Here is a 230,207-nt window from a genome sequence, read left to right as displayed (position 1 = left end):
GGGCCCCCGTCAACCACCCCTCCGGCCGCGCTCTTTCGCTCCCAACTTTGGAGCTTCCGCCAGATAGGGATCAGCACCGAGCGGCTCCCGGAACCGCGCCCGACGACAAACCCGCACGTGGAGGGGCCTGCGAGGGCTCGCCCGATCGCACCAAGGGGTGCGCCGTGATCCGTGCGTTCATCCGACAAGATCACGCCTACGCGCCGGTAGACCGACGTGAAGTGTTGGCGAAACGCCCCAGGCTCCCTACGGTGTGCCGCTATGTCTTCCTCGGACACTCCCTCCCCCGGCGGTCCGCCCCCAACGGGCCCACCCCCGTCCGGTCCACCACCGGACGCCTCCTCACCGCTCCCCCCGTTTCACCCCGGACGCGCCGCCTCGGTCCGGCGACAGCTGGGGCTCACGCTCGGCCAGGTCGCCTGGGCCATCGCCGCCTACCGAGGCGAACCGCTGCACCCGTCCACCGTCACCGCCTGGGAGGCCGGCGCCGCCACGCCGGACGCCGCCCACGTCCACGCCCTCGCCGCGGCATTGTGGTGCTCGCCCGTCGACCTGGTCGGAGAGGCGGTGACCCTGGCCCAGTGCCGTACCGTCGCCGGGCTCTCGGTCGCCCAGACCGCGACCGCGCTCGGCATGACGCACACCCGATGGGAGGAGGCCGAACGCCGCAACCGGTGGCGCGGCACGGCGGAGCAGACCCGCGCCCTGCTCCGCACCCTGCGCCCGCCACCGGCGTGTTTCGTGGCCGCCTGCGGCAGGACCGCCCAGCTGCGGGTCCTGCTGCGCGAGGCCGTGAGCAGCTGGTGGCCCAACTACATCTCCCCCGTCAGCCGCATCGTGCCCCTCCCGCACGCGACGGTCGGCAGCGCCCTGGAGCAACTCCACCTCGTCTACCAGCGGTTCGAGGGAGACCTCGGCGCCTCGCCCCGGGTCGCCGCCGCGGCCGAGGCGCAGGCGGCCGGCTTCCTCGAGCGCATCGACCTGCACCTGTGGCACCAGCTGCGCGTCGCGAGCCGGCACACGGCTCCCGACCCGGGCTCCCCCGGCTCTTGACACCCGAAGTCCGGCCATGAGCAACTAGGTCAACTCCGCGATTCGGACAGGTACTTCCGCTTCACGGATGCACATCGTGCGATCTCCCTCAGCCGCGGAACCTCCGGACTCCTCCCGGCCCGCGGCCGCGGAACCACGCGCCCGGCCCACAGCAGCCGCACCCACTGCCACCGGCCGCCTCCCGACACGGCCTCTCCGTGTCGCCCCTCAGCAATCCCCTTCCGGAGCAGGCCCCCTCGCGGGTCCGCTCCTTCTGCCCGCGATCCGCCGCCCGCCGCTGCCCCGTCAGCACACCGGCGGCCCGCACCGCTGCTGCCAGGAGGCACGCCACCATGTCCGAAACCGCCCAGCCGGCCGGTGTCCACCCCGTCGACCAGATGCTCCCGCCGCTGAAACTGCTCAGCGCGGGTCTCCAGCACGTCGCCGCCATGTACGCCGGTGTCGTCGCGCCCCCGCTCGTCGTGGGGATCGGGGTGGGCCTGTCCACCGCCGAGATCGCGTTCCTGATGAGCGCGAGCCTGTTCACCTCCGGCATCGCCACCCTGCTCCAGACGCTCGGCTTCTGGAAGGTGGGCGCGCGCCTGCCCTTCGTCAACGGCGTCTCGTTCGCGGGTGTCGCCCCGATGCTCGCGATCGCGAAGGCCGAGGCCCCGGAGGACGCGCTCCCGGTCATCTACGGCGCCGTGATCGTCGCCGGAGTCTTCGGCTTCCTGCTCGCCCCCTTCTTCTGCAAGCTCATCCGCTTCTTCCCGCCGGTCGTCACGGGCACCGTCATCACCCTGATCGGCGTGTCCCTGCTGCCCGTCGCCTTCAACTGGTCCCAGGGCGGCAACCGTCAGGCCCCCGACTACGGCAGCCTCACGAACATCGGCCTGGCCACGGCCACCCTCCTGATCACCGTGGCCCTGCGGCGCCTGCTGCGCGGATTCCTCAAGCAGATCTCCATCCTGCTCGGTCTGGTCGCCGGCACCCTGCTCGCCTTCCCGCTCGGCGTCGCGGACTTCGGCGCCGTCTCCGAGGCCGACATCGTCGGCATCCCCACCCCGTTCCACTTCGGTGCCCCGCAGTTCGCCGCCGCCGCGATCATCTCCATGTGCATCGTGATGCTCGTGTCGATGACCGAGTCCACCGCCGACGTCCTGGCGCTCGGCGAGATCGTCGAGCGGCCCGCCGACGAGAAGACCCTCGCCGCCGCCCTGCGCGCCGACGGCCTGGGCACCGCCGTCAGCCCCCTCTTCAACGGATTCGCCGCCAGCGCCTTCGCGCAGAACGTCGGCCTGGTCGCCATCACCAAGGTGCGCAGCCGCTACGTCGTGGCCGCGGCCGGCGGCATCCTCATCCTGCTCGGCCTGTGCCCGGTCCTGGCCTCCGTCGTCGCTCTCATCCCGCAGCCCGTCCTGGGCGGGGTGGGCATCGCCCTCTTCGGCACCGTCGCGGCCAGCGGCATCCAGACGCTTGCCGGCGCGGCGCTCGAACGCGGCGACAACGTCCTCATCGTCGCCATCTCGCTCGGCGCCGGCCTCATCCCCATCGCCGCGCCCGACTTCTACCACGCGTTCCCCGAGGGGGCCCGCATCGTCCTGGACTCCGGCATCAGCACCGGCTGCGTCGTCGCCGTCCTCCTCAACCTCGCCTTCAACCACATCGGCCGGAGACCCGCCGAGACCGCCCCGGAGGTCGCGGCGGCCCCCGCACTCCACCACTGACCCGCCCCGGCCGGTCCCCTTCCGCGCCCGCGGACGGGGACCGGCCTCGCGTCGGGACCGGGGCCGTACGCGTGCGTGCTGCGGTCCCCCTGGTATACGTGCTCCCTGACCGTGCGCGAGGCGGTCGCACGGGCGAACTCTCGGAACGGGTGCCTTGATGAGGGACGTGATCGTCGTCGGAGGCGGACCGACCGGCATGATGCTGGCCGGAGAGCTGCGACTGCACGGTGTGGACACGGTCGTACTGGAGAGGGACACGGAGCCGACCCGCGTGGTCCGCTCGCGCGGCCTGCATGCCCGCAGCATCGAGGTGATGGACCAGCGCGGGCTCCTGGAGCGGTTCCTCGCGCTCGGCCGGCGGTATCCGCTCGGCGGATCGTTCGCCGGCGTCCGCAAGCCCCCGCCGGACCGGCTGGACACCGCTCATCCGTACATCCTCGGCATCCCGCAGACCGCCACCGACCGGCTCCTGACCGAGCACGCCGTCGAGCTCGGCGCGGAGATCCGGCGCGGCTGCGCCCTGGTCGGACTCGACCAGGACGAGGACGGCGTGACCGTCGGTCTCGCGGACGGGACGCGGCTGCGCGCCCGCCATCTCGTCGGGTGCGACGGCGGCCGCAGCACGGTGCGCGGGCTGCTCGGCGTGGGCTTCCCCGGCGAGCCGGCCCGGCGGGAATGGCTGCTGGGCGAGGTCGAGGTGAGTGTCTCCCCTGAGGTCATGACCGCGGCGGCGGCCGAGCTCAGCACGCCCGACCTGCGCTTCGGCCCGTCGCCGGACACGGACGGCGCGTACGGCTTCGTCGTGCGCACCGAGGAGGTGGCGGAGGACCGGACGGTCCCGCCGACCTTCGAGGAGTTCGTACGGCGGGTCCGGGCGGTCGCCGGTACCGACTTCGGGCTGCGCGCGCCGCACTGGCTCTCGCGCTTCGGGGACGCCACCCGGCAGGCCGAGCGCTACCGGGTCGGCCGGGCGTTCCTGGCCGGGGACGCGGCGCACGTCCATCCGCCGCACGGCGGTCAGGGCCTGAACCTCGGCATCCAGGACGCCTTCAACCTCGGCTGGAAGCTGGCCGCCTCGGTCGGCGGCTGGGCACCCGAGGGGCTGCTGGACAGTTATCACACCGAGCGCCACCCCGTGGGGGCCGCCGTGCTGGACGTCACCCGCGCGCAGGTCGAGCTCAGTTCCGACGCGCCCGGCCCGAGCGCGGTACGGCGGCTCCTCTCGGAGCTGATGGACTTCGACGACGTGAACCGGTACCTGATCGAGCAGGTCACCGGAATCGGCGTCCGCTACGACCTCGGCGAGGGCCCTCCCCTGCTCGGCCGGCGGCTGCGGGACCTGACCCTGGGACGGGGACGGCTGTACGAGCTGACGCGGGCCGGCCGGGGGCTGCTGCTCGACCCGGCCGGCGGGCTCTCGGTGGAGGGCTGGGCGGACCGGGTCGACCACGTCGTGGACGGCGCCCCGGAGCTCGACGCCCCCGCTGTGCTGCTGCGCCCGGACGGCCACGTGGCGTGGGTCGGCGACGGACGGGAGGACCTGGACGCCGCGCTGTCCAGGTGGTTCGGAGCCGCGGGCGGCTGAGCACCCCTGCCGGGTCCGGAATCCGGGCACCTCTGGCGCACCTCGCCGACCGGCGAGGTGCGCCGACCAGTTGCTAGGAGCGGTCCAGCGCCCGGGCGAGGAAGCGCTGCGTCGCCTGCTCCCGAGGAGCGGTGAGGACCTGCTCCGCGGTGCCCTGCTCCACGATGACGCCGTTCTCCAGGAAGCAGACCTGGTCCGCGACCTGCCGGGCGAAGTCCATCTCGTGCGTGGCCATCAGGATCGTGAGACCGCGCTGCTTGAGGTCCGCGACGACGTCCAGGACCTCGCCCACGAGTTCGGGGTCGAGGGCCGAGGTGATCTCGTCGAAGAGCAGCAGTTCCGGCTCGGTGGCCAGGGCCCGGGCGATCGCGGCGCGCTGCTGCTGCCCGCCGGACAGCCGGTCGGGGTGCTCCCGCTCCTTGTCCGCGAGTCCGAGCCGGGCGAGCAGTTCGCGGGCGTGCGCCTCGGCCTGCTTGCGCGGCACACGGTGCACCTGGCGCGGTGCGAGCGTGATGTTGTCCAGCACGCTGAGGTGCGGGAAGAGGTTGTACGCCTGGAAGACGATGCCGATCCGCCTGCGGGCGACGTCGGGGTCGAGGCGGGGGTCGGTCAGCTCGCTCTCGCCCAGGTGGACGGTGCCGTCGTCGACGACCTCCAGGAGGTCCACGCAGCGGAGCAGGGTCGACTTGCCCGAGCCCGAGCCGCCGATGAGGCAGACGACCTGGTGTTCCGCGACGTCCAGGTCGATGGACCGGAGCACCAGCCGGGATCCGTACTGCTTGCGAAGGCCGCGGATGCGCAGCAGCGGGGTGCTCATCGGCCCGTCTCCGCCCAGGTGCGCTGCGCCGCCCGCCGCTGGAGCCGGTCGGCGAACCGGGTCAGCGGGATGGTGACCGCGATGAACAAGAGAGCCGCTCCCAGGTACGGGGTGTAGTTGAAGTCGTAGTCGGCCTTGATCTGTGCCGCGCGCAGCACCTCCAGCGGGCCGAGGACGGCGACGAGCGCGGTGTCCTTCTGTAGCGCGATGAAGTCGTTGAGCAGGGGCGGGAGCACGTTGCGGACGGCCTGGGGCAGGACCACGTGGCGCAGGGTCTGGCGTTCGCCGAGGCCCAGGGCCCGGGCGGCGTTGCGCTGCGCGGGGTGGACGGAGTTCAGTCCGGCCCTGAGGACCTCCGCGACGTAGGCCGCGTAGGAGAGGACGAGGGCGATCACGCCGAGCACCCAGGGCGAGGAGGGCGTGCCCTGGAGTTGCAGGGCCGGCAGCCCGAATCCGACGAGGAAGACGAGGAGCAGGGTGGGTACGCCCCGGAAGACGTCCACGTAGACGGTCGCGGCGAGGCGGAGCGGCTGGAGTCCCGGTGCCTTGGTCACCCGGACGAGTGCGATGAGCAGTCCCAGGACGAGGATCAGTACCTCGGCGATGAGGAACATCTGGATGTTGAGCCAGAAGCCGCGCAGGAGTTCGGGGAACGCGGCCCGGAACTCGGCGCCGTCGAGGAACAGGCTGTGGACGCGCTCCCAGCCGGGCGAGGCGACCGCCGCCGCTCCCAGGGCCACCAGGACGACGACGGTGCACAGGGTGGAGATCCAGGTGTGGCGCCGTTTGCGGGAGCGACGGAAGCGCTGCCTCTCCCGCTCGTGCTCGCTGGGCCGGTAGGTGTCGTCCGCCGGCGGCGACACGGCTGTTTTGGTGAGTTCCACGGTCGGCTCGCTACTGCTTCAGCTCGGGGACGTTCGCCGAGGCGGACAGCCACTTCTTGGTGAGCGCGGCGATGGTCCCGTCGGCCTTGAGGGAGCTGAGGGCACGGTTCACGCAGGTGGTGTATCCGCTGTTCTTCGGCAGCAGGAGCCCGAACTCCTCGGGGGTGCCGCCCTCGTACCCGAACTGGCCGATGATCTTGCCGTTGTCCAGCTCGGCGTTGGCCAGGTAGAAGACGGTGGGCAGATCGGTGACGATCGCGTCGATCTGACCGTTCGTCAGGGCGGTGACCTCGTCCTTGGTGGTGTTGAAGACGCTGGGCTTGCCCGTGGGCTTCAGCCGGTCGAGCACGGCCTGGTAGCTGGTCGTGGCGACCTGCACACCTATCTTGGCGTCCTTCAGTTCGCTCAGGGAGGTGGCCTTCGCGTACTTCGAGCCGTCGAGCGTCAGAACGGCCTGGTTGGCCGTGTAGTAACTCGTCGAGAAGTCGACGGCCTTCGCGCGCTGCGGAGTGGAGGAGATCTGGTTGATGTCGAAGTCGAAACTCTTCGCCCCCGGGGCATAGGAATGGGCGAAGGGTTCGACGACCCATTTCACCTGGCCGCGTCCGAAGCCGAGTTTTTCGGCCACCGCGTAGGCCACCGCGCTTTCGAATCCCTTTCCGTTGGAAGGGGTGTTGCTGTCGAACCACGGCTCGTAGGCCGGGGAATCGGTCGCGATGGTCAGCTGGCCGCTCTTGTGGAGGCTGGGGCTGCCGGTGGTGCAGTCGGCGCCGCCGGAGCCGGCTGCTCCGGTGCTGCTCTGCGGCTGGGGGGCGCAGGCCGCCGCCGTGAGAACGACGGCGGCGGCCGCCGCGGCCGAAAGGGCTGTTCGGGTACGGGACATCAGGGGGTCCTTCGAAAGGGAGTCCGGGAAAAGGAAAAAGAAATGAGCTGGTGCCGTGCGCTCGGCGAGAGGGTCGGCGAGGCGGATCAGCGACACAGGTCGGCGGCACAGCGCACGTGGTCCACGTGGCGGCGGCGTACCAGCGGATGAGTTCCGGACATACCTTTCAGCATTCCGGTTCGCGGACAGCCGCGTCAATCTCGAAGGTCACTGCCGGGGTAACGCGTTGATAACATGTCAGCTGATGAGACGGAATACCTGGTCGCCCTGGTTCAGCCCGAATACCTCGGCCGCGGAACCGCCGCGGACCACGAGTTCGGCGAATCCGACGCCCGAGCTCCCGACGGTGATTCCGGGCTCTCCGTAGGGGACGTCGGGAAGCCGGTCGTAACAGCGCACCTGGACGTCGCGGCCCTGGTGACGGTTGTGGACGAGCAGCGCCTTCGTGGTGTCGTACCCCGGCAGTTCGGCGGCCGGCCGGTCCAGCTTGCAGTTGCCGAAGTTGTCCACCACGGCGACCCGCACGTCGTCCTCGACGATCTGGTCGACGGCCGTCGGCACCGCCGGAACCTCGCGGCCGTCCGCCAGCCAGCGGGCCAGCAGCGGCACGTACCACAGGCTCCGGAACTGGGTCCGGGCCATTTCCTCGATCTCGGCCGGCGTGAGCTCCGCCCACCCGGCGGCGGCGGCCTCCAGGACCTCGCGGACGTCGGTGACGTGGACCTCGGTCAGGCCCAGGTAGGTGACCAGCGGGGCGAGGACCCGGTGGCTCAGCGTGCTGATGACCAGGTGGTGGCCGTGACGGAAGTAGCAGAACGGCACTCCGTTGGGCCAGTGCCCGTCGCGCGGGGCGATGTTCACCAGGACGACCACCGGCTGCGTCGGTCCGCCGATCAGATCCGTGGAGCGCAGCAGGTCGAGCAGGGTGAGGGCGGCGGCGCCCTCCGGGTCCGGGCCGCCCAGGGGCAGGACGGTCGGGGTGGCGCCGAAGAGGGCGGCGATCCGGGTGGACTGCCGGGCCAGGGCGTTGGGGTCGGCACAGTCGGTGAGGGAGACGACCGGTGGACGGGTCATGGCGGGTACTTCGCCTTCTGTCGAGTGGGGGTGGGACGGGGGGGTGAGGGGCTGGGGCCGGTGCTGATCACGGCTGCCAGGACAACAAAAAAGGACCCTCCGTTTCCGGAGGGTCCGTCGCATCCTGTGCGCGCATGCTTCGCTAGCGAAGCGCCTCCGAAGGTCGGGGCATCATTCGCATCATGGCAAGGGTGGCGGTGCGCTGCATGGACGGCAGGCTAGCACCGGGCGGGAGGCGTCTCAAACGCGTGTCCACGGAGTGGACACCGGTGTGCATCGTCCAGGGTTCCGGCCGCGCCCGTCCGGTGCCGCCCTCCTGTCACGTGGGCGGCTGCCCGTCGGGCCGGGCATGCCCGAGGAGGTACTCGGTCGCGCCCGCGATCGCCTCGGCGTAGCTGCCGTGCACGGGCTCGGACTCCGTGTCCTGCCCGTCGGCCCCGGTGGCGCTGTACCACCACGCGTCGGCGTCGGCGTCGTGGTGCACGACCGCGGTGCCACCGGCGTAGTGCAGCGGGATGGATTCCTTGGCGGAGGTCCTGACCACGGCGTGCGGCCACTTGAGCCGCGCCGACTGGCGCTTGATCCCGCCCCAGGCGGCACCGAGCTGGGCGTAGTTCGCCCCGCTGCGGCCGGCGACCGTGGCGGCGCTCTCCGCGAGTCGGTCGACGGCCAGTTTGGCCTCGTACAGCGCGCGCAGGAGGGCCAGTTGCACGTCGGGGGCCGCCATGAGCACGGGATCGAAGGGCTTGCCGGCGGCGCCGTAGGCCACGGCGCGGGTCGAGATCCGCCGGGCGAGGGCGCGGACCGCGTCGAGGACCCGCTCGTCCATCGTGCAGGCGTCGTCCGCGCCCGGCTCGTTCCAAGGAGGCTCCACCAGCTGCGCGACGGCGCTCCAGAAGTCCTCGTCGTTCTTCTCGGGGGTCGGGATCCCCGGCATCTCACTCATGGGACAAGAGTACCTGTCGAATACGGCTTGCGACAGTTAAAACTGTCCCACCATGCCGGCCCAGGCCGCCTCGCCTGGCCCGGGCCGGCACGTGCCCCCTGCCTCAGGGCCTGGCGGCGAGGGCCTCGACCTCGAACAGCACGTCGGGCGCCGCCAGGCTCGCCACACCGATGAGGGTCTGCGGGGGCGGTGCCTCGCCCCAGGCCTCCCGCACGGCGGCGGCGATCGGGCCCAGCCTGCTGACGTCGTGGTGCACGACGTACGTCCTGAGCCGGACGACGTGGCCGAGGTCGAGTCCGTGCGCGGCGAGCGCGACGCCGACGTTGCGGAACGCCTGCCGCACCTGCTCGGCGAAGTCGGCCGAGACGACCGCGCCGTCCGGGCCCGATCCGTACTGACCGGCGACGAGCACCAGGTCCGATCCGCCGGGGACGGCCGCGGTGTGGCTGTAGCCGAACGGGACCGGGTCGTGCAGGCCGTCCGGATTGACGAGGGTGTGTGCCATGCGAGTCACCTCGGGTGTGTGGTGCGGGTGTTGTCGTGCCGAAGCCTCGCAACCCATACGTGACACCCTCTGTCATGTATCTCGCTAGAGTTCCCGCATGCGCGCCGATCGGCTGGTCTCGCTGGTGCTCCTGCTGCGGCAGCACGGACGGCTGTCCGCCACCGCGCTGGCCCGTGAGCTGGAGGTCTCCACCCGTACCGTGCTCCGCGACGTCGAGGCGCTCTCCGCGGCCGGGGTGCCGGTCTACGCCGAGCGCGGGCGCCACGGCGGTTTCGCCCTGCTGCCCGGCTTCCACACGGAGCTCACCGGGCTGAACCACGAGGAGGCGCTCGCCCTGCTGGTCGCCGGTTCGCGGCGCGGCACGCAGGCGTTCGGCCTCGGAGCGCCGCTGGCCTCGGCCCTGCGCAAGGTGGTCGACGCCCTGCCGGAGAGCCAGCGGGCCACCGCGGCCGGTGCGGTGCGGCGCCTGCTCGTCGACCCGGACACCGATCTGCTCGAACGGCGCCAGGAGACCGAGGAGGTCCCCGACGCGGTCGTGGCGGAGGTCCGGCGCGCGGTGTTCTCCGGACGCAAGCTGCGCATCCACTACGCGGCCGTGGGGCAGCGGGCACGATCGCGCACGGTGGACCCGATCGGGCTGGTCACGGTCCGGGGCCAGGGCTACCTGCTGGCCGCGCGGTCCGGCGCCGACCGCACCTACCGGCTGTCGCGGGTCCTCGCCGCCGAGGAGCTTCCCGAGCCGGCGCAGCGCGCGGACCGGGTCGACCTGGGCCGGGCCTGGCGGGAGCACGGCGCACGGTTCAGGAACGGCGGCGACCGGGTCGCCGTGGGCCTGCGGATGCGGACCGCTCGGCGGGAGGAACTCGTGGGCACGGCACTGGCCGTGCTCTCCGAAGAGCCCGGAGCGGACGGCTGGTGCCGCCTGGAGGTGACCTTCCAGGACGCGCGGCACGCGGAGTGGGCGCTCTGGCAGCTCGGCGCGGACGCGGAGGCGCTCACACCGCCGTGGCTGCGCGAGTCCCTGCACGCCCGCGCCGCCGCGATCGCGGCGCGCTACGCGGCGCCGTCCTGACGGTCACGGCCCCGCACCCTACTTCGGCGGGCCCGGTCGACCGGGGTGGACCCGGCCACGCTGAGCGGTGCGCGCCTGCCGGCGGCGGACGGCACGCTCCTGGCGACTACCAGTTTCGGCGGGGCCGACGCGGCCCCGGCCCGCTAGGGGGTGCCGGTCGGGCCCCGCCGCGCTGATCGACCGACGCCCCCTCGGCGTCCGGTCCGCGACGCGACGGGGTCCGGCGCGGTGACGAGCCCGGGTCGTGGAGAGCACCCGGGCTCGTCGTCCGCTCAGCGCGGGCTCAGCGGGTGGGCTCCTGCATCGTCACGCAGTGGGCGCCCCCGCCGCCGTTGCCGTAGAGGTTGTCGAGGTTGAGCTGCACGACGGGGCGGCCGTACGCGGCGGCGATCGCCGACTTGGCCGCCGCGTCCTTGGCGGTGTCGCCGAACTGGGTGGTGATGATCGCCTGGTTGGTGACCGTCCAGTTCATGTAGGAGCTGAGGAAGTCCGCCCGCTGGCCCGACGGGATGCGGGGCAGGCTGTCCGGTCCCTGGATGGTCAGGACCTGGAGCCGTCGGCCCCTGGCGTCCGTGGCGTTGACCAGGACGTCGCGCATGGCCTGCGCGTTGGCGGTCCAGACGTCGGGCCGGACGGCGCCGGCGAGCTGCACCATCACCACGCCCGGCCTGATGTAGCGGGCGGTTCCGTCGATGTGCCCGTCGGTGACGTCCTGGCCCCTGACCCCGGGCAGCCAGATCATCTTCGAGGCGCCGAAGCGGGACAGGAGCTCCGCCTCGATCTGGGCGCGCGACTTGCCGCGGTTGCGGTTGTTGTTGATCCAGCAGCTCTCGGTGGCCATCAGGGTGCCGTCGCCGTCGTACTCGATGCCGCCTCCCTCGCCGACCACGGAGGCGTTCGCGAAGGAGACGCCGTTGTAGGCCGCGACCTTCGGGGCGAGGGTGCGGTCCTTGGCGTACGCGGAGGCGGGGAGGCCGTAGAAGGTCGTGGCGTTCTCGCCCCACGCGTTGAAGTTGAGCCCGAAGGCGTCCATGCCGCCCGCCCCGTCGACCCGGAACAGCGGGCCGGTGTCCCGCATCCAGCAGTCCGAGACGGGGATGGAGCTGATGACCGTGACGGTGGAGCCGCAGGCGGCCCGGGCCTGCGAGGCGGCCGAGGTGCCGTCCGCGCACATGATGACCGGCTCGTACTTGGCGACCTCCTTGGCCAGCTTGGCGATGTCCGCCTGGATCTTGGACAGCAGGTTGTCCCAGATGGTGGAGCTGGAGGGCCAGGCCATCCAGGTCCGCTTGTGCGGGGCGTCCTCGCCGGGGACGCGCCAGGACGCGGCCATCGCCGGCTGGATGCCGCCGAGGACGGGGCCGGCGGCCAGGGCGGCCGCGGCCGCTCCGGTGCGGGCCAGGAGGGTTCTGCGGCTGATGCCGGGGCGCTCGCCGTCGTGCTCTGACTTCACGTGGTGCTCCTTCTCTCAAAGGTTCGGTACGTGCAGGCGCGGGATCGCTCAGTGGAGTGGGTCCAGCAGCCCCTCCTCCCGGACCATCCGGCGTTCGGTGGCCAGGTCGAGGCTTCGGGCGAAGGCCCGGTAGAGACCTCCGGCCACCGGCAGGCCGACGAGGATCGAGCAGTCGACACCGCCGAGGCGCTCTGCGAGGGGCCCGACGAAGAGGCCCGTGATGACCATGAACGGGGCCATGCAGGCGAGCCCGATCACGTAGGCGAGGTTTCCGCGCCAGCCCCATCGGCCGTAGATGCCGCGCGGGTTGAAGATCTCCTTGACGACGTACTGACCCCGCCGGACGAAGAAGAAGTCGACCAGGTTGATGGCCGTCCAGGGGATGAACAGGTACGTCAGGACGACGACCACGTTGGCGAAGAACCAGTTGAACTGGTCGATGCCGACGAGGGTGGACACCGTGCCGACGGCCGCGAGCATGATCCCGATCGTCGCGATCCGGATGGAGCGGGTCGGCCTGACCGGCCGGAAGGAGTCCACGATCGAGATCATCGTGAGGCTGCCGCCGTACTGGTTGATCGCCATGATGGAGAGCAGTCCCACGAGCAGGACGACGACCGCGACCGTGCCGAACCCGCCGAACAGCCGGTCGGCCGAGAGCTTCAGGGCGGTGACCGGGTCCGTGCCCTCGGGGGCGCCGGCCGAGACCACGGCGCCGAGGACGAAGACCCAGATCCCGGAGACCGCGCTCGGCAGATAGGTCCACCAGAAGGTGCTGCGCACGGGGACGTCGGGTCTCAGGTAGCGGGAGTAGTCGGAGACGTAGGGTGCCCAGCCCAGCTGGAAGCCGGCGACGAAGACGAACACGAGCATGAACGGGGCGAGTTCGAAGGGGCCCGGGTTCCAGGCGTCGTCGGGGAGTCCGCCGCCGAAGAGCGCGGAGGCGGTGACGGCGGCGGTGATCACGACGAAGGGCCAGGTGAGCCACTTGTTGAGCCGGTGGATCCACTCGTACCCGAAGAGGGCGATGACGGTGGCCACCGCGGCGGCCAGCAGGTACCCGAGGGTGTTGGGCATGCCGGTGAGCAGGTTCATGGCCTGGCCGGACAGCAGGGCGTCGGAGGTGTTGAAGGCGACGTAGTTGACGAGGGCGAACACCCACACGGTGAGCGCCGCGCCCAGGTAGCCGAACTGGGGCCGGGACTGCACGAGTTGGGGCAGGCCCAGCTGGGGCCCCTGGGCCGAGTGGAACGCCATGAAGAACGTCCCGAAGAGCGAGCCGAGCACGGTGGCGATCACGGTCCACACGAGCGAGGCGCCCATGGAGAGCGTCACGACGCCGGTCGCGAGTCCGGTGAGGTTGAGGCTGCCGACGAACCAGATGGCCCCGACGCTCGACGGTTTGCCGTGCCGTTCCGAGAGGGGCACCCAGTCGATCGAGTGCTGCTCGATGCCCGCGTGCGGTGCGGATTCCTGCGTCGGCGAGTCAACCGGCCCCATGTGGGCTCCTGTTCAGGGGGTGCGTCGATGAAGCCGTACAGCGCCGCGCGACCCGCGGCGCTGTACGGTGCGCTCACCCTAGGGATTGACTTAAATTTCAGTCAATGACCGGGACAGAACTCTCTGACGGAAATTTCAGCTAGCGGGACTAGGCGACGGGCTGCTGCTGGGTGACGCAGTGGATGCCGCCGCCGCCCGTGCCGAGGCGGTCGATGTTGAGCTGCTCGATGTACCGGTCGGGGTACAGGCGCTGGAGCGTCGCCCGCGCCGCCTCGTCCGCCCGCGTGTCGCCGAACTGGGCCGAGATGACGGCGTCGTTGCAGAGGTAGAAGTTGGCGTACGAGGCGAGGAAGTCGCGGTTGGTCGAGCGGATCTTGTTGTAGTCGGGGCCCTGGAGGCGCATCACGTCCATGGCCCGGCCCTTGGCGGTGGTCGCCGCGGACAGGGTGCTGTACTGGAGGCGGGCGTCCCGGGCGTAGGCGTCGTTGTCGGCGGCGACGGGCATCTGGACCAGGGCCTCGCCGTGCGCGAGGAAGCGGGAGGTCGCGTCGACGTGGTCGTCGGTGATGTCCTGGCCCTTGACGCCGTCGAACCAGATGACCTTGGACGCGCCGTACGCGTCGCACATCGCCGCCTCGATCTGGCGCTCCGACATCCCGGGGTTCCGGTTGCGGTTCACCAGGCTGCTGCGGGTCGCCATCAGGGTGCCGGCGCCGTCCTGTTCGATGGCCCCGCCCTCGCCGACCAGGTCGGCGTAGGTGAACGGCACGCCCACGTGGGCGGCGATCCGCTCGGCGACCAGGCCGTCCCGGTTGTGGGTCTGCTTGCCGCCCCAGCCGTTGAAGTTGAGGCCCACGGTGTCGAGACCGCCGTAGCCGTCGGTGCGGAAGACGGGACCGGTGTCCCGCATCCAGCAGTCGTCGACGGGGATGGAGCTGACGACGGTGACGGTGGGGCCGCACATGGTGCGGGCCTTGGCGGCGCTCGCCGCGTTGGCGAGGAGTACGACGGGCTCGTACTTGGCGATCGTACGGGCGATCAGCGCGATGTCCGCCTGGACGCCGCTCAGCTTGCCGCCCCAGATCGCGCTGCTGTCCGGGAAGGCCATCCAGGTACGGGTGTGGCGGACGTCCTCGACGGGCACCCGGAAGGTGCCCGGCGCCGCGGTGGCCTTGTCGGGGAGGGCCGTGGTGGCGAGGGCCGCGCCCGCGGCGGTCAGGCCGGCCGCCGCGAGGAACCGGCGGCGGTTGAGTCCGGGGCCCGCGTGGCGGGCGACGGAGCGTTCGTTCATGGTGTGACCTCCTGTGTCGACGTGGTTGCTTGCGCGGTGAGGGGTGCGGTCAGAGCGCCCGGCGGGCCGCGGCGATCGCCTCGGGGTCCCAGCCGGGGCGGGGCACGGACTCCAGCAGGAGCCGTGTGTAGGGGTGCCGGGGTGCCGCGAGGACCTCGGCCGTGGGGCCCGCCTCGACGACGCGGCCCCGGCGCATGACGATGACCTCGTCGGTGACGCAGCGGACCACGCCGAGGTCGTGCGTGATGAACAGGTAGCCGATCCGGGTCTCCTCGCGGATGTCCGCGAGGAGGTTGAGGATCTGCGCCTGCACGGAGACGTCCAGGGCGGCGACCGCCTCGTCGAGGACGAGGACGGCGGGTTCGACGGCGAGCGCGCGGGCGATGGCGACGCGCTGGCGCTGGCCGCCGGAGAGCTGCCGGGGCCGCGCGTCGGCGGCGCGGGTGCCGAGGCCGACCTGGTCGAGGAGCTCCCGGACGCGCCGGTCGTGGTCGGTGCCGGGGAAGTGCAGGCTCAGGGTCTCGCGCAGGACCTGCTCGACGCTGGTGCGCGGGTCGAGGGAGAGGTACGGGTCCTGGAAGACCATCTGGACCTCGCGGGCCCGCGCCAGGCGCCTGGCCCGGCCGCGCTGCCGTGCGTCACGGGCCTTGCCCCGTACGCGCACCTCACCGGAGTCGGCCTGCTCCAGACCGACGACGATGCGGGCCGTGGTGGTCTTTCCCGAGCCCGACTCGCCGACGATGCCCAGGGAGCCCCCCTCGGGGAGGGCGAAGGACACGTCGTCGACGGCGCGGACGCTGCCGTAGGCGCGGTGGAGACCGACGGCCTCCAGGACGTGATCAGGCATCGACGGGGCTCCCTTCGAGACGGTCGCTGTGGTGGCAGGCGGCCTGGTGGTGCGGTCGGCCGGGCGCGGGCCTCGGTTCGGGGGCCTGCTGGTCGCAGATCTCGGTGGCCAGGTGACATCGGGCGGCGAACGGACAGCCGCGCAGCTCCTGCCGGAGGTCCGGGGGCTGGCCGTCGATGGCGGCGAGCCGTCCCGCGGGCGCCTCCAGGCGGGGCGTGGAGGCCAGCAGAGCCGCCGTGTACGGGTGCCGGGGGCTCCCGAAGAGCGTCTCGGCGGGGCCGCTCTCCGCGATCCGCCCGGCGTACATGACGTACACGCGGTCGCTGATGGCGGCGGCGAGGTCGAGGTCGTGGGTGACGAAGAGCAGGCCGGTGCCGAAGCGGGCGCGGAGTTCGGCCAGGAGCGCGATGACCTCGGCCTGCGTGGTGACGTCGAGCGCGGTGGTGGGCTCGTCGGCGAGGACCAGGGCCGGGTCGCCCATCAGGGCGGCGGCGATCATGACGCGCTGGAGCATGCCGCCGGAGACCTGGCCGGGGTACTTGCGCAGGGCCGAGTCGTCGAGGCCGACCGCCCGGAGGAGTTCTCCGGCGCGGGCGGTGGCGTCCGCGCGGCTCATGCTCCCGGTGAGGGTGACGCTCTCGGTGAGGAAGTCGCCGATGCGGCGCAGCGGGTTCAGGGCGGCGCGCGGGTCCTGGAAGATCATGGACACCGTGCCGGTGCGCAGGGCGCGCAGCTGGTCGGCGTCCATGGTGAGGACGTCCTCGCCGCGCACCCGGACGGCGCCTTCGACGACGGCGCCGGGCGGCAGCAGGTTCAGCGCGCTGCGCGAGGTGAGGGTCTTGCCGGAGCCGGACTCGCCGACGAGGGCGACGGTCTCTCCGGCGGCGACGTGGAGGTCGACGCCGTCGAGGACGGGGCGGGCCGTGCCGGGCAGCGTGATGCGCAGGCCCTGGACGTGGAGCGTGTGCGGGGAGGTGTCGGTGGTCATCGGTCTCTCCTGGCGACGCGGTCGGCCCAGCGCTCTCCGACCACGTTGAAGGCGACGACGGTGAGCACGATGAGGACGGACGGCAGGATCGCGGACAGCGGGTAGCCGTGCTGGATCGCGGTCTGGCCGTCGAAGACCATGCGGCCCCAGTCGGGGGTGAGCGCGGGCACGCCGAGGCCGAGGAAGGACAGGCCGGCGAGGTCCATCAGTGCGTAGCCGAAGTTGATGGTGGACTGGGCGAGGACGACGGGTGCGATGTTGGGCAGGATGTGGCGCAGGCTGATCTGGAGGGCGGAGTGCCCCTGGACCTGGTAGGCGCTGACGTACGGGCGTTTGCGCTCGGCCAGGACGAGGGAGCGGGTGAGCCGGCTGACGTACGGCAGGTAGGCGACGGAGAGGGCGATGACGGGGGCGAGCAGGCCTTCGCCGTAGATCGAGATGATCAGGATGGCGAGGAGCATGCCGGGGAACGCGAAGACGAGCTCGGTGCTGCGCGAGAGGACGGAGTCGAGCCAGCCGCCCCGCCACCCGGCGGCCATGCCGACGGCGACTCCGGCGACGGTGGAGAAGACCACGACGCCGAGGGGCCCCAGGAGTGAGGTGCGGGCGCCGAGGAGCAGCCGCGAGAGGGTGTCGCGGCCGGCGGCGTCGACGCCGAGCAGGTGCTCGGGGGACGGTCCGGCCAGTGCGTTGCCGAGGTCGACGGCGTTGGGGTCGTACGGCACGAGCCAGGGCGCGAGGAGCGCGGCGGCGGTGACGAGGGCGACGAGGCCGAGGCAGACCAGGTGGAGCGGGGACCGGGCGGTGCGGATCTTCGCGAGGCCGGGCCTGCGGGTCAGGACGGCGGTCATACGGAGGAACTCCTCGATCCGAGGGTGATCCGCGGGTCGACCAGGGGCAGCAGCAGGTCGACGATCAGGTTCACGGTCATGAAGAGAGCGACGATGATCAAGGAGATGGCCTGGACGGTCGGGAAGTCCTTGGTCGAGGTGGAGAGTTCGAGGAGCTGCCCGATGCCGCCGATGCTGAACGCGGTCTCGACGAGGATCGTGCAGACCAGGAGCGTGGAGACGATCAGTCCGCCGGTGGTGAGGACGGTGCCCAGCGAGTTGCGGAACACGTGGCGGCGGATGACCTGGCTCTCGGGGACGCCCCGGCTGCGGGCCACCGTGACGTGCTCGCTGTCGAGGGCCTCGACCATGGCGGAGCGGGTGACCCGGGCGAGCATGCCGATCAGGTAGAGCGCGAGCGCGACGGCCGGCAGGGTGAGGTGCCAGACCTGGTCGAGGAGGCCGTCGCCGGATCCGCTGCTGGGGAACCAGCCGAGGTTGACGGCGAAGAGGCCCTGGAGGAGGACGGCGGCGACGAAGGACGGGGTGCCGACGGCGAGGGTGGTGCCGACCAGGATGGCCGCGTCGGTGCCTCCGCCGCGCACGGCGCCGATCCAGCCGAGGGCCAGTCCGACGACGGCGACCACGACCAGGGCCATCCCGACGAGCAGCAGCGTGGTGGGGAGCCGGTCGGCCAGGAGCCGGGAGACGTCGGTGCGGTAGGTGATGGACCGCCCGAAGTCTCCCTGGAGGATGTCGCCGAGCCAGCTGACGTACCGGACGAAGAACGGGTCGTCGAGGTGGTACTGGGCGTTGATGGCGGCGAGCGCCTCCGGCGAGGCGGAGCGCCCGGAGAGCAGGAAACTGGCCGGGTTGCCCGGTGCCAGGTACATGGCGCCGAAGACCACGAACGAGGCGGCGAGCAGGGTGGCGGCCATCTCCGCCACCCGGCGTACGGCGAATCTCACGAAGGTCATTTCGCGGCCCCCGCGCCCGCCGCGCCGACGTCCGCGGCCCACGGGTAGTACATGTACGCGATGGTGGTGGGGGCGCCGGTGATCCTCTTGTTGAGGAAGAGGGCGGTGGGCCACTCGGCGACCGGGATCCACGGCAGCTGGTCGGCCACCCGCTTCTGCAGCTCGGTCTCGATCTTCAGGCGCCGGTCCGGGTCGTAGACGCCGGTGGCCTGGTCGACGAGGGCGTCGTAGCCCTTGTCGCTGAAGTCGGCGAAGTTCAGGTAGGCGCCGGTCTTGAAGTTGCCGAGGAGGTCCAGCGGGTCGGTGATCGAGTCGTAGTAGGTGAGCGGGAACATGTCGATGCCCTCGCGCGCCTCCGGGTCGGTGAAGAGCGCCGTGAAGGCGTTCGGGGCGATCGTCCTGAGGTTGATCTTCAGCCCGATCTGGGTGCCCGCCGCCTGGACGGCGGTGGCGAGGAGGGACACGTCCTGGCCGATGGAGCTGGTGGCGACGGTCAGCGTCTTGCCCTCGGCGCCCGCCTCCTTGATCAGCGCCTTGGCCTTCGCGATGTCCGGGGCCGTGGGCGGCAGCGCGCCGAAGGCGGCCTGCCGGGTCTTCTCCGACGCTCCCGCCCAGGCCGCGCGGGTGGTGAGGGAGGTGGTGACGGTGCCCGCGCCGCCGAGTCCGGCCTTGACGAACCCGGTCCGGTCGAGGGCCAGGGAGAGCGCCTTGCGCACCCGCAGGTCGCCGAGCGGGCCCCGCATGTTGGTGATGTTGACGTTGACCGTGCTCAGGCCCTCGCCGAAGTACAGGGTGCCGGTGCCGCTCTCGCGCAGCCGGCCGTAGCTCTCGGTGGGGATGAGGTAGCCGCCGTCGATCTCGCCGCTGAGCATGGCGTTGGTCCGGGCCGAGGGGTCGGTCAGGACGCGGAAGACGGCCTTCTTGGCCTTGGCCCTGGTGCCCCAGTAGCCGTCGAAGCGCTCCAGTTCGATGGACTGGCCCTTGCTCCAGGTGCCGAGCTCGAAGGGACCGGTACAGGCGAGGCCGCCGGTGGTGCCGTAGTTCTTGCCCGCCGCCTCGACGCCCGACTTCGAGGCGACGACGCCCGCGGCGGTCGCCATGTACTGGGGGAACTGGGAGTCGGGCTTCTTCAGCTTGACCGTCACCTGGAGAGGGCCGGTCTTCGCTATGGAGGCGACGTTCTGGAAGTTCTGCGCCCACGCGGCGGCGTTGTCCGGGTCGCGCTGGCGGCCGAGGCTGTAGACCACGTCGTCGGCGCTCATCACCTTGCCGTCGTGGAAGCGGACGCCGGCGCGCAGGTCGTAGACCCAGGTGGTGGGGTCCGGGTTGGACGCCTTGCGGGCGAGGCCGGGCTCCAGGGTGAGCCGGGGCGTCCAGCGCATCAGGCTCTCGCACACGTTGGAGAGGACCGTGTTCTGCGGGTAGTCGAACGCGACGGTGTAGTCGAGGGTGGGAGGCTCGGCGTACAGGGCCCAGGTGAAGGAGTCGATCTCTCCGCGGGCCGGCGGCGTGGAGGCGGAGAGCTTGGCCTCGGAGCCGCCGATGCCCGCGTCCTTCGGCGGACCGGCGCAGGCCGCGAGGGCGAGGAGGGAGGTCAGGGCGGCCGTCGTCACGGCGATCCGTCCGCGCCTGCCGCGCGGGCGTCTGCTGCCGGGAGGCAGGGGTGTGGTCATCGTCGCGCTCTCTTTCCGTGAGGGGTGCGGGGGGCCGGAGGGCCGCGGTGGGCGGCCCTCCGGGAGCGGTCCGTTCTCGGTCAGGCGGAGGGCACCGCGGGGACCTGCTGCGTGATGCAGTGGACCCCGCCGCCGCCGTAGGCGATCGCGGGCGCCCGCACCCCGACGACCTCGCGGCCGGGGTAGGCCGCGGCGATGACCGCGAGCGCGTCGTCGTCCTGCGGCACGCCGGCCACCGGGACCACGACGCCGCCGTTGGCCACGTAGTAGTTCAGGTACGACACCTCGACCCGGCCGCCGGCGATGTCGGCGTACGCGGTCTGCGGGACGTCGATGATCTCGAACGGGCGGCCCTGGGCGTCGGTCGTGGCCTCCAGCACCGCGCGGTTCGCGCGCATCCGGGCGTAGTCGGGGTGCGCGGGGTCGTCGGGCAGGGAGACGACGACCTTGCCGGGAGCGGCGAAGGCGCAGACGCCGTCGACGTGCCCGTCGGTCTCGGTGTCCAGTAGACCGCCGTACGGAAGCCAGACAACCTTGTCGACGCCGAGCTGGGATTTCAGTTCCGTCTCGATCTCGTCGCGGTTCATGCCGGGGTTCCGGTTGGGGTGGAGCAGGCACTGCTCGGTGGTGATCAGGGTGCCCTCGCCGTCGACGGTGATCGCGCCGCCCTCCAGGATCATGTCGGAGGCGATGCGCTCGACGCCCAGGTGCTCCAGGAGGAGGCCGCTGATCCGGTCGTCGGAGTCGTACGGGCTGTGCTTGCGGCCCCAGGCGTTGAAGCGGAAGTCCACTCCGGCGCGGTTGCCGTCGCGGTCGAGCACGAAGAGCGGCGCGGAGTCGCGGAACCAGGAGTCGTCCTGCGCCAGCTCCACCACGGTGATCTTCTCGCCGCAGACCTTCCGGGCGTCGTCGCCGTGGCCGGGCGGCGCGACCATGGTCACGGGCTCGAAGGCGGCGACGGCGCGGGCGACGTTCGCGTACTCCTCCTTCACCTCGTCGAGCACGCTGCCCCACAGGTCCTCCCGTACGGGCCAGGCCATCAGGCACCCCTCGTGCGCGGACCACTCGGCAGGCATACGGAATGCAGTCATCACGGGTCTCTCTTCGTTTCGCCAGAAGTACCCGTCGGCGGCGGCCGGCTCAGCCTGGCGGACGTACAGGACGGGTACGCGGTGTGAACAGCATCCTCCTCTCGACTGAAAATTCAGTCAAGAGCAGAGGCATGGGTTTTGAGAATTCGATCAGGCTCCGGCACCGCGTGCTCCCAGATAGCCGCAGGCGGCGGCGCGCCGCAGGGCCTCGGCCTTCGCGCCGGGAGCGTCCAGGGGCCCGTCGACCAGCCCCGTGAGGAACGCTGCGTTCTGGCCATCTTCGAGGGGGACGAGCCCGATCTCGACGATGGCACCCGGCTCGAACCGGGTGGACGCACCGGCCGGGGCGGCGATCCGCATCCCGTACGCGGCGGCCCGGTCGAAGTCGAGACGCGGGTTCGCCTCGAAGAGGTGGAGGTCCGCGGGCACGCCGATCGGGACGGCGGCGGCGTTGCGCACCCAGAGGGCGGCCGCCGGGGCCGGGGCGGGGCCCGGGCGCGACCGCGGCTCGGGGTCTGGATCGGGTTCGGGGTCTGGATACCGCTCGGGGTCTGGATCCCGCTCGTGGTCTGTATCCCGCTCGGGGTCTGGATCCCGCTCGGGGTCTGGATCCGGGACTGGCTCCGGAGCAGGAGCAGGAGCATGAGCAGGAGCCGGAGCCGGAGCCGGAGCCGGGCGAGCATCCTCGCCGGGGTCGTCACCCCCGGTGCGGCCACTCCCGGGTGCGCCGTCGTGCCGCTCCCCCTCGCCGAAGGGGGCGCCGATGACGGCCGGCCGGGTTCCGTCGCCGAGCACCGCCACGATCCGGAGGCCCGTCAGGGGGCCGGCCGCGTCGGGAAGCACGTCGTCGGGGCCGAGGGCCCGGCGGCCCCGGTCGAGCGCCTCGGCCAGGTGAAGGCCGTCGCGCGCGGCCTCGCACACCGCGTCCGCGATCAGCGCGGTCGCCTCCGGCACAGTGAGCCGCAGACCGTGCTCCAGGCGCGTCCGCGCGAGCCGCGCCGCCGCGCGGTGCGGCGGAAGGTGCCGCTCGATGGGCGTCACGGACATGGCGCCCCCTGACGGACGGACCTGGTCGCGGGCATGATGCGCCTTCCTCTCCCCGGAGCGCCGGGACGTGGGACAGGCGGCTCACTGTGGCACTGACTGAAATGTCAGTCAAGGCGCAAGGCGTGCCTCAGGCCGAGCGCAGCGCGTCCGTCGGTGACGCCCCCGCCGCGCGCAGGGCTGGATAGATCCCCGCGACCGCCGCCACCAGGACGGACACCGACGGCCCGGCGACGACCGTGTAGAGGGGGACGGAGACCGGCCACCCCTGGGCGATCGCGTAGCCGTACACGGCGAGCGCGCCGACAACCAGGCCGCCGACCCCCCCGATGAAGCCCATCAGCACGGCCTCCAGCAGGAACTGCGCGGCGATCTGCCCTCCCCGCGCGCCCAGCGCGCGCCGCAGTCCTATCTCCCCCCGGCGCTCCATCACGCCCACGACCATGGTGTTCGCGATGCCCACGCCGCCGACGAGCAGGGCGACCCCGGCGAGCGAGAGGACGAGGCCGGTGAGCGCGCCCTTGGCCTCGCCGCGCGCTGTGAGGAGGTCGGAGGGGCGGCTGACCGCGACCATGCCGGGGGCCGCCGGATTCGCGGTGGCCCCGGCCACGGCCTGCACGTCCGGGACCCGCTCCGGGTGCGCGCGCAGGTAGACGGTGCCCGCGGTGCCGTCGGCGCCGAGGTGGGCCACCGCCTGGGGCCAGCCGACCAGGGCGGCCGTGCCGAGCTCGGGAGCCAGGTCGTTCGGCGCCAGGATCCCCCTCACCACGTACGACTGCCCGCCCAGCCACACCCGCTCCCCCGGCGCGGTGACACCGAGGCGCTCAGCGGCCTGGTCGCCGAGGACGGTCACGGGGAGACGCTCGGACGCACGGTCGAGCCACCGCCCGCTCCGCAGGGTGGCGTGCAGTACGTCGAGCAGGTTCGAGCGCGCCGCGAGCACGCTGAGGCCTCCGGTCTGCTCCTTGGGCACCAGGTCGTTCCGGTAGACCTCGGCCTCGGTGGCGCCGGTCGCGGTGACCTGCTGCACGGGGGCGATCCCGGCGAGCATCTTCTCCGCGGTGGCCGGCAGCGGTACGGGATGCTGCTCGGCGTCCTTTCCCGGCGACACGGTGATCAGGTTGGAGCCCAGCTGGTCCAGGCGGGCCAGCAGGTGCGCCTGGTTGGACGAGGAGATGCCGGTCACCGCGATGACGGCGGCGATGCCCAGGGAGATGCCGAGGGCCGAGAGCGCGGAGCGGGTCCTGCGCGTGCGCGGCCCGATCATGCCGAGGCGCAGCAGATCCGCCGGCCGCAGCCGGGTGCGGCGCTGGGGAGGTGTCATGGGGCGGCTCCTGCGGGGTGCGGGCGGCGTTCGTCGAAGTCGACGCGTCCGTCGTGGATGCCGATGCGCCGGGGGAAGGACGCGGCGAGATCGCGGTCGTGGGTGATGACGACGACGGTGGTGCCGTGGTCGTTGAGGGTGCGCAGCAGGTCGACGACGGCCGCGCCGGAGGCGCTGTCGAGCGCCCCGGTGGGCTCGTCGGCGAGCAGGAGCGCGGGGCGTCCGACGAGGGCCCGGGCGATGGCGACGCGCTGTTTCTCGCCGCCGGACAGCTGGTCGGGGTGGTGGTGGAGGCGGTGTCCGAGGCCCACCTCGCGCAGGGCCTCGACGGCGGCCTCGCGCCGCCGGGCGGCGGGGGCTCCGGCGTAGAGGAGCCCGGTGGCCACGTTCTCCACGGTGCTGAGTCCGGAGAGCAGGAAGAACTGCTGGAAGACGAAGCCGATGCGGTGCGCGCGGACGGCGGCGAGCTCGGGGTCGGAGAGGCCGGCCAGGTCGCGGCCCTCGAAGCGCAGCCGGCCGGTGGTGGGCCGGTCGAGCGAGCCGAGGAGCGCGAGCAGGGTGGACTTGCCCGAGCCCGAGGGGCCGACGACGGCGCAGAGTTCGCCGGGCTCGACGGTGAGGTCGATGCCGTGCAGCACGCGCAGCGGCGGCGAGCCCGGGTACTCCTTGGTGACGCCGGTGAGTTCGAGGACGGGCGGGCGGCCGGGTGCCGGTGACGGTGTCACGTGGGGATCACCACCCGGTCGCCGCTCTTCACGTCGCCGGTGATCTGGGCCCTGGCGTCGGCGACCAGTCCCAGCCGCACCTTGACGAGCCGGGTGGTGGTGCCGGTGACGACGTTGACGCCGTACCCGCCGCCGTCCAGCGCGAGCAGCGCGGTGACGGGGACGAGGAGGGCGTCGGTGGCGGTGTCGCCGACGACGTCGACCGTGACGGAGGAGGGTCCGGCCCGCCGTGCGGCCGCCTGGTCGTCCAGGACGACCGTCACGACGGTCTTCTGCCGCCCGGCGCCGTCCGCTCCGCCGTCCCCGTCGCCGGCGCCCGCTCGGACGAGGGAGCGGATCCTTCCCCGGACGGTGCCGCCCTCGGCGAGCCGCACCTCGACCCTGCCGGCCGGCTTGAAGCGGGACAACTGGTTCTCGGCGGGCTGGACGACCGCGACGAGGTCGGTGCCGCTCACGGTCAGTGCCTCGGCCGCCGCCACGGGTGCGCCGAGCCTGACACCGACCTTGTCCACGCGCACGGCGCGCTGCGGCACCATGACGACGCTGCCGAGCACGACCCGGCCGGTCTGCTTCACGCCGAGGGCCTTCTGCCAGCGCTTGACGGCGAGCGCGGTGCCCGCGGTGAACTTCTCGTCGACGGCCAGACCGAGGCCGTCGGCGTGACCGAGCGCGACCAGGTTGCGCTTGAGCTGCCGGACGTCGGGGCCGGCCTCGGACCCGGGCCCCAGGTCGCGCCAGAGGGGCCGCTCCCCCGTCATGAGGACGACCGGGACGCCGTCGACCTCGTAGAGGCGGCCGCCGGCCTTCACGACGGAGCCCACGGCGGGGAGCGCGGTGAAGGTGCCCCGTCCGGAGGCCACCACGGGAGTGGGGGCGTCGTAGGCGAGGGCCCCGGCGACCTGGATGCCGCTGGACAGCGAGCCCCGCTCCACGGCCACGGTGCCGTGGCCGAGGGGAGGCTGCGCGGCGGCGGCGCTTCCGTGCTCCCAGGGCCGTGTCGCGCCCAGCGCGGCCGCTCCGCCCACGGCGGCCGCGAGGACGAGCGGGAGGACGATGCGGCGGCGCTTGCCGCGGACGGCGCCGTGCGCGGGTCCGGCCGCGTCGGCGGTACGGCCGGGGGCTGCGGGCTGGCCATGCCCGCCGGTGCGCTCGGGGCCGGAGGGGCGGGAGGTGTCGGTGGTCCGGTCCATGGTCACTCGCCGATCCGGTAGCCGGGCAGGGGGAGCTTGCTACAGGCCGGCTGGATCGCGTCCCACTTGGCCGCGTCGAACGACTGCGTGGGGATGATCAGGATGGCCGACTTCGGGTCGGGGTCGGGGAGGTCGGGGTAGCCGTGCTTCCGCCCGCACGCGACCCAGGCGCGCGCCTGCTCGACGTACTTCTGGAGGTTCTTGTCCTTGACCTGGTGGATGCCGGGGTTCCGCGCGTCGCAGACCTTGACCGCCGCCTCGTAGGCCGCGACCGAGCCGCCGTCACCCGCGCCGGCGGCCGGCATGAAGATGTTCCCGTCCTTGTCCTGCTGGACGCCGTTCTGTCCCTGCCCGTGCATGCAGGTCACCCACGCCCGGCGGATCGCGTTGTCGTCCTGCCGGCTCGCGGCGCCCGACCCGTCGTCACCGGCGACCCGGGGTGCGGTGTCCTCCGCGGAGCAGCCGCTCATCACCAGTGCCGCGGTGACGGCGGCCACCGCCATGAGCGCCCGTTCGGTCCGACTGCGCATGTTCTGCTCCCTGCTGGATCTCGACGATGAGGTACGGCAGTTCTACGGAGCGCGCGGTGAGCCGTCGGTGAGCGTGTGCCTAACCGGCGGCTAACGTGCCCGGAGGCATCCTTGACCTGGGGGTTCGCCGACAGGACCGCGCGCGGCGCGGGTGAGTGGAGTGGGATCGGATGCGCGTGCTCATCGTCGAGGACGAGACGGAGCTGGCCGCGATGCTCGCCGAGGGGCTGCGGGAGGAGGGCATGGTCTGCGAGGTCGCCCACGACGGGGCCCGCGCCCTGGAGATGACCGCGGCCGCCTCGTACGACGTGCTGATCCTGGACCGGGACCTGCCCCTGCTGAGCGGGGACGCCGTGTGCCGGGCGCTGAACACGGCCGGGTATCCGGCCAGGATCCTGATGCTGACCGCGGCCGGCGCGCTGTCGGACCTGGTGGACGGCCTCGGTCAGGGCGCGGACGACTACCTGGCCAAGCCCTTCTCGTACCTCGAACTCGTCGCCCGGCTGCGGGCCCTCGGCCGGCGCGCTCCCTCCGGACGCACCCCGACCGTGCTGAGCCGGGACGGGATCAGTCTGGACACGGTCCGCCGGGTCGCCGAGCGCGACGGCCGGCCGCTGCGGCTCACCCCCAGGGAACTCGGCGTACTGGAAGTGCTGCTGGCGGCGGATGGCGCCCCCGTCACCACCGAGGAGCTGAGGGACCGGCTGTGGGACGCGGCGCTCGACCCGGCGACCACGGCGGTCCGCGTCACCGTCCACTCGCTGCGCCGCAAGTTGGGGGATCCCTCCCCGATCAGCCACGACCCCGGCTTCGGATACCGCCTGTGAACCGCCCGTACCGCCGCGCCGGCGACCGTCCCGGGCCGGACCCGCGCCGCGCCTCCCGCCGCCCCTCTCCGTACCGGCTCCCGCTGCGCGGCCGTCTGGCCCTGGCGACCACCACGGTCTTCGTGGTGCTCGGCGCCGGGCTGCTCGTGCTGAACTGGCTGAGCTCCCGGCAGCTCATCGAGGACAATCGCGCCGTCCTCCTCCCGGCGGCCGTCGTGACCGACTCCCCCGCCGCCGTGCCCCTCGCTCCGCCCACGAGCCCCGCCGCCCGGCCGCCGGGCGCCGTCGAGGCCCTGCGGACCACACCGTCCGAAGCCTTCCAGGACTTCCAGGACCGGGTCCTCAACGATCTGCTCGTCCGGTCCCTGATCCTGCTCGCCGTGTTCACCGCCCTCGCCGCGCTCCTCGCCTGGTGGGCCGGGCGGCGGTCGCTGCACCGCCTCACGCAGGTCACGGCGGCCGCCCGCCGCATCGGCAGCGGCAGCGCCCTCGACGAGCGGCTCGGCCTGAGCGGGCCGCACGACGAGGTCCGCGAGCTCGGCGACACCTTCGACGCCATGCTCGACCGGCTCGACCGCAGTTTCACGGCGCAGCGGCACTTCACCGCCCACGCCTCGCACGAGCTGCGCACCCCGCTCACCGTGCAGCGCACCGCCCTGGAGATCCCGCTGGCCCAGGGGCGTGTCCCGGCCGATCTGGAGCCCGCCCTGCGACGGGCCCTGGACGCCAACGCCCGTACGGAGCGGCTCATCGACGCCCTGCTCACCCTGGCCCGGGGCGAGAGCGAGCACCTGACGCCGCATCCGCTCGACCTGGCGGACGCCGCCGGGGACGCGGCGGAGGACCTCTCGGGCGAAGCCCGGGCCTCGGGCGTCCGCGTCACCACCGACCTCGCCCCGGCACCGGTCGCGGGCGACCCGTCGCTGCTGCGGCAGATCACCCTGAACCTGCTGGCCAACGCCGTACGCCACAACCGCGCGGGCGGTACGGCGACGGTCACCACGGGGGTGCGGGGGGCACACGCCTTCGTCGAGGTCGGCAACACCGGCCCCGTACTGGACCCCGAGGAGGTCCCCGCGCTCTTCGAGCCGTTCCGGCGGGGCGCGTCGCACCGGGGCAAGGGCCTGGGGCTGGGGCTGGCCGTGGTGCGCGCGATCACCGTCACCCACCAGGGCGAGGTGAAGGCGACACCGCGCCCGGACGGCGGGCTCACCGTCCGGGTGGAGCTGCCCCGGGCTTCCGGCGGGCGTCCCGCCTGATCGACAAGGGTCCCCCTAGCGGCCGAGGCGGTCGGTCATCGACAACGCGCCGCCTAACGGCCGAGGCGGTCGACCTCGGCGTCGATGGCCTCGCTCATCAGGGTCCGGGCGTGGGCGATCTGGAGCGTGCCGCTCAGCCAGCGCATGCTCAGGCCCTCCAGGAGCGCGGTGAGCCGTTCGGCGGAGGCGGTGAGGGCGGCGGCGGGGGCCGTCGGCCGGATCCGGCCGAGCAGTGCCGCCACCTCCTGGACCCAGAGCAGGGTGGCGCGCGCCAGGTCCTCGCGCAGGAGGTCGTCGAAGACGGCGCTCGCCCTCAACTCGCCCCAGGCGCTGCTGTTCTCCCTGACCTCGGTGGTGTCCTGGAGTTCGAGGAGGAGCGTCTGGTCGAGTTCCTCGCGCGGTCCGAGCGGTGCGGCGTCCGGATCGCGCTGGGTGGTGTAGCGGTCGGCGCGGTCGCTGATGAACTCCAGCGTCTTGCTGAGGATCCCGGCGCGGTCCTTGAAGTGGTAGTAAATCAGCGCCGTGGACACGCCCGCCTCGGCCGCGAGCTCCTCCACGCGCAGGCCGCGCACCCCGCGCCGGGCGATCACCCGGGCGGCGGCTTCCAGGATCTGTGTGCTGCGAGACGCCATGGCCCGAACCTTACCGGGCGTTCACCGGCCGGGGATCACGGACCTGATCATGGGTACGGGCGGGGCCGGGACCGGACAGAGCAACTTTGGTTGCGTCGGTCGGGCCGATCGGCACTAGGGAAGGCCGGGGGCCCCGTTCGAGGCTTTCGGCATGCAAGACCTCGTGAAGTACGAAGAGACCGCGGCCGGTGGTGAACGGGCGGCCGACGCCCGGCGCCGGGGCCGCGACAAGGTGCCCGTGTTCGTGAAGGTGCTGGCGGCGGTGGCCTGTCTGGGCCTCCTCCTGACCGGTGTGCTCGGCTCCCCCGACCGACCGCTGAGCCGGTCGTCCGAGGTGATCGGCGAGCGGGAGATGGTGCGCGTCACCGGTCCCACCGGACAGAGCTCCGAGGTCCTCGCCCTGATCGACACCGGTGCGTCGGCGTCGTCGCTGGACACGGCGCTGGCCAGGGAGCTCGGCTTTGACCTCGACGACGCGCCCAGGATCACGGTCGGCTCGGCGCTCGGCCGCGAGAGGCGCCCGGTGGTGGACACCACGGTGCGGCTGGCGGGCCGTTCGTTCGTCGCCAAGCTCAGCGTCAACAACCGCTCCAAGCGCGAGACCCCGGTCCTCCTCGGCCGGCAGGAGGTCCAGGGACTCCACGTGGCGGTGGGCAAGCGGCTGCTGACGCAGCCCGATTCCACCGCCGCCCCCTCGGCCCTGCGGATCCTGTTCGCCAGGGCGCCCGCGATCGACCCCGTGTCGATGATGGCGCTGCTCCCGCTGGCGGCCCTGCTGATCGTGCTGCTGCGGGTGGTCGTCGGCCTGAACACGCTCGGCACGTTCAGTCCGGTGCTGCTGGCCCTCGCGTACGCGCAGGCGGGGCTGCCGCTGGGGGTGCCCCTGACGCTCGTGATGTTCGCGCTCGGTTTCGCCGCGCAGCCCCTGCTGCGCCGGCTGCACCTGCCCCGGGTCGCGCGGCTCGGCGTCCTGATCGCCGTCGTCACCTCGGGTCTGATCGCCGCGCAGCTCGGTCTGGGAAGCTTCGGGCTCTCCGACGCGTGGGGGATGTCGCTGCCGGTCGTCGTCACGGCGATCGTCACCGAACGCCTCTGGGAGGTCTGGGACCTCGACGGCGTGAGGGCCGCCGCCACCGGGGCAGCGCTCACCATGGGGACGGCCGTCCTGGTGGCGCTGCTGCTGCTCACTCCGTACGTGCGCGAGGTCGCGGAGGCGGTCCCCCTCCAGCTCGCGCTCGCGTGCGCGGTGTGGACGGCGGTGGCCGGGACGTACCGCGGTCTCCGCCTCAGCGAGCTCTTCCGGTTCGCCCCCGCGGCCGAGAGCCGGGAGGCGGACGCGTGATACGGCTCCGCGGCTGGGACCCGGTCATGGGCATGAACCTGCGCAACGCCCGGATCTCCCGCCACAACTCCTCGGCCGCCATCCGGCTGGTCAACGACAAGTACGCCACCAAGGAGGCGCTGGCCGAGGTCGGCGCGCCCACCTCCCCCACCTTGGCGCTGCTGCGCTCGCGCCGGGAGATCGCCGCCCTGGACTGGGACGGCCTGCCCGACTGCTGGGCCCTCAAGCCGAACCAGAGCCTGGGGGGCAACGGCATCCTGCTGGCCTTCGGCCGTCGCCGCCGGAACTGGACGTCCTCGTCCGGGCGCCGGATCTCCCGGGACCAGGTCGCCGACCAGCTGCGCCGCATCCTGGACGGGGACTTCTCGCCTCGCCCCACCGACTGGGCCCTGTTCGAGCCGCTGATCCGGGCCCACCCGGCGCTGGCCCGGCTGTCCCACCAGGGGCTGCCGGACATCCGGGTGATCTGCGACCGGGACCGGCCGCGCCTGGCGATGCTGCGGCTCCCCACGCGCTTCAGCGGCGGGCGCGCGAACCTGCACCAGAAGGCCATCGGCGCCGCCGTCGAGCTGTCCACCGGGAGGATCACCCGCGCCCTCGTCGGGAGGGAGCCGACGGAGACCCATCCCGACACCGGGGCCCGGCTGATCGGCGCGACCGTGCCGCACTGGCCGGAGGTGCTCGACGCGGCGAGCCGCTGCGCGGCGGCGACCGGCCTTCACTACCTGGGGGCCGACATCGTGGTCGACGCCGAGCGGGGGCCGCTGATCCTGGAGGTCAACGCGCGGCCGGGTCTCCAGATCCAGAACGTCACCGGTCACGGTCTGATGGCCGGGCCCGCCCACCCGTGGAGGTCCTGATGCGCTGGACCGCGCTCCTCGCCAAGACCGTCGTCGCCGGGGCGGCCGGCGCCTTCCTCGCGGTCAGCGCCGCGGGCGTCGCACCGCCCCGCCAGGCGTCCGACGCGGACGCAGGACGGGAGACCCCGGCGGACCAGCGCCCCACCGCCACGGGCGCCCCGAGCGCCTCACCGACGCCGGGTCACCTCTCGCCCTGAAGGAGCCGGGCGTCGTGGGCCAGGATGGCCGCCTGGACGCGGTTGGCGCACCTCAGCTTCGTCAGCATGCGGCTCACGTACGCCTTGACCGTGCCCTCCCCCAGGTGCAGCCGCTTGCCGATCTCCGCGTTCGAGGCGCCCGTCCCGACCATCGCGAGGACCTCGCGCTCCCTGCCGGTGAGGTCGGCGATGCGGCGTACGCGCGGGTCGGCGGGTTCCTCGTCACCGTCGAGGTACCGGTCGATGAGGTGCCGGGTGATCTGGGGGGACACGACCGGGGATCCTGCGGCGACCCTGCGGACCGCCTGGATCAGCTCCTGCGGGGTGCTGTCCTTGAGGAGGAACCCGGTCGCGCCCGCCTTCAGCGCGCGGTCCACGTAGGCGTGTTCGCCGAACGTGGTGAGCATGACGACCCGGGTCGACGGGGCCCGCGCGGCGATCCGTTCCGCCGCGCTCAGCCCGTCGGTGCCGGGCATCTGGATGTCCAGCATGGCGACGTCCACCTCGTGCCGGACGGCGAGCGCGGCCGCTTCGTGGCCGTCCGACGCCTCGGCCACCACGTCGATGTCCTCGGCGTGCTTGAGCACCAGTCTGATGCCGGCGCGGACCAGCTCCTGGTCGTCGGCGAGCAGGACACGTATCACAGGGAGGCCTCGGGAGGGGTGGGGAGGGGGACCGACGAGACGGTGGTCTCCTCGGGTTCGGACGGTTCGCCGGATTCCGGGTACGGGACGAACGCGAGGGTGACGAACTGGAGGACGACGACACCGGCCACGCCCAGCGTGAGCCCGGCGGCGCTCGCCGGCCGGTGCCAGCGGGGCCGTGCCGCCGACACGGCTCGACGTCCGTCCGGGGCGGGGGTGTTCGCCGTGGCCGGGCCGGTCTCCAGGGGGACGCGGGCCTCGACCGCGTATCCGCCGCCGTCCACGGGACCCGCGCCCAGCGTGCCCCCGAGCAGCCGGATCCGTTCGTGGAGGCCGACGAGGCCGAGGTCGCCCCCGGGCAGCCGGACCGTCCGGGCGGTGGCCGTCTCGGGTCCGTTGCGGACGTCGACCCGGACCTGGCGGGTCTCCCGCCGGACGACGACCCGCACCTCCGACCCGGACGCGTGCTTGTGGACGTTGGTGAGCGCCTCGCGGATCACCCGGTCCACGGCGCGTCGGGCGGTGGGGCTCTCCCCCGTCAGGTCCCGGCCGGACCAGTCGAGGCGCACCGCGATGCCGGCGCTCCGGGACTGGTCCACCAGCGCGGCGATCTCTCCGTGGGTGCCCGTCCCTGTGGTCAGGGGCTCCGCTGTGCCCGACAGGGGGTCCTCCGCGCGCAGGACCTTCAGGACGTCCCGCAGTTCGGCCATGGCCAGGCGTGCCGTGCCGTGCACGAGCCGGGCGCTGCGGCGGACCTCGGGATCGCCCGCCTCACCGGCCATCTCCAGGCCGCCGGAGTGCAGGGCGATGAGGCTCAGCCGGTGGCCGAGGAGGTCGTGCATCTCGCCGGCGATGCGGGAGCGTTCCCGCGACCGGGCCTGCGCCTCGGCGGAGCGGTGGGCCCGCTCCAGGAAGGCGTTGCGCTCCTCCAGGGCCCGCACCAGCCGCTCGCGCTGACCGGCCAGGGCCCCGGCGAGGCCGGGCAGGACCCCGCAGACGATGCCCGTGACGAGGACGACCATGACGTCGTACTCGAGCATCGGCGCCGGCTCGGCGGCCGAGTGGGCGACGGTGACCGCCGGCGGCACCGTGAGGGACACGCCGAGGACGACGGAGCGGTGCCGGATCCGGGTCCAGTGGAGGCCCGCGGTGTGGGCCGCGGCCGCCAGCGCTCCGCCGGTCAGCGGTTCGAATGCGATGAGCGCGGCGGCCGCCAGGAGTGCGGTCGCGGGCCATCGGTGACGGACGAGGACGGCCGCCACCGCGCCCGCCGCCGCGGCGATCTGACCCGTCGTGTCGCACAGCGCGCCCTGCTCGGAGCTCCAGCTGTCCCAGTCGAGCAGGGCCACGATCGTCGCCCCGGTGACGGCGATCAGCGCGAGGTCGGCCGCCCACGCGAACGTACGGCTCCGCATGGCACTCTCCCGGGAAGGCCGGTCGCCGCGGCGGCGCGGCGACCGGAGGTCATGGCGTGTCGCCCGGTCAGAGGGCCGGGGGGACGGCCGGCTGCGACTGCGTGGCGCAGTGGATGCCGCCACCGCCGCTCGCGATGCTGTCGATGTCGAGCTGGACGACGGTCCGGCCGGGGTAGGCGGCCTGGAGGATCCCGTAGGCCTCGGCGTCCGCCTCCGCGTGCCCGAACTGCGGCATGATCACCGCCCCGTTCGCCGTGTAGTAGTTGGTGTAGCTGGACAGGAAGGCGCTGCCCATGTCCCTGCCCCGGATGCGCTCGCGGTCGGGTCCGGGGAGCTCGGTGAGGTGCAGACGGCGGCCCTGCGCGTCGGTGGCGCCCTGGAGGATCTGTCTGGTCTCCTCGTAGACCGCGACCCACTTGCTCGCGGTGCGGGGCCCCGGCTTGTCCAGGATGACCTCCCCGGGTCCGACGAAGCGGGCCAGGCAGTCGATGTGGCAGTCGGTGATGTCCTGACCGGCGAGTCCCGGCACCCAGATGACCTTGTCGGCGCCGAGGGCCCCCTTCATGGCCTGCTCGACCCGGTCCTGGCTCATGCCCGGGTTGCGGTTGGCGTTGACGAGCGAGCTGACCGTGGCGAGGACGGTGCCCTGACCGTCAGTCTCCAGCGAGCCGCCCTCGCCGACGAATCCGGCCCGCACCCGGGAGACGCCGTACTGGTCCAGGAGGCCGGCGGCCGCGACGGCGTCGTTGGCGAAGGGCTGCGCGTACGAGGTGCCGGCCTTGCCCCAGCCGTTGAAGTTGGTGTCCACCCCCGCGACGGCGCCCGGGGCGACCACGAAGGTGGGGCCGAAGTCCCTGATCCAGAGGTCGTCGTTGGCTATCTCGACGACGTCGATGGCGTAGGAGGCACCGGCGCCGCAGGCATAGCGGGCGTCGGCCGCCTGACCGGGGCGGGCGAGCACCACGACCGGCTCGTAGCGGGAGATCGCGTCGGCCACGCGCGCGATGTCCCGGCGGACGCCCGCGAGCTGGTCGCGCCAGACGGACGACAGGGCGGGCCAGGCCATGAAGGTCCGGACGTGGCGGTCGGTCTCCGCGGGCATCCGCAGCGTGGCGCCGGAGGGGCTGGTGGCGGCGAGGGCGGCGGTGGGCAGCACCGATCCGAGGGCCGCGAGCGGCAGGGCCGCCGCGCCGAACTGGAGCAGTCGGCGGCGGGACGTCGTGAGGTGGTCCGTGGGGGTGTCCATGGAACTCCTGCCTGAAGGGAGGGGGCGGGTGTTGCAGGCATGGTGCCGCAGACTGAAAATTCAGTCAATCATCGAGAGTCCAGACTAAATTTTCAGTCAATATGTGACACTGATGGTTCAGACCACTTTTGAGGGGGATCACGTGGCGACGGACCGCAGAAGCGCCATCCTGGAAGCCGCCGCGCGCGTCATCGCGCGGCGGGGGGTCCGCGGGCTGCGCATGGAGGAGCTCGCGACCGAGGCCGGGGTGTCCACCGCGCTGCTGTACTACCACTTCAAGGACCGCGCCGGCATCCTGCGCCACACCCTGGAGTTCATCAGCGAGCGGGCCGACCGGTACACCTCGGAGGGGGACGGCGCCGACGGGCCCGCGGACGCCCGGACGGAGCTGGAGCGCTCCCTCCTCCTGGAGTTCCAGGACGCTCCCGAGGTCCGCGAGAACAGCACCGCCTGGGGCGAGCTGCGCGCCAGCGCGATCTTCGAGCCCGAACTGCGCGGCGATCTGGCCAGGGCCACCCTCGCCTGGATCCACGACGTCGCGGACCTGCTCAGCGGAGTCCGGCCGACGGCACCGGCCCCGACCCTCACGGCATCGGCCGAGCGCCTGACCGGCCTCCTGGAGGGCCTCAGCACGCGCTGGCTCAGCGGCGCGCTGCCCCTGACCCACGCCCGGGAGCTGGTCAAGGAGGCGATCTCCGTGGAGATCGAGCGCTTGGAGCGCTGAACGAAGAGCGGATGCGGAAGCGGCTCCTCGGGGCACCTCTCGCACGGCGCATACTTCCCGCCATATTTGACTGGATTTTCAGTCAGTGTCAGAGTGGCGACACGCCTGAGGTGCTCGCCCGGCGGTGTCGCCGGTTCTGCGGGCCGCGCAGGCACCCTGATGACGACACGGCCGCGGTCCTCGCCCCACCTCGTCGGACGGTGGACGGTGCTCCGTCACCGCCTGACGGCACGGCCCGTTCCCCACCCCGGTCCCGCCCCCTCACGATCGGAGACCCCCATGTCCCTCCCCCGTCCCTCCCGCCGCCGCCTGGGCGCCGAGTGGGAGAGCCACGCCCGCACCTTCATGTCGTGGCCCGCCCTGGAATCCGTCTGGGAGGAGGACCTGCGGTACGTGCGCAAGGACATCGCCGACCTCGCCCGGACCGTGGCGGAGTACGAGTACGTCGTGATGATGGCCCGGCCGGACCAGCTCGCGAAGGCGCAGCGGGCGTGCGGCTCCGAGGTCGAGGTCATCCCCCTGGAGGTCGACGACCTGTGGGCCCGCGACACGGTGCCCGTGTTCGTCGAGGAGGACGGAAGGGTCCTCGGCGTCGACTTCAACTTCAACGGCTGGGGCGCCAAGCAGGTCCACGACCACGACGCCCGGGTCGGGCGGAACCTTCTCTCCCGGTACGGGACGCCGTGGCTCCAGGCGCCGCTCGTCGCCGAGGGCGGCTCCTTCGAGACCGACGGCGAGGGCACCCTCCTCGTCACCGAGAGCTCGATCGTCAACGACAACCGCAACCCGGGCCTGAGCCGGGACCGGATCGAGGCCGAGCTCAAGGCGCTCCTCGGCGTGGAGAAGGTGATCTGGCTGCGGGGCGTGCGCGGCGAGGACATCACCGACGCGCACGTCGACAGCCTCGTGCGGTTCGCGGCTCCCGGGGTGATCCTCCTGGACCGCGCCTTCCCCGGGACGCCCGCCGACTCCTGGTCGCGCTCCTCGGACGAGGCCCTGTCCGTCCTGCGCGGGGCGACCGACGCGCGGGGGCGGGCCTTCGAGGTCATCGACCTCCCGCAGCCCGATCCCGACCGGGTCCGCGGCTACGACGACGACTTCCTGTCGACGTACGCGAACTTCTACATCGGCAACGACGCCGTGTTCGTCCCCCGTTTCGGCGACCGGAAGGCCGACGACCGGGCGCGGGGAATCCTCCAGGAGCTCTTCCCCCGCCGGGACATCGTCCAGGTGCGGATCGACACCCTCGCCACCGGAGGCGGCGGGATCCACTGCGCCACCCACGACCTGCCCGGCCGCCCGGTCGACTGACCGCACCACGAACCGAGGAGCCTCCGTGCCCAACCCCCGCCGCCGCACGCACAGCCGGGGCAGAGTCCTCCCCGCCGTCCTGGCCGGCCTCGCGATCCTGACGGCCATCGTCCTGGGGACGTGGCTCCAGTACGGCGAACGCCAGGCGCTGGACACCGTCCACACCGCGGGCGGTTCGCCACCCGACCGGGTGGACGTCGTGGCCTCGGTCCAACGCGTCGACGCCGCCGGCCGGGAGCTGGTCCTGCGCGTCCTGGTCACCCCGCGCGGAGAGCTGGCCGAGGCCGGCGGCGTCTCCCCCACCGAGGACCTGACCTTGCAGACCTCCACCTCCACCCGGGGCGACCTGTCCTTCAAGGCACACAGCCGCATCGCGACCATGGACCTGCCCGTCACCCTGACGGGCGGCTCCATCACGGACTATCCCTTCGACGCGTACGACGCGGCCGTCGAGTTCAGCGCCACGCAGGGCGGTGAGAAGGTGCCCGTCCGCATGTCGCTGACCAACAGCGACGCCCTGTTCTCCGCGGAGGTCGACGGCTCGGACGACAACGGGACGGCGGTCTTCGACATCGGTCTGGCGCGCTCCCACAGCGTGCTCGTCTTCGCCCTCTTCATGATGACGGCCATGTGGGCCCTGGCCGTCGCGGTGCTCACCGGCACCTGGTTCCTCGTCACCCGGCGCAAGGGACTGACCTGGCCGGCCCTCGGGTGGATGGCCGCCACGCTCTTCGCCCTCGCGGCCTTCCGCAACGCGGCCCCGGGATCACCGCCGATCGGGAGCCTCATCGACTACCTCGCCTTCCTCTGGGCCGAGACCGTCATCGCCTTCTGCCTGGTCACCGTGGTCGTGTCGGGCTTCAGGGCGGAACGGGCGTCGCAGGGCGCCGACTAGGGGGTGTCCGGTCCATCACACCAGGCTCAGTCGTCGGGAATCCGTACCGACCAGGCGCTGTGGAGCTACCTCCGCCGGATCAGACGGAGAGCGGCTTGCGGTAGCGGACGTGCTCGTTCTGGCGCCGGAACCCCACGCTCTCGTAGAGGTCGTAGGACCGGTGCGGATTCGCGGTGCCGGTGTACAACCGGGCCGTCTCCGCACCGTGCTCGCGAAGGCAGCGCAGCCCGTCCAGGAGCAGGGCTCGCCCGAGTCCCAGACGCCTCGACTCCTTCCGGACGCTCAGTTCCTCGACTTCGCCCACGGTGGCGTCCTGCCGACGGATGGAGCACAGGGCGACACCGGCCATGTCTTCCCGGTCCCAAGCAGCCCGCCAGCAGGTCGGATCGGCCGTGGCGAGGAATCTCTCGAACGTCCACCTCTCGGTGAAGGCGGCCTCGGCGTAGGAATCGACGACCGTTCTCCAGGCCGCGCGGTAGCTGCTCGGATCCACGGCTCCGACGCGGATGCCGGCCGGCAACGGCTTGCCGTCGGGGAGCTGTCGGAGATCGGCCAGCTCCAGCTCCACCAGGCTGAAGACACGCCGGTACCCCGAATCGAGCAGGAGCGCCGTCGCATCCCGTTGAGAGGCCATGGCGTTCGCGCCGAGCACGGCCGTCCGTACGGTTCCGTGCTGTCGCACGAGCTTGCGGACACGGGTCTCCGCCCAGTTCAGCATGGCGGAGCCGATGCCCTGGCCACGGTGCTCGGGCAACAGGTAGCCGCGGTGCAGGTACAACCACGTCCCGTCCCGCTCCTGCCACCGCCTGATCGTCGCGTAGCCGACGACACCACCGTCGTACTCCACCAATGCCTGGTCGCCGTATGGGTCGTCCAGCTCGGCGGAGGCCTCGGCGATCTCGGCCGCCGTCGGGAGACCTTCCACCACCGAGCGGGCGTCGATCCGGTCCCGCTCCGCACAACCGAGCCGCACAGCGGCCATGGCGCCGTGGTCTTCGGGGCCGTGACAGGGCCGGAGGAGGTAGCCAGGCAACTGGGCCGGCGATGCGCGCCCGCTGCCGCTGTTCACGTTCACACCAAGACCCCCCGTTACGTCGGACATGCGGTGTCATCGCTCACGGAAGCGTAGGCCGTGCCGATCAGACGGCAGAACGTGTTTTCCGCGGCATGACCGTTCGCGGGGCTGTGACGGACGAGGCGTGGGACCGGCTACGGCCGTTCCTGTCCATGAGTGAGTGTCGGTGCGGCGATGGCGGGGCCACCGTCAGGTAGTCGTCGGCATCCTCCAGCGGGTACGGACCGGGGTGCGGTGGCGTGACCTGCCGGAACGCTTCGGACCGTGGAAGACGGTCCCACCCTCTGACAGGTCAGAACCCTCGGTCGTTGATCGCCCGCAGCCACGGTTCCCTCACGGCGGGCATCCGCGCGAACGTGTACCGGAACGCCTCCCTCGACGGCGGGAACGGGTACCACGGGTACGGCGGCAGCGGGTCGTCCCGTTCCACGCCCGTCGGACACCGTACGGCGCGAAGCGCCCCCGCTCCGCCGCCTCGCGGGCCCCGGCCTCGTCCAACTGCCGCCGCGTCGGCCCGTACGGCCCGCGGTCGACGGTGTAGGACCTGGCCTCCACCAGTGGCGGGTGCGGCGTCTCCCAGTGGGCGTCGGCGAGGTGGATCGGCAGCGCCATCTCCGACACCGCCGCCGTCAGAACCGCACCGCAGCCCGCACACCCTCGACATCCCGGTCGTCGCCTCAGAAGCCGCGCCGGACCATCTGCTCGCCACGGAGGCCGCTCTCGTCATCCGGCTCCGCACGCGATCGGCAGGACCGGTCCTGACCGCCGTCCGGCGCGAGGCCCAGGGGTGGGGCGCCCGTCACCACGTGCGGTCGAGCACGTGTGTGAACAGTGCGTCGAGCTCCCGGGCCGCGGCGCGCGTCAGCGGTGCCTCGGTCAGGGCGTGGTGGGCGAGGTCCCGCTGGCGCAGTGCCTCCTCACGGGTCGCGCTCCGTCCGCCGGCCTCCTCCACCAGGGTCGCGGCGCGGGCGGCGGCCTCGGCGTCTTCCGGCGCCGAGCCGAGCAGCGCCTCCAGTTCGCGCGCCGCCCCGCCTCCACCGGCGAGCGCGGCCAGCACCGGAAACGTCTTCTTGCCCCGGCGCAGGTCCGCGTGGACGGGCTTGCCGGTCACCGCCGGGTCGCCCCAGATGCCCAGGACGTCGTCCACGGCCTGGAACGCGAGGCCGAGATGGCGTCCGGCACGATCGAGGGCGCCCACGGTCGCCTCGGGCGCACCGCCGAGTACCGCGCCCAGGGCGATCGCGCAGCCCAGCAGGGCGCCGGTCTTCCGGGCTGCCATCGACCGGTACTCCTCCGGTCCCACCGCGCCGGTTCCTGACCACGGACGGTGCTCGAAACGCAGGTCCTCCGCCTGGCCCGACACCAGGGCGCTCAGAGTCCCGGAGAGGCGCCGGACCGCGGCGGCGGCGTGGCCGCCCCCGGCCTCGGCCAGGGTTCCCACGGCCTGGGCGAGGAGCGCGTCCCCGGCCAGTACGGCCGGGCCCGTGCCGTACGCCTTCCAGACGGCCGGGCGCTGCCGGCGCAGGGCGTCGGCGTCCATGATGTCGTCGTGGAGCAGGGAGAAGGTGTGCACGAGCTCGACGGCCACGGCGCCCGGGACGGCGATGGAGCCGTCGGCTCCGACCGACTCCGCGCCGAGCACGGCGAGCGCCTGGCGCACGCCCTTGCCCTCGGAGCCTCCGGGGTCCGGTCGGCCCGTCGTGTCGGCCCAGCCCAGCGCGTACGCCGCCATCTCACCGGTCCAGGGGTGGAGCCGACCCACCGCCTCGACCAGCGCCGGCCGCACCAGCGCCCGACAGCGCTCCAGGACTGCGGGGGCGGATCCCTCGTGAACGGGGGGAGTCAACTGCCTTCGTGGGGCCCTGTCACCCGTTGACGCGACCGACAACCGGACCGACGTCGCCTGCGTGGGGAGCGCGGTCACCGCGTTCCCTCCCCGACGCCGCCCTTGAGCCCTTCCCCGCCAGGTCCTCCCCCGTCCGCCGCCCGGAGCGCCTCCACGTCCGCCGTCCGCAAGGCCTCCGCGCCGCCCTTCGGCAGGGCCGGGTCCGAGGACCGAGGACCGTCGCCCGCAGGGTCGGGAAGCGGGCCCACCTCCAGTTCGGCCGCCGCCTTGTCGACCATGTCCCGGGCGTGGCGGAGCCCGATCTTGTCGAGGGTCGCGCGCAGGGCGGCCAGGTCCGCGGCGGTGCGCTCCGCGGCGCGGCCCAGCCGGGCCTCGGACTTCACCAGGCCCAGCCTCGACAGCGCGGTGCCGCGCGGCTCGTCCATCTCGCGGAACTCTTCCAGCGCCCGGTTGTACAGCTCGCGCGCCTCGGCGTGGCGCCCGGCCCGGTAGAGCACGTTGCCGCGCATCTTGTGGTTGTAGGCGAGCGCGCTCGACAGGCCGATCTCCCGGCAGGCGTCCTCCGCCCGCGTCAGCAGCGTCAGCGCGCGCTCCACGTCCCCGTCCCGTACGGACACCACGTCGGCTATGCCCCGCAGCGCCCACGCCCAGCCCCGCCGGTCCTCGGCGCGCGACGCGGTCTCCGCCGCCTCCTCGAACAGGGCCAGGGCCTCGTCGTAACGGCCGGTGTTGCGGTGCATCTGCGCGATGCCCTCCAGGGCCCACACCGTGTGCCGGGCCTCGCCCCGGCGTCGGGCCTCGGTCAGCAGCTGCTCGTGCAGCCGGCCCACGGCCTCGTAGTCGCCCTGGATGCGTCCCGTCTCGGCGAGGCCCGCCAGCGAGTAGCCCCGGGCGACGACGTCCCCGCCGCGCTCACCCGCCTCGGCCGCCAGCTTCAGCAGCCGGTAGGCGAGCCTGAGTTCGCCGCGCTGCCGGGCGAGCGTGCCGCCGCTCCACAGCGCCCAGGCCATGGCGCCTTCGTGGCCGGCCTCGCGGGCCGCCCGATGGCTGGCCTTCCAGGCCCGGTCGGCCTCCGCGATCCGCCCGAGCCTGCGGCACGCCTCGGCCACGGCGAGGGCGCAGCGCGCCACCTCCCGCAGGTCGCCCGAGCGTTCGGCCTCGCGGAGCCCCTCCCTTCCACGGGCGAGCACATCGGGCAGGGAGGAGTTCACCGACATCGACCCCAGGGCGCCCTGGTACTCCGGCGCGGATGCCCTCGCCGTCCGCTCGCTCACCTGACCTGTCATCAGAACCTCCTCATGTCGACTCGACGATCAAGCCGACGCGGGGAGCAAGACGTCGACCACGCGCGCGGGTTCCGTCCCGGAGGCAATGTCCGTCTGCGTAGGGGCGCGGAGTCCTCCTCAAGTGCTACGCGTCCGCCGACGGATCGTCATCGAGAAGGATGCGAACACCTGCCTGTACGGTGAACGTTCTGGCGATCGACTCCAGCCGCCCGTGGGAGCGCGCGCCGTCGTGATCGAGCCGATCCGGGGGCGCGGAGCATGCCCCGACGGGCGGCGGGGCACCGATGCCCGCGTGGCTCTTACGGACGACGCACAGCGAGACGACACCCTGCGATTCGCCGCCCTGTCGGCGCGCCTCACCGGCTTCGACCCGGCGGACCTGGCGGCCACCGGGCTCGTCGAGGTGTACCGCGACGTGGCCGTGGAGGAACTCGGCGCCGAGCGGTACGCGAGGCTGCTCCGGGAGCTCGGCGGACCGCACGCCCCGGAGCCCGCCGGGGACTGTCCGGGCGGTGCGCTGCGCGCGGAGGCCAGGGCGCTCACGTACCTCTGGTACACGGGAAGCTGGCCCGGGCCCCCGCCGAGACTGGTGTCTCCGCGCGCCTACGCGGAGGGTCTCGTCTGGAAGGCGGCCGGCGTCACCGCTCCCGCGGCGGCTCCCGGCGGATACGGGAGCTGGGCCGGGGGGAGCGGGTGATGACGCGGTACGACGTGATCGTCGTGGGCGCGGGGATCGCCGGCTCGCTCGTCGCCCACCGGCTCGGACGGGCCGGCCGACGGGTCCTCGTCCTGGAGGCGGGAGCGTCTGCCCCGGGCGGCCGGGACGGGGCCGACCCGCTCACCGCGTACCTGACGGCCGCCGGCCGGCTGCCGGGATCCCCGTACCGCTCCCACCCCGCCGCCGCGTCGCCCGAGGCGGCCGACCTCGCGGGCGCCGGCGGGACGTCCGGCTTCCGGGCGACGGGTCATCTGCGCCAAGACGGGCCGCTCCCGTACGCGAGCGGGTACGTCCGCGCCACCGGCGGCACGGGCAACGTCTGGACCGGTCTGGCGCCCCGGATGCTGCCGGAGGACTTCGACACCGAGCCCTTCGGGTACGGGCGGCGGTGGCCGCTCACCTACGACGACCTGGAGCCGTACTACCGCGCGGCCGAGGAGCACCTGGGGGTGGCCGCGGACGCCGACGAGCAGCGCGCGCACCTGGGGCTGCGCTTCCCCGAGGGCCATGTGTACCCGATGCGTCCGCTGCCCGCCGCGCGCCTGGACCGCTTCCTCGCGGCACGGCTCGACGGACGGCGGGTGGAGGATCCCGTGTCCCCGCACCCGGTGGAGCTGCGCGTGGTCGGCACCCCGCACGCGCGCAACTCCGTCCCCGATCCCCGGTACGACGGCGGTCGCGGCTACGTCCCGCGCGGGCGGGGCGGGCGGCCGGACCCGGACAGCCGGTGTGTGGGCAGCGCCGGCTGCATCCCGCACTGCCCTTCGTACGCGAAGTACACCCCGCTCAAGACCCAGGGCCGGTGGGGCGGTTCGGTCGCGCTCCGGGACCGGTCGGTGGTGAGCCGGGTCCTCGTCGACGGACGGGGGCGGGCGACCGGTGTGGAGTACCGCTCGTACGACGGCGTGGTGTCGGTGGCGCAGGCGGACGTCGTGGTCCTCGCCGCGCACGCGGTGGAGAACGCGCGGCTGCTGCTCCTGTCGGGGCTGGCCGGCCGCAGTGGCCAGGTCGGCCGCAATCTGATGGACCACCCCGTCCTGCTGACGTGGGGGCTGCTGCCCGAGGGCGAGGACGCCGGTGTGTACCGGGGGCCCGGCTCGGTCTCCGGCTTCGAGGGCTTCCGCTCCGGCCCGGCGCGGAAGCTGCGGGCCCCGTTCCGCGTCGAGTTCGGCACGTGGGGGTGGATCTGGGCGAAGGGCCCGGTCGAGACGGACGTGGAGCACTTCCTCGACGGGCGGGGCCTGTTCGGCGCGGAGCTGCGCCGGGCGGTCGGGGACCGGATCCGCCGTCAGTTCGCCTTCCAGTTCGAGATGGAGCAGGGTGCCGACCCCGCGAACCGGGTCACGCTCCACCCGAGCGAGCGCGACGCGCTGGGGCTGCCCCTGCCGCTCGTCACCTACGACCTCGACGAGCACGTCAAGGAGGGCATGGTGGCGGCCCGGGGCGTCTCGGACCAGCTCTTCGCGCTCCTCGGCGCCGAGGACCACACGGACTACGCCCCGGCGGCCGCCTGGCCCGGGCGCTTCGAGCGCCGCGGCCGGACGTACGGCTATCGCGGGGCGGGGCACGCCGCCGGCACCCACGTCATGGGCGACTCCCCCGCCACCTCGGTCGTCGACCCCTGGCAGCGCTGCTGGGACCACCCCGGTCTCTACGCCGTCGGCTGCGGCAGCATGCCCTCGGTCGCCACGTCGAACCCGACGCTGACGATGGCCGCCCTGGCGCTGCGCAGCGCCGAACGCGTCGAGGCGGACCTGACGGCCCGTGACCGCCCCGCGCACCTCGTCCCCGCCGATCCAGGAGCCCCCGCATGAGCCCCGTTCCCCTGCCTCCCGTGGCCGAGCCCTTCCAGCTCCCCTTCCACTACGGGGCGCTGCACCAGGTCGGCGTCGACTGGCTGGTCGACCCGGAGCCCGTCCGCCGTCTCCTCGGCACGCACCACCCGGACCTGACGGCGGCCGCGTTCGACGACGGGCGGGCCCTGGTCTCCCTCAACTACCAGCTGTACTTCGCGCAGTACGCGTTCGGCGGCGGGGTCACCCAGGAGGTCGAGTTCAGCGTCGTCGCCTTCCCGACGGCGGACGCGCACCGCTTGCCGCGGCTGACCTACGCCGCGTACGCGCGGGGCTGGGACCAGACGAAGCTGCTCGGCATCGCCCGGCTCCACGTGGTGTGCGACAACCCGTTCGCGATCCGGGCGGGGCGCGAGCTGTACGCGGAGCCCAAGCGCCCCGGCTGGTTCGAGGTCGGCCTGCCGTCGCTCAACGGGCCCTCGGGTGCGACGTGGACCGTACGGTGCGGGGCCGCCGGCGTCGGCCCCGACGGCACGCTGGAGCGGACCCCGGAACCCCTGCTCGACCTCACGGTCCGGCTGGACGGACTCACGGCCGCACCCGCCTGTTCCGCGCCCGTCACGGGTTACGGCACCGACCCCGAGGGACGTCTGCTCGCCGGCCCGATGAACGTGTACCAGCCGTACGGATGGCACGACCTGAGCGCCCCCGAACACGCCGGGCGCACGCGGCTGGAGGTGCGGGCCCCGGAGGGCGACCTCGGCCGCGACGTGCGCTCCCTGCTCCCGGACGGCACCCCGGCCTCCGGCGCGTGGACCTACCAGTCGCCGCCGGTGGCCGCCCATCACCGGCCGTACTATCCGACGGCCGGACATCCCCTCTGACACGCGTCAGCGCGACGCGAAAAAGATCACCCCCTTCACCGTGCATCCCTGGGGCCCTCTCGAGCGTCTTCTATGCGCCGGGTCCGTGTCCGGACCCGGACGACATCAGATTCCGACCAAGGGCAGAACACTTTGCTGACTCCGAAACTCGGCCTGCGCAGCGCAGCGACCGTCTCGCTGACGGCCTCGGCCGTCCTGGCCGGCGGCCTCTTCGCCGGCCAGGCGTACGCGGCGCCCGCCGTGCCGTCGATCACCGCCCCCGGCGGCTTCGTCATGAACAACGGGACGGGTTCGACGCTGTACGGGAAGGCCGCGGACACCCGCCGGGCGACCGGCTCCACCACGAAGATCATGACCGCGAAGGTGGTGCTGTCCCAGCGCAACCTCAACCTCGACGCCAAGGTCACGATCCAGAAGGCCTACAGCGACTACATCGTCGCCAAGAACGCCTCGTCGGCCCGGCTCATCGTCGGCGACAAGGTGACCGTCCGTCAGCTCCTCTACGGCCTGATGCTGCCGTCGGGTTGCGACGCCGCCTACGCGCTGGCCGACAAGTTCGGCACGGGCACCACGCGTGAGGCCCGGGTCAAGTCGTTCATCGGCAAGATGAACGACGAGGCGCGGAAGCTCGGTCTGCGGAACACCCACTTCGACTCGTTCGACGGAATAGGAGGTGGCCAGAACTACTCGACTCCGCGCGACCTGACGAAGATCGCCAGCAGTGCGATGAAGGACGCCACCTTCCGCAACGTCGTCAAGACGAAGTCGACGAAGCAGAAGGTCACGACGAAGTCCGGTGGCTACCGGTACATGTCGTGGACCAACACGAACAAGCTCCTGAGCACCTACAGCGGCGCGATCGGCGTGAAGACCGGCTCGGGCCCGCAGGCCAAGTACTGCCTCGTCTTCGCGGCCACCCGCGGCAACAAGACGGTCATCGGCACGGTGCTCGCCGCGCCCAACGAGACGAACCGCGCGGCCGACGTCAAGAAGCTGCTGGACTACGGCTTCGCGAGGTAACCCACGGCGACCGGCGCCCGAGCGCGCCGTCTCCACCCCGAGCTGCCTCCCGCCCCGCGGGAGGCAGCTCTCCCGTCTCCGGGCATCGGTGTCGTGGGTGCGGTCGTCTCCGTCAACGCCCCTGGCGCCGGTTCGTGTCGAACCGGCGCAGGACGCGCACCACGCGCCACACGCCGGCGACGCCGGCCAGGACGCCCCCGGCGACGACGAGGCCCTTCCCCACGGGCTCCGCGGTCCCGACGGCGAGCGCGGGCACGAGGAACGCGCCGAACACGAGCGCGGCCAGGAAGCCGGCGGTCACCAGCGCGAACATGATCTCCACCGTCATCGCGTCCTTCTCCCACCGCGACTCGCGCCCGCTGTCCATGCGGAGAGTCTCACACGGCGCTCGGCCATTGGGGCGGCCCTCCTGACCCACGGCGTGTACAAAGCGGGGCAAAGAGTTCGACGTGCCGTTAGATTCCCCTGTCAGCAGGCCGGTCGATGCGTGAGCGGGGGAACGGGTGGAGACCGACGAGCACGGAGGGGCCGAGGTCTCCTCCGACGGGTCCCCTCCCCCGGCCAAGCTGACACTGCTGACCCTCACCACCATGGTCGTCGGCTCCATGGTCGGCGCGGGCGTCTTCTCCCTGCCGCGAAGGTTCGCCCAGGAGACCGGCGTCGCGGGCGCGCTCATCGCCTGGGCCGTCGCCGGCCTCGGCATGCTGATGCTCGCCTTCGTCTTCCAGACCCTCGCGGTCCGCCGCCCCGACCTGGACGCCGGTGTGTACGCGTACGCCAAGGCGGGCTTCGGCGAGTACCTCGGCTTCTTCTCGGCGTTCGGCTACTGGGCCAGTGCCTGCGTCGGGAACGTCACCTACTGGGTCCTGATCATGTCGACGATCGGCGCCGTCGCCCCGGCGCTCGGCGACGGCGACACCGCTCTCGCCATCGTCCTGTCCTCCGTCGGTCTCTGGTGCTTCTTCCTCCTCGTCCGCCGGGGGGTGAAGGAGGCCGCCGCTATCAACCGCATCGTCACGGTCGCCAAGCTCGTGCCGATCCTCTTCTTCGTCGTCCTGGCGCTCTTCTACCTGGACCCCTCGGTCTTCGCCGACAACTTCGCCGGGGCCGACTACGCGGGCTCGCTCTTCGACCAGGTCCGGGGCACGATGCTCGCGACGGTGTTCGTCTTCCTCGGCGTCGAGGGCGCGAGCGTGTACTCGCGGCACGCCAAGCGGCGGGAGGACGTCGGACGGGCCACGGTCCTCGGCTTCCTGAGCGTCTTCGCGATCTTCGCCTCGGTGACCATCGTGTCGTACGGCATCCTGCCGATGGCCGAGATCGCCGAGCTCCGGCAGCCCTCGATGGCGGGCGTCCTGGAGGCCGCCGTCGGCACCTGGGGGCAGGCCTTCGTCAGCGTCGGGCTCATCGTCTCCGTCCTCGGCGCCTACCTCGCCTGGACGCTGATGGCCGCCGAGGTGCTGTTCGTGGCGGCCAAGGACAGGGACATGCCGCGCTTCCTCGGGCGCTCCAGCGGCGACGACGTACCGGTCCCGGCGCTGCTGATGACGACCTGCCTCAGTCAGGTCGTGCTGGTCGTCACGGCCTTCTCCGACGACGCCTTCAACTTCGCCCTCGACCTGACGAGCGCCCTGAGCCTGATCCCCTTCCTCCTGGCCGCCGCCTTCGCCGTGAAGATCGCGCTGCGGCCGCGCGCCGAGGGCGTGGCCGGACGCTCCACCCGGGGCGAGCTGACCGTCGCGCTCGTCGCCACCGTCTACACGGCCTTCCTCCTCTTCGCGGCCGGGCTGAAGTTCGTCCTGGTCTCCTTCATCCTCTACGCCCCCGCCACCTTCCTGTTCGTCAAGGCGAGGCGGGAGCAGAACCGGCGTCCGTTCTCCCCGGCCGAAGGCGTCATCTGCGCGGTCTCCGTCATCGGGGCCGTGATCGGTGTGACCGCCCTCGCCGCCGGCTGGATCGAGCTCTGAACCCGTCGGGACACACGTCCGGCCCCCCTCGGAAAGGTTGACCATGACAAGCACCGAGACCCGCTCCGCCACATCCCCGCTCGGCGTGCACTCCGAGGTGGGGCGGCTCCGCAAGGTCCTGGTCTGCGCTCCGGGCCTGGCGCACCGGCGGCTGACCCCGACCAACTCCGACGATCTGCTCTTCGACGACGTCATGTGGGTGGAGAACGCGCAACGCGATCACGCCGACTTCGTCAACAAGCTCACCCAGCGCGGTGTCGACGTCGTCGAGCTGCACCAGCTGCTCGCCGAGACCATGGCGATCCCCGAGGCGAAGGCCTGGCTCCTCGACCGGAAGATCGTGCCGAACGAGGTGGGTCTGGGGCTGGTCGACGACACGCGCGCGTTCCTGGACTCCCTCGCCCCGCGGGAGCTGGCCGAGTTCCTCATCGGCGGGCTGTCGACGGCCGATCTGCCCGACGAGTACCGCTCCGGATACGTGGCCCTCGCCCGGGAGGGCGTCGGGGCGCGCGAATACCTCATGCCGCCGCTGCCGAACACGCTCTACACCCGCGACACCACCTGCTGGCTGTACGGCGGTGTCACCCTCAATCCGCTGTACTGGCCCGCCCGGCACGGCGAGACGCTCCTGATGAAGGCCGTCTACACCTTCCACCCCGACTTCAGGGACGCGACCGTCTGGTGGGGCGACCCCGAACAGGACTGGGGCCAGGCCACCTTCGAGGGCGGCGACATCATGCCGGTCGGCAACGGGGTCGTCCTGATGGGCATGAGCGAGCGCACCTCGCGCCAGGCCATCACCCAGGTCGCCGCCTCCCTCTTCGCGAACGGCGCCGCCGAGCACGTCATCGTGGCGGGGATGCCGAAGCTGCGCGCGGCGATGCACCTCGACACCGTGTTCACCTTCGCCGACCGGGACATCGTCACGCTCTATCCGACGATCATGGACGCCGTCCACCCGTTCTCGCTGCGGCCGGGTGGCGGGAAGACGGGCGTGGAGATCACCGACGAGGGCGGCACCGCGTTCGTCGACGTCGTCGCCAGGGGCCTGGGGCTGCCGGAGCTCCGGGTGATCGAGACGGGCGGGGACGTCTACGCCTCGGAGCGCCAGCAGTGGGACAGCGGCAACAACGCCGTGGCGCTCGAACCCGGTGTCGTCTTCACGTACGACCGCAACACCCAGACCAACACCCTGCTGCGGAAGGCGGGCGTGGAGGTCGTGACCATCGTCGGCGCCGAGCTGGGCCGCGGACGCGGCGGCGGCCACTGCATGACCTGCCCGCTGGTCCGCGACGCCGTCGACTTCTGACCCGCCGGCCGGGATCAGCCGGCGGTGCCGGCGAGCTGCTCGGCGAGCTCCCGCTCGCTCTCCTCGGGCAGCGAGGTCTTCAGGACGGTCCCGCCGAAGGGCTCCATGGCGGCGGCGAACCGGTCCTCGGTGATCCTGGAGGCCATGATCACGACGGCGGCCGAGCCGGGCACCAGCAGGTCGCCGACCTTTTTCCGGAAGCCGCTGTCCACTCCCATCTGCGCCAGCTTGCCGATCAGGCCGCCGAGGGCCGCGCCCACGACGCCGATGCCCGGGGTGAGGATCAGCATCCCGAAGACCAGCCCCCAGAGCGCGCCGGCCGTGGCGGAGACGGCGATCTCCTCCTTTCGCGCGGGGGTGTCCACATGGGTCTCGCCGTCCTCGTCGACCCGGACGACGGCGAGGCCGTTCAGGTCGACGAGGTGGTCGTCGCGGAGCCGCTGGACCTCTTTGAAGGCCTTGGTCGCGGCCGCGTGGTCGTCGTAGCCGATGACGATGAGCTCGGACATGCGGTGTTCCCCTCTCCGCGTGGCGTCAGTAGCGCAGTACGGCGGCGATCCGGTGCGCCCCGGTCAGGGCGTCGTCGCGGACGAACCGCACCTCGGCTCCCGTCTCCAGGGCCTGTTCGACGATGTCGTCCACGATGTCGTCGCGGGAGTCGAGGTCGGACGTTTCCGCGGGTTCGAGGTGGTCGCCGTAGTCGCGGACGACGGCGCGGTAGTGCTCCTCGACGGCGAGCAGCCGGATCCGGCCCTCCTTCGCCGCCTCGTGCACCTCGTCGAGACCGCCGGCGTACTCGCGCCGTCCCCGGGCCGTGTCGAGTTCGGCCAGCACGGTGGTCGTCACGGCGTCCGCGTGGGCGGCGAGCAGGGGCGCAACCGCCTTCCGGACGGCCTCCTCGGGGCCGCGCCCGAGACCGCCCTGGTGGAGGGTGGCCGCGCCCCGGGGCAGCGGGCCCGTCTCTTCGAGGAGGGACACGGCGGGCGCCTCGCCGATCACGTACAGCGGGCGGGGCTCGGAGGCGAGCACGGTCCGCAGGGCCTGGTGCGCGTCCCGGAAGAAGGTGCGCGTCTCCTCGTCCCTGAAGGTGCTCGGCAGGTCCCCGACACGCTCCTTGCGCTCGGCGTCCGGGTCGGCGAGGCTCCGGGTCAGCGGGAAGCCGTCCCCGGTGTGTTCGACGGCCCGCTCGGGCGAGCCGCTCCACAGGGAGACCCGGTCCGCGGCCACGGTCAGGGCCCAGTAGGGCCGCTCGGCGGAGCGTGCGGCGACGAGGTTGCGGGTGAGGAAGGTGTCGGCGACGACCACCCGTTCCGGTACGGACCTGGCGACCGTCCACACGTGGTGCTCGCCGGGTGCCACGTAGATGACGAGGCCGTCCTCCGCGTGGACGAGGTCGATCTCGGCGACCGCCCGCTCCAGCTGGCTCAGCACGTCCGCCCGCCGCTCCCGCGTCACGGCCGGGTCGTCCTGGAGGTCCTTCTCGGCCCGGGCCAGCAGGTTTCGCAGGCGCACGGGGTCCTGGGCGTTGTCCGGCTCGCGGCGGTGCGTCGGCATGAGGAGCGACACGGCGGGATACGGGCGGGGCTGACGCAGCTTGGCGAGCGCGTCGGTGCTGAGCGCGGGGTACATGCGTACACCTTTCGCAGGGGTTCGGGCGCTACGCGGTGAACGTCCGCCGCTCGCCCCCGCCGCCGCGGGCGGCCCTCGGGACCGGGCCGCCGCACTCCGAGTACGGGTTCACGATTGGCCATCCTTGTCGGAAATGACCTGTTTCGCGAGTCGGCAGCCGCTCAGGGTGCCGTCGGGGCGCGGTCGCGGTCGTCGTCGTGCGCCTCGGGCGTCCGGGGCGCCGCCACGGTGGTGAGGTGTTCGGCGTACTCGTCCAGGGCCGCCCGGGCCTGGACGTCGTCCCGGTCGATCAGCCAGTTCAGGGTGAGCCCGTCCATGACGCTCAGGCCGTAGCGCGCCAGGGCAGGGAGCGGGACGGTCCAGCCGAAGCCCGCCAGGCGGGCGATGGCTTCGAGGTGGTCGCGGTAGACCTCGAGGTAGTGCTGGTACTGGCGGCGGGCCACATCGGCCAGACCGGGCTGGCGCAGCGCGTACTGGGTGAGCTCGTAGGTGACCATGTGCTCGGCCGGCCGCTCCCGGACCTGGTCCCAGTAGGCGTGCAGCGTGCCGAAGATGATCTCGCGGGTCGAGAGGTCCCCCTCGTCCGCGCGGGTCGCGGTGGCCGGTGCGACGCTCCGCAGCGTGATCCGTTCGATCACGCTGTGCAGCAGCTCCTCCTTGGAGCGGAAGCAGTAGTGGAAGGCTCCCAGCGGGAGTCCCGCCTCGCTGACCACGGCGCGGGTCGTGGTCCTGGCCACCCCGTCCCGGATCATGACGCGGAGGGCGGCCTCGACCAGCTGCTCGCGGCGCTCGTCGGCTGAGCGGCGGGTCATGGCGTCTCCCTGGCGGGGGCGGGGCGGTGAACCGGATCAAGGTATCCCAGCGTCGCCGACGGCCGCTGACCAGGGAGGGGTCCCGGTCGGGCGGTCACAGGAACGCCCGGCCCTCGCCCCGGTAGGTCGGGACGACGTCGACGATCCGGCCGCCGTCCACGAGGTGGAGCTCGTTGACCCGCTCGCACAGTTCGCCCGCCTTCGCGTGGCGGAACCACACCCGGTCGCCCGCCCGCAGTCCGGCCACGCCGTCGCCGGTGAGGGGGGTCTGCACCTCACCGGCGCCCTCCTGGCCGAGGTAGCGCAGACCGGTCGGCCACACGGGCACGGGGAGCCGGTCGGCGCCCGGGGCGCCGGAGGCGATCCAGCCGCCGCCGAGGACGGTGGCGTGGCGCGGTCCGGGGCGGCGCACCACCGGGAGGACGAAGTGGGCGGCGGGGTACGGGCGGAAGTCGCGGTAGTGGTCGAAGAGCGCCGGGGCGTAGAGGCCCGATCCGGCGCCGAGTTCGGTGACGGCCGGTTCGGCGGAGGTGCTCTCCAGGCTGCCCGTGCCGCCGCCGTTGACGAACTCCAGGGGCGCCACGGAGCGGACGGCGCGGACGGCGGCGGCGCGCCGTTCGCGCAGTTCGCGGGTGGAGAGCCGCCGCATGAGCCGGACGGCGGCGCGCCCGGCCCGCGGGCCGGGCCCGTCGTCCCCGACGCCGGCGATCTGGCCCTCGTACGACATGACGCCGACGAGCCGCAGCCCCGGGCGGTCGGTCACGGCCAGGGCCAGGTCCCGGGCCTGGCCGGGCGAGTGCAGGGGCGAGCGGCGCATGCCGAGGTGGAGGCGTCCGCCGGCGAGGCGGAGGGAGGCGTCGAGGTCCAGGCAGACCCGGACGGGAGCGGCGGCCGGGCCGACGGCGGCGGTCACGAGGTCGAGGTGCTCGACCGAGTCGACCATGACGGTGACGCGGGCGGCGAGCCGTTCGTCCGCTCCCAGCCGGGCGAGCGCGTCCGTGTCGGCGGAGGGATAGCCGACGAGGACGTCCTCGTGCTCCTCGGCGAGCCAGAGGGCCTCGGGGAGGGTGAAGGCGAGGATGCCGGTGAACCCGGGGAGCCGGAGCGTGTCGCCGATGAGCGTCCGGCAGCGCAGGGACTTGCTGGCGAGCCGGATCGGCTTGCCCCCGGCGCGCCGGGTCATCTGCGCGGCGTTGGCCCGCAGCGCGCCGAGGTCGACCACGGCGAACGGCGGCTGGAGGCCGGCCGTCGCCTCCTGGAGGGCGTGGATCCCGGCGGGGCCGGGGAACCCCGCCGGTGCGGCCGCGCCCCCGGGCCGGTGCGGTGCGGGTGTCGGCGTACCGGTGGCGTACGGCTGCTGTGTCATGACCCTGTGGCCTCTCTCCGGACCTGTGCGGCCACGTCACCGTCTCTTGGTCATCTGTCCAAGTCAAGCGTCCCCGACCCTTGACTTGGACAGGCGACCAAGTCCACTCTGCCGGGAACCGCCGCCCGGACCACCGGGGTGCCGCGGCCCCCGTCGATCCACCCGAGAGGACTCCGGCCATGAGCAGCGCGTGGCGCAACTGGGCGGGAAACGAGCAGGCGCGTCCCGTACGCGTTCTGCATCCCGCGGACACCGCCGAGGTGGCCGACGCCGTGCGGACCGCGGCCGCGGACGGGCTCCGGGTGAAGGCGATCGGCTCCGGTCACTCCTTCAGTCCGGTCGCCGTCGCCCCGGACGTCCAGCTGCGCCTGGACCGGCTGGCGGGCCTGCGGTCGGTGGACCGGGAGACGGGACGCGTCACGGTCGACGCCGGCATGCCGCTGTGGCGGCTGAACCCGCTGCTCGCCGAGCACGGTCTGGCCATGGAGATCCTCGGCGACATCGACCGCCAGACCGTCTCCGGCGCCGTCTCGACCGGCACCCACGGTTCGGGGACCCGCTTCGGAGGCATCGCCACGCAGATCCGGGGGCTCGAACTGGTCCTGGCCGACGGGTCGGTGGCCAGCTGCTCCGCGGACGAGCGCCCGGAGCTCTTCGCCGCGGCCCGCGTCGGCCTCGGCGCCCTCGGCGTCATCACGGCGGTGACCCTCCAGTGCGTGCCGCTGTTCGCCCTGCACGCCCACGACGCCGCCATGCCCGTCCGGGAGACCTTCGACCGGATCGACGAACTCGCCGACTCCAACGACCACTTCGAGTTCTTCTGGTTCCCGCACAGCACGACGACCCTCACCCGCCGATTCCGCCGGATGCCGGCCGACACCCCGCTGAAGCCCATCGGCGCGTTCGCGCGCCGTCTCGACGAGACGGTCAGCGGCCTCGGCTTCGAGGGGCTCAACCGGATCGGCACCCGCCTCCCCGGGCTCGTACCGCCGATCACGCGCTTCGCGGCGCGGGCGATGTCCACCCGTGAGTGGTCGGACCTGTCGTACCGGATCTTCGCCTCGCCGCGCGACGTGCGGTTCCACGAGGGCGAGTTCGCCATCCCCCGGGAGCACGCCGTGGACGCGCTCCGCGAGATCGGGCGCTGGATCGACGCGCACGACGCGAAGGTGTCGTTCCCGCTGGAGGTCCGGTTCGCCGCGCCCGACGACATCTGGCTCTCCACCGCGCACGACCGCGCGAGCTGCTACATCGCCTTCCACCAGTACCACCGCATGCCCTACGACGCGTACTTCCGGGCGTGCGAGGCCATCCTCGGCTCGTACGGCGGCCGTCCGCACTGGGGGAAGATGCACGGCCTCGACGCCGGGCTGCTGCGTCCGCGCTACGCGCGCTTCGACGACTTCACCGCCCTGCGCGACCTCCTCGACCCCTCCGGCGTCTTCGCCAACGCCTACCTCGACCGGGTCCTCGGCGTGGCGCCCGAGGCGAAGCCCGTCGCCCCCTGAGGCAAACCTGCACAACGTGTACGTGTGGAGGGGCGGCGCCTTCACCGTTCGCCGACACCAGCGGTACGGAAGGCGCCCGGAGAGCCCTTGTACACCCCCTTTTGTCCCGTGCGCGGAGCGGGGCGGCGGAATCTGTTACCCGGTTCCGAGGAGAACGTGTCGGCATTCGGTGAAATTGAAGTCACCACCGCCCGCCGACGTGCAGAAATGGCCTCGGAAAAGAGCGGATCGCATTTCTCCGGTCCGTCGTTCACATGGTTGGATCAAGCCCGCTGCGGCCGCGGTAGACGGATTCCCCCCATGTAACGAAAGGTGCGCATCATGCGTCACGACCTTGAGACCGCTGAAATCTCCGACGCCGACCTCGACGCCGTCTCCGGCGGTCTCGTCACCGTCTCCGGCGGCCTCGCCGGCGCTCTGACCGGTGACGTCACCAACGTCCTCGGCACCGTCGGCTCCCTCCAGACGGTCCAGGGCGTCGAGGGCCTCGTCGGCGGCGTGCCCGGTCTCGCCACCGGCATCACCGGCGTCTCGGTGAACACCGGCATCGCCGGCCTCTGAGCCGGAACACCGGCCGTGAACCCCGGAACCGTCCCGGTTCCGGGGTTCACACCCCTGATCCCCACCGCGAATTCGCCGACCGCGGATCGCGCGAGAGAACGCAGCCGAAGGAATAGTCCGTGCAGTTCCGCCGCAATGCGCTTTCCAAGCTGCAATCACCGGAAGAACTCGACGTGCCCGTGCGTTTCGCGCGCCCCCAGGGCCGTCTCGTGCTCGCCGTCACCGTCGTGGTCATGGCCGCCGCGGGCTTCTGGGCCCTCACCGGCACGGTGACGTCACGGGTGAACGCCCCCGGCCTCCTCACGCACGGCGAGGGCACCTATCTGCTCCAGAGCCCCGTCGCCGGTCAGGTGACCGCGGTCCTCGCCGACGAGGGCCGGCCCGTCGCGGCCGGCGCGCCCCTGCTGACCGTCCGTACGGACCGGGGCGACCGGCCTGTCCGCGCCGTCGCCGGCGGTCGCGTCGTCACCCTCCACGCGAGGCTGGGTTCGGTCCTCACCACCGGCGCCGACGTCGCGACCGTCGAGCGCGTGAGCGACCCGAAGGCGCCGCTGGTCGCCGTCCTGTACCTGCCAGGCGACACCGCCGCGACCCTCCGCGTGGGAGACCCCGTCGACCTCGGCGTGCAGTCCGCGCCGCGCGACCGGTTCGGTGTGCTCCGCGGGCGCGTCACGGCCGTCGGCGGCGCGCCCCGGACGCGGGCGCAGCTGGAGGCGTTCCTCGGAGATCCCGGACTCGCCGCGCGGTTCACCCGCGAGGGCGATCCGGTGGCGGTGCTGGTGACCCCGGACCGCTCCCCCGGCGCCGCGTCCGGCTACGCCTGGTCGTCCGGGGACGGTCCGCCGCAGGCCCCGCTGTCGGGCACGCCCGTGACCGGCGCCGTCCAACTGGCCCCGCAGCGGCCCGTCGACTGGCTCCTGCCGTGAGCGCCCGCCGGGGCCGCACGGCCGGCCCCCGGACGTCCGGAACCCGGGCGTCCGGGGGCCGGTCGTCGCAGGAGCGCACGCCCGAAGGCCGCGTGTCGCAGGGGCGCACGCCCGAGAGCCGCCGGTCGGCGCGCGGGCGCACCCCCGAGGACCGCACGCCCGAGAGCCCCACGCCCAAGGACCGCACGCTCGACGCCGGCGCGGCACAGGCGCGTACCCCCGCAGGCCGGTCGTCCCGCGGCCCCGCGTCCCCGGGCCGGACGCCCGTCCGCCGGTCCGCCGCCGCCCGGCGCCGGCGCCGCGGGCCCGGTGCCGGGCGGCGGCGGCCGCGTACCGTGCGCACCCCCACCGTGCTCCAGATGGAGGCCGTCGAGTGCGGTGCCGCCGCCCTCGCGATGGTGCTCGGGCACCACGGCCGCTTCGTCCCGCTGGAGGAGCTCCGCATCGCCTGCGGGGTCTCCCGCGACGGCTCCCGGGCCGGGAACCTGCTCAAGGCCGCGCGCGGCTACGGACTGCGGGCCAAGGGCATGCAGATGGACCTGGCCGCGCTGGCCGAGGTGGCCGCCCCCGCCGTGCTGTTCTGGGAGTTCAACCACTACGTCGTCTACGAGGGTACGGGCCGGCGCCTCGGCCGGCCCGGCGTGTACGTCAACGACCCCGCCGGCGGGCGCCGGTTCGTCCCCCTGGAGCAGTTCGACACCAGCTTCACCGGCATCGTGCTCACCTTCGAGCCGGGCGCCGACTTCCGGCGCGGCGGCAGCCGGCCGGGCGTCCTCGCGTCCCTGCCCGAACGGCTGCGCGGCACCTCGGGGACGATGGCCGCCGCGGTCCTGGCCAGCCTGCTCCTGGTCCTCGTCGGCGCCTGGGTCCCGGCGCTGAGCCGGACGTACATCGACATGTTCCTCATCGGGAACCGGACCTCGCTGCTCGGTGTGGTCTTCGCGGCGATGGCGGGCGCCCTCGTGCTCACGGCCGTCCTCACCGGACTCCAGCAGGCCAATCTGCTGCGCGGGCGCATCATCGCCTCCACCCTGGGCAGTGCCCGCTTCCTGCGGCATCTGCTCCGGCTGCCGCTCGCCTTCTACGCCCAGCGCAACCCTGCCGATCTCGTCCAGCGCCTCCAGTCCCACGACGCCGTCGCGGAGACCCTCGCGCGTGACCTGGCCGCGGCGGCCGTCGACGCCGTCGTCGTGCTGCTCTACGCGGTGCTGCTCTGGACGTACGACCCCCAGCTCACCGTCGTCGGCGTGCTGGTCGCCCTGCTCAACGTCCTCGCCCTGCGGGTGGTCGTCCACGTGCGGGCCACCGGCACCCAGAAGCTGCGCGCCGAGAGCGCCCGGCTCACCAACACCGCGTACAGCGGCCTCCAGCTCATCGAGACCATGAAGGCCACCGGTGGCGAGGACGGGTTCTTCCGCCGCTGGGCGGGACAGCACGCCACCACGCTCGACGTGCAGCAGCGGCTGGGCGTGCCGAGCGCCTGGCTGGCGGTCGTGGCGCCCACCCTCGCGGCCCTGAACAGCGCGCTGATCCTCATGATCGGCGGCCTGCGGGCCGTGGAGGGGCACCTCACCGTCGGGCTCCTCGTCGCCTTCCAGGCCCTCGTGACCGGCTTCACCGCGCCCCTCAGCCGTCTCAACGGCGTCGCGGGGAGGATCCAGGACTTCGCCGCCGACGTCGCCCGGCTCAAGGACGTCGAGGACTTCCCGGTCGATCCGGTCCACGCCCGGCGCGCCCCGCACGCTCCCGCACGCCGGCTCACCGGCCACGTCGAGGTGGAGGGCGTCACCTTCGGCTACAGCCCTCTCGACGCCCCGACCCTGAAGGACTTCTCCCTCGGCGTCGGCCCCGGGCGGCAGGTCGCCCTGGTCGGCGGCTCGGGCAGCGGAAAATCCACGGTCTCGCGGCTGATGTCGGGCCTCTACACACCGTGGGAGGGGGTGATCCGGATCGACGGGATGCGTCTGGAGGACATTCCACGTGGCACCCTCGCGGCCTCCGTCTCCTTCGTCGACCAGGACGTCTTCCTCTTCGAGGGGACCGTCCGCGACAACGTGGCGCTGTGGGACCCCTCCGTGCCGGACGAGGCCGTCGTCGCCGCCCTCCGGGACGCGGCGGTGTACGAGGAGGTCGCCCGCCGCCCCGGCGGCATCCGGGCCCGCGTCGAGCAGGACGGCCGCAACTTCTCCGGAGGCCAGCGCCAGCGCCTGGAGATCGCCCGCGCCCTGGCGCGCCGCCCGAACGTCCTGATCCTCGACGAGGTGACCAGCGCCCTCGACGCGGACACCGAACGGATCGTCATGGACAACCTGCGGCGGCGCGGCTGTGCCTGTGTCGTCATCGCCCACCGTCTGAGCACCGTGCGCGACAGCGACGAGATCGTCGTGCTCGACCGGGGCACCGTCGTGGAACGCGGGCGTCACGAGCAACTCGTCGCGGCACGGGGCCCGTACGCCGCCCTGGTCAAGGAGCACTGAGGTGAACGTCCCGCACCCGTCCGCCGGTCCGGCCGGCGGACGGCCGACCAGCGCCGTCCCGGACCCGGTCGTCGCGGCCCTGGGCTCCCTGGGCACCGCCGTCGACCCCGCCGGGGGCGGCGGTCTCGGGCTCGAGGGCCCGCACGTCCTCTGGCTCGTCGTCGACGGCGCGCTCGACCTGTTCGCCGTCGACACGGCGCGGCTCGGCCCCTGGCACTTCCTGGGCCGCCTCGGGCCGGGCACGCTGCTGCTGGGGCCGGTGGACGGCCCGGCGCACACGCTGGTCGGACGGCCCGCGCGGGACTGCCTGCTGCGCCGGATCGAGCTGCGCGAACTGGCGTACGCGTCCGGCGGGTCGTACGGGAGCGGGAACGGGTACGTGGCCGAGTGGTACGCGGACCGGGGCGCCTACGGCGGGGTTCCCGCCGAACCGTCCCTCAGCCCGCTGGAGCACGCGTTCGCGCTCGGCGTCGGGCGCGGGCTGCGCGTGCTGTACCAGGCCACCCTGGACGACGACTCGTCCGGCGCCGCCGACGACGACGTCCTCTGGATGCGGGTCGCTCCGGGCGCCCTCGCCTACGGGGCCGCGTACGCGAGCCCGCGGGACCCGGGCCACGGGGCCGGCACGCTGCTTGTCGACCCCGAGACCTGGCAGGGCATGGTCGACCAGCAGTACCGGCTGCTGTACGCCCTGGACGGGTGGATCGAGCAGCTGGAACGCGACCACGAGGACCGCGCGGCCGCGGGCGTCGAGGCGGGCCGTGCGGCCCGCACCCGGGCCGACCGCACCCTGCTCGCCGCCATCGGGCCCTCCGGCGGCCGCACGTCGACCGGCCGCTCGGAGGACGACGCGACGTACGCCGTGTGCCGCGCCGTCGCACGCGAGGCGCGCATCGTCCTGTCGGATCCGGCGGTCGCGGGATCCGGTCCCGGGCACCTCGATCCCGTGGAACGCATCGCTCTCGCCTCCCGGATCCGTACCCGGGGCGTCCGGCTCGGCGGCCGCTGGTGGCGCGAGGACAGCGGCCCCCTGGTGGGGCACCGCGCGGCCGACGGGTCCCCTGTCGCACTGCTGTGGCGGCGCGGCCGGTACGTGGCACTCGACCCCGCCACCGGTGTGCGGGAGCGTCTCGACGAGGCCGGGGCGGCGGTCTTCGCACCGCGTGCGGTGATGCTCTACCGGCCGCTGCCCGAGCGTCCGCTCGGTCTGGCGGGCCTCCTCCGGTTCAGCGTGCGGGGCACCCGGTCGGAGCTGCGTGACCTGCTCCTCGGCGGGCTCGTCGCGGTCGCCCTCGGCGCGCTGGTGCCCGTGGCGACGGGCAAGGTGCTGGGCTCGTACGTCCCCGCGGCCGAGACCGGACTCATCGTCCAGGCGGGCCTCGCGATCATCGCGACGAGCGTCGTGTCGGCCGTCTTCATGCTGCTCCAGAACACGGCGATCCTCCGCATGGAGGGGCGGGTCGAGGCCACCCTCCAGCCGGCCGTCTGGGACCGGCTGCTGCGCCTGCCGACGACGTTCTTCAACGGCCGCTCGACCGGTGAGCTGGCCGCCGCCGCCATGGGGATCAGCGGCATCCGGCGGGTCCTGTCCGGCATCGGCCCGGTGGTCCTCCAGGCGGGCACGGTCGGCACCGTGAACCTGGTGCTGCTCCTGGTCTACAGCGTGCCCCTGGCGCTCGTCGCGCTGGCCCTGCTGCTCGCCACCGCCGCGCTGTTCCTCGGCCTCGGGCTGTGGCAGCTGCGGTACCAGCGGCGGCTGATCCGGCTGGGCGACAAGCTCGACAACCAGGCCTTCCAGACGCTGCGCGGTCTGCCGAAGCTGCGGGTCGCGGCGGCCGAGAGCTTCGCGTACGCCGCGTGGGCGGGGCCGTTCGCCCGCACCCGGGAGCTGCACCGGCAGGTGGGGCGGATCAAGAACGTGCTCGCGGTGCTCGGCGCGGTGTGCCTGCCGCTGTGCACGCTCGTGATGTTCGCGCTCCTGGCGGGTCCGGCCCGCGGCACCCTGTCCGCGAGCGAGTTCCTGACGTTCAGCACGGCCGTCACGATGATGCTGTCCTCGGTCACGCAGCTGACCGGCGCGCTGCTGTCGGCCGCCGCGGTCCAGCCCATGTTCGAGCAGATCAGGCCGGTGTTCCGGGCGACGCCGGAGGTCTCCAACTCCAGTGCGCCGCCCGGCGAGCTGACCGGGGCGATCGAGGCCGAGAACCTGTCGTACCGCTATGCCGAGGACGGTCCGCTCGTCCTCGACGGGGTGAGTCTGCGGGTGCGGCCGGGCGAGTTCGTCGCGGTCGTGGGGGCCAGCGGCTGCGGGAAGTCCACGCTCCTGCGGCTGCTCATCGGCTTCGACCGGCCGCTGTCCGGGGCCGTGCGGTACGACGGTCAGGACCTCGCCGCACTCGACCAGGCGGCCGTGCGCCGGCAGTGCGGTGTGGTCCTCCAGAACGCCCAGCCGTTCTCCGGCTCCGTCCTCGACTGCATCCGCGGCGCCGGCACGTACCCCCTGGAGGACGTGTGGGCGGCGGTCGCGATGGCGGGCCTGGCCGAGGACATCAAGGCCATGCCCATGGGCCTGCACACGATGCTGTCCGACGGCGGCGGCACCGTCTCGGGCGGCCAGCGGCAGCGGCTGATGATCGCCCAGGCGCTGATCCGGCGCCCGCGCGTCCTCTTCTTCGACGAGGCGACGAGCGCGCTGGACAACGAGGCGCAGCGGACCGTCATCGACTCGACCCGCGCCCTGAACGCGACACGGATCGTGATCGCCCACCGTCTCTCCACGATCATGGACGCGGACCGGGTGATCGCGCTGGCGGACGGGCGGGTCGTCCAGGAGGGCACCCCCGCCGAACTCCTCGCCGACACGGACGGCCTCTTTCACCGGCTCGTCCGGCGCCAGTTGGGCTGACGGCCCGCCGCGCCGGGACCGCGCGGCTCAACCGAACGGACGCGCGAAGCGTGTACACGTACGAGAGTCACGATCTTCGATCACGGAGGAACACACCTTGACCACGCACCGAACCGCCCCGACCCGCCGTGCCGCCCTCGCCCTGGGTGCCGGTACGGCACTCACCGCGGCGCTCGCACTGAGCGGCGGCACCGCGCAGGCCTTACCCGTGCCGGGCGGCGTCGGCGCGCGACTGAGGCGCCTGGAGCGGGCGCACACCGCACGGCTCGGGGTGTTCGCCCGTGACCTGCGCACGGGGAGGACCGTGGCCCACCGGGCGCACGAACGCTTCCCGATGGCCTCCGTGTTCAAGACGCTCGCGGTCGCGGCCGTGCTGCGGGACCTCGACCGGGACGGGGAGTTCCTCGCCCGGCGGATCCGCTACACCGCGGCGTACGCGGCCGCGTCGGGCAACGCGCCGGTCACGGGCCTGCCCGAGAACATCGCCCACGGCATGACCGTCGGCGAACTCTGCGACGCGACCCTCCGGTTCAGCGACAACGCCGCCGCCAATCTGCTCCTCCGGGAACTGGGCGGCCCGACCGCGGTGACCCGCTTCTGCCGCTCGATCGGGGACCTTGTCACCCGGCTGGACCGCTGGGAGCCCGACCTCAACACGGCGGAGCCCTGGCGCGTCACCGACACCACCACGCCGTACGCCGTCGGCCTCGACACCGCCCGCCTCCTGCTCGGCGACGCCCTGGCACCGCACGACCGCGAGCGGCTCGCGGGCTGGATGCTGCGCAACACCACGAGCACCGAGAGGTTCCGCCGCGGTCTGCCCGCCGACTGGCGCCTCGCCGACAAGACGGGCTCGGGGCGCTACGGAGGCGCCAACGACGTGGGTGTCGCGTGGCGGCCGGACGGCACGCCGATCGTCCTCTCCGTGCTCACCACCCGGCCGGAGGAGGACGCCCCCGCCGCCGACGCCCTGGTGGCCGAGACGGCCGCGCTGCTCGCGCGGGAACTCGGCGCGGAGGCCTGACAGCCCTTCAGCCGGCCGGGGTCGCGGGGGCGGTGACGGGCCGCAGCACTGTCAGGGAGTCCTCGCGGCGGGCCACCATGACGAAGGGGAACCGGTCGACCTCCAGGCAGAGTTCCACGTCGTCCGGGTGACACCCGGCGCGCCGCCCGGCGCCGAGGTCCGCCGCCGCACGCGAGTTCCTCGCGCGGTGGACGTACGGCGCCGGGTCGACGCGCTCGCCCGAGACGTGGGCGCCGATGTACTGGGCGCAGGCCAGGTCCTCGTCGGCCCGGCCGTCCTCTCCGGTGACGACGAACGTCACCGGCCCTGCGGCCCCGTCCCGCAGGTACCGTGCCGTCGGTTCGGCCACCACGAAGCTCGCGCACAGGACCAGCGGCGCGTCGGCGACGGCCAGCGCGCCGACGGTTCCCGCCGTGGTCTTCTGCACCAGGGTGCGCCCGGCGAAGTCGCGGCTCCTGATCAGGCCGGGCGAGTTCACCGCGTCGAATCCGGCCGCCGGGGCCCCGTCCTTCAGGGCCAGCCAGCCCGGACGGCGCTCCTTGAGGGCGAGCGCCTCCTCCACCGTCGGGGCCAGGACGATGCGCTCGGCACCGCGGGAGAAGGCCCAGGCGGCGACGGTGAAGGCGCGCATGACGTCGACGACGACGGCGACACGGGGGACGGCGGTCAACTCGGGTATCCCGACGAAACGATGATCCATCCCGCCATGATGCCGCCGGGGCCGGAGGTACGGGCGGGATTTCCGGCCAGGGTTCCTGGGCGGGGTCTCTGGGCAGGGAGGCGCGGGCGTCGGACACGGGCGTCCGCCCCGGGCCGCGTCGGCTCGGTGGGGTGCGGGCGACGGGCGTGGCTGTCCCCCGCCCGGCCCACGCCCGCCCCGCCCGCGCCCGGCCGCGTCAGCGCAGTCGGCGGGCGCGCAGGACCACGTCCTCGGTGTGGTGGGCGCCCGCCCCGCCCTCGGGCGACACCCGGGCCCGCTGCTCGTCGACCTCCACCGCCCAGTCGTCGTCGAGCAGCGCCGCGATCATCGACGGCCAGACGTAGTCCGCCGGGTCGAAGCCGCTGTCGTCCGCCGGACGCTCCTCCATGCCCGCGTGGTGGACCAGCAGCAGGGTGCCGCCGACGGCGACGGCCGAGAGCAGCGCGCGCTCGGCGCTGCCCTCGGGGGTGCGGAGCAGAGCGGGGTACTGCGCGGAGACGAGGTCGAAGGTGCCCGGCGGGAGGTCCGCCTCCGCCAGCCCGGCGTGCACCCAGCGCACGTCCGCGCCGGCGTCCCGCGCGTGCCCCGCCGCCCGCTCCAGGGCCACGCCCGACACCTCCAGCGCGGTCACGTCCCAGCCGCCGCGCGCGAGCCAGACGGCGTCCGCGCCCTCGCCGCAGCCGACGTCGAGCACCCGGCCGGGCGTGAGGCCCTCGGTCTCGGCCACGAGCGCGCCGTTGGGCCGGCCGCTCCACAGCTGCTGCCGGTCGGCGTAGAGGTCGTCCCACTTCGCGCGCACCGCGGGGTCTCCGACGTAGGCGTCGACGAGGGACTGGGGCTCGGTGGCGGGCGTTCCCGCCGCGATGTTCTCGGTCACGGGCCCACCGTCGCGCACCGTGTCCGGCGGGCGCCACCGCTGTTGCCGGTCCGGCAAATCGAGTGTCAGCCGCGCGGGCCGTCCGGCGGGGCGTCGTCGCCGGGGCCCGCGACGAGCAGCCGGTAGCCGTAGTCGACGGTGTCCCGGGTCAGCAGGTCGGCGTGGCGGCGGTGCCAGGCGCCCGACGCCAGGTCCGCGCGCAGGCGCGCGATCGCCGGTTCGACGACGGACGCGGGTAGCTGGGCGAAGGTGGAGCTGGCCCGCCGGACGACGGGGTCGAGGAAGAACTCCGGCCGCCGCCAGTACGCGATCTGGAACCCGTCGGTGAAGTCGTACGGGATGGGGAACGGCAGCACGGTGTGCGCGCCCATGGCCTCCACCATGGCCGACAGGGGCATGAACCGGGCGTGTTCGAGGTCCCGGATCTCCGGGAGGTACTCCTCGATCAGCCACAGCTCGGGCCGATGCCCCGGGTCCCAGGTGAACAGGGCCTGCCGACGGGACACGCGCCGCAGCTCCCGGAGGCCGCGCAGCGGATCGGGCCAGTGGTGCACGGTCATCACCGCCATCGCCGCGTCGAACGCGCCGTCCTCAAAGGGCAGTTCCTCCGCCCCCGCCAGGATCTTCCGCCGGCCGGGGTGCTGGTCGAGCATGACCCGGGACGGATCGACCGCGGTGACGTCGGCGCCGGCCGGCTCGTACGACCCGGTTCCGGCACCGACGTCGACCACCGACCGCGCTCCGCCCAGGGCTTGACGGATCAGGGCGGCCAGACGGGGATCGGGGCGGCGGACGTCCCGGTAGCCCCGCCCGATGCGGTCGTACGTCGGCGTGGGCAGGGGTTCTTCAGCGGTGGAAGCGGTCATGTAGGGGATCCCACCAGCGGGGCCGCCGTCGGGGCGAGAGATTTAGTGTGGGCCGAATGCTGCTGCTGCGCCTCGCCGTCGACGACCTCGCCTCGGTCCGGTTCGCCTGCTCGCCCCTGCAGGAGACCGTCCAGAGTCTGCGGGCCTGGCGCAGTCCCGTGCGCTACGCCGTGCACCAGCCGCTGCTGCGGCGGTCCGCCCCGCTGCTGCGGCGCGTCGACTGGCCGCTGTTGCAGGCCCTGGTGGGGCCCACCCGGCTCGTACCCGACTTCCTCACCCCGCATCCGCCGACGCCGAGCGCCGACATCGACGACGAGTTCGCCGTCCTGCGCTCCACGCCGGCCGCACGCGTCACGCGCGACCTCCTGCTCAGTGCCGACGGCCGTCCCCCGCACCCCGTGCTGCGGCAGGCGGAGACCGATCCCCTCGGTCTGCTGGGGAGGATCGCCGGCGCCCTGCACGACTACTGGCTCCTGGTGATCGCCCCGCACTGGCCGCGCATGCACGCCGTCCTGCGCGCCGACGTCCTCCACCGTGCCCGTCGGCTGGCGGACGGCGGGGCCACTCTGCTCTTCGAGGACATCGATCCGGGGCTGAGGTGGCACTCCGACACCGGCACCCTGGCCGTGGACGCGTTCCCTCCCGAGCGGCACGACGTGGCGGTCGACGGACACGGGGTGACGTTCACGCCGTCGCTGTTCTGCGACCACGCGGTCACGGTCGTCGACCTGGCGCTGCCGCCCCGGATCTGGTACCCCGCCCGAGGCCTCGCGACCGCCTGGCACACCGGCGACAGGGTCGCTCCCCCGGCCGCCCTGGCCGAGCTGATGGGCCGCACCCGGGCGCGGATCCTCGGTCTTCTGGCCCGGCCGGCGAGCACCACGGAGCTGGCCCTGCTCCTGGAGGTCACTCCCGGCACCGTGAGCCAGCACCTCGGCGTGCTGCACCGGGCGGGGCTGGTCACCCGCGCACGGCAGGGACACCGGGTCCTCTACCTGCGCAGCGCCCTGGGCGACCGGCTGGCGACGTGAGCCGATAGGCCCGGCCGGACCGTCGCGCGTGCACGACCCCGCCCCCGAAAATACCTAGGGGGGTATTTGACTTCTCTCCCGCGACCGCTCTACCGTCGGGTACGAAAATACCCAGGGGGGTATAGAAGCGGGCGCGGAACCCCTGGTGTGCGCTCCTCACGAAAGGACTGCCGTGTACTTCACCCAGTACTACCTCGACTGCCTCTCCCAGGCGTCGTACATGATCGCCGACGAGCGCACGGGCCTGGCGGTGGTCGTCGGCCCCCGCCGGGACGTCTCGGAGTACCTGGCCGACGCCGCCGCGCACGGCTTCACCGTCACCGGCGTCATCAACACCCACTTCCACGCCGACTTCGTCGCCGGCCACCTGGAGATGGCGGACGAGACCGGCGCCTGGATCGGCTACGGCCGGCGCGCCGAGACCGAGTACCCGATCCGCGAGCTCGCCGAGGGCGAGCGGATCTCCCTCGGCGACGTCACCCTGGAGATCCTGGAGACGCCCGGGCACACACCGGAGTCGATCAGCGTCCTCGTGTACGAGCACGCCGGGGACGAGGTTCCCTACGGCGTGCTGACCGGTGACGCGCTCTTCATCGGCGACGTCGGCCGTCCCGACCTGCTGGCCTCGGTGGGCGTCACCGCCGGGGAACTCGGCGGCATGCTCCACGACAGCGTGCAGAACAAGCTCATGGGGCTGCCGGACGAGGTCCGGGTCTTCCCCGCGCACGGCGCCGGGTCGTCCTGCGGCAAGCACCTGTCGACGGAGAAGCAGTCGACCATCGGCGAGCAGCGGGCCACCAACTACGCCTGCGCGCCGATGACCCGCGAGGAGTTCGTCGCGCTCGTCACCGCAGGACAGCCGGCCGCGCCCGGGTACTTCGCGTACGACGCCGAGCTCAACCGCAAGGACCGGGCGCGCTTCGACACGTCGGCCCCGCGCCCGCTGGCCCTCGCCGACTTCGCCGCGCTCCGGGCGGCCGGCGCGATCGTGGTGGACGCCCGCGATCCGCAGCAGTTCGCGTCCGGACACCTGCGCGGCGCGGTGAACGTTCCGGCGGACGGCCGGTTCGCCGAGCAGGCCGGAACCGTGCTCCAGCCCGCGGCCGAGCTCGTCGTGATGGCGCCGCAGAACCGGGAGGAGGAGATCGTCACCCGTCTCGCCCGGATCGGCTTCGACCGGGTCGCGGGCTACGTGCGCAACCCCGAGGACGCGCTGGAGGCCCTGGCCGGGGAGGTCTCCCCCGCCGGCCGGGTCACCGCCGCGCACCTCCGCACGGCACTCGCGGGCGAACGGCCGCCGGTCGTGGTGGACGTGCGCACCTGCGGCGAGCGCGAGGCGAACGGCTTCATCGACGCCGCCCTGCACGTCCCGCTCGGCGAACTCCCGGACCGGGCGGGCGAACTGCCCGAGGACCGGCCCCTCGTCGTGCACTGCGCCGGCGGCCACCGCTCCTCCATCGCCGCGAGCCTGCTGCGGCAGCGCGGCTTCCGGGACGTCTCCGACCTCCTCGGCGGATACGCCGCCTGGGCCTTGACCACCTCCCCGGCCGAGCCGACCGTCGCCTGACGCCCGCCCCCGTCCACCCCCAGGGCCTCCCGCACCCCCTCATACACCCCCCTCGGCATCTGGGGATCCCCCTCCCCGACCCGTCCGCACATACCCCCCTCGGTATCGCGGACCCACAGGAACAGGAACCACATGAGCACCGCCCCCTCCCTCACCGCCCCCGTACTGCATCGTCTCGTCCAGGAGGGGCGCGCCCCTCGGCTGCTCGACGTGCGCACGCCGGGCGAGTTCCGCACGGCGCACATCCCCGGCTCGTACAACGTGCCCCTGGACACGCTGCGCGAGCACCACGCCGAGCTGCTGGCCCACCTCGACGAGGACGTCGTGCTCGTCTGCCGTTCCGGACAGCGCGCCGCCCAGGCGGAGCGGGCCCTGTCCGAGGCCGGGCTGCCGCACCTGCGGGTCCTGGAGGGCGGCATCGTCGCCTGGGAGACGGCCGGCGCGCCCCTCGACCGTGGCCCGGAACGGTGGGACATGGAGCGCCAGGTCCGGCTCGTGGCCGGTTCGATCGTCCTGGCCACCGGGGTCGTCGGCGTGTTCGTCCCCGGCGCCCACCTCATCGGCACGGCGGTCGGAGCGGGCCTGACCTACGCGGCGCTCAGCAACACCTGCGCCATGGGCGTGCTCCTGTCCAGGCTGCCGTACAACCGCGGGCCCCGCACCGACCTCCGCACGGTGATCGCGGAGCTCGGGGGCACGGTGTGACCGCGCTCGTCGTCGCGGCGTCCCTGCTCGTCGGCGTCAGCCTCGGCGCCCTCGGCGGCGGCGGATCGATCCTCACCGTGCCCCTCCTGGTCTATCTGGCCGGGCAGGACACCAGGACCGCGATCACGACCTCGCTCTTCGTCGTCGGCGTCACCAGCCTCGCCGCTCTCGTGCCGCACGCCCGCGCCCACCGGGTCCGCTGGCGGACCGGCCTCCTCTTCGGCGCGTTCAGCATGGCCGGGGCGTACGGCGGCGGGCGGTTGGCGGCGTACATCCCCGGAACGGTCCTGCTCGTCGCCTTCGCCCTGATGATGCTGGCCACGGCCGCGGCGATGCTCCGCGGGCCCCGGCCCGGGCGGGAGAGGGCGCGGCGGACCCGTGCCGACCTCCCCCTGAAGCAGGTCGCGGCGGAGGGCCTCGCGGTCGGTGCGGTGACCGGCCTGGTCGGTTCGGGCGGGGGTTTCCTCGTCGTCCCGGCCCTGGCCGTTCTCGGCGGGCTGCCGATGGGCCTCGCGGTGGGGACCTCGCTGCTCGTCATCGCGATGAACTCGTTCGCCGGGCTCGCCGGACACCTCTCGGGCATCCAGGTCGACTGGAGCCTGGCCCTGACCGTGACGGCGGCGGCCGTGGCCGGCAGCCTCGCGGGCGGCCGGCTCGCGGGACGCGTCCCGCGCGAGACGCTGCGGCGGGTGTTCGGCTGGTTCGTCGTCGCCATGGGCGTCTTCGTGCTCGCGCAGCAGCTCGACCCCGCCGTGTGGGCCCACCCCGCCACCTGGGCGGTCCTCGGAGCGGCGGTGTCCGGCGCGGCGACCGCGCTCCTGTGCCGCGCCTCCAGGTCCACCGCCGGGCCCTGAGGAACGGCGGTGGGGCACGGTGGTGGGGGACGGCCTTGAGGGACGTTTTGAAGGATGTTCCTGGGGATCCCCCGAGAGTCCCGGGTGGCATGTCCCTGGGGCTCCCCCGGGGTCGGCGAGAAATTCGCTGGGTCCGGTGTCGCACCGTCGTGCACAATGCCCGCGATGATCTCCACAGCCGAACAGCTGCTCACCGCCCTGGAACCCCTCCCGCACTCCGCCCGGCTCCGGCTCACCGCCGTCACGGCACACCGCCTCGCCAGTCAGGGCGGGCCGGCCGCGGCGGACGCGCTGAGGACCCTGCTCACCACCCTGGACGCGCGCGGCCCGTACGAACGCCGTCTCGCCGCGCTGGCCGCCCTGACCGCCGGGGACCTGGACCACCTCGCGGCGCGGCTCGCCGACCCGGACTCCGTGGTCCGCCGGTACGCGCTCCGCGGCGCCCGGCGGCTGCCCGTCGCGGACGCCGCCGTCGAGGCCGCCCACGACGACGCGCCCGCCGTGGTCCGCGCCGACCTCGCCCGCCTGCTGCGGGACGGACGGCGGCCCGCGCTCGCCGAGCGGCTGGCGCTCCGGGTGCGCGCGGAGTACGGCGACCGGGACGCCGCCCGCCTCCTGCCGGGCTGCTCCACGGAGTTCACCGCCCGGCTCCTGCCCGAACTCGCCGGGGTGCTCGCCTTCGAGGACTGGAGCACGCTGGCCGTACGTCACCCCGTCGCGGTGCTCGACCAGGCGGAACGGGACCTCGGGGACATCCCCGAACGGTCGCGCGACCTCTGGTGGCGGCGACACGCCACCGGGATCGCCGCGGCCCTGCCCGCCGCCCCGGAACGCGTGCTGGACCTGCTGGAACGGCACGGCCCCAGCCACCTCCCCGGTCCGATGCTCGATCGTCTCGGTGACCTCGTGACCGTCGACGCCGAGCGCGTCACGCGGCTTCTCGCCGCCCCCCACCGGGCCACCGCGCGATGGGCGGGGACACCCGGCCCGGCCGTCATGCGCCGGCTGGCGGCGGCGGACCCGCCGTCCTTGCCCCTGCTCGGTGCGCGCTGGTTCCCTCGCGAGGCCTTCCTCGTGCTGCTGCGGTCGATGCCACCGGCCCGCCGCTCCCGTTTCGCGGACGCCGTCGTCACCGCGGCCGGTCCGCGCGGGAACGCCCACGTGCACGAGGGGCTGCTCGCGCTGCTGCCTCCCGCCGAGCGGCACGCCCGGACCCGGGCCCGGATCGAGGCACTGCGCGGCGAACCCCACTCGGGCTGGGACCTCTGGGGCCTCCTCGCCCTGCTGCCGCCCACCGAGGCCCGCCCCGCGCTGCTCGCCGCCCTTCGCACCCCGGACGCCGGAGCACGTGGCACGATCTGGGACCACCTGATCACCAACGCTGATCGGTCCCGCGACCCGCAGCAGGTGGCAGAGGTCCTCGCGCTGGCCGCCGGACGCCTCGGCAACGAGCGCGACCCCGTCCGCGGGGAGGCCCTGTCCGCCGTCGCGGCCCTCTCCGCCCCCCTGCTCGCGGCGGCGTGCGCGAGCGTGAGAAGCATGGGAGCGGCCACGCCGGGGCTCGCGTCCGTGTCGGCGTCCACGCCCACCTCGGAATCCGCGTCCGGGCCGGAGTCCGCGGCCGCGTCCCTGGAACGGCTGTGTCTGGACGCCCTGCGAGCCCGGGACTGCTCGGCCGGGACCAGGGACACGATCCGGAGGCTGGCCGCGAGCCTGCTCTCCGTCTCCACGGGTTCCGCCGCGTCCAGGACCGGCGTGCGCCTCGTCGAAGCACTGACCGCGCACACCGGCACCGTGGAGCTCGGAGCCCTGGGTCCCGTGCTGCGCGGCAGCGGTGCGGACGCCGTGCTCGGCGCGCTCGGGCCGTGGCTGGACCGGGCCGCCGCGATCGGCGACACCGCGCCCCTGCTCGCGCTGATCCGCGCCGCCGGACCCGGCGCGCACCGGATCCCGGACCTGCGAAGGCGACTCGAACCGGCCTTGCTCGGCTGCCCCGACGAGCGGTTCGGCGAGGTCGTCTCGGCCTGGCTGGCCGACCCGGCGGCCCGAGGAGAGCGCGTGGCCGCCTTGCTGGCGCGGGAACCGTCCGCGGCTTTCGTGCCCCAGGTGCTCGCCGTGCTCGCCGCGGAGCGCACCGACCTGCTCGACCGTGCCCTGGCCGAGAACCCTTCCCCGGGCGGACGCTTCCCGACGGCGGGCGCGCCCCGGCCCCTGCCCCCCTTCCGGTACGCCGACCGGTGGCTGCCCCGGCAGCAGGAGGCCGCCGTCCGGCTGGCCGAGGCCGCCGTCGCCGACACGGACCGGGGCCTCGACGAACGTGCGGCCCTGCTCCGCTCGGTGGCCCCCGTGCCCCGCTACGGCGCGGCGCTGCTCCAGCGGTACGCCGGACAGGACCGGTGGGGCCACGCCCGCTCCTCCGACGCTCCTCTCGCGGCGGCCGCTCTGGACGCCGCCGCCCACACCGACGACCCCGTCCCCGCCCTGAACGCCCTGCTCGCCCACGCGGGCGACGACCGGGCCCAGGCCGCCTGGTCGGCCGCCACCCGGGCCGCCGCCCACGCCCGGCCCAGCGATGTCGCCGCCCTGCTCCGCGACGTCCTGACGCGGGAGAGCGGAGTGAAGGTCACCGTCAGGAAGGCGGCCGCCCGGCTCGCGGCCCGCCATCTGCCACGGGGCGCCGCCACCGCCCTCCTGTCCACTGTGGTCCGCACCCAGGGGATCCATCCGGACGTGCACGCCACCGTCGTCGGTCTGGCCACGGCGCTGCTCCCCGCGAAGGAGATGTGGGCGCTGCTGGAGTCGGCGGTCGACGAAGGTCCCGACGCCGCCCGGACGGTGCTGGCGTCGGTGAGACCGGCGGACCTGGCACCGGCGCACCGCGCGCGGTACGGCACGCTCGTCACCCGGCTGGCCCTCGGCCCGGACAAGGGCCCGGCGAACCGGGCCCTGACCGGGCTCGGCGACTGGGCACGGTACTCGCCCTCGGCGGGCGCGGCGCTCGCGGAGGTCTACGTCGGCGACGCCCCGCGACGGAACGTCCGGCGCGCGGGACACGAGCTGACCGAGCTCGCCCAGTCCGGCCTGCCGCACCCCATCGGCGGCGTGGCGCCCGGCAGCCTGCTCCACGGTGTCGTGGACCGGCTCCTGACGTCCGTCGCGGCCGGGGAGCCGGACGGCGGCGGGCGGGACGGGGACCTTCCGGCGCGTCGTCGTCTGGAGTCCCTCCTCGGCTCGTCGCTGCGAGACCGCGGCATGTGCGCGGCCCTGGCCCGCCGGCTCGCGTCGGAACCCGCGGCCGTCGCCGTCCGCACCGGCCTCCTCGTACGCACCGTCGATCCGGACGGGACCGAGCCCGAACTGCTGCTCGCGCTCCGCGAACTGACCGCTGCGGTCGACGGGCGCCCTGTCCGCGCGGTCCGCGCGGCGGACGAGCTGGAGGAGGCGCACCGGTACGGCGATCCGCTCGCCGACCCCGGCCCCGCCCTCGCCGCGGTGCGGACCCTGAGCCGTGACGGCGGGCTGGTGGAGGGTCTCCTCGCCTCCGGTCTGGCCACGGCGCTCGGCTCCCGCCTCGGCTGGCCCGAGGTCTGGCGGGCGGCCGTGCTGGAGCTGCGCCGCCACCCGGAGCCGGACGTCCGCGAGACGGCGTACGGGACGGTCCTGGGCAGCGGCTGACCACTGGCAGCCGACCGCTGGGCCCCGGCTGCCGACGCCCACCGCCTCTACAGGCTGAGCGCGTCCTCGGCGTTGTCCATCCACGCGGTGACGGAGTTGCCGTCGGACACGTTCAGGCCGGGCGTCGAGGCCTTGAGCGGTACCTGCTTCAGGTCGGAGTCGGTCTCCATGGTCATCGCGATCGAGGAGACCGTCTGACTCCCGGCGCCCTTGAGGCCGCCCATCAGGCCCGCGTAGGCGGACTGCCCCGGTGCCAGCCTGATGGCCTCCTCGATGCCCGGGGCCGCGCCGCGCGCCTTGGCCCGCCCGTCGAGGGCGCCGAACGTCACCACGGGGTGGCCGATCACCCGGCACGGCTTGCCGGTCTTGTTGGTGACCTTCAGCAGGTAGCTGCTGGTCGTGGGCTCGGCCAGGTTCGCGGTGAACGTCAGGTCGTAGGTGCTGCACGGGAAGACGTCGTAGTCCGGATCGGTCGACGGCGGGACCGAGGCGGCGGTCGCCGAGGGCTTCGCGGGTGCGGACGGCTTCGCGGGCGTGGACGGCTTCACGGGCGGCGTGGACGGCTTCGCCGGTGCGGAGGGGGATTTGGTGGCCGAGGGTGTCGCCGGGGGCGCGGCGGGTCCGCCCGCGGTTCCGTCCTCGGAGGGCCCGCAGGCGGTCAGGGCCAGGGCGGAGGCGGCGACGAGGACGACGCCGGCGGCTCTGCGAACGGTGCTCATGGTGGTACTCCCCCCGATGACAGCGCACGAATCGCGCTGTGGTGGACACCAGGTTCGCGCGCGTGCTTCACGGTTCTGTGACGGCGCGTCCCCGAATTCACCACGGCCGATGCCGGATCACGGCGCCCCACGGCCGGTGGGAGAAGGCAGATCGACCGTCGACGGTGGGCTGGTTGCTCATTTGCTCCTCAACTCCCCCAGCGGGGCGGACTCTTCCTGAAGTGCGGCGCCTGCCGCCTTCCAGTCGGCGTCGTCGCCCAGCAGGGACGCCCGCAGGAACGCCGTGGTGAGGGTCTGGATCAGGGCGACGCGTGCCGGATTCTCGTCGGTGGTCTCGGCGACCTCCCGGCCGACGATGCCACCGAGCGAGTGCTCCGCGCCGAACAGGGTGAGCAGGGTCTTGTCGGCGGGGCTGTACGTGTACGGGTCGGTGAACCAGTCCGGTCCTCGGGTGGAGAGGTGGGACTGGTCCTGGTCACCGGCGACGATGAGGGCCGGAGGGGTCATGGCGTCGAACGTCGGCCTCATGAACGGGAAGTGCTCGGCGGCGAACGGGGTCAGATCGTCGCCCAGGCCGGTCAGCGCCAGCAGCACCCCCGCCTTGACGCGGGGGTCGGACAGGTCCTCGCCGGGCGTGCCGTCGGCGTCGAGGACGCGTGCGCCCAGCAAGGTGCTGACGGTCTGCGCGCCCCAGGAATGGCCCGCGACGGCGATGCGGCTCGCGTCGACCCGCCCGGCGAGGCCGGGGACGGAGGCCTCCAGGACGTCGAGTCCGTCCAGTACGGACGTGATGTCCTCGATGCGATGGCGCCAGATCCGCGGGGTGCGGGGGTCCTCGGCGGGAATGCCGAGCGTCCGGGAGTCCAGGTGGGTCGGCTGGACGACCACGAAACCGTGCGCGGCCCAGTGGTCGGCCAGGGGGGCGTAGCCGTCCATCGACCAGCCGTAGCCGTGCGAGAAGACCACGACGGGCAGATCTCCGCCGGACACGGGCGCGGACACCCGCACCTGGAGGTCCGCGCCCCGGCCGTCAGAGGCGGTCAGGACGACCGGCTTCAGCGAAATCACCGAGGCGGTCCCGTCCGCGGGATTCCGGGCGATCAGGGCGTTCGAGTGGGACATGGAAGTGCCTTCCGATCGGAGTCTTCGCCCAGCGGCGACCCGGCGGCCGTCGTGTGACGGCGCGCGGATTCCGGCGTGGCGGGAGCCGGGGAGCTCGCGTGTTCTCGCGACTCCCCCAGGGGTCACGGACAGCACGAACTGGCCACGAGCCCCGTGGTCTGACATCATTCGACGAAACGGAACCTTGTTCCACTTACGATACGGAACGTTGTTCCGCTTTGCAAGAGTGTCTTGAGGAGGAGTGCAGAGGTGAACGAGAGCAGCCTGCGCCAGGGGAGTTCGGCCGCCTCCCCGCGCAAGGACGCCCGCCGCAATCAGCAGACACTCCTGGAGGCCGCCGCCGCCGTCTTCGTCACGTCGGGCGTGGACGCGCCGGTCCGGGAGATCGCCGCCAGGGCCGGTGTCGGACTCGGCACGTTCTACCGCCACTTCCCCAGCCGGGCCGACCTCGTCATCGCCGTCTACCGCCACCAGGTCGACACCTGCGCCGAGGCAGGACCGGCCCTGCTGGCGGCCGGCCCGACTCCGTTCACCGCCCTCGAGTCCTGGATCGACCTCTTCGTCGACTTCCTGGTCACGAAACACGGCCTGGCCGCGGCGATGCAGGCCGACAGCGCCGGCTTCGAGACCCTGCACGCCTCGTTCCTGGAGCGCCTGGTCCCCGTGTGCGCCGAGCTCCTCGGGGCCACGGTCGCCGCCGGCGAAACCCGCTCCGACCTCGACGCCTACGAGCTGATGCGCGGCATCGGAAACCTCTGTCTCGGCACCGACACCGACCCCCGCTACGATCCGCGCCGGCTGGTCGCGCTCCTGCTCACGGGCCTGCGGCAAGGCCACTGAGCGCCACGCCCGCGCGAGGAGGGCACTCACCGCTCGCGGCGCGTATCCGGCGGCGAGCGCGCGCGGGTCAGCGGGTGATCGAGACGGCGAAGGGGGCGAATCCGCCGGAGCGGATCACGTGGGGGACGAACAGGATCGCGGCCTCCGTCGCGCGGGCCGTCCTGATCCCGCCGAGGTCGCTGATCCACTCGTCGCGCCAGCCGAGGTCGCCGAGGAGTACGCGCACAGTGCTCTTGGCCTGGGCGTCTTCGCCGGAGAGGAACACCGTGGGCGTCTGACCGAGCAGGGTCGGCGCGGTCATCACGGGGAAGAGCATCGTGTTGAGGGTCTTCACGACGTGCGTCTCGGGGAGCGCTTCCTGGAGCTGCTCCGCGAGGCTCGAACCGGGGTAGAGGAGGTCGGAAGGCAGGCCGTCCGGTCCGTCGGTGGTGGCGTTGGAGACGTCGACGAGGACGGTGCCGCGCAGTTCGTCGCGCAGGGCCGCGAGCCGTTCGAGGGAGCCGGCACCCGGGGTGGCGTTGATGACGATCCGGGCGCGCCGGGCGACGTCGGCGGCGGCGCCCGGTGTGCTGTCCGCGACGGTCACCTCGTGCCCCGCGCGGGTCAGGGCGGTGGCCAGGTTGCCGCCGACGCGGCCGTTTCCGAGAACTGCGATCGTGGTCACGAGATTCTGGTCCCTTGTCTTGTGTGCGGGTGGGGTGGCGTTCGGTCAGGAGGAGAGGGTGCTGACGGCCTGGGCGTGGACGCCGGGCGCGGCGGCCAGGAATCCTGCGCTCTGCGGCGTCCAGGGGCGACCCTCGGCGTCGGAGATCCGCCCGCCGGCCTCGGCGACGAGCAGCGCGCCGGGCAGCAGGTCCGCACGGGCGCCGGAGAACTGCCAGAAGGCGTCGATCCGACCCGCGGCCACGTTCAGCAGATGGAGGGTCGCGGGCACGGCGACACGGACGACGAGCGCGTCGAAGAGCATCGCGGTGATCGAGGAGCCGACGCGCCGGACGACGTCCTCGTCCTCGTCGGGCCGGGCCTGGCTGGTGGCCACCACGCTCAGACCGAGGTCCTCGGTGCCGGCGACGCGCAGGGGGCGACCGTCGAGGTGGGCGCCCGCGCCGGCGAGCGCGGTGTAGGTCTGGCCGGTCATCGGCAGGTGGACCACGGTGAGCACCGGCTGGTTGTCGCGTACGAGGGTGGCGGTCACCGCCCATTCGGGCAGGGCGTGCAGGTGGTTGACGTTGCCTTCGGCCGGATCCACGACCCACCACTCGCCCGCCGGCAGCGCGCCGCCGTCCAGCTCGTCCTCCACCCAGCCGGCGTCCGGGCGCATGCGCGTCAGGCGGGGGCGCAGGATGCGGAGGGCGGTGTCGTCGTTGGCGGCGAGCGCGCTCATCAGCTCTTCGCGGGTCTGGTACGGGACCACCTCGCCGAACCGCTCGCGCAGGGCCGCACCGGCCTCGTGCACGGCGGCCGCGGTCCCGGCGAGCAGGTCGGCGTCGGAGACGACGACGGTGGAGTCAGCGGTCTGAAGGGTTTCGGACATGGTGGAACTCCCGTCTGAGCAGGGGTGGTCGAAGAGGTCGGCGGGCCGGTCCGTGGACTCCGTCCCGCGCCGTGGTGACGACGCTACGCACCCACTCCATTAGCATCAAGTGCATGTCAAACACGGCTGGGATGACTCCCGTGCAATTGGACTTGAACCTGCTCACCGCGCTCGACGCGCTGCTCGAGGAGGGCAGCGTGGCCGGGGCGGCCGCACGCCTGCACGTCACCGCGCCCGCGATGAGCCGGAGTCTGGGCCGGATCCGGCGCACGACCGGGGACCAGATCCTGGTGCGCACCGGCCGCACGATGACCCCGACGCCGTACGCGATCGCCGTCCGGGAGCAGGTGCACGAGCTGCTGAACCAGGTGCGGGGCGTCCTGGCACCGAGCCGTGAACTCGATCCGGCGACGCTGGAACGCACCTTCACCCTCCGCTGGCACGACGCGCTGGTCGGCCTCTGTGGCCCCGCGCTGCTCGCGGCCGTACGCGGACAGGCCCCGGGCGTACGGCTGCGCTTCGTCGCGGAGTCGAGCACCGACACCCCTGAACTGCGGCGCGGCGAGGTCGATCTGGAGGCGAACGCCAACCGCCCGAGCGCACCGGACATCCGCGCCGAGCAGGTGGGCGAGACCCGTCTCGTCGCCGTCGTGAGGCAAGGGCATCCCCTCACCCGACTCCGCGAGGTCACCGCACAGCGGTACGCCGCCGCCGAACACGCCACGGTCTCGCGGCGCGGGAACCTCGCGGATGCCGTCGACGAGGCCCTCTCACGCCTCGGCCTCACCCGCCGGGTGGTGGTGGCCGCCCCCACGGAAGCGGCCGCGCTGGAGTTCGCGCGCGGCACCGACCTCGTGATCAGCGTCCCCGAGGTCACCACCCGCACCGCGGTCGCCGACCTCGGCCTGGCCGTACTCCCCCTGCCGCTCGACCTCCCCTCGGCACCGGTCTACCTGTCATGGCACCAGCGCTACGACACCGACCACGCCCACACCTGGCTGCGCGCACTGGCACGCACCGCACTGGCCGCAGGCGGGACGCCGTAACCGACGCGGCACGGCCGCCCGCCCCTTTCCCGGCGCGCCGTCGCCCGGATGCGCCGCAGGCGATACCCGGGCGGCCTCCGGTGCTGCCATGGAGCGCCGTCACACAGAGACCGGGACAAGGCTGTCCGTCCGGCCCATGTCCCGGTGTCGCGGGGGCCCCGATGATTCACGCCACACCGACCGCTCCCCCGCCGTCGGCCGGTGCACCCGTGCCCATCCCGACAGGAGGCCCAAGTCATGGGACAGCCGCATCCTCCGCACCGCTTCCCGAAGCTCCGCCGCCCCGCGGGAGGTGTCCGCCGCTGGATCACCGCCGCCGCCGGGGCGCTGGCCCTGACCTGCGGTCTGGTCGCCGGGGGCCCTCCGGCGTCCGCTGCGGGGCTGACCCAGGTCACCGGCTTCGGTTCCAACCCCGGCAACCTCTCCATGTACGCCCACGTGCCCGACGCGCTGCCCGCGGGTGCGCCGCTCGTCGTCGCGCTGCACGGCTGTACGCAGAGCGCCGCCGACTACTACGCGAACTCCGGCTGGCCGAAGTTCGCCGACAGCTACGGCTTCGCGCTGGTCCTCCCGCAGACGAGCAGCGCGAACAACGCCAACTCCTGCTTCAACTGGTTCGAGCCCGGCGACAGCGCACGCGGCCAGGGCGAGGCCCTCTCGATCCGGCAGATGGTCGACAAGGCCCTCACCCAGTACGGCGGCGACGCCCGGCGGGTCTATGTCACCGGCCTGTCCGCCGGAGCCGGCATGACGGCCAACCTGCTCGCGGCCTACCCGGACGTCTTCGCGGGCGGCTCCGTCGACTCCGGGCTCCCCGCGTCCTGCGCGACGAGCGTGTCCACCGCGTACACGTGCATGTACAGCCCGCCGGACAAGACCCCCGCGCAATGGGGTGCCCTGGTCCGCTCCGCCGCCCCTGCCGGCACCACCTCCTGGCCCCGGGTGGCGATCTGGCAGGGCACCGCCGACACCACCGTGAAGCCGGCCAACGCCACCGAGCTGCGCGACCAGTGGACCGACGTCTGGGGCGTCGGCCAGACGCCCACGCGGACGAAGGGCCTCGGCGGGGGCACCACTCTCACCGAGTACGACGACGCCTCCGGCCACCCCGCCGTGCAGGTCTACTCGGTCTCCGGCATGCCCCACGGCCTCGCGGTCGACCCGGGCAGCGGCCCCGACCAGTGCGGCGCCACCGGGACCTACTACCTCGACACCATCTGCTCCAGCTACCACACGGCACGCTTCTGGGGGCTCGACGGTCCGGGGCAGGAACCCGGACCCGGCTCCCTGCCCGCACCGACCGGACTCGCCGTCACCTCGACCACCGGCACCACCGTGTCCCTCGGCTGGAACGCGGTGGCCGGGGCGACCTCGTACCAGGTCCACCGGGGCGGGACGAAGGTGGGCACCACCACCTCGACCGCCTACACCGACACGGGTCTGGCGACGGGGACGGCGTACGGCTACACGGTGGCCGCCGTCGACGGCGCGGGTGCGGTGGGCACCGTCTCGGCCGCCGTGACCGCGACCACCAGCGGATTCACGCCCACCTGCCACACCTCCAGCAACTACGACCACACCGTCGCCGGGCGCGCGTACCAGAGCGGCGGCTCCACCTATGCGACGGGTTCCGGCCAGGCCATGGGGCTGTGGAACACGTTCACCACGCACACCCTCCGGCAGACGGCGCCCGGGTACTACGTCGTGGCCGATTCCGGCTGCTCCGTCTGACAAATGCGCCGGTCACTGCGCCGGGCGCGCCTCCTCCGACGATGATCACGTCGCGCGCTCGCTGAACCTAGTGAATAAGGCTGGGTGTGTGTTGGTCCGTTTATGTCACCGGGCACCTTCCCGTCAGCGGTCGCACCGTTGAGAGGGACACGGAATGACGAGCCACACCACCGAAGTCGAGTTGGAGGACCTCCTCCGCCAGGCGCTGCACGCCACGGGCACGGGTGCGCGCTGGGCGGTCGAGGCGGATGAGATGTGGTGCCGGGTCGCCGCCCTGGGCGGGACCCCGCGCGACCAGGGGTGGAAGCTGCACGTGTCGGCCACGGCCGCGTCCGCGCCGGCGGTCCTCACCAAGGCCCTGGGCGTACTGCTGCGGGAGCGTTCGGGATTCAAGTTCGCCCGGTCGCTGGAGCAGGTCGGCGCGCTCAACTCCCGTGCGACGCCCCGGGGAAGCTCGGGCAAGTTCATCACCGTCTACCCCCGCTCCGACGCGGAGGCGGCCGCGCTCGCCCAGGAGCTGCACGCGGCCACGGCGGGACTCGTCGGCCCCCGGATCCTGTCGGACCAGCCGTACGCCGTCCGCAGCCTGGTCCACTACCGCTACGGCTCCTTCGTCGGGCGGCGCCGGCTGTCCGAGGACGGCCTGCTGGTCTGGTTCATGCTGGACCCCGACGGCAACCCCGTGGAGGACAAGCGCACGGGCCAGTACTCCCCGCCGCCCTGGGCCGTCTGTCCGTTCCCCGCCGCGGTTCCGGTGGCGCCGCGCGGCGGGGAGGGGACGACGGCACGTCCCGTGGTGCTCGGTGGCCGCTTCGAGGTGCGGGAGGCGATCCGGCAGACGAACAAGGGCGGTGTGTACCGGGGCAGCGACGCCCGGACGGGCGCGGGCGTGGTGATCAAGGAGGCCCGCCCGCACGTGGAGGGCGACGCCTCCGGCGGTGACGTCCGGGACTGGCTGAGAGCCGAGGCCCGGACGCTGGAGAGACTCGGCGGCACGGGGCTGGCGCCGGAGGCCGTGGCCGTGTTCGAGCACGGCGGGCACTTCTTCCTCGCCCAGGACGAGGTGCCGGGCGTGACCCTGCGCACCTGGGTGGCCGAGCGCTTCCGCGACGTGGGCGGCGAACGCTACCGCGCCGACGCGCTGGCCCAGGCCGAGCGTCTGGTGGAGCTGGTGGCGGCGGCCCACGCCCGTGGACTGGTCCTGCGGGACTTCACCCCGGCCAACGTCATGGTGCGCCCAGACGGTGAACTGCGGCTCATCGACCTCGAACTGGCCGTGCTGGAGAACGAGACCGCGCTCCCGACCCGGGTGGGGACCCCCGGGTTCAGCGCGCCCGAGCGGCTGGCCGACGCGCCCGTGTCCCGGACGGCCGACTACTACAGCCTCGGTGCCACCGTGTGCTTCGTCCTGGCCGGGAAGGTGCCGAACCTCCTGGCCGAGGAGCCGGCCGGCCGAGCGGACGAGAGCCGGCTCGCCGACTGGCTGGCGGCGTGCACCGGGCCGCTTCGGCTCCCCGACGCCATCGTCGAGATGATCCTGGGCCTGATGCGGGACGATCCCGCGGAGCGCTGGGACCCCGCCGCGGCCCGCGAGGCGCTGCGCGAGGCGGTCCCGGCGGAGCCGCCCGGGAGAGCGGCCGCCACGGTCGGGACACCGTCGGGCCGTGCGGTGGCGGGCGCTCCGGAAGGTGGCGCGGCCGGGGCGCTCGACGAGGCCATCGCCGGGCTCGTGGACCACCTCGTCGACTCGATGACCCCGAAGGACGACCGGCGGCTGTGGCCCGTGTCGACCCAGGCCGGGGAGAGCGACCCCTGCACCGTCCAGCAGGGCGCGGCCGGAGTCCTGGCCGTCCTGACCCGGTACCACGCCCTCACCGAGGACCCGCGTCTGCCGGGACTGCTCTCCACCGCGGGCCACTGGATCGCGGACCGCACCGAGCTCGCCTCCCCGCGTCCCGGGCTGCACTTCGGCGGCCGCGGCACCGCGTGGGCGCTGTACGACGCGGGGCGCGCCCTGGACGACCGTCGGCTCGTCGACCACGCGCTGTCCCTGGCCCTCGCGCCGCAACTGGTGACACCGCACCACGACGTCACCCACGGCACGGCGGGCGGCGGCATCGCCGCCCTGCACCTGTGGCAGCGATCCGGGGACGCGCGCTTCGCCGAGGTCGTCGTCGACGCGGCCGACCGGCTGGCGGCCGCCGCACAGCGCTCGTCCGGCGGCGTGGGCTGGCCCGTCCCCGCCGAGGCCGACTCCCCGGAGGGCGGCAAGCGCTATCTCGGCTTCGCCCACGGGACGTCCGGCGTCGGCTGCTTCCTCCTGGCGGCCTCGGGCCTCTCCCAGCGGTCCGACCACCGGGAGCTGGCGCTGGAGGTCGGCGAGGACCTCGTGGCCGCCGCCGTGCGGACCGGCGAGACGGCCCAGTGGCCCTCCCAGGCCGGTGACGTGCCCACGGCCCCGTACTGGTGCCACGGCTCGGCGGGGATCGGCACCTTCCTCCTCCGGCTGTGGCAGGTCACCGGCGACGACAGGTTCGGCGACCTCGCCCACCGCAGCACGTACGCCGTCACGGAACGTGCCTCGCGCGCCGCGCTCACCCAGTGCCACGGCCTCGCGGGGAACGGCGACTTCCTCCTCGACATGGCCGACGCCACGGGGGACCGCGTCCACCACGGCAGGGCCGAGGAGCTCGCCGGCCTGCTCCTGGCCGAGCGGACCCGCCGCCGGGGCCAGGTCGTCTTCCCCAACGAGTACGGGGACGTCTCCACGAGCTGGAGCGACGGATCCGCGGGGATCCTCGCCTTCCTCCTGCGGCTCCGCCACGGCGGCCCGCGGCACTGGCTGGTCACACAGCCGGGATAGCCGGGACGGGACGACCGCGCACGCGACGTCGTCCCCGCCCCGCCCCCGTGTGGATCCGCCCCACAGACTCCCGGCGCTGGACGTTCCGGATGCCGGGTCGAGCGGCAGAACAGTGCTGCCGCCACCACAGAAGAAGGAGAGAACGATGGAGAACCAGGACCTCGAGCTGCTGGCCCGCCTGCACGCCCTCCCGGAGACCGACCCGGTCGGCGTCGACGGCGCCCCGTTCGCCGGTACCTGTGAGTGCGTCGGCCTGCTGACCCTCCTCAACACGGTCTGCATCGGCATCAGCTGCGCGTAGCACCGTCGGCACCATCCGGCCGGTGGCTGTCCCGGGCAGCCGCCGGCCGGAGTCGTCCACCCGAGCAGGGGCCGCGGCCGGAGCCGGAGCAGCGGCGTACAGACGAGGACCAGACCACATGCGACGACAGACCGGCCCCGACGCACTCGCCCCGGCGGGCGTCGGAACAGCCGTGCCCACGAGCCCCTCCCCCGCGCACCCTCCGTCCGAGACCGCGTACGCCGTCAGTACGCGCGGTCTCGTCAAGAGCTACCCGGGGCCGGACGGGCAGAGCACCCACGCGGTGCGCGGCCTGGACCTGGACGTGGAACGGGGCGAGACGTTCGCCTTCCTCGGTCCCAACGGCGCCGGGAAGTCCACCACCATCGCCCTGCTGTGCGCCCTCGCCCGCCCCACCTCGGGCCGCGCCACGGTGGCCGGTGCCGATGTCCTCACCCAGCCCCACGAGGTGCGGCGGCGGGTCGGGATGCTGTTCCAGCACAGCGCCGTGGACCCGGACCTGACGGCGGAGCAGAATCTCCACATCCACGCCCGGCTCTACGGACTGCCCCGCCGACAGGCCCGGCTGCGGACGGCGGAGGTCCTCGACACGGCCGGACTGGCCGATCGCCGCCGCTCCCTCGTGCGCACCTTCTCCGGCGGCATGCGGCGACGACTGGAGATCGCCCGCCAGCTGCTGCACGCCCCCGAGGTCCTGTTCCTCGACGAGCCGACCACCGGCCTCGACCCGCACGCGCGCGCCCAGGTCTGGGACCACCTGCGCACGCTGCGCGCACAGCACGGCAGCACCCTCTTCGTCACCACCCACTACCTGGAGGAGGCGGAGCACTGCGACCGGATCGCCATCATCGACCGCGGCCGGCTGGTGGCGCAGGGCGCGCCCCTCGCGCTGAAGGCCGGGATCGGGGACGACCTGGTCGTGCTGCGCACCGACGACGACACGTCGGCGGAGCGGATCGTCCGCAGCCTCGCGCCCCCCGGCCACGCGGTCGACGTCGACGCGGAGGGCATCCGGCTGCGGGTGCCGGGCGGCAGCGCCTGGATCCCCCGGCTCTGCGCGGCACTGGAGGCGGCGGGGATCGCGGTGCGCGCCGCGTCCGCGACGCCGCCGACGCTGGACGACGTCTTCTTCCACCACACGGGCCGCAGCATGGGCCCGGCCGCGGCTGCCGCGGGCGGTGGCCGATGACCGCCGTCGCGTGGAAGCCTCCGGCCCGCGCCGGAGAAGGGCGGGCACACCGCCTGCGGCTCGAACTGCGCGCGGTGCACGCGCTGGTCCACCGGGATCTGCTGCGTCTGGCGTACCAGCGCAGCCACACCGCGCTGATGGTGCTGCACCCGGTGCTCTACCTGTTCATCCTCGGCGGCGGCCTGGCCGCGCTCATTCCCGTGTCGTCCCTGGGCGTGGGCTACCAGACGTACCTCTTCCCGGGCATGCTGATGATGACGGTGCAGACCCCCGCCATCATGGTCGGCATCCGTCTCATCACGGACCGACAGAGCGGCTATCTGCGCGAGCTGCTGATGGCCCCGGTCCGCCGCTCCACCCTGCTCCTGGGGTGCTGTGCGGGCGGCTCCCTGACCGCCGCGGTCCAGGGCGCGGTGCTGCTCTCCCTGGTGGGTGTGGTGGGTCTGCCGTACGACCCGGTGCTGCTGGTGCTGCTTCTCGCCGGCATGCTCCTGGCCTCGTTCACCATCACCGCCCTGGCCCTGGCCCTGGCCGTGAGCCTGCGCAGGGCCGAGACGTTCCACACGCTGCTCGGCGTGGTGATGATGCCGCTGCTGTTCCTCTCGGGCGGCTTCTTCCCGCTCACCTCCCTGCCCGCCTGGGCCCGCGTCCTGTCGGACGTCAATCCGCTCGCGTACGCGGTCGATCTCCTCCGCCGCACGATCGGGCTCCGGGTGCCGGACCAGGCGGCGACGGCCGGGATCGAGTGGGCCGGCCGGCAGCCGCCCCTGCTGCTCGAAGCGGGGGTGCTCCTCGCCACCGGGGCCCTCGCGCTGTCGTGGGCGGCGCACCGCTTCAACCGCCCCGAATGACGTCTGCCTGACGCCCCCTCACCCGGCGACGCAGCGCCGGGTGTCCCCCTTCCCCCCGGTCGTCCGGGACGCGGTCCGCATTCTCGTCGGATCGATTGTCAGTGGTGGGTGAGAGGGTGGAGTCATCAGTCGGAAAGAGGGGGAAGCTGTCTTGTCCGGAGCTCAGAACTACATCAATCACGTCGCCCTGGTCCTGGACGCGAGTTCGTCCATGTCGCATTTGAGCCGCAAGGTCGTCGAGGTCGCCGACCAGCAGATCGCCTATCTCGCCCGGCGGTCGCGGGAACTGGACCAGGAAACCCGCGTCACGGTGTACGTGTTCGCCGACAAGGTGGAATGCGTCATCTACGACAAGGACGTCCTGCGGATGCCGTCGCTGAAGCAGTTGTACCGGGTCGGCGGAATGACCGCCCTGCTGGCGGCCACCCTGAAGTCCCAGCGGGAGCTGGCGCAGACCGCCCAGCTGTACGGCGACCACAGCTTCCTGACCTTCGTCCTGACCGACGGCCAGGAGAACGCCAGTCACCGCTGCCCGGACGCCGCCGGAAACAGCGCGGGGGAACTGGTCGCGGCCGTGGCCGGGATGGTCTCGACCCAGCAGGACAACTGGACCCTGGCCGTTCTCGTCCCGGACCAGATGGGCAAGCGGGAGGCCATGAACTGCGGCTTCCCCAAGGAGAACATCGCGGTCTGGGACGCCACGAGCACGCGGGGCCTGGAGGAGGCCGGCGAGGTCATCCGGGAGGCCACCGAGAAGTTCATGGTGGGCCGGACCAAGGGCATCCGTGGATCGCGGGCGGTGTTCTCCACGGGCGCGGAGGCGGTCAACAGCAAGACGATCGAGGCGGCCGGTCTCACCCCGGTGAAGGCGTCGGAATACCAGCTCCTCGCGGTCGCCCGGGACGCGGGAATCCGGGAATGGGTCGTCGATTCCGGAAACACCTACCGAACGGGTTGCGCGTTCTACCAGCTGAGCAAGCCGGAGAAGATCCAGGCGCGGAAGAAGATAGCGGTTCTGGAGAAGAAGACGGACCGGGTCTACACGGGCCCCCAGGCGCGTGCGCTGCTCGGACTTCCGGACGTCGAAACGCGCGTCAGGCCGGACCACAACGACGAATTCACCATCTTCGTGCAGAGCACGAGTGTGAACAGGAAGCTGGTTTCCGGGACCCGTCTTCTCCTGATGAACTGAGGAATCGTCCACCCGGTCACTGAATGCGTTGGTTCAGAGGCCAGTCATGAGGGCGGACGCCGGTCGCGGACACGTGGACTGCCCCTCGCTCTGTCGTCCCGGCCCCTTCGGCGGGCCGGGCGGCCGGCGCGGAGCACCGACGGACCCACTGTCGTCGCGCCGTCCCGGGGGCGGTCAAGCGCTCCCCGGTGCCCGTGACAGCCCTGTCGCGCTCCGGGGCCGCGGGGAGGAGAAGCACACCGGGTCCCGGTTCCGTACCCTGGCGGCATGCGCATGCGCCCCACCTTGAGCTGGACCCCCGACGAGGACCTGCCCCCGGGTACGACGGACCTGGGGCCGGTCGCGGACGCGCTGGGGGCCGGCGGGGTGCTGGTACTCAGCGGTGCGGGCCTCTCCACGGAGTCGGGGATCCCCGACTACCGGGGCGAGGGCGGGAGCCTCAGCCGGCACACGCCGATGACGTACCAGGACTTCACCGGCAGCGCCCAGGCCCGGCGCCGTTACTGGGCGCGCAGTCACCTCGGCTGGCGCACCTTCGGCCGCGCCCGTCCCAACGCCGGGCACCGGGCCGTGGCCGCCTTCGCGCGGCACGGCCTGGTCTCCGGTGTGATCACGCAGAACGTCGACGGCCTCCACCAGGCGGCCGGAAGCGGGGAGGTCGTCGAGCTCCACGGCAGCCTGGCCCGCGTGGTGTGTCTCTCCTGCGGTACGTACAGTCCGCGCCAGGACCTCGCCCGGCGGCTGGAGGAGGCCAACGCGGGCTTCCAGCCGGTGGCGGCCGGGATCAACCCGGACGGTGACGCCGACCTCACCGACGCGCAGGTCGGCGACTTCCGTGTGGTGCCGTGCACGCTGTGCGGCGGCGTCCTCAAGCCGGACGTGGTGTTCTTCGGGGAGGCCGTCCCGCCCTCGCGGGTCGAGCACTGCCGCGCACTGGTGCGGGGGGCGACCTCGCTGCTGGTTCTGGGGTCCTCGCTCACGGTGATGTCGGGCCTCCGGTTCGTCCGCCAGGCGGCCCGGGCCGGGACCCCGGTGCTGATCGTCAACCGGGACCCGACCCGTGGCGACCGGGAGGCCGTCACCCGTGTCGCACTCCCCCTCGGCCCGGCGCTCACCGCGCTGACCGAGCGGCTGGGCCTGCCGGCGGACGACGGGGCACGGTCCGGCTGAAGCGGACCCCGGCCGGGCCTGTCGGCGGACGAGGGAGCACGATCCGGCTGAACCGAGCCCCGGCCTCGCGCGGAGGCCGGGACCGGGTCGGGGCGGCGGCGACCCGAAGCCGCCGGGGTACGAAGCTGTCGCCCCAGGCCCCAGGCCCCAGCCGGTCGCGGCGTCAGTCGGCCGCCGCCGCGATCCAGGCGTCGAGCTGTTCCCTCGTCGTGGCCGGGTCGGCCACGAGCTCGGCGAGCTCGTCGTCGGCGCGGTGGCGGGTGGACACGGCCGGGCAGCGCAGGCACGCGGCGATCCCGGTCTGGTTCCACCACTGGCACCGGGGCCGCAGGTGACACCGCGGGACGGAGCCGCCCTCGCGCGCGACCGGTCGCACCAGGACGCGCTCGACGAGGGTGCAGTCGTTGCCCCGCCGGTTCACGCACTCGCTCGCGCAGTGCGAGGCGAAGCGCAGGATGCGGCGCGGCTCGATGCCCTCGGGCACGTCACCGAGCACCTCGGACGCCGGCACCGGGTCGGCCAGGTAGACCACCTCCCCGTCCTGCCCGGACCGTACGCCCAGGACGACGGACTCGGGCGCGTGCGCGTCGCCGCTGGGGCACCAGGTCCGTGTCGGCTCGTCTCCGCCCACGGTGGTCACCTCCCCCGCCTCAGCAGGCGGCGCGGGACGTGAGCCGCGTGGCCTGGCCGCCGGTGTTCCCGCCGATCTCGGCGGCGCCGTCCTGCCTCTCCCGCTCGGCGGCGAACCCGATGTTCTCCTTGAGCTGGGCCACGGTCGTGATCCGGTCGGACCCGGCCGGCCTCGACTCGGTCTCCGCACCGGCGACCACGGCCACCAGTCCCGCGGCCAGCAAGGCGGCGGCGCCGGCCGCGGTAGCCCTGCGCGTCGGACTCTCCATGTCGAACTCCTGTCTCGCGGTGATGGGAGTCAGGAGCGTAGGTGGGGCGGCGGCCCGGGGTCGGCACTCGGCGGCGGCAGTCGTGCGGCAGTTCCGTGCGCCCCTTACGCCGCCCGAGTGATCGCGGCACCGCCGGCAGGCCCTACCGTGGGGCGCATGCCCAAGATGACGACACGTGTCGAACTGCGCCCGCTCACCCACGCCGACCAGGAGGAGTTCTGCTCGCTCGTGCGGGCGAGCTCCGGGCTGTACGGGCCGTGGATGCAACTGCCTTCCACGGCCGAGGACTTCCGGACGTGGATGCACCGTTTCGACGACGGCAGCAACCTGGGGTTCCTGATCCGGGTCCGGGAGACGGGCGAGACCGCGGGCACGGTCAACATCAACTCGGTGATCCGGGGCCGTTACCAGGGCGCTTCCCTCGGATACGCGGCCTTCGCCCCGTCCGCGGGGAAGGGGTACATGACCGAGGGGATCTCGCTGATCATGGAGCACGCCTTCGAGGACCTGCGGCTGCACCGCCTGGAGGCCTCCATCCAGCCGGGCAACAAGCCGTCCCTGGCCCTGGTCCAGCGGCTGGGCTTCCGCTACGAGGGCGTGTCGTCGGAGTACCTCTACATCGACGGCGCCTGGCGGGACCACGAGCGCTGGGCGGCCACCGCCCCCGCCCCGTGGACACCCGACCCGTCCCTCCCCCCGGTCTGACGTTTCCCGGGCGCGCTCCCCGGGCTCAGGACGTGAGGAACTCCCGGGCCCCGCGGAGCCGGGTGGCCAGAGCGTCTCGGCTCGCGCCGCCGTCGAGGACGAGGCGCAGAGCGCCGGGCAGCGGGGTGTCGGCCCGGCGTCCGGCCGTCAGGCGGGACGCGTCGAGGCCGTCCCGCCGTGCGATGAGCTGGCCCAGTTCGTGGCGGCTGACGGCGTGCGGGCCGGCGAGGTGGAAGACGCCGGTCCGGTCGGAGCGGGTGAGCTCCCAGAGCGCGGCGGCCAGGTCCCGCACGTGGACGGGGCACCGGACGTCGTCCGTGAAGAGCACGCCGCGCCGCGTGCCCGTCGCCAGGCCGCGCACGAGGCGCTCGTGCCCGGAGCGGCCGTCGCCGAGGATCAGCGACGTCCGGGCGACGACCGCGTCGGCGCACAGGAGTCGTACCGCGGTCTCGGCCGTCGCCTTGGCCGCGCCGTACGGGGTGAGCGGGTCCGGCAGGCACGTCTCGTCGTACGTGTCGCGGCGGCCGGAGAAGACCGCGTCGGTGGAGACGTGCACCAGCCGGACGCCCCGGCGGGCCGCCGCCCGGGCCAGGCGCATGCCGCCCTCGGCGGTGACCGCCCAGTCCGCGTCGCCGCTGCTCGCGTTGATCACCGCGGCGGGGTCCGTCGCGTCCAGGACCCGCTCCAGGTCCCGGGGGTCCCGCAGGTCGAGGCGGTGCCACGCCACGCCGGGCGTGTCACGGGGCCGGGTGTGGAAGGTGGCGGCCGTGTCCCGGCCCGCCGCGCCGCCCTGACGGGCGAGTTCGGCTCCGAGGTATCCGCTGCCGCCGACGACGAGTACGGTCATGCCGCCTCACGTTAGCCCCGCCCGGCCGGTCCCGACGCTCGGTCGGCCAGGAAGGCCGTGAGGTCGCGCGCGACGCGGTCGGGTGCCTCCCAGTACGCGACGTGGCCCACGCCCTCGTACACGACGAGCCGGGAGGCCGGGATCGCGTCGAGGATCGTCTGCTGGTCCTCCCTCGTGAGCACGGGGTCCCGGTCGCCCCAGACGACCAGGGTCGGGACGAGGATGCCGGTCAGGGTGGACCGGAGGTCGGTCTCCAGCAGACCGCGCAGAGTCTCGCGCCAGACGTGGGCCGGGGCCTTGAGGGTCTCGTCGACGACGGTCTTCAGGAAGCCCCGGCCCAGGGGCCGCGCGGTCAGGCCCCCGACGAGCGCCTCGGCCGTCGCGGGGTCCACCGGGTCGCGCAACTCCCCGACGGTCTCCCAGAGTTCCCTCGCGGCCTGCTTGTCGGCGAGGGTGGCCGGGACGCCGAGCAGGACGAGGCCCGCCACGCGGTCCGGCCTGCGCCCGGCGACGAGACGGGCCTGCACGCCGCCGCTCGATCCTCCGACCAGGACGGCCCGTTCCATGCCGACGCCGTCCATGAACGCCACGAGGTCGTCGGCGAAGTCCTCCGGCAGATAGCCCTCGGCAGGCTTGTCGGCGTCGCCGTGCCCCCGCTGCGTGGGCGCGTACGCGTGGAGGCCGGGCGGAAGGAGACGCAGCAGCGGCTCGAACGTCCACCAGGAGTCCAGCCAGCCGTGCACCAGCAGCAGTGGTACGCCTCCCGGGCGGCCCGTCTCCGCGTACGGGAGCGTGGGGCGCCCCGCCCCCAGGACGGCGCTGTGCACGGCGACGGCGGCCATCGCGGGCCCTCCTCACCTCTCGTTCCTCCAGGATGGAACGGGAGCGCCGGGGGGACCACTCGGCGGAACTCCGGGGTGGGGACAGGGGGGGGACGCGGCGGGACGCCCGGAGGGGCGGGGTCAGCGGGCCGGGCCGTCCTCTCCCCCGAGTGCGCGGGCATCTCCGGATGCGCGGGCTTCCCCAGGTGCGCCCGGCGTCGCGGGCGGTGCGCCGGCCGTGGTCCTGGCCCGGACGTGCTGGCGCAGGGCGTCGAGGGACACCTCCTCCAGGCTCTGGGCGAAGAACCGTGCCGGGCCCGGAGGGACCGGCAGGAGCGAGGGGACGATCAGCACGGCGCAGCCGGCCGCGTCGGCCGACGCGGCCCCGTCCGGCGAGTCCTCGACGGCCACGCACGCCGCCACCGGGACGCCGAGCCGCTCGGCCGCCGTGCGGTACGGGTCGGGGTGCGGCTTGGTCCGTACGGTGTCGTCGGCGGAGAGCGTGAAGGCGAAGGGGACGTGCGCGAGCGAGCCGCCGACCACGGAGTCGACCACCGACCGCGGTGAGGCGCTGACCAGGGCGAACGGCAGTCCCGCCCGCTCCAGTTCGGCGAGGAGCCGGTCCGCCCCCGGGCGCATCGGGGCGCCTTCGTCGACACGCCGCTGGAAGGCGGCGGTCAGCGTCGACACGATGCCGTCGGTGGCGGCCGTCCCGGTGACGCGTGCCAGGTGGGCGGCGGTGTCCTCGACGGCGCGTCCGACGACCTCGGGGGCGTCGGCGTCCGTGAGCCGGTGTCCGAGCCCGGCGGCGACCTCCTCCGTGGCCTGCCACCAGAGGGTCTCGGTGTCGACGAGGGTGCCGTCCATGTCGAAGAGGACGGCGGCGAGCCCGCTCACGGCCGCGCCGCCGGCACGACGAGGACGGGGTGCGGGGCCAGGCCGACGGTGGCGCGGGTGCCCGGGGTCAGCTCGCCCGCGTCGCGCGAGGGGAGGTCCGCCTTGACCGTCGTACCGCGGTGGTCGAGGTGGACGCGGGTGACGGAGCCGAAGAAGGAGGTGGAGACGATGACGGCTTCGCCGTCGGGGTCGGCGGTGACGGTGACGTTCTCGGGCCGCACGAGCACCTCGACGTCGGAGGTCGCGGGGACGTCCCCGTCGACGGGGAGCCGGCTGCCCGCCGCTTCGACGCGTCCGGAGTCGGTCAGGCGGCCCGGAAGCCGGTTCATCGTGCCGACGAACTCGGCGACGAACGCGGTCGCGGGGCGCCGGTACAGCTCGGCGGGGGCCGCGCACTGCTCCAGCCTCCCGGCGTTGAGGACGGCGACGCGGTCCGCCATGGACAGCGCCTCCTCCTGGTCGTGGGTGACGAACACGGTGGTGATGCCGAGGGAGAGCTGGAGGCGGCGGATCTCCTCGCGCAGGGTGAGCCGGACCTTCGCGTCGAGCGCGGAGAGGGGCTCGTCGAGGAGCAGCAGGCGGGGTCGCAGGGCGAGGGCCCGGGCCAGGGCGACGCGCTGCTGCTGGCCGCCGGACATCTGGTGCGGGTAGCGGGCGCCGTGCTCGGGCAGGCCGACCAGGTCGAGGAGTTCGGCGGCGCGGGCGTGGCGCTCGGCGGCGCCGGTCCCGCGGACGCGGAGGCCGAAGGCGACGTTGTCGCGGGCGGTGAGGTTGGGGAAGAGGCTGTACGACTGGAAGACCATGCCGGCGTCGCGGCGGTTGGCGGGGACGTGGGTGATGTCCTTGCCGTCCACGAGGACCTCGCCCGCGTCGGGGCGTTCGAAGCCGGCGAGGACCCGCAGCGCGGTGGTCTTGCCGCAGCCCGACGGGCCGAGGAGCGCGAGGAGTTCGCCGGGTTCGACGGTGAGGTCGAGGCCGTCGAGGGCGACGGTGGTGCCGAACGCGCGGCGCAGGCCGCGGAATTCGACGCGGGCTCCGGTGCCGGCGGTGGACTCCGTCCGTTCCGCTGTGGCGGTGGTCATGGGTCAGGACTCCTTGCGGGAGGTGCGGGGGGCTCCGGGGGTGCCGGTCTGGGCCGTTCCGGCCCGGGACAGGACGAGGAGGAGCGCCCAGGTGACGAGGAGGCTCAGGAGGGAGACGGCCACCGACATGCGGGCCTGGGCGCCGGAGATGGAGACGATCCAGACGGCGAAGGGGCGGAAGCCGAGGAGGGAGGCGATCGTGAACTCGCCGAGGACCAGGGCCAGGGTGAGGAAGGCGGCTCCGGCGAGGGAGGAGCGCAGGTTCGGCAGGATCACCCGGAGCAGGACGTGGGGCCAGGAGGCGCCGCAGTTGCGGGCGGCCTCGACGAGGGTGGGGACGTCGACGGCGCGCAGTCCGGCGTCGAGGGAGCGGTACACGAAGGGGAGGGCCATGACGGTGTACGCGAGGACCAGGACGACGGGGAAGTCCTCGTTCTGGACGGCGAGGAACGTCTGGTAGAGCGGGGTCCGCGACAGGTGGTCGGGGCCCCAGCGCAGGACGGTGCTGATGCCGGTGACGAGCGCGATCGGCGGCACCACGAGGGGCAGCGTGCACATGACCTCGACGACCGGCCGCAGGCGCGGGGCGCCCAGCCGGACGGCCACCAGGGCGGGTACCGCGAGGAGGAGGGCGAGCACGATGGTGGCGGCGGCCAGGCCGAGGGAGAGCAGCAGGCTCTCGGTGAACCCGTCGGCGGAGAGCAGTGCGGTGTACGCCTCGAAGGAGACGCCCTGGCCGGGGGTGTGGACGGTGAAGACGAAGGAGGCGACGAGCGGGACGAGGAAGTACGCGCCGCCGAGGACGAGGACGAGGCCGCGCCACGCACGGGGGCGTCGCCGGGCCCGTACGCGGGTGGCGGGCCGGTCCGCCGTGCGTGTCCCCGGCTCCTGGGTGACGTCCGGGGCGGTGGGGGTCATCGCAGCCATCGGGCGCTCCTGCGCTGGAGGGGGAGGTGGACCGCCATGACCAGTCCGGCGATCAGGATCATGTCGAGGCCGAGGGCGAGGGCGACGTTCTCCTGGCCGACCAGGACGTTGCCCGAGAGGGCGTCCGCGATCTTCAGGGTGACCAGGGGGACGGAGCCGCCGACGAGGGCCGCGGCGGTCGCGTGGGCGGCGAAGGCGCTGCCGAAGAGCAGGACGAACCCGCCGAGCAGGGAGGGCGCGAGGACCGGGATGCCGACGTGCCGCCAGTACTGCCATGCGCCGGCGCCGGCGTTCTGCGCGGCCTCCCGCCACTGGGGGCGCAGGCCGTCGAGGGAGGGGAGGATCACCAGGACCATGAGGGGGACGAGGAAGTACAGGTAGACGACGGTGAGGCCGCCGAAGGAGTACAGGTTCCAGCCGAGGTCGGTGAGGTCGGCGAGCTGGGTGACGACGCCGGAGATGCCGAGGGTCGCGATGAACGCGAAGGCGAGGGGGACGCCGCCGAAGTTGGCGAGGACGCCGGAGGCGGTGAGGACGGCGGAGCGCAGGGCCCGGGACCGGGAGGTGACGACGGCCTGGGCAAGGAGGAGGCCGAGGACCGAGCCGATCAGGGCGGTGAGCGCGGAGAGCTGGAGGCTGCCGACGAGGGAGCCGAGGTAGGGGCCCTGGAGGGAGCGGCCGAGGTGCTCGCCGGTCAGGGTGGTCGTGCCGCTGGCCGGGTCGGTGCGGGTGACGGCGCCGTACAGGAGGGCGCCGAGGGGCAGGCCGAAGGCGAGGGCGGTGAAGGCGATCAGGGGGAGGACGGCGAGCCAGGTGCGCGGGCCGCGCCGCCGGCGGCCGGTGCCGCCGGCGGTTCCCTCGGTGGGGGTGGCTGAGGACATCAGGAGAGGGCCTTGTCCCACTTCTCGGCGAGGGTGGCCTTGGCCTTGTCGAGCTCGGCGGAGGCCGGGAAGGAGGGGGAGCCGTCGACCTTGGGGAGCTTGGCGAGGGAGGTCTTGTCGGCGGTGCCGTCGGCGGTCATGGACGGCAGCAGGACGGGGCGGGCGTAGCCCTTGAGCCAGAGGTTCTGGCCCTCGGCGCTGTAGAGGAACTCCATCCACAGGCGGGCGGCGGCGGGGTGCGGGGCGTCCTTGCTGACGGCCTGGGAGTAGAACTGGGCGTACACGCCGTCGGTCGGGACGGCGACCTGCCAGTCGACGCCCTTGCCCTTGAACTGGTCGGCGTAGCCGGCGTTGAGGTAGTCCCAGTCGATGCTGATGGGCGTCTCGCCCTTCTCGACGGTGGCCGGGGTGGACTCGACGGGGATGAAGTTGCCGCTCTTCCTCAGCGTGCCGAAGAAGTCGATGCCGGGCTGGATGTCGGCGAAGGAGCCCTTGTTGGCGAGGGCGGCCGCGTAGACGCCGCCGAAGGCGGAGCCGGACTTGGTGGGGTTGCCGTTGAGGGCGACCTTGCCCTTGTACTCGGGCTTGAGGAGGTCGGCGAAGGTCTTCGGGCAGTTCGGGATGCGCTGGGCGTCGCAGCCGATGGAGACGTAGCCGCCGTAGTCGTTGTACCAGCGTCCGGCCGCGTCCTTCTGGGCGGCGGGGATCTTGTCCCAGGCCGCGACCTTGTAGGGGGCGAAGAGGCCTTCCTCGGCGCCGCTGCGGGCGAAGGCGATGCCGAGGTCGAGGACGTCGGGGGCGCGCTTCTGGCCCTTGCGGGACTTGACGGCGGCGATCTCGTCGGCGCTGGAGGCGTCCGGGTTCTCGCTCTCGACCTTGATGCCGTACTTCGTCTCGAACGTCTTGATCAGTTCGCCGTAGTTGGCCCAGTCCGGCGGCAGCGCGATGACGTGGAGCGCGCCTTCCCGCTTCGCCGCCTCGACGAGGGCGTCCATGCCTCCGAAGTCCTGGGCCGATGCCGCGGTGGCCGACTTCGTGCCCTCGCCCTTGGCGCCGGTGGCGCCCTCGGGCGCGGCACCGCAGGCGGTGACGGTGGTCAGGACGACGGCGCCGAGCAGGACTGCGGCGCCGCGGACGGGGGTTCTGCGCACGGGTTCTCCCAGAAGCGAGTGACGAAACTTGTCTGAACAAGACGCCCTTAGTTCGCCCGCGCTTCCTGTCCGGAAAATGAACGGCACATGGCCTGATCCAGACGCCTCCCGGAAGAGCGCGTTGTGGTGAACCACAGGTGAACCAGGCGGCTTTGAGGTGAACCGCCAGGGCGGCAGGGCGCCGGACCCCCGGGTTACGCTGAACACAGGGACGGCATGCCCCGTGACGGGGTGCGCACAGCCACGGACGAGATGGGGGCACGGTGACGGCGCTGTACGTGGAGATCGCGGAGGGGCTCCGCCGCTCGATCCTCAGCGGCGAGTACGCCGTCGGGGCGCGGCTGCCGTCCGAGAGCGACCTCGCCGACCGCTGGTCCGCCTCGCGCGGCACGGTGCGCCAGGCCGTCGCCCTGCTCACCTCCGAGGGCATCGTCGGCTCCCGGCAGGGCGCCCGGCGCATCGTGCTCCGCAGGGAGCGCCGGCACAGCTTCGCCGAGCTGCACAGCTTCGCCCAGTGGGCGCGGACCATGGGATACCGGTCGTCCAGCCGCTTCCTCCACCGCGAGCGCCGCCGGGCCACGTCCGAGGAGGCGCGCCGCCTGGCCCTCCCCGCAGGCGCCGGGGTCCTCGACGTCCTGCGCCTGCGCTGCCTGGACGACGAACCGGTCATGGTGGAGCGCACGGCGTACGCGGAGTGGGTCGCCCCCACCGTGGAGGCCCTGCCGGCCGACTGCGCCTCGATCATGGACAGCATGGCCGAGGAGGCGGGGATCGTCGCCCACTACGGCGAGCACCTCATCGACGCCGTCCCCGCCGGGAGCGACGACGCCCGCCTGCTGCGGGTGCGCCGGGGGAGCCCGCTCCTGCGCCAGCGCCATCTGACGAGCAATCAGGACGGCCGCCCCATCGAGTGGACGGAGGACCGCTACCGCGCGGGGAGCGTCACGTTCAACGTGAGCAACTCGGTGGGCACGGCACCCCTCGTGCGGGACCCCGGCTCGCTGCTGATGTGACCCCCTTCGGGGCGCCGCAGTGACCTGCGTCACTTATTAAGGGTTGTTTAAGAATCAACGTCTGGAACGTTCCCTTTTGACGCAGCTTGGGGGCAGTTGACGCTTGCATTGAATGCCAGTCAAATTCTTCTCGGCTTCGCCGCAACGTCCACGGCTTCACCACATCTGGAGCAGATGATGCCCAACAGGGCTGCCCTGACCACAGCAGTCACGTCCGGCGCCCCCGAGCAGACCCCTCCCCTCGCGCCGGACGACCCCATCTTCGGCGTGGTCGCCCGGCCCGACGACGGCGGGCGGGGGGCTCGCGTCCAGGACGTCGAGATGTTCGATGTCACGCCGGCTCCGGCGCCGGCCGCCGGGGAGCCCCGGGCCCGAGGGCGTCACGACGGCGGGAGGAAGCCCTGGCACGCGCGCAAGGCACCCCGGCCCCAGCCTGCCGACCGGGCGCCCGAGCGCGAGAACCGCAGCGGACTGTCCCTGCCGCTGCTGATCACCGGCGCCCTCGCCGCCGGCATCGGCCTGACCGTCGGACTGACCTCCGGGTCGGACCAGGCCGTGCCGGACAGCCTGTCCCTCACGATGCCCGACCTGCCGACGCCGGACGCGACCCCGGACGCCGGGCCGCCGAGCGCACGGCCCACCGCCCCCGCCACCGCCACGCAGGGGACGTCACCCACTCCCCGTACTCCCTCCTCGACCGCCACCGTCACCCCGCCGGCCCCCCGTACTCCGGCCCGCACGTCCGCGCCCCCGCCCCCTCCCGCGTCCCCCGCCGCTCCCCCGGCCACCCGCCCGCCGACCTCCCCGGCGGCGCCGACGACGCCCCCCGGCTCCCCGTCCCCCGGGCCGACGGACCCCGACCTGCTCTCGCTCGGCAGCACCGGTCCCGAGGTGGTCGAGCTCCAACTCCGGCTCCAGCAGCTGTACCTGTACCTCGGCTCCGCCGACGGGACGTTCGGCGCGTCCGTGGAGACGGCGCTCATCCGCTTCCAGAAGGCCCGGAACATCCCGGAGGAGCCGGGCGTCTACGGCCCCCTGACCCGAGCGGCCCTGTACGCCGAGACCCACCGCCCCGGTCGCGGCGGCCACCACGGCCGGGGCGACGGGTGGGACACGGGCGGCTGGGACGGCTGATGCCCCTGTGACCAACAAGAGCCCTCATCTGTGTACTTGACGACATGTCACCATGGCTCCGCGCGTAGACTCACGGTCATGGCATGCCGCATCACTGAACTGGTCCTCGACTGCGCCGACCCCGAGCGGCTCGCCGTGTTCTGGAGCGAGGTCCTCGGATACGTCGAGATCGGCCGGGAGGAGGACGGCAGCATCGAGATCGGGCCGCCCGACGCCGGCTTCGGCGGAGCTCAGCCCACCCTCGTCCTCAGCCCCAGCGGCGACCCCCGGCGCGGGAAGCTGCCGCTGCACCTCGACGTCAACCCCACCGACCGCGACCAGGAGGCCGAACTGGCGCGGCTGCTCGCCCTCGGTGCCGAGCACGCCGACATCGGCCAGGGCGGCTCCGTGAGCTGGCACGTCCTGACCGACCCCGAGGGCAACGAGTTCTGCCTGCTGCGGACCCGTATCAAGACCCTCTGACCGTCCCCGCACCATCGTCCCCGCTTCCGAGGGGCGGGAACGGCCGGAGACGGCCGCCCCGACTCCCACCCGGCCGGCAGACACGCGGTCTGGGGCGAAGCGCAGCCCGGAAAGTATGATCAAGCGATGTCTGACATGACTGAGACCTCACCCGGCTGGCTGTCCTCGGACGAACTGGACACCGCCAGGTCCCGGATGCCGATCCTGTACGTCGAGGCCGTCCCCGTGCGCGTGGACGACAGCGGCGAAGTCACCAGCATCGGGCTGCTCCTGCGGATCGGCGCGGAAGGGACGATCAGCCGCACCCTGGTGTCCGGCCGCGTCATGCACCACGAGCGGGTCCGTGACGCGCTGCTGCGCCACCTGGAGAAGGACCTCGGACCGGTCGCCCTCCCCCGCGTCCCCGCCTCCTTGCAGCCCTTCACCGTCGCCGAGTACTTCCCCACGGCCGGCATCACCCCCTTCCACGACCCGCGCCAGCACGCCGTGTCCCTCGCGTACGTCGTCCCGGTCACCGGCGACTGCCGTCCGCGCCAGGACGCCCTCGACCTGGTCTGGTTCAGCCCGCAGGAAGCCGCCTCCCCCACCGTGCAGAACGAGATGCCCGGCGGCCAGGGACACCTCCTCAAGCAGGCCCTCGCCCACGTGGGGCACGCCTACTGACGGCCCCCGTCCCCGACGGGGCACACCCACGGACCACCCGGTGCCCCGTCGGGGACGCCCCGCCGGGCCGCCCTCACGGCCGCGCCGGCGGGCGCTTGACCTTGACACCGTGACAAGGTCTTCACTGTCGCCGAGGAGGTGGTCCCCATGACCATGGCGAACGAGGACACGAACGTGGTGCGAGCCCTGCGGGGGCTCACGGACGACAGAGCGTCGGTACGCCTGCGGGCCTCGCTCGCGGTCGGCACGGCCCCCGACGCCCGCTGCGTCGACGGGCTCGTCGGACGGTGCGCGGTCGAGCCCGACTTCCAGGTCCGCGAGATGCTCACCTGGGCGCTCACCCGCCACGCGCCGGCCGACACGCTCCCCCCGCTCCTGGGCGAACTCCGCTCGGAGCACGCCCAGGCACGGAGCCAGGCCCTGCACACCCTGTCCAAGATCGGGGATCCGATGGCCTGGCCGGCGATCACGGCCGCGCTCATGACCGACGCCGACGACGACGTGGCCCGGAGCGCCTGGCGCGCCGCCGTGGTCCTCGTGCCCGAGGCCGAGGCGTCCGCCCTCGCCGGAGTGCTGGCCGGCCAGCTCGGGCGCGGCGGCCGGGAGACCCAACTGAGCCTCAGCCGGGCACTGATCGAGCTCGGCGACGCGATGACGGCGGTCGTGCGCGCCGCTGCGGCCGATCCCCGGCCCGCCGTGCGCCGCCACGCGATCGCCACCGAGAAGATGTTCCACGACCCGGACGCCGGATTCGACTTCGCGATCGAGCAGGCCAAGCGGATCGTCGCCCTCGGTCCGGAAGGCCAGGAGGGATGACGCACCGTGCCGACCGGTCCCGGTCCGGAGGAGGGACGGCCCATGCTCATCGGTGAGGTGGCGCGGCACTCGGGGGTCAGCGCCCGCATGCTCCGGCACTACGAGTCGCTGGGCCTGGTGCGGCCGACGGTGCGCACCGGGGCGGGCTACCGGGAGTACTCCGAGGAGGACATCCGGCGCGTCTTCCACATCGAGAGCCTGAGGTCCCTGGGCCTCTCGCTGCGCGAGGTGGGCCGGGCGCTCGACGAGCCCGGCTTCGCCCCCTCGGAACTCGTCGAGGACCTCATCCGGCAGACCCGCGAGCGGATCGCCGCCGAGACCGAGCTGCTCACCCGGCTGCGCCGGATCGGTTCCGCCGGACCGGCCGGCTGGCGCGACGTGCTCCATAGCGTCGCGCTCCTCCGGGCGCTGGGGTCGCCGAGCCCCGAGACGCGTCAGCGTGCGGCCCTGTCCTCGGGCGAGGAGGCCCCGGTGCCGGTGGAGGCGCTGGTCGAGGCGGTGCTGAGCGAGACGGATCCGAGCGTCGCGGGGGCGCTGCGCTGGGCCCTGGCCCGGTCGGGCGACGCCTCGCTGCCGCTGCTCGCGCGCGGCCTGGACGCACCCGTCGCCGAGGTACGGAAGCGGGCGGTCCGGTCGGTCGCCGAGATCCCGGGCGACGAGGCGACGGCCCTGCTGCGCGAGGCCGTCGCGGCGCCTGACCTCGTGGTCCGCCGCTACGCCGCCCTGGAGCTGGGGGCGCGCGGGGTGGCCGACGGAGTCCCGACGCTCATCGACATGATCGTCGAGGAGGTGAACGACGTGGACGCGGCGGATGCGCTCAGCGCGCTGGCGGGCGACGCCGCGCTCGCGGAGCGGATCACCGGACTGCTCGTCGACCGGCTCGCCGGGGCCGCGACGGGGGCGCCCGCGCGCCTGCGTCTGACGCAGGCCCTCGCGGACATCCCCGGCGATCCGGCGTCCCGCGCGCTGACGGAGCTGTCGGACGACGGGGACCGCGCCGTCGCGCTGACCGCCGCGTACATCCTCGGCGTACGCGAGACCCGCTGACCCGGTCCCGGGCTACGGGCTACGGGCTACGGGCTACGGGCTACGGGCGGGTGTAGCGGCGGATGCGGTAGCGCAGCCCGGTCGTGGAGTCCTGCCAGCCCGAGTCCTCGGCGACGTGCCAGTCGGCGCCGACCGCCGGGGCGTACGTGTCGCCCGCCACCTCGGTGTCGACCTCCGTGACGGAGAGCGTCGTGGCGCGGGGCAGCGCGGCGCGGTAGATCTCGCCGCCGCCCATCACCCAGACGACCTCGCCGCCCGTCTCCCGCGGCCCGGCCGCCAGGTCGAGCGCCGCGTCGATGGAGCCCGCGCGCTCGGCGCCCTCGGCCGTCCACCCGGCGTCCCGGGTGACCACGATGTTGCGGCGGCCGGTGAGGGGGCGGAAGCGCGGGGGCAGCGAGTCCCAGGTCCTGCGGCCCATGATCACGGGGTGGCCGAGGGTGGTCGCCTTGAAGTGGGCCATGTCCTCGGGCAGGCGCCAGGGGATCGCGTTGCCCGCGCCGATCACGCCGTCGGGGGTCTGCGCCCAGATGAGCCCGATGCCCGCGCCGGTGCTCATACGGCGACCGGAGCCTTGATCGCGGGGTGGTGCTCGTACCCCACGAGCTCGACGTCGGCGTAGGCGTAGTCGAAGAGCGAGTCCGCCTTGTGCAGCTTCAGCCCGGGGAAGCCGTACGGAGTGCGGCTGAGCTGCTCGGTGACCTGCTCCACGTGGTTGTCGTAGATGTGGCAGTCACCGCCGGTCCAGATGAAGTCACCGGGCTCGAGGCCGACCTGCTGCGCCACCATGTGGGTGAGCAGGGCGTAGCTGGCGATGTTGAACGGGACGCCGAGGAAGAGGTCGGCGCTGCGCTGGTAGAGCTGGCAGGAGAGCCTGCCGTCGGCGACGTAGAACTGGAAGAAGGCGTGGCAGGGGGCGAGTGCCATGCGCTCCAGCTCGGCGACGTTCCAGGCGGACACGATCATGCGGCGCGAGTCCGGGTCGCGGCGCAGGGTGTCGAGGACCTCGGTGATCTGGTCGATGTGCCGGCCGTCGGGCGTGGGCCACGACCGCCACTGCACGCCGTAGACGGGGCCGAGCTCGCCCCGCTCGTCGGCCCACTCGTCCCAGATGCTGACGCCGTTCTCCTGGAGCCAGCCCACGTTGGAGTCGCCGCGGAGGAACCACAGCAGCTCGTACACGATGGACTTGAGGTGCACCTTCTTCGTGGTGACCAGCGGGAACCCCTGCGACAGGTCGTAGCGGAGCTGGTGCCCGAAGATGCTCCGGGTGCCTGTGCCCGTCCGGTCGGCCTTCGCCGTCCCCTGGGTGAGCACCGTCTTCAAAAGGTCTTCGTACTGGGTATCCGCCACGGTCGCCGAGTCTACCCTCGCGCCCGCCGGCGGATGTCTGCCCGCTGGTCACCGTCGTGCGGACGGCCGCCGGAGCGGCCGGTCACGGGCCCGGGCCGCCAGCACGCGACAGGCGGTCGAGCAGGCCGTTGAATGGAGGGATGAGCACCGTGCGATGGCTTGCCGCCGCAGGACTGGCGGCGCTGGTCGGCACCGCGGCACCCGGACCCACGCCGCCGCCCGCCCAGCCGCCGCCCCGGCTCGACGACGCGGACGTGCAGCGCGCCGTCGATCAGCTCGACGGAGTGGTCCAGCGGGCGATGAAACGCACCGGGGTGCCGGGCGTCGCCGTGGCCGTGGTGCACGACGGCAAGGTGATCCACCTCAAGGGCTACGGGGTGCGGAAGGAGGGCGAGAGCGCCGCCGTCGACGCCGACACCGTCTTCCAGCTCGCCTCCGTGTCGAAGCCGATCGCCTCCACCGTGGTCGCCGGAGCCGTCGGCACGGAGGGCTGGACGCGGCCGGTCGCCCCGGACCTGCCGGACTTCGCGCTGAAGGATCCGTGGGTCACCTCGCACGTGACGGTCGCGGACCTGTTCTCGCACCGCAGCGGCCTGCCCGACCACGCGGGGGACCTGCTGGAGGACCTGGGCTACGACCGCGCGTACATCCTGTCGCACCTGCGGTACGAGCCCCTCGCCCCGTTCCGCGCGAGCTACGCCTACACCAACTTCGGGCTGACGGCCGCCGCCCAGGCGGTCGCCGAGGAGAAGGGCGTGCCCTGGGACAAGCTCGCCGCCGACACGCTGTACCGGCCGGCGGGGATGAACTCGACCAGCTCGCGGTTCGAGGACTTCGCGAAGGCCTCCGACCGGGCCTGGGGCCATGTGAAGGTCGACGGTTCCTGGAAGGCGGAGTTCGTCCGGGACCCGGACGCGCAGTCGCCCGCGGGCGGCGTCAGCTCCAGCGCCCGTGACATGGCGACGTGGCTGAAGCTGCAACTGGGCGACGGCACGCTCGACGGCAGGCGGATCGTGGCCGCCGACGCCCTGGAGCGCACCCACTGGCCCGAGTCGGTGGCGATCCCGCCCGCCGCCCCGGCCGCACGGACGGGCTTCTACGGTCTCGGCTGGAACGTGAACTACGACGACGAGGGCCGGTTGAGGCTCTCGCACACCGGGGCGTTCGCGGAGGGCGCGCACACGAACGTGACCATGCTGCCGGGCGAGCAGCTCGGCATCGTGGTCCTGACGAACACCGCGCCGGTGGGCGTCGCCGACGCCGTGGCCCTGGACTTCTTCGACATCGCGCAGACCGGGAAGATCAGCCGGGACTGGATTCCCCTGGTGGACGCGCTGTACCAGCAGCAGGCGGACGAGGGCCGGTCGAAGACGGACTTCGCCCACCCGCCGTCCGGCGCGGCGCCGGCACGGCCGGCCGACGCGTACACGGGCACGTACGACAGCGCGTACTACGGGCGCGCGAAGGTCGTCGCCGGTGCGGACGGCGCCCTCACGCTCCAGCTGGGCCCGAAACCGCAGTCGTACCGGCTCACGCACTACGACGGCGACACGTTCAGCTTCCCGACGGCCGGGGAGAACGCCGTGGGTCCGACCGGGGTCACGTTCGCCCCGGACGGGAAGTCGTTCACGGTGGAGTACCTGAACACGGAGGGGCTGGGCACGTTCACCCGGGTCGGCGGTTCCTGACGCCGGGCTCCGCCGTCCACGGCCACGTCGCGCCCCGGCCCGCCCCGACGAGCCCGACCATGCGGAAGGCCGCGTCGGTGAGGCCGCCGAAGGTGTGCCGGTGGGGGCCCTGGAGGCTGTGGGCGGGGCGGTATCCCGCCAGGTTCCACGTGTGGACCGGGACGGTGGCGGGGACGGGGTCCGTCGCTCCGGTGCGCTCGTACGCGGCGGTCTGTTCGTCGGTGACGATCAGGACGCGGTCGTGGTCCCGGTAGTGCCTGCGCAGCGCCTTCGCCGTGTACGTGCCTCCCATGGCGCGGAACCGTCGCAGTACCTCCGGCACCGGCTCGTCCCGTGCAAACGCGACCGCCGCGCTGCCCCAGCCGAACTCCACCAGGTCCGCGTCCTCCGCCCGCATGGCCAGCACGGTGCCGAACAGGGCCGCCGCGTCCGCGCGCGTCAGCGCGGACCGCTCCGAGACCTTGTCCCAGAACATGGAGTCGGAGCGGTCGACCAGGATCAGGGTCCGGCCTGGCAGGGCCGGCACGTGGGCCAGGGAGTGGCCCAGGGCGCGTTCCAGCGGGTCGGCCCAGCGCGGCGAGGGTGCGTGCTGGAGCGCCGCCAGGTAGCGGAAGGGGAACTGGCGGGCCCGAGCGACCTCGTCGGCGTCCGAGAGGCGCGCGGCGACCCGGGCGGCGGTCTCGTCGGAGACCCCCGCCTCGTCGAAGTTGCGCAGATTGCGCAGGAGGGCCATCGACCCCATGGCGGGGATGACCGCCTCCCAGACGGCGGCGTCCAGCGGTCCGTGGAGCCAGCCCGCCAGCGCCTCCCAGGTCAGGCCCGCCTCGGCGAGGCGCTCGGGGCCGCCCGGCCCGGTCACGAGCGCCCGCCGCGCGTCCGGCGGCGTCTCCATGAGCGCCCGATGGGCGGTCAGCAGCCGGTCGGAGGCCGGCGGGACGGCGCGCTCCGGGTGGTGGCGGCGGTCCAGGGCGTACCGGAAGAGCGGTCCCTGCCAGGGCTTGTCGGGGTCGGGGGTGGCGTGCACCAGGTTCAGCACGTCGCCGAAGCGGAAGTCCCGGGGGGCCGTGTCGTACTTGAGCAGGGCGCGGGACGTGTACAGCCGCCGTACGGCGTCGGCGACGCCCCGCTTCACGGGCTGGGGAACGTTCCGCCCGTACACCGTGATCCAGTGGGCGAGCAGTGCGCCGGGCTCGTCGGCGCGCTGGAGGACGGAGTCGATCACGGACCGGTTGCTCGGGCCTCCGGTCGCCCCGGCATCGAGCCGGGCCCGTACGTACGCGGCGGCGCCCACCAGGGACGCCGTGCGCAGGTGGGCCTCGGCGCGGAGCCAGCGCAGCAGGGCGGCAGTCCACTCGGGGTCCTGGACGGCGCGTTCACGGACGAGGCGGGCGTACCGCGCGTCGCGGTCGGCCGCGCTCTCGTAGTAGGTCTCCTGGGAGACGAGGTTGCCGACGGCGAGGAGGAAGAGCTCGTCGCGGGGCTCCCGTACGAAGGCAGGACCGCCCGCGTGGGTGCGGGGGTCCGGCAGGCCGCGCACGGAGCGGGACCGTGGGGGCGACGGGGGCGTGGAGCGGGCGGTGGCGAGGATGTGCGGGGCCACGAGCATGTCGGACCACGTCTTGGAGACGCGCGGGGTGTGACGAGGCAGTGAATCCCCCCGGATTCAAAGGATCGGGCGGCCCCGGGCACGACAGCCGGACGGGGCGGGCGCGCCCGCGCCTGCCGAGATCCAGAAAGGCGGCGGCGTCACTTGGGTTTCGGAAGAAGTAGCCGCAGCCGAGCGCATCGGAGGCGCGGTCGCGGCGCCACCGTACAAGACCCGTCGGCGGTCGCACCAGCGATTAACGCGGGCCCCGGGGAAAGCGGTTCTCCTCGGGGGCGGGCGGGGGCTTGGGACCGCGCCTCCCCGGGGATGAGTCCTCCGTCGCGCGGCCCGGGGGCGTCGGTCCGCGCCTCCGGGAGGAGGAGCCCTCCTTCGCGCGGCGCGCGGGCGCCGGACCGCTCCCCCCGGGCATCAGTCCTCGGGCGGCGCCGCCCTCGCCGGACCGCGCCCCCGGGGGATCAGTCGTCCTCCGGCTGCGAGGTGACGGCCAACCGCTCCAGCAGGGCGGCGAGCTGCGTCCGCTCGTCGTCGTCGAGACCGGCGAGGAGGCGGCGCTGGTTGTCCAGGTGGACGGCGATGAGCTCGTCGGTCAGGGCGACGCCCTCCGGGGTGAGGCTGATGAGGCGCCCGCGCGAGTCGGTCGCGTCGACCCTCCTGGCGACGAGGCCGCGGGCTTCGAGCCGGTCGACGCGCTTGGTGATGGCGCCGGTGGTGACGAGGACGGTGCGGCTGAGGTCGCCGGCGGAGAGGGCGTAGGGTGCGCCGGACCTTCTCAGGGCCGCGAGGAGGTCGAAGTCCCCGCTGCCCAGGCCCGCGTCGGCGAAGGGCGGGCGCAGCCGCTGGTCGAGCGCGTGGGTGAGCCGGAAGAGCCGGCCGATGACGAGCATCGGCGACGTGTCCAGGTCGGGGCGCTCCCGTCTCCACTGGTCGACGATGGCTGCGATGGCGTCGGGCTGCATCCCTTCACTCTATCTTCCACGGATGATAAATTATCTTCCGTGGAAGATACCAGCGTCCTCGCTGTCGCGTCAGGTTCCGTCGCCCCCTCCGGCCCCGGTGCTCCCGCGCGCCGCCGTCTCATCGCCTCCAGTCTCGCCACCTCGATCGGCGACGGCATCTACGTGCCGCTGACCCTGCTGTTCATCCACGGACTCACCGGCCTCTCCCTCACCGCGATCGGCACGGGGCTCACCGTCGCCGGGCTCAGCGCCCTCGCGTTCATGCCCGCCGCGGGCGTCCTCATCGACCGGTTCGGCGGCCGCCGCGTGCTCATCGCGGTCCTCGCGCTGCGCGCGGTCGGCTTCGCCGCCTACCCGCTCGCCGACTCCTACCCGGCCTTCCTGACGATCGCGCTCCTGGTGGCGGTGGGCATGTGGGCGTCGTCGCCGAGCCAGCAGTCGCTCATCGGCGACCTCGCCCGGGGAGCCGAGCGCGACCGGCTGCTGGCCTGGGACCGGAGCCTGCGGAACGCCGGGATGGGCTGCGGCAGCCTGGCCGCCGCCGGCATGCTCGCGTGGAACGGCACCACGGGTTTCGTCGTCGCCGCCGAGGCCCTGGCCTCGGTCTTCGCCGTGGCCGCCGTCCTGGTCGCCCGGATCCCCCCGGTCCCTCGCGCCGCCACGCGCCCCGACACGCGGGGCGGTTACCGGCACGTCCTGGCCGACCGGCCGTACGTCCTGCTCACGACGGCCAACTTCCTCATCGCCTTCGGGTACACCGCCCAGGCCATGGCCCTGCCGGTCTTCCTCACCCGGGACGTCGGCATGCCGGACGCCCTGGCGGGGGCCGTGTTCGCGGTCAACACCGTGCTGGTCGCCGCACTCGGCGTCCCCGCCGCCCGTCTGACCGCACGCGCCCGACGCACCCGCGCGGCGGCCCTGGGCGCGGTGACCTTCGCCGTCTCGTTCGCCGCCTTCGCCCTCCTGCCGGGGGCGGTGCGCGGCGCGGACGCCCTCGTCGCCGTCCTGGCCGTGGCCGCGCTCTACACGGCCGGTGAACTCGTGCACTCCGCCCCGGCCCAGAGCCTCTCCGTCCAGGCCGCCCCCGACCACCTGAGGGGCCGCTACCTGTCGGTCCACCAGCTGTCCTGGTCCCTCTGCCGGACCGTCGCCCCCATGCTCCTGGGCTTCCTCCTGGACGCGGGCCCCTGGCACCTGTGGTCGGCCCTCGCCCTCCTGGTCCTGACCGGCGCGGCGATCCTCCTCCACGCGGAACGCTCACTGCCGACGCGGACGAACGGCGCCGGCGCCCGGACGCCGGCGACATGAGGTGGACCCATCCGCCGTCCGTGCGGTTGCATCGGCCGCGAGGGAGCGCCCGCGGGGGTGCGAGGAAGAGGTTCGTGTGCGCGACGTACTGCCGGGACTCGCCGGGAATCCGGCCCTGACCGCCGGAGTCTTCGAACGGCTCGTGGCGACCGGTGACGAGGACGTCCTGTACGCGCTGGCCGGGCGCGCGTCGCTGACCGCCCCTCAGACCGCGGCGCTGCTCGCCGTCGGGGACCCGGTGCTCACGTCGTGCCTGGTGCGCGGCGGGCAGGTTCCCTGGGCCGATGTCCCCCGGGACCAACCACGGCGCGCCCTCGACGCCGTGCTCGGCGGTGCGGCCCCGCCCGCCGCCTGGTGGGAGGCAGCAACCGATCCCGACCCCCAGGTCCGGCAGGAGGTCGCGGGCGAGCCCGAGGCGCCGCCCGAGGTCCTCGCGGCGCTCGCCCACGACACGGACGCCTGGGTCGTGGCGGCCGCCGCCGAGAACCCGCGCCTCCCGACCGCTCTCCTCACCGGACTGGCCCGCCACCCCAGCACCGCCGTGCGAACGGCCGTCGCCGACAACGAGAACGCGCCGGCCTCGGTGCTCTCCGCGCTCCTCGCGGACGGCGGTGACCCGGCCCCCTCCCGCTGCGGCGCCTGCCACGGCCGCGACACGGCCTGCCCGGACCACTCGGCCGGCATCCGGCGGGTCCGACGTGCGGCCGCCGCGCATCCGGCGGTGCCTCCGGAGGGCCTCGCCGCGCTGCTGGACGATCCTGGAGGGGAGCCCGCCGCCACGTTCGCGGCCCGTACCGACCTGCCGACCGGATTCCTCGAACGCCTCGCCGCACACCCCACCGCCGACGTCCGTGCCGTGGTCGCCGCCAACCCGGCCGTCCCCGGACCCCTGCTGCGGGTGCTCGCCTCCGATCCCGATCCGGACGTGCGCCGGGCCGTCGCCGGGAACCCGGCCGTCCCGCTCGACCTGCTCGTCACCGTCGCCACCCGCGAACGGCTGCCCGACGAGCCCGCGCCCCGGATCGCGTCCGCCACGGACGCCGAACTGCACGTCCTGGTCAGGAGTGCCGTCGCCCAGGTCAGAGCCCTCGTCGCCGAACGCCCCCTGCTGCCGGGCGAGCTCGTCGAACGGCTCCTCCGGGACCCGGACCATGGGGTGGCCCGGCGGATCGCAGCCCGCCCGGACCTGACCCCCGGACAGCTCGGCGCGCTGGTGGAGCGACACGGGCCGCCCGTCCTCGGCGCCGTCGCCCGGAACCCCGACTGCCCCGCCGCCCTGCTCCACCGGGTGGCGGCCCGGCCCGCCGTGGGGCGACGCGTCCTGCGTGACGTCGCCCGCCACGCGGCCGCACGCCCGGAGACGCTCCTGCTGTGCCTGGCGGCGGACGCCCCGGACGTACGAGGGACGGCGGCGGCCCACCCGGCCCTCCCGGTGGAGGTCCTGGAGTCCCTGCTCGACGGCACGGACCGGGAGCTCGCCCGCGCGGCCGCGGAGAACCCGGCGCTGCCGGAGCACCTGATGGAACGGATCGCCGACCGGGCGGAGCTCGCGCGGTGACGGGTGCCTCCGTCGGGCGCTGCCGTGCCGGCTCCGCACGGAACCGAACCGCCGACCCGGTCAGTCGCAGGTGTAGGTGAAGGTGGTCTCGGCGGTGTGCGGGGTGGGGGACGTGATCACCAGGCGGGCCTTCGCGTGGTGGGTGCCCCGGCCCTCGAAGGTCCACAGCAGGTGGAGCCGGGCCTGCTCGCGGCCCCGGGGCACCGTCTCGCGCAGCGGGGCCGAGCGGGTGCCGTCGCTGCGCTCCCAGTGGTACGTGAGGGTGCCCGGGCGGCCGTCGGTGCGCACGACGGCCAGGACGTTCGCCGTCCGGTCGCAGCCGAGCCGGCCTGCGGGCGCGGTCACCGTGACGTCCCGTACGCCGACCCCGGGGCCGTACTCGCGCCAGGCGAGCAGCGCCAGGGCGGCGAGGAGGATCAGGGCCGCCGGGACGTACCGGAGCGGCCGGCGGGAACGGGGCGGGCGTGCCGGTGGCGTGCTGCCGGGCAGGGTGCCGTGCCAGATCTGGACCGCCGTGGGGGTGTTCCGGGCGCGCCGTACCGCGCCCTCGGTCACGCCCGGACCGAACCGCAGGACGTCGCCCTCCACCCGGTCGGGCACCGGGTCCGGTGTCGGACCCTCGAACCAGTGGCTGCCGAGTTCCGTGGCGCTGTAGGCGTCGTCGTTCATGTGATCACGCACCGCCTGACGAAGATCTGCTGGAGGGAGCCGCCGCTCGGCGCGGCCGGGTCCGTGGTCGCGCGCACGCCCCAGTAGCAGCCGCCGCCCTGCACGAGGTGGGTGAGCGTCACGGTGTAGTGGTCCGCCCCTTCGCGCCGGACGGTCTCCGAGCCGTCCGGCGTGCCCGGGGCGCCCTTCTCGTCGCCGGTGAACCACTCGACGAGCAGTGCCACCGGGCCTGTTCCGTCCGTCGTGACCTCCACGGTGGCCTCGGCGGTCGTCGGACCGGTCTGGCGCAGGCCGGTGACCGACACCGCCGTGACGGCGACCGGTGGCGCTGTCGGGGGTGCGGAGGTGGGTGGAGTGGTGGTGGGGGGAGCGGTGGTCGGCGGTGCGGTGGTGGGTGGGGTCGTGGTGGGTGGGGCGGTGGTGGGTGGCGTCGTGGGTGCCGTGGTCGGCGGGGGTGTCGGGTCGGTCGTGGCCGAGGGCGGTGCGGGGGGCGTCTCGGGGGTGGCCGGTGACGTGGTCGGGGGCGGCGAGGTCGGGGGTGGTGTGGGCGACGGCGGGCTCGCGCTTCGTGTCGTGTTCGTCGTCGCGACGGCCTGCGCGGCCTCGTCCGCGTCCGGCTCCGCTCCCCCGGCGCGGGCCGCGAGCGCGAGCAGCAGGGCCAGGAGCAGTGCGGCCGCCCCCGCGGGCACCCCCTGCGGGAGCCCGCGGCGCAGTCGTCGCGCCGGCGGTCGGGGCAGGGTCGTCGTGGCGAGCGCAGTCGTGCCCTGGGCGGGGGCACCCGAGGAGGGGAAGAGCAGGGGCAGAAGGGCCGCCAGGGCCGCGAGCCGGCCCCGGCCCCGTTCCTCCCAGTCCGGCCCGTACGCGGCGGTGGCGGCCGACTCCAGCTCCCCGACGAACACCTCGGCGTTCTCCGGCCGTTCGCCGGGGGCCTTCGCGAGGCCGCGCCGGATCAGCGGACGCAGCGGCTCCGGCGCCTCTCCGTCGGGCACGGGCGCCTCCAGGTGCTGGAGGGCGAGTTCGGCGACGTTGTCGCCCGCGTAGGGCTTGCGGCCGGTCAGGCACTCGAAGAACGTCGCGGTCGCCGCGTAGACGTCGGCCGCGGGAGAGGCCGGGGCGCCGTTCCACTGCTCGGGCGCCATGTAGGCGGGCGTGCCGGCGATCCCGGGGCGGCTGTCGCGTCCGGCCGCGATCCCGAAGTCGACCAGCTTGGAGGAGCCGTCGGCGGCGACGAGGACGTTCTCGGGTTTGTAGTCGCGGTGGACGACGCCCGCCCGGTGGGCGGCGGCCAGGCCGAGGAGCGAGCCCTTGAGGACCGCGAGGGCGGCCTCGGGGCCGGTCGCGCCCTCCCGCGCGAGGAGGGCCCGCAGCGCGACACCGTCCACCAGCTCCATGACGATGGCCGCGCCCCGGGGCGCTTCGACGTACTCGTACAGCCGCACGACGTGGGGGGTGTCGAGGGCGCCCAGGAGCCGGGCCTCGGCGCGGAATCCGCGGACGAAGGTCCCGTCCGAACGGAGCCGCTCGCTCAGGTACTTCACGGCCACGGGTACGCCGGTCGCGTCGTGGGTGGCCAGCGCCACCCGCCCGCTGGCCCCCGCCCCCAGTTCCCGGGACTCCGTGTATCCCGGGACGACCCATGCGTTCATCCCCGTTCCCCCCTCGGCGCCTCGGCGGCCTTCCCCCACGGGGACGGATTCTCGCCACGGCCGGTTCCGCGTGGAAGGGGGAAGGGGATGTCGTTCCTTCGTACGGATTCCCTCGCGCAAGGGGAAACGGCCCCCCACCTGTGGTGGAGGGCCGTCCGGCGTGCTGTGCGGTGTGCGGTGCGGTTACGGCGTGACCTTGAGGAGCTTGTTCGCCGTGCCGGAGGAGGCGTTCTTGATGGCGTCCGGGGTGGCCGCCCCGGTGAGCGCGGTGGCCGTCTCGGCGGGCGTCGCGGTCGGGTGACCCGCCAGGTAGAGCGCGGCGGCACCGGTCACGTGGGGCGTGGCCATGGAGGTCCCGGAGATCGTCTTGGTGCCGGTGTCGCTGTCGTTCCAGTCCGACGTGATGTCCGAGCCCGGGGCGTACAGGTCCACCACCGCGCCGAAGTTGGAGAAGTCCGACTGCTCGTCGTCCTTGGTGCTGGACGCCACGGTGATGGCCTCCGGAACGCGGGACGGCGAACCCTGGCCGGCGTCGGCGGTCTCGTTGCCCGCCGCGACCGCGAAGGTCACGCCGGAGGCGATGGCGCGCTGGACCGCCGCGTCGAGCGCCTCGTCGGCGCCGCCGCCGAGGCTCATGTTCGCGACGGAGGGACCGGTGTGGTTCTTCGTCACCCAGTCGATGCCCGCGACGACCTGCTCGGTGGTGCCGGAGCCGTTGTCGTCGAGGACGCGGACGGCGACGATCTTGGCCTTCTTGGCGACGCCGTGGGCGGTGCCCGCGATGGTCCCCGCCACGTGCGTGCCGTGGCCGTTGCCGTCGTCCGCCGAGTCGTCGTTGTCCACGGCGTCGAAGCCGTGGGCGGCGCGGCCGCCGAAGTCCTGGTGGCTGATCCGCACGCCGGTGTCGATGACGTACGCCGTGACGCCCTCTCCCCCGCCGTCGGGGTAGTTGTACTTGTCGTCGCCGGCCGTCTCGGTCTGGTCGATCCGGTCCAGACCCCAGGACGGGGGCTTCTCCTGGGTCTCGTTGATGCTGAAGCGCTTGTTCTGGACGACCGTGCCGACCGCGGGGTCGGCGGCGAGCCGCTTGGCCTCCTGGACGCTCAGGCCCGATGCGGAGAAACCGTTGACCTTGGAGCCGTACGACCGCTGGAGGGTGCCGCCGTACTTCTTCGCGAGATCCGCCTTGTTCGCGGATGCGTCGAGGATCACGACGAAGCTGCCGTCGACGGCGCCCGGGGCGCCGAGTCCGTACACGGTGCCCTCCGCCGGGGTGGCCGCCCCGGCGATGTTGCCCGCCAGCAGCGCCGCCGCTGCGGCGCCCGCCACACCAGTGGCTATGGCCGCGTTACGAAACCCTCGGGATCGCTTGTGAGTTGCCATGAAAGGGATCTCTCCTCGTGTTGACGTGTGGGGCGTCAAACGTTCGAGAGAAACCCTGTGCGGGTTGGCAGGAGCAAATCAAGTGCCAACCGGGGGTAAGGCGTTATTCAACAAGGTTTCTTAATGAGTCCTCCTCATCCCCTCCACGTCCCTCACGCCGTGCCTCGAAGTCCTCCGTGAAATGCGCACGTTCACGGGCGGGCCTCGCCCCCGCCCTCCGGCCGGGGGCGCAGCAGGGTGTTGAGGCGGGCGGCCTGTCGGGTCAGGTGGTCCCGTTCCGGAACGTCCGTCGCCTTCCTCGCCGCCTCGGCGTACAGGTGCGCCGCCGTGGCGAGGTCGCCGGCGCGCTCGTGGAGGTACGCCGCGACGGCCGCGTACCGGGGCAGCGAGCCGTCCAGCTCGGCGAGCGCCGCCAGACCGGCGCGCGGTCCGTCGGCCTCCCCGACCGCGACCGCGCGGTTGAGCCGTACGACCGGGCTGTCCACGAGGCGCGCGAGCTCGTCGTACCACTCGACGATCTGCACCCAGTCCGTCTCCCCCGCCGTGGGCGCGTCGGCGTGGAGGGCCGCGACGGCGGCCTGCGCCTGGAACTCGCCGAGGCGGTCCCGGGCCAGGGCCGTCTGGAGGATCCCGACGCCCTCGGCGATCGCACCGGTGTCCCAGCGCCCCCGGTCCTGCTCCGCGAGCGGCACCAGGCTGCCGTCGGGCGCCGTCCGTGCGGCGCGCCGGGCGTGGTGGAGGAGCATCAGGGCGAGGAGCCCCGAGACCTCCGGGTGGTCGATGGCCGCCGCGAGCTGCCGGGTGAGCCGGATGGCCTCGGCGGCGAGGTCGACGTCGCCCGAGTACCCCTCGTTGAAGACCAGGTAGAGGACGCGCAGGACGGTGGCCACGTCGCCGGGCCGGTCCAGGCGCACGCCGGAGACGGTCCGCTTGGCCCGGCTGATCCGCTGCGCCATGGTCGCCTCGGGGACCAGGTAGGCCTGGGCGATCTGGCGGGTGGTGAGCCCGCCGACCGCGCGCAGGGTGAGCGCGACGGCCGACGAGGGCGTCAGCGAGGGGTGGGCGCACAGGAAGTACAGCTGGAGCGTGTCGTCGGCCCCGGGGGCGGGCCCGGGCGCCGGTTCCTCGTCGACGAGGTCCTCGCGGCGGCGCCGGGCCGTGTCGGCGCGGGTCGCGTCGAGGAACTTGCGCCAGGCCACCGTGACGAGCCAGCCCTTCGCGTCCAGGGGAGGGTCGTCCGGCCAGGCGCGGACCGCCTCCAGGAGCGCTTCCTGGACGGCGTCCTCGGCCGCCGCGAAGTCGGCTCCGCGGCGGACGAGGACGGCGATGACGCCCGGGGTGAGGCTCCGGAGCAGAGCCTCGTCCAAGGGGAGGGTCACTCCGTCACCGTGGGGTGCGCGCCCAGGAACGGGCGCAGCTCCAGCCACTCGTGGATCGGCTCCCCGCCCGCGCCGGGCGCGGCCGAGAGCTCGCCGGCCAGTTCGACGGCCCGCTCGTAGTCGTCGACGTCGATCACCATCCACCCGGCGATCAGGTCCTTGGTCTCGGCGAACGGTCCGTCGGTGACGGGCGGGCGGCCCTCGCCGTCGTAGCGGACCCACGTGCCCTCCGGGGCCAGGGCCTGGCCGTCGACGAACTCGCCGGTCTTCTCGAGCCGGGCCGCGAAGTCGTTCATGTACTGCACGTGGGCCGTGACCTCCTCCGGCGTCCAGCGGTCCATCGGGACGTTGTTCGCCGGGTCGGGGGCGCCGCGGTAGTGCTTCAGCAGCAGGTACTTCGCCATGGTCTTCTCCTCGGTGCTGGAGCGGCCCATTCTGGTCGCTCTCACACCGGGGACGGAGCAGGCCACGGCTTCTCGACATCACCGGCGAACTTTTTTCCGGCGACTTTCCCGCCCGGCTCCGTCAGGGGGTCGTGGGCCTCCCCAGGTACCAGACGGGGCCGGGGTCGTCGACCGTCAGCAGCCGGAAGCCGAGGCGGTCGTAGAACGCCCGGGCCGGGGTGTTCGCCCGGGACATGCAGAGGTGGACGGCCGGGACACCGTGCCGGAGCAGGGCCTCCAGGAGCGCGGACATGAGGGCGCGTCCGTGGCCACGGCCCTGCCAGGCGGGCAGCAGGTCGATGTGGAGGTGCGCGGGGAATGCGGTCAGCTCGTCACGGACCATCCGCTCCGGCGTGTGGAGGAGCGCGGTCATCTCGTCGGCCGGCGTACGGGCCGGTCCGACGGGGGCCGGGAAGCGTTCCGTCACTCCGGGCAGCCACGCGGTGCGGAACCGTTCGGCGAAGGCGGCCGTGTCCGGTGCGCCCAGGATGTAGCCGACGGCCTTGCCGGAGCCGTCGTCCAGGACGAAGGCGAAGCCCGGTTCGAGCTCGACGTACGGGTACGCGAAGATCGTCGGAAGCAGCTCCGGATCGGGGTAGAGGGGCGCGGCGTCGGCGCCCGCGTGCGCCGTCCTGACGCAGATGTCGCCGAGGGCGGCGCGGTCCGAGGGCCGGTAGGGGCGGATGTGGGGATCGGTCACGGGTTCGGGTTCGGTCGTCACCCGGTGCACCTTGCCAGCCTGGGAGCGCTCCCGCACGGGGTTTCCCGGCCCGTGGGACGGCGGGGGCGACGCCCGTCCCATGTCCGGGTGTCAGGTGCCGCCGCGGTGGCGCTCCTCCGCACCGTCCGTCGGGGGGTCAGCGCTGGGTGAGGGGCGCCGTCGTCGACGGGGGCTGCGCTCCGCTGCGGGGGACGGGAACGGGGACGTGCGGTCGGAGCTGGAGTGCCCCCGGCGTGCCGGATGCCGTCGCCGCCGGATCGCACGCGGCGAGCAGGAGACGCAGGGCCCGGCGGGTCCGCGGGGCCTCGACCCGGGCGTCGAGGTCTGCGAGTGCCCGCCGGGCCCGGTGCCGGGCCCGTCCCCCGCGTCCGGCGCGGTGGTCGGCGAAGGCGCGGGCGTACTGGGCCAGCGCCGCGGCCCAGGCGTCGTTCGCGCAGCCGGGCTGCGCGAGGGCCCGGGCAGCGGTGCGGGCCGCGGCCTCGGGGGCGCGGTGTGCCTGGACCACGGCCAGGGCGGCCAGGCTCACGGCGGGCGAGGGCCCTCCGGGGGCCCCGCTGGGCGTGGTGTCCGCCGCCTGCCGGTAGTACGCGGTGGCCGACTCGTGGTCCTGCCGCCGCCACGCGAGAGTTCCCTGCACGTGGGCGATGCGTCCGAGGAGGGCGTCGTCGCCGGCGAGCACGGCCGCCGGCCAGGCGAGGGCCAGCAGCCGGTGCGCCGCGCGCGGGTCCCGGGCCGCGCCGAGCCAGGCCGCGAGCCATCGGCCCCGCGCGACGAGCGGGCTGTCGGCGGCGACCCGGGACAGCAGGAGCCGTAGGTGGCCGTCGCCTTCGCGGGCGTGGTCGTGGACCGCCCACCAGAACCAGAGGTGCAGCACGGCCTCCAGGGCCGCGTCGGGGTGACCGGTCCCGTCCCCGGCCCGGTGCACGAGCGCGGCCAGGTCCTCGTGCGCGTCCCGGGCGGCCTGGAGCGCCTGGCGCTGGAGGCCGGTGTTCCACAGGGTCTCGGCGACGCCCGCCACGCCCCGGAGGTGGAGGGCGTGCCGGTCCCGTGTCACCGGCAGCTCGCCCGCCGCCGCGAGCCGCTCGCCGCCGTAGTCCCGGGCGGCCCGGGCCATGCGGTAGCGCAGGGGCCGCACCCCGCCGGCGTCCCCGAGGACCTGGAGCACGCCCGTCGCGCCGAGCGTCGCCAGGGCCGGGGGAACCTCGTGCGGTGCGAGGTCGGAGCCGGAGCAGACGGCCACCGCGGCCGCCTCCGTGAAGTGGCCCGCGAAGACGCTGAGCCTGCGCCACACCCTGCGCTGGGCAGGGTCGCACAGCGCGTGCACGGCCCCGATGGCGGCACGGAGCGTGCGGTGCCGCAGCAGGACGGGGGCGGGGTCAGCCAGCCGGCACTGGCCGGCCGCGAGGTGTTCGGCCAGCTGCTCGGTCGTCCACTCCCCCAGGCGGCCCGCGGCGAGTTCGAGCGCCAGGGGCACGCCTTCGAGGAGGCGGCACACCCGGGTCACGGCGGCGGTGTCCGGGTCCTCGCGCCACCCGCGCTCCCGGGCCCGGGAGACGAGGAGTTCCGCCGCGGGGGACGGACCCGCCCGGCCGGGGGCCGCCTCGACGGGCAGGGGCGCGAGTCTGATCACCTCCTCGTCCCCGAGGCCGAGGGGCCGCCGCGAGGTGACCAGGATCCGCACGCCCGGCCGGTCCATCCGCAGCGCCTGGACCAGGCCGACGCACTCCGTGTGGACGGGATCGACGTCGTCCAGCAGGAGGAGCACGTCACCGGCGGATGCGGTACGGGCCCCCGGGACGGGGTCCGGGCCGCCGGTCCCGCCGAGGGCCCGGTCGACCCGGGCGGTCAACGCCCGGCGTCCCACGGGGATCCCGTCGTGCCACCGGACCCGGACCACCGTCCGCCAGGGGCTGTCGAGGGGCGCGGTGACGGCGGCGAGGGCCAGTCTGCTCTTCCCCGTCCCTGCCGCGCCGGTGACGGTGACCAGCCGGTGGTCCGCCACGGCCCGCCGGAGCGTGGCGAGTTCGGCGTCGCGTCCGACCAGGGGCCGGTCGTCGCGGAAGCCGCCCACGAACCGTCCGTCGCGTTCTTCGCCCCGCGTCCACATCTCCGGCACCGCGCACCCTCCAGATCATCGTTCCCGCCGTCGGCGCACCGAGGCCGGAAGCCGACACAGAACCCGCAGGTCCCGATTGCAGAACCGTCACTGCACCGGGCGTCACGGCAACCCCAACGCGCTCCCCCGCCCCCGGGTGGCGCGAAGGGCGGACGAACCACCCGCCACGACGAACCGGGGAACGGTTGACCGACACGCGGCACGGGCTACGGGCTACGGGCTACGGGCTACGGGCTACGGGCTACGGGCTACGGGCTACGGACGATGGCATCGGGCTCCCACACCCGCACGGGCGCCCGCACCTACCCCCACACCCCCACCGACCGAGGACCGTCCCGCCCATTCGGCCTATGCCAAGGACCTATGCGGACGTAACGATTCCGTTGGCTGGAATGCGACTGGGAGTCGATCTGCTTGACGCTTCTGGCAGTTGATGATCAGTTCAAGTACTGTTCCATCGCGCCGGGGGCGTCTTGGGGTCGCCCGGGATCAGAACCTGGGGGGCCAGTCGTGTCCAACGCCACCACGCTCGACCTGCCGTTTCCGCCTCGCAGCAATCCGAACCGGGCGTTCGTCGCCCAGCCCCACCGGAACTGGCTGCTCCGGAACGACGGCCTCGCCGCCACCATCGCCCTCCCCGCGTACGACAAGTGGGACGTTCCCCGACTCGCCGCGTTCACCAGCCCGGACACCGCCGTGGACGATCTCGCCCTCGCCGCGGACCTGCTCAGCTTCTACTTCCTCTTCGACGACCGTTTCGACTCCCGACTCGGCCGGGCGCCCGCTCAAGTGGCCGAGATCTGCACCCGTCTGACGGGCCTTCTGCACGGCGAGGGACCCGCCCCCGAGGCCCGCACACCCGTCGAGCGGGCGTTCGCGGATCTCTGGGCGCGCAGCACCCGGGGCATGTCCGCGCGGTGGCGGGCGCGGTCCGCGTACAACTGGGAGTGGTACTTCGCCTGCCACCCCGCCGAGGCCGCCGGGCGACTGTCGGGCCGTCTCCCGGACCGGGAGACCTATCTGGCGCTCCGCCGGGGCACGGCTGCCATGGAGACCCTCTTCGACATGGTCGAGCGGCTCAACCACTTCGAGCTGCCGCAGGAGGTGCTGCACTTCCCCGCGTTCCGACGGCTGCGGCAGCTGGCGGCCGACATACCGTCGTTCACCAACGACGTGCACTCGTACGCCCAGGAGCTCGCCCGGGGCGACGTCGCCAACATGGTGATGATCGTCCGTGCGGAGCGCGGAGGCACCCCGGACGAGGCGGCCGTCCAGGTCATGCGCGAGGCGCAGACGATGGTCGACCGCTTCGTGGAGCTCTCGTCCGAGGTCCCCGCGATCTGCGAGGTCCTCGGACTGGGGCCGGCCGCGCGCGAGGCCGCCCACCGGTACGTCGACGGGCTCGCGGCCTGGATCTCCGGCTACCACCGCTGGGAGATCGACACGGGCCGCTACGAGCGCTGAGCCGCGTCGGACCGCCCCTGGGCCGCGCGGGGCTCCTCCCGCTCCGGAGGGCGGGTGCGCTCCGCCCACCCGGCCACAGGCGGGCCCGCCGCGCCGAGCGCCGCGAAGAACACGCCGAGCAGCAGCCAGCCCGCGTGCCCGAGTCCGAGGACCGCCGTGGTGAGGACCACCGGGGCCAGCGCCTGACCCGCGCCGAAGGAGATGCCGAGGAAGCCCTGGTACTGACCCTGGGCGTGGTCGGGCGCGAGACCGAAGCCGAGCGCGTAGCCGCCCGAGGACTCCCACACCTCGCCGAGGGAGTGCGCGCAGACCGCGAGGACGGCGAGCCCCGGCGCGACCCAGACCGGGACGTCCGCGGTCAGGGCCATCAGGGGACAGCTGACCAGGAAGAGCAGCCCGGCGACGCGGAACGCGCGGCCTCCCTGGCGCGGTGTCTCCACCCGGGAGCCGATCCTGCTCTGGAGCAGCACGCACACCCCGCTGTTGACCGCGTAGACCGCCGCGACGGTCCAGCGGGGCGCGTCGGTGTGGGCGGAGAGCCAGATCGGCAGCAGCAGGGAGACGGTCTGGTACTGCAGCCCCATGGCTCCGTAGAGCGCGGCGAAGGTCACGTACGGGCGGTCGGACAGGACGGCCCAGCGGCGGTGGCCCTCGGGCCGGGGCAGCGGTCGATAGTTCGGGACGGCCGCCAGGGCGATCAGCCCGGCGAGGGCGAAGCTGGCGGCGTTGGCGAGGATCAGCACGGTGTACGCCGTGCGGGTGTCGACGGAGACGGCGAAGGCGGCGCCGACCGTGCCCAGGACCACGCCGAGGTTGACGAAGGTGCGGAGCCTCGCCCTGAACGCGGCGGGGCGTTCACCGCCGGCCCGGGCGACCAGCGCGCCGCCGGCGGCGCCGCTCGCCGTCGCGCCCAGCCGGTCCAGGGTGGCCACGAGCGTGAACGTGGCCCAGTCGTCGATGAGCACGAACGCGGCCATCGTCACCGCCTGCGTCCCGACGGCCACCAGCCAGACCGTGCGCGGACCGTACCGGTCGGCCAGGTTCCCGGCCGGGATCCCGGCCAGCAGTCCGACGAGGCCGGCGATCGTGAGGCCGACGCCGACCTGTGCGGCGGGCAGGTGCACCACGAGCGTGAAGTAGAGCACCGAGGCGGTGTTGAACAGCCCGTTGCCCACCCGGCTGACGAAGCTCGAGGCGATGAGGGCGCGTTGGGGGGCGAGGGACGCCCGAGGAGCGCTCATGCGGCGGCCGGGCCGGCGACGGGGGGCGCGGCGCCCTCTCGTGCGAGGCCGGAGTCGATGATGTGCGCGGCGAGGTCGCGGGCCGCGGCGGCGGGCTCGCTGTCGGGGCGGGTCGCGCCGGCGGCGAGGAGGCCGTCGACGAGGAGGAGGAGCTGGTCGGCGGCGAACCGGGGCCGTGCGTGGCCGAGCGAGGTGAACTCGTCCGCCAACAGGCCGTGCACGGCGTGCCGGTAGGCCCGGGTGACCTCGTGGCCCGGGTGCTCCGGGTCCGTGAGCGCGAGGTCGGCGGCGAGATACCGGCAGCCGTGGAAGCCGGGGGCGGCGGCGATCCGGCCGAGCCGGTCGACGACCGCGAGCAGCCGGGCGCGGGGGTCGGTCCCGGCGCCGTCCAGGGTGGCGCGGTAGGCCTCCAGGTCCTCGGCGGTGCTGCGGCGCAGCACCTCGGCGATGAGGCCGTCCTTGCCGCCGAAGTGCTCGTACAGCGAGCGACGGGCGACGCCTGCGCCCTTCAGGAGGGCGTCCACTCCTACGCCCAGGCCCTGGGCGTAGGTCAACTCCACTGCGGTGAGCAGGAGTCGCTCACGGGGGCCTGGCTTCGCCGATGCGGTCATGCCGCCATTCTGCGGCACTTGACACGGTAGATCAACCGGTCTATCTATGTTGTGGATAGACCGACCGGTCTATCTCTTCTGAGGAGGCGTCATGTCCGTGCGCACCACCGCCGAAGTCATCGACCGGTTCAACCGCGCCTTCACCGACCGCGAGGCAGGCCTTCTGCCCGAACTGGTCTCCGAGGACTGCGTGATGGAGAGCGTCCAGCCGGCTCCGCGCGGGGAGCGGGTGTCCGGGGGCGAGGGCTGTACGGCCTGGTGGACGGCCCTCGTCGAGGACACCGCCTCGCAGTTCACCCCCCAGGAGGTGATCGTGGCGGGCGACCGGGCCACGATCCTCTGGACGTATCGCTTCGGCGAGGGCCCCGACCAGTGGGTGCGGGGCGTCAACGTCATGCGCGTGACGGACGGCCGGATCGTCGAGGCACTCGGCTTCAGCAAGACGGCGGGCGAGGTCCCGCTGGCGGCCGAGCCCGACGCCGCGTGACGACCGGTCCGAGAAGGCGCGCCGCCGACGGACGGGGCGCCGCCAAGGGAACGCACGACACAGCGCGAAGGCGCCGCACCGCGACGGGGGCTCCGCCCGGTCATCGACCGGGTCTTCCCCTTCGACAGGGCCGCCGACGCCTACCGGCACCACGCCGAGGGCGCACCCTTCGGCAAGGTGGTCATCGACCACTCCTGAACCCCGCGCCGCTCACCGCTCCCAGTACTGGGCGAGGGCTCCCTCCTGGTACGGGGCGGGGCTCACGCTCAGTTCACCGGCGAACGGGCGGTCGAGGACGAAGACCAGCAGCAGGCTGAAGCCGATCAGGCCGGCGACCGAGGCGACGAAGAGCAGCTGGATCCGGAGTTTGCGCATGCCGTAGAGAAAGGTGAGCGGGACGAGGACGATCGCGCCGCCGAAGGCCAGGGCCTGGAGCAGCGGAGGCAGTTCCTGCTCGGCCATGTTCAGGCGGGCCCGGCGCTGGGCCGCGACGTCGTTGAGATGGGTGACGGCCTCCTCGTAGAAGACCTCTTCGCGCGGGGACTTCGGGTCGTACGCCTGGAGGACCTCGAAGGCGGACCTGAGGTGCGTCTCGGTCGCCCCGTAGCTCGGCTGCCCGGCGCGCATGCGGGGCCACTGGTCCTCGACGACCGCGTGGACGTAGCCGCTCAGGGCCGTGTCGAGGTCGGCGCGCACCCCGGGCGGGAAGGCGGCGGCGTCGCGGGCGATGAGCGCGGCGTCGGTGGCCTCGCTGGCGACGATGGTCTGCGTGCTGTCCAGCTGGGTCCAGAGGGTGACGATGACGAAGGCGAGGATGATGCCGTAGATCGCGCCGAACATCCCCAGGGTCACGCCCACCATGTCGTTGTGCTCCCCCCGGGCCAGCGAGGGGTACCTGCGGCGCAGCAGCACGCTCCCGGCCACCGCGAGGGCGACGGTCCCGCCGACGGAGACCACGGCGAGGGTGAAGGTGCTGAAGTGGTTGAGGAGCCAGAGCGACATGTGCGGGGAGTCTAGGTGCGCCACGAGGGCCCGCCCGCCCGGCGGAGGCGATCACGGTGAATGATCACTCGCCCGTGTCGGCGATGGAACACGCGGTCGCCCCGGGCCGATTGGACGGCGAAACCGTCCTGAGGCGGGACGGCGCCGGATCGGCGAGAGGGAGCGCTCCGGCGGGCGGGCGGCCTGCGGGGCGTGGCCCTCCATTGCTTCGGGCGGGCGGGCGGCCTCACGGTGCTTGGCCCTCCAGCGCTTCGGGCGGGCGGCCTGCGGGGCGTGGCCCTCCAGCGCTTCCGCCGAGCGGGCGGCCTACGGTGCTTGGCCCTCCAGCCCTTCCGCCGTCCTCGTCGCCCGGTCCGCGGCCTGGCGCGACCGGGCGAGGGCGCGTTCCGCGGTGGTCAGCGCCCTGGCGGCCCGGGACGCGGCTCCCTCCGCCTCGGTCCGGTTCCGCCGGGCCTCCGCGAGGTCGGTCTCCAGGCGGGTGACCCGCTCGGCCGCCTCCTCCGCCTTCGCCGCCGCGGCCTGCCGTGACCGTTCCGCCGCGTCGAACTCCCGCTCGCACCGCGCGACCTCGGCGGTGGCCTCCGCGGCCGCCGCCCGGGCCTTCGCGAGGTCCGGATTCCGGGCCGGCCGTGGTGCGGCCCGGGCCGGAGGAGGGGGATCGGCGTCCGGGTCGATCGCGGGAAAGCCGACGGCGGCCTCGGGCACCTTGACGAGCCGCCCCTTCGCCCACCGGTCGGCGACGTCCCCGTGGGCGAGGACACCGTGGAGGGTCTGCTCGATCTCGCGCACCACGGTGTCGCTCACCGGCTGCCCCGCCTCCCCGGCCAGTTCGGCGGCGGTGCGCGCGAGCGCGGCGACGAGCTGGTGCTGCTCACGGCTCGCCGCCCGCAGGCGCTCGGCGTCGAGCGTGCGGTGCGCCTCGCGCAGGGTCTCCCCGAGGGCCAGGAACCGCTCGGCCTCGCGGGGGCGTTCCCGGGCGAGCCGGTTCGCCGCCCACGCGGCCGTGGCCGGTCTGCGCAGTGCGGCGATCGCCTTCGCCGCGGCCGGGTCCTTCGCCGCGCGGGCCTGGGCGACGTACCCGTCCCGGGCCGCGACGAAGTCGCCCGGCTTCAGCCCGTACAGCTCCTCGGTGATCCGCTCGACGTCCACACCCCCCACTGTCCCCCGCTCACCCGGTCCGGCGCGCCCCCGGGGACGGCGGATCGGCCGGATGCCGGGCTCCGGTCACCTGGTCGAGGGGACACTCCGGACGGGCAGGGGTGGCCGTCAGGGGCGCTCGGTGCCCGGCCGTTCGTCGGGCCGCGCCGGGTTTCGGGGGGTGGTGGTGTCGGTGACCTGGTAGGTGGCCTGCGGTTCCGGCGTGCCGTCGGCCTTCATCGCCTTGCCCTCGCTCTTGAGGATGCGGGCGGCCTTGCCCGCGCTGCGGGCCAGGTCGGGCAGCTTCTTGGCGCCGAGGAGCAGGATGACGACGATCAGGATGATCGCTATCTCGCTGATTCCGAACACGGTGTTCCGTTCTCTGCGGGGGTCTCGCCCGGAGCCTCAGACGTTGACGCCGAAGTCGGCCGCGATGCCCGCGAGGCCCGAGGCGTACCCCTGGCCCACGGCCCGGAACTTCCACTCGGCGCCGTGCCGGTAGAGCTCTCCGAAGATCATCGCGGTCTCCGTGGCGGCGTCCTCGGAGAGGTCGTACCGGGCGAGTTCGGCGCCGCCGGCCTGGTTGACCACGCGGATGAAGGCGTTGCGGACCTGGCCGAAGCTCTGTCCCCGGTTCTCGGCGTCGTGGATCGAGACCGGGAAGACGATCTTCGTGATGTCGGCCGGCACGGCGGCCAGGTCGACCTTGATGCTCTCGTCGTCGCCGTCCCCCTCACCGGTGAGGTTGTCGCCGGTGTGCTCGACCGAACCGTCCGGGCTGGTCAGGTTGTTGTAGAAGACGAAGTGCCGGTCGGAGGCCACCTTGCCCGTACCGTCCAGCAGCAGGGCGCTCGCGTCGAGGTCGTAGTCCGCACCGGTGGTCGTGCGCACGTCCCAGCCGAGTCCCACGAGGACCGCGGTCAGGCCCGGCGCCTCCTTGCTCAGCGAGACGTTTCCGCCCTTGGCGAGGCTCACACCCATGTTCTCGTCATCCTTCCGGCCTTCGTGTGGGACACATCAAATCTACAGTGATGTAGAAGGGGTCGGAAGGGCGGGCCCGGGGAGACGTCCGGGCCCTCGGCCGACCGCCGGGTCAGTCCTCGTCCCCCGCCTCTCCGTCCTCCTCGTCCCCCTCGAAGAAGTCGCCCACCTCGTCGACGACTTCGGCCGCGACCATGCCGCCGACGACGCCCACGGCGAGCCCGGCGGCGCCCGCAGCGATGGCCGTACCCATCCCGGGGCCACCGGAACCGTGACCCGAGCCGTGACCCGCCCCGTGGCCGTACCCGTGCTCGCCGCCGTGCCCATGTCCGTGTGAGGCGTGCGCGTCGTACGGGGCATGCGCGTTGTACGGGGCTCGGCCCTCCACGAGCCCGCGCACCCAGGCCTCGACCTCGGCGTTCCAGTTCACCCGGTCGACGTCCTGGTGCCCGACCGCATGACGGGAGAGCGCGTCGTGGCCCTCCGCGAAGAGGCCGCCGCGCTTGTCCGCCTCCAGGACGACCTCCATCCCCTCCGGGCCGGCGAGGAAGGTCACCTCGATCTCCTCGATCCGGTGCGCGTAGGCGGGCGCCGGCGCGATCTCGATCTCCTGGTAGAACGGCAGCCGCTGCCCGGTCCCCCCGATGTGACCGAGTTCCAGGTCCGCGGACCGGAAGCCGAAGCCCAGCTGCCCGAAGGCCTCCAGGATCGCCTCCTGGACGGGGAGCGGGCGGACCGCGAGCGCGTCGAGGTCACCCTTGTCGCGCGCGCCGGCGACACCGAGCTCGGTCCGTACGCCGAGGACGACGCCGAGGCCCTGCCCGTACAGCTCGGTGATCGGCGTCTCCCAGGGCAGCGGGAACGAGAACGGGAGGCTGCGCTCCTCGCCCTGCACGAGGCGGAAGCCGGAGGCCACCACGTGCCGGTGGAAGGCCACCTCGCCCTCGGACTCGCCGTCCTCGTGCTCCGCCTCGACCCGGGCCACCAGTTCCAGGGTGAGGTGCTCGACGGTGACGTCGGCGTCACCGCCCTTCAGGTGGACCCGCCCGGCCAGGACGCCGCCGGGCGTCACCGCCCCGGGTTCGAGCACGGTGTCCACCGACGGTCCCCCCACGCCGAGCGAGCCGAGCAGACGCTTGAACACCATGGGCCGTTCACTCCTTCACATCGCTGGTGCGGCACGGGAGTTCGACTGCCCGCCCGCTGATCATCTACAGCAGTGTAGAAGGTTTTCGCGCGGGCGCGGACGTGCGCATTTCGTCTCGCGATGGCCGATCACCCATCCTTTACAGTGATGTAGAAGGCGGGACGCGGCCCGTTCCCGCCCGTGTCGCCGTCACCCGAAGGAGCGCCCCCTTGTCCGCCAGATCGACCCGCCCCCACGTGACGGGGTGCGGCAGCCGATGAACGCCGCCCTCGGCCTGCTCGCCGTCCTCGTGCTGACCGCGGGCACCGGGTACTTCGTCGCCCAGGAGTTCGCCTACGTCGCCGCCGACCGCCTCGCGCTCGCCCGTGAGGCCGAGGCCGGTGACAAGCGGGCGGCCCGCGCGCTGACGGTCCTCGAACGGCTCTCGTTCATGCTCTCCGGCGCTCAGCTCGGCATCACCGTCACCGGCCTGGTCGTCGGCTTCCTCGCCGAGCCGTCCGTCTCGGCGCTCCTCAGGCCCGTGCTGGAGGGGACGGGGCTCTCCGAGGGCGCCGTCTCCGCGATCTCCGTCGTCCTCGCCTTCGTCCTCGCGACCGTCCTCCAGATGGTCCTGGGCGAGCTCGCGCCCAAGAACCTCGCCCTGGCGGTGCCCGAGCGGCTCGCCAAGTCGCTGGCCTCCTCCACCCTCGTCTACCTGAAGGTCGTCGGTCCGGTCGTCCACGTCTTCGACGGGGCCGCGAACAGGCTGCTGCGCAGAGTCGGCATCGAGCCCGTCGAGGAGCTGCACCACGGCGCCACGCTGGAGGAGCTCAGCCACCTCATCGGCGAGTCCCACGAGCAGGGCGAACTGCCGCCGGACACCGCCGAGCTGCTCGACCACGCCCTGGAGTTCTCCGAGCGGACCATGGACGAGGTCATGGTGCCGCGGGCCGACGCCGTGTTCGTCCGCAGGGACGCCACGCTCACCGAGGCCGTGGAGCTGATCGCGAGGCACGGCCACTCGAACTACCCGGTCCTCGGCGACCATCCCGACGACATCGCCGGGGTGCTCGGCGTGAACGAGCTGATGCGCCTGCCCGCGAGCGCCTTCGACACCACCACCGCGGGCGAGGCCGCCCGGCGGCCCCTCCTCCTCCCCGACACCCTGCCGCTGCCCCGCGCGGTGGCGCAGATGCGGGAGCGCGACGACGAGTTCGCCGTCGTCCTGGACGAGCACGGCGGCGTCGCCGGGCTCGTCACGTACGAGGACATCGCCGAGGAACTGGTCGGCGACATCGCCGACGAGACCGACAAGGTCGTCGCCCTCGCCGCCCCGGACGGCGCGGGATGGCGCGTGGACGCCGGACGGCGCCTCGACGAGATCGAGGACGCCACCGGCATCGCCCTGCCCGAGGAGGACGACTACGACACGGTGGCCGGCCTGATCATCGACCGTCTCGGCCGGTTCCCGACCATCGGTGACCGCCTCACCGTCGACGACGTCCACATCGAGGTCCTCAGCCTCGACCGTCACGTCCCCGAGCGCGTCCGCATCGAGCGCGTCGGTTCCGCCGCCGAGGAGGTCCAGGCATGAGCTTCCCCATGGCGCTCTTCGTCACCGTCCTGCTGCTGATCGGCAGCGGCTTCTTCGTCGCCGCCGAGTTCGCGCTCGTCGCCGCCAAGCGGCATCGCGTCGAGAAGGCGGTGGCCGAGGGGCAGCGCGGCGCCAGGGCCGCGCTCGCCGGGATGCGCGAGCTGTCCCTGATGCTCGCGGGCGCGCAGCTGGGCATCACCATCTGCACCCTGGGGCTCGGCTCCCTCTCCAAGCCCGCGATCTCCCACGAGCTGGATCCGCTCCTGGTGAAGCTCGGGCTGCCGACCGGACTCAGCTACGGCGTCTCCTTCGCCGTCGCCATGATCATCGTGGTCTTCCTGCACATGGTCGTCGGCGAGATGGCGCCCAAGTCCTGGGCCATCGCCCACCCCGAGCGCTCGGCGATGCTCCTCACCCCGCCCTTCCGGGCCGTGGTCCGGGCCGTACGACCGCTCCTCTGGGTGCTCAACCAGGTCAGCAACGGGCTCGTACGGCTGTGCCGGGTCCAGCCCCGCGACGAGCTGGCGGCCGTCCACAACCGTGAGCAGCTCACCCACCTCGTGGCGGAGTCCGAGCGGCTCGGCCTGATCAACACGACCGACTCGCAGCTGATCACCCGGTCGCTGACCGAGCCCCAGACGCCGGTGGCGGTGCTCCAGACCCCGGCCGCGGACATCGTCACCGTCTCCGCCGGGGCCGATCTGGACGCGCTCCTGGCCCGCGCGTCCGCAGCGGAACGCTCGCGCCTGCTGGTCCGCGACGGCGACCGCGTCCTCGGCTCGGTCCACGCGCGTGACGCCCTGGTCGCCCGTACCCGGGGCCGGGCCGTCACCGCCCGCGACCTGGCCCGGCCCGTCCCCGAGCTGGCGGCCGGCACCACGGTGTCCGAGGCCGTCGAGCACCTGCGCCGCCGCCGGGCCTCCCTCGCCGTCGTACGGGACGACCACGGCGAGCTCACCGGCCTGGTCAGCCTCGACGACCTGCTCGTACGGCTCATGGGACCGCAGACGACCGGACCCGAGTGACCGGTCCACCCTCCGGGCGGCCTGACCGCCGCCCGGAGGGTGGACCGGGCGAGCGGCGGGACGGGGACGCCAGGAATCACCGTCTGAGGGCCACGGCGGCGTGGTGGCCGTCCGGGACCGCGACGTCGGCGAGCAGCCAGCCGGTGGGCGCGGCGGGGAGCGGTCCCGCGCCCACGTACTCGGCGGACGGGTCGGCGCCCAGGCCGATTCCGAGTCCCTTCAGATAGGCCTCCTTCCGCGTCCACACCCGGGCGAACGCGGCGGGACGCAGGGCGGGTGTCAGGGCGGCGAGTTCCGCCGCCTCGGCCGGGTGGAGGACCTCCGAGGCCTCCGTGACGGTGTGCGGCGCCGGCACCCGTTCGATGTCCACTCCGACGGGGGTGGACGCGACGGCGATCAGGCTCAGTCCCTCGCAGTGGGAGAGGGAGAAGTGCAGGCGCCCGTCGGGCAGTACGGGGCGCCCGTGCGGCTCGCCGCAGCAGGGGCAGGGCGCCCGGGCCACCGAAACGGCCCGGGGCGCGAGGTCCAGGTGGGCGCCGAGCAGGCGGCGCAGCCCCACGTGCGCGCACAGGTAGGTGGCGCGGTCCCCGGCCCGGCGGAACTCCTCGGCACGGGCCAGTTCGGTGGTGTCCAGGACGAGGGGCGCGTACCGGGCGACGGTGTCCTGGTGCGCGTCGGTGGCGACCAGCCACAGCTGCGGTCGGACCGGGCGCAGCCCGGGCAGCCGTGGCAGGGCCGTGGTCAGGAGCGGGAGTGACGTCGGGATCAGCGGGCCGGCCGGAGGGGCCTCCGGCGGCGGGGCAACCAGCGAGATCATGTCTGCCTCACACGGAAGTGGCGGTGGGCTCCGGGGCGGTACGGGTGCGGGCCTCGGCCCGCGGCACGGAGGGGGTCGCGCCGCCGCGCAGGGCGACGGCCGCGGCGACCGGCGAGAGGAGGGCGAGGCCCGCGCACAGCAGCCAGGTCCCGGTGACGCCGAGGTAGAGCGAGACGGGGCTGAACACGGCGAGGGACAGCGGTGCCGCGCCGATGCCGGAGAGCGCGAAGGTGGACATCGCGGCGCCCATCCGGCCTTCGGGGACGGCCTGCTGGTAGGCGGTGACCAGGGCGGGTCCGTTGAGGCCGGAGAGCAGGCCGACGGCGCCGGCCGTGGCGGCGAGGACGACGGGCGAGGGGACGAGCGCCATGGCGGCCATGCCGGCCGCGAGACCGGCGCCGGTCACCACGAGCTTGGTGTGCGCCGGGATCCGGTGGGCCAGCGCCGCACCCAGGGCGGCGGACGCCAGCGCGCCGGCGCCGAAGACGGCGAGGACCATGGCCACGACGCCGACGCCCCAGCCCTCGTCGGCGGCCCGCAGGGGCAGGGCGACCTCGGCCGGCCACAGGAACGCCAGGTCCATGCAGAAACAGGCGACGAACATCCAGCGCAGACGGGGGTGGGCGGCGAGGAGCCGGAAGCCGTCGCCGGAGCGGCGCAGCAGGGAGGGCCCCTGCGGGGCGCGCTCGGGGCGGGCCATGCCCCGGGTGACGTGGGCGGCGCAGACCAGCCAGACGACGCAGCCGACGGCCGCGGCCGTCATGGCCACGGGGAGGCCTCCGACGACGACCAGCCAGGCGCCGAGGGGCGATCCGGCGATGGGCGCGAGGCGCAGCACCATGGAGAAGAGGGAGTTGGCGCGGCCCAGCTGGTCCTGGGGGGCGAGGCGGGGCAGCAGGACGCCGGACGCGGGGCCGGTGACGCCCAGCAGGACGCCGTCGACCAGGGCGACGGCGATCAACGGCCAGAGCGTCTCGGTGGTGGCGGTGACGGCGATCCCGGCCACGAGGACGAGGACGCGGACACCGGTCGCGCGGAGCAGGACCGCGCGGGGACCGAGCGCGTCGGCGAGGGCCCCGCCGAAGAGCAGGAGCAGGGCGCGGGGCAGGGTGGCGGCGAGGGTGACGTACGTGACGGCTTCCCGGCCGCCGAGCTGGACGGCCGTCCAGCTCATGGCGATGAGGAGGGCGAAGCTGCCCGCCTGGACGGCGGCCTGGCCGATGACGAGGCTGCTGACGCGGCGCCAGTCGACGGCCGGTGCTGCGCCTGCCGGTGCGCCGGTCGTGGGGGTGGTTCCCATGGGGTCGGCTTTCTGTGGTCGAGGGATGGGGGCCAGGGGCGGGAGCGGGGGTGTCCGGTCGCGCTCAGAGGGGTGGGCGGATGTGCACCCGGACGCCGGCTCCGTCGCCCCGCAGGGTGGCGGCGACGGCCAGGGCGACGGCGCGGTCGGCCGCGCGGCGCACGGCGCGGCGCCGGCGCGTGCCGGAGGCGCCGGGCCGGGAGGCGTCGTGGGCGGGGGTCCGGGGCGTACGGAGCTCGACTCGGCCGCCGAGGTAGCCCCGGCCGGCCTCGGCGAGGGCCCGTTGCGCCGTGTGCCGGGCCGTGGCGGCGAGGCCGGTGCCGTCCTGGGAGACGGCGACGGAGATGCCGGGCGTCTCGCGTACGGAGAAGCAGGCGTGGACGCTCCGGTCCCCGGCGCGCCTGCGGGGCGCGGTCACGGTGTCGCTCCGGCCGGATCGGCCGCGCCCCGGGGAGAGGCGGGCGCGGGGTCGGCGAGGTGGCCGTCGGGCCACCAGAGGTCCTCCGGGTCCAGGGCGGCGACCGCGTACTTGCCCAACGCGCTGATGAGCAGCTGGAGTTCGAGGGCGATGCTCTCGACGAGGCGCTCCAGACCGTGTTCGGGGTCCTCGTCGACGGCGATCAGGGCGGCGCGGCCGAGGCCGACGGCGGTGGCGCCGAGGGCGAGGGCGCGTACGGCGCGGCCGCCCTCCCACATGCCTCCGGTGGCGAGGAGGCAGCCGCCGGGGCGGCCGATGCGGCGCAGGCAGGCGGCGAGGGGCAGGCCGACGTGGTCGAGGAAGACGCCGGGGGCCCAGCCGGTGCCGCCCTCCGCGCCGTCGACGGTCACGGCGTCCGCGCCGGCGGCCCAGGCGGTGCGGGCGGCGTGGGCGATGTCGCGGCCGGGGTGGAACTTCACCCAGGTGCGGGCCTTGGGGAAGTTGTTCCGCATGAACCGCAGCTGCTGGCGGAGGATCTCGTCGGTGAAGGTGCCGGGCGTGGCGCAGCGCAGCTGACGCTCTCCGTCGGGGTCGAGGACCTTGCGGACGGTGAAGCGGCGGGCGAGTTGCTCGGCCTCAGCGCGGTCGACGACGGTCATGCCGCCGAGGCCGGGCTTGGCGCCCTGACCGGTCTTCAGCTCGAAGGCGAGCCGTCCGCTCTCCAGGAGCGGGCGGAAGGCGGGGTCGCTGTAGAGGAGGTTCCAGACCTCGGAGTCGGCGTCCTCGGTGGACTGCTGGACGACGACGCCGCCGGCCCCGTCGGGTGCGGCGTCGAGATAGGCCTCGACGCGGCCGAGGAGCGCGGAGCGGGTGGCGTCGCCGGCGCGGCGGTAGCCGTGCACCGGGATCATGTTCTCCCCGATGACCATGGGGATGCCGAGGCGGGCGGCCTGCCGGCTCGCGTGGACGGCGAGGTCGCCGCTGCCGGCCCGCGTGGAGCCGAAGGCGGAGAGGTAGAGGGGCAGCCGGGAGGTGAAACCGCCGATCGGGGTGCCGAGGTCGACGTCGGTGAACTCCGGCTCCCTCGCCAGGTCGATGAGCTTCTCCAGCCGCTGCGGCATGAAGACGGGAGGGACGATGCGGGCCCGGTCGAGGTCGTCGGCGGCCGGCCCCGCGCCCGGCCCGTACAGCCGTGAGCCGTACGTGGCGGGGTCGGGGAAGACCTCGGCGGTGCCGTTGCGGGCGCGGGCGCGGATCGCCCGCTCCGGGATTCCGGGGGCGTCGAGGGAGGTCACGGGGCCACCACCCCGGGGAGCTTCGGGTAGGCGCTGACCTGCCACAGGGCGTCGAGGCCGGTGAGGAAGCGGACCAGGCGCTGGAGACCCATGCCGAATCCGGCGCTGGACGGCATGCCCTCGCGGGCCTCCTTGAGGTACCAGGCGTACTTGGCGGGGTTCTCGCCGCTCTCCCGCATGCGGGTGACGATGGTGGCGTAGTCGGCCTCGCGCTCGCTGCCGGAGACGAGCTCGCCGTATCCGTGCGGGGCGATCAGGTCGAAGTTGCGCAGGACGCCCGGGCGCTCGGGGTCCTCCCGGTCGTAGAAGCCGCGGGAGCCCTTGGGGTAGTCGTTGACGAAGAACGGGCGGTCGCTCTCCAGGGAGAGGAGCCGCTCGCCCTCCCAGTCGATCTCGCCGTCGGGGTTCTGCGGGTGGCCGGCGGAGAGGAGGGCGGACACGGCGTCGTCGTGGGTGCGGACGTCGTACTTGCCCGCCCGGATCTCGGCGAAGTCGCCCTCGACGCGGCCGAGTTCGCCGAGGATCCCCGGGATCGCGGTCCAGACGTGCTCGGTGACGTGGGTGAGCAGGCCGGCGGCGATCTCCTGGGCGTCCTCGCGGGTGCCGTCGGCGATCTCCACGTCGATCTGGTGGAACTCGACGAGGTGACGGCCGGTGGTGGCGGTCTCCTCGGGCTCGACGCGCACGTTGGGGGCGATGTAGAAGAGGCGCGGGAAGCCGCGGAGGGACGCCTGCTTGTAGAGGATGGCGCTGGTCATGAGCTTGTACGGGTGGCCGTAGTAGTCGACGTCGAGGGCCTTGGCGCCCCGGCCTCCGGGGTCGGTGACGGGGCCGACGAGCGGGGGCAGCAGCTCGGTGAAGCCCTCGCCGCGCAGGAACGCCCGGGCGGCGTACAGGGCCTCCTGCTGGACGAGCATGGCGGCGCGCAGCCGGGGCGAGCGGAGGTGTTCGCCGAGCGGGGGCGGTGTGGCCGGTGCGTGGGTGGTCGGGGAGGTCTCCATGGCGGGGCTCCTGTTCGGGGTCGCGTGGGGCGGGGCGGTGTGGGCAGGTCCGGGGCGGGTGGTAGTCGTTCGGCGCCGGCGTGCGGGTCAGACGGTCAGCGGGGTGGCCCTCGGGCGCCCGTGGTCGTCGTCGCTGTCGCGGTGCCGGGGGCTGTCGTAGCGCCCGGCGACGTGGTGGAGGGCGGCGAGCAGTCCCGCCGAGGTGAGCGGGGCCGAGTCGGCCGCCGTGTCGGGGCGGATCGGCATGGCGCCGGTGCGGGCCCAGCGGAGCCGGCCGCCGGGGTCGACGAACCCCAGGGAGCCGCCCGCGTTGTCGGGGTGGAGGCAGAAGGGCACGTCCAGGAGCCCGCGCGCGAAGGCGGCCGGCAGGGCCCGGGACAGGTCCGGGTGGAGGTCGAGGACGGCTTCGACGAGCGTGCGGGCCTCCTGGTAGACCTCGCCGTCGGCCGCCTCGGCGGGAGCCGGGGGTCCGGCGAGCGCGGCGGCCGCGGCGGCCGTCTCCAGCGCGCGGACGTTCTCCTCCACGGTCGGGATGCGGTGGGCCTCCGCGGTGGTCTTCACGATGAGACGGCCGGCCCCGGAGCGCACGGCGAGCCGGGCGGAGGCCTCCAGGAGGCGGGTGGCGCCCTGTTCGGAGCGCGGGTAGACGCCCATGTAGGTGTAGAGGACGACGTGGTGGTCGACGCCGTCGGGCAGGAGCTCGGCGGCGAGCCGGTGCAGGGCGCGCAGGGCCTCCTCGTCCTGGGCCGGGTCGGTCTGCTGGGCGTAGCTGAGCGAGACGCTGCGCAGGCCGTACTGGGCGAAGAAGAGGCATTCCAGGACGCTCATGGCCACGAGCAGGGAGGGCGGGCAGAGCTGGCCGAGGAGGCAGCCCCCGAAGCTCTCCAGATGGGGCACGGCGCCGGTTCGCGCGCCGGCGGCGAGGACTTCGCAGGCGTGGGCCCAGGCGGTGACGGACTCCCGCAGGGGGGTGCGCCCGTAGGGCAGGCAGTAGGAGACGGGGCCGCCCTCGGTGGCGTCGAGTCCGGCCGCGGTGAGCGCCCGGACGATGGCCAGCGGCCGGGCGGACCCGTGCCGGACCTGTACGGGGAAGTCGGCGTCGTACAGTCCGTCGAGGACGGCGCGCGTGGTGTCCGGGGAGTGCGCGGCGATCGGGTAGCCGTTGAGGCGGCTCCCCTCGGCCACGGCGGCGCGGGCGCCGGCCAGGTCGCCGACGCGGGTGTAGCTGTCGACGGTCAGGGTGCCCGCGGTGTGCGCGGTGGCGGCCCTGGTCCGGGCGAGCCCGGCGCGCATGCTGCCGGGGTCGCCGAAGCCCATGCGCGGCTGGACCACGAGACGGCCCGCTGCCGAGGACGCCGCGACGAAGGCGCCGAAGTCGGGGGCCCGGGCGGTCAAGCCGGCACCTCCTTGCGGGCGCGTGCGGCGAGGAAGGCGCACAGGGCGTCCAGGTCCTCGCCGAGCACGGCGTCGCAGCCGGCCTCGGTGAGCCGTGCCACGTCCGCTTCCTGACGGTGCCCGACGACGCCGAGCTTGCCCCCGAGCACCACGGGGAGGCCGGCCAGGGCGCGTTCCGCGCGGAGCCGGCGGACGGCGGTGAGGCCGTCGCGGTAGCCGTGGCCGTTGACACTGCTGAGCACCACCACGTCGGGCGCGTGCCGCAGGCAGCCGTCGAGCAGCAGCTCGGCGGGGACGCAGGGGCCGAGCCCCACGACCTCGTGGCCCTGTTCCTCGAGGAAGAGACGGAGGTACACGAGATTCCATGTGTGGGAATCCGATGCGGTTCCGCTCAGGAGTATCTTCATGGGTCGAGAATAGTTTTCCGGGGATTCCGGAAGCGGAAGTACGACCGGCAGCAAGGACCGGCACTTTCCTTCACGAATATTCCGGTACGGGGCCGCCGGCGGGAAAAGCGAGAAGCGCCGTGCCCCGCATCGGATGCGGGGCACGGCGCTCGGGCCGGGGGTGTGTCAGGCGTACTGGGCGACGAGGCCGCGCGGGCGGATGTCGGTCCAGTGGGTGGTGATGTACTCCAGGGCTTCGGTGCGGTTCCCGGCACCCCAGACGCTGGTCCAGCCAGCGGGGACGTCGGCGAAGTCCGGCCAGAGCGAGTGCTGGCCCTCGTCGTTCACGACGACGTGGAAGGTGCCCTCGGCGTTGTCGAACGGGTTGACGGACTCACTCATGACTGGCTCCTCGTTTCTTCCTTCTGAAGCGCGGAGAGTTTCTCCGCGACTATTTTTCCGATGCTTTCGAGCGGTTCCGGTTCGGCCATGTGGAGATGGCCGCATTCCAGGGTGTGATTGTCGATGATTCCCTCGGTGAAGGGAATCCAGGTGGCGGCGAGAGCACCTTCCGGTTCTCCCGGCCGGCGGGCGGTGAAGAAGAGCGTGTCGGCGTCGGCGACCCCCGGCACGTGCCGCGCCATGAGGGCCGCGTGGGTCTCGGAGGCGCGGAGCACCGCCCGGAGTTCGGTGTCGGAGAAGCCGGCGAGGACGGGGTCCGCACGGCGGAGGTCCTCCGTCGCCCCCGCCAGGTCCCCGGCGTCCGCCGGCGCGGCGGCCCCGTTCCGTTCCTCGGGAGGGAGGACGGAGACGCTGCCGGGTCCGGTCTGGTGGACGTCCATCAGGGCCAGCAGCTCGACCCGCTCCCCCGCCTCGCGGAGCCGTACCGCCATCGTGTGGGCGACGATGCCGCCGTACGACCAGCCGAGGAGCCGGTACGGGCCCCAGGGCTGGACCTGGCGGATCTGCTCCAGGTAGTCGTCGGCCATCTCCTCGACGCCGCGCGGCCGGTGGCCGGGCTCGCTCAGCGCGCGGGCCTGGAGGGCGTACAGCGGCTGGTCGTCGCCGAGGTGGGCGGCGAGGCCCGCGTAGGCCCAGCCGACGCCGGTGCCGGGGTGGACGCAGAACAGCGGACGGCGGGTGCCGCGCGTGCTCAGCGGGAGGAGGACGCCCAGGGCGGCGGCCGTGCCGTCGTCGTCGGGCGAGCCGAGCAGTCCGGCGGGGGTGGGCAGGCGGAACAGGTCGCGGACGGTGCGCTCGATGCCGAGGACGCCCCGGACGCGGTTGACCAGGCGGACGCCGAGCAGCGAGTGGCCGCCGAGGGCGAAGAAGTTGTCGTCGATGCCGACCCGGGGCACGTCGAGGATCTCGGCGAACAGCGCGCACAGCACCTCCTCGCGGGCGTTGCGCGGCCGCCGGCCGCCCCGCGCGGCGGCCGGGCAGTGCGGGGCGGGGAGCGCCGCGCGGTCGGGCTTGCCGTTGACGGTCAGCGGCAGGGCGTCGAGGACGACGACGGCGGACGGCACGAGGTGTTCCGGGAGCGTGTTCCGCGCGTCGGCGAGCAGCTCGGCCTCGGTGACCGTCCCGCCGGCCCGGGGGACGGCGTAGCCGACGAGGGTCTTGTCCCCGGGCCGGTCCTCGCGGACCACGACCAGGGCCTGGCCGACCGAGGGGTGCGCGGCGAGGGCCCGTTCGACCTCGCCGGGTTCGATCCGTACCCCGCGCAGCTTGATCTGGCCGTCCGCCCGTCCGAGGAAGCGGAGTTCACCGGCGGCGGTCCACAGCACGCGGTCGCCCGTACGGTACATGCGGCTGCCGTCGGCCTCGAAGGGGTCGGGGACGAAGCGCTCGGCGGTCAGTCCCGGCCGGCCGACGTACCCGCGGGCCACGTGGGAGCCGGCGATGTACAGCTCGCCGGGCACGCCCGGCGGGACGGGCCGCAGGGCGTGGTCGAGGACGTGGCTGCGGGTGTTGTCCATGGGGCGTCCGAGGTGGAGTCCGGCGCCCCGCAGGACGCGCTCCCCGGTGCCGAACCACTGGTTGTGGGAGGCGAAGGTGGTCTCGGTGGGGCCGTAGGAGTGGACGAGGACGGTGTCCGGGCAGTGGGTGAGGACCCGCTGCACGGCGGCCGGGCTCGCGACGTCGCCGCCGGTCCACACCTCGCGCAGCAGCCGCAGGGTGTCCAGTCCCTCGTCGGCCATGACGTGGAAGAGGCCGACGGTGAAGTAGGCGCTGGTGACGGCGTGTTCGCGGACCGCGCGGGCGGTCTCGGCGAGGTCCGTGCCGTCGCCCCGGGTGAGGACGAGGCCGCCGCCGTTCAGGAGCGGCACCCAGATCTCGAAGACGGACGCGTCGAACCCGGTCGCCGAGTGGACGAGCATCCGGCGCGGCCCGCCGGAGCGGACGTCACGGTCGGCGGCGAGCTCCAGCACGTTGCGGTGGGTGACGCCGACGCCCTTGGGCCGGCCCGTCGACCCGGACGTGAACATCACGTACATCAGGTCGTCCCCGGTGGCGCCGGTGTCCTCGCCGAGCGGCTCCCCGGTGCCGGGCGCGTCGACGTCCAGCAGTGCGGGGACCGCGCCCTCGGCGCGTGCGGCGTGCTCGGCGTCGGTCGCCACGAGGCGTACGCCCGCGTCCTCCAGCATCAGGCGGAGTCGTGCCTCCGGCAGGCGCGGGTCGAGCGGCAGGTAGGCGGCGCCGCACCGCAGGACGGCGAGGGCCGTCACCACGAGCGGCACGCCGCGTTCGAGGAGGACGCCGACGGTGTCGCCCCGGCGCACCCCGGCGCCGCGGAGGCGGGCGGCGAGCGCCGAGGCGCGGGCGTCGAGCGAGGCGTAGTCGACGGTCTCCCCGTCGGTGATCAGGGCGGGCGCGCCGGGGGTCCGCGCGGCGCGGCGGGCGATCGTCCCGTGGACGGTGTCCGGGGTCGCGGGGACCACGGTGGCGGTGGCGGTGGCAGTGTCGTTGTAGTCGCTGACCAGCCGGAACCGGTCGGCGGCGGTGAGCTGTCCGACGTCCCCGATCCGTACGCCGGGGTCGGCCGCCGCGGCCCGCAGGGTCTGCTCCAGATGGGCGGCGAGCAGGGCGGCGGTCGGGGCGTCGAAGAGGTCCGTGGCGTACTCCAGACCACCGCTCAGGCCCGCGGGCCGGCCGTCCGCGTCCCGCAGGTCGTCCAGGGCGAAGGTCAGGTCGAACTTGGTGGAGACGGTGTCGAGGAGTGCCGGTCCGTCCTCCCGGAAGAGGCTCTTCGCGGCGGTGGCGCCGCCGGTGTAGTCGTGGTGGAGCTGGACGACGACCTGGGCCAGCGGGTGGTGGGCGGTGGTGCGCACCGGGTTGAGGTGCTCGACGACCCGGTCGAAGGGGAGTTCCTGGTGGCCGTAGACGGCGAGGTCGGTCCGCCGGACCCGGTCGAGGAGTTCGGTGAAGGTGGGGTCGCCGGAGGTGTCGGTGCGGAGCACCAGGGTGTTGACGAAGAAGCCGACCAGGTCGCCGAGCGATTCGTCGTCGCGTCCGGCGGTCATGGTGGCGAGCGGCAGGTCGGTGCCCGCGCCGTGCCGGGTCAGGACGGCGGCCAGGGCGGCCTGCACCACCATGAACAGGGTGGCTCCGCCACGCCGTGCGACGGCTTCGAGGGCCTGGTGGGTGGCGGGGTCGAGGGCGACGGGTACGCGTCCGCCGCGGTGGCCGGCCTCGGCGGGGCGGGGGCGGGCGGCGGGGAGTTCGAGGACGGCGGGGGCGCCGGCGAGGGTCCGCTCCCAGAAGTCCAGGTGGGCCTCGGCGGCCGGACCGTCGATCAGGTCGCGCTGCCAGAGGGTGTAGTCGGCGTACTGGACAGGCAGCGGCGCCCAGCCGGGGACGCGGTCCTCGACGCGGGCCCGGTAGGCGGTCCCGAAGTCGGCGAGGAGGGGCCCGGTGGACCAGCCGTCGGCGGCGATGTGGTGCACGAGCAGGACCAGGACCTGGTCGCCGCCGTCGTCGGGGGTGACGAGGGTGGCGCGCAGGGGCGTCTCCCCGGCCAGGTCGAAGACGTGGCCGGCGGCCTCGGAGACGGTGGCCGCGAGCCGGTCGGCGGGGACGGAGAGGACGTCGAGCGGGGGCCGGACGGAAGCCAGGATCTCCTGGTGGGGTTCGCCGTCGACGGTCCGGTAGCGGGTGCGGAGGACCTCGTGGCGGTCGGAGAGGTCGGTCAGGGCCTCGGCGAGGGCGCCGGCGTCGAGGGGTTCCGCCGGCCTGAGGACGAGGGGGATGTTGTAGGAGGCGCTGGGGCCTTCGAGGGTGTCGATGAACCAGAGCCTGCGCTGGGCGTACGAGAGGGGGACGCGGGCGGTCCGGTCGGTGCGCGGCACGGGGCGGGGCCGGACGGGCTCCGGCGCGGTGGGCCCGCCGTCGGTGTCCGGGGCGGCGGACCGCTCGGCGATGCGGCGGGCGAGGGCGTCGGGGGTGGGGGCGAGGAGCAGGTCGCGGACCTGGACGTCGGCGCCGAGGCGGGCGCGGATCCGGTTGGCGAGGCGGACGCCGCTCATGGAGTGGCCGCCGATGGTGAAGAAGCCCTCGTGGGGGCCGACCTGGTCGAGGCCGAGGACCTCGGCGAAGAGTTCCCGCAGGGTGTCGGTGTGCGCGGCGGGCGGCTCGGTGGCGGTCCGCGCGGTGGCGGCGGCGCCGGTGCCCGCGGCGGGCGCGGCGGCGCGGGCACGCCGCTCGTCCAGGTCCCGGCGGGTGCCGGGGTCGACGAGAGCGGTGTCGCGGACCGGCGCCCCGGGGTGGTCGGCGGCGGCGAGCAGGGCGCGTTCCAGGGCGGCGAGGAGGAGGCGGGCGGTGTCCTCGTCGAGGACGTCCCGGGCGTACTCCAGGCCGAGCCGGAGTCCGGCCGGGGCGCCGTCCGCGTCCCGGAGCTCCTCGAAGGCGGCCGTGAGGTCGAACTTGGTGGTCGAGGGTCCCTCGCCGGCGAACCGGCCCTCCAGGGCGCCGAATCGGAAGGGTCCGGCGTCGGGCCCGGTGGTCCGCAGGGTCAGCATGACCTGGAACAGCGGGTGGACGCCGGGCGTGCGGGGCGGGTTGAGGCGCTCGACGAGGAGGTCGAAGGGGAGCCGCTGGTGGGCGAAGGCCGCGAGGTCGGTCTCCCTCACCCGCTCCAGCAGGCCCGTGAAGGCGGGGTCGCCGGAGGTGTCGGTGGGCAGCACCAGGGTGTTGACGAAGAAGCCGACGAGCTCGTCGAGGGCCTCGTCGTCGCGCCCCGCGACGGGGGTGCCGAGGACGGTGCGCTCCCCCGCGCCGGCCGCCCGCAGGGCGAGGCCGAGCGCGGCCTGCGCCACCATGAGCAGGCTGGCGTCGTGGTCCTCGGCGAGCCGTACGAGCCGGGCGTGGACGTCCGCCCCGAGGGCGGTGGTCACGAGGCCGCCGTCGTGGGCGCGGACGACGGGCCGGGGCCGGTCCAGCGGCAGGTCGGTCGCGGCGGGCAGTCCGGCGAGGGCCTCGGTCCAGTGGGCGAGCCCGCCGGCGACGAGGGAGTCGGGGTCGTCGGCGTCGCCGAGGAGGTCGTTCTGCCAGAGCGTGTAGTCGGCGTACTGGACGGGCAGCGGCTCCCGTTCGGGGGCTCGGCCCGCGGCGCGCGCGGCGTAGGCGTCGGCCAGGTCGGACATCAGCGGTTCGAGGGACCAGCCGTCGCCGGCGACGTGGTGGAGCAGGACCGCCAGGGTGGCTCCCGCGCCGTCGTCCGGCAGGAACAGCGCTACTCGGAGCGGGAGTTCGCGGGAGAGGTCGAAGGTCTCGGCGGCGAAGCGGGCGACCCGCTCGGCGCGCTCCCCGGCCGGGCACTCGACGGTGCGCAGCCGGATCACGCCGGGCGCGAGGACGTGCTGGTACGGCTCGTCGTCGGGGGCCGGGAAGACCGTGCGCAGCACCTCGTGCCGCTCGGCGACGTCGGTCACCGCGGCGGCGAGCGCGGCCCGGTCGGGGGCCGCCTCCAGATCGAGGACGATCGGCATGTTGTAGGCGGCGGAGGGCCCGTCCAGCTGGCCGACCAGCCACAGGCGGCGCTGGGCGTGGGAGAGCGGCACCCGGTCCTCGACGGGCGTCGGCTCCTCGTGGACGACCGGCAGCCTCGGGTCGGCCGTGCGGAGCACCTTGCGGTTGATCTTGCCGGAGCTGGTACGGGGCAGGGCGACGACGATCGAGACGGCGGGCACCGCGGCGGCGGGCATGCGGGCGCGGACCCAGTCGCGGAGCTCCTCCGTGCCGGTGCCGCCCTCCGTGACCACGAAGGCGACGAGACGCTTGACGCCGTCGCCGTCCTGCTGGGCGACGACCGCGGCCTCCCGGACGCCGGGGTGGCCGGCGAGGACGGAGTCGACGGCGGCCGGGTCGATGCGCTGGCCGCCGATCTTCACCTCGTCGTCGAGCCGCCCGTGGTAGAGGATCTGACGGTCCTCGCCGATGGTGACGAGGTCGCCCGTGCGGTAGGCGCGTTCGCCGTCGAGCGAGGTGAAGCGGCGGGCGTTCAGCTCGGGCCGGTGGAGGTAGCCGCGGGTCAGGCCGCCGCCGAGCAGCCACAGCTCACCGTCGACGACGGCGGCCCCGACGCCGGGGAGCGGGCGCCCGATCGGGATGGGTCCGCCGTCGTGGCGGCTGAGGTCGGCCATGGTGGCCACCACGGTCGTCTCGGTGGGGCCGTAGCCGTTCAGGAGCCGGATCCGGTCGCCGACCAGGGCCCGCCACTGGGCGACGCGCTCGGGAAGGGCGGCCTCGCCGTAGATCATCACGGTGCGCAGGGCGTCGGGGAGGACGGCCGAACCGGTGGTGAGGACGTAGACCAGCTCGTGCCAGTAGGCGGCGGGCAGGTCCAGGTAGGTGATGCCGTGCCGGGCGCAGCCGGCGAGGAGTTCCGACACGTCCAGCATGTCGTCGGTGCGCAGGACGAGGGTGCCGCCGGCGCCCAGGGTCGTGAAGATCTCCTGGATGCTGGCGTCGAAGTGGAGCGGGCTGAACTGGAGGACCGCGTCGTCGGCGCCGATCCCGTACGCCGGGGTCGCACCGGCGATGAAGTGGGCGAGGGAGTCGTGGGCGACGACCACGCCGTTGGGGGTGCCGGTGGACCCGGACGTGTAGATGACGTAGGCCGCGCCCTCTCCGGCGCCGGGGCCGCCGAGCACGAGCTCGCCGTGCCGGGCGACCTCGGCGGGGGTCGGCGCCAGGTCACCGCAGGCGTCCTTGAGGATCGCCTCGTTGCGGGCGTCGGGGGCCTGGACGTCCAGCGGCAGGTAGGCGGCGCCCGTCTCCAGGACGGCGAGGAGCCCGACGATCGCGTCGATCCCGCGCGGCCGGTGCAGCGCGACGAGCCGGCCGGGACCTGCGCCCCGCGCGGCGAGCTCCTCGGCCCTCTCCCGCACGGCGGCGGCGAGCTCGGCGTAGGTCAGACGGGCGTCGGCGTGCACCAGGGCGGGGGCGTCGGGGCGGGTACGCGTCCGGTGGGCGATCAGGTCGAGCACGGGCGGCGCGGGGGCGGGAGAGGGTCCGCCGTCGAGCAGGTCTTCCGTTCTGCTGGGGGGCATGCTGAGTTCCTCCGGTATAGGGACGGGAGACCGGGGCGGTTCCTCTCGCCTCCGTGCCCTCCACGCTAGGCGCGGGGTGCGGGGGGCCGGGGCAGTCGACCCGGCAGCTCCTACCGGCAGCCGGGGGGTTGGGGGGGCTGCCGGTGGGGGGGGCGGGGGGCTGTCCTGCGGGCGGGACGCTGCCCACGCGGGGCCCTCGCCCGCGGCGGTGTGGACCTTCGCCCTGCCATGTGCTGGCCCGCACTCACGTGGGCCTTCGCCCTGCCCCTGTGTGGGCCCGCGCTTGTGTGGGCCCGCGCCCGTGTGGGCCTTCGCCCTACCCCGTGTGGTCCCGCACCCTCGTATGCCTTCGCCGGGCCCCTGTGTGGGGCCCGCGCCCTGGCGGGCCCGCCGCCCACGCCCGTGTGGGCAATCGTCCCGCTGGGGCGGGACGGGTGGGCACACGGGACGGCGCGCTGAGCGGCGCCTCCGCGATCTGGGCCTGGACCCGCACCACCATGTGCTGCACCTGTCGGTGCGGGTTCAGGCGCTACAGCCTCCCACGCCGGCAAGGGCGCCGTTCCGTTGTGCCCACCCGTTCCGCCCCTTGCGGAACGCCTGCCCACAACGGGCGGGGCACAGGCCCACAACGGCGGGGCACGGGCCACGGCGGGGCGCGGGCCCGGAACGGGCTGTGGGCGCCGCCCAGGACAGGGTGGCGCCCACAGCAGCACGTGGCAGGGGGTCAGTCGGCTCGGCGCGTGCCCGCCGACGTGCGGCGGCGCAGCGTCGGGGCCGGCGGGCGGGGGCCCCGCGGGGCCGGTGCCCCGGTGCCCGGCTCGGGCAGGCGCAGCGAGAGCGCCGCCGCCGTCGGGTTGCGGAAGACGTCCCGCAGCGTGAGGTCCTGGCCGAACTCGGCGCGGATCCGGTTGAGGAGCCGGACCGCGAGCAGCGAGTGACCCCCCGACTTGAAGAAGTTGTCGTCGCGTCCGAGCGCACGGCCCCCGAGGACGTCCCGGAAGACTCCCAGGAGACGCTCCTCCCGGGCGTCCGGGGCGGTCGCCGTGCCCGGACCCTCCGCCTCGGCGGGCGCGTCCCCGCCGGGCACGGGCAGCCGGTGCACCGGGACGACGCGTGCCGGGGCCAGGTACTCGGGGAGCCGCTCGGCGGCCCAGGCGCGCAGGGCCGCCCCGTCGGCGCCGCCGGGCAGCCGCGTGACGTAGGCGTGGAGCCGGTCGTCGCGGACGGCGACGGCCGTTCCGGTGACGTCCGGGTGCCGGCCGAGGACGTCCTCGACGTGGCCGGGCTCCACCGGGTAGCCGCCGACGGTGAGCGAGGCCACGGGCCGGAGCCGCCCGTCGGCGTCGGCGAAGGCCCGGCGGCCGGTGGCGCGCAGGCCGCCGCCGGGCGCCGGCTCGTGGACCTCGCCGGGCACGCGTACGGGTGCGGGCCGTCCCCGCCCGTCGAGGACGAGGTCCCGTCCGGCGGGGGCCGCCGGGCCGTACGGCGTGGCGGAGAGCGGGGTGCCGGGATCGGCGGCGAGCGCGGTGAGCGTGTCGGTCAGCCGCCGGGCGAGGAGGGCCGCGGTGGACGGGTCGTAGAGCGCGGTGGCGTACTCGAGCGCGCCGCGCAGTCCGGCCGGGGCGCCGTCGGCGTCGGCGAGTTCGGTCAGCGCGAAGGTGAGGTCGGACTTGGCGCCCGCCGCGCTGAAGCCGATCTGTTCGCCGTCCAGGACCGAGGGGGCGCTGTGCCCGCCCGATGCCGCGTGCACCTGGAGCATGACCTGGACGAGCGGGGCATGGGCGGCGGAGCGGTGCGGGCTGAGGTGTTCGACGAGCCGGTCGAAGGGGAGGTCCTGGTTGCTGTAGGCGGTGAGCCCGGACTCGCGGACGCGGCGCACGAGTTCGGTGAAGTCGGGGTCGCCCGAGGTGTCGGTGCGCAGCACCAGCGTGTTGACGAAGAAGCCGACGAGCGGGTGCAGGGCGTCGTCCGCGCGGCCCGCGACGGTGGTGCCGATGGCGAGGTCGGTGCCCGCGCCGTGCCGGGTCAGGAGGGCGGCGAGGGCGGCCTGCACGACCATGAAGAGGGTGGCGCCGGTGCCTCGGGCGACGCGCAGCAGCGCCCGGTGGGTGGCGGCGTCGACGTCGAAGGCGGTGAGGGCGCCGGCTCCGTCGCTCAGGGCGGGGCGCGGCCGGTCGGTGGGCAGGGCGAGGAGCGGGGGCAGGCCGTCGAGGGCGGTCCGCCAGTGGGCGAGCTGTTCGTCCGCGACGCCGTGTTCGCCGTCGAGGAGCTCGTGCTGCCAGAGGGTGTAGTCGGTGTACTGGACGGGCAGCGGCTCCCACGCCGGGGCGCGGCCCCCCGCGCGGGCCCGGTAGGCGGTGTCCAGGTCGGCGAGGAGGCAGCCCGTCGACCAGCCGTCGCCGGCGATGTGGTGGACGAGGAGCACCAGGGTCTGGCCGCCGTCGGCGTCCGTCACGAGCCGCGCCCGGAAGGGGATCTCGTCGGCCAGGTCGAAGACGTACCCGGCGGCTTCGTCGACGGCCGCGCGCAGGGCGTCCGGGCCGTCGGCGCCGACCTGGTCGAGGACGGGCACCGCGCCGGTCAGGACCCGCTGGTACGGCTCGCCGTCCGCCGTCCCGCAGACGGTGCGCAGCACCTCGTGCCGGTCGGCGACGTCGGCCAGGGCGGCGGCCAGGACGGCCGGTTCGAGGGGGCGGTGCAGCCGGGTGACGACGGGGATGTTGTAGGTGGCGCTCGGGCCCTCCAGGCGGTCGAGGAACCAGAGCCGGAGCTGTGCGGCGGACAGGGGGACGCGTGCGGGGCGCAGCGCGTCGGGCACGGGTCGCAGCGGGGGCCTGGCCGGTCCGTCGCCGCGTTCGTCGAGGCGGCGGAGCAGTTGTCGGGGGGTGGGGGCGAGGAAGACGTCACGGATGGCGGCCTGGAGGCCGAGGGCGCCCCGGACGCGGTTGGTGAGCTTCCCGGCGAGCAGGGAGTGCCCGCCCAGCTTGAAGAAGTTGTCCTCCGGCAGCACCTCGTCCCGGTCCAGGATCTCCCCGAAGAGGCCGCGCAGGATCTCCTCACGGGGGTCCGTCCCGGTGCGGGTGCCCGTCCCCCGGCCGTCCCCCGCTCCGGCGCGCCCGCGCTCGGTCTCGGCGTGGGCCCGGGCGGCCGCGAGGGCGTCGTGCCGCCGTTCGAGCTCCCGGCGCTCCTCGCCCGTGAGCAGGTCGACGCCGCTCAGCGGGGTGTCTCCGGCCCGTTCGGCGAAGACCGCCAGGGCGCGCCGGAAGAGGGTGAGGAGGAGCTGCGCGGTGTCCTCGTCGTAGAGGTCCGTGGCGTACTGGAGGCCGAGGAGCACTCCCCCGGGTTCGCCGGCGGAGTCGTGCGTCTCGACGCAGTGGAAGGAGAGGTCGAACTTGGCTCCGGCGAGGTCGGCGCCGTCTGTCCGCCCGGTGATGCCGCCGAGGCGGACGGTCTCGTCCCGCGCGGAGCGGGCGGTCTGGGCGCTGAGCATCACCTGGAAGAAGGGGTGGCGGCCGAGGGAGCGTTCCGGGTTGAGGTCCTCGACGAGGAGGTCGAAGGGCAGGTCGTCGTGGGCGAAGGCGGCCAGGTCCCCGTCGCGCACGCGCCGCACGAGGTCGTCGAGGGTGGGATCGCCGGACAGGTCGGTGCGCAGGGCCAGGGTGTTGACGAAGAAGCCGACGAGGTCGTGCAGGTCCTCCTCGGGGCGGCCCGCCACCGCGGTGCCGACGACCGTGTCGTCGCCCGCGCCGGCCGCCCGCAGGGCGAGGGCCAGGGCGGCCCGGACGACCATGAAGAAGGTGACCCGGCGGCTGCGGGCGACGCCGGTCAGTGCCTGGTGGGCGAGGGTGTCGAGGGCGGTCGTCAGGGTGGCTCCACGGCCGCTGGGTTCGGTGAGCCGGGGACGGTCGGCGGGCAGCCGGGTCTCGGCCGGGATGCCGTCCAGGGCCGTGCGCCAGTAGGCCGTCTGGGCCTCGCGGACGCCGTGCTCGCCGTCGAGGAGTTCGCGCTGCCAGAGGGTGTAGTCGGTGTACTGGACGGGCAGCGGCTCCCACGCCGGGGCGCGGCCCTGGGCGCGGGCCCGGTAGGCGGTGTCCAGGTCGGCGAGCAGGGAGTCCACCGACCAGCCGTCCGTCGCGATGTGGTGCACCGAGAGGACGAGGACCGCGGTCCCGTCGGCGACGCCGAACAGCCTGACTCGGACTGGAAGTTCGCTGGTGATGTCCAGGGGGACGCGGGCGAACTCGGTCGCCCGCGCCCGGGCGTCCTCGGGCGCGGCGCACTCCTCGGTCTCGACGCGGACGGCCGCGGCCTCGACGACGTGCTGGTACGGCTCCCCGTCCCGTACCGGGTAGAGCGTCCGCAGCACCGCGTGACGGTCCGTCACGTCCCGTACGGCCGCCTCCAGGACGGTCGTGTCGGGCCTGGCCTCCAGGTGGAGCACCATGGGGGCGTTGTAGGCCGGGGAGGATCCTTCGAGGCGGCCCAGGAACCAGAGCCGGCGCTGGGCGTACGAGAGGGGGAGCGGGTCGGGGCGGTGCTCGGGCGGCACCGGGCGGAGGGCCGGGCGGCGGGGTCCGTCGCTCCGTTCGTCGAGGCGGCGGAGCAGTTGTCGGGGGGTGGGGGCGAGGAAGACGTCACGGATGGCGGCCTGGAGGCCGAGGGCGCCCCGGACGCGGTTGGTGAGCTTGCCCGCGAGCAGGGAGTGCCCGCCGAGCTTGAAGAAGTTGTCCTCCGGCAGCACCTCGTCCCGGTCCAGGATCTCCGCGAAGAGGCCGCGCAGGATCTCCTCACGGGGGTCCGCCACGGAGCGGGATCCGGCGCGCTCGCCCGCCTCCTGCCGGGTGGCGGCACGGGTCCGTGCCGCCTCGGCGAGAACCGCGTGGCTGCGGTCGAGGGCCTCCCGCTCGGCGGGCGCGAGGAGCTCGACGCCGCTGAGGGGGGTGGTGTCCCGCTCCTCGGCGAAGGCGGTGAGCGCGCGCCGGAAGAGGGCGAGGAGGAGCCGTGCGGTGTCCTCGTCGTAGAGGTCCGTGGCGTACTGAAGCCGGAGGAGCACTCCGCCGGGCCGGCCGTCCGCGTCGAGGGTCTCCTGGCAGTGGAAGCTCAGGTCGAACTTGGCCGTGGCCAGGTCCGCTTCGTCGAGGACGCCGGTGAGGGGGCCGAGCCGGACGGTGTCCTCCTCCTGGCCGCCCCGGGAGCTCAGCATGACCTGGAAGAACGGGTGCCGGCCGAAGGAGCGTTCGGGGTTGAGGTCCTCGACGAGGAGGTCGAACGGCAGGTCCTCGTGGGCGAAGGCGACGAGGTCGGACTCGCGGACGCGGTCGACCAGGGCGCCGAGGGCGGGGTCGCCGGACAGGTCGGTGCGCAGGGCCAGGGTGTTGACGAAGAACCCGACGAGCTCGTGCAGGTCCTCCTCCGGGCGGCCCGCGACAGGCGTGCCGACCACGATGTCGTCGCCCGCGCCGGCCGCCCGCAGGGCGGCGCCCAGGGCGGCGCGGGCCACCATGAAGAAGGTTCCCCGCCGGGCGCGTGCGAGGGCGGCGAGCGCCCGGTGGTCCCCGGCGCCGAGGTCCGCCGAGACCACCGCGCCGCGGTGCCCGGGCTCGGTGGGCCGGGGGCGGTCGGCCGGCAGGCGGGTCTCGGCCGGGATGCCGTCGAGGGCCTTGCGCCAGTGGGTGAGCTGCTCGTGCGCGGTGCTCTCGGGGTCCTCGGGGTCCCCGAGCATGTCGCGCTGCCACAGGGCGTAGTCCGCGTACTGGACGGGCAGCGGTTCCCAGCCGGGTGCCCGGCCTCCGGTGCGGGCACGGTAGGCGGTGTCGAGGTCGGCGAGCAGGCAGCCCACCGACCAGCCGTCCGTGGCGATGTGGTGCAGGAGGAGCACCAGGACGGCGGTGCCGTCCGCCGCCGCGAAGAGCCGGACCTGGAGCGGGAGTTCCCGCGTGATGTCCACGGGGAGCCGGGCGAAGGCCGTCGCCCGGGCGGCCACGTCCTCGCCCGGGGCGCACTCCTCCACATCGAAGGGCACGGTGGCGTCGGCCAGGACGTCCTGGTACGGCTCCTCGTCGCGGGCCGGGTAGACGGTCCGCAGCACCTCGTGCCGCTCCACCACGTCCCGTACCGCCGCTTCGAGGGCGCGCGGGTCGGGCGTCGATCCCAGCCGGAGCACCACGGGGGCGTTGTAGGCCGAGGAGGAACCCTCCAGCCGGTTCAGGAACCACAGTCGGCGCTGGGCGTAGGACAGGGGGATCACGGTTGCTGCTCCTCGTGAGTGGCGGGGGCGGGCGGCTGGGGCGACGGCGGGGACGGCGGTCAGGCATCCCGTGCGGCCAGCAGCTCCTCGATGTGGGCGGCGAGGTCGCGCAGGCGCGGGTGGGCGTACACGGCCTTGACCGGGAGGGCCACGGACAGCTCGACCCGTACCCGGGAGACGAGCTTGATCGCGAGCAGGGAGTGGCCGCCGAGCTTGAAGAAGTTGTCGTCCGGGCCGATCGAGTCGGCGCCGAGGACCTGCGTCCAGACGCGGGCGATGAGCTCCTCCGCGCGGCCTTCCAGGCCGGGGGTGTCGTCGGTGCCGGCCGTCCGGGGCCCGGTCTCGGCCGGGGCCGCGGCCCGGGTGGGCAGGGCGGTCCGGTCGAGCTTGCCGCTGGGGGTCGTGGCGAAGCGGTCCACGGCGACGAAGGCGCTGGGCACCATGTAGGCGGGCAGGTCGGCCGAGAGCGCGGCACGCAGGGCGGCGGTGTCGCCGCCCCGGTGGTAGGCGATCAGGGTGGCGGTGCCGGCGGCGTCCTCGCCGAGGATCACGGCCGCCTCGGCGACGCCGTCCACCCGGGTCAGGGCGGCCTCGATCTCGGGGAGTTCGATGCGGTGGCCGCGCAGCTTGACCTGTCCGTCGGCGCGGCCGAGGTAGACGAGCCGGCCGTCGGGCAGCAGGCGGCAGCGGTCGCCCGTGCGGTACATGCGCCCGCCGGATCCCTCGGCGCCGTCGGTGGCGGCGAGGTCGGGGACGAAGCGCTCCGCCGTCAGTGCGGGGCGGCGGCGGTAGCCCCGGCCGACGCGCGGGCCCGCCAGGTACAGCTCCCCGGACTCCCCCGGCCCGACCGGTGCGAGCTTCTCGTCCAGCAGCCGCATCCGGAGCCCCGGCAGGACCGCGCCGATGTGCGGCTCGCCCGGCGCGTCGATCCACCCGGCGGTCGCGTCGACGGTGCACTCGGTCGGCCCGTAGACGTTCAGCGCCCGGAGGAGGCCGCCGCGGTGGGCTGCGGCGAGCCGGTCCCACAGGGCGGGGCTGATCGCCTCGCCGCCGACGAGGAGCGTCAGCGGGCGCGGGCCGCCGTCCCGGGAGATCAGGTCGAGGAGCGGATCGGCGTGCGAGGGGGTGATGTCCAGGTCGGTGAGGGCCTGCTCGTCGACGAAGGCGGCGAGCAGGGACGGGTCGCGGCGGGTCTCCTCGTCGATCATGACGAGGGTGTCGCCCCGGCAGAGCCGCGTCCACTGCTGGACGGAGGCGTCGAAGGACGGCGAGGCGTTCCAGCCGACCCGGCGGCCCTCGCCGGTGGCCGCGCCGGCCTCCTCCAGCTCCTTCAGGAGGAGGGAGGCGGAGCCCCGGCCGATCTCGACGCCCTTGGGGCGGCCGGTGGAGCCGGAGGTGTAGATGACGTAGGCGAGCGTGTCCCCGGTGACCGGCACGGGTGCGTACGGGGCGGGGGCGCCGCTCGGGGCGGCGGTCAGCTCGGCGACCGGCACGACGCGGGCACCGCTCGCCGGGGCGGCGTCCGTGCCGCTCCCGCCGTCCACGACGACCAGGTCGGCGCCGGAGTCCTCGACGAGGTAGCGGCGGCGGTCGGCGGGCAGCGCCGGGTCGACCGGCAGGTAGGCGGCGCCCGCGGTGAGGGTGCCGATGAGGGCGGTAACGAGGGCCGCGCCCCGGGGCAGGCAGAGCGCCACGACGCTCTCCGGGCCGATGCCGAGGGCGCCGAGCCGGTCGGCGAACACGGTGGCCGCGGCGCGCAGTTCGTCGAAGGTGAGGGCTTCGTCGCCCGCGACGACGGCGGTACGGCCGCCGGGGGCGGTGGCGAGGCGGGCGAGCAGGTCGGCCGCGCCGGTGCCGGCGGCGGCGCAGGTCCCGCAGGCGCAGGCCTCGGTGAGGAGGGGGGCCGGGGCGGCGGGAGCGGCGGCGGGGCGCTCGGGGAGGACGGCGGTCATGGCGGGGCTCACCTTCCGTACAGGGTGGTGGAGGGGGCGGTGGTCGGGGAGCAGTCGGACAGCCGCACGGGCTCTCCCATGGCGACGACGATCTTCCGGTCGCCGGAGTACGACTCGCGGCCGTGGGCGCAGAGGATGTTGTCGACGAGCATCAGGTCGCCGGTCTGCCAGCTCTCGCGCACCGTGACGGCCTGGTAGACCTCGTTGATCGCGTCCACCTCGGCGTCGGTGAGGGTGGTGCCGTCGCCCAGCCGGGTGTCGAACGGCAGGCCGTCCGGGCCGAAGGTGTCGGTGAGGACCTCGCGGACGTCCTCGTCGAGGCTGCGGGCGTTCCAGAAGGCGAAGTGGTTGAACCAGGAGCGCTCGCCGGTCACCGGGTGGGTGATGATCGCGGAGCGGCGCTGGCGGGTGCGCAGCGTGTCCTCGTCGAGCCACTCGTATCCGATGGCGTTGGCGTCGCAGTACTCCTCCGCCCCGGCCGGCGCGTCGGAGGAGAAGGCCTTGCGCCAGGGCATGCCGGCCAGGTCGGAGTAGTTGCGGACCAGCAGCCAGCCGGCCTCGGCGAAGCGGTCGACCAGGTCCGCCGGCAGCATCGCGAGGGCCTTGCGCATGTCGCCGACGGTGGTCGCGCCGCCGGTCTCGGGCGCGGTGACGCAGCCGAAGAGCAGCACGCCGGGGAAGTCGAGGGTGTAGCTGTTCTCGTTGTGCAGGCGGATCGCCTGGGCGGCCGGGAGGTCCGTCGAGGAGAACACTCCCTCGCCGAAGTCGCTGCGGGGCGTGGCCTTCTCCTTGTAGCCCGCGCGCTGGGCGATCAGGGCGTCCCGGGCCTCGGCGAACGTCTCCGTGTCCGTGACCGGGAGGCCGCGGAGCATGACGGCGCCGGAGCGGTGGAGCTCGGCCTGGATGGCGGGGAGCTGCGCGGACAGCCAGACGGTGGCCTCGGCCATGGAGCCGAAGGCGGGCGTGTGGACGATGGCCGGCTTGCCGGGCTCGCGGGTGACGGAGATGCCGGTGGTGGCAGGGCTCTGGGCGTACGTGGTCATGGTGGGTTCCTCGTGATCCCTCGGGCGGGCGGGTGGGTCGGCGGGTGATCAGGCGTTGCTGGGGGCGGCGGTGTGCAGCGTCTCCAGGACGGGGTTCAGGCGGGCGAAGAAGCCGGGGAGGTCCTGCTGGAAGTAGAAGTGGTCGCCGGTCAGGACCTGGGGCACGACCGGGTTTCCGGCCACCAGGGACCAGCCGTCGAGCATGTCGACCGGGACGATCGGGTCGGCGTCCCCGCCGAGGACCGCGACCGGGCAGTCGAGGCGTACGTCCGGGGCGGTGCACCGGTAGGCGTCGTCGATGGCGAAGTCGGCGCGGATGGACGGCAGGACGATCTCGCGCAGCTCCTCGTCGTCGAGGATGCCGTCGTCCGTGCCGCCGCGCTCCTTGATGGCCGCGACCAGCTCGTCGTCGTCGAGCAGCTCCGGGTGGACGGGGGCCTGGTTGGGCAGCACCGGCGGCCGGCAGGCGGAGGCGATCAGGCCCTGCGGGGTGCGGCCGACGGCCTGGAGGGCGCGGGTCACCTCGAAGGCGACCAGGGAGCCCATGCTGTGGCCGAGCACCACCAGGGCTCCGGTGTCCGCGGGGAGCGCCTCGACGACGGGCAGCGCCAGGTCGTCGACGGACTCCGGCAGGTCCTCGCTGAAGCGGGCGCCCCGGCCCGGGTACTGGCCGATGAGCAGCCGCACGTCGGCCGGGAGGTGCTCGCGCCAGGCGCTGTAGGCGTGCGCGTTGCCTCCGGCGTGCGGGAGCACGAGCAGCGACAGGCGGTGCGGGCGGTCGCCGGGCAGGTCCCAGACGACGTCCTCGGGGGCGGGGGTCGGGGAGGTGGTCATGAGCTGATCCGTTCGGTCGTGAGGGCGGTCGGGGTCGTGCGGGTGGTCTCGTGCGTGGTCGCGTCGGTGCGGCGGCGGAGGGCCGGTCGTGCCTTCTTCGCCGGCGCGGACGTGAGGGACGCGATGTGCTCGGCGAGCCGGGCGGGGGTGGGGTGCTGGAAGACGTCGCGGATGGTGAGGCGGACGTCGAGGGCACCGGCGATGTGGTTGGTGAGGCGGGCTCCCAGGAGGGAGTGGCCGCCGTGGTGGAAGAAGTCGTCGTCGATGGTGAGTGCGGCGGAGGTGTCGAGCGTGCGGGCGAAGAGGGTGAGGAGGGTCTCCTCCAGCGGGGTGCGCGGGGCGCGGCCGGCGGAGGCGACGGGGCCCGGCTCGGGCAGGGCGCGCCGGTCGACCTTTCCGTTGGGGGTCAGCGGCAGCCGTTCCAGGACCATGAGGTGCGTGGGGACCAGGTGTTCGGGCAGCCGGTCCGCCACGTGCCGCCGGATCTCCTGGGGGTGCGTGTCGTCGGTGGCGACGACGTACGCGGCGAGCTGCTCGTGGTGGACGGTGACGACCGCCTGGGTGACGGTGGGGTGGGTGAGGAGCGCGGCCTCGGTCTCGCCGGGCTCGACCCGGAAGCCGCGGATCTTGATCTGGTCGTCGGCCCGGCCGTCGTAGTGGAGATGGCCGTGGCGGTCGAAGTGGGCGAGGTCGCCGGTCCGGTAGAGACGGCTGCCCGTGGGGCCGAAGGGGTGCGGTACGAAACGGGCGGCGGTCAGGTCCGGACGGCCCAGGTAGCCGTGGGCGAGACCCTCGCCGGCGAGGTACAGCTCACCGGTCACGCCCGGGGCGCACAGCCTCAGCCGGCCGTCCAGGACATAGGCCGCCTTGTTGACCAGCGGCGCCCCGATGGGGATCAGACCGTGCGGCTCCTCAGCGGGCTCGACGGGATGGGTCGTCGTGAAGCCCATGGACTCTGCCGGACCGTAGCCGTTGACGACGCGGATGCCGGGCTTCAGCCGCTGGAGCTTGTGCACGTGTGCCGGGGAGGCCGCCTCGCCGCCCGTGTAGGCGACGGTGATCGTGTCGAAGGCGGCGGGGTGTTCGTCGACGAGGAAGTTGAACAGGCTGGCCGACAGCTGGAGCATGGTCACCCCGTGGCGGCGGGAGAGCGTGTCGATGAGGACCGGCTCGGGCCGCTGGCCCGGCTGGAGGACCGTCGACCCACCGTGCAGGAGGGCACCCCAGAACTCCAGGCTGAACGCGTCCCAGGACACCGGCGAGCACTGGAGGAACACCTCCCCCGGACCGAAGTCGCCGTAGGACTGGCCCGAGACCGTCGACACCAGGTTCCGGTGCGAGGACAGGATCGCCTTCGGCCGGCCCGTCGAGCCCGAGGTGAACATCAGGCAGGCCGCGTCGTCCGCGCTCAGTGCGACGCCGACGTTCTCGCCGCTGAGCTCCGCCAGGTCCGCGGAGGAGCGGGTGGCGGTGGACCAGGGCCCGGTCAGCCGTGCCCCGAGGCGGGGCTCGGTGACGAGGACGCCGATGCCGGCGTCGGTGGCCGCCGAACGCAGCCGCTCGTCCGGGAAGTCCGGGTCCAGGAGCGTGTATCCCGCCCCCGCCTTGACGACCCCGATCACCGCCGCCGCGAACTCCACCCCGCGCTCCAGGAGGACACCGGCCATGTCGCCGCGCCCGAGACCCCGGGAGCGCAGGTGACGGGCCCAGCGGTTGGCGGCGGCGTTCAGCTCGGCGTACGTGATCCGGCTGCCGGTCCCGTCGATGAGCGCGACGGCATCGGGGCGGCGGGCCGCCTGCTCCTCGAACCGCTCCACGAGCGTGCTCTCCACGGCCTCGGTCGCGGGGCCCGCCCACGGGCCGGTCAGCAGTGCGCGCTCCTCGTCGGAGAGCACCTCCAGTCCCGAGAGCCGCAGGTCCGGCGCGTCGAGGACCTGCCCGAGCACCTGGCCGAGGACGGTCGCCATGCGGCGTACCGTGGCCTCGTCGAACAGCTCGGCCGCGAAGAGCACGGTCGCCCTCAGCTCCTTGTCGTCGCCGGAGCGGAGGAAGAACTCCAGGTCGAACTTGGCCGACCCGTTGGCGGACGTCTCCACCGGACCGGTCGGGACTCCGGTCAGTGCGAAGGCGGGACCGCCGTCGGTCTCCAGGCCGAGACTGATCTGGAAGAGGGGGTGCCGCGAGAGGCTGCGGGGCGGGTGGACCGCTTCGAGCACGAGGTCGAAGGGCGCCGCCTGGTGGGCGAAGGCGTCCAGGTCCGCCGCACGGACCCGCCGCAGCAGATCGCGGAAGGTCGGGTCACCGGCGCTGCTCGTCCGCAGCACCAGGGTGTTCACGAAGAAGCCGACCAGGTCCTGGAGCGCCCGCTCGCCCCGGCCCGCGACCGGCGTCCCGATCGCCAGATCGGACCCCGCTCCGAGCCGCGCGAGCGCGGCGACCAGAGCCGCGTGCACCACGATGAACGGCGTGCAGCCCTCGGCCCTCGCGAAGGCGGCGACCCGCGCGAAGAGGTCCCCGCCGAGGTCCACCTCGACCTGGCCGCCCCGGTGCGAGGCCCTGGCCGGCCTCGGACGGTCCAGGTTCAGCCCGTGCTGCTCCGGCAGGCCGTCCAACGCGTCGCGCCAGAAGGCGAGTTCACGGCCGAGCGTACTGTCCGGGTCGTCCGCCGCGCCCAGCGTCCTGCGCTGCCAGGCGGCGTAGTCCGCGTACTGCACGCCCAGGGCCTCCAGCACGGGGCCTTCGGCGCCCGCCAGCCGCGCTTCGTACGCCCGCCGCAGGTCGGCGAAGAACACCCCGTTCGACAGACCGTCGGTCGCGATGTGGTGCGTCACCAGCGACAGCACGACCCCGCCGTCACCCAGCTCGAAGGCCACCGCCCGCAGCGGGAGGTCCATGGCCAGGTCGAAGACCCGGCCCGCCTCGGCGGCCAGCTCCTCCTCCAGGCGCTGTGCGTCGGTCCGGCGCCAGTCGACCGACACCCGGGCCCGCTCCGGCGGCACGACGAGTTGGCGCGGCTCGCCGTCCACCGACGTGAACACCGTCCGCAGCGGGGCGTGCCGCTCCACCACGTCGCTCAGCGCGGAGTCCAGCGCGATCCGGTCCGGCGCGCCCTCCAGACGTATCGTCATCGGCACGTTGTAGGCCGCGCTGTCCCCCTCCAGCTGGGCCAGCAGCCACAGCCGCCGCTGGGCGAAGGACGCCGGGGCCAGGTCTCCGGCCCCCTCCCCCGCGACCGGGGGCGGGACGGCCCGGACGCCCTCCCGCTCGCCGAGCAGCTCCGCGAGGCCCGCGACCGTGGGGTGTCCGAAGACGTCCCGGATGGTCAGCTGGACGCCGAAGGCGTCGGCGATGTGGTTCGTGAGGCGCGCGGCGAGCAGCGAGTGCCCGCCGAGGGAGAAGAAGCTGTCGTCGATGCCGACCGGGCCGTCCGTCTCCAGGGTCTGGCCGAAGAGCGCGACGAGCGCCTCCTCGGCGGCGGTGCGCGGCGCACGGTGGGTGCCGAGGACCTGCGCCGGTGCCGGGAGCGCCCGCTTGTCGATCTTGCCGTTCGGCGTGACGGGCAGGCTGTCGAGGGTGGTCAGGTAGGTGGGGACGAGGTGGTCGGGCAGCCGGGCGGCGACGTGCCGGCGGATCTCCTCGGGGTCCGTGGCGGGGTCCGAGACGACGACGTAGGCGGCGAGCCGCTGCTCGTGGACGGTGACGACGGCCCGGGTGACGGTGGGGTGGGTGAGGAGCGCGGCCTCGGTCTCGCCGGGCTCGACCCGGAAGCCGCGGATCTTGATCTGGTCGTCGGCCCGGCCGTCGTAGTGGAGATGGCCGTGGCGGTCGAAGTGGGCGAGGTCGCCGGTCCGGTAGAGACGGCTGCCCGCGGGGCCGAAGGGGTGCGGTACGAAGCGGGCGGCGGTCAGGTCCGGACGGCCCAGGTACCCGTGGGCCAGGCCGTCACCCGCCAGGTACAGCTCACCGGTCACGCCCGGGGCGCACAGCCTCAGCCGGCCGTCCAGGACATAGGCCGCCTTGTTGACCAGCGGCGCTCCGATCGGGATCAGACCGTGCGGCTCCTGAGCGGGCTCGACGGGATGCGTCGTCGTGAAGCCCATGGACTCCGCCGGACCGTAGCCGTTCAGCACCCGGATGCCCGGCCGCAGTCGCTGGAGCTTGTGCACGTGCGCCGGCGAGGCCGCCTCGCCCCCGGTGAACGCCACGCCCACCGTGCCGAAGGCCTCCGGGTGCTCGTCGACCAGGAAGTTGAACAGGCTCGCCGACAGCTGGAGCATCGTCACCCCGTGACGGCGCGACAGCTCCTCGATCAGCACCGGCTCGGGCCGCTGGCCCGGCTGGAGGACCGTCGACCCGCCGTGCAGGAGGGCACCCCAGAACTCCAGGCTGAACGCGTCCCAGGACACCGGCGAGCATTGGAGGAACACCTCCCCCGGACCGGTCGCGACGTAGGTCTGGCCCACGAGCGTGGACACCAGGTTGCGGTGCGAGGACAGGATCGCCTTCGGCCGGCCCGTCGAGCCGGACGTGAACATCAGGCAGGCGGCGTCGTCCGGGCCCAGCGGCAGGCCCAGGTTGCCGGGGTGGTGGGAGAGGAGCTCGCCCGGGGCTTCGGTGTGGGTCTCCCAGGGACCGTCGACGCGCGCGGCCAGGACCGGGCGGGTGACCAGGTGGCCGATGCCGGCGTCGGTGGCCGCCGAACGCAGCCGGTCGTCCGGGAAGTCGGGGTCGAGCAGGACCAGGGCGGCGCCGGTCTTGAGGACGGCGATCAGGGCGGTGGCGAAGCGGACGCCCCGCTCCAGGAGGACGCCGGCCATGTCGCCGCGCCCGAGGCCCCGGGAGCGCAGGTGCCGGGCCCAGCGGTTGGCGGCGGCGTTCAGCTCGGCGTAGGTGATCCGGCTGCCGGTCTCGTCGATGAGCGCGACGGCATCGGGGCGGCGGGCCGCCTGCTCCTCGAACCGCTCCACGAGCGTGCTCTCCACCGCCTCCGCGACCGGCCCGGCCCAGCGTCCGGTCAGGAGCTCGCGCTCCTCCCGCGAGAGCACGTCGAGGTCGGCGACCCGGTGGTCGGCGGGCGCTTCGGCGGCGAGGGCGGCGGTGAGGAAGGCGGCGAACCTGTCCTGGTGGTCGGCGACGGCCGTCCCGTCGATCCCCTCGACGGGGGTGTCGAAGTCGATGCGCAGGCCGTTCGCGGCGCCCAGGTCGAACACGGCGACGCTGAGGTCGTCGACCGGGCCGTTGCTCACGTTGTGGTTGATCGTCGGACGTCCGCAGACGGTGAGTTCCGCCTGGAAGCCCATGATGTTGAGGACGGGCGTCGCGAGCCTGCGGGAGCCGTCGATGACTCCGGCGTCGCGGCACAGGTCCTCGTATCGGGTCATCTGGTGCCGCAGGGCGTGCTTGACCTCGGCTCCCACCGCTCCCACCAGGGCGCCCAGCGAGTCCTCGGGGCCGACCCGGAGTCTGAGCGGCACCACGTTGGACGCCATCCCGGGGGTGCGGCGCGCCAGCCGGGAGGTGCGGCCGGTGACCGGCAGGGCGATCATCAGTTCGGTCCGCCCGGTGACGCGGTGCAGGTAGGCGGCGAACAGCGCGACGACGAGGACGGACCAGGACACGCGCTCGCCCCGGGCGACCGTACGGAGCCGGTCGGCGTCCGCCGGGGAGACCCGTACGCTCCGGCGGGAGAAGGGCAGACCGCCGTGCGCGGGCCGCGCCCGTCCGGTGCCCCGGACGAGACCGGCGGGGGCGTCGGGGGCGCCGGCGAGGTGGTCCCGCCAGGCGGCGCGTTCGGCGGCGGCCTCGTCGGACCGCCGGTATTCCGCGTCCTCCGCGAGCAGGTCGGCGAGGCTCCCGAACGGGGACGGGCTCCAGGGCTCGCCCGCGACGGCCTGCTCGTACAGCTCGACGAGCCGCGCCAGGGTCATCGACACGCCGCCGCCGTCGACGACCAGGTGGTGGAACCCGTGGAAGTAGAAGTACCGCTCCTCGCCCAGCTTGATGAGCGCGCAGCGGACCGGTGCCTGGTCCGCGAGGTCGAAGGGGGCGGTGATCAGTGCGTCGATGAGCCGCCAGGCCTCCCCCTCGGGATCGTCGGCGGCGCTGACGTCGGTGAAGGGCAGGGCGCGCGAACCGGCGTCGGGATCGATCAGCTGCCAGACCTGCTCGCCGTCGTCCTCGAAGCCGCGGGTGCGGAGGTAGTCCGCCTCCTCGACGAGCCGGCGCCAGGCGGCCGCCATCAGCGCCGGGTCGACGGGGCCGTTGATCTCGCGGCACTCGGCGACGTTGTACTTCCTGCCGGTGGGGTCGAGGGCGTGCGCCGTCCAGATGTCACGCTGGGCCACCGAGAGCGGCAGCCGGACGGCGGCCGGAGCGGGTGCGACGGGCGTGTCGAACGGCATGGGGGCTCCTGTGGAAGTCACGTCGGAGGACGAGGGGCGGGCCGGGCGGGGCAGTCGCCATACAACCCGTGGGCGGGGGCGCCGGGCGGCAGTTGATGCGGCGGTACGGGAGCGGTTGGGCGGCAGTGGGGCGGCAGCGGCGGAGCTTCCGGCAGTCGGACCGCCGCCGAGGGAGCGGGAGTTGCCGCTCGGCGGGGCGGGTTCCGGAGGCCGGGGCCGCTCGGCTCGTCGGCTTCAGGGGCCGGCGCCCGGCGGAGCGGGGTGGAGGGGGCCGGGGGCCGCTCAGCCCGTCGGCTTCTCGGTCCGGCGCCCGGCGGGGGCGGGGTTCTGGGGTCCGGAGTCGCTCAGCCCATCGGCTTCGAGGCGCTCAGGCGGAGGCGGTGGCGCTGGTCGCCGTCAGGTCGCCGGCGACCGCCCGCACCACGCCGAGCACGCGGAACGCGGAACGCCCGGTGTCGGTGCTCGACCGGATGACGCCGCTGACCAGCAGGTCGCGGACGGCCCGTCCGCAGTACGGCAGGGGCATGCCGGTGAGGCGGACGACGTCGTCGAGGACGAACTCCTGATCGTCCGCGTCGCAGAGCGCGGCGATCAGCCGGCGGTGCCCTTCGGGCAGCGCGGCGAGGGTGTGGGCGACGCGTTCGCGCAGGCGGGAGCCGGACCGGCCGTCGGCCAGGTGGTCGAGGAGCGGCGCCGGGTCGGACTCGACGATGCCGCGCAGGGTGGCGAGGTCGCAGACGGTGAGCCAGGACGCCGCGGCGGAGAGGGCGAGCGGGTGGCCGTCGAGCCGGTGGCTGACCCACGCGATGTCGGTGAGGACCCGCTCGTCGGGGACGACGTCGGGGCGGACGTGGCGGAGCCTGCTGAGGAGGAAGCGGGCGGCGGGCGCGTCGGGGCGGACCCCAGCGGTGGGGTCCGGTGCCTCCAGCGGGGAGAGGAGGAAGAGGCGTTCGCCGGGGACGTTCCAGGGCGCGTCGGCGGTGACAAGCACGCGGAGGCCGGGGAGCTCGCGCAGCAGCCGGGTCAGACGGGGGAAGTCGAGCAGCGCGGCGTCGACGCCGTCGAGGACGAGCAGCACGGGGCGGTCCCCGAGCGCGCCGGACACCTCGGCGACCAGGTCGTCGGCCTCCCCCTCGCCGTGCAGGAGGAGGGCGCAGTCGGCCGTCAGGGCCGCGGACCGGTCGTCGCAGGCCGGGAGTGCGTCGGCGACCGCCCCCGGAGCGGTGTGCCAGAGCACGGGGAAGCCGGCGTCGTGCAGCCGGGCCGCCGCCTCCAGCGCCAGTCTGGTCTTGCCGACCCCGCTGAGCCCCACGACGGTGATCAGGCGTTCCGCTCCGGAGCGGAGTTCCTCCGCGAGGACGGTGGCCTCCGCGTCTCTCTCGATCAGCGGGTGGAGGGGTACGGGCGGGGCCGGGCGTTCGGCGGCGAAGTGCCGGGCCCCGGCGCCGCCCCGGTGGCCGCGTCGCGAGGCCTCCTCCAGGGCCGTGCGGGCCCGGGGGCCCAGGCGGAGGGCGTCGGCGATGAGCCGGACCGTGTCCGTCCTCGGCCGCTGGGCCTTGCCCTTCTCCAGGTCGCGGATCGCACGGACGCTGATGGTGGAGAGGTCCGCCAGTTCCTGCTGGGTGAGCCCGATGCGGAACCGGTGGCCGCGTATGAGGGTGCCGAGTGCGGCGGTGGCCGTCACGGTGTCCTCCGGGGAGAGACTGGTCGTCATGAGAAGCTCCCGCTCGTCGAGTTGGGGCGGGCCTCCGGGAGCGGCCCGGTCGGGCCGCGGACCGGGGGCTTCGCCTCGCCGTCTGCTGGGACCCATCGTCCGGAGGCGGCCTATTCGGGGGGCATCGCGTGACTAAGGGCGGGCGGCGGTGACGGTGATAGCGGTGCGGGTGCCGCGATAGCGGCCGGGGCTCCGTGATAGCGCCGCCGACGGAGGGCCGCGCCGTGATAGCGGGGTGATAAGGCAGCGAGCGGTGCGGTGAATCCGGGTCTTCCTAAGTTGGTGTCCAGAAGGAAACGCCGCACACCACCGAGAGGCAGGACCCCATGTCGAACACCACCGCCGCCGCCCGCAAGGCCCTCCGCGCCGCCGTCACCACCGCGCTCATCGTCATCGCGACCGGCGCCGGCGTCCAGGCGGGCTGGGCGGACGACGCCACCGGCACCACGACGGGCACCACGGCCGGCCAGACGGCGTGCCCCACCCCGGGCACCCCCGCCCCCGGTGGCACCACGACCACGGGCGGCACCACGACCACCCCGTGCAGCAAGGACAACAACCCCTGGGACTGACCCCGCCCGGCTCAACGCCCGGCTCAGCAGCCGATCGCGAGCAGCCTCTCCGCCTCCGCGAGCTCCCGCCCCATCCGCCGCTCGCGGAAGACCTCGACCGCCGGCACGAGCAGCTCACGGGAGCGCCCCGGCTCCGCGTCGAGGAGACGCGCGAGGTCCAGGCGTGCCAGCGCGCCGCCGCCGAAATCCATGACGCCCTCCCGCGCGGACACCGCGCGGTCGAAGAAGTCCCTCGCCCGGTCGGGGCGGCCCATGACGCTGAAGGCGAGACCCAGGTCGCGGAGCAGATGCCCTTCCCCGATCACGTCGCCGGAGTCCCGGCACAGCTCCAGTACTTCCGTGAAGGTCAGGACGGCCAGGTCGCTCCGACCCTGTTCGAGCAGCAGCTGTCCCACGCGCCGCAGGGTTCTCGCGCGGCCGCCCGTGTATCCGACGCCCTCGTAGATGTCGAGCGCCTCGTCCAACTGCTTCTGCGCCGCGTCGATCTCGCCCTGCCGCATCCGGATGTGGGCGCTCTGGGTGAGGACGATCGCGCGGCCCACGACGTCGCCGGCCCGGTCGAAGTCGGCCAGGGACCTCCGGTACATCTCCAGGGCGCCGAGGTCGTCGCCGTTGGTGCGGGCGATGAGCGCCATGTCGCGGCGGCACAGTGCCTCGCCCATGGGCTCGTCGAGCGCCTGGAAGACGTCGAGCGCCGAGTTGAGCGCCTGCTTCGCCGTGTCGAACTGGTTGCGGCTCATGTAGAGCGAGCCGAGCGACGCCCGTACGGCGGCCGTGCCCCGCAGGTTCCCCGCCTTGCGGACGGCGGCCAGTGCGCTCAGATGCGTCTGCTCCCACAGGTCGTAGTGGCCGCGCACCTCGAAGAGGGTGACGAGGGAGGTCGCGAGGTCCCAGCTGAGGTCGTGGAGCCCGGCGTCTGCGGCGTGCTCGACCATCCCGCAGAGGGAGGCCTGCTCCGCGTCGAGCCAGGCGAGCGGGTCGGCGAGGACCTCGTCCGAGTACGCGGCCGGGGGTTCCCAGCGGGGCGCGTCGCCGTGGAGGACGGTGAAGTCCCCGCCGTAGACCTTCCGGTGGGCCTGCTGGGCCAGGTGCATCCAGCCGCCCGCCATCCGGGCCAGTGCCTCCTGCCGCACCTCGGGTGTGTGGTGGGCGGCCAGCTGCTCGCGTGCGTACACGCGGATGATCTCGTGGAAGCGGTAGCGGAAGCCTCCGGTGCGCTCCACTCCCGCGACGTCGAGCATCTGCACGTCGACGAGGGGCTCCATGAGGTCGGAGGGGAAGGGCCGGTCGTCGTCGAGCAGCGCTCCGGCCAGCCAGCTCGGCAGGGTCGGTGCCTGCGCCATGCTCAGCAGGCGCAGCAGCCGTCGGTCCTCGGGGGCCAGTCCCTCGTACGTCAGCGACAGGCTGGCGCGCATCGTCATCTCGCCGTGGGTGAGCTCGTCGAGCCGGTGGCGCTCGTTGGCGAGCCGCTGCACCATCGAGGCGAGCGTCCAGTGCGGGCGCGCCGCGAGGCGGGCGGCGACGATCCGCAGCGCCAGCGGGAGCCGTCCGACCGTCCGGACCAGGGCCTCGGCCGCCACGGCCTCGCCCGCGACCCGCTCGCGTCCGACGATCCGGGAGAGCAGTTCCAGGGCCCGGTCCTCGGCGAGCACGTCGAGCTCGACGCGGTGCGCGCCGGGCAGGGCGGTGAGGCGGGCCCGGCCGGTGACGAGGACGGCGCAGCCCCGGCTGCCGGGCAGGAGCGGCAGGACCTGGCCTTCGCCGGCGGCGTCGTCGAGGACCACCAGGACGCGCCGGGAGGCGAGCCGGGTGCGGTACATCTCGGCCCGCTCGTCGAGGGATTCGGGGATGAGCTGGCCGGGGATGCCGAGGGCGCGCAGGAAACGTCCCAGGACCTCTTCGGGGGTGGCGGGGGTGCCGGTCGTGCCGCGCAGGTCGCAGTAGAGCTGTCCGTCGGGGAAGCCGGTCTCGGACAGCCGGTGGGCCACGTGCACGGCGAGGGTGGACTTGCCGGTGCCGGGCTTTCCGGTGATGGCGGCGAGCCCGACGGTGGTGCGGCCCGGACTGCCGGTCAGGGCCTGTTCCAGCGCGGCGACCTGCCCCGCGTCGGACACGAAGTCGGCGACGGCGGCGGGGAGCTGGTGCGGCACGGCATCCTGGCGAACCGATTCTGCTGACGGGGCGCCCACGGCTGCGGCCGGATCCGTCTCCTCGTCGGCGGCCGCCCCCGACGGCCGGGACGGCGGCTCGTCCGCCTTCTTCTCCGCCGGTACGCGGCCGGGCGCGGGCGCGGAGGGGGCCGGGAGCCGGCCGTTGAGGATCGCCGACTCCAGTTCCCTGAGCTCCCGGCTGGGTTCGAGGCCGAGTTCCTCGGCGAGGAACCGTCTCGCGGTGCGGAAGGCCTCCAGCGCCTCGGCCTGCCGGCCCGACCAGTAGAGCGCCTGGATGAGCTGGCCGCGCAGCTTCTCCCGCAGGGGGTGTTCGTGGGTGAGCCGCTGGAGCTCGCCGACGAGGCCGTCGTACCGTCCGAGTTCGAGTTCGAGCTGGATGCGGAGTTCGACGGCGGTCAGGCGTTCCTCGTTGAGCTGGCGTGCCTTGTTGGCGAGCGGGCCGCTGTCGAGGCCGGAGAGGCAGTCGCCCTGCCACAGCGTGACGGCGCTCCTCAGCAGTTCGACGGCGCGGTCGAGTGCGCCGCCGTCGCGCAGCTTGCGGGCCCGTAAGACGAGGTCGGTGAAGAGGGCGGCGTCCACGTTGCCGGGGTCGGTGTGGAGCACGTATCCCGGGGGCCGGGTGGTGATGGTGACCTCGCCGTCCGCCCCGGCGAGCAGCTTCCGCAGGCGCGACACGCAGATCTGCACCTGGGTGCGGGCGGTCTCCGGCGGGTTGTCCTCCCAGATGAGGTCCACCAGGTGATGGGTGCTGACCACCCGGTTCGTCTCCAGCAGGAGGGCCGCGAGGATGACCTCCTGGCGCCCGGGGGGCAGTCTGAGGGGTCCGCCGGGGCCGTGGACCTGTAGCGGTCCGAGCACCCGAAAGGCGAGGGGCGACATGTCCGGGAGTTCCTGGATTCTGTCCCCGATGTCGTCCGTCACCGATTCCCCCACCAAAGAAACGAGTTGACACGTCAGGTCCGAGTGAGGACAGTCTCCACAACCACCCCCGCCCTGTCCATGCCGTGAAGATCCCGGTCGGAGATAGAGGGGGGATAACGCGGAGTTGGCGACTCCCCCCAGACTCCTGGCCGAGAGTGAAAGGGGCTCAGCCGTTGAACCGCCAAGAAGACACGAGTACCGGCTTTCCGGGGCCGTCGGCCGACCTGGTCACCGCGGTGGGGGTCGACCACGTCCGCCTGGTCTACGACTACCTCGACGCCGGCGATCTGGACTCGTGCGCCTCCCTGCTGCACGACGGTGTGGTCCTCGAACTGCCGGGGCTGCCTCCGTTCCGCGGCCGGGCGGCGGTCCTGCACACCCACTTCGGCCGCTCGGCGCCGAGGGCGCGCTACGAGATCGACCGGGTGGTGGGCCAGGACCGGAGCGTGGTCGCCACGGGGCGCCGCGTGGTGCCGGGCACGGACGGGCAGCACCTGCGCTTCGTCGACGTCTTCACGATCGCCGACGACGGCATGGTCCTGGCGTGCACCCGGTACTACCACGTGGCGCCGTGAGCGACGGCCGAGGACGGCCCCCGTCCGTCCTCGGCGGCCGGCGCGCCGGTGCCACCCTCCGGGCCCGGGGAGGCAGCTACAGTCCGGGACCGTCGTACGCGCCGCGGTGCGGCTTCGTGGTGGCGCTCACCGAGTTCCCCCAGTAGTCGCGGCCCCCGTTGCCGCTGATCACGGAGCCGTTGTCCAGGGCCGGGGACGTGGCGCGCAGCTTGTAGCCGTCGACGGAGCGGATCGTGTCGCCGCCGGTACCGGGGGCCACGAACTGCGGGTCGCCGACGATGCCGTTGGCGGTGGGCCGGGGCACGCCCTGGAAGACGTTCCACAGCCAGGAGACGCCCGCCGCGGTGGGCAGTCGGGAGTCCGCGGTCCCGACCCAGATGTTGTTCTCGACGACGCTCTCGTCCGGGAGCGTGATGCTGAACTTCTTGTCCGTGCAGTAGAGGACGTTGTTGTACAGGTGCAGGGCGGAGCGTCCCGCGCTGACGCTGCTCATGCGGCAGTCGTTCTCGGAGACGTTGTAGCGGACGACCTGCCGGGCGCCGCCGATGGTGCCGCAGCCGTCGCAGTCGAGGAAGAACCCGCCGATGTTGTCGCGGCTGAAGTTGTACTGGATGGCGCAGGTCCCGGTGTTGCCCCAGTCGCAGTCGAAGGCCTGGCTGTCGGCGACCGACATGCGCGTGGTGTCGGTGACGGCGTTCTTCTGGATGGTGGGGTTGTGGTCGCCGAGCACCCAGATGCCCGCGAAGTTGCCGCCGGAGAAGGGATAGACGCCGTTGCCGACGCCGGAGGCGGTGTTGTACTGGATCATGGGGGTGTCGGCGTAGCTGGCGATGATGCCGTCGCCGCCGACGTCCTCGACGGTGTTGTTCTCGATCAGGACCCCGGTGCCCTTTGCCGCCATGGCGCCGACGCGGATCTTGAGGCCGCCGCCGCCCGTGTCGCTGATCCGGTTGTCGTGGACGTGGACGTCGTTCAGGGTGGATCCGGTGCCGCTCGCGCCCGTGACGATGCCGGCGGACTGGACGAAGTCCTCGGTGGTCGGGCTGTTCTTGTTCGTCTGTCCCGCCACCCGGTCGATGACGAGCCCGCCTATGTCGAAACCGCGGTGGGCCGATCCGTCGGTGGCGGAGATCCGCAGGCCGGTGCGGCGGGCGAGTGCGGCGGCGGGGTTGGTGAGCTTGAGGCCGCTGATGCGCCAGTGGTCCTGGTCGGTCAGGGAGACCGCGTTCGGGGCGCCGCCGCCGTCGATCACGGGCAGGGCTCCGGTCCCGTACGCGGTCAGGACGATGGGCGCGGCCGCGGTGCCGCTGCCCCGGGGGGCCAGGGCGCCGGTGCAGGTCGTGCCGGAGGCGAAGGCGAGCGTGTCGCCGGGTCCGTACGTCTTCCCGTTGGCCTGCGCGATGGTGTTGAACGGCGCGTTCTGGCTGCCGTCCCCGGCGGTCGGGCGTGAGCAGTCCACGTGGGTGACGCTCCCCGCGGCGGTGGCGGGGGCGCCGGGAAGGGCGGCGGTCCCGCCGAACGCGAGGACGACGGCGATGAGCCCACGGCCCATCACCTGCCGTACGGGCAGAACTCTGTCGGTCATGGCGCAACAACCTTTCTGGCGGTCGGGTGCGGCCAGAAAGTAGGTGCGGCCGATGATCGAGTCAATGCAATTGTGTCGATTGATCGAATTTCGATCGCCAGCTGGGCGATTGGTCGATCGCCGCGCCTGCGCGCGGCGCCCGGCGACGGAGTCGGAAGGGCCCCCGGAGCGGCCCCTCCGTCCGTCCGCGCACCGCCCCGGTCAGAATCCGGCCGCCGACGGCACGAGGCGGAGCCGGCAGGCGTCCAGGGCGCTGTCGACATGAGCCCCGAGTCCCGGGTCGGGGGCCATCACGGAAAGGCGGTGCATGGTCAGCATGGCGTCCCACGCCGAGGTCCTGGCCAGCGGCGAGGCGCCCCAGGAGACCTCCTCCAGATGGGTCCAGAGGTGGGCGCCGAATCCGAGATGAATCGTTCCTGCCCGGGACTCCTCCTCGTCGAGGGCCCGGCGCGCGGCCGTCAGGAACGTCAGCGCGTCCTCGGGACCGAGGGCCGAGAGGACGGCCCGGAGGTGGGGGGCGGTCAGGGCCGTGACCTCGGACCAGTCGGCCACGTCCCCGAAGCGCTCGCACAGGCGTACGTTCAACAGGTGTTCCATGTCAGTGGTCATGCATGCACAGATACGTTTACGCCGCCCATGGCGCCCGTCACGACACGCGTGAAACCGCCTCCTCCCCCCGTACGGAGTGCTCGCCCCCGGCCCCGTGCGCCGCGCACGACCCGAACGGCCCAGGCGCGGCGCCGGGGAACGCACGGGGGCCGGGGCGCGCACAGCGCCCCGGCCCCCGTGAGGGATGGTGCCGAACGGCTCAGCCCTGGTCGTCCTCCGGGATGCTGACCAGCCAGCGGGTGTCCTTGCGCGGGCGCAGGTACAGCACCCAGTAGAGGGTCGCCACCGCCGTGATGCCGCCGGTCCACAGCAGGTACTCGACGTCCTGCATGTACAGGACGTAGGCGAGCACGCCGATGAGCACCACCGGGACCGCGGGCCACAGCGGCATGCGCCACGCCGGGACGTCGCGGTGCGCGCCCCGGCGGCTGAACAGGGCCGCCACGGCCACCAGGATGTACATGCCGGTGACGGAGACGCCGGTGACGCCGTAGAGGGTGTCGAGGTTGACGAAGCACAGCGCCGCGCCCGGCACGCCGACGACCAGGGTGGCCACCCACGGGGAGCCGAAGCGGCCCAGGCGGGAGAGGGCGTTGTTGACGGGCTCGGGCCAGGCCTTGTCGCGGGCGGAGGCGAAGAGCACGCGGGAGTTCTGGATGACCATGACGATGCCGGCGTTGATGATGGCCAGCGCCACGCAGAGGCTGATGAAGGTGCCGACGGCGGAGTTGGACCAGGCGGCGATCATGCCACTGATGTCGCCGCCGGTCAGGGTCTCCAGGTCGCCGGCGCCGAGGGTGATCGCGACGACCGGCACCAGGATGACGGCGGTCGAGATGGCGAGGGTGGCGAGGACGGTGCGGGCCACGTTGCGGCGGGGGTTCTCCAGCTCCTCGGAGAGGTAGACGGCCGTCGAGAAGCCCTGGGTGATGAAGAGGGCGATGGCGAGGCCGGAGACGACCATGGCACCGGTGACGAGCGAGTGCGTGCCGCCCCCGGCGGCGACCTGGCCGTGGATCAGGGAGCCGACGCCCCGCTGGGAGTGGGAGAAGCCCAGGATCGCGACGATCCCGGCGGCGATCACCTCGAGGACGAGGAAGATGCCGGTGATCCAGGCGTTGGCGCGCAGGTCGAGGAGGCCCGCGAGGGTCGCGAGGAGCATCACGCCCGCGCCGGCGAGCGGGGCGGGGATGTGCACCAGGGGCGCGAGGTAGTCGGCGGTCCCCATGGCGATCACCGGTGGCACGATCATCACGACCAGCAGCGACAGCACGAACACCAGCCACCCGGCCAGGCGGCCCGAGAGGGTGGAGACGATGGCGTACTCGCCGCCGGCGCTGGGGATCAGGGTGCCCAGCTCGGAGTAGCAGAACGCCACGCCGATACAGAGCAGCGAGCCGATGGCGATGGTCAGGGCGGCATACGTGCCGACGCCGTCGAAGAGGTCCGGTACGACCACGAAGAGGGTCGAGGCGGGCGTCACGCACGAGAGCGTGAGCAGGGTACCGCCCACGACACCGATGGAACGCTTGAGCTTCTGCGGCACGGGGCCGGTCTGAGGGGCCACCGCGTGCGGTGCGCTGAGGGTGTCGGTCATCAGGCGGTTCCGATCGATGCGAGCGGTAGATCTGAGCGGGAGCGGTATCGCCTCCGAGGCGGCTGGTGATCAGGTGGTTCCGTGGAGCTCCCGGCTGAATGGAAGCGTGAGCAGAACCGCAGGTCAATGGGCCTCCTGCTGCGGAATCCGTTGCTTCGACGGCTCCGGGAGGGGTGGAGGGGCGCCAAGAACGCGTCAAGACCGCAGAAACGGTCCGTGCGGGAACCGCAGCTCGGGCGGGAGGACTTTTCCCGCGCTTTACCGCCGCTCCACATGCTGGAATACCGGACACAGTCCCCCGGATAACGACATACGGCCGCCCTCCGGGGTGCGGCACGGGCCGTCACCGGCGCCCACCGGACCCGACCGCGCCTCCTCGGCACCCTCACACCCCGGCCCGGCCGGGCCTCACGACCCTCAGAAGTGGCTCAAGTCCCTTGTCCCGAGGGGCTTTCGACGACAAGGTCGAGGCCTGCGCCGACGACCAACGGCGCGGTCTCAGGGGGGACATCACCATGAAGATCACGAGGATCGGACTGACCGCGTGCGGCGTCGCCGCACTGCTCGCCGGCGCGGTCGCCTGCACGGACGAGGGCGCCGGGCCGGCCAAGCCCACCGCGAAGGCGACCGCGGCGCCCTGCGCGAACGGCACGTACACCTGGTTCAACGTCGACAGACGGGACGTCCTGACCGGCGTCGCCGCGAAGCAGAAGCTGGGCAAGGGGGGCGGCACGCTGACCAACAGGATCGCGCCCCTCCACACCCCGCTGACCGCCGTCACCTTCGCGAAGGGCCCCCGGGCCGACGTGAAGGCCACGCTCCTGTCCCTGGGCGCCCGCTTCAAGGACTCGGACGCCGCCCTGGGCGACGCCTACGACTTCGCCGACGTCCACCGGGCCCTGCCGAAGAACGAGCCGAACTCGACCGTCGTCCAGGGCGCCGGGGAGATCGTGGAGTACACCTGGGTACGGGAGATGACCGGCGACTTCCGGTACACCTGCGGCGACGGCGAGCCCACGACGGGCCGCGCAATCGGCTGGGACACGGACGGCGCGGGCATCCTGGAGTGCTCCACGACCGTGCCGAAGGTGGGCGCGAGGCAGCCGGTCCTGGAAGCGGCTCTCATCGCCTGCGGCCCGGACTCCCCCGCGGCGAAGCCGGGCAAGGCCTGACGCCCCGCGCGAGGGCGCGGCCCGGCCCGCGCCCTCGCGGTGGATCACCTCCGGAGGTGACCACGCCCCGGAGGTGATCCACCTGATCCGAAGCCGGTGAAGGGGCCGCCCACCCAGGACGGGACCGTCGCTCCGGCGCACGGTCCCGTCCTTCCGTACCTCCCCGGGGACGCCACGAGGGCCGCCGCGCCCCCGGGGGCGGTCCGCTCCGGCACGGACCGGCGAGGGTCGCCGGGGAGCACGTCCGGACCCGTCCGCGAAAATAGTAGCCATGTACATAGTAGCCATGTACATAGTAGCCATGTACGGTATTCCTGTGAGTTCAGCACACGAGAACGACACGGCGGGATTCCTCGTCTGGCGCCTGTCGATGAAGTGGCGCGTGGCCGTCGACCGGGCGGTCGCGCCGCTGGGCCTGACCCACGCCCAGTACGCCCTGATGGGGTCCCTGTACGGCATGGCGCGCTCCGGGCTGCGGCCGAGCCAGCGGCAGCTGGCCGACCACACCGGTCTCGAACCGCTGTACGTCTCCAAGCTCGCCCGCGCGCTGGAGGCGTCCGGCCTCGTCGCCCGCACCCGGGACCCCGCCGACCCGCGCGCCATGCGGCTGGCGCTCACCGACGAGGGGCACGACGTCACCCGTCGTGCGATCGAGGTGGTCCAGGGCCTCCTGGACCAGCTGCTGGAGCCGCTCGGCGGACAGCACGACCCGCGCGCGCGGCGGTTCACCCACGACCTCGCGACCCTGCTCGACGCACCTCTTGATCCGCACACCGAGAACTCCGAGGAGCCGTCATGACCACCACCACCGCACCCACGGCCAACGGTCGCGTCATCGCCCTGGCGCACTACTCCGCCCGCGCCCTCCTGGAGGGCGTGCTCACCCGTCACGGGGCGACGTTCGAGCAGAGCGTGGTCCTCCGGGCCGCCGTGACCGCGGGCGACTCCGTCGGCCTGGACGCGCTCGTCTCCGACGTCATCGGCTCGCTGAAGGCGGACGAGTCCGCCGTGCGCGGCGTGATCGACGGACTCACGGCCACGGGGCTGCTGGAGCGGCTTCCGGCGGACGGCTCCCGTCTGCGGGTGACGGAGACCGGCCGGGACCTGTACGACACCACCACCGCCGAGACCGCCGAGATCTCCTCCCGGCTGTACGCCGGCATCCCGGCCGAGGACCTCGCGGTCACGGGCCGCGTCCTCACCCTCCTCACCGAGCGCGCCAACGCCGAACTCGCCAGGGCCTGAGTTCAGGGCGATCGTTCCCGCCGGACCCACCCGCCTTCGCTCCGGGTCCGCGTTTCGGCCACACGCGTACGCGGCCACGGTCCACCCCGCGCAGGGGTCGATGCACCCGGCACGAACGCGCCCTCGGTCCGCGACGGGATCGGCCACCGTCCGAAACACACGTGTTCGACCGGCCCTCCCCCGTCGTTGAGTTCTCCGACAGCCACCAACCGGCTCCCGGAGGACTCCATGGACCCCGCGACCACGGACGCCACGGCGTCCACCGCTCCGACCGACGACACCCCGCCCGCCGAGACCGTCTCGGCCTCCGAACGGCTGCTGTTCGGCGGTGAACTCGCCTACGACGAGGGCTGGAGCCAGCACTCCGGGACCTGGGTACGGCTGGGCATGTGGAGCATGGCCGTGCGCTTCCCGCGTCAGGTCGGGATCGCCGTGCGGCTGGCCCGGCGGGCCGACCCTCGCGCGCTGTACACGGTGGCCGTCGGCGAGGTCGGCCGCGGTGTGGCGCAGGCCTTCTCCCTGGTGGCGGTGAACGCGCTGCTCACCGAACTGCTGGCGCCGGGGATCCTGGTCGAACGGCTGCGGGCGGCCCTCCCGTCGCTCGTGCTGGTGTCGGTGACGGCGATCCTCTCCTCGCTGCTGAGGTCGGCGTCCACCGCCTCGACGGGCATCCTGGAGCCGAAGGTCCAGCGCGTCGCCACCGAGCGGTACCTGGGGCTCGTCGCCCGGGTCGAGATGGACGCGATCGAGGACGACGCGTTCCACAAGCTGATGGACTCGGCGCAGTACGGCGCCGACGCGGCCCGGCGGATGGTCGGCTACTGCACGGCTGCGGTCGCCTCGGCGATCTCCCTGGTCGCGGCCGCGAGCGTCCTGACGGTCCTGCACCCCGCGCTGCTGCCGCTCCTGTGCGCGATGGCGCTGCCGAGCGCGTGGGGATCCCTGACCATGGCCCGCGCGCGGTACGAGAGCTGGCACCGGTTCGTCCAGCACGCGCGCGCCGCACAGCTCCTCGGCCGGCTGCTGATCGACCAGCAGGCCGCGAGCGAGGTGCGGGCCCACGACGTGGGACCGTTCCTGCTGGAGCACTTCCGGGGCATGGCGGAGACCAGCGAACGCGAGCAGACCCGGCTCGCGTGGGTCGGTGCGCGCACGGGGCTGCTCGCGGACGGCGCCCGGGGTGTGGCCACGGTCGCCGCGTACGGCGTGCTGGGACTCCTCCTGTGGCACGGGCAGATGGCGCTCGCGGTCGGCGGGACCGCCGTGCTCGCGATCCGCGCCGGATCGGCGAGCATCACGGACCTGGTGCTGCGGGTGACGGACATCCAGGAGGAGTCCCTCTTCGTCGCCGACCTGGAGCGGCTGTGCACCGAGGCGGAGCGGCGGGCGATCCCGGAGACGGGCGTGGACGTGCCGGAGGACTTCGACGCGATCCGGTTCGAGAAGGTCACCTTCTCCTACCAGGGCGCCGAGGAGCCGTCGCTGCGGGAGGTGGACCTGGTCATCCCGCGCGGCTCCACGGTGGCCCTGGTGGGGGCGAACGGTTCGGGAAAGACCACGGTGTCCAAGCTGCTCTGCGGTCTGCACCTGCCCGCGGCCGGCCGGGTGATGTGGGGCGACGTCGACGCGGCGGAGGCCTCCAGGGCCCGGCTGTTCTCCCGGGTGGCCATGGTCGCCCAGAACTTCCAGCGGTGGCCGTTCACCGCCCGGGTGAACATCGGGATCGGGCGGCCCGGCGGTGCGATCGACGACCGGGACGTCGACGCCGCGGCCGCGTACGCGGGAGCCGACGACGTCGTGGCCAAGCTGCCGCGCGGCCTGGACACGCTGCTGGCCCGCGGCTACCAGGGCGGCCAGGAGATCTCCGGCGGGCAGTGGCAGAAGATCGGACTGGCACGGGCCCGCTACCGGAACGGACGGGTCCTGGTCGTCGACGAGCCGACCAGCGCGCTGGACCCGGTGGCGGAGCAGCGCGTCTTCGACCAGATCCACCGGCTCTCCGGGACGGGCCAGACCACGGTCCTGATCACCCATCGGCTGCACAGCGTCCGCCATGCCGACCTCATCTACGTGCTGGAACGGGGCAGGGTCGTGGAGCACGGCACGTTCGACGAGCTCATGGACCCGTCCCGTGGCACCGGGGCGTTCCGGGAGGCGTACGGCCTCCAGGCCCGCCAGTTCCTGGCGCCGACCGTCCCCGGCCAGACCGCACCGGCGACCTCGCGGAGCAAGACGGAAGAAAAGATGGCATAACCAACCGGTCCGCTGGAAATCATTCCTTACCCCCACCACACGGCGCGGAGGCCGGACCGACCCCGGGTCGGTCCCTCGTCGCCCCTTCGGGGCAGCTCGCGATCGGAGACACATGGCCACACTTCCCTCCTCCGAAGACGTACCCGGCTCCTCGATGAGCGACGAGGAGTACGGAGCCCTGCGCGCCGGGGCCGCCCTGTGGATCGGGGCCTCCGTGCTGATCACCGACGAGCGGGGCCGGGTCCTGGTCCAGCACGTCGACTACCGCGACACCTGTCTCCTGCCGGGCGGTGCCGTCGACAAGGGGGAATCGCCCTCCCACGCCGCCACCCGGGAGATGAGCGAGGAGCTCGGGGTCTCCCTGGCCGTCGAGCGCGGGCTCGCCGTCGACTGGGTCTCGGCCGACAGCTTCGACGCGCCGCCCGTCATGCGGTTCAACGGCGAGATCCTGCACGTCTACGACGGCGGCACCTGGGACGCGGAGCGGATCTCCACGATCCGCCTGCCCGAGCACGAGATCGAGTCGGTCGAGTTCGCCGAGCCCTCGCGGCTGCCCGACCTGATGTCCGCCCGCGACGCCCGGCGCGCCCTGTCCGCACTCCGCGCCAGGATCGACGGCGCCGGCCCCGTGTTCCTGGAGAACGGCCTCCCCCTCTCCCCCACCCCCCTCGACCGGGCCGCCGTCCTGCACACCGCCCGGCCTCGGCACCACTTCCCCTTCCACGCCGGTCCGGCCCCGGCGGGCCTGCGCGTGTGCCAGGCCTGGGGCTGGCTCCTCGCACCCGACGGACGGGTGCTCCTCCTCCTGGACCCCGACACGGGCACGGCCCGCCTCCCGGGGGGCGCCCCCGAACCCCGGGACGGCGGGGACCCTGTGGCCACACTGCGCCGCGAGGCACGTGAGGAGGCCGCTTCCAGCTTCGGCGAGCCGGTGCTCCTGGGCCATCTCCCCGACCCGGACGAACCGCGCACCCGTGTCCGGTACGCCGCCGCCCTCACCGGCGTCGGACCGGCGGACGTCCGACCGGCGGGCGTCGGGCAGACGGGGGTCGACCGGACGGATGTCAGACCACCGAGCCTCGACCGGGCGGACCTCGGACAGGCGGGCGTCGGCCGGGCGGACCTCGGGTCGGCCACCGGCGGCGTCCCCATCCGGGTGCTGGTCACGCCGGAGCAGGCCGTGGAGCTCTTCGACTGGGGGCCGGCGGCCGAGGCGCAGCTCGCCGCGGTCCACCGGGCCCGCGAGCGGCTGGGCATCCCCCGCGCCGGCCGCCGCCCGGTCACCGAACTCACCACCCCGGCCGACTGGTCCTCCTCGGCGTGACCAGTCTCCACAGGGGCTCGGGGTCGAAGGAGGGAAGCGTACGCGCCGGGTGCGGCCGCGCCGGGGCGAGCGCCGTGACGGCGGGGCGGCGGCCCCGATCACGAGGAGGGCGACGGCGAGTCCCGCCGTGGAGAGACGGCGAAGGGTGGTCGGACGGACAGGCAACGGGATGCTCCGCTCTGGTGGCGCCGCGGGGCCTTCCGAGCGCCCCCTGACACCCTCAACTCTGCTTTCCCCACGACGCGCCGGCCATCGGTGATCGCCCCGAACCGACCCCGAATCCCCCGGACCGGATCCCCGAGGATCACCCCCGAAAACGGCTCGTCACCCCTGGGCGCCGCCGCCCGCCTCCTCGTCGAGCAGACGCCCCGTGAGGAGGGCGAGCCGCGCACGGGTCCGGCCCGTGGGGGTGCTGAGGTCCAGGGCCAGCGCCCGGCCGATGTGGTCGAGGCGGCGGGCGATGCTGCTGTGGTGGAGGTGGAGGAGCTCGGCCGCCCGGCGGACGGAGTCGGTCGCGCAGTAGGTGTCCAGCGTCTCCAGGTCCTCCGGTGAGAGATGGCCGAGGGCGGTGACGTCGGGGTTGTCCCGTACGGCTTCCTCGGGGATGTCCGCCAGGAGGGCCAGCGCGCCGAGATCGGCGTGGTGGACGACGGGTTCGCGCGGGCTGGTGAAGCGGAGGGCCGTGCGGGCCCGGCGCCACGAGCGGTCGGGGCCCTCGGCGGCGCCGATCCCCGCCCGTACCCCCTCGGGGAAGCCCGTACGGTCCACGGCGGCGGCCAGGAGGACGCCCACGTCGGCGAGCGGGGCGGCCTTCACCGGGCGGGACGGGCAGACCAGCGCTCCGACGCGGTCGAGCGGGAGGCGGGTGCGGACAGCGACGACGTGGACGGGAAGTCCGGGGGCGAACCCCAGGAGGCGCAGGGCCCGCGCCCGGGCCGCGTCGTCGGTGCCACGGCTGATGACCAGTTCGACGAGGGCGGGGTCGGCCATGGTGGTGCGCGCGGGGCCGTAGCGCTCGGCGGCGCCCGCCGCGGCCAGCGCGAACCGGTCGAGAAGGACCTCGTCGAGCGGGTGCGGCGGACCCGGGCGCTCCAGCCAGACCGTGCCGATCTCCTCCTCGTCGAGGGTGACCGCCACCTCCGTCGACGCGGGCACCGGAGGGGTGACCGCCGTCGTTCCGTGCGGGGAGACGCGGGTCGAACGGCCGGAGCCGTGCAGCCGTATCCCGGCGACGCACTCGGCGAGGCCCGCGGACGCGCGCGCGAGTGCCGGGAGGTCGACGCGCCGGCGCATCAGGGTGTCGTAGAACGCGACGATGCGCATCGCCCCGTCGACGTACGGATCGAGTCCCGACAGCCGTACGGCCAGTGCCTCCATGGCAGAAGGATCCCAGACGAAGTGCCGTGACGGGGTGCGCCGTTCGGCGCGCGATCGGCACGGGACGCGCGACGGATGTCGGATGCGGCCGTCTGCGGACGGCCGTGAGGATGGTCGTCATGGATCCCGAACTCGAAGCGTTCATACCGTTCTTCCCGCGCACCGACCTCTCCGACCCGGTGGCCGCCCGCGCCCACTTCGCCGGTCTCGCGACCTCGGTACCGGCGCCGGACACCCCGGACATGGAGATCGAGGACCGCGTCGTGCCCGCCGACCCGCCCGTGACGGTACGGATCTACCGGCCGCGCGGGGCCCGGGCCGCCGTGATCTGGATGCACGGCGGCGGATTCGTGATGGGCGACGTGGACACCGAACACCCGTGGGCCACCCGCATCGCGGAGAGCTCCGGCGCGGTGGTCATCTCCGTCGGCTACCGGCTGGCCCCGGAGCATCCCTTCCCGGCCGCGCTGGACGACGCCTACGCCGTGCTGGAGTGGACGGCCGAGCACGCCGACGCGCTCGGTGTCGACCCCGCGCGGATCGCGGTCGGCGGCCACAGCGCCGGAGGTGGGCTCGCCGCCGGCGTGGCGCTGCGGGCACGCGACGAGCAGGGCCCGCCGATCCGCTTCCAGCTGCTCAACCAGGCGGGTCTCGACGACCGTCTGGAGACCTGGTCGGCGCGGAACTTCACCGACACGCCCTGGTTCCACCGGGGGAAGGCGGTCGCCTCGTGGCAGCACTACCTGGGCGCACGGCCCGCCACTCCGTACGCGGCTCCCTCGCGGGCCACCGACCTCTCGGGCCTCCCGCCGGCCTACGTCGCCTCCGCCGAGTTCTGCCCGAACCGCGACGAGGACATCGACTACGCCGTTCGGCTGCTCCGGGCGGGCGTGTCCGTCGAACTCCACCAGTGGCCCGGCACCTTCCACGGCTCGCAGGCGATCCTCTCCGCCGAGGTGTCGCAACGCCAGAACGCCGAACTCGGCGCCGTCCTGCGACGCGCCCTCGCCGACTGACGACGCTCAGGGCCCGGCGGTCCAGGGCCCGACGCCCGGCAGCCAGTACCTCGACCTCGTGAAAGGAATGATGCGTGAAGACGCGACAGGCAGCCCCGTCCGCCGGGCTCGACCCCGCGGAGCTCCAGTCCGCCCTGGACGACATCCACCACGCCGGTGTACCCGGGGTGTTCGCCGAAGTAAGGGAGGGGGAACGGACGTGGCACGGCGCCTCCGGGGTCGCCGACGTCACGACCGGCCGTCCCGTCCGGGCCGAGATGCGGCACCGCGTCGGCAGCGTCACCAAGTCGTTCACCGCCGCCGCCGTGCTCCAGCAGGTGGAGCGGGGGCGCGTCGGGCTCGACGCGCCGATCGGGGACCACCTCCCGGGACTCGTGCCCGGAGAGCGCGGCAGGAGGATCACCGTACGGATGCTGCTCAACAACACGAGCGGCATCCCCGACTACCTCCCGTACGCCTTCCCGTCCCTCCACGGCTTCCCCTCGCTGCCGGACGTGTCGACGGAGAGCCTGGACGACAACCGGTTCCGGTCGTTCCGTCCGGCGGAGCTGATCGCGATGGGGCTCGCGGCGCCGCCCACGGGTGAGCCCGGCGGCTCCACGGGGGTCTACTCGAACACCAACTGGCTGCTCCTGGGCGAACTCCTGGCGGAGGTCACCGGCATGCCCGCCGAGGAGTGCGTCACCCGGAACGTCATCGAGCGGGCCGGACTCCGGCACACCGGTTTCCCGGCCGGACCGCACGTCGAGGGACCGCACTCGCTCCTGTACGAGTCGTTCTACGGCCTGATCGAACCGCCGCGCGACTACAGCGTCTACGACATGTCCTGGGTCGGGACGGGCGCCGCCCTGGTGTCGACGATGGCGGACCTCAACCGCTTCTACGCGCTCCTGCTCGGCGGCGGGATCGTCGGCCCCTCGTCGCTCGTGGAGATGCGGCGGACGGTTCCGGTCCGCGCCCTGGACGGATCGATGATCCGCTACGGCCTCGGGCTGCACCGGGTCGACACCGATCACGGGACCTTCTGGGGCCATGACGGCACCGTCTGGGGAGCCGGGACCCTGTCCCTGACCCGCGCCGACGGCGGGCGGCAGATGTCCGTGGCGGTCAACCTCGCCCGGTGGAACAGGCCGGACGCCTCGGGGCGGCCGCGGCCCCACCCCGTCGACGGCGCGCTGAAGGCGCTGTACGCGACGGCGACGGGCGCACCGGCGTCCGCCGCCGGACCCGCGCGCTGAGCGGGATCACTTGCTCCCGCCCATGCCGTATGCGTGCGCCGGCGGGCCGGTGCGGCCGGGCCCGCCACCGCACGGGATCACGCCGCCGGTCCAGCGGGCGCCAGGGTGTACGTACGGCCCGACGTGTAGAACTCCAGGCCCGCCCTGCCCTGCTCGCGGGGCCCGTGGCTGGAGGACTTGGTTCCTCCGAACGGCAGGTGGAAGTCGACGCCCGTGGACGGGGCGTTGATCCGGATCATGCCGGTGTCGAGCAGGTCGAGGCCGTGCAGGGCCGTGTTCAGGTCGGCCGTGTGGACCGAGGTCACCAGGCCGTACGGGACGGAGTTGGTGATCCGTACGGCCTGGGCGACGTCGTCGGCGGGGAGCAGGGCGGCGACCGGGCCGAAGACCTCCTCGCGCAGGAGCCGGTGCCCCGGGGGCACCTTCTCCACCAGGGTCGGGGCCGCGTACCAGCCGGGCCTGTCGAGGGGGGTGCCGCCGGCGAGCGTGGCCAGGCCACGGCAGACCTCGGCCATGCGGTCGCGGGCGCCCTCGTGGATGAGCGGCCCGCACACGGTGGCCGGGTCGGCCGGGTCGCCGACCGCGAGGGCCCGCAGCGCCTCCGACAGCGCCTCGCGCAGCGGTTCGAGGGCGGCACCGACCGCGACCACGCGGCTCGTGGCGGTGCACTTCTGGCCCGCGAATCCGGCGATGGAGGCGGCGATGTGTCCGGCCGCCTGCTCGATGTCCGCGTCGGGCAGGACGATCGCGGCGTTGAGGCCGCCCATCTCGGCCTGCGTCGGGATGCCCCGGGCGGTCGCGGCCCGGGCCACGGCCCGCCCGACCGGGGTGGAGCCGGTGAAGGAGACGACGTCGGCGGCCGAGACCAGCGCGTTGCCCTCGGTCGCTCCTCCGGGCAGGACGGTGAACACGGCCTCCGGCACGGCCCGTCGCACGATCTCTCCCAGGCGCCGGGCGCACGCGGTGGCCTCGGGGGCGGGCTTGAGGACGACCGTGTTCCCGGCGGCGAGCGCGGGAGCCGCCTTCCAGGTCGGGATGGCGAAGGGGAAGTTCCAGGGTGTGACGAGTCCGGCGACGCCGTGCGGGCGGCGCCGGGTCAGGAGCAGTCCGGCGCCCGCGGCGGTCTCGTGGACGGCGCCGGTGGGCTCGTACGGGGCCTGGGCGTAGTAACGCCAGATGGCGACGGTACGGGCCACCTCGGCCCTGGCCTCGGAGAGGGGCTTGCCCACCTCGCGTACGGCGAGCGCGGCCAGTTCATCGGTCGCGGCCTCCACGCCGTCGGCGACCGCGCCGAGGGCGGCCGAGCGGGCGCCGGCTCCGGCCCGCAGCCAGCCGGGCTGGGCGGCGCGGGCCCGTTCGACGGCGTCGACGACCGCGAAGGCCCCGGGCGCGGGGATGTGGAGGAGCACGTCGGCGGGGTCGGCCGGGTTGCTTGAGGTGAGGGAAGGAAGGACGTCGGTCACGGGAGGAGGCCTCCGGAGAAGGGGCGTACGGGGTCGGGAGGTTGCGGGCGGGTGGGGGGCGAAGCCGACGGCGGGGGCGGTGCGAAGCCGACGGCGGGCGGCGGCGCCCGCCGTGGCTCAGGAGTGCCACCCGCGACCCGAGGCCGGCGGCTGTGACGGGGCAGGCGGCGGACGGCAAGCGGCAGACCATCACCCCCGCCCCGACGCCGCCGCGCCGCGTGCCGCGTCCCCCCGTCGGCGCGTCAGTGGTGGCCGTTCGCGACGGCCTTCTCCGTGGCCGTGCGCACCGCGGCCTCGATCGGGCCGGTGAGCGGGTGGCGCGGCGGCCGGGTGGGGCCACCGGGGCGGCCCGCGATGTCCATGGAGAGCTTGATGGACTGGACGAACTCCGTCTTCGAGTCCCATCGGAGCAGCGAGTGCAGCGACTTGTACAGCGGCAGCGCCGTCGTCAGATCCCCCGCCACGGCCGCGTGGTACAGCTCGGCGCAGCTCGCCGGGAAGGCGTTCGGGTATCCGGCGACCCATCCGACGGCGCCCGCGACGGCCAGCTCCAGGAGGACGTCGTCCGCGCCGATCAGGAGGTCGAGGTCGGGGGCGAGTTCGGCGATCTCGTAGGCGCGCCGGACATCGCCGCTGAACTCCTTCACGGCGACGATGCTGCCGTCGCCGTGCAGCCGGGCCAGCAGGTCGGGGGTGAGGTCGACCTTGGTGTCGAAGGGGTTGTTGTACGCGACGACGGGGATTCCGACCCGGGCGACGTCGGTGTAGTGGGCGCGTACGGACGCGGGGTCGGCGCGGTAGGTGTTGGGCGGCAGGAGGAGGACCGAGCCGGCCCCGGCCTCGGCGGCCTGTTCGGCCCAGCGGCGCGACGCGGCGCTGCCGTAGGCGGCGACGCCGGGCATGACCCTGGCCCCGTCGCCGGCCGCGTCGACGGCGGTGCGGACGACCTGGGCGCGCTCCTCGTCGGTGAGGGTCTGGTACTCGCCGAGGGAGCCGTTCGGGACGACGCCGTCGCAGCCGTTGGCGATCAGCCAGGCGACGTGTTCGGCGTAGGCGTCGTGGTCGACGGAGAGGTCGTCGCGGAAGGGGAGAGTGGTGGCGACCATGATGCCGCGCCAGGGGCGGTCGGTGGTCCAGGTGGTGGTCATGCCGATCACCTTTCAGTAGTGTGTGACATTTTACTAATGGGGAAAAGGGAGGCCCGGCAAAGGACTCCCCCACAAGCCCTAAGGGGCTTCGAGGGGCGGCCCGGCCTGATCGGCCGGATCACCGTCGAGCGCGGCGAGCGTCGAGAGCCGTACGGGTACGGCGAACGGGCGCCGCTCCGCCGGTGGTTCGGGGGTGCCCCCGCCCGCGGCGAGACAGGCGACGGCCGTGCCGCATATCCGTCCCTGGCACCAGCCCATGCCGGCCCGGGTGAGGAGCTTGACGGTGCGCGCGTCCCGTGCCCCGAGGTCGGCGACGGCCTCGCGGACGCGGCCGGCGGAGACCTCCTCGCAGCGGCACACGTCCGTGGCGTCCGTGAGCCAGTCCTGCCAGCCGGGGCCGGGGGCGTGCGCCGCGGCCATCACGTCGGCGAAGGCACGCATCCGGTCGCGGCGGCGCCGGAGCCCGTCGATCCGGCCCCCGCCGGTGCGCCGGCCGAGGAGTCGCGCGGCGACGGCGTGGGCCGCGAGTTCCCCTTCCGTGCGGGCGAGTGCGGCGCCGCCGACGCCTCCGGTCTCGCCCGCCGCCCAGAGGCCGGGCTCCGAGGTCTCCTGGAGCTCGTCGAGGGCGAGGCCCAGGGTCCCGTCGGGCGACGGCCGGGTGGCGCAGCCCGCCGTGGTGGCCAGTTCGATCTGGGGGACGAGTCCGTGGCCGACGGCCAGGGCGTCGCAGGCGATCCGCCGTTCCGTCCCCGGGACGGGGCGCCAGTCGGCGTCCAGGCGGCTGACGGTCACGGCCTCCACCCGGTCGGTGCCGTGCGCCTCGGTGACCGCGCTCCTGAGCCGGACGGGCACCCGGTGCCGGAGCAGTCCGGCGCCGTGCAGCAGCGCCTCGGCCGCCTTCCCGGGGTTGGCGGCGAGCGCGCGGGGGCCGCGGGCGTACCGCAGATAACCGGCGGCCTCGACCACGGCGGGGACCCGCGCACCGGCGGCGGCGAGGGAGGAGGCGACGGCGAGCAGGAGGGGGCCGCTGCCCGCGACGACGACGCGGCGACCGGGCAGGACGAGCCCGGACTTGAGCATGGCCTGGGCCCCTCCGGCGCCCACGACGCCGGGCAGCGTCCAGCCAGGGAAGGGCAGCTGGCGTTCGTACGCGCCGGTGGCGAGGAGCAGGGCCCGCGCCCGGATGCGTACGGGCCGCTCCCCGTCGCCGTCGGCCCCGGTGACCGCGTGGACGGCCCAGGTCCCGTCGTCCTCCCGGAGCGTGGACCACACGTGGTGTCCCGGAAGGTGGGCGACGGTGCTCTCGGTGAGGCGCCGCCGCAGGTCGGAGTAGGCGGACCAGTCGTGGTGCAGGGCTTCGGGCCGTACGGCGCCGAGGGCGGGCGCCGGGTGCCGGTAGAACTGTCCGCCGGTCCGGGCGGAGGTGTCGAGGAGCGCGACGGAGAGGCCGAGCTCCGCGGCCGTGACGGCTCCGCCGAGTCCGGCGGGACCCGCGCCGACGACGGCGAGGTCGTACGGTGCGCGCCGGGCCTCGGGCTCAGACGGTGAGGCGGTCATGGCCGTGGCCCTCCTGGGTGGTGATCGCGTCCCCGGGGCGGGCCGGGACGAGGCAGGCACGGCGGTTGGGCACGCCGTTGACGGTGGCGAGGCAGTCGTAGCACTGCCCGATGCCGCAGAAGGCGCCGCGCGGCCGGCCGCCGTCCCGGGTGGTGCGCCAGGCCAGGATCCCGGCGCCCCAGAGGGCGGCGGCGACGGTCTGGCCCGGCAGGGCGGTGACGCGACGGCCGTCGAAGGTGATCTCGAACGGCGGATCGGGCTGCGCGCCGACGAGGTCGGCGGGGGTGCGGGCCACGGGCCCTCCTCTCGTGACGGTGACAGGTGCGTCAGGCCGGGTCGTCGGCGAACCGCTCCGGGCGGAACGGGGTGATGTCCAGGGGCTGCCGGGCGCCCGTCAGGCAGGCGGTGACGATCTGTCCGGTCACGGGTGCGAGGCCGATGCCCGCGCCTTCGTGGCCGCAGGCGTGAAGCAGGCCGGGGACGCGGGGGTCGGGGCCGATCGCGGGCAGGTGGTCGGGCAGGTAGGGGCGGAAGCCGAGGTAGGTGCGGAGGGCGCGGACGGTGCCGAGGACCGGGAAGAGCGCGGTGGCTCCGGCGGCGAGCCGGCTCAGGGCCTCGGCGGAGAGGGTCCGGTCGAAGCCGACCCGTTCGCGGCTGGCGCCGATCAGGACGGGCCCGGCGGGGGTGCCCTCGACGACCGCCGAGGTCTGGAGGGCGGCGGAGCCGCTGGCGACGTCGGCGACGTAGTCCGCGGCGTACACCTTGTGGCGCACCAGGCGCGGCAGCGGTTCGGTGACGAGGACGAAGCCCCGGCGGGGCCGTACGGGCAGGTGCACTCGGGCGAGTGCGGCGAGTGCGCCGCCCCAGGTCCCGGCGGCGTTGACGACGTGCGGGGCGTGGATCTCGCCCGCCGCGGTCCGTACGCCGCGGATCTCCCCGGCGGAGCCGGTGAGGAGGCCGGTGACCTCCTCGCCCAGCCGGAGCCGGATCCGTCCGCCGCCCGTGCGCAGCAGCTGGGCGGCGGCGTGGGCGGGCATCACCTGGGCGTCCTGTGGGTAGTGGAAGCCGCCCGCCAGGGTGGGCGCGAGGTGGGGCTCCAGGTCGTGGAGCCGGTCCGCGGAGACCTCCCGGCCGGTGACGCCCGCCTTTTCCTGGCGGGCCGCGAACGCGCGCAGGGCGCGCATCCCCGGCTCGTCCGAGGCGACGACGAGACCACCCTTGGCCTCGTACTCGACCTGCGGCGGCAGCAGTTCGGTCAGCTCCCGCCACAACGCGGTCGAGATGAGGGCGAGTTCGAGCTCGGGTCCCGGTTCCTTGTCGGAGACCAGGAGGTTCCCCTCGCCGGCTCCCGTGGTTCCGCCGGCGACGGGACCGCGGTCGACGACGGTGACGGAGAGGCCGGTGCGGGCGGCGTAGTGGGCGCAGGCCGCGCCGACGACGCCGGCGCCGACGACGATGACATCCGAGGTGTTTCTCGTGGGCACGGCAGTAATATTTCACATGGCACTGAGGTTGCCAAGACCCTGGGACCCGTTCCGCTCGAAGGCTCGGGCCGCGCCGAGAGCGCGGTACAGGGCCCCGGCCACGGCGAGGTCCTCCCAGGCCATGCCCACGCTCTTGAAGAGGCGCGGGCGCTCCGAGGGGGTTCGGCCGCGCACCAGTTCGGCGAGCGTGCCCGCGATGTGGTCCGCGCCGATCGCCCCCTCGGCCAGGGGGACGAGCAGGTCCCCCGCCTCGCGCAGGGCGGCGGAGCGCGCCTCGACGTAGACCTCCGCGCGGGCCACGAGCGCGGTGTCGGTCTCCCGGGCCGTCGGCTCGTGCGAGCCGACGGCGACGACGGTGGCCCCGGGGGCGACCAGGGTGCCGTCGAAGAGGGGTTCGCGGGCGGTGGTGCAGCAGACGACGAGGTCGGCCCCGGCCACGTCTCCCGGTGTGCCGGCCCGTGCGGGCACGTCGAGCGTCCGCGCGTATCCGGCGAGGGCCCGCGCGGCGACGGGGTTGCGGCCGACGACGACGGCCTCCGCGAGAGCTCGTTCGGCGTGTACGGCCTCGAGGTGGCCGTACGCCTGGGGGCCGGTGCCGAAGAGCACCAGGCGCAGCGGCCGGTCGTCCGGGGTCAGATGGCGTACGGCGAGGGCGGAGACGGCCGGGGTGCGCAGCTCGGTGAGGGCCGCGCCGTCGAGGAGGGCGAGGGGCCGGAGGTCCGTGCCGTCGAGGAGCAGGTAGGAGCCGGTGACGCGGGGCAGACCGAGGGCCGGGTTGCCGGGGGCCACGCCCGCGATCTTCACCCCGGCGTAGGCGTGGTCGGCGGCGGGCATGAGCAGCAGTTCACCGGCCGGGACGGGGACGGCGGTGCGGGGCGGTGCGGACTCGGGGTCGAGTCCGGCGCGCAGGACCTCGGCGAGGACGTCGGCCGCCGCCGAGGGCGTCAGCAGGCCGTTCAAGGCCGGGGCGTCGACGCGGACCGGGCCGTTCGGGGCGGTCACAGCAGGAATCCCGTCCCCAGCTCGTCGTGCGGATCGAGGACGAAGGTGTGGGTGCCGGTGCGATGGCTGGCGCCGGTCACCTCCGTGATGCCGTCGGGCAGCAGGCGGCCGGTGAACACCGTGTCGGCCACGGACGTGTGCGTGAGGACGTCCCCGGGAGCGAGGCGCCCTTCGTCGCCGAGCAGGACGAGCCGGGCGGACGTGCCTGAGCCGCAGGGCGAGCGGTCGATCTGCCCGTCGGCGAAGACGGTGACGTTGCGCTGGTGCGGTCCGGTGGCCGTGTCGGGCAGGTCCTCGTGCAGGATGACGCCGTACACCTCGTGTGCGGGGAGCGCGGCGCGGATCTCCCGCCCGGCCCGGACGAGCCCGGGCAGCGAGGCCCGGGTGGTGTCGAGCCCGAGGGCGCGCGCGGGGACCGAGGCGTAGACGGCGCCGGAGTCGGCGAGATCCACCCGGACCGTGCCGCCGGAGAGGGCGAGCGGGACCTCGCGGGCGAGGACGCGCGTCGGGACGTTGCGGAAGGTGACGCCGGTGGTGCGGCCGCCCGCGCGGTGCACGGTGGCGGTGACGCGCCCGGAGGGCACGTCGACGCGGACGGGGACGTCGCCGTCCTCGGATGCCGGGACCCGTCCGGTGTCGACGGCCCAGGCGCCGAGCGCCATGGTGCCGTGCCCGCAGGCGGTGGAGTAGCCGTCCTTGTGCCAGAACAGCACGCCGAAGTGGGCGCCGTCGTCGTCGGGCGGCACGACGAACCCTCCGTACATGCCGGAGTGACCGCGCGGTTCGCGGACCAGGAGGCGGCGCAGGGCGTCGAGCGGGCCGAGCCGGAGGGCGAGGGCGCGGCGCTCGGCGACCGTGTCGCCGGGGACGGGCGGCAGGTCCTGGGCGACGATCCTGAACGGCTCGCCCGCGGTGTGGTAGTCGGTGGTGCGGACCGACTGCGGGGTGGTGCTCACGTGGTGCGTCCTCCGGAGGGGCGGGGCTCGGGGACCACCGTCGTGAAGGTGGTGTGCCGGGCCGGTGAAGGGTGCCGGGCCGGTCCCTCCCCACAGGGAGGGACCGGCCCGGACGGTGCGGGCGGGTCAGCTGCGGAGGGGGCCCTCGCAGGTGTAGCTCGACGTGCCCGCGACCCGGTTGGACCAGATGTCGACCGGTCCGAAGGAGCAGTTCATGTCAGCCAGGTTGTTCGACGCGGCGCCGGCCCGGTCGAGGAGGAAGTAGTCGACGGTCTCGGACATGTCCTTGAAGTTCTTGTCGGGGTTGGCGGCGTCGGACAGGTTGGCGGTGATCCGCCCGGTGCAGACGAAGCGGCGCTTGCCGGGGTCGCCGTTCTCCACGCAGTCGGGGGTGTTGTAGGTGGCGGTGGCGAAGGCGGACTTCACGGAGGCGAGCGCCGAGTCGCGCAGCCGGTCGTTGGGCGTGAACGTGGTGTTCGGGACGTAGAGCTGGTCGACCTTGGCGATCTGCGTGTCGAGGAAGCGGTCGTAGTCGCGCTGGAGGGCGGCGTCGGAGCCCAGCCGGCTCCGCCAGGCGTCGTACGCGGCCACGTCGTTCGCCCGCAGGTGCGTGTACATCTCGCGGAGCAGCGAGGGGCGCTCGGTCCAGAGGTACTCGAAGAAGGTGCCGGCGTAGTTGTAGAAGCGGAAGCCGTCGCCGTCGTAGGTGGCGTTGAGGATCTGCCGGACGTTCATCCGGGGGCCGCCGCCGGCGGTGTCGGCGATGACGCCCCGGACGAGGGACTTGCGGACGGCGATGCCGTTGTCACGGGTGGCTCCGTCGAAGAACTCGGCGGTGCCCTCGTCCATGGCGGTGGTGCGGTCGCCCTGGTACCAGGGGCCCTCGCCGAAGGAGCCGGGGACGGCCCAGCGGCCGTTCAGGTAGTGGGTGTACTCGTGGCGGAACAGCTCTTCGAGGGTGAGGGAGGAGTCCTGCGGGACGCGCCGCTGGTACGTGTAGAAGGTGGCGCCGCGCTCGATGTAGATGCCGCCGTTGTTGGTGTCCATCCCGGTGAGGATCGGGTGGTAGTTCTCGTAGTCCGCGCGCGAGGCGTACAGGACGATGTTCAGGGTGGCGTTGGTGTCGCCCGCGAGCGGCTGCTCGGTGCCGACGACCCGGTGGAACTGGGACTTGACCTGCTTGCTCGCGTAGTAGAGCTGGTCGACGGTGGCCCGGTCGAGGGCGGTGCGGACCTTGATGCCCCCGTTGTCGTAGGTGTACGTGTACGGGAAGAGCTGCTTCTCGATGTCCTCCTTGCACACGCCGTAGGGCTTGCAGGCCTCGTAGAAGTTGAGCCACGAGACGATCTTCGCCCACGGCTGGCTGCCCCGGCCGAAGGTGTCGACGACGGGGGTGAGCAGCGGGCCGAGGTCGGCGACGATGCCGTTCTTGAGGGCGGCGATCTGGCCGAAGCGGCCGTACTCGCCGAGGGCGTCGCGGACGACCCAGGCGTTGACGGTGCCCTTGAGGTGGCCGTAGCCGGCGAAGGCCTTGAAGGCCGCGCGGTAGGCGGGGTCGGCGGCGACGGCCGCGTGGAAGGCGCTGTCCTGGTTGCCCGGGTAGACGCCGAGGTAGTTCACGGAGAGGCCGGCGAGCGCGGCACCGGCCCAGGCCGGGTCGAGGTTCGTGGCGGTGTGCGAGGGGTCCAGGGTGGCGAGGACCCGCTTGATGAGGCCGAGCTGGTGCTGGCGCAGGCCGGGCGCGCTCGCCGCGTTGAGTGCCTCGCGGAGGGTGTTCGCGTTGGTGCCCGTGACGTCGAAGGTGTGGGCGGCGGCGCCGAAGTCGGCGACGGCCCGGCGGACGGCGTCGACGGTGGGTGCGTCGGTGGTGTCGATCTCGTCGCGGGAGAAGTCGTGGTAGGCGACGGCGTGCAGGTAGGTGAACATCTCCTCCAGGTGGGAGGAGTTCCGTCCGTCGTGGGCGGCGGACAGGCTCGATATGCGGCGGGCGACGGCCTGCACGTGGGCGTCGGACATCACGGGCGCGAGCCGGGCGTCCCAGGTCCAGATGAGGGTGCGCAGGCATCCGTCGGCGGTGACCGCGGGGTCGGCGAGGAAGTCGGCGAGCCGCTCGGGGGTGAGGCCGGTGATGCCGTCGAGCGTGCAGGGGACGCCGGCGGCGGTGGTGCCGGGGGCGGCCGCGGCGAGGGACCGCGCGGTGGTGGCGGCGGGCGCCCGGCCGGGGACGCGGCCCGTGGCGAGACCGCCGGGGGCGGGCGCCGGTCCGAAGGCGGTGCGGGGAGCGGCGGCGAGGTGCTCGACCTCGTCGAAGGGGTTGGCTCCCGGCCGCGCCTGCGGGGCCGGTGCGCCGGGCAGGGCGGCGGGGGCGGCGTTCCGGCCGTCCGTCGCGGTCGTGAAGGCGCCGGCCTGGCCCGCGGAGGCGAGGACGGTGACTGCGATGGCGGAGGCGAGGAGGGACGAGCGCACACGTCGGTGGAGGGACAACGGAACTCCAGCTGATGAGGGGGGTGGCACGGGGATGGGTTCGTGAACCGGCCGGGTTCGCACGGCGTATGACGGGCGTTCATCAGACCGTGTGCGCTGTAACATAGTAATGTGAAATTGCACTGACAACCCCTGAGGCGCCCTCACTTCCGCGAGGGCCCCCGCACCCCTCCCCCGAAGCACCCCAATCCGCCACAGAGGAACGGGAATTGGGCGACGTCTCATGCCACCCCGCGCCGCCCGCGGAGCGAGCCGGGGGCCGGAGAAGCCGTGCGAAGGGCTGGCCATCCACTCTCCGGACCCTCACCATGCTCATGACTACTCGTGCGTAACTCAGCCCAGGAGTGAGCGTGTTGAGATTTCGTGGCCGGTCCGCCGTTCCGCTGCTCGCCGTCGTCGCGTCCTTGCTCCTGTCGGCGGCCCCCGTCCGGGCCGAGGCACCACGCGCCGCTTCAGCGCGCGTCCCCGTCGTCTTCGTGCACGGCTACAACGCCGACCCCGGCGTCTGGGGCGGACTGCGCGCGGACCTCAGGGCCGACGGGTACGCCGACGCCGAGCTGTTCTCCTTCGGATACGACACCCACCGGTCCGTCAACGAGTCCCTGTCCGGCGAGCTCGCCGCGTACGTGGAGGGCGTCAAGCGGCAGACCGGGGCGAGCCGGGTCGACCTGGTGGCCCACTCCTTCGGCAGCCTCGTCACCCGCTGGTACGTGAGGTTCGACCCGGCCGGTCAGACGTCCGTCGCCCACTGGGTCTCCCTGGCCGGACCCAACCACGGCACCTCCACCGCATGGGCGTGCGCAATGTGGGACCAGGCCTGCCGCGACATGACCCCGAACTCATACGTGCAGAGGAAGCTCGCGGAGGGCGACGAGACCCCCGGGGCCGTGCGGTACGCGACCTGGTGGTCGAACTGCGACGAGGTCATCAACCCGGACGACAGCGTGCCGCTGGCCGGCGCCGTCAACAACGGCGCCGGCTGCCTGGACCACAACGCGCTCCTCGGCGACGACGCGGTCTCGGCGGGAGTCCGCGCGTTCCTCCGGTCCTAGACCGTCACCCGGGCGGCGGGCCCCGCCGACTCCGGTGCCGGACCGCCGACCCGGCGGCGGGCCGCGCCCCCTCCCTCCCTAGACCGTCAGCCCGGCGGCGGGCCGCTCGGCGTCCGTGCCCAGCCGGGGCGTCGGCACCCGGAAGGTCTCCCGCAGGCCCCAGGCGCAGAGCGCCAGGACCAGCGCCGCCGCACCGGAGTAGAGACCCACGCCGATCGGGTCGCCGTCGAAGGCGATGAGCAGGGCGGTCGCGGCGCTCGCCGCCGTGCCGCCGCCGAGGGCGGCACCGGTCTGGTAGGTGGCGGAGAGGGAGGAGTAGCGGGTGGCCGCGGAGAACTGCTCGCCGAGGAAGGCCGGGATGCAGCCCTGCGGGGCGGCCATGAGCACGTTCAGCAGGACGGTGGCGAGCGTGCCCAGGGCGAGGACGTGTCCGTCCACCAGCGGGAAGTACAGGAAGAAGAAGGCCGCGTAGACGAGGGTGCCCAGGATGACGACCGGCTTGCGGCCCTTCCGGTCGGAGAGCACGGCCATCGCCGGAACGGCGAGCGTGAACGCGACGGAGCCGGCGACCTGGAGGAGCAGCGACTCGGTGGAGCCGTAGCCGCGCTCCTCGGCGTACGTCACCGTGAAGATCGTGCCGATGTAGGCGAGGGTGTTGTAGCCGAAGGCCACGCCGATGGCGAGCAGCATCCGGCGCGGGTGCCGTCTGACGGCGTCCAGGATCGGTACCCGGGGCGCGCTCCCGGTGCGGCGCTCCTCCTCGGGCATGCGGCTGCGGGCGACGACGCCGACCAGGACCAGGAGGCCGCCCAGCCAGAACGGCAGGCGCCACGCCCAGGCTTCGAGCTGGTGCTCCGGCAGCAGGGTGATGAGCGTGAAGGCGCCCGTGCCGAAGAGGCTTCCGATGCCGATGCCGGCGCTGGTGAAGCTGCCCCACAGACCGCGCCGGCCCTCGGGGGCGTTCTCGATGCCGAAGAGGGAGGCGCCGCCCCACTCCCCGCCCGCCGCGAAGCCCTGGACGAGGCGCAGGACGACGAGCAGGACCGGTGCGGCGATGCCGAGGGTGCCGTACGCGGGCAGACAGCCGATGAGGAAGGTGCTGCCGCCCATGACGAGCAGCGTGAGAATCAGCATGGACCTGCGGCCCACGCGGTCGCCGAAGTGCCCGATGACGATGCCGCCGAGGGGGCGGGCGACGAAGCCGCTGCCGAACGCGGCGAAGGCCACCAGGGTGCCGACCGCGGGGTCGAAGGCGGGGAAGAAGACCGCCGGGAAGACGAGGGCGGCGGCGAGGCCGTAGATAATGAAGTCGTAGAACTCGAGGGCCGTTCCGAATCCGGAGATCAGGAAGGTGCGTGTGCCTCCGGCCGCTCGGGCCTTGAGGCCGGGCCGGACGGTCTCCGTCATGGGTGTCCCTTCGGTGGGGCGGGTGCGAGCGGAATCGGGGGGCGGGTCAGAAGCGCGCGAGGCCGGTCGCCGGGGCCTCGTGCGGAGGGCCGGCCAGGTGGTCGATCGCGCAACGGGTCACGTCGAGACCGAGGGTGAGCAGGGTCCCCCACTGCTCGTGCGGCGCCTTGTGCGCGTCCGGCCGCATGCAGACGACGGCGTCGGCCCCGGCGTCGCCGCAGAACGCCCGCGCGCGCCCGGCGGGCGGGAGTCCCGGCATGGCGGCGCGGACCGCGCGCAGGTGGGCGAGCCGCTCGGCGGTCATCGAGTCGGCCGGGCCGGTGTCCGCCGCCGCGAGTCCGGCGTCGAGGAAGTGGTTGGTGTGCAGCAGCCAGCCGTCCTCCCCCGCCGGGACCACCGCGAGGCCGGCCGGGGAGAGCTCCAGGCTCGCGGAGCCGTCGGCGGTGACGACGGTCAGCGCGGTGGAGGCGCCGACGCGTGCCGTCGAGGCGAGGGCGACGGCCTCGTCGAGGGTGTCGACCTCGTCGAGGAGACGGCGGGCGACGGCGTGCACGGGCACGCCCCCGTCCGCGGAGTCGGAGGCGTGGAAGAGGATGTTGAAGTGCACGCCGAGCCCGGCGCTGTTCACACCGATCTTGCCGGGGGCGCCGAACTCGGTGAAGAGCTTCACCGTGCGGCCCTCGGCCGGCGTCAGCGCGTGCAGCAGCGCGTCCGGGACGAGCAGGTCGTGCCAGTCCCAGGTCTGGAGGGTCTGCGGCGCGGCGCCCGCGGGGGCGAAGACGGCGGTGGAGCACTCGCCCCTCCCGGGCTGGGGGCAGGCGGCGAGGATCTCGGTGCGGGCGCCGACGGCGGCCACCGCCCAGCGCTCGACGCCGGCCGCGTCGGCGCAGGCGTCCGACTCCTCGGCCAGGGCGGGCGCCCAGTCCCGGAGCGCGGCGTGGCTGCGGCCGGCGATGTCCCGGACCCGCTCCTCGGGCAGGCCGAGGACGGCGAAGTGCTGTCGGTAGAGGGCGGCGACGCGCCGCACCTGCGGGGCGAACCGAGTGCCGATCAGCGTCCCGCGCTCGCGGGGGTCGGTGGTCTCGGTCGTGAGGGTGTGCAGTTCCACGGGGTTCCTTCGCAGCGGGTGAGGCCGTGTGCCCTGAGGGGGCGGCGGCCATCAAGCTAGGAACGTAAAACGTTTTATGCAATGCTTCGGCGAAGGATTCGGAGCAGGCGCTCCCGGAAAGGCGGCACGGTGGCACGGACGCGGGGCATCACGATCAAGGACGTGGCACGCAGGGCGGGGGTCTCCATCACCGCCGTCTCGCACGCCCTGAACGACAAGGGGACCCTCAGCGCGGCCACGCGCGCGCACATCCGCGCCGTCGCCGACGAGATGGGGTACGAGGCGGACGCCCTGGCGCGCGGCCTGCGCCGCTCCACGATGGGCGCCGTGGGCCTCGTGCTGCGCTCCCTGGACGCCCTCGGCGACTACGCGCCGGCGGGCGTGGACGTGTTCGAGCGGTTCGTGGGCGCGGCCGCCTCACAGGCCCTGGCGCGCGGCCTCAGCCTGATGCTGGTGCCGGACCTGACGCGGGCGCCCGTCCCGCCGCTCGCCTTCTCCCTGGACGGCTACATCGTCACGAACCCGCACGTGGACGACCCGGTGATCGCCCGTCTTGAGGAGCGCGGCATCCCGTACGTGACCTACGGGCGGCCCCCCGGGCGGCCGGACTTCACGCACTGGGCCTCCGAGGACGACGCGGTCTCCGCCCGGCTGGTCCTGGACCACCTGGCGGCCGGTGGCGCGCGGTCCGTCGCGCTCGTGCGGGGCACCGACCCGAACGCCTGGAACCTCGAACACCAGGAGATCTACCTCGGCTGGTGCGCGGAGCGCGGCAGCCCGCCCCGGCTGTACGAGCTGCCCGAGCGCGCGGGCGTCGAGGGCGGTGCGGACCTGGCCGGCCGGCTCCTCGACGACGGGCTCCCGGACGCGGTCTTCTGCCTCACCGGACGGCACGCGGCCGGTGTGCAGCACGGCCTGAAGGCGCGGGGCGTGCGGGTCCCGGCGCAGACCATGGTCGTCGCGGGGTCCGACTCCGAGCACGCCCGCAACAGCCGACCGGCCATCTCCGCACTGGAGTTGAACCCGGTGGACAGTTCGGCGGCCCTTCTCGACATCCTCCAGTCGCTGATCGCGGGCCGCCCCGCCGAGGCGCCCCGCCTCACGCGGGCCCGGTTCCGTCCCCGGGCGTCGACCCGGCGCTAGACCGGCCGGGGAGCAGCCGGGCGGCACGGCGGGACCGGCCGCCGGTGCGGGCCGCGGCGATCAGCTCGTCCCCGTCGACGAGCTTGACGCGCGGCCGCCCCTGGCGCCGGCCCTCGGCGCGCTCCCGCTCGTCGATCGCCCGCCAGCCGTCGAGACCGACGGCGTCCGGGTGTCCGCCGCCCACGGGTGCGTCGCCGGCGGGGGCGGTCAGCAGTCCCGCGTCGAGGTCGTCGAGGAGCGTGGAGACGGTCTCCCGGGCACAGGACCTGTTGGTGCCGATGAAGCCGCTGGGGCCGCGCTTGATCCAGCCGGTGACGTACACGCCCGGCGCGACGCGGCCCCGCTCGTGGGGGACCGTGCCGGTCCCGGCGTCCCACGGGAGGCCCGGGACGGGACGGGCCCGGTAGCCGATCGCGCGCAGGACGAGGGACGCCCCGATCGTGTCGGCGCCCTCGGCGGCGTGGGGTCCCGTCCCCTCCACGGCCAGTCCGGTCACCCGGTCGTCGCCGAGGATCCGCGTCGGGCGGGTGTGGAAGCGCAGGACGATGCGGCGCCGTCCCGGCACGGGGGTCCTTGCGGCGAGTCCGGCGAGGACCGCGGCCTTGGCACCGGTGTCCTCGGGCAGGTCCTCCGGCAGGCCCAGGTCCTCCGGCCGGCCCTCGACGAGGACGTCGACGTCGTCGAGAGCGGCCAGGGCGAGCAGTTCCGGCAGGGTGAAGGCGGCCTCGGCGGGCCCCCGGCGCCCGAGGACGACGACCTCGCGGACCCGTCCGGCGCGCAACGCGGCGAGGGCACGGTCGGAGATGTCGGTGCGGGCCAGGGCGTCGGGGTCGGCGGTGAGGATGCGGGCGACGTCCAGGGCCACGTTGCCGTTGCCGATGACGACGACCCTCTCCCCGTCCAGGGCGTACCGGTCGGCGCCGTGGTCGGGGTGGCCGTTGTACCAGGCCACGAAGTCGGTGGCGGAGGCGCTGCCGGGCAGGTCCTCCCCGTCGATGCCGAGGCGCCGGTCGGTGGCCGCGCCCACGGCGTAGACCACCGCGTGGAAGTCGCGGACCAGGTCCTCGTGGCTCAGGTCGCGGCCGATCTCCGTGTGGAGCCGGTACGAGAAGCCGGGCTGGCTCTCGATGTCCCGGAAGAGCCGGGCGACCCGCTTGGTGTCCTGGTGGTCGGGGGCCACTCCGGCACGGGCCAGCCCGTACGGGGTGGGGAGCCGGTCGTGGACGGTGACGGTCACGCCGGGGTGCCGGAGCAGCTCGTCGGCGGCGAACAGCCCGGCCGGTCCGGCCCCGACGACGGCGACCCGCATCTCGCCCGCGGGGACGCGGCGTTGCGGGGGGACGACGGCCATCGGCGTCCGGTCCTCGTGCGGATGGGCCTCGTAGTAGGCGCGGTTGAGCGCGAGGAACGGCAGCTCCGCCTCGGTGAGCGCGGTGTGCGGCTTGAGCGCGTCCACCGGGCAGGCCGAGGTGCAGGCGCCGCAGTCCACGCAGGTGCGGGGATCCACGTACAGCATCTCGGTCTGCCCGAAGCCGGGTTCGCCGGGAGCGGGGTGGATGCAGTTGACCGGGCAGGCCAGCACGCAGGAGGCGTCGGCGCAGCACGACCGGGTGACGACGTAGGGCATGGTTCTCCGTTCACGGATGAGCCGTCGCGGCGCACCCGTGGACGGATGCGCCGTCGCGGCGCCCGGGGGCCGGGGGCCGTGGGGCCGGACCGGGAGGTGTCGGTCCGGGCGGGCCTGACGCGGGTCGGCCGGGCCGGACCGGGACGTGCCGGTCGGGCCGGGCGGCCCGGCCGGCAGGCCCCCGGGACGCGGCGTCAGGCGGCGTACGGGGCGGGCTCGCCGCGGTGGCGGGACGGGCGGCCGTCGATGCGCAGCGCCTTCCAGACGTGCCGCGAGGCCCTGTTCATCAGGCCGATGTCCTCGGCGAGCATCCGCACGTCGGAGTACAGGTCGCGGAGCATCTTCCGGCCGTCGGGCGACTTCCAGAAGATCTCCTTGACGACCCAGTGGGGCACGCCGATCGTCTCGGCGGTCTTCCGGTCGGGGACCATGATGACGTCCCCGAGGACGCGCATGATCACCGGGAAGGCCACCGACAGGGCGCCCCGGCGCGCCCGGCCGAAGCCGGGGACCTTGACGCGCAGGAACTCGTGGGCGAAGGAGATGTGCCGGGCCTCCTCGGCGACGTGGATCTGCATGAGGCGGCGCATCAGCGGGTGCATGTCCTCGCCGCCGCGCAGGATCGCCTTCTGGAGGTGGTCGATCGGCTCCTCCCCGGCGAGGACCCCGGTGAAGAACGACTCGGGGACGAGGGAGCCGGCGAGCGGCAGGAAGCGGCTGAGGACGCGGAAGGAGCGCCGCCCGCCGGGGACGTCGGCGCCCGCGCGGTTCACGAACTCCTGGAACATCTGGGTGTGGTGGCACTCCTCCGTGACCTCGTGGGTGAGGTAGCGGAACTCCGGGTCCTGGTTGCGCAGGGAGAAGAGGTAGTCCATCACCCCTCGGATGAGGACGTTCTCGAACTGCATGCCCACCTTGACGATGTTGGCGTACCGCCACAGTCCGATCCGGGTCCGCACCTCCAGGGGCTGCTCCCGGTACCAGGGGTGGCCGCCCAGGGGGTCGGCCGCGGGGAGCACCCAGCGGGGGTCCGCCGGGTCGATGGCGAAGTCGGGGTGGTCCCAGTCGATGTCGGTGAACGCGTCGAAGTGGATGTGCACCGAGGCCTCGGACAGGGTCCTGAGCCTCTCGTGATAGCTCTGCACGCTGGTCATCATCGTCCTCGGTCTCTCGCGGTCGACTGTCCGGAGGTGCGGGCGGGGGGCGGGTTCAGGCCGTCGGGGTTCTGTCCGGCAGGCCGGAGGTCCGCTCCCGTGGGACCGCGCGGTCGAAGCGGAGCGCGGGGTCCTCGATCGGGGACCGTCGCAGCGCGCGGCGGTCGCGGTAGTAGTTGTTCCAGATGCGCCACGGGTCGCGGGTGCCCTGGCGGGGCATGATCGCGTCGCCCCGCGCGATGTAGCCGGAGGTCAGCGACTCGCCCATGACGGACACGGTGGACCGGTCGGCCTCGGCCGCGACCGGGGTGACGGCGGTGAGGCCGTGCCGGTCCATGTGGGCGAGGAGCCGGCTGACGTAGGCGGCGGCGAGGTCGGCCTTGAGCGTCCAGGAGGCGTTCGTGTAGCCGATGATCATCGCCAGGTTGGGGACGCCGTCGAGCATGACGCCCTTGTAGAGCAGGTGGTCGCGGGTGACGAGGGGCTTGCCGTCGACCGCGATCTCCATGCCGCCGGCGAGCTGCATGCGCAGACCGGTGGCCGTGACCACGATGTCGGCGGGGATCTCCTCGCCGGACCTGACCCGGACGCCGGTCTCGGTGAAGGTCTCGATGTGGTCGGTGACCACGGACGCCCGGCCGCTCCTGAGCGTCGTGAACAGGTCGCCGCCGGGCACGACGCACAGCCGCTGGTCCCAGGGCCTGTAGGACGGGGTGAAGTGGCGCATGTCGACGCTCGTGCCGAGCCGGGCCCGCACCGCGCCGAGAAGCACCCTCCGCATGAGGCGGGGTGCCTTCCGGCACAGGGCGTAGAGCGCGCGCTGCATCGCGATGTTGCGGGTGCGGCCCACCTTGTGGACGAGGCGGGCCGGGACGCGCAGCCGGCGCAGGAGCACCGAGAGCGGGTCGTCGGCGGGGAGGGCGAGGACGTACGTGGGTGAGCGCTGGACCATGGTGACGTGCGCGGCGTCGGGGGCCATCGCGGGGACGAGGGTGACGGCGGTGGCGCCGCTGCCGATGACGACCACGCGCTTGCCCGTGTGGTCGAGGTCCGCGGGCCAGTGCTGCGGGTGGACCAGCGTGCCCCGGAAGCGCTCCTCGCCGGGGAACTCCGGCCGGTGGCCCGCGTCGTAGTCGTAGTAGCCGGTGGCGCCCACGAGGAAGCGTGCGGTGAGGAGCCGGGTCTCCCCGGTGGCCTCGTCGAGGGTCTCGACGGTCCAGCGGCCCTCGTCGCTCGACCAGTCCGCCCGCACGGCCCGGCGGCCGAAGCGGATGTGGTCGGTGACGCCGTGCTCCTCGGCGGTGGCCCGGATGTAGTGCCGGATGTCCGATCCGTCGGCGAGGACCTTGGTGCCGTGCCAGGCGCGGAAGCCGTACCCGAAGGTGTACATGTCCGAGTCCGAGCGGATGCCCGGGTAGCGGAACAGGTCCCAGGTGCCGCCGACGCCGGAGCGCCGCTCGACGATGGTGTACGTGACCCCAGGGTTGCCGGTGATCAGGTGGCAGGCGGCACTGATTCCGGACAGCCCCGCGCCGATGATCAGCACGTCGACGTGCTGGTTCTCCATGTCCGTCTCCTCCGCGGCCGGTGGTGGGCGGTGCATTCTCCCCCGGAGTTCACCCCCGGTCCGGAATTTACCTGTGTCACCGCGTCCAGGGTACTGGCGGTAACGTGACGTGCGCCACCCCTTGTCCGCAGCTCCTCGCCGGCCTCCGGGTACGATCCACGCCGTGGCCGAGGACAGAGACACACACGACGACGGGCGCCCCGACGGCCGCGACACCCGCTGGACCGGCCACCGCGCCGAGCGCCGGGACCAGGTGCTCACCGCGGCGCTCGCCGTCATCGGCCGCGAGGGAACCGCGGTCAGCGTGGCCGCGATCGGTGCCGAGGCCGGGATGCCCCGGTCGGTCGTCTACCGGATCTTCCGCAGCCGTGAGGACCTCGACGAACAGATCCGCGCGCGCATCACCGACGACCTGATGGCCGCGCTCTCCCCGGCCCTCGACCCGCGGGGCACGATCCGGGAGTCGATCGAGCGCGCCACCGCCACCTACGTGGGCTGGGTGGCGCTCCACCCCCACCTCCACCGCTTCGTCGGCACCGGCTCCCCCGCCGCCACCGGCGCCCGTACCGCCATCGCGCTCCGCCTGGCCCTCCTCCTCGACACGTACGCCGAGCGCTTCCTCGACGACGGGCCGGCACCCAACGGTCTCCATCTCCACCTGGCGTTCGCCATGGTGGGCCTGGTGGACACCGTGGTGAACCAGTGGGCGGGGCAGCCGGAGCCGCGGAGCTCCCTCGACGACCTGACCGAGTTCCTGAGCGACGCGGTCTGGGGCGTGCTCTCGACCACGACCGCGCGCCTGGGCCTCAAGCTCGACCCCGACCAGCCGGTCGACCTGACGTGACATGACGCGAGCAGCCTGATCCGGGACTCTGACATGCCGTCACCGGCCTGAAACCTACTGGGAAAAGGACCCGTCCGGCCGACGTCCACGGCCCGGTGTCCACCGACCGGTGGACACCGGGTTCCACCGGCCGATCCTGTCGGCGGGACGCCTCCGCCGACGAGGCTGGACGCATGACGAACCCCACCGTACGCATGGCCCGGCACAGCGCCCGCCACCCCTGGCAGGCACTGATCGCCTGGCTCCTCTTCGTGGCCCTCTGCCTGGGCGCCGGCCTCGCCCTCGGGGCCCGTCCCGCCACCACGGAGGACTTCCGCATCGGCGAGGCCGGCCGCGCCGAGGCACTCGCCGCCGAGGGCGGACTCCAGCAGAAGCCCCTCGAACGCGTCCTCATCACCGCCGCGCCCGGCACCGGGCCCCTGGACCGGGCCGAGGCGGAGGCCGCCGCACGCGAGATCGGCGTCCGGATGCGGCAGTTGCCCGAGGTGCTCTCCGTCGCCGCCCCCGTCGCCGACGCGGGCCGCACCGCCCTGCGCGTCGACGTCACCATGAAGGGCGCCGAGTTCGACGGGAAGAAGCACGTCGACGCCCTGCTCGCGCAGACCGCCGAGGTCGGGGCCGCGCACCCCCGGCTGCGCGTCGAGGAGGTCGGCAGCCCCTCCATCGGCAAGGGCGTCGACAAGCTCCGCGGCGACGACCTCTCCCGTACCGAGATCATCGCCCTGCCCGTCACCCTGATCACCCTGCTGATCGTCTTCGGCTCCGTGGTGATGGCCGTGGTGCCGCTGCTGCTCGCGATCTCCTCGATCGTGGCCGCGGTGGGCCTCTCGATGGTCGCCTCGCACGTCTTCCCCGACGCGGGCGTCGGCACCAACGTCATCCTGCTCATCGGACTCGCCGTCGGCGTCGACTACACCCTCTTCTATCTGAAGCGGGAGCGCGAGGAACGGGCACGGGTCGCCGGGGGCCGCCTCGGCACCCAGGCCGTCGTGGAGCTCGCCGCCGCCACCTCGGGCCGGGCAGTGGTCGTCTCCGGGCTCGCCGTGGCCGTCTCCAGCGCCACGCTGTACCTCGCGGACGACGTCATCTTCTCCTCCGTCGCCACCGGCGCGGTCCTCGTCACCCTGGTCGCCGTCCTCAGCTCGCTGACCGTGCTGCCGGCGGTGCTCGCCCTCCTGGGCGCCCGCGCCGAACGCCGCAGGGCCCGCGGGAAGCCCGCACGGGACCGCGCCGCGCGGACGCGCCGTACCGGCGGCCGGATCACCGCCGCCGTCCTCCGGCCCGTCGCCGCGCACCCCGCCGTCACGCTCGCCGTGTCCACCCTCGCGCTCCTCGCCCTCGCCCTGCCCGTCCTGAACATCAACATCACGGAGATGAGCCGCGAGACGCACTCCCGCGCCATCCCCGCCATGCGGACGTACGACCGGCTGATGGCCGCCTATCCCGAACTGAAGGCCATGCACCAGGTGGTCGTACGAGCGGACGCGGAGCGGTCCGACGAGGTGGCCGGCGCCCTGCGCGCGCTCGCGGACCGGGCGCGCGCCGAGGACCCCGCGATCGGCGGCGCCCCCGTCCTGCGGACTTCCGCGGACCACCGGACGACGCTCCTGGAGCTGACCGTCCCCCGCTCCGTGAACAGCCCCGAGGCCCGCGCCTCGCTGGACCTGCTCCGCGACCGCCTGGTGCCCGGGACCGTCGGCGCGCTCACCGGTGCCGAGGTCGCCGTCACCGGCGAGGTCGCCCGCTACGCCGACTATCCCGCCCACCAGAAGCGGAAGCTGCCGATCATCATCGGGGCCCTGCTCCTCGTCACCTTCGGCATGACGGTGTGGGCGTTCCGGTCCGTGGTGCTGGGACTCGTCGGCGTCGTCCTCAACCTGCTCTCCGCGTTCGCCTCGCTCGGGCTCCTCGTCCTGGTCTTCCAGCACGAATGGGCGGAGGGGATCCTCGACTTCACGTCCACGGGCTCGATCGGGTCCCGTGTGCCGCTGTTCCTCTTCGTGATCCTCTTCGGACTCTCCATGGACTACCAGGTGTTCGTGATCAGCCGGATCCGCGAGGCCCGCCTCTCCGGTGTCCCGACCCGGCAGGCGGTCCTCCAGGGCCTCTCCTCGTCCGCCGGGGTCGTCACCAGCGCGGCCGTGGTGATGGTGACGGTGTTCGCGAGCTTCGCCGCGCTGCACCTCATCGAGATGAAGCAGATCGGCTTCAGCCTGGCGGCCGCGGTCCTCCTCGACGCGTTCGTGATCCGGGTCCTCGTGCTGCCCTCCCTGATGCTGCTGCTCGGCGAGGCGAACTGGTGGCCCGCACGCGGAGCCGTCCCTTCCGGGGAGCCCGCCCGGCCGAAGTCCTCGCCGGTGTCCGTAGGCTGACGTCATGATCGACGGGACGGCGCACACGCCCACGGAGCGTCCGGCGCCCGCCCGGTCGGAACAGCCCGTACGCACGGGGGCGCAGCAGACCTCGGGCACGGGGGCGGGGACGGAGCAGCCCATACGCACGGGGGCGGAGCAGCCCGTACGTACAGGGGCTGAGCAGACCGCGGGCACGGGGGCGGGGGCGGACCAGCCCGTACGTACAGGGACTGAGCAGACCGCAGGCTCCGGTGCGGAGCGGCCCGCGCTCATCGCGCTCCGGCGCTGGTACACGGCCGCCTGGCTGATCCTCGGCCTGGCCCCCTCCGTCATCGGCGCAGCCGACGACTCGGGACCCGCGAAGTGGGCCTCCCTGACCCTGGTGGGGGCGGCCCTCGCGTACGCCGCCGTCCACCGCGCCGCGCATCACACACCGGCCTACCTCTCGGTCCTGGCCGCCGGGCTCGGCGTGATGGCGCTGCTGCCCGGCGGCGGGGCGGCCCTGCTCGTCGCCGCGCTCCCCCAGTTCTGGTTCCAGACCCGCGGCCCCCGGACGGCCGTCCTGCTCAGCGGCTGCGCCGCGGTCGCGACCGCGGCGGGAAGCCTCGGGCACGGCGCACCGGGGAACGCGGCCGCCGCCCTGGCCGGATACGCCGTCTCCGTCCTGGCCGGACTCCCGCTCCACCGGCTCGTCGCGGACGGCGAGGCCCGCGCCACCGCGCTCGCCGCCGAACTCTCCCTGGCGCGGGAGCGGCTGGCGGCCGCCCATCACGCCCGGGGCGCGGCCGACGAACGGGAGCGGATGGCCCGCGAGATCCACGACACCCTCGCCCAGGGGTTCGCCTCGATCATCGTCCTCGCCGAGGCGGCCCGCGCCGGTCTCGACGGGGACCCGGAGCACACGGCCCGGCAGCTCGCCTCCATCGAGCGGACGGCCCGCGAGAACTTCGCCGAGGCCCGGGTCCTGGTGGGTGCCGCCCCGCAGGGCGGACTCCGGCCCGGCTCGGTGGTGCCGACCCTGCGCCGCACCCTCGAACGCTTCGCCCAGGACACGGGCACCACGGTCGAGGCGGAGCTCGCCGAGGACATCCACTGCGACCAGCAGACCCGCATCGCGCTGCTGCGGTGCACCCAGGAGTCGCTGGCCAACGTCCGCAAGCACGCCGACGCGAGCACCGTCGGCGTGGTCCTCACCCAGGGTCCGTACGCCATCGAGCTGGAGATCACCGACGACGGGCGTGGCTTCGTGGTCGAGGAGGCGCGCGGCTTCGGGCTCGACGGCATGCGCGCCCGGCTCGGCGAGCTCGACGGAGAACTGACGGTCACCAGCTCGATCGGGGACGGCACCCGCGTCCTCGCGACCTTCCACACGAACGGACGGCCCTGACATGTCCGAAGCCCACGAGCCCCTCCGCGTGGTCGTCGTCGACGACCACGCCGTGATGCGCGCCGGGGTGGTCTCCCTCCTGGCGCCGGTCCCGGACGTCACCGTCGTCGGCGAGGCGGGGGACGGCCGCGAGGCCGTCGGTCTCGTCGAGCGGCTCGCGCCCGACGTCGCCCTCGTCGACCTGCGGATGCCGGTCATGGACGGGGTCGAGGCCACCGCCGCGATCACCGCGGGCCCGGCCCCGACGCGGGTGCTCATCCTCACCACCTACGACACCGACGTGGAGATCGAGCGGGCGGTGGAGGCCGGAGCGGTCGGCTACCTCCTGAAGGACACCACCGCCGACCAGCTCGCCGAGGCCGTCCGGTCCGCCGCCCGGGGCCAGACCGTCCTCGCGCCCCGCGTCGCGGAACGTCTGGTGGCCCTGATGCGCCGGCCCGCCCCGGTGGTCCTGACCGCGCGCGAGCGGGACGTGCTCGGCGCGGTGGCCGACGGCCTCTCCAACGCCGAGATCGGGCGGCGCCTCGTCATCGCGGAGGCCACGGTCAAGACCCACCTCCTGCGCGTCTTCGCGAAGCTGGACGTCAGCGACCGCACCCACGCCGTGGTCGTGGCCCTGGAGCGGGGCCTGCTGACCCGCCGGGGGTGACGGCGGCGCCCGTCGGGGGCTGCCCGTACCCTCGTCTGCGAAGGTGGCGGGTCGACGGTGGGCAGGGAACGGAAGATGGCTGAGGCGCCCGGGCAGGGTACGGAGTCCGGTGACGGCGAGCGGGCGCGCGCCGCGACCGTGCGCGTGTTCGTCGCGCTCGCCCCGCCCGACGAGGCGAAGGACGAGCTGGCCCGCGCGCTCGCGCCCGCCTACGCGGCGTACCCGCGCATGCGGTGGAACCGCATCGAGGACTGGCACATCACGCTGGCGTTCCTCGGGGAGCTCCCGGTGGCGACCGTTCCCCTGCTGCGTCCCCCGCTGGCGGACGTCGCCGCGGGGCGGCGGGCCCTGGAGCTGGCGCTGCGCGGGGGCGGGCACTTCGACGACCGGGTGCTGTGGAGCGGCATCGACGGCGACCTCGACGGGCTGCACGCGCTCGCGGGCGAGGTGCGGACGGTCGTCAAGGAGTGCGGGATCCCCTTCGAGGACCGGCCGCTGCGCCCCCATCTCACGCTCGCCCGGGCCCGCCGCGACGACCCGGCCTCGGTGCCCGCGGCGGCCGACGGGCTCGCCGGGTTCACCGGTCGCCGGTGGCCCGCCGCGCGGCTCCATCTCGTCGCCAGCGACTACGGCCGGGGTCCGGGCCCGATCCGCTACCGCGACATCGAGGCCTGGTCCTTCGCCCGGCGGTAGCCGTGGGTGCGGCATTCGACGGTGAAGCCGAGCGAGGCGTACAGCCTCGCGGCCGGGAGGTTCTCGGCGTCGTGGTTGACCGTGACCCGGCGGAGGCCGAGCCCGGCCATCCGGCGCATGGACTCGGCCATGACCGCGCGGGCCAGGCCCAGACGGCGGAAGGCCTCGTGCGTGCCCACGGGCTCGAAGTGTCCGATGCCGTTGCGCTCGTCGGTCCAGTGGACGGTGTACGCGCCGATCCGCCCGTCCGGTGCCTCGGCCACGATCTCGCGGGCCGGGTCGTACCCGGGCCGGTTCATCATGCCCTCCCGGTAGGACGCGCCCGTCCAGTCGGAGCCGAAGGAGGCGTTGCGCGCCTCGGCGAGGGCGTCGGCGTCCTCGGGGGTGGCCGCGCGGACGGTGAACCCGGCGGGCACCACGACGGGAGGGAGGTCGGCCAGGTCCCGGGTGTTCACGTCGTCCCAGTCCCGGAAGTGCACGAAGCCCAGTTCGCGCAGGAGGCGCGCCCGGGTGGTGTCGGTGGCGAAGAGGTCGGTGAGGACGTGGGCCTCGTCCGCCGCCATGTGCCGTGCGGTGGTGTCGGCGGCGAACGTGAGCATCGCGCGCTCGGAGTCGGTGCCCCGCAGTTCCGGCGCGCAGAACGCGTCGAACGCGGCGCCGAACCGCAGGCAGATCGTGATGCCGCCGATCCGGCCGTCCCCGTCCTCCCAGACGTGCACCAGGTCTCCGACGGGCGGGCCGCCCCGGAGGTTGTCGTAGACGCGGTGCGGCAGCTCTCCCACGTGGTCGTAGGCGTCGCGGCCCGCGGTGGCGATCCACTCCGCGACGGTGGTCTGGAGGAGGGGCATGTCGGAGGGCACGAACGAGCGGGGAGTGAACATGATCGTCTTATATCCAGGCCGTTCGGGGCGGTTCAAGCGAGTTTCCCGCCGGTCGGTACGGGGCGGGGCCCGGGGCTGGTGCTTTCCCGGTGCTCTCCCGATGGACTCCGGGCATGCTCCGTGCGGGCTCCGGACGGGCTCCGGGTGAGGTCAGCCGTACAGCCCTCGGCAGAGGTCGGCCGCTCCCATCGGCGCCCGGAGGGACTCCGCCTGGCGGCAGAGCCGACGCATCTCGGGCCCGGGGACGGCCGGCGGCCGGTGCGTCCGGGTCTTCTGGGTCGGGCGGGGCACGGTCCGCGGCGTCGCCGGCCGCTTGCCGGGCTGCCTTCCCGGCTTGGCCGGAGCGATGTGCGGGCGGTGGGCCGAGGGAGCGGGTGCCTCGGCGGCCGCGCGGGGCTTCCGCCGGTCGGGGGTCGTCCGGGGCGACCGGGGCTCCGGCCGGGGTTCGGTGGTGGTGAGGGCCTCACGCGGTGCGGGCTCCGCGGGCGCGGACCAGGCGGGCAGCGGGGCCGGGGCCCGGTCCGCCGCCGGGGCGAGACCACCGGGGCGGGCCGGCGGGGCAGGGGCGCGATCGTGGGGGACGGCCACGCAGGCTGAGGTGAGGAGCGTGACGAGCAGCAGGAACGTCGTGCGGCGGGCGTGCATGGGTGCCACGGTGCCCGAGGTCGCGCGGGCGCGGGCGGCGGCTCGGCCCGGGTCCACCGTGACGAGTGAACCGGGGCCGCGCGTGGACGGAGCCGCCCCGCCGACCGGGGCAGGACGACGCCGCGACCCCGGTCCCCCCTGACCGGCCACCAGAATCCGCCCCGCCGACCGGGGCAGCACGACAGCGCGACCCCGGTCCACCCTGACCGGCCACCAGGTTCCGCTCCACCGGCCGAGGCACGCCAACAGCACGGCGCCGCCGCACAATTGCGTGGCGGGACCGGGAGCGCGCGTCCGAGGATGTGCGCATGGACGAGCGACCCGCACGCTGGAGCAGTGCCACCGTCTTCCCCGACATGTGGGCGGACACCGCCGACGACCCCCGCGACACGGGCGGCGGAGCGCCGGAGGGCGAACGCGCGACCCTGGAGGAGTTCCTCACCGGCTACCGGCTGACCCTGCGGATGAAGTGCGAGGGCCTCACCCCGGAGCAGCTGGCCCGCCGCTCGGTCCCGCCGTCGACGATGTCGCTGCTGGGCCTGCTGCGGCACCTCGCCGAGGTGGAGCGGGACTGGATCACCTGGATCACGGGTGAGCCGCTGCCGAAGGTGTACGGGAGGCGCGACGCCGACTTCGACGAGGCCGTCGCCGACCCGGCCGCGGTCCGCGCCGCGTACGCCGATCTGGAGCGCGAACAGGCCGCGGCCGACGCCGCCCTCGCCGTCCGCACCGACCTGGGCGAGCGGCTCCCGAAGGACGGGATCGCGGTACGGGAGCTGATGGTGCACCGGATCGAGGAGTACGCCCGCCACTGCGGCCACGCCGACCTGCTGCGCGAGTGCGTCGACGGGAGGATCGGCCAGTGACCGTGCCCCGGTAGGGGCCCGCACCGGGGTCCCCGCCCACGCACCACGGACGCCCCGCCCGCCGATCGCGGGCGGGGCGTCGGACGTCTCCGACAGGTGAGCGGGACGAGGCGCGGGAGTGTAACCCCCATGTCCAGAGCCCGACTTGTCCCTCCGACCACCTCCGACCAGGTTAAAAAACAAGCCAAGCTGTGATGGGCGGTTTGCGCCGCGACCCTCCCGGAGCACGGTTGCCTACAGCGCGGTGAACACCCGTCACCACAGGTCACACGGCACATCACCCCCGTCGACGGGCCGCCAAGTGGTTCAACCAATGGTGATCAACCTCCCAATCTTCAGCACAAGTTGCGCACATCCCTCTTCCGGAGGGTCCCGGATGCTCTAGATTGACCTTGCTTCACAAGCCCGGACACCAGGCGACAAAGCGTGATCAAACGCCTGCATGGGATGTTCGGCAGCGCAGCGGCGATGGGTGTCGCCGGGCGGGCGGTGCCCCCCGGTGAGAGGAACGGCGCGGCGCGGGGGGCGGGGGCCTCCCGAGGGGAGGAACAGCGCGGGAGGCGGGGGCCTCCCGGGGGGAGAGGAACCGTGTGGAGCCAACGTGTCGAGCCCACTGGCACCCTGGGGGGGTCCGTGCAGCAGGGTGAACTGGTCAGCCCGTTCGCATCGGTGCGCGACCAGCTGGAGAACGGGCCCATACCCCGGCCCGCGAGCGACTGGGAGCAGCGGTACCGCGCCGCCGTCATCACCAGTGACACCGTGGCCACCGCCCTCGTCGTGATGGCGATCGGTGGCTTCTTCGGAGCACGGGACGCGGCCAACTGGCACGAGAAGTGGGGCATTCTGGCGTTCGGCACCGAGCTCCTGGTGCTCGGGGCGCTCGCGGTGGGCCGCGCCTGGGCCCCGGCCGTGCTCGGCCAGGGCGCCGAGGAGTTCCGCCGGCTGGGACGCGCGCTCTTCGCGGCGACCGTCGTCCTCGCGCTCGGCGGGATCGCCCTCACCTCGAACAACATCAAGCTGTGGATCTTCGTCGCGGTCCCCACGATCGCGCTCGTCACGATCCCCGCCCGCTACCTCCTGCGCCTGTGGCTGCACAAGCAGCGGAAGGAAGGGCGCTGCCTGCGTCCCGTCCTCGCCGCCGGAAGCCCGGCCACCGTGCGCGACTTCATCACCCGGACCCGCAAGTTCCCGCACCTCGGCTGGCGGGTGGACGCGGTGTGCCTGACGGAGGGCCACGGGCCCGAATCGGGCGAGCTGGACGGCGTGCCGGTCGTCGGCCCGCTGGCCGACGTCGCCACCCACGTCCGCCGTGACGGATACCGCGTCGTCGCCGTCACCCCGGACCCGCACTGGTCGCCGGCCCGGCTGCAACGCCTGGCGTGGAACCTGGAGGGCAGCGACGCCGAGATGGTCGTGGCTCCCGTGCTGATGGAGGTGGCCGGACCCAGGCTGCACGTCGACGCGGTGCTCGGGATCCCGCTGCTCCGGGTCAGCATGCCGACGTTCACCGGCGGCCGCCGCGCGGTCAAGGGAGTCGTCGACCGGGTGGGCGCCGCGTTACTGCTGCTGCTGTTCGCGCCGCTGATGGTGGTCGTCGGGCTGCTCGTCCTCGTGGACAGCCGGGGCGGCGCGCTGTACAGCCAGCGCAGGGTCGGCAAGGACGGACGCGAGTTCACCATCCTCAAGTTCCGCACGATGGTCACCGGGGCGCACGGCGCGCGGGCCGAGCTGGCCGACCGCGACGAGGGCGCGGGGCTGCTCTTCAAGGTCCGCCGGGATCCCCGGGTGACCCGGGTGGGGGCGGTGCTGCGCCGGTACTCGCTCGACGAGCTGCCGCAGCTGTTCAACGTCCTCACCGGCTCGATGTCGCTCGTGGGCCCGCGGCCCCCGCTGCCGGAGGAGTCCGCCGCGTACGACACCGACGTCCGGCGCCGGCTGCTGGTCAAGCCGGGACTCACCGGTCTGTGGCAGATCAGCGGACGCAGCGACCTGTCCTGGGAGGAGGCGGTCCGTCTCGACCTGCGGTACGTCGAGGACTGGTCCCTCGCCCTGGACACCGTGATCCTGTGGAAGACGCTGCGTGCCGTGCTGTACGGGCAGGGGGCCTACTGATGCAGGGAGTTCATCGTCCGGGCGGCGCGGGGAGCGCCGGCCGGGAGGGCCCGACTGGGGGGAGGAACGAGTCATGAGGATCAGCGTTTTCGGGCTCGGGTACGTGGGGTGCGTGTCGGCCGCGTGCCTGGCCGGCATGGGCCACGAGGTCATCGGGGTGGACGTCAACCAGGTGAAGGTGGACCTGGTCAACGACGGCAAGGCCCCGGTGGTCGAGGAGCGGATCGGCGAGCTCATCGCCGACGTCGTGGAGAAGGGCTCGCTGCGGGCCACCCGTGACGTCCGCGAGGCGATCGCGGGCAGCGAGGTGTCGCTCATCTGCGTGGGCACGCCGTCGGAGCCCAACGGCAGTCTGTGCACCACGTATCTGGAGCGGGTCACCGAGGAGATCGGTGCCGCGGTGGCCGAGCGCGGCGGGCGGCACACCGTCGTCTTCCGCAGCACCATGCTCCCGGGCACCTGCCTGAACCTGCTGGTGCCGATCCTGGAGAAGTACACCGGCGGCACCGCCGGCGTGGACATCGGGGTGGCGGTCAACCCGGAGTTCCTCCGCGAGGGCACGAGCGTGCGGGACTTCTTCGATCCGCCGAAGACCGTCATCGGGGAGCTCGACACGGCGAGCGGCGACGTGGTCGCGGCGCTGTACGAGGGGCTGCCCGGCGAGGTGTTCCGGGTGCCGGTGCCGACGGCCGAGGCGATCAAGTACGCCGACAACGCCTTCCACGGCCTCAAGATCGGCTTCGCGAACGAGCTCGGCGCGGTGTGCCAGGCCCTCGGGGTGGACTCGCACCAGGTGATCGACGTCTTCCTGGCCGACCGCAAGCTCAACATCAGCCCCGCCTATCTGCGGCCCGGCTTCGCCTTCGGCGGCTCCTGCCTGCCCAAGGACCTGCGCAGCCTGGTCCACGCGGCGCAGCGGGCCGACGTCTCCGTGCCGATCCTGTCGCACGTGCTGCCGTCGAACGCGGACCATCTCCAGCGCGCCGTGGAGCTGGTCGAGCGGACCGGCAAGCGGCGGGTGGGCCTCTTCGGCCTCTCGTTCAAGCCCGGCACCGACGACCTGCGCGAGAGCCCGCTCGTCGAGCTGGCCGAGCGGCTCTTCGGCAAGGGGTACGACCTGCGGATCTACGACCCCAACGTGAACCTGTCGCGGCTCCTCGGCGCGAACCGCGAGTACATCGAGAACCGGCTCCCGCACCTCGCGCAGCTGCTCGCGGACTCCGTCGACGAGGTCCTCGACCACGCCGAGGTGTGCCTGGTCGGCACCAGGGACCCGGACGTCCTCGCGGCGCTCCCGCACGGCGAGAGCCCGGTGATCGTCGATCTCATCCACCTTCCCGACGCCGACGAGCGACGGGCCGAACCGGGGTACGTGGGCCTTGCTTGGTAATGAGACCGGCGCGGGAACGGACGGCCAGGGGGCCGGCCGGCGCGCGCTGATCCTGGTCGAGAACCTCTCGGTCCCCTTCGACCGGCGCGTGTGGCAGGAGTGCACGACGCTGCGCGACGCGGGCTACGAGGTGCACGTCATCTGCCCCCGGGGGCAGAAGCGGGACACCGAGGCGGAGGCGGTCATCGACGGGGTGCGGATCCACCGCTACCCGCTGCGTGCCGCCACCGGAGGCCCGTCCGGCTACCTCCGGGAGTACGGATCGGCGCTGTGGCACACGGTCCGGCTGGCCCGCAAGGTCGGACCGGTCGACGTGGTCCACGCCTGCAACCCGCCGGACCTGCTCTTCCTCCCCGCGCTCTGGATGAAGCGTCAGGGGGCGCGGTTCGTCTTCGACCAGCACGACCTGGTGCCCGAGCTGTACCTCTCCCGGTTCGACCGCGGCCAGGACGCGCTCTACCGCGCCGTGTGCGCGCTGGAGCGGATGACCTACCGGGCCTCCGATGTCGTGCTCGCCACCAACGAGAGCTACCGCGACGTCGCGGTGCGCCGCGGCGGGCGGCGGCCCGAGGACGTCTTCGTCGTGCGCAGCGCACCCGACGTCGACCGTTTCCACCCCGTGCCGGCCGAGCCGGAGCTGAAGCGGGGCAAGCCCCATCTGCTGTGCTACCTGGGCGTCATGGGCCCGCAGGACGGCGTCGACTACGCCCTGCGGTCCCTCGCGAAGCTCCGCGACGAGCTGGGGCGGACCGACTGGCACGCGGTGTTCGTCGGCTCCGGCGACGCCTTCGACGCGATGGTCGAGCTGTCCCGGCGGCTCGGGCTCTCGGAGCAGGTCCAGTTCACCGGGCGCATCCCGGACGCCGACCTGGCGCGCTACCTGTCCACCGCCGACGTGTGCCTCTCCCCCGACCCGCGCAACCCGCTCAACGACGTGTCGACCATGAACAAGGTCCTCGAGTACATGGTGATGGGCCGGCCGATCGTGTCGTTCGAGCTGCGGGAGGCCCGTGTCTCCGCCGGTGAGGCCGCCGTCTACGCGCCGGCGAACGACGAGGCCGCGTTCGCCGGGCTCATCGCGAAGCTCCTCGACGATCCGGACGAGCGGGCCCGGATGGGCAGGATCGGCCAGGAGCGGATCGGCGGCGAGCTCTCCTGGCGGCACTCGCAGCGCTCGCTGCTGGCGGCGTACGCCGCCGCATGCCGTGACCAGGCTCCCGTTTCGGGGGGCGGCCGAGGACGAACGGGGAGAAGGCCGCGTCGTTGAGCGATGACACCATACGCCTGGTCACGATCGGGCGGATCGTCCGTCGGCGCCGACGGCTGCTCACCCTCCTCGTGGTCCTGGGTGCGCTCGTCGGCTTCGGCACCTCTCTGCTGCTCCCGCCCCGCTACACGACCTCGGCCTCGGTGCTGCTGCCGGGGGCGTGGGCGGAGCGCGAGCTGCTGACCCAGGCCCAGATCGCGACCAGTTCGGTGGTGGTCGACCGTACGGCCGCCTCGCTCCGCTGGTCCGGGGTGAGCGGCATCCGGCTGCGCGAACAGGTGACCGCCGAGATCGCCGACGGGAACATCATCAAGATCTCAGGCACCGCCGACACCCCGGAGCGCGCGCAGCGGCTCTCGGACGAGGTGGCGCGGCAGTTCGTCACGTTCGCCGCCGAGATCCTCGGCGACAAGACCGACCCGGGTGCGGTGGGCAGCCCGGAGGCACTGCGGAAGCTGGTCGAGCAGACCAGTCGCCGCATCAACGAGCTGGCCGAGACGGCCGGTTCGGGCAGCTCGGTGGAGAGCGTGCAGACGCGCACCGAGCTCGCGAAGCTGCGGACCACGCTGCAGGAGTCCATGGACAAGCTCGACAAGGCCGACCCGTCGACCGAGAAGGCCAAGCTGGTCGTCATGGGCCCGGCGGCCCGGCCCACCGGCGAGGCGCCGCCGACGAGGACGCAGCTCGTCGTGGCCGGGGCGCTGCTGTCCTTCGTCATCGGGGTCGTCGCCCATCTCTCCGCCGCGCGGGTGAGCCGCCGGCTGCGCACCGAGCCGGAGATCGCGACGGCGCTCGGCTCGGTGCTCCTCGGCACCGTCGACGTGCCCGCCGAGAAGGCCGGGCGGCGGGCGGGGGCCCGTGGTCCGCGCGCCCTGGCGCGCCGGCTCCTCGGGCTCGACATCCGGTGGGACGTGCCGACGCCGCGGACCTCGGGCGACGAGGCGAGCCGGCAGATCCGCTACCGGCGGGTGCACGCCCGGCTCCGGGACCAGGTGCCGGCGCCCCGGCGGGTGCTGGTCGTCGTCCCTGACGGCGACGAGACCGCCGTGCGGGCCGCCGGGCAGCTTGTCGCCGAGGCCGGGACGTCGCCGGACGGCGCCGTCGGGGATCCGGTGCTGCGGACGGTGGCGGTGGCGGTGTCCCAGCCGATGGTGCCGGACCGTCAGGACGAGTCGGGTGCCGTGGTCGTGCTGAGCGCGGGCAGCTGGACGGCGGGCGAGCTCGCCGGGATCGCCGAGGCCTGTGCCGACGCCCGGCACGACGTCGTCGGCATCGTGCTCGCCGGGACGGTCTCGGACCGCCCGGCCCGGTCCTCCCGGCGGTCCCGGAAGGCGGGCGCGCCCGCAACCGCGACCGCCGTCGCCGGGCCCGCGGCGGGAGGTGCGGAGTGACGACGCGTACGACTCCGGAGGCGTCGGCCTCGGCTCCCCTGCTCGACCTCCAGCCGCTGGTGGCGGCGGTCCGCAGGCGGCGCCGCCTCTGGGCCTCCCTGGCGCTGCTGGGCATGCTCGGCGGCGTGGCGCTGGCGTTCCTGCTGCCGCCTCCGCCGACCGCCGTGACCAAGCTCCTGGTCGCGCATCAGGAGGACCAGCCGAACGACCCCGGAACGCTGATCCGCACGGACGTGGCGCTGCTCCAGACCACCCGGATCGCCGCCAAGGCCCTGGAGAGCCTGAAGTCCCCGGACAAGCCGGAGGACTTCATGGAGGACTACACGGCCGCCGGCCTGACCAACAACGTGCTGGAGATCACCGTCTCGGCCGACAGCGACGACGAGGCGGTGGCCCGTGCCGAGGCGCTGGCCGACGCGTTCGTCGCGGACCACGTGCGGCGCATAAGGGAGGCGGCGAACGCGGAGTCGAAGGCCCTGCTCGACCAGCGCGACCGGCTGCGGGAGGACCTCACCCAGGTCAACAAGGCCATCGGGGACGCGTCGTCGGTGAACGGGTCGAAGGGCTCGGCGGACATGGAGTCGCTGTTCTCGCGGCGGGCCGAGCTGACCTCGCAGATCGCCGACTACGGCCAGCGGGCCGCGCAGGCGAAGATCGGCACGCCCCATCTCGTCGCGGGGACGCAGATCGTAGACGCTCCCCGGCCGGTGCGGCACTCCCTGAAGAAGACCGCGGCGACCGACGCGGCCTTCGGCCTCGCCCTCGGCCTCGCCCTGGGGCTCGCCGTGGCCGCGGTCGGTTCGGTGGTCGCGGACCGTCCGGTGCTGCGCCGGGACATCGCGGCGAACCTGGGCGCCTCCGTGATCGCGGAGCTGCCCCCTCGCTCGGTCGCGCCGTGGCGCCGCCGCGCGGCCCGGGCCGAGCGGACCAGGCTGACCGCGTCCCTGGCCCGCACGGCGCGCGGCTCCGCGGAGCCGGTGTCGCTGCTCGAACTGGGCGCCGTGCGCGCCGTGGGCGCCATCGCCCTGGACCTGGCGGCGGCGCTGGGTGAGGACGGGCCGGTGGTCGTCGTCGACGGGCTGCCCGGACTGCCGCTGGCCGAGCGCCGCGCGAAGCCGGGCGACCCGACCGTGGTCAGCGGTGACCGTGCCACGGCCGGGCGGTACGAGGAGCGCGCGATCGGCGTCGGCTCGGTGGCACCCGGCACGGCGTGGACCGACCTCCAGTACCTCGGTACGCGCACGGTGCTCGTGGTGCGGGCCGGGCACGGCAGCGCCGCGTGGCTGCACACCGTGGCACGGCAGCTCGCCGACCAGCACATCCCGGTGATCGGTGTGGTGCTGGTCGACCCCGACCCGCGTGACCGGACCGACGGCACGCTGTGGGACGGGCCGGAGACCGCGCCGCGCGGACGGAACGAACGGCCGCCCCGGCAGAACGGGTCGGAACGGCAAAGGACGGAACGGGTGCCGCTGTGGGCGGCGAGCGTCCCGGACAGCGACCAGGAGGCTCGGTAAGGCATGTGTGGCATCGCAGGTACGTACCGATGGCCGGACGGGAAGGTCGTGACCGACCGGCTCACCGATACCCTCGCCCACCGCGGACCCGACGGGGCCGGCCGCTACAGCCACGCCGCCGGTGACGGGGAGGTGCACCTCGGGCACCGCCGGCTGGCGATCGTCGACCTGTCGGAGACGGGCGCGCAGCCGATGGTCTCGGACGGTCTCGTCCTCACGTACAACGGGGAGCTCTACAACGCGCCCGAGCTGCGGGCCGAGCTGACGGCCGCCGGGGTGCGCTTCCGCGGCACCTCCGACACCGAGGTGCTCCTGGAGGCCTGGCGGCGCTGGGGCACGGACTGCCTGCCCCGGCTGCGCGGCATGTTCGCCTTCGGGATCTTCGACGAGCGGACCGGTGAGCTGGTGCTCGCCCGCGACCAGCTGGGCATCAAGCCGCTGTTCCTGCTCCGGCGCGGCGAGGGCGTGGTGTTCGCCTCCGAGCTGAAGGCGCTCTCCGCCGCCACCGGCGGAAAGCTGGAGGTGGACCACGCGGCGCTGGTGGCCTCGCTCCTCTACTACTGGGTGCCGGACTCGCGGTGCGCCTTCCGCGAGGCGGAGAAGCTGCCGCCGGGGAGCTGGCTGCGCTGCCGGCCGGACGGCCGGACGGAGCGCGGCCGGTTCTGGCACCTGCGGGACGTCGCCGCCGAGGGCCGCGAGCGGGCCCTCGCGGGCGACCTGCCGGACATCGCCGCCGTCGTCGAGGAGTCGACCCGGCGCCACCTGCTGGCCGACGTGCCCGTGGCGACCTTCCTCTCCGGGGGGCTCGACTCCAGCTATCTGACCGCGCTTGCGGCCCGCGACCGGCCGGGGATCTCCGCCTACACGATCGGGTTCCGGGCCGAGGACGCCAAGTTCGAGGCGATGCCGGACGACCTGCGCTACGCCCGTCAGGTGGCCGCGCGGTTCGGCGTCGACCTGCACGAGATCGAGATCGCCCCGAACGTGCTGGATCTGCTCCCGGAGATGACGTACCACCTGGACGAGCCGATCGGTGACCCGGCCGCGATCAACACGTATCTGATCTGCTCCGCCGCCCGGGAGGCCGGGGTCAAGGTCATGCTGTCGGGGATGGGGGCCGACGAGCTGTTCGCCGGCTACCGCAAGCACCTGGCGAACCTGATCGCGCTGCGCTACCAGCGCGTCCCCCGTCCGCTGCGCCGTGGTCTGTCCGCGGCGGTGGACCGGCTGCCGGTCGCCTCGGCCCGCCGGGGGTACCGGTCGGTGCGGTTCGCGAAGCGGTTCCTCTCCTTCGCGGACCTGCCGGAGGAGACCGCCTTCCGGCGCAGCTACACCATGTACGACCAGGAGGAGCTGCTCGGCCTGGTCGACCCGGATCTGGCGGGGACGGTCGACGACGTGCTGACCGAGCACGCCGACGTCTACGCGGACAACGACCTCGACGACTTCGTGAACCGCATGTGCCTGGGCGACGCCCGGATGTTCCTGCCGGGTCTGAACCTCGCCTACACGGACCGGTCCAGCATGGCCGCGTCGACCGAGGTGCGGGTGCCGTACGTGGACGTCGAGGTGGTCAGGGCCGCGTTCGCCGTGCCCGGGAACCGCAAGATCGTCGGACGGCAGGGGAAGGCCGTCCTCAAGGAGGCGGCCACCTCGGTCCTGCCCCGGGAGATCGTGTACCGGCCCAAGGGCCTGTTCAGCGCCCCGCTGCGGGCCTGGATGAGCCGGGACCTGGCACCGCTGGTGCGCGAGGTGGTGAACGACGGCGTGCTCGTGAACTCGGGGCTGCTGCGCCGGGACGCGCTGGCGCGGATGGTCGCCGAGGACGCGGCCGGGCAGCGGGACTTCTCCAAGCACCTCTGGCACGTGCTGACCCTCGAGTACTGGTATCGGGACGCGACCTCGGGGACCGGCCGGAGCGCGCGCCCGGCGGCGTAGAAGACGGCTCAGAAACAAGGGGACATCGGTGAAACAGGTTGTGCAGAACTACAAGAGCGGCGAACTGGCGGTGCTCGACGTGCCGGTGCCGGGGTGCAAGCCGGGCGGTGTGCTGGTCCGCACCGCGTACTCGCTGATATCCACCGGCACGGAGCTCATGAAGGTGTCCGAGGCCGGCATGTCGATGCTGGGCAAGGCCCGCTCCAGGCCGGACCAGGTCGCGAAGGTCATGCAGAGCGTGGCCACCAACGGGGTGCCCGCCACCTACCGCAAGGTGATGGGCAAGCTGGACTCCTACACGCCGCTCGGCTACTCGCTGTGCGGGGTCGTCGAGCAGGTCGGCGCCGGGATCGACGACGTGAAGGTCGGCGACCTGGTGGCCTGCGCGGGCAACGAGCACGCGCTGCACGCCGAGCTCAACTGGGTGCCGAAGAACCTCTACACCCCGGTGCCGGACGGTGTCGCGCCCCGGCACGCGGCCTTCGGCACGGTCGGTTCGATCGCGCTCCAGGGCGTCCGCCAGGGCGAGCCACAGCTCGGCGACGTGGCGCTGGTCATCGGTCTCGGGCTGATCGGGCAGCTGGTGGTGCAGCTGCTGTCCGCCTCGGGTGCGGTCGTCGTCGGGGTAGACCCCGATCCGGCGCGCTGTGAGCTGGCCGAGCGGCTCGGCGCCGCTGCCACGGGCGATCCGGCGTCCCCGGCCGTGGAGGCGGCGGTCGCCGAACTCACCGGCGGTCACGGTGTCGACCAGGTGTACCTGGCGGCCGGCGGCGGGAGCAACCAGCCGGTCGAGCTGGCCGCCCACCTGAGCCGCGACCGGGGCCGGGTCGTCGACATCGGCAAGTGCCGGCTGGACCTGCCGTGGAACGCGTACTACGAGAAGGAGCTCGACGTCCGGTTCTCGCGCAGCTACGGCCCGGGCCGCTACGACCCGGAGTACGAGCTGGAGGGGCGGGACTACCCGATCGGGTACGTGCGCTGGACCGAGCGCCGGAACCTGGCGTGCTTCCTCGACCTCCTCGCCCGTGACCGCGTCGACGTCGACCCGCTGGTCTCCCACGTCGCCGACTTCGACGACGCGGTCGAGACGTACCGGAGCCTGAAGGACGGCGAACTCAAGGCCGTGGCCGTGCTGTTCCGGTACGCGGAGCAGGAGGCGGAGGCCGTGGCGGAGGCGCCGGAGGTGGCCGTTCCCGCCGTGCGCCGCGCCGCCGCGTCCGCCCCGGCGCGGCCCGTCAGGGGTCCGGTGCGGCTGGCGTTCGTCGGCGCGGGGAACTACGCCACGTCGATGCTGCTGCCGCACCTGGCGGGGCGCGAGGGCGTCGAGCTCTCCACGGTCGTCACCACGACCGCGCTCTCGGCGGCCAACGCGGAGCGGAAGTTCGGCTTCCGCCGCGCGACCACCGATCTCGACGCGGTGCTCGGCGACCCGTCGATCGACGCGGTGTTCGTGGTCACCCGCCACAGCTCGCACGCCGACCTGACCCAGAAGGCGCTCCTCGCCGGCAAGGCCGTGTTCGTGGAGAAGCCGCTGGCGCTCACCGAGGACGAGCTCGCGGGGGTCCTCTCGGCCGTGGAGAAGTCCGGCAACGACCGGCTCCAGGTCGGCTTCAACCGCCGGTTCGCGCCGCTGCTCCAGGAGGCCAGGAAGCGGTTCGGCGACCGCACCGGTCCGGCGAGCCTGCGCTACCTGGTCAACGCGGGCCGGCTCCAGCACGGCAGCTGGTACCTCCAGCAGGGCAGCGAGGGCTCGCGGTTCGCCGGCGAGGGCGGCCACTTCGTCGACACGGCGAGCTGGCTGCTGGGGGCCGACCCGGTCTCGGTGTACGCGGTCGCCCCGGCCGGCAACGAGGACCTCCAGGTCGTGCTGCGCTACCCGGACGGGTCCACCGCCACCATCAGCTACGTGACCACCGGCCCGGCCGCCTTCCCCAAGGAGACCCTGGACCTCGTCGCGGACGGCAAGGTGCTGCGCCTGGACGACTTCGTCCGCGCCCAGGTGTACGGCCCGGAGAAGTGGGTCAGTTCGCGGCTGCCCAAGGCCCGGGACAAGGGCCAGAACGCCGAACTCGCCGCCTTCGTGCGGGCCGTGCGGACCGGCGGGCCGATGCCGGTTCCGCTGGAGTCGCTCGTCGCCACCACGGCGGCCACCCTCGCCGTGGGGGCCGGTCTGGCCTCCGGTGTGCCGGTGACGCTGGCGGGCCCGCGATGACGATGAGCGCGGGCTGGTACCTGCGGCGCCTGTCCCGGATGGGACCGCGGGAGGTCGGCGGCCGGGTGGGCGACACGGTGCGCCGGCGGCGGTGGCGGTCGGCCCGGCCGGTCTGCCCGAGCGTGACCGGCGCCCGCTTCACCGCCGTCCTGCCCGCCGGGGCGCTCGCGGCGGTGCCGCCGGACGCGGCGAAGCGTCTGGTCGCCGAGGCGGACCGGCTGATGGCAGGGCACGCCGAGTTCTTCGGGGTGGAGCGCGACGACCTGGTCGACCCGGACTGGTGCCACGACCCGAAGACCGGGCGCCGGGCGCCCTGGGGCTATGCCTTCGACGTGCCGTACCGGAGCGAGGAGGCCGTCGGGGACGTCAAGCAGATCTGGGAGCTGTCCCGGCACCAGTACCTCACCGTCCTCGCCGCCGCGTACGCGGTCACCGGGGACGAGCGGTACGCCGAGCGCGTGGCCGGGCACCTGCGGTCGTGGTGGGCGGCGAACGCCCCGCTGCGCGGGGTGCACTGGACGAGCGGCATCGAGCTGGGGATCCGTCTCCTCTCGTGGGTGTGGGTCCGGCGGCTGCTCGACGGCTGGCCGGGTGCGGCCGGGCTCTTCGAGGAGAACCCGGTGGCGCTGCGCCAGATCTGGCACCACCAGCGGTGGCTGGCCGCGTTCCCCAGCCGGGGGTCCTCGGCGAACAACCACGTCATCGCCGAGACCGCCGGGCAGTTCGCCGCGGCCTGCGCGTTCGACTGGTTCCCCTCCTCGGCGCGCTGGCGCGAGGACGCGCTGCGGTCGCTGGAGCGGCAGCTGCGGAAGAACACCTTCCTCTCCGGCGTGAACCGCGAGCTGGCCTCCGAGTACCACGGTCTCGTGCTGGAGCTCGGCCTGGCCGCGCTGGCCGAGGCGGACGCCGCCGGAGTGCCGGTCCCCGGTGCGGTCCGGCCGGTTCTGCTGCGGATGACCGACGCGCTCGCGGCCGTCGTGGACGGCCGGCTGCGGCCGCCGCGTCAGGGGGACTCCGACGACGGCCACGGCCTGGTCCTGGACGGCGCGGGCACCGACCGCTGGGGCTCGCTGCTCGCCACCGGGGACGCCGTGTTCGGCCGGCTCGGCTGGTGGCCGGAGGTGACCGGCACCGATGTGCGCACCCCGCTCCTGGCGGCGCTGATCCGGCCGTACGGGAAGGACGGCGGCGGACGCGTGCCGTCCCGTCCGGCGGCCCGGCCGGCGCACTTCGCGGACGCGGGGATGACCGTGCTACGCGGTCCCGAGGACCTCTGGGTCCGCTGCGACGGCGGTCCCCACGGGTTCCTGTCCATCGCCGCGCACGCGCACGCGGACGCGCTGTCCGTGGAGGTCCGGCACGACGGGGTCGACGTGCTCGCCGACCCGGGCACGTTCTGCTACCACGGGCAGCCCGAGTGGCGGCAGTACTTCCGGTCGACCCTCGGCCACAACACGCTGCGGCTCGACGGCGCGGACCAGTCCGTCTCCGGCGGCCCCTTCCTGTGGACCCGGCACGCCCGCAGCCGCGTCCTGGTCGCGGACACCTCGGACGAGAAGGCGTCCCGCTGGGTCGCCGAGCACGACGGGTACGAGGACGCGGTGCACCGTCGCACGGTGGAACTGACGGCCGCGAGCCGGGAGGTGACGGTCGTGGACGAGGTGCGCGGCCCGCGCCGCCGGTCCGTGGAGCTGGCGTTCCACCTCGGGCCGGCGGTCGCCGCCGAGCTGACGGGGAACCGGGCGGTGCTCACCTGGACCCGGGACGGCGAGGACCGTTCCGCCGTGCTCGACCTGCCCGGGGAGCTGTCCTGGCGGGCGCACCGCGGCGAGAGCGAGCCGCCGCTCGGCTGGTACTCGGCGGGATTCGGGCGCAAGGAGCCCAGCACCACGCTGGTCGGCAGCGGTTCCGCCGACGGCCTGCGGGAGTTCACCACCGTGCTCCGGTTCGGCGACTAGGGAGGAGGCGTGGTGTTCGAGAGGCGGCGCTGGGCGTTGCCGGTGGCGGCGCTCGCGCTGGTCCTGCCGGTGGCGGCCGGCTGTACGAGTGCGCCGGACGCCCCGGCGAAGCCGGGCCGGACGCCCTCCGCGTCCGGCGCGTCCGGCGCGTCCGGTGCGTCCGGCGCGTCCGGAGCGTCCGGGACCGTGGGCGCGCCCGCCGGGGCTCCGGCCCGGGTGTGCGACGCGCCCTCGGCCGGTCCGTCGAAGGCGCCGGCGGGCGCGGTGACGGTCGATCCGGCGGTGGTCGGCGACCTGGTGACGAAGACCGAGGAGAATCCCCCGCACACCACGTTCTGGCTGCGGCCGGGCACGCACCGGTTCGCCCCGGAGCCCTACGCCCAGGTCGAGGCCAAGGCGGGGAACCGCTACCTGGGAGCGCCGGGCGCGGTGATCGACGGCGGCAGGACCAACCAGTACGCGTTCGGCGGCATCGCTCCCGGCGTCGTCCTCCGGCATCTGACGGTGCAGGGGTTCGTGGCGCCGCAGGACGAGGGCGTGGTCAACCACGACATGGCCGACGGATGGGTGATCGAGCACACCACGATCCAGCACAACTCGGGTGCGGGCCTGATGGCCGGTGCCCGCCAGCGCCTCGCCTCCAGCTGTCTGCGCGGCAACGGGCAGTACGGCATGAACGCCTACAAGACCGGTGACTCGATCCGCGGCCTCGTCGTCGAGGGCAACGAGATCACGGGTAACAACACCGACGACTGGGAGCGGCGGAAGCCGGGCTGCGGCTGCACCGCCGGCATCAAGTTCTGGGCCGTCGACGGCGCGGACGTCCGGGGCAACTGGGTGCACGACAACCGTGCCGCGGGGCTGTGGGCGGACACGAACAACAACGACTTCCTCTTCGAGGACAACGTCCTGGAAAGCAACGACGGTGCCGCGCTGATGTACGAGACCAGCTACAACGCGGTCGTCCGGAACAACACGATCCGGCGGAACAACCGGGTCGAGGGCCGCGCCGCCGAGAAGGACGGGGACGACTTCCCGTACGCGACCGTCTACGTGTCCGAGTCCGGTGGTGAACCCCGGGTCCCGGCCCGCACGGACGGGATCGAGATCTACCGGAACCTGCTGGAGGACAACTGGAACGGCATCACCCTGTGGGAGAACGCCGACCGGTTCTGCAACAGCCCGGCCAACACCTCCTCCGACTACTGCACGCGCCTGGTGAAGGGCACCGGGCGCTGCGCGCCGCCGGCGATCGCGCGCGCGCCGCTCTACTCCGACTGCCGGTGGAAGACCCAGCGGGTGGACATCCACGACAACCGCTTCGTGCTGGACCCGTCCGTCGTGGGGTGCGCGCGGGAGTGCGGCCGCATGGCCGTGCTCTCGAACAAGGGCGGCTCCCCCGACTGGTCGCCGTACCGGGGTGACCGGGTGGCGCGCGCGATCACCCGGGAGCAGCACAACCGCTGGCACGACAACACCTACCGGGGACCCTGGACCTTCACCGCCGAGGACGCGGGCCGGACTCTGGACTCCGGGCAGTGGCGCGCCGCGCCGTACCGGCAGGACGAGGGCAGCACCTTCGCGCCGCGGGCCGGTGGTTGAGATGGACGGGAAGCCGAAGTACGCCGGGACGCCGGTCACCCGGGCCGACGCGGTGGCCCCGGCCGGGGGCACGCCGAAGGCCGTCGGGGTGATCTGGGCCTGCCTCGCCCTGAACACGCTCGGCTCCGCCGGGGCGAAGACCGTGATCCCGCTGCCGCGTTCGCTCATCCAGATGGTCACCATGGGTTCGCTGGTGGCGGCGTTCGCGCTGGCGCTGGCGCTCAACCCCCGGCTGCGCTTCCGGCCCAGCGCCTTCCTGTTCCTGCTCACGCTGCTGCTGGTGCCGAGTCTGATCTCCAGCGTGCAGCTGGGGTACGGCGCGCTGTTCCGCTGTGTGCGGCTGGGGCTGTTCGTCGGCACGCTGTGGCTGCTGAGCCGCTGGTGGGACGGCAGCCTGACCTTCGTCCGGTACCACATCCGGATGTACTTCGCGGTGCTCGTGCTGGTGGCGGCCGGTCTGGTGATCGCGCCGGGCACGGCCATGCCCGAGTACTACGGCGAGCGGCTGGTCGGCGCGCTGTGGCCGCTGACCCCGCCGCAGATCGGGCAGTACGCGGCGGTGATCATCGGGCTCACGGTGCTGCTGCTCCTGGGGCGCCGCACCACCGGGGCCGGTGCGGCACTGATCATCGTGCCGTCGCTGGTCCTGCTGGCCATGACCCACACCAGGACGGCGACGCTCGGCCTGCTGATCGGGCTGGTCCTCGCGATCGGTTCGCTCATCCTGACGAGCGCCGCCGCCCGCCGGTTCTTCGCCTGGGCGGTGGTGTGCGCGACGGTGGCGGCGGTGGTGTTCAGCTCGGCGCTGCGGACGTGGTTCCTGCGCGGCCAGAGCCAGGGCGACCTCTCCAACCTCACCGGCCGGGCCAAGGTCTGGGACGCGCTGCTCTCGGCTCCCCGGACGGTCGAGGAGAAGGTCTTCGGCACGGGTCTCGGCGACAAGTCCTTCGACGGGCTGCCGATCGACAACAGCTGGCTGGCCGTCTACGACGAGCAGGGGCTGACCGGCATCACCATCGTGGGGGCGATGGTGGTGGTCCTCGGGGGCGTCGCACTGCTGCGGCCGCCGTCGCTGCCGAGGGCCTGCGCGATCTTCCTGATCAGCTACTGCGGGCTGTCCTCGTACACCGAGGTCGGTCTCGGTGACGCCTCGGCCTATCTGCTGCATCTGACCCTGGCGGCCTCGCTGCTCGTGGCACCCGCAGAGGCGACGCAGCCGGCCGTCGAGCTCCCACGGCGCTCCCCCGAGGCGACTGAGCCGCCGAACGTCGAGGTCCCTCGACGCCGTATTCCGCGCTGGGCCCGGAGGTGACCTGAGCATGCATGTCCTCGTCGTGCACAACCGCTATTCCTCGGCGCAGCCGAGCGGGGAGAACCGCGTCGTCGACGAAGAGGTGGAGCTGCTGCGCGCGGCCGGCCACCGCGTCGAGCTGTTCGAACGGCGCAGCGACGACATCGCCGGCCGTTCGCTGCTCGGCAAGGCCGCGGTGCCGCTGCTCGTGCCGTGGAACCCGGGGGTCCGTACGGAACTGGCCGCCCGGCTCCGGGCGGACCGGCCGGACGTGGTGCACGTGCACAACGTCTTCCCGCTGCTGTCGCCGGCGGTGCTGGCGGCCTGCGCGGACGTCGGTGTGCCCGTCGTCGCGACCCTGCACAACTACACCCAGGTCTGCCCGCCCGGCACGCTGCACCGGGACGGCCGGCAGTGCACGGAGTGCGTCGGGTCGGCGACGGCGCTGCCGGCCGTCCGGCACGGCTGCTACCGCGACTCGCGGCTCGCGACGGTGCCGCTCGCGGTGAGCATGTCGGTCAACCGGCGCCGGTGGTGGTCGGGCGTGGACCGGTTCTTCTGCATCTCCGGGGCGCAGCGGGACATCCTGGTGCGGTCCGGCATGCCGGCCGAGCGGCTGGTGGTGAAGTACAACTTCGTGCCCGAGCCGGGCGACCGCCGCGAGGGCGACGGTGAGCACGTGCTCTTCCTGGGCCGTCTGGCGGAGGCCAAGGGCGTGCGGCAGCTGATGACCGCGTGGGACGAGATCGCGGCGGGCGGCGGAGTCGGCGTGCCGCTGGTGATCGCCGGTGCCGGACCGCTGGCGCGTGCGGTGACCGACTGGGCGGCGGGCCGGGACGACGTCCGGTACGTCGGGCTGCTGGACCCGGCGGAGTGCCGGAAGGCCGTGGCCCGGTCCGTGGCCGTGGTGGCGCCGTCGACGGCCCAGGAGACCTTCGGTCTGGTGGTCGCGGAGGCGATGGCGGCCGGCGTCCCGGCCGTCGCCGCCGGGCACGGCGCCTTCGTCGAGCTCGTCGAGGACGGGGTGACGGGGCTGCTGCACGCGCCGGGCGACCCCGCCTCGCTCGCGTCCCGGATCCGGCAGGTCGCGGCCGATCCGGCGCGCAACCGGGAGATGGGCCGGGCGGCCCGGGACCGGTACGAGCGGCGGTTCGGCCCGGCGGTCGGGCTGGAACGCCTGCTGGAGGAGTACCGGGCCGCGATCGCGGTCCGGTCGGGCGGCGAGCAGGACGCGCCGCCGGTAGGGAACGAAGAAGCCGGCTCGTCGCGGAGCACCCGCGCGGGCGGAGATGGGGGGCAGTAGACATGACACGATGCCGACTCTGCGGCTCGGCGGCGCTGGCCAGCGTCGTCGACCTGGGGGCGACGCCGCCGTGCGAGAGCTTTCTCGCCGCGGACCGACTGGACCTGCCGGAACCGGCGTACCCGCTGCACCTGCGGGTCTGCACCGACTGCTGGCTGGCGCAGATCCCGCCGCTGATCTCGCCGGAGGAGACCTTCGAGGAGTACGCGTACTTCTCGTCGTTCTCGACGTCCTGGGTGGAGCACGCGCGCACCTTCGTCGCCGGTGCGGTGGAGCGCCTCGAGCTCGGTTCCGACGCGTTCGTGGTCGAGGTCGCCAGCAACGACGGCTACCTGCTGAAGCACATGGTGGACCGGGGGATCCGCTGCCTCGGCGTCGAGCCGTCGGTGAACGTCGGCGCCGCGGCGCGCGACGCGGGGGTGCCCACGCTCACGGCGTTCCTGTCGCCGGAGACCGGGGCGGCCGTCCGGTCCGAGCACGGCCCGGCGGACCTGGTCGTGGCGAACAACGTGTACGCGCACATCCCGGACGTGGTCGGCTTCACCCAGGGGCTGCGGGCCCTGGTCGCCGACGACGGCTGGGTCTCGATCGAGGTGCAGCACCTGCTGACGCTCATCGAGGAGAACCAGTACGACACGATCTACCACGAGCACTTCCAGTACTACACGGTCGCGTCCGCGGCCCGGGCGCTCGCCGGCGGCGGGCTGACGCTCGTGGACGTCGAGCTGCTGCCCACGCACGGCGGTTCCATCCGGCTCTGGGCGCGGCCGGCCGGGGTGGCGGGCGAGCCGAGCGCGCGGGTGGCCGAGGTACTGGACCGGGAGAAGGCCGCCGGGCTCCAGGAGCTGTCCGGGTACGCCGAGTTCTCCGCCCGGGTGGCCAAGGTGCGCCGGGACCTGCTGCGGTTCCTGATCGACGCGGCCGAGCGCGGGGAGACCGTCGTCGGCTACGGCGCCCCGGGCAAGGGCAACACGCTGCTCAACCACTGCGGCATCCGGCCCGACCTGCTCGCGTACACGGTGGACCGCAATCCGTACAAGCACGGCCGGTTCACGCCGGGCACGCGGATCCCGATCCTGCCGCCGGAGCGGATCGCCGAGGACAGGCCGGACTACGTGCTCGTGCTGCCGTGGAACCTGCGGGCCGAGCTGGTCGAGCAGCTGTCCTTCGTGCACGAGTGGGGCGGTCGGCTCGTCTTCCCCATCCCGGAACTGAGCATCGTCGAGGTGAAGGCATGAAGGTCGTACTGTTCTGCGGCGGCTACGGGATGCGGATGCGCAACGGGGCCTCCGACGACGTGCCCAAGCCGATGGCGATGGTCGGTCCTCGGCCGCTGATCTGGCACGTCATGCGCTACTACGCGCACTTCGGGCACCGGGAGTTCATCCTGTGCCTGGGGTACGGGGCGCACCACATCAAGAACTTCTTCCTCAACTACGAGGAGACGACGTCCAACGACTTCGTGCTGCGCGGCGGGCGGACCGAGCTGCTGTCCACCGACATATCGGACTGGACGATCACCTTCGCGCAGACCGGCATCGAGTCGCCGATCGGAGAGCGGCTGCGCCGGGTGCGGCACCACCTGGACGGCGACGAGATGTTCCTCGCGAACTACGCCGACGTGCTCACCGACGCCCCGCTCGACGAGATGATCGACCGGTTCGCCGGGCGGGACGCGGGTGCCTCGATGATGGTGGTGCCGCCGCAGCAGTCGTTCCACTGCGTGGACCTGGGCGAGGACGGTCTGGTCGGGGGCATCACCGCGGTGAGCGACATGCCGCTGTGGGAGAACGGCGGGTACTTCGTGCTCCGCCAGGAGGTCTTCGACCACATACCGGAGAACGGCGACCTGGTCGCCGACGGCTGTGCCGGACTGGCCAAGCAGGGCCGGCTCGTGGCGCACCAGCACCGCGGCTTCTGGAAGCCGACGGACACCGTGAAGGAGCGGGCGGCGCTGGACGCCTCCTACGCCGCGGGCGACCGGCCGTGGGCCGTGTGGGAGCGGGACGGCGCCGGGGCGACGGCCGGAGCGCGCGCGTGATCCGGCTCGGCGCGGGACGGCCGGACCGGGTCGTCGCGGTCGGCGCGCACTGCGACGACATCGCGATCGGCGCGGGCGGCACGCTCCTGACGCTGTGCCGGGCCAGGCCGGGAGTGCGCGTGGACGCGCTGGTGCTCTCCGGCGGCGGGACCGAGCGCGAGGACGAGGAGCGGGCGGCGCTCGCCGCGTTCTGCCCGGACGCCGATCTGCGGCTGACGGTGCTCAAGCTGCCGGACGGCCGGCTGCCGGTGCACTGGGACGAGGCCAAGGCCGCGGTGGAGGAGCTTCGCGCGCGCAGCGAGCCGGATCTGATCCTGGCGCCGCGCACGGACGACGCGCACCAGGACCACCGGGGTCTGGGGAAGCTCGTGACCACGGCCTTCCGCGACCACCTCGTGCTCCGGTACGAGATCGTCAAGTGGGACGGCGACCTGGGCCGTCCCACCGCGTACCAGCCGCTGTCCGCGGAGACCGCCGAGGACAAGGTACGGCTGCTGCACGAGCACTATCCCTCGCAGCGGCACCGGCCCTGGTACGACCGCGAGGCCTTCCTCGGCCTCGCGCGGATCCGCGGGATCGAATGCCACGCGCGCTATGCCGAGGCGTTCACCGTCACCAAAATCACTCTCGATCTGGGGGAATGAACCTTGCGCGTACTGCTGACCGGACACCAGGGCTACCTGGGCACCGTCATGGCTCCCGTCCTCGCGGCCGCCGGGCACGAGGTCGTCGGTCTCGACGCCGGCCTGTTCGCCGACTGCGTCCTCGGCCCGCAGCCCGCCGACCCTCCGGGGCACCGGGTGGACCTGCGCGACATCACGGCCGAGCACGTGGCCGGGGTGGACGCCGTGATCCACCTCGCGGCGCTCTCCAACGACCCGCTGGGCTCGCTGGCGCCGGAGCTCACCTACGACATCAACCACCACGCGTCCGTGCGGCTGGCCCGGCTGGCCCGCGAGGCCGGGGTGAAGCGCTTCCTGTACGCCTCGACCTGCTCGGTGTACGGCGCGGCCGGCGGCGACGAGCTGGTGGGCGAGGACGCGCCGCTGCGGCCGGTCACGCCGTACGCGGAGTCCAAGGTGCGCGTGGAGGACGATCTGCACGCCCTGGCCGACGACGACTTCACCCCGGTGTACATGCGCAACGCGACCGCCTTCGGCTACTCGCCGCGGCTGCGCGCCGACATCGTGCTGAACAACCTGGTCGGCCACGCCCTGCTGTCCGGGGAGGTCCTGGTGCTCTCCGACGGCACGCCGTGGCGGCCGCTGGTGCACGCCGCCGACATCGCGCGGGCCTTCACGGCGGCGCTGACCGCGCCGCGGGAGGCCGTGCACGACCGGGCGTTCAACATCGGCAGCGAGGTCAACAACGTCACGGTCGCCGAGATCGCCGAGCAGGTCGCCGAGGCGGTGTCCGGCGCGAAGGTGGTGATCACCGGGGAGACGGGCGCCGACCCCCGGTCGTACCGGGTGGACTTCTCCCGGTTCCGCGCGGCGATCCCCGGCTTCGACATCGAGTGGACGGTCAAGCGGGGCGCGCTCGAACTCGCGGACGCCTACCGGGAGCACGTGCTGACCCGGGAGGACTTCGAGCGGCGCTTCACCCGCCTGGCCGTGCTGCGCGCGGCGTCCGAGGCCGGTGCCGTCGACGGCACGCTGCGGTGGCGCCGGTGACGCGGCTCGGCGAGGAGATGCACGCGCTGGTGGAGCGGTTGTACCCGCTCTGCCGGAGCATCACCGGGGACGGGGTGCGCGCCACCCTGGACATCGTCGGCGAGTACGTCCCGCTGCGGGTGCACGAGGTGCCGACCGGGACGCAGGTGCTCGACTGGACGGTGCCGCAGGAGTGGAACATCCGGGACGCGTACGTCGCGGACGCCTCGGGCCGGCGGGTCGTCGACTTCAAGGAGTCCAGCCTGCACGTGCTCGGCTACAGCGTGCCGGTGGCGGCGACCCTGCCCCTGTCCGAGCTGCGCGAGCACCTCCACACCCTGCCGGAGCAGCCGGGTCTGGTGCCGTACCGCACCAGCTACTACAAGCCGGAGTGGGGTTTCTGTCTGGCCCAGGAGACCCTGGACCGGATGCCGGACGGCGAGTACGAGGTGCGGATCGACTCCACGCTCGCCGACGGCCACCTCACCTACGCCGAGCACGTCGTCCCGGGGCAGGTCGCCGACGAGGTGATCGTCTCCTGCCACGTCTGCCACCCGTCGCTGGCCAACGACAACATGGCGGGCGTCGCGGTGGCGACGTTCCTGGCGCGGGAGCTGGCGGAGCGGACGCCGTACCACACCTACCGGTTCATCTTCGCGCCCGGCACCATCGGGGCGATCACCTGGCTGGCGCGCAACGCGGAGCGGGTGGAACGGGTGAAGCACGGGCTCGTGCTGGCCTGCGCGGGCGACCGGGGACAGCTCACGTACAAGCGGAGCAGACGCGGCGACGCCGGGATCGACCGGGTCATGGGGCACGTGCTGCGGACGTCCGGACGCCCGCACACGGTGGACGAGTTCACCCCGTACGGCTACGACGAGCGGCAGTACTGCTCGCCGGGGTTCGACCTCGGCGTGGGCTCGCTGAGCCGGACCCCGTACGCGCGGTATCCGGAGTACCACACCTCGGCGGACAATCCGGACTTCGTCTCCCCCGCGGCGATGGAGGACACGCTCGCCGTCGTCCGTGAGGCCTTCGCCGTGCTCGACCGCGACCGGCGCTACGTCAACCTCAGTCCGTACGGCGAACCCCAGCTCGGCAGGCGGGGGTTGTACGAGGCGCTCGGCGGTCGCAGCGACACCAAGGAGGCCCAGATGGCCATGCTCTGGGTGCTCAGCCTCTCCGACGGCGAGCACGGTCTGCTGGACGTGGCCGAGCGGTCCGGGCTGCCCTTCGACACGGTCGCCGCCGCGGCGGACGCCCTGCGTGCCGCCGGGCTGATCAAGGCATGACGCCGATGACCACCGAGGAGGAGACGACGACACCGGCGGGCCCGCGGTCCGCCAGACGGGCCGTCGCGGGACGGCTGTCCTGGGGCCTGGCCGACCAGGCGGCGTCCAGCATCTCCAACTTCGCGGTGGGGATCTACGTGGCGCGCTCGCTCGGGCTGACCGCGTTCGGTGTGTTCAGCCTGGCCTGGGTGACGTACGGCGTGGTGCTGAACGTCTCCCGTGGCCTGGCCACCGATCCGCTCGTGGTGCGCTTCAGCGGGGTGCCGGCCGCGTCCTGGCGGGGGGCGGTGGCCCGGTCGTCGGGCACGGCGCTCGGCGTCGGCGCGGCGCTCGGCGCGGCGTCCCTGCTGTTCGGCCTCGCCGTCGGCGGGAGCGTGGGGACGGCCTTCGCCTGCCTCGGCGTCGTCCTGCCGGGGCTGCTGCTCCAGGACGCCTGGCGGTTCGCCTTCTTCGCGGCCGGCGCGGGCCGGAAGGCGTTCGTCAACGACATGGTGTGGGCCGTCGCGCTCGTCCCCGCCATGGTCGTGGCGGCCCGTGTGGGCAGCGTGGCCGCGTTCGTCCTCGCCTGGGGCGTCTCCGCCGCGGTGGCCGCGGCCTACGGCTGGTTCCAGTCCGGCATCCGGCCCCGGCCGGGCGGAGCCGGCGCGTGGCTGCGCGAGCACCGCGACCTCGGCTCCCGGTACCTGGTCGAGAACGTCACCAACAGCGGCGCGAGCCAGCTGCGGGCGTACGGGCTCGGCGCGATCGTCGGGGTCGGCGCGGTGGGCGTGGTCCGGGGCGCCGAGCTGCTGCTCGGACCGTTCCTCGCGGTGCTGATGGGCCTGTCCCTGGTCACCGTCGCGGAGGCGGCGCGGGTGCTGCGGCGGGCCCCACACCGCCTCGGCTCCTTCTGCCTGCTGCTCGGCGGCGGACAGGCCGTCGCCGCGCTGCTCTGGGGCGCAGCGCTGCTCCTCGTCCCGGACCGGGCCGGCACGTTCGTGCTCGGCGACGTCTGGAGCGCGGCCTCGGCGCTGATCGTGCCGGTGACGCTGGGTGTCGCGGGCGCCGGTCTGGGCACCGGCGCGGCGGCCGGGCTGCGCGCGCTGGGCGCGGCCCGGCGCAGCCTGCGCAGTCAGCTGATCGCCTCCGCCTGTTACGTCACGGGCGGACTCGGCGGGGCGGTCGCGGCCGGCACGGTCGGCTCGGCCTGGGGCGTCGCCGCCGCGACCCTCTGCAGCTCGGCCGTGTGGTGGCTGCAGCTGCGCTCCGCCCTGCGGGAGCACCACCAGAACTCCATTCCCGAAGTGAGGACCTCATGACCGCCCGACCCCGGCTGAGCATCGGCCTGCCCGTCTACAACGGCGAGGAGTACCTCGCCGAATCCCTCGACGCCCTGCTCGGCCAGACGTACGAGGACTTCGAGCTGGTCATCTCGGACAACGCCTCGACCGACGGGACGCGGGACATCTGCCTGCGGTACGCGGAGAAGGACTCCCGCATCCGGTACATCCGGCTGCCCCGGAACATCGGCGCCGCGCCCAATCACAACTACGTGTTCACCGAGTGCCGCGGCGAGCTGTTCAAGTGGGCCTCGCACGACGACCTGTACGCGAGAGACCTGCTGCGGCGCTGCGTGGAGGCGCTGGACGAGCGTCCGGAGGTGATCCT

At 73.8% G+C, this 230,207-nt stretch carries 190 protein-coding genes (1 of these 190 running past the window's edge); 89 read left to right on the top strand and 101 right to left on the bottom strand.

What is annotated here, in order from left to right; genetic code table 11:
• The first annotated feature begins 261 nt into the window (after positions 1–261).
• The 3 genes from ACFYXU_RS16760 (at position 262) to rox (ending at position 4,344) form a co-directional block, all read left to right on the top strand.
• Positions 262–1,053, top strand: coding sequence for a helix-turn-helix domain-containing protein (locus ACFYXU_RS16760; protein ID WP_389458152.1), 792 nt, complete (start codon positions 262–264; stop codon positions 1,051–1,053).
• 332 nt (positions 1,054–1,385) lie between these two features.
• Positions 1,386–2,759 carry a nucleobase:cation symporter-2 family protein gene (locus ACFYXU_RS16755; protein WP_376507849.1) on the top strand — a complete coding sequence of 458 codons (1,374 nt, stop codon included), beginning with the start codon at positions 1,386–1,388 and terminating at the stop codon, positions 2,757–2,759.
• Between the two features lie 157 nt (positions 2,760–2,916).
• Complete coding sequence (gene rox, locus ACFYXU_RS16750; protein ID WP_389405719.1) at positions 2,917–4,344, top strand: rifampin monooxygenase; 1,428 nt, start codon at positions 2,917–2,919, stop codon at positions 4,342–4,344.
• Between the two features lie 73 nt (positions 4,345–4,417).
• Here the strand turns inward: rox and ACFYXU_RS16745 are convergent, their stop codons facing one another.
• The 6 genes from ACFYXU_RS16745 to ACFYXU_RS16720 all read right to left on the bottom strand — a co-directional run bounded on the left by ACFYXU_RS16745 (position 4,418) and on the right by ACFYXU_RS16720 (position 9,453).
• The gene (locus tag ACFYXU_RS16745) at positions 4,418–5,161 is read right to left on the bottom strand and encodes an amino acid ABC transporter ATP-binding protein (RefSeq protein WP_329857711.1); all 744 of its coding nucleotides are present in this window, start codon (positions 5,159–5,161) and stop codon (positions 4,418–4,420) included.
• Positions 5,158–6,045 carry an amino acid ABC transporter permease gene (locus ACFYXU_RS16740; RefSeq protein ID WP_376507851.1) on the bottom strand — a complete coding sequence of 296 codons (888 nt, stop codon included), beginning with the start codon at positions 6,043–6,045 and terminating at the stop codon, positions 5,158–5,160. Before ACFYXU_RS16740 ends, ACFYXU_RS16745 begins: the two co-directional genes overlap by 4 nt.
• 10 nt (positions 6,046–6,055) lie before the next feature.
• Positions 6,056–6,928 (bottom strand): ABC transporter substrate-binding protein, encoded by an 873-nt coding sequence (locus ACFYXU_RS16735; protein WP_389405720.1) that lies wholly within the window; start codon positions 6,926–6,928, stop codon positions 6,056–6,058.
• 237 nt (positions 6,929–7,165) lie between these two features.
• On the bottom strand, positions 7,166–8,002 hold the full coding sequence (locus ACFYXU_RS16730) for an SAM hydroxide adenosyltransferase (protein ID WP_376507853.1): 837 nt from the start codon (positions 8,000–8,002) through the stop codon (positions 7,166–7,168).
• Between the two features lie 319 nt (positions 8,003–8,321).
• The gene (locus ACFYXU_RS16725; RefSeq protein ID WP_376507855.1) at positions 8,322–8,948 is read right to left on the bottom strand and encodes a hypothetical protein; all 627 of its coding nucleotides are present in this window, start codon (positions 8,946–8,948) and stop codon (positions 8,322–8,324) included.
• A gap of 103 nt (positions 8,949–9,051) precedes the next feature.
• Positions 9,052–9,453, bottom strand: coding sequence for a RidA family protein (locus tag ACFYXU_RS16720; protein ID WP_376507856.1), 402 nt, complete (start codon positions 9,451–9,453; stop codon positions 9,052–9,054).
• A gap of 97 nt (positions 9,454–9,550) precedes the next feature.
• Between ACFYXU_RS16720 and ACFYXU_RS16715 the strand changes: the two genes are divergently transcribed.
• Positions 9,551–10,525: a helix-turn-helix transcriptional regulator gene (locus ACFYXU_RS16715; RefSeq protein WP_389405721.1), complete on the top strand. Its 975-nt coding sequence runs from the start codon at positions 9,551–9,553 to the stop codon at positions 10,523–10,525.
• Positions 10,526–10,808: 283 nt separating this feature from the next.
• On the opposite strand, the gene ACFYXU_RS16710 is transcribed toward ACFYXU_RS16715, so the two are convergent.
• The 14 genes from ACFYXU_RS16710 to ACFYXU_RS16645 all read right to left on the bottom strand — a co-directional run bounded on the left by ACFYXU_RS16710 (position 10,809) and on the right by ACFYXU_RS16645 (position 25,988).
• Positions 10,809–11,978, bottom strand: a complete 1,170-nt coding sequence (locus tag ACFYXU_RS16710; RefSeq protein ID WP_376507859.1) for an agmatine/peptidylarginine deiminase — start codon at positions 11,976–11,978, stop codon at positions 10,809–10,811.
• 48 nt (positions 11,979–12,026) lie between these two features.
• Positions 12,027–13,478, bottom strand: coding sequence for a purine-cytosine permease family protein (locus ACFYXU_RS16705; RefSeq protein WP_389405722.1), 1,452 nt, complete (start codon positions 13,476–13,478; stop codon positions 12,027–12,029).
• A 148-nt stretch (positions 13,479–13,626) separates the two neighbouring features.
• Positions 13,627–14,769, bottom strand: coding sequence for an agmatine/peptidylarginine deiminase (locus ACFYXU_RS16700; RefSeq protein ID WP_376507860.1), 1,143 nt, complete (start codon positions 14,767–14,769; stop codon positions 13,627–13,629).
• A 49-nt stretch (positions 14,770–14,818) separates the two neighbouring features.
• Positions 14,819–15,616 (bottom strand): ATP-binding cassette domain-containing protein, encoded by a 798-nt coding sequence (locus ACFYXU_RS16695; RefSeq protein WP_361397997.1) that lies wholly within the window; start codon positions 15,614–15,616, stop codon positions 14,819–14,821.
• Positions 15,609–16,604 (bottom strand): ABC transporter ATP-binding protein, encoded by a 996-nt coding sequence (locus ACFYXU_RS16690; protein WP_389405723.1) that lies wholly within the window; start codon positions 16,602–16,604, stop codon positions 15,609–15,611. Before ACFYXU_RS16690 ends, ACFYXU_RS16695 begins: the two co-directional genes overlap by 8 nt.
• Positions 16,601–17,455, bottom strand: a complete 855-nt coding sequence (locus ACFYXU_RS16685) for an ABC transporter permease (protein WP_376507862.1) — start codon at positions 17,453–17,455, stop codon at positions 16,601–16,603. The genes ACFYXU_RS16690 and ACFYXU_RS16685 overlap by 4 nt, the downstream gene beginning before the upstream one ends.
• Positions 17,452–18,411, bottom strand: coding sequence for an ABC transporter permease (locus tag ACFYXU_RS16680; protein WP_329857730.1), 960 nt, complete (start codon positions 18,409–18,411; stop codon positions 17,452–17,454). Before ACFYXU_RS16680 ends, ACFYXU_RS16685 begins: the two co-directional genes overlap by 4 nt.
• Positions 18,408–20,084 carry an ABC transporter substrate-binding protein gene (locus ACFYXU_RS16675; RefSeq protein WP_389405724.1) on the bottom strand — a complete coding sequence of 559 codons (1,677 nt, stop codon included), beginning with the start codon at positions 20,082–20,084 and terminating at the stop codon, positions 18,408–18,410. The genes ACFYXU_RS16680 and ACFYXU_RS16675 overlap by 4 nt, the downstream gene beginning before the upstream one ends.
• 80 nt (positions 20,085–20,164) lie before the next feature.
• Positions 20,165–21,175, bottom strand: coding sequence for an agmatine/peptidylarginine deiminase (locus ACFYXU_RS16670; protein ID WP_389405725.1), 1,011 nt, complete (start codon positions 21,173–21,175; stop codon positions 20,165–20,167).
• 150 nt (positions 21,176–21,325) lie between these two features.
• A complete protein-coding gene (locus ACFYXU_RS16665) occupies positions 21,326–22,222 on the bottom strand; it encodes an urease subunit beta (RefSeq protein ID WP_389405726.1) in 897 nt (298 codons plus the stop codon).
• A gap of 127 nt (positions 22,223–22,349) precedes the next feature.
• Complete coding sequence (locus ACFYXU_RS16660) at positions 22,350–23,543, bottom strand: ABC transporter permease (RefSeq protein ID WP_389405727.1); 1,194 nt, start codon at positions 23,541–23,543, stop codon at positions 22,350–22,352.
• On the bottom strand, positions 23,540–24,268 hold the full coding sequence (locus tag ACFYXU_RS16655) for an ABC transporter ATP-binding protein (RefSeq protein ID WP_361406617.1): 729 nt from the start codon (positions 24,266–24,268) through the stop codon (positions 23,540–23,542). Before ACFYXU_RS16655 ends, ACFYXU_RS16660 begins: the two co-directional genes overlap by 4 nt.
• Entirely contained in the window at positions 24,265–25,458 is a 1,194-nt protein-coding gene (locus ACFYXU_RS16650; RefSeq protein WP_389405729.1) for a peptidoglycan-binding protein, read from the bottom strand. Before ACFYXU_RS16650 ends, ACFYXU_RS16655 begins: the two co-directional genes overlap by 4 nt.
• Before the next feature lie 2 nt (positions 25,459–25,460).
• A complete protein-coding gene (locus ACFYXU_RS16645; RefSeq protein ID WP_376507869.1) occupies positions 25,461–25,988 on the bottom strand; it encodes a hypothetical protein in 528 nt (175 codons plus the stop codon).
• A gap of 170 nt (positions 25,989–26,158) precedes the next feature.
• Here ACFYXU_RS16645 and ACFYXU_RS16640 point away from each other — a divergent pair, with 170 nt between their 5' ends.
• Together ACFYXU_RS16640 and ACFYXU_RS16635 are read left to right on the top strand one after the other, a co-directional pair.
• Complete coding sequence (locus ACFYXU_RS16640) at positions 26,159–26,815, top strand: response regulator transcription factor (RefSeq protein ID WP_376507870.1); 657 nt, start codon at positions 26,159–26,161, stop codon at positions 26,813–26,815.
• A complete protein-coding gene (locus ACFYXU_RS16635; protein ID WP_389405730.1) occupies positions 26,812–28,074 on the top strand; it encodes a sensor histidine kinase in 1,263 nt (420 codons plus the stop codon). Before ACFYXU_RS16640 ends, ACFYXU_RS16635 begins: the two co-directional genes overlap by 4 nt.
• A 53-nt stretch (positions 28,075–28,127) precedes the next feature.
• Here ACFYXU_RS16635 and ACFYXU_RS16630 read toward each other — a convergent pair whose 3' ends face one another.
• Positions 28,128–28,706, bottom strand: a complete 579-nt coding sequence (locus ACFYXU_RS16630) for a helix-turn-helix domain-containing protein (RefSeq protein WP_361406542.1) — start codon at positions 28,704–28,706, stop codon at positions 28,128–28,130.
• A gap of 151 nt (positions 28,707–28,857) precedes the next feature.
• On the opposite strand from ACFYXU_RS16630, the gene ACFYXU_RS16625 reads away from it, so the two are divergent.
• Genes ACFYXU_RS16625 through ACFYXU_RS16615 form a run of 3 tightly spaced genes read left to right on the top strand, consistent with a single transcriptional unit; the run spans position 28,858 to position 31,105 of the window.
• On the top strand, positions 28,858–30,048 hold the full coding sequence (locus ACFYXU_RS16625) for a 7TM domain-containing protein (RefSeq protein ID WP_389405731.1): 1,191 nt from the start codon (positions 28,858–28,860) through the stop codon (positions 30,046–30,048).
• Positions 30,045–30,908, top strand: a complete 864-nt coding sequence (locus tag ACFYXU_RS16620; RefSeq protein ID WP_376507874.1) for a sugar-transfer associated ATP-grasp domain-containing protein — start codon at positions 30,045–30,047, stop codon at positions 30,906–30,908. The genes ACFYXU_RS16625 and ACFYXU_RS16620 overlap by 4 nt, the downstream gene beginning before the upstream one ends.
• A complete protein-coding gene (locus tag ACFYXU_RS16615) occupies positions 30,908–31,105 on the top strand; it encodes a hypothetical protein (protein WP_376507875.1) in 198 nt (65 codons plus the stop codon). Before ACFYXU_RS16620 ends, ACFYXU_RS16615 begins: the two co-directional genes overlap by 1 nt.
• On the opposite strand, the gene ACFYXU_RS16610 is transcribed toward ACFYXU_RS16615, so the two are convergent.
• From ACFYXU_RS16610 to ACFYXU_RS16600, 3 genes are all read right to left on the bottom strand, one after another.
• Complete coding sequence (locus ACFYXU_RS16610; RefSeq protein WP_376507876.1) at positions 31,090–31,749, bottom strand: response regulator; 660 nt, start codon at positions 31,747–31,749, stop codon at positions 31,090–31,092. The two genes, ACFYXU_RS16615 and ACFYXU_RS16610, sit on opposite strands and share 16 nt — an antisense overlap.
• Entirely contained in the window at positions 31,746–33,164 is a 1,419-nt protein-coding gene (locus ACFYXU_RS16605; protein WP_389458149.1) for a sensor histidine kinase, read from the bottom strand. Before ACFYXU_RS16605 ends, ACFYXU_RS16610 begins: the two co-directional genes overlap by 4 nt.
• Positions 33,165–33,231: 67 nt before the next feature.
• Positions 33,232–34,410, bottom strand: a complete 1,179-nt coding sequence (locus tag ACFYXU_RS16600) for an agmatine deiminase family protein (RefSeq protein WP_389458146.1) — start codon at positions 34,408–34,410, stop codon at positions 33,232–33,234.
• A gap of 142 nt (positions 34,411–34,552) precedes the next feature.
• Here ACFYXU_RS16600 and ACFYXU_RS16595 point away from each other — a divergent pair, with 142 nt between their 5' ends.
• The 3 genes from ACFYXU_RS16595 to ACFYXU_RS16585 all read left to right on the top strand — a co-directional run bounded on the left by ACFYXU_RS16595 (position 34,553) and on the right by ACFYXU_RS16585 (position 37,340).
• Complete coding sequence (locus tag ACFYXU_RS16595; protein ID WP_389458144.1) at positions 34,553–35,134, top strand: TetR/AcrR family transcriptional regulator; 582 nt, start codon at positions 34,553–34,555, stop codon at positions 35,132–35,134.
• 207 nt (positions 35,135–35,341) lie between these two features.
• Complete coding sequence (locus tag ACFYXU_RS16590; protein ID WP_389458502.1) at positions 35,342–36,445, top strand: agmatine deiminase family protein; 1,104 nt, start codon at positions 35,342–35,344, stop codon at positions 36,443–36,445.
• Between the two features lie 25 nt (positions 36,446–36,470).
• Positions 36,471–37,340 carry a DUF4436 domain-containing protein gene (locus tag ACFYXU_RS16585; protein ID WP_389458142.1) on the top strand — a complete coding sequence of 290 codons (870 nt, stop codon included), beginning with the start codon at positions 36,471–36,473 and terminating at the stop codon, positions 37,338–37,340.
• 79 nt (positions 37,341–37,419) lie between these two features.
• Here ACFYXU_RS16585 and ACFYXU_RS16580 read toward each other — a convergent pair whose 3' ends face one another.
• Complete coding sequence (locus tag ACFYXU_RS16580) at positions 37,420–38,415, bottom strand: GNAT family N-acetyltransferase (RefSeq protein WP_389458140.1); 996 nt, start codon at positions 38,413–38,415, stop codon at positions 37,420–37,422.
• Positions 38,416–38,575: 160 nt separating this feature from the next.
• On the opposite strand from ACFYXU_RS16580, the gene ACFYXU_RS16575 reads away from it, so the two are divergent.
• Positions 38,576–38,956: a transposase gene (locus tag ACFYXU_RS16575; protein WP_389458138.1), complete on the top strand. Its 381-nt coding sequence runs from the start codon at positions 38,576–38,578 to the stop codon at positions 38,954–38,956.
• A 258-nt stretch (positions 38,957–39,214) separates the two neighbouring features.
• Here ACFYXU_RS16575 and ACFYXU_RS16570 read toward each other — a convergent pair whose 3' ends face one another.
• Both ACFYXU_RS16570 and ACFYXU_RS16565 read right to left on the bottom strand, forming a co-directional pair.
• Positions 39,215–40,261: a polyprenyl synthetase family protein gene (locus tag ACFYXU_RS16570; protein ID WP_389458135.1), complete on the bottom strand. Its 1,047-nt coding sequence runs from the start codon at positions 40,259–40,261 to the stop codon at positions 39,215–39,217.
• Between the two features lie 74 nt (positions 40,262–40,335).
• A complete protein-coding gene (locus ACFYXU_RS16565; RefSeq protein ID WP_376507885.1) occupies positions 40,336–41,547 on the bottom strand; it encodes a tetratricopeptide repeat protein in 1,212 nt (403 codons plus the stop codon).
• Positions 41,548–41,839: 292 nt separating this feature from the next.
• Here ACFYXU_RS16565 and ACFYXU_RS16560 point away from each other — a divergent pair, with 292 nt between their 5' ends.
• From ACFYXU_RS16560 to ACFYXU_RS16545, 4 genes are all read left to right on the top strand, one after another.
• On the top strand, positions 41,840–42,244 hold the full coding sequence (locus ACFYXU_RS16560) for a hypothetical protein (RefSeq protein ID WP_329857748.1): 405 nt from the start codon (positions 41,840–41,842) through the stop codon (positions 42,242–42,244).
• A complete protein-coding gene (locus tag ACFYXU_RS16555; RefSeq protein WP_389458132.1) occupies positions 42,244–44,079 on the top strand; it encodes a GMC family oxidoreductase in 1,836 nt (611 codons plus the stop codon). The genes ACFYXU_RS16560 and ACFYXU_RS16555 overlap by 1 nt, the downstream gene beginning before the upstream one ends.
• A complete protein-coding gene (locus ACFYXU_RS16550; protein ID WP_376507889.1) occupies positions 44,076–44,942 on the top strand; it encodes a hypothetical protein in 867 nt (288 codons plus the stop codon). Before ACFYXU_RS16555 ends, ACFYXU_RS16550 begins: the two co-directional genes overlap by 4 nt.
• Positions 44,943–45,095: 153 nt before the next feature.
• On the top strand, positions 45,096–45,962 hold the full coding sequence (locus ACFYXU_RS16545) for a D-alanyl-D-alanine carboxypeptidase (RefSeq protein WP_329857886.1): 867 nt from the start codon (positions 45,096–45,098) through the stop codon (positions 45,960–45,962).
• 112 nt (positions 45,963–46,074) lie between these two features.
• Here ACFYXU_RS16545 and ACFYXU_RS16540 read toward each other — a convergent pair whose 3' ends face one another.
• Positions 46,075–46,329: a DUF6332 family protein gene (locus ACFYXU_RS16540; protein WP_389458130.1), complete on the bottom strand. Its 255-nt coding sequence runs from the start codon at positions 46,327–46,329 to the stop codon at positions 46,075–46,077.
• A gap of 136 nt (positions 46,330–46,465) precedes the next feature.
• Here ACFYXU_RS16540 and ACFYXU_RS16535 point away from each other — a divergent pair, with 136 nt between their 5' ends.
• Together ACFYXU_RS16535 and ACFYXU_RS16530 are read left to right on the top strand one after the other, a co-directional pair.
• Positions 46,466–47,929 (top strand): basic amino acid/polyamine antiporter, encoded by a 1,464-nt coding sequence (locus tag ACFYXU_RS16535; protein ID WP_376507890.1) that lies wholly within the window; start codon positions 46,466–46,468, stop codon positions 47,927–47,929.
• A gap of 43 nt (positions 47,930–47,972) precedes the next feature.
• Positions 47,973–49,238, top strand: a complete 1,266-nt coding sequence (locus tag ACFYXU_RS16530) for an arginine deiminase (protein ID WP_376507892.1) — start codon at positions 47,973–47,975, stop codon at positions 49,236–49,238.
• A gap of 14 nt (positions 49,239–49,252) precedes the next feature.
• Here the strand turns inward: ACFYXU_RS16530 and ACFYXU_RS16525 are convergent, their stop codons facing one another.
• From ACFYXU_RS16525 to ACFYXU_RS16510, 4 genes are all read right to left on the bottom strand, one after another.
• Positions 49,253–49,747, bottom strand: coding sequence for a DUF1269 domain-containing protein (locus ACFYXU_RS16525; protein ID WP_329857755.1), 495 nt, complete (start codon positions 49,745–49,747; stop codon positions 49,253–49,255).
• 25 nt (positions 49,748–49,772) lie between these two features.
• Positions 49,773–50,867: a chemotaxis protein gene (locus ACFYXU_RS16520; protein WP_389406782.1), complete on the bottom strand. Its 1,095-nt coding sequence runs from the start codon at positions 50,865–50,867 to the stop codon at positions 49,773–49,775.
• A 161-nt stretch (positions 50,868–51,028) separates the two neighbouring features.
• Positions 51,029–51,679 carry a TetR/AcrR family transcriptional regulator gene (locus ACFYXU_RS16515; protein ID WP_389458128.1) on the bottom strand — a complete coding sequence of 217 codons (651 nt, stop codon included), beginning with the start codon at positions 51,677–51,679 and terminating at the stop codon, positions 51,029–51,031.
• Between the two features lie 94 nt (positions 51,680–51,773).
• The gene (locus tag ACFYXU_RS16510) at positions 51,774–53,045 is read right to left on the bottom strand and encodes an amino acid deaminase/aldolase (RefSeq protein WP_376507896.1); all 1,272 of its coding nucleotides are present in this window, start codon (positions 53,043–53,045) and stop codon (positions 51,774–51,776) included.
• A 179-nt stretch (positions 53,046–53,224) separates the two neighbouring features.
• On the opposite strand from ACFYXU_RS16510, the gene ACFYXU_RS16505 reads away from it, so the two are divergent.
• The 6 genes from ACFYXU_RS16505 to bla all read left to right on the top strand — a co-directional run bounded on the left by ACFYXU_RS16505 (position 53,225) and on the right by bla (position 62,446).
• Positions 53,225–54,553: a D-arabinono-1,4-lactone oxidase gene (locus ACFYXU_RS16505; RefSeq protein WP_389458125.1), complete on the top strand. Its 1,329-nt coding sequence runs from the start codon at positions 53,225–53,227 to the stop codon at positions 54,551–54,553.
• A 321-nt stretch (positions 54,554–54,874) separates the two neighbouring features.
• Positions 54,875–55,114 carry a hypothetical protein gene (locus ACFYXU_RS16500; protein ID WP_376507899.1) on the top strand — a complete coding sequence of 80 codons (240 nt, stop codon included), beginning with the start codon at positions 54,875–54,877 and terminating at the stop codon, positions 55,112–55,114.
• A gap of 119 nt (positions 55,115–55,233) precedes the next feature.
• Positions 55,234–56,040: an HlyD family efflux transporter periplasmic adaptor subunit gene (locus ACFYXU_RS16495; protein ID WP_361398990.1), complete on the top strand. Its 807-nt coding sequence runs from the start codon at positions 55,234–55,236 to the stop codon at positions 56,038–56,040.
• Between the two features lie 335 nt (positions 56,041–56,375).
• Positions 56,376–58,517, top strand: a complete 2,142-nt coding sequence (locus ACFYXU_RS16490) for an NHLP family bacteriocin export ABC transporter peptidase/permease/ATPase subunit (RefSeq protein ID WP_389458123.1) — start codon at positions 56,376–56,378, stop codon at positions 58,515–58,517.
• 1 nt (position 58,518) lies between these two features.
• Positions 58,519–61,422: an NHLP bacteriocin export ABC transporter permease/ATPase subunit gene (locus ACFYXU_RS16485; RefSeq protein WP_389458121.1), complete on the top strand. Its 2,904-nt coding sequence runs from the start codon at positions 58,519–58,521 to the stop codon at positions 61,420–61,422.
• A gap of 97 nt (positions 61,423–61,519) precedes the next feature.
• Complete coding sequence (gene bla / locus ACFYXU_RS16480; protein ID WP_389458119.1) at positions 61,520–62,446, top strand: class A beta-lactamase; 927 nt, start codon at positions 61,520–61,522, stop codon at positions 62,444–62,446.
• Positions 62,447–62,453: 7 nt separating this feature from the next.
• Here bla and ACFYXU_RS16475 read toward each other — a convergent pair whose 3' ends face one another.
• The 3 genes from ACFYXU_RS16475 to ACFYXU_RS16465 form a co-directional block, all read right to left on the bottom strand.
• Positions 62,454–63,146, bottom strand: coding sequence for a 2-phosphosulfolactate phosphatase (locus tag ACFYXU_RS16475; protein WP_389458117.1), 693 nt, complete (start codon positions 63,144–63,146; stop codon positions 62,454–62,456).
• Positions 63,147–63,342: 196 nt separating this feature from the next.
• Positions 63,343–64,023 carry a class I SAM-dependent methyltransferase gene (locus tag ACFYXU_RS16470; RefSeq protein WP_389458116.1) on the bottom strand — a complete coding sequence of 227 codons (681 nt, stop codon included), beginning with the start codon at positions 64,021–64,023 and terminating at the stop codon, positions 63,343–63,345.
• 65 nt (positions 64,024–64,088) lie between these two features.
• The gene (locus ACFYXU_RS16465) at positions 64,089–64,889 is read right to left on the bottom strand and encodes a class I SAM-dependent methyltransferase (RefSeq protein ID WP_389458114.1); all 801 of its coding nucleotides are present in this window, start codon (positions 64,887–64,889) and stop codon (positions 64,089–64,091) included.
• Positions 64,890–64,945: 56 nt separating this feature from the next.
• Here ACFYXU_RS16465 and ACFYXU_RS16460 point away from each other — a divergent pair, with 56 nt between their 5' ends.
• The 5 genes from ACFYXU_RS16460 to ACFYXU_RS16440 all read left to right on the top strand — a co-directional run bounded on the left by ACFYXU_RS16460 (position 64,946) and on the right by ACFYXU_RS16440 (position 72,721).
• Positions 64,946–65,920, top strand: a complete 975-nt coding sequence (locus ACFYXU_RS16460; RefSeq protein WP_389458112.1) for an ArsR/SmtB family transcription factor — start codon at positions 64,946–64,948, stop codon at positions 65,918–65,920.
• Between the two features lie 172 nt (positions 65,921–66,092).
• The gene (locus tag ACFYXU_RS16455) at positions 66,093–67,487 is read left to right on the top strand and encodes a rhodanese-like domain-containing protein (protein ID WP_389458110.1); all 1,395 of its coding nucleotides are present in this window, start codon (positions 66,093–66,095) and stop codon (positions 67,485–67,487) included.
• Positions 67,488–67,619: 132 nt separating this feature from the next.
• Positions 67,620–68,192 carry a rhodanese-like domain-containing protein gene (locus ACFYXU_RS16450; protein ID WP_389458108.1) on the top strand — a complete coding sequence of 191 codons (573 nt, stop codon included), beginning with the start codon at positions 67,620–67,622 and terminating at the stop codon, positions 68,190–68,192.
• Complete coding sequence (locus tag ACFYXU_RS16445; protein ID WP_389458106.1) at positions 68,189–69,046, top strand: sulfite exporter TauE/SafE family protein; 858 nt, start codon at positions 68,189–68,191, stop codon at positions 69,044–69,046. Before ACFYXU_RS16450 ends, ACFYXU_RS16445 begins: the two co-directional genes overlap by 4 nt.
• Positions 69,047–69,211: 165 nt before the next feature.
• Positions 69,212–72,721: a hypothetical protein gene (locus tag ACFYXU_RS16440; protein ID WP_389458104.1), complete on the top strand. Its 3,510-nt coding sequence runs from the start codon at positions 69,212–69,214 to the stop codon at positions 72,719–72,721.
• Between the two features lie 47 nt (positions 72,722–72,768).
• On the opposite strand, the gene ACFYXU_RS16435 is transcribed toward ACFYXU_RS16440, so the two are convergent.
• Together ACFYXU_RS16435 and ACFYXU_RS16430 are read right to left on the bottom strand one after the other, a co-directional pair.
• Positions 72,769–73,440: a DUF4232 domain-containing protein gene (locus ACFYXU_RS16435; protein WP_389458102.1), complete on the bottom strand. Its 672-nt coding sequence runs from the start codon at positions 73,438–73,440 to the stop codon at positions 72,769–72,771.
• Between the two features lie 177 nt (positions 73,441–73,617).
• On the bottom strand, positions 73,618–74,562 hold the full coding sequence (locus ACFYXU_RS16430; protein WP_389458100.1) for an alpha/beta hydrolase family protein: 945 nt from the start codon (positions 74,560–74,562) through the stop codon (positions 73,618–73,620).
• Positions 74,563–74,811: 249 nt separating this feature from the next.
• Here ACFYXU_RS16430 and ACFYXU_RS16425 point away from each other — a divergent pair, with 249 nt between their 5' ends.
• Complete coding sequence (locus ACFYXU_RS16425) at positions 74,812–75,402, top strand: TetR/AcrR family transcriptional regulator (RefSeq protein ID WP_376507914.1); 591 nt, start codon at positions 74,812–74,814, stop codon at positions 75,400–75,402.
• 67 nt (positions 75,403–75,469) lie between these two features.
• On the opposite strand, the gene ACFYXU_RS16420 is transcribed toward ACFYXU_RS16425, so the two are convergent.
• On the bottom strand, positions 75,470–76,066 hold the full coding sequence (locus ACFYXU_RS16420; protein ID WP_389458098.1) for an NADPH-dependent F420 reductase: 597 nt from the start codon (positions 76,064–76,066) through the stop codon (positions 75,470–75,472).
• 45 nt (positions 76,067–76,111) lie between these two features.
• Positions 76,112–76,936: an inositol monophosphatase family protein gene (locus ACFYXU_RS16415; RefSeq protein ID WP_389458096.1), complete on the bottom strand. Its 825-nt coding sequence runs from the start codon at positions 76,934–76,936 to the stop codon at positions 76,112–76,114.
• 140 nt (positions 76,937–77,076) lie between these two features.
• Here ACFYXU_RS16415 and ACFYXU_RS16410 point away from each other — a divergent pair, with 140 nt between their 5' ends.
• The 8 genes from ACFYXU_RS16410 to ACFYXU_RS16375 all read left to right on the top strand — a co-directional run bounded on the left by ACFYXU_RS16410 (position 77,077) and on the right by ACFYXU_RS16375 (position 87,279).
• Entirely contained in the window at positions 77,077–77,982 is a 906-nt protein-coding gene (locus ACFYXU_RS16410; RefSeq protein ID WP_389406764.1) for a LysR family transcriptional regulator, read from the top strand.
• Between the two features lie 237 nt (positions 77,983–78,219).
• Positions 78,220–79,713: a PHB depolymerase family esterase gene (locus tag ACFYXU_RS16405; RefSeq protein ID WP_389458094.1), complete on the top strand. Its 1,494-nt coding sequence runs from the start codon at positions 78,220–78,222 to the stop codon at positions 79,711–79,713.
• A gap of 154 nt (positions 79,714–79,867) precedes the next feature.
• Positions 79,868–82,576, top strand: coding sequence for a class IV lanthionine synthetase LanL (lanL, locus tag ACFYXU_RS16400; RefSeq protein ID WP_389458092.1), 2,709 nt, complete (start codon positions 79,868–79,870; stop codon positions 82,574–82,576).
• Between the two features lie 145 nt (positions 82,577–82,721).
• Positions 82,722–82,877: a VenA family class IV lanthipeptide gene (locus ACFYXU_RS16395; RefSeq protein ID WP_329857790.1), complete on the top strand. Its 156-nt coding sequence runs from the start codon at positions 82,722–82,724 to the stop codon at positions 82,875–82,877.
• Between the two features lie 118 nt (positions 82,878–82,995).
• A complete protein-coding gene (locus tag ACFYXU_RS16390; RefSeq protein WP_389458090.1) occupies positions 82,996–84,066 on the top strand; it encodes an ATP-binding cassette domain-containing protein in 1,071 nt (356 codons plus the stop codon).
• Complete coding sequence (locus ACFYXU_RS16385; protein WP_376507920.1) at positions 84,063–84,917, top strand: ABC transporter permease; 855 nt, start codon at positions 84,063–84,065, stop codon at positions 84,915–84,917. The genes ACFYXU_RS16390 and ACFYXU_RS16385 overlap by 4 nt, the downstream gene beginning before the upstream one ends.
• A gap of 151 nt (positions 84,918–85,068) precedes the next feature.
• Complete coding sequence (locus ACFYXU_RS16380; protein WP_389458088.1) at positions 85,069–86,109, top strand: VWA domain-containing protein; 1,041 nt, start codon at positions 85,069–85,071, stop codon at positions 86,107–86,109.
• A 267-nt stretch (positions 86,110–86,376) separates the two neighbouring features.
• Complete coding sequence (locus ACFYXU_RS16375; RefSeq protein WP_389458086.1) at positions 86,377–87,279, top strand: NAD-dependent protein deacetylase; 903 nt, start codon at positions 86,377–86,379, stop codon at positions 87,277–87,279.
• Between the two features lie 163 nt (positions 87,280–87,442).
• On the opposite strand, the gene ACFYXU_RS16370 is transcribed toward ACFYXU_RS16375, so the two are convergent.
• The gene (locus ACFYXU_RS16370) at positions 87,443–87,910 is read right to left on the bottom strand and encodes a hypothetical protein (RefSeq protein ID WP_389458084.1); all 468 of its coding nucleotides are present in this window, start codon (positions 87,908–87,910) and stop codon (positions 87,443–87,445) included.
• Between the two features lie 19 nt (positions 87,911–87,929).
• Complete coding sequence (locus ACFYXU_RS16365) at positions 87,930–88,178, bottom strand: hypothetical protein (RefSeq protein WP_329857799.1); 249 nt, start codon at positions 88,176–88,178, stop codon at positions 87,930–87,932.
• Between the two features lie 156 nt (positions 88,179–88,334).
• Here ACFYXU_RS16365 and ACFYXU_RS16360 point away from each other — a divergent pair, with 156 nt between their 5' ends.
• Positions 88,335–88,883 carry a GNAT family N-acetyltransferase gene (locus ACFYXU_RS16360; protein ID WP_389406757.1) on the top strand — a complete coding sequence of 183 codons (549 nt, stop codon included), beginning with the start codon at positions 88,335–88,337 and terminating at the stop codon, positions 88,881–88,883.
• 25 nt (positions 88,884–88,908) lie between these two features.
• Here ACFYXU_RS16360 and ACFYXU_RS16355 read toward each other — a convergent pair whose 3' ends face one another.
• The 7 genes from ACFYXU_RS16355 to ACFYXU_RS16325 form a co-directional block, all read right to left on the bottom strand.
• On the bottom strand, positions 88,909–89,730 hold the full coding sequence (locus ACFYXU_RS16355; protein WP_389458082.1) for an SDR family oxidoreductase: 822 nt from the start codon (positions 89,728–89,730) through the stop codon (positions 88,909–88,911).
• Between the two features lie 11 nt (positions 89,731–89,741).
• Complete coding sequence (locus ACFYXU_RS16350) at positions 89,742–90,572, bottom strand: alpha/beta fold hydrolase (RefSeq protein ID WP_389458080.1); 831 nt, start codon at positions 90,570–90,572, stop codon at positions 89,742–89,744.
• A gap of 120 nt (positions 90,573–90,692) precedes the next feature.
• Complete coding sequence (locus ACFYXU_RS16345; protein ID WP_389458078.1) at positions 90,693–91,448, bottom strand: HAD family hydrolase; 756 nt, start codon at positions 91,446–91,448, stop codon at positions 90,693–90,695.
• Positions 91,445–92,530: an ABC transporter ATP-binding protein gene (locus ACFYXU_RS16340; protein ID WP_389458076.1), complete on the bottom strand. Its 1,086-nt coding sequence runs from the start codon at positions 92,528–92,530 to the stop codon at positions 91,445–91,447. Before ACFYXU_RS16340 ends, ACFYXU_RS16345 begins: the two co-directional genes overlap by 4 nt.
• Before the next feature lie 3 nt (positions 92,531–92,533).
• Positions 92,534–93,457 (bottom strand): ABC transporter permease, encoded by a 924-nt coding sequence (locus ACFYXU_RS16335; protein ID WP_389458074.1) that lies wholly within the window; start codon positions 93,455–93,457, stop codon positions 92,534–92,536.
• Entirely contained in the window at positions 93,445–94,338 is an 894-nt protein-coding gene (locus tag ACFYXU_RS16330; RefSeq protein ID WP_376507930.1) for an ABC transporter permease, read from the bottom strand. The genes ACFYXU_RS16335 and ACFYXU_RS16330 overlap by 13 nt, the downstream gene beginning before the upstream one ends.
• The gene (locus ACFYXU_RS16325) at positions 94,338–95,456 is read right to left on the bottom strand and encodes an ABC transporter substrate-binding protein (RefSeq protein WP_376507963.1); all 1,119 of its coding nucleotides are present in this window, start codon (positions 95,454–95,456) and stop codon (positions 94,338–94,340) included. The genes ACFYXU_RS16330 and ACFYXU_RS16325 overlap by 1 nt, the downstream gene beginning before the upstream one ends.
• A gap of 296 nt (positions 95,457–95,752) precedes the next feature.
• On the opposite strand from ACFYXU_RS16325, the gene ACFYXU_RS16320 reads away from it, so the two are divergent.
• From ACFYXU_RS16320 to ACFYXU_RS16295, 6 genes are all read left to right on the top strand, one after another.
• Positions 95,753–96,502 carry a GntR family transcriptional regulator gene (locus ACFYXU_RS16320; RefSeq protein ID WP_376507931.1) on the top strand — a complete coding sequence of 250 codons (750 nt, stop codon included), beginning with the start codon at positions 95,753–95,755 and terminating at the stop codon, positions 96,500–96,502.
• A 177-nt stretch (positions 96,503–96,679) separates the two neighbouring features.
• Positions 96,680–97,636, top strand: a complete 957-nt coding sequence (locus ACFYXU_RS16315) for a peptidoglycan-binding protein (RefSeq protein WP_389458072.1) — start codon at positions 96,680–96,682, stop codon at positions 97,634–97,636.
• A gap of 78 nt (positions 97,637–97,714) precedes the next feature.
• A complete protein-coding gene (locus ACFYXU_RS16310; RefSeq protein ID WP_376507933.1) occupies positions 97,715–98,098 on the top strand; it encodes a VOC family protein in 384 nt (127 codons plus the stop codon).
• A gap of 126 nt (positions 98,099–98,224) precedes the next feature.
• On the top strand, positions 98,225–98,761 hold the full coding sequence (locus ACFYXU_RS16305) for an NUDIX hydrolase family protein (protein WP_329857816.1): 537 nt from the start codon (positions 98,225–98,227) through the stop codon (positions 98,759–98,761).
• Between the two features lie 147 nt (positions 98,762–98,908).
• Positions 98,909–99,577 (top strand): HEAT repeat domain-containing protein, encoded by a 669-nt coding sequence (locus tag ACFYXU_RS16300; RefSeq protein WP_389458070.1) that lies wholly within the window; start codon positions 98,909–98,911, stop codon positions 99,575–99,577.
• Between the two features lie 42 nt (positions 99,578–99,619).
• The gene (locus ACFYXU_RS16295; RefSeq protein ID WP_389458068.1) at positions 99,620–100,624 is read left to right on the top strand and encodes a MerR family transcriptional regulator; all 1,005 of its coding nucleotides are present in this window, start codon (positions 99,620–99,622) and stop codon (positions 100,622–100,624) included.
• 40 nt (positions 100,625–100,664) lie between these two features.
• Here the strand turns inward: ACFYXU_RS16295 and ACFYXU_RS16290 are convergent, their stop codons facing one another.
• Positions 100,665–101,180: a dihydrofolate reductase gene (locus ACFYXU_RS16290; RefSeq protein ID WP_376507936.1), complete on the bottom strand. Its 516-nt coding sequence runs from the start codon at positions 101,178–101,180 to the stop codon at positions 100,665–100,667.
• On the bottom strand, positions 101,177–101,974 hold the full coding sequence (locus ACFYXU_RS16285) for a thymidylate synthase (RefSeq protein ID WP_376507937.1): 798 nt from the start codon (positions 101,972–101,974) through the stop codon (positions 101,177–101,179). Before ACFYXU_RS16285 ends, ACFYXU_RS16290 begins: the two co-directional genes overlap by 4 nt.
• 140 nt (positions 101,975–102,114) lie before the next feature.
• Between ACFYXU_RS16285 and ACFYXU_RS16280 the strand changes: the two genes are divergently transcribed.
• Positions 102,115–103,662 (top strand): serine hydrolase, encoded by a 1,548-nt coding sequence (locus tag ACFYXU_RS16280; protein WP_376507938.1) that lies wholly within the window; start codon positions 102,115–102,117, stop codon positions 103,660–103,662.
• Here ACFYXU_RS16280 and ACFYXU_RS16275 read toward each other — a convergent pair.
• Positions 103,640–105,268, bottom strand: a complete 1,629-nt coding sequence (locus tag ACFYXU_RS16275; protein WP_389458066.1) for a TROVE domain-containing protein — start codon at positions 105,266–105,268, stop codon at positions 103,640–103,642. The genes ACFYXU_RS16280 and ACFYXU_RS16275 overlap by 23 nt on opposite strands.
• A gap of 455 nt (positions 105,269–105,723) precedes the next feature.
• Positions 105,724–106,224 carry a MarR family winged helix-turn-helix transcriptional regulator gene (locus tag ACFYXU_RS16270; RefSeq protein ID WP_389458064.1) on the bottom strand — a complete coding sequence of 167 codons (501 nt, stop codon included), beginning with the start codon at positions 106,222–106,224 and terminating at the stop codon, positions 105,724–105,726.
• A 39-nt stretch (positions 106,225–106,263) separates the two neighbouring features.
• On the opposite strand from ACFYXU_RS16270, the gene ACFYXU_RS16265 reads away from it, so the two are divergent.
• Positions 106,264–107,532, top strand: coding sequence for an MFS transporter (locus ACFYXU_RS16265; RefSeq protein WP_389458062.1), 1,269 nt, complete (start codon positions 106,264–106,266; stop codon positions 107,530–107,532).
• Positions 107,533–107,608: 76 nt separating this feature from the next.
• Positions 107,609–109,090 carry a hypothetical protein gene (locus tag ACFYXU_RS16260; protein ID WP_389458060.1) on the top strand — a complete coding sequence of 494 codons (1,482 nt, stop codon included), beginning with the start codon at positions 107,609–107,611 and terminating at the stop codon, positions 109,088–109,090.
• Positions 109,091–109,150: 60 nt separating this feature from the next.
• On the opposite strand, the gene ACFYXU_RS16255 is transcribed toward ACFYXU_RS16260, so the two are convergent.
• The 7 genes from ACFYXU_RS16255 to ACFYXU_RS16225 form a co-directional block, all read right to left on the bottom strand.
• Entirely contained in the window at positions 109,151–109,759 is a 609-nt protein-coding gene (locus ACFYXU_RS16255; RefSeq protein WP_376507943.1) for a hypothetical protein, read from the bottom strand.
• Positions 109,756–111,405, bottom strand: a complete 1,650-nt coding sequence (locus tag ACFYXU_RS16250) for a serine/threonine-protein kinase (RefSeq protein ID WP_389458057.1) — start codon at positions 111,403–111,405, stop codon at positions 109,756–109,758. The genes ACFYXU_RS16255 and ACFYXU_RS16250 overlap by 4 nt, the downstream gene beginning before the upstream one ends.
• Before the next feature lie 183 nt (positions 111,406–111,588).
• Positions 111,589–112,788, bottom strand: a complete 1,200-nt coding sequence (locus ACFYXU_RS16245) for a S8 family peptidase (RefSeq protein WP_376507945.1) — start codon at positions 112,786–112,788, stop codon at positions 111,589–111,591.
• Between the two features lie 191 nt (positions 112,789–112,979).
• The gene (locus ACFYXU_RS16240) at positions 112,980–114,155 is read right to left on the bottom strand and encodes an RNA polymerase sigma factor (protein ID WP_389458500.1); all 1,176 of its coding nucleotides are present in this window, start codon (positions 114,153–114,155) and stop codon (positions 112,980–112,982) included.
• Between the two features lie 8 nt (positions 114,156–114,163).
• Positions 114,164–114,571, bottom strand: coding sequence for a YciI family protein (locus ACFYXU_RS16235; RefSeq protein WP_376507964.1), 408 nt, complete (start codon positions 114,569–114,571; stop codon positions 114,164–114,166).
• Positions 114,572–114,692: 121 nt separating this feature from the next.
• A complete protein-coding gene (locus ACFYXU_RS16230) occupies positions 114,693–115,331 on the bottom strand; it encodes a GNAT family N-acetyltransferase (protein ID WP_389458055.1) in 639 nt (212 codons plus the stop codon).
• Positions 115,332–115,467: 136 nt separating this feature from the next.
• A complete protein-coding gene (locus ACFYXU_RS16225; protein ID WP_389458498.1) occupies positions 115,468–117,438 on the bottom strand; it encodes an ATP-binding protein in 1,971 nt (656 codons plus the stop codon).
• Between the two features lie 519 nt (positions 117,439–117,957).
• Here ACFYXU_RS16225 and ACFYXU_RS16220 point away from each other — a divergent pair.
• Positions 117,958–118,911, top strand: a complete 954-nt coding sequence (locus tag ACFYXU_RS16220; protein ID WP_389406741.1) for a terpene synthase family protein — start codon at positions 117,958–117,960, stop codon at positions 118,909–118,911.
• On the opposite strand, the gene ACFYXU_RS16215 is transcribed toward ACFYXU_RS16220, so the two are convergent.
• Entirely contained in the window at positions 118,899–120,152 is a 1,254-nt protein-coding gene (locus tag ACFYXU_RS16215) for an MFS transporter (protein WP_389458053.1), read from the bottom strand. The two genes, ACFYXU_RS16220 and ACFYXU_RS16215, sit on opposite strands and share 13 nt — an antisense overlap.
• Complete coding sequence (locus ACFYXU_RS16210) at positions 120,149–120,763, bottom strand: TetR/AcrR family transcriptional regulator (RefSeq protein WP_389458052.1); 615 nt, start codon at positions 120,761–120,763, stop codon at positions 120,149–120,151. Before ACFYXU_RS16210 ends, ACFYXU_RS16215 begins: the two co-directional genes overlap by 4 nt.
• Before the next feature lie 91 nt (positions 120,764–120,854).
• Here ACFYXU_RS16210 and ACFYXU_RS16205 point away from each other — a divergent pair, with 91 nt between their 5' ends.
• Together ACFYXU_RS16205 and ACFYXU_RS16200 are read left to right on the top strand one after the other, a co-directional pair.
• Positions 120,855–121,250: a nuclear transport factor 2 family protein gene (locus ACFYXU_RS16205; protein WP_389458050.1), complete on the top strand. Its 396-nt coding sequence runs from the start codon at positions 120,855–120,857 to the stop codon at positions 121,248–121,250.
• A gap of 102 nt (positions 121,251–121,352) precedes the next feature.
• Positions 121,353–121,448, top strand: a complete 96-nt coding sequence (locus ACFYXU_RS16200) for a hypothetical protein (protein ID WP_389458496.1) — start codon at positions 121,353–121,355, stop codon at positions 121,446–121,448.
• A gap of 12 nt (positions 121,449–121,460) precedes the next feature.
• Here the strand turns inward: ACFYXU_RS16200 and ACFYXU_RS16195 are convergent, their stop codons facing one another.
• The 5 genes from ACFYXU_RS16195 to ACFYXU_RS16175 form a co-directional block, all read right to left on the bottom strand.
• Complete coding sequence (locus tag ACFYXU_RS16195; protein ID WP_376507950.1) at positions 121,461–122,252, bottom strand: hypothetical protein; 792 nt, start codon at positions 122,250–122,252, stop codon at positions 121,461–121,463.
• 306 nt (positions 122,253–122,558) lie between these two features.
• Positions 122,559–123,401 carry a hypothetical protein gene (locus tag ACFYXU_RS16190; RefSeq protein WP_389458048.1) on the bottom strand — a complete coding sequence of 281 codons (843 nt, stop codon included), beginning with the start codon at positions 123,399–123,401 and terminating at the stop codon, positions 122,559–122,561.
• 117 nt (positions 123,402–123,518) lie between these two features.
• Positions 123,519–123,758: a Sec-independent protein translocase subunit TatA gene (gene tatA / locus ACFYXU_RS16185; protein ID WP_329857842.1), complete on the bottom strand. Its 240-nt coding sequence runs from the start codon at positions 123,756–123,758 to the stop codon at positions 123,519–123,521.
• Between the two features lie 36 nt (positions 123,759–123,794).
• Positions 123,795–124,370, bottom strand: coding sequence for a TerD family protein (locus ACFYXU_RS16180; protein WP_329857844.1), 576 nt, complete (start codon positions 124,368–124,370; stop codon positions 123,795–123,797).
• Positions 124,371–124,482: 112 nt separating this feature from the next.
• Positions 124,483–125,517: a sporulation protein gene (locus ACFYXU_RS16175; protein ID WP_389458046.1), complete on the bottom strand. Its 1,035-nt coding sequence runs from the start codon at positions 125,515–125,517 to the stop codon at positions 124,483–124,485.
• Between the two features lie 256 nt (positions 125,518–125,773).
• Between ACFYXU_RS16175 and ACFYXU_RS16170 the strand changes: the two genes are divergently transcribed.
• Together ACFYXU_RS16170 and ACFYXU_RS16165 are read left to right on the top strand one after the other, a co-directional pair.
• Entirely contained in the window at positions 125,774–127,090 is a 1,317-nt protein-coding gene (locus ACFYXU_RS16170; protein WP_389458044.1) for a hemolysin family protein, read from the top strand.
• Complete coding sequence (locus ACFYXU_RS16165; RefSeq protein WP_389406737.1) at positions 127,087–128,115, top strand: hemolysin family protein; 1,029 nt, start codon at positions 127,087–127,089, stop codon at positions 128,113–128,115. Before ACFYXU_RS16170 ends, ACFYXU_RS16165 begins: the two co-directional genes overlap by 4 nt.
• A gap of 76 nt (positions 128,116–128,191) precedes the next feature.
• Here the strand turns inward: ACFYXU_RS16165 and ACFYXU_RS16160 are convergent, their stop codons facing one another.
• The 15 genes from ACFYXU_RS16160 to ACFYXU_RS16090 all read right to left on the bottom strand — a co-directional run bounded on the left by ACFYXU_RS16160 (position 128,192) and on the right by ACFYXU_RS16090 (position 160,468).
• The gene (locus ACFYXU_RS16160; RefSeq protein ID WP_329857851.1) at positions 128,192–128,932 is read right to left on the bottom strand and encodes a 4'-phosphopantetheinyl transferase superfamily protein; all 741 of its coding nucleotides are present in this window, start codon (positions 128,930–128,932) and stop codon (positions 128,192–128,194) included.
• 7 nt (positions 128,933–128,939) lie between these two features.
• On the bottom strand, positions 128,940–130,232 hold the full coding sequence (locus tag ACFYXU_RS16155) for an MFS transporter (protein ID WP_389406736.1): 1,293 nt from the start codon (positions 130,230–130,232) through the stop codon (positions 128,940–128,942).
• A gap of 64 nt (positions 130,233–130,296) precedes the next feature.
• Positions 130,297–130,650: a hypothetical protein gene (locus ACFYXU_RS16150; RefSeq protein ID WP_376509249.1), complete on the bottom strand. Its 354-nt coding sequence runs from the start codon at positions 130,648–130,650 to the stop codon at positions 130,297–130,299.
• Positions 130,647–131,945, bottom strand: coding sequence for a glutamate synthase-related protein (locus ACFYXU_RS16145; RefSeq protein WP_389406735.1), 1,299 nt, complete (start codon positions 131,943–131,945; stop codon positions 130,647–130,649). The genes ACFYXU_RS16150 and ACFYXU_RS16145 overlap by 4 nt, the downstream gene beginning before the upstream one ends.
• Positions 131,942–132,946 carry an asparagine synthetase A gene (locus tag ACFYXU_RS16140; protein ID WP_329857856.1) on the bottom strand — a complete coding sequence of 335 codons (1,005 nt, stop codon included), beginning with the start codon at positions 132,944–132,946 and terminating at the stop codon, positions 131,942–131,944. Before ACFYXU_RS16140 ends, ACFYXU_RS16145 begins: the two co-directional genes overlap by 4 nt.
• 87 nt (positions 132,947–133,033) lie before the next feature.
• Positions 133,034–134,341 (bottom strand): methylaspartate mutase, encoded by a 1,308-nt coding sequence (locus tag ACFYXU_RS16135; protein ID WP_376509253.1) that lies wholly within the window; start codon positions 134,339–134,341, stop codon positions 133,034–133,036.
• Positions 134,338–134,748, bottom strand: coding sequence for a cobalamin B12-binding domain-containing protein (locus ACFYXU_RS16130; protein WP_389406734.1), 411 nt, complete (start codon positions 134,746–134,748; stop codon positions 134,338–134,340). The genes ACFYXU_RS16135 and ACFYXU_RS16130 overlap by 4 nt, the downstream gene beginning before the upstream one ends.
• Before the next feature lie 165 nt (positions 134,749–134,913).
• The gene (locus ACFYXU_RS16125) at positions 134,914–135,129 is read right to left on the bottom strand and encodes an MbtH family protein (RefSeq protein WP_361398803.1); all 216 of its coding nucleotides are present in this window, start codon (positions 135,127–135,129) and stop codon (positions 134,914–134,916) included.
• Positions 135,126–142,277: an amino acid adenylation domain-containing protein gene (locus tag ACFYXU_RS16120; protein WP_389406733.1), complete on the bottom strand. Its 7,152-nt coding sequence runs from the start codon at positions 142,275–142,277 to the stop codon at positions 135,126–135,128. Before ACFYXU_RS16120 ends, ACFYXU_RS16125 begins: the two co-directional genes overlap by 4 nt.
• 724 nt (positions 142,278–143,001) lie before the next feature.
• Positions 143,002–148,524 carry a condensation domain-containing protein gene (locus ACFYXU_RS16115; protein WP_389458042.1) on the bottom strand — a complete coding sequence of 1,841 codons (5,523 nt, stop codon included), beginning with the start codon at positions 148,522–148,524 and terminating at the stop codon, positions 143,002–143,004.
• 59 nt (positions 148,525–148,583) lie between these two features.
• Positions 148,584–150,476, bottom strand: a complete 1,893-nt coding sequence (locus tag ACFYXU_RS16110) for an amino acid adenylation domain-containing protein (RefSeq protein ID WP_389406731.1) — start codon at positions 150,474–150,476, stop codon at positions 148,584–148,586.
• Between the two features lie 8 nt (positions 150,477–150,484).
• On the bottom strand, positions 150,485–151,519 hold the full coding sequence (locus ACFYXU_RS16105) for a TauD/TfdA family dioxygenase (RefSeq protein ID WP_389406730.1): 1,035 nt from the start codon (positions 151,517–151,519) through the stop codon (positions 150,485–150,487).
• Between the two features lie 48 nt (positions 151,520–151,567).
• A complete protein-coding gene (locus ACFYXU_RS16100; protein ID WP_389406729.1) occupies positions 151,568–152,353 on the bottom strand; it encodes a thioesterase II family protein in 786 nt (261 codons plus the stop codon).
• Positions 152,350–158,754, bottom strand: coding sequence for an amino acid adenylation domain-containing protein (locus ACFYXU_RS16095; protein WP_389458040.1), 6,405 nt, complete (start codon positions 158,752–158,754; stop codon positions 152,350–152,352). Before ACFYXU_RS16095 ends, ACFYXU_RS16100 begins: the two co-directional genes overlap by 4 nt.
• Before the next feature lie 367 nt (positions 158,755–159,121).
• Positions 159,122–160,468, bottom strand: coding sequence for a helix-turn-helix domain-containing protein (locus tag ACFYXU_RS16090; protein ID WP_376509266.1), 1,347 nt, complete (start codon positions 160,466–160,468; stop codon positions 159,122–159,124).
• Positions 160,469–160,794: 326 nt separating this feature from the next.
• On the opposite strand from ACFYXU_RS16090, the gene ACFYXU_RS16085 reads away from it, so the two are divergent.
• The gene (locus ACFYXU_RS16085; protein ID WP_376509267.1) at positions 160,795–161,040 is read left to right on the top strand and encodes a hypothetical protein; all 246 of its coding nucleotides are present in this window, start codon (positions 160,795–160,797) and stop codon (positions 161,038–161,040) included.
• Positions 161,041–161,063: 23 nt separating this feature from the next.
• On the opposite strand, the gene ACFYXU_RS16080 is transcribed toward ACFYXU_RS16085, so the two are convergent.
• Positions 161,064–164,090, bottom strand: a complete 3,027-nt coding sequence (locus ACFYXU_RS16080) for a BTAD domain-containing putative transcriptional regulator (RefSeq protein ID WP_389458038.1) — start codon at positions 164,088–164,090, stop codon at positions 161,064–161,066.
• Positions 164,091–164,305: 215 nt separating this feature from the next.
• On the opposite strand from ACFYXU_RS16080, the gene ACFYXU_RS16075 reads away from it, so the two are divergent.
• The gene (locus ACFYXU_RS16075; RefSeq protein WP_361398778.1) at positions 164,306–164,707 is read left to right on the top strand and encodes a nuclear transport factor 2 family protein; all 402 of its coding nucleotides are present in this window, start codon (positions 164,306–164,308) and stop codon (positions 164,705–164,707) included.
• A 76-nt stretch (positions 164,708–164,783) separates the two neighbouring features.
• Here ACFYXU_RS16075 and ACFYXU_RS16070 read toward each other — a convergent pair whose 3' ends face one another.
• The 3 genes from ACFYXU_RS16070 to ACFYXU_RS16060 form a co-directional block, all read right to left on the bottom strand.
• Positions 164,784–166,259: a right-handed parallel beta-helix repeat-containing protein gene (locus ACFYXU_RS16070; RefSeq protein ID WP_389458494.1), complete on the bottom strand. Its 1,476-nt coding sequence runs from the start codon at positions 166,257–166,259 to the stop codon at positions 164,784–164,786.
• A 234-nt stretch (positions 166,260–166,493) separates the two neighbouring features.
• Positions 166,494–166,901 (bottom strand): hypothetical protein, encoded by a 408-nt coding sequence (locus ACFYXU_RS16065; protein ID WP_389406727.1) that lies wholly within the window; start codon positions 166,899–166,901, stop codon positions 166,494–166,496.
• Positions 166,902–167,100: 199 nt separating this feature from the next.
• Positions 167,101–168,498: an APC family permease gene (locus ACFYXU_RS16060; protein WP_361398769.1), complete on the bottom strand. Its 1,398-nt coding sequence runs from the start codon at positions 168,496–168,498 to the stop codon at positions 167,101–167,103.
• A 515-nt stretch (positions 168,499–169,013) separates the two neighbouring features.
• Between ACFYXU_RS16060 and ACFYXU_RS16055 the strand changes: the two genes are divergently transcribed.
• From ACFYXU_RS16055 to ACFYXU_RS16035, 5 genes are all read left to right on the top strand, one after another.
• Entirely contained in the window at positions 169,014–169,670 is a 657-nt protein-coding gene (locus ACFYXU_RS16055; protein ID WP_389458036.1) for a hypothetical protein, read from the top strand.
• A gap of 301 nt (positions 169,671–169,971) precedes the next feature.
• Positions 169,972–170,469: a MarR family winged helix-turn-helix transcriptional regulator gene (locus tag ACFYXU_RS16050; RefSeq protein ID WP_389458034.1), complete on the top strand. Its 498-nt coding sequence runs from the start codon at positions 169,972–169,974 to the stop codon at positions 170,467–170,469.
• Positions 170,466–170,915, top strand: a complete 450-nt coding sequence (locus tag ACFYXU_RS16045) for a MarR family transcriptional regulator (protein ID WP_389406724.1) — start codon at positions 170,466–170,468, stop codon at positions 170,913–170,915. Before ACFYXU_RS16050 ends, ACFYXU_RS16045 begins: the two co-directional genes overlap by 4 nt.
• 228 nt (positions 170,916–171,143) lie before the next feature.
• On the top strand, positions 171,144–173,168 hold the full coding sequence (locus tag ACFYXU_RS16040; protein ID WP_389458032.1) for an ABC transporter ATP-binding protein: 2,025 nt from the start codon (positions 171,144–171,146) through the stop codon (positions 173,166–173,168).
• A gap of 112 nt (positions 173,169–173,280) precedes the next feature.
• Entirely contained in the window at positions 173,281–174,492 is a 1,212-nt protein-coding gene (locus tag ACFYXU_RS16035) for an NUDIX domain-containing protein (protein ID WP_389458030.1), read from the top strand.
• 324 nt (positions 174,493–174,816) lie between these two features.
• Here the strand turns inward: ACFYXU_RS16035 and ACFYXU_RS16030 are convergent, their stop codons facing one another.
• Entirely contained in the window at positions 174,817–175,869 is a 1,053-nt protein-coding gene (locus ACFYXU_RS16030; protein WP_389458028.1) for a helix-turn-helix domain-containing protein, read from the bottom strand.
• 119 nt (positions 175,870–175,988) lie between these two features.
• Between ACFYXU_RS16030 and ACFYXU_RS16025 the strand changes: the two genes are divergently transcribed.
• A complete protein-coding gene (locus ACFYXU_RS16025) occupies positions 175,989–176,885 on the top strand; it encodes an alpha/beta hydrolase (protein WP_389458026.1) in 897 nt (298 codons plus the stop codon).
• A gap of 74 nt (positions 176,886–176,959) precedes the next feature.
• Positions 176,960–178,123, top strand: a complete 1,164-nt coding sequence (locus tag ACFYXU_RS16020) for a serine hydrolase domain-containing protein (protein WP_389458024.1) — start codon at positions 176,960–176,962, stop codon at positions 178,121–178,123.
• A gap of 77 nt (positions 178,124–178,200) precedes the next feature.
• On the opposite strand, the gene ACFYXU_RS16015 is transcribed toward ACFYXU_RS16020, so the two are convergent.
• The 8 genes from ACFYXU_RS16015 to ACFYXU_RS15980 all read right to left on the bottom strand — a co-directional run bounded on the left by ACFYXU_RS16015 (position 178,201) and on the right by ACFYXU_RS15980 (position 188,217).
• Positions 178,201–179,586: an aldehyde dehydrogenase family protein gene (locus ACFYXU_RS16015; RefSeq protein ID WP_389458021.1), complete on the bottom strand. Its 1,386-nt coding sequence runs from the start codon at positions 179,584–179,586 to the stop codon at positions 178,201–178,203.
• A gap of 242 nt (positions 179,587–179,828) precedes the next feature.
• A complete protein-coding gene (locus tag ACFYXU_RS16010; protein ID WP_389458019.1) occupies positions 179,829–180,734 on the bottom strand; it encodes a dihydrodipicolinate synthase family protein in 906 nt (301 codons plus the stop codon).
• Between the two features lie 78 nt (positions 180,735–180,812).
• Positions 180,813–182,291 carry an FAD-dependent oxidoreductase gene (locus ACFYXU_RS16005; protein ID WP_389458017.1) on the bottom strand — a complete coding sequence of 493 codons (1,479 nt, stop codon included), beginning with the start codon at positions 182,289–182,291 and terminating at the stop codon, positions 180,813–180,815.
• Positions 182,272–182,586 carry a (2Fe-2S)-binding protein gene (locus tag ACFYXU_RS16000; RefSeq protein WP_361398739.1) on the bottom strand — a complete coding sequence of 105 codons (315 nt, stop codon included), beginning with the start codon at positions 182,584–182,586 and terminating at the stop codon, positions 182,272–182,274. The genes ACFYXU_RS16005 and ACFYXU_RS16000 overlap by 20 nt, the downstream gene beginning before the upstream one ends.
• A 31-nt stretch (positions 182,587–182,617) precedes the next feature.
• Positions 182,618–183,775, bottom strand: coding sequence for an NAD(P)/FAD-dependent oxidoreductase (locus ACFYXU_RS15995; protein ID WP_389458015.1), 1,158 nt, complete (start codon positions 183,773–183,775; stop codon positions 182,618–182,620).
• A gap of 12 nt (positions 183,776–183,787) precedes the next feature.
• Complete coding sequence (locus tag ACFYXU_RS15990; protein ID WP_389458013.1) at positions 183,788–184,777, bottom strand: ornithine cyclodeaminase family protein; 990 nt, start codon at positions 184,775–184,777, stop codon at positions 183,788–183,790.
• On the bottom strand, positions 184,774–185,733 hold the full coding sequence (locus tag ACFYXU_RS15985; protein ID WP_389458011.1) for a proline racemase family protein: 960 nt from the start codon (positions 185,731–185,733) through the stop codon (positions 184,774–184,776). Before ACFYXU_RS15985 ends, ACFYXU_RS15990 begins: the two co-directional genes overlap by 4 nt.
• Positions 185,734–185,859: 126 nt before the next feature.
• Positions 185,860–188,217: a collagenase gene (locus ACFYXU_RS15980; RefSeq protein ID WP_389458009.1), complete on the bottom strand. Its 2,358-nt coding sequence runs from the start codon at positions 188,215–188,217 to the stop codon at positions 185,860–185,862.
• A gap of 350 nt (positions 188,218–188,567) precedes the next feature.
• On the opposite strand from ACFYXU_RS15980, the gene ACFYXU_RS15975 reads away from it, so the two are divergent.
• Positions 188,568–189,269: an esterase/lipase family protein gene (locus ACFYXU_RS15975; RefSeq protein WP_389458007.1), complete on the top strand. Its 702-nt coding sequence runs from the start codon at positions 188,568–188,570 to the stop codon at positions 189,267–189,269.
• Positions 189,270–189,347: 78 nt separating this feature from the next.
• Here the strand turns inward: ACFYXU_RS15975 and ACFYXU_RS15970 are convergent, their stop codons facing one another.
• Together ACFYXU_RS15970 and ACFYXU_RS15965 are read right to left on the bottom strand one after the other, a co-directional pair.
• Positions 189,348–190,676 (bottom strand): MFS transporter, encoded by a 1,329-nt coding sequence (locus ACFYXU_RS15970; protein ID WP_389458005.1) that lies wholly within the window; start codon positions 190,674–190,676, stop codon positions 189,348–189,350.
• A 46-nt stretch (positions 190,677–190,722) separates the two neighbouring features.
• Positions 190,723–191,784 (bottom strand): C45 family autoproteolytic acyltransferase/hydolase, encoded by a 1,062-nt coding sequence (locus tag ACFYXU_RS15965; RefSeq protein ID WP_389458003.1) that lies wholly within the window; start codon positions 191,782–191,784, stop codon positions 190,723–190,725.
• Positions 191,785–191,913: 129 nt separating this feature from the next.
• Here ACFYXU_RS15965 and ACFYXU_RS15960 point away from each other — a divergent pair, with 129 nt between their 5' ends.
• Positions 191,914–192,927, top strand: a complete 1,014-nt coding sequence (locus ACFYXU_RS15960; protein ID WP_389458001.1) for a LacI family DNA-binding transcriptional regulator — start codon at positions 191,914–191,916, stop codon at positions 192,925–192,927.
• On the opposite strand, the gene ACFYXU_RS15955 is transcribed toward ACFYXU_RS15960, so the two are convergent.
• From ACFYXU_RS15955 to ACFYXU_RS15945, 3 genes are all read right to left on the bottom strand, one after another.
• On the bottom strand, positions 192,884–194,554 hold the full coding sequence (locus tag ACFYXU_RS15955; RefSeq protein WP_389457999.1) for an FAD-dependent oxidoreductase: 1,671 nt from the start codon (positions 194,552–194,554) through the stop codon (positions 192,884–192,886). The genes ACFYXU_RS15960 and ACFYXU_RS15955 overlap by 44 nt on opposite strands.
• A 194-nt stretch (positions 194,555–194,748) precedes the next feature.
• Positions 194,749–195,699: a diiron oxygenase gene (locus ACFYXU_RS15950; RefSeq protein ID WP_376509305.1), complete on the bottom strand. Its 951-nt coding sequence runs from the start codon at positions 195,697–195,699 to the stop codon at positions 194,749–194,751.
• Between the two features lie 64 nt (positions 195,700–195,763).
• Positions 195,764–197,275 carry a flavin-containing monooxygenase gene (locus ACFYXU_RS15945; RefSeq protein ID WP_389457997.1) on the bottom strand — a complete coding sequence of 504 codons (1,512 nt, stop codon included), beginning with the start codon at positions 197,273–197,275 and terminating at the stop codon, positions 195,764–195,766.
• A 163-nt stretch (positions 197,276–197,438) separates the two neighbouring features.
• Here ACFYXU_RS15945 and ACFYXU_RS15940 point away from each other — a divergent pair, with 163 nt between their 5' ends.
• From ACFYXU_RS15940 to thpR, 5 genes are all read left to right on the top strand, one after another.
• A complete protein-coding gene (locus tag ACFYXU_RS15940) occupies positions 197,439–198,119 on the top strand; it encodes a TetR/AcrR family transcriptional regulator (RefSeq protein ID WP_376509309.1) in 681 nt (226 codons plus the stop codon).
• A gap of 173 nt (positions 198,120–198,292) precedes the next feature.
• Entirely contained in the window at positions 198,293–200,491 is a 2,199-nt protein-coding gene (locus tag ACFYXU_RS15935) for an MMPL family transporter (protein WP_389457993.1), read from the top strand.
• A 4-nt stretch (positions 200,492–200,495) separates the two neighbouring features.
• Complete coding sequence (locus ACFYXU_RS15930) at positions 200,496–201,860, top strand: sensor histidine kinase (protein WP_389457991.1); 1,365 nt, start codon at positions 200,496–200,498, stop codon at positions 201,858–201,860.
• 1 nt (position 201,861) lies between these two features.
• Positions 201,862–202,509, top strand: coding sequence for a response regulator (locus ACFYXU_RS15925; protein WP_389406704.1), 648 nt, complete (start codon positions 201,862–201,864; stop codon positions 202,507–202,509).
• Between the two features lie 75 nt (positions 202,510–202,584).
• A complete protein-coding gene (gene thpR, locus ACFYXU_RS15920; protein WP_389457989.1) occupies positions 202,585–203,202 on the top strand; it encodes an RNA 2',3'-cyclic phosphodiesterase in 618 nt (205 codons plus the stop codon).
• On the opposite strand, the gene ACFYXU_RS15915 is transcribed toward thpR, so the two are convergent.
• Both ACFYXU_RS15915 and ACFYXU_RS15910 read right to left on the bottom strand, forming a co-directional pair.
• The gene (locus tag ACFYXU_RS15915; protein ID WP_376509316.1) at positions 203,163–204,083 is read right to left on the bottom strand and encodes a GNAT family N-acetyltransferase; all 921 of its coding nucleotides are present in this window, start codon (positions 204,081–204,083) and stop codon (positions 203,163–203,165) included. The genes thpR and ACFYXU_RS15915 overlap by 40 nt on opposite strands.
• Positions 204,084–204,233: 150 nt before the next feature.
• A complete protein-coding gene (locus ACFYXU_RS15910) occupies positions 204,234–204,785 on the bottom strand; it encodes a hypothetical protein (RefSeq protein ID WP_389457986.1) in 552 nt (183 codons plus the stop codon).
• A 251-nt stretch (positions 204,786–205,036) separates the two neighbouring features.
• Between ACFYXU_RS15910 and ACFYXU_RS15905 the strand changes: the two genes are divergently transcribed.
• From ACFYXU_RS15905 to ACFYXU_RS15815, 19 genes are all read left to right on the top strand, one after another.
• The gene (locus tag ACFYXU_RS15905; protein ID WP_389457984.1) at positions 205,037–205,594 is read left to right on the top strand and encodes a DinB family protein; all 558 of its coding nucleotides are present in this window, start codon (positions 205,037–205,039) and stop codon (positions 205,592–205,594) included.
• A 633-nt stretch (positions 205,595–206,227) separates the two neighbouring features.
• Entirely contained in the window at positions 206,228–207,706 is a 1,479-nt protein-coding gene (locus tag ACFYXU_RS15900) for a sugar transferase (RefSeq protein WP_361398683.1), read from the top strand.
• Between the two features lie 73 nt (positions 207,707–207,779).
• Positions 207,780–209,096, top strand: coding sequence for a nucleotide sugar dehydrogenase (locus tag ACFYXU_RS15895; protein ID WP_376509323.1), 1,317 nt, complete (start codon positions 207,780–207,782; stop codon positions 209,094–209,096).
• Positions 209,086–210,363, top strand: a complete 1,278-nt coding sequence (locus ACFYXU_RS15890; protein ID WP_329852986.1) for a glycosyltransferase family 4 protein — start codon at positions 209,086–209,088, stop codon at positions 210,361–210,363. The genes ACFYXU_RS15895 and ACFYXU_RS15890 overlap by 11 nt, the downstream gene beginning before the upstream one ends.
• Positions 210,360–211,754: a Wzz/FepE/Etk N-terminal domain-containing protein gene (locus ACFYXU_RS15885; protein WP_389406700.1), complete on the top strand. Its 1,395-nt coding sequence runs from the start codon at positions 210,360–210,362 to the stop codon at positions 211,752–211,754. The genes ACFYXU_RS15890 and ACFYXU_RS15885 overlap by 4 nt, the downstream gene beginning before the upstream one ends.
• Positions 211,751–213,271, top strand: coding sequence for a Wzz/FepE/Etk N-terminal domain-containing protein (locus tag ACFYXU_RS15880; RefSeq protein WP_376509329.1), 1,521 nt, complete (start codon positions 211,751–211,753; stop codon positions 213,269–213,271). Before ACFYXU_RS15885 ends, ACFYXU_RS15880 begins: the two co-directional genes overlap by 4 nt.
• A gap of 3 nt (positions 213,272–213,274) precedes the next feature.
• Positions 213,275–215,209, top strand: a complete 1,935-nt coding sequence (gene asnB, locus ACFYXU_RS15875; RefSeq protein WP_376509331.1) for an asparagine synthase (glutamine-hydrolyzing) — start codon at positions 213,275–213,277, stop codon at positions 215,207–215,209.
• A gap of 28 nt (positions 215,210–215,237) precedes the next feature.
• Positions 215,238–217,421, top strand: coding sequence for a bi-domain-containing oxidoreductase (locus ACFYXU_RS15870; RefSeq protein WP_389457982.1), 2,184 nt, complete (start codon positions 215,238–215,240; stop codon positions 217,419–217,421).
• A complete protein-coding gene (locus ACFYXU_RS15865) occupies positions 217,418–219,379 on the top strand; it encodes an alginate lyase family protein (RefSeq protein WP_389406698.1) in 1,962 nt (653 codons plus the stop codon). The genes ACFYXU_RS15870 and ACFYXU_RS15865 overlap by 4 nt, the downstream gene beginning before the upstream one ends.
• Before the next feature lie 12 nt (positions 219,380–219,391).
• Positions 219,392–220,981, top strand: a complete 1,590-nt coding sequence (locus ACFYXU_RS15860) for a right-handed parallel beta-helix repeat-containing protein (protein WP_389407037.1) — start codon at positions 219,392–219,394, stop codon at positions 220,979–220,981.
• Between the two features lies 1 nt (position 220,982).
• The gene (locus ACFYXU_RS15855; RefSeq protein ID WP_389406697.1) at positions 220,983–222,293 is read left to right on the top strand and encodes an O-antigen ligase domain-containing protein; all 1,311 of its coding nucleotides are present in this window, start codon (positions 220,983–220,985) and stop codon (positions 222,291–222,293) included.
• 7 nt (positions 222,294–222,300) lie between these two features.
• Positions 222,301–223,575, top strand: a complete 1,275-nt coding sequence (locus tag ACFYXU_RS15850; protein ID WP_389406696.1) for a glycosyltransferase — start codon at positions 222,301–222,303, stop codon at positions 223,573–223,575.
• 2 nt (positions 223,576–223,577) lie between these two features.
• Positions 223,578–224,813: a class I SAM-dependent methyltransferase gene (locus tag ACFYXU_RS15845; protein WP_389406695.1), complete on the top strand. Its 1,236-nt coding sequence runs from the start codon at positions 223,578–223,580 to the stop codon at positions 224,811–224,813.
• On the top strand, positions 224,810–225,616 hold the full coding sequence (locus tag ACFYXU_RS15840; protein ID WP_329852972.1) for a glucose-1-phosphate cytidylyltransferase: 807 nt from the start codon (positions 224,810–224,812) through the stop codon (positions 225,614–225,616). Before ACFYXU_RS15845 ends, ACFYXU_RS15840 begins: the two co-directional genes overlap by 4 nt.
• Positions 225,613–226,260: a PIG-L deacetylase family protein gene (locus tag ACFYXU_RS15835; protein WP_329852971.1), complete on the top strand. Its 648-nt coding sequence runs from the start codon at positions 225,613–225,615 to the stop codon at positions 226,258–226,260. The genes ACFYXU_RS15840 and ACFYXU_RS15835 overlap by 4 nt, the downstream gene beginning before the upstream one ends.
• A 3-nt stretch (positions 226,261–226,263) precedes the next feature.
• Entirely contained in the window at positions 226,264–227,289 is a 1,026-nt protein-coding gene (locus ACFYXU_RS15830) for an NAD-dependent epimerase/dehydratase family protein (RefSeq protein WP_376509343.1), read from the top strand.
• Positions 227,277–228,560, top strand: coding sequence for a DUF4910 domain-containing protein (locus tag ACFYXU_RS15825; RefSeq protein ID WP_376509344.1), 1,284 nt, complete (start codon positions 227,277–227,279; stop codon positions 228,558–228,560). The genes ACFYXU_RS15830 and ACFYXU_RS15825 overlap by 13 nt, the downstream gene beginning before the upstream one ends.
• A complete protein-coding gene (locus ACFYXU_RS15820; protein WP_376509346.1) occupies positions 228,557–229,858 on the top strand; it encodes a hypothetical protein in 1,302 nt (433 codons plus the stop codon). The genes ACFYXU_RS15825 and ACFYXU_RS15820 overlap by 4 nt, the downstream gene beginning before the upstream one ends.
• Positions 229,855–230,207, top strand: partial view of a glycosyltransferase family 2 protein gene (locus tag ACFYXU_RS15815; protein WP_329852963.1) — the beginning only. It continues 595 nt past the right edge of the window; 353 of the gene's 948 nt are visible here — the first part of the coding sequence; the start codon lies at positions 229,855–229,857; its stop codon lies beyond the right edge, outside the window. Before ACFYXU_RS15820 ends, ACFYXU_RS15815 begins: the two co-directional genes overlap by 4 nt.

This window comes from Streptomyces sp. NPDC002232, from assembly GCF_042890295.1.
In the GTDB taxonomy this organism is placed as follows: domain Bacteria; phylum Actinomycetota; class Actinomycetes; order Streptomycetales; family Streptomycetaceae; genus Streptomyces.
The sequence above is the reverse complement of the archived record's forward strand: the minus strand, read 5'-3'. Positions and strand labels throughout refer to the sequence as shown.

Excerpts from the sequence above, each read along its gene's own strand:
- ACFYXU_RS16270 (WP_389458064.1), bottom strand. The coding sequence starts at position 106,224 with ATGCAGCCCGACGCCATCGCAGCCATCGTCGACCAGTGGAGACGGGAG.
- ACFYXU_RS16250 (WP_389458057.1), bottom strand. The coding sequence starts at position 111,405 with ATGAACGCATGGGTCGTCCCGGGATACACGGAGTCCCGGGAACTGGGG.
- ACFYXU_RS16605 (WP_389458149.1), bottom strand. The coding sequence starts at position 33,164 with ATGCGGAGCCGTACGTTCGCGTGGGCGGCCGACCTCGCGCTGATCGCC.
- ACFYXU_RS15945 (WP_389457997.1), bottom strand. The coding sequence starts at position 197,275 with ATGGAGAACCAGCACGTCGACGTGCTGATCATCGGCGCGGGGCTGTCC.
- ACFYXU_RS15955 (WP_389457999.1), bottom strand. The coding sequence starts at position 194,554 with ATGCCCTACGTCGTCACCCGGTCGTGCTGCGCCGACGCCTCCTGCGTG.
- ACFYXU_RS16615 (WP_376507875.1), top strand. The coding sequence starts at position 30,908 with ATGCGCTGGACCGCGCTCCTCGCCAAGACCGTCGTCGCCGGGGCGGCC.
- ACFYXU_RS16730 (WP_376507853.1), bottom strand. The coding sequence starts at position 8,002 with ATGACCCGTCCACCGGTCGTCTCCCTCACCGACTGTGCCGACCCCAAC.
- ACFYXU_RS16540 (WP_389458130.1), bottom strand. The coding sequence starts at position 46,329 with ATGGACAGCGGGCGCGAGTCGCGGTGGGAGAAGGACGCGATGACGGTG.
- ACFYXU_RS16255 (WP_376507943.1), bottom strand. The coding sequence starts at position 109,759 with ATGAACGACGACGCCTACAGCGCCACGGAACTCGGCAGCCACTGGTTC.
- ACFYXU_RS16170 (WP_389458044.1), top strand. The coding sequence starts at position 125,774 with ATGAACGCCGCCCTCGGCCTGCTCGCCGTCCTCGTGCTGACCGCGGGC.
- ACFYXU_RS16055 (WP_389458036.1), top strand. The coding sequence starts at position 169,014 with ATGAAGATCACGAGGATCGGACTGACCGCGTGCGGCGTCGCCGCACTG.
- ACFYXU_RS16130 (WP_389406734.1), bottom strand. The coding sequence starts at position 134,748 with ATGAAGATACTCCTGAGCGGAACCGCATCGGATTCCCACACATGGAAT.
- ACFYXU_RS16120 (WP_389406733.1), bottom strand. The coding sequence starts at position 142,277 with ATGCCCCCCAGCAGAACGGAAGACCTGCTCGACGGCGGACCCTCTCCC.
- ACFYXU_RS16670 (WP_389405725.1), bottom strand. The coding sequence starts at position 21,175 with ATGACTGCATTCCGTATGCCTGCCGAGTGGTCCGCGCACGAGGGGTGC.
- ACFYXU_RS16375 (WP_389458086.1), top strand. The coding sequence starts at position 86,377 with ATGCGCATGCGCCCCACCTTGAGCTGGACCCCCGACGAGGACCTGCCC.
- ACFYXU_RS16555 (WP_389458132.1), top strand. The coding sequence starts at position 42,244 with ATGACGCGGTACGACGTGATCGTCGTGGGCGCGGGGATCGCCGGCTCG.
- ACFYXU_RS16695 (WP_361397997.1), bottom strand. The coding sequence starts at position 15,616 with ATGCCTGATCACGTCCTGGAGGCCGTCGGTCTCCACCGCGCCTACGGC.
- ACFYXU_RS16085 (WP_376509267.1), top strand. The coding sequence starts at position 160,795 with ATGTCGAACACCACCGCCGCCGCCCGCAAGGCCCTCCGCGCCGCCGTC.
- ACFYXU_RS15930 (WP_389457991.1), top strand. The coding sequence starts at position 200,496 with ATGATCGACGGGACGGCGCACACGCCCACGGAGCGTCCGGCGCCCGCC.
- ACFYXU_RS15935 (WP_389457993.1), top strand. The coding sequence starts at position 198,293 with ATGACGAACCCCACCGTACGCATGGCCCGGCACAGCGCCCGCCACCCC.
- ACFYXU_RS16050 (WP_389458034.1), top strand. The coding sequence starts at position 169,972 with ATGTACGGTATTCCTGTGAGTTCAGCACACGAGAACGACACGGCGGGA.
- ACFYXU_RS16350 (WP_389458080.1), bottom strand. The coding sequence starts at position 90,572 with ATGGCCGCCGTCGCCGTGCACAGCGCCGTCCTGGGGGCGGGGCGCCCC.
- ACFYXU_RS16450 (WP_389458108.1), top strand. The coding sequence starts at position 67,620 with ATGAGCACCGCCCCCTCCCTCACCGCCCCCGTACTGCATCGTCTCGTC.
- ACFYXU_RS16700 (WP_376507860.1), bottom strand. The coding sequence starts at position 14,769 with ATGAACGAACGCTCCGTCGCCCGCCACGCGGGCCCCGGACTCAACCGC.
- ACFYXU_RS15895 (WP_376509323.1), top strand. The coding sequence starts at position 207,780 with ATGAGGATCAGCGTTTTCGGGCTCGGGTACGTGGGGTGCGTGTCGGCC.
- ACFYXU_RS16565 (WP_376507885.1), bottom strand. The coding sequence starts at position 41,547 with ATGACAGGTCAGGTGAGCGAGCGGACGGCGAGGGCATCCGCGCCGGAG.
- ACFYXU_RS15925 (WP_389406704.1), top strand. The coding sequence starts at position 201,862 with ATGTCCGAAGCCCACGAGCCCCTCCGCGTGGTCGTCGTCGACGACCAC.
- ACFYXU_RS16005 (WP_389458017.1), bottom strand. The coding sequence starts at position 182,291 with ATGACCGCCTCACCGTCTGAGCCCGAGGCCCGGCGCGCACCGTACGAC.
- ACFYXU_RS16715 (WP_389405721.1), top strand. The coding sequence starts at position 9,551 with ATGCGCGCCGATCGGCTGGTCTCGCTGGTGCTCCTGCTGCGGCAGCAC.
- ACFYXU_RS16110 (WP_389406731.1), bottom strand. The coding sequence starts at position 150,476 with ATGACCGCCGTCCTCCCCGAGCGCCCCGCCGCCGCTCCCGCCGCCCCG.
- ACFYXU_RS16340 (WP_389458076.1), bottom strand. The coding sequence starts at position 92,530 with ATGACCACCGCCACAGCGGAACGGACGGAGTCCACCGCCGGCACCGGA.
- thpR (WP_389457989.1), top strand. The coding sequence starts at position 202,585 with ATGGCTGAGGCGCCCGGGCAGGGTACGGAGTCCGGTGACGGCGAGCGG.
- rox (WP_389405719.1), top strand. The coding sequence starts at position 2,917 with ATGAGGGACGTGATCGTCGTCGGAGGCGGACCGACCGGCATGATGCTG.
- ACFYXU_RS16650 (WP_389405729.1), bottom strand. The coding sequence starts at position 25,458 with ATGGACCGGACCACCGACACCTCCCGCCCCTCCGGCCCCGAGCGCACC.
- ACFYXU_RS16065 (WP_389406727.1), bottom strand. The coding sequence starts at position 166,901 with ATGACCACTGACATGGAACACCTGTTGAACGTACGCCTGTGCGAGCGC.
- ACFYXU_RS16175 (WP_389458046.1), bottom strand. The coding sequence starts at position 125,517 with ATGGTGTTCAAGCGTCTGCTCGGCTCGCTCGGCGTGGGGGGACCGTCG.
- ACFYXU_RS16140 (WP_329857856.1), bottom strand. The coding sequence starts at position 132,946 with ATGGAGACCTCCCCGACCACCCACGCACCGGCCACACCGCCCCCGCTC.
- ACFYXU_RS16160 (WP_329857851.1), bottom strand. The coding sequence starts at position 128,932 with ATGATCTCGCTGGTTGCCCCGCCGCCGGAGGCCCCTCCGGCCGGCCCG.
- ACFYXU_RS16475 (WP_389458117.1), bottom strand. The coding sequence starts at position 63,146 with ATGGATCATCGTTTCGTCGGGATACCCGAGTTGACCGCCGTCCCCCGT.
- ACFYXU_RS16305 (WP_329857816.1), top strand. The coding sequence starts at position 98,225 with ATGTCTGACATGACTGAGACCTCACCCGGCTGGCTGTCCTCGGACGAA.
- ACFYXU_RS16040 (WP_389458032.1), top strand. The coding sequence starts at position 171,144 with ATGGACCCCGCGACCACGGACGCCACGGCGTCCACCGCTCCGACCGAC.
- ACFYXU_RS16275 (WP_389458066.1), bottom strand. The coding sequence starts at position 105,268 with ATGCTCGTGGCCCCGCACATCCTCGCCACCGCCCGCTCCACGCCCCCG.
- ACFYXU_RS16675 (WP_389405724.1), bottom strand. The coding sequence starts at position 20,084 with ATGACCACACCCCTGCCTCCCGGCAGCAGACGCCCGCGCGGCAGGCGC.
- ACFYXU_RS15855 (WP_389406697.1), top strand. The coding sequence starts at position 220,983 with ATGGACGGGAAGCCGAAGTACGCCGGGACGCCGGTCACCCGGGCCGAC.
- ACFYXU_RS16215 (WP_389458053.1), bottom strand. The coding sequence starts at position 120,152 with ATGAGCGCTCCTCGGGCGTCCCTCGCCCCCCAACGCGCCCTCATCGCC.
- ACFYXU_RS16060 (WP_361398769.1), bottom strand. The coding sequence starts at position 168,498 with ATGACCGACACCCTCAGCGCACCGCACGCGGTGGCCCCTCAGACCGGC.
- ACFYXU_RS16235 (WP_376507964.1), bottom strand. The coding sequence starts at position 114,571 with ATGGCGAAGTACCTGCTGCTGAAGCACTACCGCGGCGCCCCCGACCCG.
- ACFYXU_RS16760 (WP_389458152.1), top strand. The coding sequence starts at position 262 with ATGTCTTCCTCGGACACTCCCTCCCCCGGCGGTCCGCCCCCAACGGGC.
- ACFYXU_RS16515 (WP_389458128.1), bottom strand. The coding sequence starts at position 51,679 with ATGACCCGCCGCTCAGCCGACGAGCGCCGCGAGCAGCTGGTCGAGGCC.
- ACFYXU_RS16035 (WP_389458030.1), top strand. The coding sequence starts at position 173,281 with ATGGCCACACTTCCCTCCTCCGAAGACGTACCCGGCTCCTCGATGAGC.
- ACFYXU_RS16630 (WP_361406542.1), bottom strand. The coding sequence starts at position 28,706 with ATGGCGTCTCGCAGCACACAGATCCTGGAAGCCGCCGCCCGGGTGATC.
- ACFYXU_RS16180 (WP_329857844.1), bottom strand. The coding sequence starts at position 124,370 with ATGGGTGTGAGCCTCGCCAAGGGCGGAAACGTCTCGCTGAGCAAGGAG.
- ACFYXU_RS16725 (WP_376507855.1), bottom strand. The coding sequence starts at position 8,948 with ATGAGTGAGATGCCGGGGATCCCGACCCCCGAGAAGAACGACGAGGAC.
- ACFYXU_RS16165 (WP_389406737.1), top strand. The coding sequence starts at position 127,087 with ATGAGCTTCCCCATGGCGCTCTTCGTCACCGTCCTGCTGCTGATCGGC.
- ACFYXU_RS15850 (WP_389406696.1), top strand. The coding sequence starts at position 222,301 with ATGCATGTCCTCGTCGTGCACAACCGCTATTCCTCGGCGCAGCCGAGC.
- ACFYXU_RS16105 (WP_389406730.1), bottom strand. The coding sequence starts at position 151,519 with ATGACCACGTACGCCCAGAGCCCTGCCACCACCGGCATCTCCGTCACC.
- ACFYXU_RS16365 (WP_329857799.1), bottom strand. The coding sequence starts at position 88,178 with ATGGAGAGTCCGACGCGCAGGGCTACCGCGGCCGGCGCCGCCGCCTTG.
- ACFYXU_RS16505 (WP_389458125.1), top strand. The coding sequence starts at position 53,225 with ATGAGCAGCGCGTGGCGCAACTGGGCGGGAAACGAGCAGGCGCGTCCC.
- ACFYXU_RS15915 (WP_376509316.1), bottom strand. The coding sequence starts at position 204,083 with ATGTTCACTCCCCGCTCGTTCGTGCCCTCCGACATGCCCCTCCTCCAG.
- ACFYXU_RS16245 (WP_376507945.1), bottom strand. The coding sequence starts at position 112,788 with ATGGCAACTCACAAGCGATCCCGAGGGTTTCGTAACGCGGCCATAGCC.
- lanL (WP_389458092.1), top strand. The coding sequence starts at position 79,868 with ATGACGAGCCACACCACCGAAGTCGAGTTGGAGGACCTCCTCCGCCAG.
- ACFYXU_RS16310 (WP_376507933.1), top strand. The coding sequence starts at position 97,715 with ATGGCATGCCGCATCACTGAACTGGTCCTCGACTGCGCCGACCCCGAG.
- ACFYXU_RS16600 (WP_389458146.1), bottom strand. The coding sequence starts at position 34,410 with ATGGACACCCCCACGGACCACCTCACGACGTCCCGCCGCCGACTGCTC.
- ACFYXU_RS16640 (WP_376507870.1), top strand. The coding sequence starts at position 26,159 with ATGCGCGTGCTCATCGTCGAGGACGAGACGGAGCTGGCCGCGATGCTC.
- ACFYXU_RS16385 (WP_376507920.1), top strand. The coding sequence starts at position 84,063 with ATGACCGCCGTCGCGTGGAAGCCTCCGGCCCGCGCCGGAGAAGGGCGG.
- ACFYXU_RS16705 (WP_389405722.1), bottom strand. The coding sequence starts at position 13,478 with ATGGGGCCGGTTGACTCGCCGACGCAGGAATCCGCACCGCACGCGGGC.
- ACFYXU_RS16685 (WP_376507862.1), bottom strand. The coding sequence starts at position 17,455 with ATGACCGCCGTCCTGACCCGCAGGCCCGGCCTCGCGAAGATCCGCACC.
- ACFYXU_RS16360 (WP_389406757.1), top strand. The coding sequence starts at position 88,335 with ATGCCCAAGATGACGACACGTGTCGAACTGCGCCCGCTCACCCACGCC.
- ACFYXU_RS16510 (WP_376507896.1), bottom strand. The coding sequence starts at position 53,045 with ATGACACAGCAGCCGTACGCCACCGGTACGCCGACACCCGCACCGCAC.
- ACFYXU_RS16690 (WP_389405723.1), bottom strand. The coding sequence starts at position 16,604 with ATGACCACCGACACCTCCCCGCACACGCTCCACGTCCAGGGCCTGCGC.
- ACFYXU_RS16125 (WP_361398803.1), bottom strand. The coding sequence starts at position 135,129 with ATGAGTGAGTCCGTCAACCCGTTCGACAACGCCGAGGGCACCTTCCAC.
- ACFYXU_RS16720 (WP_376507856.1), bottom strand. The coding sequence starts at position 9,453 with ATGGCACACACCCTCGTCAATCCGGACGGCCTGCACGACCCGGTCCCG.
- ACFYXU_RS16195 (WP_376507950.1), bottom strand. The coding sequence starts at position 122,252 with ATGTCGCTCTGGCTCCTCAACCACTTCAGCACCTTCACCCTCGCCGTG.
- ACFYXU_RS16045 (WP_389406724.1), top strand. The coding sequence starts at position 170,466 with ATGACCACCACCACCGCACCCACGGCCAACGGTCGCGTCATCGCCCTG.
- ACFYXU_RS16530 (WP_376507892.1), top strand. The coding sequence starts at position 47,973 with ATGACAAGCACCGAGACCCGCTCCGCCACATCCCCGCTCGGCGTGCAC.
- ACFYXU_RS16520 (WP_389406782.1), bottom strand. The coding sequence starts at position 50,867 with ATGTACCCCGCGCTCAGCACCGACGCGCTCGCCAAGCTGCGTCAGCCC.
- ACFYXU_RS15845 (WP_389406695.1), top strand. The coding sequence starts at position 223,578 with ATGACACGATGCCGACTCTGCGGCTCGGCGGCGCTGGCCAGCGTCGTC.
- ACFYXU_RS16440 (WP_389458104.1), top strand. The coding sequence starts at position 69,212 with ATGATCTCCACAGCCGAACAGCTGCTCACCGCCCTGGAACCCCTCCCG.
- ACFYXU_RS16680 (WP_329857730.1), bottom strand. The coding sequence starts at position 18,411 with ATGACCTTCGTGAGATTCGCCGTACGCCGGGTGGCGGAGATGGCCGCC.
- ACFYXU_RS16735 (WP_389405720.1), bottom strand. The coding sequence starts at position 6,928 with ATGTCCCGTACCCGAACAGCCCTTTCGGCCGCGGCGGCCGCCGCCGTC.
- ACFYXU_RS16415 (WP_389458096.1), bottom strand. The coding sequence starts at position 76,936 with ATGTCCGAAACCCTTCAGACCGCTGACTCCACCGTCGTCGTCTCCGAC.
- ACFYXU_RS16095 (WP_389458040.1), bottom strand. The coding sequence starts at position 158,754 with ATGCCGTTCGACACGCCCGTCGCACCCGCTCCGGCCGCCGTCCGGCTG.
- asnB (WP_376509331.1), top strand. The coding sequence starts at position 213,275 with ATGTGTGGCATCGCAGGTACGTACCGATGGCCGGACGGGAAGGTCGTG.
- ACFYXU_RS16210 (WP_389458052.1), bottom strand. The coding sequence starts at position 120,763 with ATGACCGCATCGGCGAAGCCAGGCCCCCGTGAGCGACTCCTGCTCACC.
- ACFYXU_RS16395 (WP_329857790.1), top strand. The coding sequence starts at position 82,722 with ATGGAGAACCAGGACCTCGAGCTGCTGGCCCGCCTGCACGCCCTCCCG.
- ACFYXU_RS16755 (WP_376507849.1), top strand. The coding sequence starts at position 1,386 with ATGTCCGAAACCGCCCAGCCGGCCGGTGTCCACCCCGTCGACCAGATG.
- ACFYXU_RS16660 (WP_389405727.1), bottom strand. The coding sequence starts at position 23,543 with ATGACACCTCCCCAGCGCCGCACCCGGCTGCGGCCGGCGGATCTGCTG.
- ACFYXU_RS16625 (WP_389405731.1), top strand. The coding sequence starts at position 28,858 with ATGCAAGACCTCGTGAAGTACGAAGAGACCGCGGCCGGTGGTGAACGG.
- ACFYXU_RS16290 (WP_376507936.1), bottom strand. The coding sequence starts at position 101,180 with ATGAGCACCGGCGCGGGCATCGGGCTCATCTGGGCGCAGACCCCCGAC.
- ACFYXU_RS16500 (WP_376507899.1), top strand. The coding sequence starts at position 54,875 with ATGCGTCACGACCTTGAGACCGCTGAAATCTCCGACGCCGACCTCGAC.
- ACFYXU_RS16645 (WP_376507869.1), bottom strand. The coding sequence starts at position 25,988 with ATGCGCAGTCGGACCGAACGGGCGCTCATGGCGGTGGCCGCCGTCACC.
- ACFYXU_RS16525 (WP_329857755.1), bottom strand. The coding sequence starts at position 49,747 with ATGTCCGAGCTCATCGTCATCGGCTACGACGACCACGCGGCCGCGACC.
- ACFYXU_RS16300 (WP_389458070.1), top strand. The coding sequence starts at position 98,909 with ATGACCATGGCGAACGAGGACACGAACGTGGTGCGAGCCCTGCGGGGG.
- ACFYXU_RS16460 (WP_389458112.1), top strand. The coding sequence starts at position 64,946 with ATGCTGCTGCTGCGCCTCGCCGTCGACGACCTCGCCTCGGTCCGGTTC.
- ACFYXU_RS16070 (WP_389458494.1), bottom strand. The coding sequence starts at position 166,259 with ATGGGCCGTGGGCTCATCGCCGTCGTCCTCGCGTTCGGCGGGACCGCC.
- ACFYXU_RS15865 (WP_389406698.1), top strand. The coding sequence starts at position 217,418 with ATGACGATGAGCGCGGGCTGGTACCTGCGGCGCCTGTCCCGGATGGGA.
- ACFYXU_RS16745 (WP_329857711.1), bottom strand. The coding sequence starts at position 5,161 with ATGAGCACCCCGCTGCTGCGCATCCGCGGCCTTCGCAAGCAGTACGGA.
- ACFYXU_RS16225 (WP_389458498.1), bottom strand. The coding sequence starts at position 117,438 with ATGTGGACGCGGGGCGAAGAACGCGACGGACGGTTCGTGGGCGGCTTC.
- ACFYXU_RS16550 (WP_376507889.1), top strand. The coding sequence starts at position 44,076 with ATGAGCCCCGTTCCCCTGCCTCCCGTGGCCGAGCCCTTCCAGCTCCCC.
- ACFYXU_RS16010 (WP_389458019.1), bottom strand. The coding sequence starts at position 180,734 with ATGACCACCACCTGGACCACCGACCGCCCCTGGCGCGGCATCATGGTC.
- ACFYXU_RS15820 (WP_376509346.1), top strand. The coding sequence starts at position 228,557 with ATGACGCCGATGACCACCGAGGAGGAGACGACGACACCGGCGGGCCCG.
- ACFYXU_RS16335 (WP_389458074.1), bottom strand. The coding sequence starts at position 93,457 with ATGGCTGCGATGACCCCCACCGCCCCGGACGTCACCCAGGAGCCGGGG.
- ACFYXU_RS16330 (WP_376507930.1), bottom strand. The coding sequence starts at position 94,338 with ATGTCCTCAGCCACCCCCACCGAGGGAACCGCCGGCGGCACCGGCCGC.
- ACFYXU_RS16100 (WP_389406729.1), bottom strand. The coding sequence starts at position 152,353 with ATGACCACCTCCCCGACCCCCGCCCCCGAGGACGTCGTCTGGGACCTG.
- ACFYXU_RS16205 (WP_389458050.1), top strand. The coding sequence starts at position 120,855 with ATGTCCGTGCGCACCACCGCCGAAGTCATCGACCGGTTCAACCGCGCC.
- ACFYXU_RS16405 (WP_389458094.1), top strand. The coding sequence starts at position 78,220 with ATGGGACAGCCGCATCCTCCGCACCGCTTCCCGAAGCTCCGCCGCCCC.
- ACFYXU_RS16025 (WP_389458026.1), top strand. The coding sequence starts at position 175,989 with ATGGATCCCGAACTCGAAGCGTTCATACCGTTCTTCCCGCGCACCGAC.
- ACFYXU_RS16355 (WP_389458082.1), bottom strand. The coding sequence starts at position 89,730 with ATGACCGTACTCGTCGTCGGCGGCAGCGGATACCTCGGAGCCGAACTC.
- ACFYXU_RS15840 (WP_329852972.1), top strand. The coding sequence starts at position 224,810 with ATGAAGGTCGTACTGTTCTGCGGCGGCTACGGGATGCGGATGCGCAAC.
- ACFYXU_RS15905 (WP_389457984.1), top strand. The coding sequence starts at position 205,037 with ATGGACGAGCGACCCGCACGCTGGAGCAGTGCCACCGTCTTCCCCGAC.
- ACFYXU_RS16315 (WP_389458072.1), top strand. The coding sequence starts at position 96,680 with ATGCCCAACAGGGCTGCCCTGACCACAGCAGTCACGTCCGGCGCCCCC.
- ACFYXU_RS15970 (WP_389458005.1), bottom strand. The coding sequence starts at position 190,676 with ATGACGGAGACCGTCCGGCCCGGCCTCAAGGCCCGAGCGGCCGGAGGC.
- ACFYXU_RS16665 (WP_389405726.1), bottom strand. The coding sequence starts at position 22,222 with ATGTCCGTGACGCCCATCGAGCGGCACCTTCCGCCGCACCGCGCGGCG.
- ACFYXU_RS16435 (WP_389458102.1), bottom strand. The coding sequence starts at position 73,440 with ATGAGCACCGTTCGCAGAGCCGCCGGCGTCGTCCTCGTCGCCGCCTCC.
- ACFYXU_RS16080 (WP_389458038.1), bottom strand. The coding sequence starts at position 164,090 with ATGTCGCCCCTCGCCTTTCGGGTGCTCGGACCGCTACAGGTCCACGGC.
- ACFYXU_RS16030 (WP_389458028.1), bottom strand. The coding sequence starts at position 175,869 with ATGGAGGCACTGGCCGTACGGCTGTCGGGACTCGATCCGTACGTCGAC.
- ACFYXU_RS16280 (WP_376507938.1), top strand. The coding sequence starts at position 102,115 with ATGAGCACCGTGCGATGGCTTGCCGCCGCAGGACTGGCGGCGCTGGTC.
- ACFYXU_RS16390 (WP_389458090.1), top strand. The coding sequence starts at position 82,996 with ATGCGACGACAGACCGGCCCCGACGCACTCGCCCCGGCGGGCGTCGGA.
- ACFYXU_RS16465 (WP_389458114.1), bottom strand. The coding sequence starts at position 64,889 with ATGACCGCTTCCACCGCTGAAGAACCCCTGCCCACGCCGACGTACGAC.
- ACFYXU_RS16090 (WP_376509266.1), bottom strand. The coding sequence starts at position 160,468 with ATGACGACCAGTCTCTCCCCGGAGGACACCGTGACGGCCACCGCCGCA.
- ACFYXU_RS16155 (WP_389406736.1), bottom strand. The coding sequence starts at position 130,232 with ATGGGAACCACCCCCACGACCGGCGCACCGGCAGGCGCAGCACCGGCC.
- ACFYXU_RS16430 (WP_389458100.1), bottom strand. The coding sequence starts at position 74,562 with ATGTCCCACTCGAACGCCCTGATCGCCCGGAATCCCGCGGACGGGACC.
- ACFYXU_RS16295 (WP_389458068.1), top strand. The coding sequence starts at position 99,620 with ATGCTCATCGGTGAGGTGGCGCGGCACTCGGGGGTCAGCGCCCGCATG.